Source organism: Paenibacillus sp. LS-5 (assembly GCF_056121505.1).
This window is the reverse complement of the sequence record NZ_JBWAVA010000010.1, coordinates 1-215,273: the sequence shown is the minus strand read 5'-3', so window position 1 is coordinate 215,273 and position 215,273 is coordinate 1. Positions and strand designations below refer to the sequence as shown.

The following is a 215,273-nucleotide window of genomic DNA, read 5'->3' as shown; positions in this document are numbered from 1 at the left end:
GAGAATTTGCATTCTCTATTTTGGATCTCACTTGCGTGAAATCCCACTCACTCGTTGTTCAGTTTTCAAAGATCAAGTTCTCTCTTTTCTTCATCGTTGCTTGTCAGCAGCGACCTTTATAATATATCACAGCACCCTCAATTTAGTCAACCTTTTTTTGATTTTTCTTTTTCGGTTATCTTACGCATGTTTTGAAGCTACTCACCTGCGTCAGAGGGACGAGTTATAATTTAACACAACATCATCATAAGAGTCAACTATAAATATCCCCTATATTGCTCATCTGATGCAAAAAAGAAATCAACAAAAAAAGAGAGCAAATTGCCTCTCCTTAATCTATTGTGATTTTCTTTTATATTTACAAGGTATAACGTACGGTGTGGCCATCTCTGGTATCCTCAGCCCAAGAAGCAATCTCCCTAATCTGTGAACGGGATACAAGCTTGCGAAGCACCAAAGGCAGTTCAGCGCCAAGCTGGCTAAGCCCTGAATGCTGAAGGAGTTCTTTTATACTCCAGGGTTCCTTGCGGCTGCCGAGAATATTCAAAAGTATGGTACAGCAATCCGACATCTTGGACATAATGGCAAATTCGCAGGCCAGCAGAATGAGCTCCACTCTCTGATTCAGTGTCTCAGTACTGACAGTCAGTTCTTCGTATAGCTTATGAACGGATGAATTGAGGCCTTTAACTTGCTCCCATACTGCAGGATCAGGAAAACATCCCGATTCACTAACTTCTAACCGCGCCCAATGGTACAAAGCAATCAATACACAGTTATAGGCATCCATAGTGAAACCTGCTTCCATGTACCGCTTGGATTTCACGTACATATGCAGAAACCTGGAGAACTCCATAAACAGTATGCGTTCCTTAAGGGGTCCCTGAAACTGGATAATCTCCCGGCGCATTTCGCCTAGAATTCCCTTAGGGTCCCAGATGACATCACCCGCTATCAGACTGGTAAGAAGCTCATTGTTATCCCCAGCCATAACCGCTCTTTCAAGAGCAGAAAGACCAACATGCACTGACTGTGTACGTCGCTCTCCGGCTATCGTGTGAGTAATAATACGTTCCTTCTCTTGCTCCTCATGGAGCATTAGCACCACCACATCAAAATCATGAAGAAGCGCGCTCTGAAACGGAGCATTGCCTGTCTGATGAAGAGCTACAGCGCCAAGAACGTTTTCGTCAAATGTTTCTCCACTAAATAAGGTCAAATTGGATAGTTCCATACTTCCCTCCATCAAATTTGGCGAATTTGCGTCTGTCAGTTATAATTCTCTTAAATATTAATATTCTACATAGTCAAATCAGTTCCTCCTGGAGAACCGAACTATATTTCAGTTAGGAGCAAATACTCATGAAGTTTAAATCGGCTAAAATCAATGCTTTTCGCACTTGGGGGCTGTTGCTTACTATGCTCGGAATGGGTCTTATGATCCTGGGAACAGCGGGTATTGTATTCTGGGGTTCGGCCGGAAAGGTTGTTGCCGCAATTGGCCTTGTCATTGGTTTGATCTCTATGATGGCCAGTCTGGCGATCTATTTTTGGGCAGGTATGCTTTCAACGAGTGCAGTTCAGGTGGAATGTCCTGAATGCCGGAAGCTGACCAAAATGCTGGGTAAAACGGACCGATGTATGTTCTGTCATACTATCCTTACGATGGACCCTGCTCATGCAACGATCACCGCGGAGCAGCTTGAAAGACAGCAGCTCAAACATTAAGAACAGGGGTTCCTTAAGGAACCCCTGTTCTATGTCTGCCATAATCTATTCATTGATCTTCTGCAACGTTTCCCATGCTTCCGGTACGGCAAAGCTCCGGTTCCAGGAACCAATGCCTCCGAGCGCAAATGTCTGGGCCAGTTCGACCCTCGCTTTTAACGAAACCTTGTCTTCTATCCATATCTTCCGAAGAACTCCGTCTTCTGTGTACTCCACATAATTCTGTCCTGTACTCTTATCCAATACTGGAGTCAGCTTCTTCTCGGCTAAAATTTCCTGGACGGTATTCATACTGACGGCTTTGGAACTAACTTTGGTTTTTCCGTTCACAGTAGTTTCGGACCAAATACGGGTATATAGAGGAATACCCAGTATCAGCTTCTCAGCCGGAACATCGTCCTCCTCCAGGATACGGCTTACCGAACTCTCAACCCATGGCAATGAAGCAACAGAACCTGCAGTAGGACTGGATGCCCAATGTTCATCATAAGCCATAACAATCAGGAAATCAGTAACGACACTAAGCGCCCTGCGGTCCAGAAAAAGTGACCACATCTCGCTGTTCGATTTTGGAGTTACATCCATGGAGACAATGAGATTTTTGGCCTGGGCCATGGGCTTCAGTTCCCGCATGAATTGAGTAACATTCTCTCCATCTTTGGTGTAGACATTTTCAAAGTCGATATTTATCCCATCCAGGCCATAAAGATCGGCATACTCAAGCATCTGTACGATGGTATTCATCCGTTTCTCATAATTAGAGAGTGCCTCTGTGGTAAGATCTGCATTAAAGCTGTTGGTCAGCAGCCCCCAAACCTCCATCCCTTGCTTATGGGCCCACTGAACATAGGCGCCGTCAGCTTTGCTACGCACGTTGCCTGCAGTATCAACAATTTCGAACCAGGTAGGACTAACAACATTAACCCCAGGAAGATCACCGAACTTAGAAGGGTTGGGCTTTCGATCGTATACAGCCTCCCAGAACAGATTCACTGGCTTGCCTTTCCAGCTGCGTTCTGCCCGCGAAGGAGTAACCGGTTTTGCACCGACTTTCTTTTCTCCATCCCTGATAATATCACTTGCCTTGACGTACCCCGTGAATCCGCTGGTCATCTGCACATACAGCCATTCTTTGTTGTCCGAATTCCAGATTCTCACCTCAGTGCCAGGGGGCATGTCGGCAATAATTGGAGCATGAATGGTCGCTTTACTGCGTAGAGCTTTTGTTTTATCGCCTTCTTCACCCTTGACTGTACCAAGCGGGACGGTTTCTCCGGCAGTCATCAAAAGAACAGCTCCCGTATCCTTATCCTCTTCCACCTCAAAGCCATACAGGTTTTCAAGTGTGTCTGCTGGCAGGTAGGTTACTCCGGTCTTATCTTCCGGGGCCAAACGAAGCTGAAGCGGTTTGTTGTTCAGACTGGCGGCAGTTGTATTTTCTTGCATATATAAAAGTTCATTGTCTGTCGATAAGATAACTGACTTGGTCTCCTCTTCATAGCGGATGGAAGAGTCTACATATTTCTGCAGCAGCGGAAGCGGCAAAAGCAGAGTGTCTCCGGTTCCTGAAGCGGAATAGTCAGTAAGCTCCCCTTTGACGAAAATAGGTTTTTTCAACCCTTTCCAATCAGGATCGATGTGCAGTCGGTTCGGCAATACATAGAAAATTACCCAATAAGCTGCGGCAGCGATGATAACAAGTGCAAATAAACGGCGAAAAAGACCTCCGCGTTTCTTGCCGCGTCTCTGTCTCTGTCTTGTATTCAAAAAAATGTACCTCCAGATCACTAGTAGAATTAGAATTCAGTGGACCAATCTTAAGTATACGCTATCTGAGACTCCTTGGTTGCGCAAATCTGCTGGAAGGGCTGGGCTTAATTGATAGGAACGCATAAAGAGTGTCTTTATCAACTTGAAAAAACGTGAGGACTCCGATACCGGATTCCTCACGTTAGTGAATTTCTAACCATTTAGATTGAATGTGTTTCCCCAGTGCAGCATTGGCAGACACCGTATAGTTCCATACGTAAACCATGGATTTTGAACCCTGTCGCCTGCTCAGCACGAAGTTCCACCTCATGCAGCGATGAATAGCTGAAATCCTCAATCTTGCCGCATTCCTGGCAGATTACATGATAATGATCTGATACATTAGCATCAAAACGGCTGGAGTTATCACCGTAGGTCAGCTCCCGGACCATTCCTGCTTCCATGAACATCTTGAGGTTATTGTAAACCGTCGCCACACTCATGCTCGGAAACTGAGGCTCAAGGGCCCGGTAAATATCATCCGCCGTAGGATGATTCATTGCTTCCATCAAGTACGAAAGAATCGCATGACGCTGGGGCGTAATACGGACACCGGTTGTCTTTAATTGTTCCAATGCATGCTGTACGCCACTACCCATCCATGCCACCGCCTTTTAGTAAAGAACATAATAACTCTAAAGTAATTGTAAGACCGGACTTTCAATGTTGTCAACGCAGTCAGTATATTATATTCATTATTATATAATAAAAATTACTTATTTCAATATTTCCTCACATTTAGGTTGCTGTTTCCTTCGACATGTACTTTATACTCACCCGTACCTACTTCTCCAGAGATGTTTTTTTTGTCAATAGTCAACTCGGGTATATCGGAAATAATGTCCCCATAACCACTGGAGCCATCCATGGTGAAGTTCCCGGACATAGGCAGATACAGATCAATATCACCTACCGCGCTATAGATATCCCAGTTCCCTCCGAAGTCGGGAGACCGAACCTCAATTTTACCATTAAGGGATTCGGCATGAAGCTTAGATCTGGCCCCACTAATCTCCAGGTTACCGTTCTTGCTGGACAGGTCCATCTCGTCTCCGTTATCCACAGCCGAAATATTGCCTACCGCTGTTGAAAGCTTAAGAGCCCCCGATACAGCCCAGGCAGCTATATCCCCGCCGTTTGTCGTCAAATCCACTGTTCCCTGAACTGTTCTGGCACGAACCGCACCATTCAGCGTCTTTCCTTTGACATCGCCAAGAATACGGTGGAGAATTAATGATCCGTTTCCGGTCTCCAGGTTAATATTTTCGATAGCCTCCACATTCTGCAAGGTAATGCCGCCATTCATCGTACGTATCTGTAGATTAAACCGGCGGTCTTCTGGTAAGGAGATGTCCAGGTCCATCCGCGGCTGACGCTTGCCGGAATCTCCATATGCCTTGCTCTTAGGAGTGATCGTGATTGTGGCGCCTTCCGTCACTTCTACAAAGGACTGTTCAGAGATAGCCTCTGCAACCGCCCCTTCCAGCTGATCAACCCAAACGGTTGTTGCAATTTCGATGTCTTCTACAGGTGCACGATGAACCAGAATATCCCCATTGATGCCATCCACAGTGATTTTGGAAGTCCCCAGTTCAACTGGAACTACAAGCGGAGCTTTCTCGAACTTGCTTCCCTTGGCTTCCCCGTAATCCACAGCCGCAGCGGTCAAATTAAGACTCACCCTGTTCCATAGATGGAGATAATGCTCCTGTTGTGAGACCATAAACACACTCGCTGCGAGAATGACAGCGGATAGCAGTCCGCGCAAATCCATTCGTGAGCGGGCCCGATTCCGAGCTTGTCCATAACGCCGGGCAGAGAAGTAAATGAGCAGATACTCCAATCCCCAAAGTACCACTACGAGTGGCCACCATTTCAATAGAAGCAGCATATTATCGGTTCCGTTTCTCCAGTCCAGAAATAACAGAACTCCAACCGTTATCAGCAATATAGAAGCCGTGTACCTGCCCACTCTCCGGCTTCTCCGTTCATTGCCATTCTGCCAGGAGAGGCTTTTGGCGATCTCCCGAACGGCAAGCCCTATTCCACAAACTGCCAGAAGCGCTGCAACCGTTACACTAGCATGATGCTCAATGAAGTTTTGCAGCCATGCTGGTTTTTGCCGGAATAGGAACAGTAATGTTCCGCCCAACAGCAGCATTAGTCCAAATGAAATCCCAGGCTCTGTTACCAGACGGCGACGTTTTCCATTCGATTCAGGGAGAGCCGGCATTTCAGGATCCAACTCTTCAGGCAAACGTAAAATACGGTCTGCAGACTGCAGCACATCGAACACATTGTAGAAATACAATACTGGAATCATCAAAGCCAACAGAATTAAGAGAGGAACATTAATCTGCATGCCAATCGATGAGAAGTAGATCAGCGCAGCGATATCCAGCAGAATAATGAAAATAAAAGCAATGCCTTTACGAAGCAGCCCGAAGTAGATATGACCCGTGCCAGGGATAAGCGCTGCCAAAAGTCCGGCAATGAATTTGCGTTTGCGGCGGGGACGGCGCTTCAGGCGCGGGGGAATTAAAGGCTGTTTCTGCTCCTGCACGACGTCTCCTGCCTGTACGGCAGAACCATGTTCCCCCGCCTCACTGTTGGGAAGCATAGCAGAATCATTGTGCTCGGGACTCATTGTGGGACTCCTCCTGTCATCGAGACTATGGTTGTTGTTCATCAAAGCCGTCCGTTCCGGTGAAATTCAATTAACTCTACTCCAGGTGCTACCTCTTCTACTGCGACTGGAACAAAACCATATTTGGTATAGAGTGTAACAGCCGGAATATTAAGCTTGCCTGTAGAGACGATAAATTGTTCCATGCCCCGGTATAGATCAAAGATATACTCTAAAAGCTTACCCGCCACCCCCAGGCGGAAAAAATCAGGATTCACCATCATTCGGGTCACTGTCAGCTTACCCGGCGATTCTTCCAGGACGGCAACAGCCCCCATCAAATCCCCATAATCGTCGAACCTGCCATAAAACAGCTCTTCAGAGCGGCTCAGCATGTCTCTGGTCTCCAGTAGCGGCGGGATTTCATGGAACCCTATAATCTCAGCCTCCAGCCTGTATGCCTTGTGTTGAAGGCTCCACACCTCACTTAGTGTATCCCCGTCCTGAAGATCCAGCTTGATTATTTTGTTCATGCGCACATTCCCCTTATATGCCGCGAAAGGCCTGCCGTTGCCGACAAGCCCTAGCGCTTATGCTTCTAATGTAGATATATTACCCTGAAGGTGGATACGCTCAGCCGTTCAGTACTTCAGCGAGCAATGTGTTTACAAGGCCTGGATTCGCTTTTCCTTTGCTTTCTTTCATAACCTGGCCTACAAGGAAGCCTATCGCCTTTTGTTTGCCTGCCTTATAATCCTCAACGGACTGGGGATTGGCAGCCACAACTGCTTCAACGATCTGCTTGATCGCTCCCTCATCACTGATTTGAACGAGGCCCTTCTCTTCAACGATGGCAGCCGGGAGCTTCCCGCTCTCCAGCATCTCTTTGAAGACCGTTTTGGCAATTTTACTGCTAATAGTTCCTTGAGCAATCAGACCAATCATCTCACCCAATCCTTGCGGCGTGATCTTTACTTGCGACAGCTCCAGCCCGCCACCGTTCAGATATGCCAGCAAATCCCCCATCATCCAGTTGGCAACCGCTTTGGCATCCTTCGTAAAAGCAAGGCTGCCTTCGAAGAAATCAGCCAACGGCTTGGAGGAAGTCAGAACACCCGCATCGTAGGCGGTAAGGCCATATTCCTCACTATAACGGCTCTGCCGTGCATCAGGCAGTTCCGGAATGGTAGAGCGGATGGATTCTTTCCAGGCATCATCAATATGCAGCACAATCAAGTCAGGATCCGGAAAGTACCGGTAATCATGAGCTTCTTCCTTACCCCGCATGGACAAGGTCTTACCCTGAGCTTCATCCCAGCGGCGGGTCTCCTGAATTACAATACCGCCATCATCCAGAATCTCTCCCTGACGGAATTGCTCATACTCAAGACCCCGGAGAACACCGCGGAAGGAGTTCATATTCTTAAGTTCTGCGCGGATGCCGAACTCCTCCTGTCCTTCCGGCCGCAGGCTGATATTGGCATCACAGCGCATCGAGCCCTCTTCCATCTTCACGTCGGATACGTCGCAATACTGCATAATCGCGCGGATTTTTTCGAGATAGGCACGAGCCTCCTCAGGTGAGCGCAAATCCGGCTCCGAGACAATCTCAATAAGAGGTGTTCCTACACGGTTAAAGTCGACCAATGAAGCAAAGCCGCCATCAACGTGAGTGAGCTTACCCGCGTCTTCTTCAAGATGCAGACGGGTGATACCGATCCGCTTGGTCTCTCCGTTGACCTCAATATCTATCCAGCCGTTCAGGCCGATAGGCTGGTCATACTGTGAAATCTGGTAAGCTTTCGGTGAATCGGGATAGAAGTAGTTTTTGCGGTCAAATTTGCTGACATCACCAATTGTACAGTTCAGTGCCATGGCTGCTTTCATTGCATATTCCACTGCCTGGCGGTTCAATACCGGCAGGACACCGGGATGACCAAGACAGACAGGGCAGGTATGTGTATTAGGCGGGGCTCCGAATTCCGTAGAGCAGCCGCAGAAGATTTTGGACTTGGTATGAAGCTCCACATGAACTTCCAGTCCGATGACCGTTTCGTATTTAGTCATATCTATTCTCATTCCCTTAAAAGTTTTGTGCTGCAATTACAGCTGCGGAAGCTGCTTGTGATGATCCGTATGCTGTTCATAGGCATGTGCAACCCGCAGAACTGTACACTCATCAAATTCTTTACCAATAATTTGAAGGCCGACAGGCAGTCCTTCAGCAAAACCGCAAGGAATGCTGACGGCAGGAATGCCGGCGAGACTAACAGGAATCGTCAAAATATCATTCAGATACATCGTCAGCGGATCTTCTGTCTGTGTTCCGAGTTTGAAGGCTGTCGTTGGTGCAGTCGGCCCGATGACTACATCGTACTTTTGGAAAATTTCATCAAAGTCCTGTTTAATCAGGGTCCGCACCTTCTGGGCTTTCAAATAATAAGCGTCATAATATCCGGAGCTCAGTGCATACGTACCTAGCATAATCCGCCGCTTAACCTCGGCTCCAAAACCTTGACTCCGGGAATTGTGATACAGATCAAGCAGACCTCCCCCATCATCGGCTCGTACCCCGTAGCGAACACCATCAAAACGTGCCAGGTTGGAGGAAGCTTCCGAGGAAGAAAGCAGATAGTAAGTAGCAACTGCATACTCTGTATGCGGCAATGATACTTCTTCCCACACCGCGCCAAGGCTTTCCAGCACTTTCAGTGCGGACAGAACGGTCTCACGGACAGAAGCATCCACGCCTTCACCGATATACTCCTTCGGCACAGCAATTCTCAGTCCCGAGATATCGCCTGTGAGGGAGCTGAGATAATCAGGAATATCAACTTTGGCCGAGGTCGAGTCTTGAGCGTCGTAGCCGGCAATGGCCTGAAGCACATAAGCCGAGTCCTCTACATTGCGGGTAATCGGACCAATCTGGTCCAGTGAAGAAGCAAATGCAACAAGCCCGTAACGTGAAACCAGGCCATAAGTAGGCTTAAGGCCCACTACTCCGCAGTACGATGCAGGCTGACGTATGGAACCGCCAGTGTCGGAACCGAGGGCAAACAGCACTTCTCCGGCAGCCACCGCTGCTGCAGATCCGCCGCTGGAGCCGCCGGGAACACGTTCCAAATCCCAAGGGTTGCGGACCGGGCCGAAAGAAGAATTCTCATTGGAGCCGCCCATGGCGAACTCGTCCATATTCAGCTTGCCGATTGTAACGGCATCTGCCTGGCGCAGCTTGGAGACGACAGTGGCATCATAAACCGGCTGAAAATTGGAGAGGAATTGACTGGCACAGGTAGTGCGCAGCCCCTTGGTAACAATATTGTCCTTAATTCCGGCAGGAAGACCAAAGAGCAGTCCACGGGCTGCTCCAGAGGCCAGCTTATCATCCAGCGCACGGGCTGAAGTGCGGGCTCCCTCTTCATTTAAAGTCAAAAATGCATGCACTTTACCGTCGCGCTCCGCAATGGCAGCCAGGGATTCTTCAGTCAGTTCGCTGACTGAAATCTCTTTGGCATGCAGCATATTATGTAATTCAGGCAATCGATATTGAAATAAGCTCAACATTCTTCCTCCTTTCGCTATAGTTATTCGAGAACTGCGGGAACCTTGAAGTGCCCGTCTTCGTCTTCAGGTGCGTTAAGCAGCGCTTCCTCTTGAGACAAGCTCTCCTTCACTACATCATCACGCATGACATTGCTGACCTGTAGTACATGGGTGGTCGGTTGTACGTGATCTGTATCCAACTCGTTCAGCTTCTCAGCATATTGTAAAATAGCATTCATCTGTTCAGTAAGTTTCGCCTCTTCTTCCGGGCTTAGATGCAGGCGGGCAAGCTTGGCCACGTGCTGCACATCATTGACGGTAATGCTCATTCGAATATCCCTCCTGTTTAAAGGGCTAAAGCGCCCGGATAACGTGTTAATTATATTGTAGAAGCCTCTACAATTCAATCTGCTTATCGTTTCAGGGCTAATACAATTGAAAAAGGAATGTCACACAAGCCATGTAATGCTTGGGACACTCCTTAAGGGGGAGCCGAATAAACGGTTGGACTCGGTGACCTCCAACCATTAACACTGTGCGTTCCCGTTGAATGAAACTAATTAAGCATAAATGCATCAAGGAATTCCAGATCCTAAATCCTCATAGATGAGCAGGATACAAAAAAACCGGCTTGCGCCGGCTTTTCTTAAATCCAAGCACGGAGGTTCACCTGTTTGATGAAATCCGCCTGGGACAGGCTTTCCTTAGTGGTTGTCTCTGTCTCAACTGCTTCTACTTCTTCGCCGTTCATCAAATGATGAAACAGCTTCTCATTATGCGTGGACAAAGCATAATCTATTAATGCTTCATGTGTTGCACTCTCAGCCTGAGCCGCCAGCAACTGCTCTTCCGTCTCGACATCCTCAGCTGTAACATAGAAATTTCTGTTGGCTTGTGGAACACGGATGACGTAATCAAAAGCATTGTCGGGATTACGGTCATAAGCAATCAGGTAGCCATAGTCCCCGATAGGAAGACTCTGCTCGAAAGCGTCCGCGACAATGACAATCTTCTCACCTAAACGCAGCATCGCCCTACCTCCTGACCTGGAATCTTTCATAACTCTTACTTGTTCCAACAGTCTACTAAAAAAAGATAGAGCTGTCTAGCACCAGGAAGCGGGTTCAGCCGTTTTTTTGCAGATAACATTCTAAAAATCGATTAAATTCGTCAAATTTTGCATTTTCATTACTCAGGCAGTTTATTCCTGCCCATAAGGAGAGAAGCTGCAGAAATGCATACCACAATCAGAACACCTGCAGAAAAAGCAGGCTCCCAGGCACCGAAGCTTCCTTCCGTAATAATTAGAGCTGACTGGGCGGATAGAGCCGCTGGTGTCCAACCTAACTGCGAAGGCAGCAGACTATGCGCGAGCGTCATTGCCGCTGCTGCCCCCAGGCCAAGAAAAGCAGCCGCTGGTCCACGCAGCCATGCGCTGAAGAGCAGCGTCAGTGAGACTGCGCACAGCAGCCACAGCCCATACAGTCCGGCCCCCGCCCAGAGTCTGCTCCAGGAAAGAGCCCCTATCAATTGTTCCGTATAGTAGGCCGCACCTGCTACACCCAGTCCAAGGGAAATCATCAGAGTGGTCAACTGGGCAGCCCATTTAACTGAGACGATGGTTATCGGGGTTACCGGCTTGACCAGCAGCATTTCCAGAGTCCCTCCGCTCCGCTCACCAGCAAGACTGTTCATCACACCCAGCACAAGGATCAGCATGCCGATAGTACCATATTGTCCAAGAGTCTGAGCCATTACCACAGCCGCTCCGGGCATCTCATAGCCCTCCAACATTCCTGGTGGCACATTCCCGGAAGCTTTGAGAATTTCGGGCATGTAATAGGTTGTGAGCGGCTGCATAATACCAAGAATAATAAATACCACAGGGACCCAGATCAGCTTATAGCTGCGCAAGGCCTCCAACAGTTCTTTCTGGTATAGCGTCCAAAGCCTCCTCATACTCCCACCACCTTCATGAACAAGTCCTCCAGGGTGGAGGAGCCCGCTTCAAACTGTAGTAACGGAATGTCCTGACCTGCGGCTTCCTGAAGAATGGTACGGCGCGCCAGTTCCATATCAGTGACATTCAGAGTGGCGGATCCGGAGGTGATCATTGACTGTTCAACAAATGATCTGTGTGCAAGACCCTGAAGCCATATCAGTGCCTTCTCCTCCATTCCCGTACTCAATCTGATTACGGGCAGGCTGTACTGTGAACGCAGCCTGGACAGTGCTCCCTGTTCTGCTATTAAACCATGGTTCATCAGGATAATATCATCACATATTTCTTCGGCGTCATGCAGGACATGAGTAGAAAAAATAATTGTGGTCTCCTCCCGTATTCCCCGTAACAGCTCTATCACTTCCCGGCGTCCAATAGGATCCAGGGCAGAAACCGGCTCATCCAGAAGCAGCAGCCGGGGACGATGAACCAGCGCCTGTGCCAGACCAAGCCGCTGTTTCATCCCGCCGGAATATCCAGCGATCTTGCGCCGGCAAGCATCCTTCAGTCCTACCTTTTCCAGAACATCCGCTGCGAGTCTACCCGCCTCCCTCGAAGCAATACCGCAAAGCTTCGCTGCAAACACAACATACTCCTGCCCGCTCATCCAACTGTAAAATGCCGGAGATTGGGGTAAATAACCAAGCAAACTGCGGTAATCCATTACCTTACCACCCTCAAAGGAAACCGATCCCGAAGTAGGCTGCAACAAGCCGGCCAGCATACGCAGGGTCGTCGTCTTTCCTGCACCATTAGGGCCCAGTAAAGCCACACATCTTCCTGCTTCAATATCAAAAGAGATTCCATCCACAGAGGAATGCTGTCCATAGACTTTGCGTAAATTGGAAACCCTTAGCAGAGGCATCAGCTTTCTTTCCTTCCGACTGTAAAATAGGCCACACTGCCGAGAAGATTGCCAAAAATCAATATTATGACCCACAGCCACTTAGGTCCCCTTGTCCGTTCTGCCTTGGCCAAAGAAATCAAGCCGATTACAGCCAGCAGTGCCTGCAATGCAAGCAGCGGCCATATTAACCCCCATTTGATCTCATCCATGATTACACCCACCCTTCAAAAATTTCCCCGGAACCACTGTCCGGTTGATCAATGCTTCCTATTCGCTTTCCTCCGGTCAGAATAAACCACAAACAGCAGATAACATAAGAGTGGTGTAGGAAATCCGGTTAACCCCCATAATCCCCAGAACCAGGCCATTTTGCCTTTTCCGCGTTTCTCCGCATTCCGAAAGAGCAGAGTACCCTGCAGCAGCAGTACCACAGCCAGACAACCCCACAACCAATAAGGCACATCATGCAGTTCCTTCACTCTTCAGTATCCTCCCGCCGAAGCCTCAGCCGCATAACTGCAAGGGTGCAAAGTGCGGCAACCGGGAATGCTGCCTGTAGGATCCAATACGTTACTGGAGCAAATCCCAAACCAAACAGGACAACACTTACCAGAAGCAGACCCACAAGCAGGAATCTCTGAAACTCCCTGCGGCTCTGATGTTGCCTGCGGAGTGCCTCATTAACGATCAGCTGCTCCAATCCGGGCAAGGATGGTGGGGATATATCATCATACTGTGCATCCAGCAGCGCCAGGTCTGACGATAGTATCCGAAGCAGTTCTTCATTCTTCTCCATCTTCATCATCACTCAGCTCCTTTCGCAGTTGATGTAACCCTGATGCTACCCTTGATTTGGCAGTACCTGATGGAATCTGCAGAATATCAGCAATCTCTTCATACCCATAACCGTAATAATGCTTGAGCAACACTGCCATGCGCTGAGCGGAAGTCAGACGTGAGAGTGCATCAAGCACCTCGCTCCACTCCAGGTTCCGGCTCTCAAAACGCCACCGGATGGACCGCACTCCCTCTTCCTGCTGTTTCCATTGCTTCTCCAGCTTCCAGCGGCGCTTCTTGTCAATATACAGCCGGGTAGCAATCGTGATCAGCCATGAGGAAAAAGAAGAGGCTCCGTTATAGGCAGCAATCTTCTCCATGCAGCGGACCATGGTGTCCTGGGCAAGTTCTTCCGCAAGCGAAGGGTCCATGGTTGCTTTGATCAGATATTTGTAGAGAAAGGCATAATGATCCCGCAGAAGCACAGCCAGCGCGGAGGTATCCCCTTGCTGCGCTCTGATGATCCTATCGTGCGTCCCGTCGCTCATCTGCTCCTCCATCTGTATCATTCATTCCTATGTAATACGAATATGTAGAGCGAATCGTTCATTCGTGGTCCGAATTATTTTGCAGCTCCCACAATCTCCGCCGCCAGGGCTGAATCACACCCTTGCCGTGCGGGAAGCTCCAGAAGAGACATTCCTTCTTATCCTGTGTTTCAGTAAACGAAGCTGGTACAGCATATAGTTCCCCTGTATGGGTTTCCTGTTCAATTATTTTCATCGGATTCCGCCCCCTAATACCTTTTTCCCGTAAAAATAGACAAAAAAAAGAACGCAAACCGGGATTATTCCACAGTCTGCGTGCTTCGCGAGGTTAAATATTACATTTAATTAACAATATTGTAGCAACTTTGTAGCCTCTTGTCCATTAGTATTTTGCCACTTATTGTCGATTTACAGATGACTACATTGGGACATACGGATTACGAAGCCGTTCAAAGCCGATCGATGTCCGTGGCCCATGGCCGGGAAATACCCGAACTTCTTCATCCAGCAGGTATAATTTGCCCCGGATGGAATCGATAAGATCCCGCTCCCGGCCTCCAGGCAAATCGGTACGTCCCACTCCCAGCTTGAAGAGTACATCTCCGGAAAAGAGATCATTTCCGCAAAGAAAACTGACACTTCCGGGAGAATGTCCGGGCGTATGCATTACCTTGAAGGTAAGGCCCAGAAGATTCAGTACCTGGCCTTCAGCCAGATCATACTCGGCTGGTTCCGTGCTGATAGGCGGTGTGACATCCGGCCACATCAGCGACCCATTCAGCTTGGGACTGCCCAGCCAATCACTCTCCAACGGGTGCAGGTATACCGGACATTGCTTGGCTTTGCGTATCTCATCAAGCCCGGCTATATGATCAAAGTGGGCATGGGTGAGGAGAACAGCTTCAATCTCCATTCCCTGGACTGCGCGCAGAAGGGCTGCAGGATTGGCGCCGGGATCAATAATAATGCCGCGTCCGGGATCCGCTCCGGTAAGCAAATAAGCATTCGTCTGCAGCGATCCCAAATTATATGAACGAATATTTAGCATCGGTTCTTAGAATCCGGAGATCAGGCTGCGCAGCTCTTTGGCAATTACTGCGTGTGATTCCGTTCCTTCCCCGTAAGCTTGACCCATCGCCTTGCGGACTTCGGCGATTTTGCTCTCATAGTCAGACGCTTCCCGGTCAGGATTCTCTTGCTTGAACTCCCTCATCAGCGACTGTACATGCTCTGGACGGGGACCCCAATGACCCAGCACATAACCGCCTGTATCAGCAAAAATCACGATCGGCACAGATCTGCCGCCCATGGTCAGAAAATCATCCATCACATCCTGATTTTCTTCCAAAATCAGCACTTCGGTTTTGATCCCTGCCGTTTCGAGAATACGGAATACAACCGGCACATTGCGAACCACATCTCCACACCAATCCGCAGCCAGTATCAGTACCCGCAGATCGTCCCTGTGGTTCAAACTTTCAAAGTAATCCCGGTCGTCTGCATCTTCCCAGACAAACTTCTCGTACCATGATTCAAATGCCTGCTGGTTCTTCGTCATGCCTTCCACGAACTGGCGCGGAGTAAGGCCCTGGCCGAATTTAGGGGCTACATTCTGCTTCATACTGCACTACCTTTCTTCTTGGATTTGTACCATTTAAACAGGAAGTATATAACAATAATTGCAAGGGCCGCAAGAATCAGCTCATTCGTATACTGGGCAGCTACTTCATCAATCGTCTCCCATTTGTCGCCGAGCGTATATCCTAGATAGACAAACAGCGCACTCCACGGAATTACAGCAAGCGTAGTCAGCAAGGTGAACTTGCCCAGCGACATGCGCGAGATTCCGGCAGGAACGGATATGGCATGGCGCACAACCGGAATAAACCTGGCTGTGAAGATAACACCCGTGCCGTATTTATTGAACCATTCTTCGGAATGGTCAATATGCTTTTTCTTAATAAAAATGTACTTACCGTATTTCTCCAGGACGGGCCTGCCGCCATAACGGCCAATCCAGTACACAAATATCTGGGCCACAACTCCTCCTACTGTACCGAAGAGAACCGCCCCAAAATAATTAATCTCCCCTTGCGAGACCAGATAGCCGCCAAAGGCCAGTACAATTTCACTTGGGATAATCTCAATCATAAGCCCGATCATAATCCCGAAATACCCAAGACTCTGAATCCATTCAAACAACTGCGAGATCAGATCAGAAATAACGTGCAAGTGCAGCTCCTCCTCCCGTTTTATTCGCGGAATTCGCTTTCCTGACGATTCCACTCTATGTACCCAGCTTCTCCTAGCCTATTCTAGCATATGCAGGCTTACGACTTCTACTTAAGGAAAACTGAAAACCTTGCTGGTATGAAATCAATCAGGTGCATCAGGAATGAAAAAACGCATTGACATTTTTATCCTGAAAGAAATATTATACATTTAGATAATTATTTAAATATCGAAAGGCCAGGTGAATGATGAACGAATCTTTCAAAGCGCTGGCTGATCCAACCCGTAGGCAGATTCTGCGGCTGCTTAAGGAAAAGGACCGTACTGCCGGTGAAATCGCCGATTATTTTAACATGTCAAAACCTAGTATCTCCCATCATCTTAACGCCTTGAAACATGCGGGACTGGTGCAGGACGAACGTCAAGGACAATTTATTCTCTATTCGCTTGATACAACTGTGCTGGAAGAGGTGCTAGGCTGGTTCCTTGAGTTCACAGGTACGGGAAATGAGCGTGAAACGCCAAACCGCACGGAGTCCAAGCCCAAACAGAATAAAGATAATAAGGAGGCCGATTGAAATGAAGGATTTCAAGTGGAAGTGGCAGGACACGATGATTGTCATCCTGGGAGTTCTCTCCCTGGGTTATGCCCTGGCCAATTACAGCAAGCTGCCTGACCAGTTGCCTGCCCAATTCAGTATCAACGGTGAGGTCAACAGGTACTGGAGTAAAGGCTCCATCATCGCTCTGACAGGCTTTATGGGCCTTATCTTCCCGCTGGCGATGCAATTCATCCGCAATATCGACCCAAAACGGGAGAATTACAGTAAATTTCAAAACGCCTATAAAATGATCCGTCTGGCGATTGCGGCATTGTGTGATATCATGCTCATACTAATTGTCTCCTATGGTCTGGATCAGAGTATTCCTGCCGGCAAAATCGCTATGATCGTTCTGGGTTTGCTATTTGTTGTGGTCGGCAACTTTATGCCCCAGATCCGGGACAACTATTTCACGGGTATCCGCACAGCCTGGACGCTGGCCAGCCCGGAGGTATGGCGGAAGACGCACCGTTTCTCAGGCAGGATCTGGATGATCGGCGGTCTGTTGATGGTGCTGGGGGCATTTTTACCCAAAAGCTTATCCATCAGTATGATTATTGCAGCACTGGTGCTGGTCATTCTTCTGCCGCTTGCGTATTCGTGGCTGATCTCTTCACGCAGCAGGGTATAAAACAAAGCTTCAAGCTCTTAGAGAGTGCCATCCGGGTAACATCTGATGCACTCCTGTCGCTCAAAGAAAACGATAAGGCATCTGCTTCATTTAACAAGTAAAAGGCTTGAGGCCCGTTATGTCCCGGCGGCTTACAGACGGCTTGCGATCAGGTAATGCCTTGCTTCAGAACGCGCTTCACTTAGCCGCAGGTATAGACCTGCGGCTTCTTCCCCGTTGCCGAACCGGCGGTCATTGTGCTGCAATCCCTTGCTACCCTCCCGCTGCGCCAACAGGCGGTACTGCCTCAGCAGCTCCAGTCCGGCTTCTGCACTCCGGCTTGCGCTCAGCCCGTCCCCCCCGCGGAGTGTCCGAACACTCATGGCCAGCATTCCTTCAGCTGCCTCTATACGTTTGGACGCATTAAAATTATCCAGTTGCTGACTTCTCCTTACCCCGTATAATGCCAATCCCGGATGATTACCTCCCAGGGCCCGCTTAGCCAGTTCCCAGTTCAAAAGCGCGTTCGCTGGAGAGTAATTCAGACTTTCCAAAAGCAGGCTACGTCCCTCATTCCCGGGAAGCATCCGGGATAAAACAGCTGCGGCCATGGGATTGCGCGGGTTCCACTGCAGAGATTGCCGCAGCTGGGCAATCTTGTCCTTCCTGTGTAAAGAATTAACCGCCTGCATATATAACGTCTCCCCCTTCATGGCTTGAAAGGAAAGAATGGAAAGTGCCAGAGCGGTACCGCAAACCAGTGTTAATGATGCAATCCGCCACAGGCAAACCAGCTTCGTGAAGCATAAGGGACTGGGACTGGGCTTGGTCTTGGGGGGGATTGGCGAATGCTCCGGTGAGAATGCATCAGGTAGAGAGTTGGCTGATCCTAGTATGAACTTCATCAATGAAGCAGATCTTATCGGTCTGCCGGTAACAGAAGAAGACTTGGCAAATGCCAGTGGCAATTTGGCGGATGCGGGGGAAGCAGCCGGTTCGTCTTCGGCCATACTGTACAGCTTCCGGGCCCGGGCAAGCGCCGGCAGCAGGAACAGCAGCAGCCACATGAGTCCATAGCTCCAGTCAAAATCGACGGCGCTGTGCAGAGCAAGCGCCAGCAGAGACGGCAGCAGCCTTGGTGCTGCTGCTGCCACCAGCCATCCTGCTGCCACAAGCAGCAGCAGGAGTAGGGCAAGGCCGACACCTCCCAGGTTCAGCAGGAGGTCGAGGTAGCCACTGTGCACCTGGCTGCCCACATAGGGGCGGGACTGGGCGGCGAGATACGAGCTCCGCCAAGTCCCGCCGCCGCGCCCCAGCCAGGGCGCCTCTGCCGCGAGCTTCCAGGCATCGCGGTAGAGCAGTCCGCGAGCGGCGACCGTCGAGGACGGTCCGGTGATCCGCTCGCGTACCTGCAGTAGGACGGCGCTGCCCGCCGCCGTCCACAACACCGCCGCCAGAGCTACGCTGGCGGCTCGGCCCCTGCCAGCCGCGTCTAGCCGGCGGCAGCACAGCCAAGCGCCGCCAAGCAAGGCGGCGCTCCACAGCCCGGCCAGCAGCAGCAGGCCGGGGGCAGGCTCCACCGCCAGCCCGGTACGGGCCAGCTGGCGGTAGAACAGCGCCGCAGCAGCCACGGGCGCAGCGCCGGCAAGCAGAAGCGGCGCACAGAGCTGGCGCTTCCAGAGCAGGACCGCGGCGCCGGCCAAAGCCGCGGTCAACCACGCGCCGCGCGACTCGCTGAGGAGCAGCGCAGCTGCATAGGGGAATAGCGGCAGCGTGCGAAGCAGCTGTCGTCCTCCCGCACCCCCGCACATTCCGCTGCCTTCACGATTTTTTCGACCCTCCCCCCACTTCCTTATCCCGCTCCTTCCGCCACAATTATGAATACCCAGCACCGCGCCTCTTATCCTTTTCCCGTACCTTCCGCTCCATTCCCTAAACGCGGATGCCCGACCATACATACCAGTGGCTGCAGAATGGTCTACCGCTGCTGACTTGAGGTCAGCCCGTTCCACCAAGGGAGCAGCGGCAAATAGACGCTCCAGCAGAAAAACAGCCATCACCGCGCCAAACGTATTAGGATATTGAAGCAGGCCTGCCAGCCTGGCCCCTGTGGCGCTGATCTCAGCTGCTGAAGTATACATTACTGCATAGGGAAGCCTCATCCCCGCGCATACCGCAAGCAAAGCGCTTAAGCTGACCGCCATTCCTGTCACATGCCATATCGCCGCGAGAAGCCGGGCTCCCTGCCGGTATCCTGCACAGACATAGGCCAAGATCGAAAAAGAAGCATAAAATCCCCAGCGGAGCAGCTCATCCAGAGTCCCCTGCGCAGATATGGGATTCCGCACCCCTGCCCATGCATAAAGAACAAGGAGCGCCAGCGGACAGCCCAGCAGAATCAAAGCCGCATGATTCCCCGTGGAGATCTTGAATATTCGGACTGTCCCGTTGGTCCGCTTGCGTAGTTCAGCTGCAGCTAGCCCCGGAGCAAAAAGAATCCCGCAACATACAAACCACACCGTAAGAAACGGATACATCTCTCCCGCAAAAAACATCCCCCTCAGCAGACAAGCTGCGAGAGCCGCAGCAAAAACCGCAACTGCACAAACACACACTATAGCCAGATCCAGATGATTCTGCCGTTCGTTCCACCTCACACGAATTTCCCCTATATGAATTTAGTTACCTTTAGTATTTCCAGATTTAATACGAAACAAAAGGCAACGCATCCAGAACAAGGTTATCGGGGAAAACCTTTACTTTCTCTAATGACAAACAGGACGGAATGGTCCCCTTAGGGAAACAGTACCGTCCTGTCATGGTATTAACTATTAATCCTATAAATGAGGTTAACCCTGTAAGCTGCTTTGAATCGGCAGCAGATCGGTGCAGGCGCGTTCAAGATATGGCTGTGCACCTAGGAAGTCACGGAATGCGCTGTATTCGCGCCATTTGGCGGCGTTGTCCCCGCTTGTACTTTTGACAGCGCGGATCAGGATGTTCTTCGGCGTATGTTCCATATCGATGAACTCCAGAAGTTGTGTCCGGTAACCCATCAGATCCAGCAGCTTCGCCCGGATCGCATCGGTAGCGAGAGCAGAGAACCGTTCTTTCAGAATTCCGTGCGACAGCAGCGGATTCAACACCTCGCTTTCGATCTGGGCAAACAGCTCGTGCTGGCAGCAGGGAACCGAAAGGATCACCGATGCGCCCCAGCGGACGGCTTTTTCGAGAGCAGCATCAGTTGCAGTATCGCAGGCATGGAGCGTAACGACCATATCAACCTGATCCAGCTCGTTATAGTCGGCAATATCTCCAACCAGGAAGCGCAGCTTGTCGTAACCGAGCCTGGACGCAAGCGCACCGCAATGCTCAATAACATCAGCTTTGAGGTCGAGCCCGACAATGTTCAGCTCCCGCTGTTCACGAATGGCCAGATAATGATATAAAGCAAAGGTTAAATAGGATTTGCCGCAGCCAAAATCAACAATGGTCAATGGACGGCCGGTGGGCAGATCAGCAAGCACATCCTCCACCATCTCCAGGAATCTGTTGATCTGACGAAACTTGTCGTATTTCTTGGCCAGCACCTTTCCTTCGCTGTTCATAATACCCAGCTCGACCAGAAACGGTACAGGTTCTCCTTCATCCAGCACATACTGCTTGCGCCGGTTATGAGCCAAATCCGGAGCCTCCTGCTTGCTAGGCGATTTGGTCAGGATTGAGACCTTGTACTTTTTGCTGATCAGCACTTGATAATCGGCCTCTATGGTACAGAGCAGCCCTTGGCGGAACGTCTCTCTCATCAGCGTCATCAATTCCTCCGCTGCAGCTTCAGCCGGGATATTGCGGTGCTCAACCTTCGGACCGGTATAATAGGCAAACTGATAGTGCAGCTTGCCCTTTAATTCCACAGGCTTCACCTGCACCTTGCTGTAGAGGGTCCCGCCTTTGCTGCGCAGCTGGCTAAGAGTTGCCGTAATCAGAGTACGGCCGGCCATAATTTGTTCAATCAATGCATTTAAAGATTCCACAGGGTACATCTCACTTTCGTCACACAGAAACGGCTACGGACTCTTTGGGAAGGCAGCGTATGATTTTGAAACTGCGATCGTTCCCGGATGCCGTTTCTGCGCGAAATAGAAGAATATATTATAGCGTTATACATTTGAGTCCTGGTTATTCAACATTGGAGACGCTTGTTCTCCTGAATTTTCTTAATTAGTATAGCATTATTTCAGTTGGACCGTGGCCGTTGGCGCGGCTCACCTTGTTAACCCGCACACCATACTACTGCGTAATCGCTGCAGTACGTCTCTCCCATTCATCCCTGCCTTCTGTAACCTCTTGTACCGGGAGACCGCCCCGTTCCAGTTCATCCGGGCTTATCAGCAGCAAGCGGCCATAGAGTTCTCTGCCTTCCCGGACAACGTCTTCCCCTTGCTCCCATAGTCTGTAGAGGCTGTCTTCCGCTTTGGCGTACCGGCCAATGGATTCCATATAGACGAGCAGCAGACGCTCCGTTTTTGCCGGAAGCCTATACGCCTGAGTTTCTTTTAAGAGCTCATCAATATCAGCCGGCATCTGCAGCAATTCACGTTCTGCACCATGAAGATCGGCGTACAAATAAAGATGCAGCGATCTCATCGCCCTGAACAGCGCAGCATCTTTGTCTCCAGCCGCAGCAAAGATTTCTCCTTCTTCTTTAAGCAGCCGCGCCACACCCTGAAGCTTATCAGATTCCACCACGCCTCCAAGCAGGTACATATCAATAATATCCTCGACGGACAGTGAATTCAGCAGCCGGGAATTCAGGCGAAAATGCCGGTTCAGCAGCTCATCGACCTCCCACAAGGCTTCGGTTGTCTTTTTCTCCTGCTTAAGTGTCATAACCTTGGCGACCATCGCTGTCATATCCTCTATCATCCGCACGATGTAGTCTCTTCGAAACATATTTGCACACTCCTTCCGGCTCCCATTAGAATTCATCTTAAACCATTAAACATCTATACGCCACTTAGCCGGCCTGTGACCGAAGAGGTCCGGAATAGAAATGGATCTGTTGACAAATATCCACAAGATGAAATACACTAGCTTTACATCGATCTGTAATCCAGATCATTCTAACATCCAGATCTATTTTCTATCAGACGGGGGGATTTTCGCATGAATGAAGAAGCGGAACGTCAGACACATATTCTGCCAGTGCCTCTTACGGTATCTCCAGAACAGGAAAAGCTCCTGGAAAGTGCACTGCGAATCAAGATTATGCATGTGCTGGCTGAACAGCCGCTGACCTCCAAACAGGTTGCCGAGAAGCTGAAAAAAACTCCTGGGAATATCCATTATCATATCAGCAAGCTGTATGAGGGCGGGCTGCTTGAGCTTGTGAGGACAGAGGCAGCCGGAGGCATTATACAGAAATTCTACCGGTCCAAGGCCACTTGGTTTCATTCGGAGAATCTAAGCGGCTTTCAGTTCCGGGCTGAAGATAAAGTAGAACATTTAACTACACGACTGGCTTTATCCCCGGAAGAGCTGGAGAACTTCCAACGGGAGTTGATGGATTTCATTTCTTCCTGGGAGTCCAAACCTGCAGAAGGAGATGAGTACGGCGTAGATATTGTCATTGGCCGGCTGAGACCACCTGAACTGGAGGTGAACCTTTGAATGATTCCTGCAGGTACTTCTGAATCAAGCAAAGTGAATCTGCTTCGCGGGTTTGCCGCACCTTTTGCCAAGTCGCGTGCGTTCCCTTTGTTGTGGCTGGGACATTTGATTTCATTCCTCGGCAGCTCGGTCACTATGGTTATTCTGCCTGTCCTTGTCTATTCCCTGACTGGCTCAACAACAACCATGGGTCTTGTCATGGCAGTCTACATGCTGCCCAATATCATCATGCTGCCGGTCTCCGGTCACATTGTAGACCGCTACGACCGGGTGAGGATCATGATGCTTGCTGATATATTCCGTGCATTAATCATGCTCGCTACGGCTGTATTCGCGCTGAACGGTCTTCTGAGCATTCCGCTGCTGCTTGTATTAGTCGGCTTCTACGGCTTGCTGGACGGTCTTTTTCAGCCGGCTTATGCCGCAGTCCGGGCAACGGTATTTACACCCGACATCCGGGTCACGGCAAACTCAGTTACACAAATGACCACACAAACCGTTCGTTTGATTGGACCTGCTCTAGGTGGAATTCTGATCACTCATCTGTCAGCTGGCATCGGTTTTGGTATTGATGCTTTTACCTATGTAATCTCGCTGATCTGTCTGATCTATCTCCGCAAAACACTAATTTCCAGAGCAGCTATGGATAAGTCTGCTATAATACATTCTAATGTGATTAATTCCCCAGCCACCGATTGGAAGCAGGATTTCAAAGAAGGGATTGCTGTACTGCGAAGTCATCCCTGGCTGTGGATCACTATTCTTGCATTTTCGTTTATCAATATTTGCTACACCGGAATTACAAGTATCCTGGTTCCCTGGCTTTTCAAGGTACATCACGGATGGGACCCGTACATCTACGGGCTTGCAGTTACCTGCTCTGGTGCCGGGGCCATTCTTGCCGGATTGATTTTTGGCTTACGGCAGAAATGGAGCCACCGCGGCTTGATGGCCTATGGCGGTGCATTCGTCAGCGGGGTAGCTCTGCTGCTGCTGCCTTTCATCCCCAGCGCAGCAGGTGCCGTCATTCTGTTCTCCCTGGAAGGCTTCGGCTTAATGGTCTTCATGCTGATTTGGGAGATCAGTATGCAGGAGCTGGTTCCGCAGGAAGCGTTCGGGCGCGTAGCAAGTCTTGATATGCTGGGTTCCTTCGCACTGCTGCCCATAGGATATATTCTGGTCGGCTGGCTGGCAGATCTTATCGGCGGGGTAGCAACCATCGCGATCTTCTCCGGGCTTGGGATGGCCTGTATCTTGCTGGTGCTGAGCATCCCGGCTATTCGCAAGTTCCAATAACAGAGGCAGCACCCGCTTGGTTCCGGCGGGTGCTGCCTCTGTAGGTTTGCTATATGCTCATCTTGTTCCAATTCTCCAGTTATTTGCGCACAGCCGCATGCACGTAATCTTTGATGATTTCGGTCAAGCGTTCAGGGGCTTCATACATGCTCATATGCCCTGCTCCTGTAATCGTCGCCTGGGTTATGTTCGGTTTGTCTGAGGTAAACGTCCGCTCTGGAGATACCTTACTGTCCTCTGCACCGGCTACAAGCAGCACCGGCAGTGTCGTAGCTGAGATGACATCGCGGCGGTCAGGCCGCTCACGCATCGCCATCGCTGCACCCACCGCCCCTTGGGGAGGTGTTCTATAACCGATCTCCTTCGCACGTTGCAGTAACTTCGGAGCGGCACTGGGTGCAAAGAGGCCTGGCACCAGACTATCCACAAACGCAAAAATCCCTTCGTTCTGAATTATACTTACACTTTTCAGACGGTTCTCCTTGGCTTCATCACTATCCGGGTAACCACTGGAATGAATCAGCCCGAAGCCTTTAAGGCGGGATGCGTGACGCTGGGCAAAGGACAAAGTGATATATCCGCCAAGTGAATGTCCCAGCAGATAACACTCCTGGATCTCCAGCGCATTAAGCAGTGACAATACATCATCAGCCATCTGATCAACTGTATAAGCTCCGAGCGGGGCATCCGAAGCACCATGGCCCCGCAGATCCGGAGCAATTACCCGATAATCGCCGCTCAATAGCGGGATCACCTGCTCCCAATATCCAGAGCTTCCACAGAAGCCGTGCAGCAGCACGATAACTTCACCTTTACCGTGATCACTGTAACAAATATTGCTTCCCTCACAACGAATGTTCTCCATGTCGCTTCCCTCTTTCTATGTAGCAGCCAAACGCGGCTCGCGGACCCCTGGACGCTCCGTATCTTGAGACGGTTTGCTTGTCTTAATTATTAAGCCGATTTTTCAATCTTGAAACGCTTTCTTGATATCCATTCCGAAACCGGCCGCCGCAGCATAAGCAATTTGCCCGGCCATTCCCATCACCCTGTTTAGTGGCGTGCTCTGCAGTGTCCGGTAGGGCCGTGGCCCGTTCACATCTACAATAGCAGCCAAGCTGTAATGTCCCACTGCCGGAAGCATCAGTCCCACAGATTGTGCCGGCTGCAGTGGCTCAGCAGCTGTCAGGAAATAGCCAAGCGAGGCCGGGGGACCGAGACATGCATCAATTGCAATAATAACCTGCCCCGCAGGAATCTCTGCTATCCGTGCCTCCAGATTATCCGCGTCACAAGGTGATGGCAGCGTGCCGCTTACATGCGGAAACCCATGCTCCAAAAGCTTGCTTCCGGTCAGCGGTCCAAGCGCATCACCAGTGGATCTGTCCGTGCCTATGCACAAAAATGTGATCTGCTCCAGCGGATGCCGGGACGCGATCTCCTGAAAGAAGGAAGTCAGCCCGAAAGCATCCATTTTCTTGCGTTTTCTGCTTTCCTGCTCCCTGATTGCCAATTTCCTGCCCCTTTCTGCAATTGATAACGAATTTATTTCTTTTAATTTAACATGATATCTAAGAAAGGAACAAAAAAATGGTGTTTGCGTCCCCAAACATGTTAGAATGTTTGAATTAATATATAGAGAGGACTGTTAACCCTAATGGATCTTTCACAGCCAACACAGGAAAATGTTGAATATATGATTGAGGGCATTAAAAATAAGCTGAAGATGGCAAGTGCTGCAGCCATGCAGGCTTCAGCCTTCTCGGTAAAGAATTATGAGGATATTTTTGATATTTACGAAGTTGCTATGGGCAGTGACAGACTAAGCATCTCCCAGGTTGAAGCACTGGTCTCCGAACTTGGACGCCTGCGGGGCAAATAAAAAGGGATATAAGCACAGACAGGAGCCCCATACCTTAGGGCCATCAGCGGATGGACATCTAAGGCAGGGGGCTCTCTTTGTCTGGTTGACCTATGGAATTAAGGAAGGTCGATCAACAGGAACTCCGCGTTCACGTCACTGCCTGTACCTTTTAAATTCAGATCGCAGCTCTTGCGTATGCGGGCGGCGTCGCCCGGCTGAAGGTAAAAGGTTCCGTCCGAGCACGAGATCTCCAGATTGCCGGAGACTAGATAAATATGCGTCCGCCTCTCTTCGCGCTGAACGTAAGTCAACTCCCGGTTAGTATCCAGAGAAGACAGATAGACCGTTACATTCTCATTGATCTCGAGCGCGCCCTCTTCTCCCTTCCCTGAGGCTACAGGCAGAAGCGTATTAGTCTTATGCTCAATTGGAAAGAATTTCGCATCCCATTTGGGCTGCCGGCCCGGCTGATCCGGGAGCAGCCAAATTTGTAGAAAACGTGTATTCTCCGTATCCGACGGGTTGGTCTCGGAATGATTGATGCCGGTACCCGCGCTCATAACCTGAACGCTGCCGCCCTGAAGCTCTGCATGATTACCTTGATCATCCTGATGCTTCAGTACCCCGGATACCACATAAGTTATAATCTCCAGGTCGTGATGCGGATGTTCGTGCATACCTTGCCCCGGTCTAAGCTCATTGTCGTTATGAGCCAGCAAGGCCCCAAAGTGCGCATTGCTTGGATCATCGTAATCGGCAAAAGAAAAGCTGAATTCACTGTGTATCCATTCTTTATTCGAAGTATGACGTTCTGCTGATGTAATAATCTTGATCATAATTGTGTGCACCTCCAATGATGTAGAAATCTTATCCTCAAATACAAGGGCGCTATAATTATGTATTTCTTACCCCCTTCCTTTCTTTGTCAATCATGGAAGCATGACTGGTTGCCTGCCTTTATTATTCCGACTGTTTGTAAAGTCCTAAAATCGCCCGTTTTGATCGCTCTATGCCTACTAATATCTCATATGCTGAACCATGCTTCGGCAATCTTTGCCATCCTACTTTGCTGTTTCAGCCTATACGCCCAAGTTTATATACGAAGTAAGAACGTTCAGGACACCCTGAAATCCAGTCGACGTCTGCATGGGAAACTATCTATTCTATATACTCCACTCCCTGCAGCCGGAACCTGGAATACAATAATCTAATGAGGAGTGATTGGTTATGAATAAAGCAGAGACAGAATATCCGGTAGAAAGCGGAAACACATTTTTCAAAGGTATTTTTATCGGAGGTTTGATTGGAGCTGCCGCTGCATTGCTGTTCGCTCCTAAGCCTGGCCGTGAAATGCGCAGTGACTTGTCTGAAAAGTTCTCGACAGCTACGGACAAAACTAAAGAGGTTGCAGGTGTCGTAACGGATAAAACGAAGACGATCGCCGCTACTGTCGGAGAAAAGGCTACGGATCTTGCCAGCACGGTATCCTCCAAAGCTTCTGATATCTTCACTACAGTCAGTGACAGCAAACAGCAAATTGCTGCTACGTTATCCGAAACAGGTAAAAAAATTGGTGAAACGGTAGGAAGTGCATCTGAGGATATCTCTTCTGATGTCAAAGACGCTTCCAAAGACGTTGCTGATGAGGCTTCCGCTTCTTCCAAGGATATAGCGGACACCGCAAAGGATGCCAAAGAAGAAGTTAAGTCTTCTTATAAATCTTCTTATTAAAAAAGGTGATCCGCGGCTTGATCTAAATTCGGGAACAGCCAGCTCACTTGCAGCTGGCTGTTGTTATGTCACATCTATTCGTTAATCAAAGTCCGGTTACGGGCTATAGAAAGCAGGTATACCTTATGGGAGATGCGGGAGGCAACACGAAAACCTACGATGTGGAGGAGCATCCCTTCGAGCTGAGGCATGAAGTAAAACGGCTGAACGCCAGGCTTGACAAAATTGCCGATTCCCTGGAGAAATCGGAATTTAAGGATATCCTTGAAAACTATACAGACCCTAAAAAACGGATCATCACCAATCTCATGGCAGGCATATCCCGTGGTCTGGGACTATCGCTTGGTACCTTTGTTATTCTCGGCTTGCTGGGTTATATTCTTAGCTTGTTCCTGAATGTACCGGTAATCGGAGAATATCTGGGAGAGATTAAAAAGTACATTGATGCCAATAGCTGATTCACTCCGGAACGAATCCAAACAAAAAGGACATGCTCTCTCTGGATGGGAATCAAGGCATGTCCTTTTTGTAATAACACCACTTTTATATTAATAGGATGAATTCGCCATAATCTGCTTTAGCTTTTCTGTAGCCCGTTTCTGAATGCGGGATACGCTCATTTGCGACACTCCAAGCTTCTGGGCTATCGCACGTTGGGATTGACCGTCCTGGAAAGCGAGCAGCAATACCTGCTGTTCCTGTTCTTTGAGCTGTCCGAGAGCTTGTTGCAAGTCCATGCGTTTCTCCACGGTCTCATAATCATTGGCTTCGGAGCTGATAAGCTCACCAAGCGTAGCACCTGTCTCCTCCTGGGACAGAGGTGAATCCAGGGATACGTAATGGTAGCACTCTCGGCCGGCCAGTACTTCCACTGTTTCTTCTACGGTAAGATCAAGATAATGGGCAATTTCCTCTACAGCAGGAGAACGCTCCAATCTGATGGTTAGCTCATCAATGGCCTGCTGTACAAGAGCACCTTTTTCTTTAATCCGTCTAGGAACCTGTATGTACCAGGATTTATCACGCAGAAAATTCTTCATATGCCCGATCATGCTTTTCATGGCATAAGGCTCAAATGGAATTCCCAGACTGATGTCATATTGCTGCAGCAGCCGGATCAGCGCCATTTGTCCTACCTGGTACAAGTCTTCGTATAGATCTGGACGGTTGCGGGCAATTTTCCCGGCAGCCATCTTCACCATAGGTTCATATTTACGGATCAAAACCGTTGCAATTTCATTATCTTTGGTCTGCTGGTATTCCCAGATCAGACTTACCGCATCGTTCATGGACTCTGGGGGAGTCACTTTTTCGTTCATACTTTCTCCTCGCTGAAATTAAGCCGCTTGGTCAGGGTAACGACTGTCCCTCTCCCTGCTTCGCTCACTACGCTAACGTCATCCATGAGCGCTTGCATTAAATAAAATCCCAGCCCGCCTACCTGAACGTCATTCAGCTCTTTGTCATGCAGCGTCATGCGTTCTTCGGACGCTTCCAATCCGTCAAAACTCTCCCCCTCATCTTTGACGGTGATGGACAAGGCTCGTGTCCCAACTTCAAAGATCACATCAACCATCCCGTCTTCCTGCCCATAAGCATAAAGAACGGAATTATTGCAGGCTTCCGAGACAGCCACTTTCATATCCTCGATGTCTTCATAAGTAAAGCCCATCTTAGAGGCAATGCCATATAAATTCAGTCTGACGATATCAACATATTCTGCACTTGCGGGTAACTGAAGAACTACTTTTTGCACGTCATCACTCATCCTTAGTTCGATCCTTTCCTAGTGGGAATTCTCTTGGGGGGCAAAAAACTTGGAGATTCCTGTCATATCAAATAGCTTCTGTATTTGCGATGGAACTTCCTCCACCGAAAACTTAACGTCCATTCCATGTCGTGCTTTGAGAATCGAGAGCAGAATACCAATTCCTGTACTGTCGATATATCTCAATTCCTTCAGATTAATCACAAGATCCAGCCCAGTATCCCCTACGAGTGGTTCCATGACCAGACGAAAATCGGGAGCTACCGACAAATCAAGCTCACCAACTAAGTAAACTGTGCATACATTACCTTCTTTTTCGGTTCTTGCGTGGAACTTTTCGCTTTTATTTGTATTCATAGACAATCTCTCCTGATAAATGTTTTCTTTACCAATAACCCTAAAGCTATACGATTGAAACAATAAACGCCACATTCACACAATGGTACTTAATGGATTATGCCTTGAAAAGGGATGTATTCCGTTGTTCTGCCGGATTATCGCCAGGTGCATAACGTGAAATAATTTGTTTCAGACTGCTCATCTTCAGCGGTTTGCTGATATATCCATCCATTCCAGCGTCAGAACAGCGATTCTGTACACCCTCCATTACGTTCGCTGTCATCGCAATAATCACTGCACGGGTAGCATTATGTCCAGCGCCCTGCCGTATTTTGGACGTGGCCGTTAATCCATCCATCACAGGCATCTGCAAATCCATAAATATGAAATCATATTCCTCGCGTAGAGACAGCTCCACTGCCTGGCGGCCATCCTGGGCGACTGTGGACTCATAGCCCAGCTTGTCCAGCATACTGACCATCAGACGCTGATTGATCGGATGATCGTCCACTACAAGGATCTTTTTCCGCCAATGATGGCCGGTTTCAGCGGCAGGGTCCTCTTCCTCCTGAAAGGTTCTTCCAAGTTCATCATCCGGCACCGTAGCCTTAATGGTAAAAACAAAGGTCGCCCCTTTTTCCTCCATGGATTCCACGCGGATATCACCGCCCATCATCCCGACCAGGGATTTACAGATGGCCAGCCCCAGGCCAGTACCGCCATATTTACGCGTCATGGAGGAGTCCAGCTGAGAAAACGGCTGGAACAGCCGGTCACATTTTTCCGGAGAAATCCCTATGCCTGTATCCTTAATCGTGAATTCTACGGTCATCTTATTATCCTCTGAAAGTACGCTGGAGGCTACAAGGTAAACACCGCCTTGATTGGTAAATTTAACAGCATTCGCCACCAAATTAATCAATACCTGACGCAAACGAGCCATGTCTCCATATATCAGCCTAGGCAGCTTTTGGTCAATAAAATAGGCCAGTTCAAGATTTTTCTTGCCGGCTTCCGCAGAAAACAAGCTAAAGACCTCCTGAATGGTGGTCTGTAGCTCAAACAACTGTTCTTCCATTTCCATTTTGCCTGATTCCATCTTGGTAAAATCAAGAATATCATTAATGACGGTAATGAGCGTATCCGCACTTTTACGGATAATCTCCGTATATTCCTTTTGGTCTGGAGCCAGATCCGTCTCCATCAGCAGGTCAATCATGCCCACTACACCGTTCATGGGTGTGCGGATCTCATGGCTCATCATAGCCAGGAATTCCGTCTTGGCTTTGGCGGCAATCTCGGCCTCTTCTTTGGCTTTGCTCAGTTCTCCATTGATTTTTTCCAGCTCCTGCGTCTTTTGCTGCAGCAGCATAGTCTGCATCTGATGTTTCTTGGTTGTCACGTACATATCGACGAAACCTTCGATTTTGGACTTCAGAATCTGAGGGATAAAGGGCTTGACCATATAATCAATCGCACCAGCAGAATATCCCGCAAACAAATGCTCCGCCTCTTTGTTGTTGGCTGAGATGAAAATGATGGGGATATCCTTCGTTTTCTCTCTGGCTTTGATCAATTTGGCGGTTTCAATTCCATCCATACCCGGCATCTGTACGTCCAATATAATCACAGCAAACTCATATCTCAATAAACACCGCAGTGCTTCTTCGCCGGAATTGGCTTTGACAAGCTTGTAATGCTGGCTTTCGAGCACTGCTTCCAGTGCCAGCAGATTCTCAGGACGATCATCGACAAGCAGTATATGAATCGGTTCTTGAACCCCCATTGGCCCCTCCTTACCCGCTATTTATTCTTGCGGTATATTTTTTCCACTCTGTCCAAGGGCTCATAGCTGTCGCTAAACCTGGTGAAATGTATAGACTCCTTAGAACCCAGCACCAGAACTCCGAACCGGCTTAGGCTTTCATGGAACAAGCCATGCACATGGTCCCTGAGTTCATCGTTAAAATAGATCATGACGTTCCGGCACAATATAACATTGAATTCATTAAAGGATGTATCTGTAGCCAGATTATGCTCTGCAAAAATAATATTTTTGCGTAAAAAGGGCTGCAGGATCACAGAATTATATTTCGCTGTATAGTATTCGGAGAATGCGCGGGTTCCACCCGCTTCCAAGTAATTCTTGGTATACTGCTTCATCTTACTGATCTCGTATACCCCTTCTTTCGCCTGCTGTAGTGAGCGAGCATTCATGTCTGTGGCATAAATCCGCGCCTTGTCATACAGTCCTTCCTCATGAAGCAGAATGGCCATGGAATATACTTCTTCTCCGGTAGAGCAACCGGCATGCCAAATCCGTATATAAGGGTAGGTGCGAAGAAGAGGAACTACCTTCTGACGGAAGGTAAGGAAAAGACCAGGATCCCGGAACATCTCCGTTACCGGAATGGACAAACTGTATACAAACCGTTCAAAACAGTCCCGGTCATGCAGCACCTTCTCCTGCAGGGCCGAAATACTGGGCACATTCTCCGCATGCACATGATGCCAGATCCGCCGCTTCAAGGAAGGCAGCGCATAATTCCTGAAATCATATCCGTAAAAGCGGTGTACACCGCTAAGAAGCAGTTCAATTTCAATCTGCTCAAGCTCCTGTTTGGGCCCGGTGTGGGCAGATTGCTCCTCATATCCGCGTTCCATAGCTGTCATGATTATCAAGGCTCCCTTGCACCTAACGTAACTCAGGATGGGTTGTGATTCAGTATTGTAATCCTATTACCCCAAAAAACGGCTTACGAATACAACCACACACGCATTAGAGAAAGAAGCTGCTCTGTACTGATTGGTTTCTTCATATAATCAGAGGCACCAGCTTCAATGCACTTGGCACGGTCCTCCTTCATTGCCTTGGCTGTAAGAGCTATAATGGGCAATTTCTGATACTGCGGCATTTGTCTGATCCGGCGCATAGCCTCATATCCGTCCATTTCCGGCATCATCATATCCATCAGAACCAGATCAAAATCCTCTTGTTCCACCAGCATGTCCAGCGCCTCACGGCCGTTCTCGGCAAACTTCACTTCCATATGATAGCCTTCCAGCACACTCGAAAGGGCGAATACGTTGCGGATATCATCATCAACCAGCAATATTTTTTTGCCGTCGAATAGTTCTTCTTTATTGTGCAGCTTTTGCAGAATTTTACGCTTGTCCTCCGGAAGATTGGCTTCCACACGGTGCAGGAACAATGTGGTTTCATCCAGCAGCCTTTCTGGTGAACGCACATCCTTAATAATTATAGATTCAGCATACTTGCGAAGTCTCGTTTCTTCCTTGCTGTCCAGGTCCTTACCGGTATAGATAATAATCGGCAGATCATTCAGCTCTTCATCATCACGGATCTGATCCAGCAGTTCGAAGCCGGTCATATCATCCAGCATCAGATCGAGAACCATACAGTCATATCTTTGCTTGCGAAGCTCGCCCAGCGCCTCACGGCCTGTGGAAACTGCGGTGATGACCACATCATCATGCCCGATGAGTTCCATGATGGAGCGGCGCTGGATATCGTCATCCTCTACAATCAGAAGATGCTTCAAGGTGCTGGCCGTATAATTCTCGATCTGTGAAAAGGCCCGGTCCAGCGCTTCTCTGGAGGAAGGTTTTCTCAAATAAGCCATGGCTCCCATCATTAGTCCCTGTTTCACTTCATCATTCACAGAAATTACATGAACAGGAATATGGCGGGTCTGGGAGGAGCCCTTGAGCTCCCGCAGAATGGACCAGCCATCCATGACAGGAAGCTGGATATCCAGGATTATGGCATCCGGCAGATGCGTTTGGGCCATGCTCAGTCCGATATCCCCCTGAAGAGCTACCAGACCTTTGAACCCCCGGCTCCGGGCCATGTCTAGCAGAATCCTGGCAAATTTCTCGTCATCTTCAATAATCAGCAGAATCTTATCCTTAGACGACAAATTCTCACGGTCATCTTCCATGACAACAGGCTCCATCGGTGCCGCAGGAGTGTCCTCCTTACGTTCTGTCTGGAGATCACTATTCAATTCGGGTATTACTGAAACCTCACGGGAGGTTGCGGCCTCCAGCGCTCCAGGAAGGAGGCTGTAATGGCCTTTAACCGGCAAGTATAGTGTGAAAATGCTGCCTTGGCCTTCGCGTGAATCGAGCCCAATGGCTCCACCCATGAGCCGTGCAAGTTCCCGGCTAATCGAGAGTCCCAGACCGGTGCCGCCATATTTACGGCTGGTTGTTCCATCGACCTGCTGGAAGGCTTCAAAGACAATATCCGTCTTGTCTGCCGGAATCCCAATGCCGCTGTCCTTCACGGAAATGGCAATATAATCGAAATCATTCGGAAGGAAGGCGGGCAGGTGTTGCTTATTCGCAGCACTTACCGCAAATTCTACAAACCCCTCACTTGTGAACTTGAAGGCATTGGACAACAGATTCCGCAATATTTGTTTCAGCCGGTGACTGTCCGTGAAGACCGTATCCGGTAGCGGCTCATCGAACAAAAGACGTAAAGACAACCCTTTTTTGACAGCCTGTGGTGCAAAATTCTGCTTCACGAAGGTTTTTAGCTCAGTCATAGGAATTTCTTCATAATTCAGTTCCATTTTGCCGGCATCTACCTTGGACAGATCAAGAATCTCATCGATCATCTTAAGCAAATCTGCGCCCGACATATAGATCGTATGCGCGAATTCCACCTGTCTCTCCGTGAGATTCCCGTCTTTGTTCTCCGTAAGCAACTGCGATAGAATCAGCAGACTGTTGAGTGGAGTACGCAACTCATGCGACATGTTGGCCAGAAACTCGGATTTGTATTTACTGGTAACAGCAAGCTGCATCGCCTGCTTCTCCAACTGGCTGCGGGCATGCTCAATTTCATCCTTCTTCTCCTCAACCTCCTGCACCTGTTCCTCCAATGCACGGGTCTTGGCAATCAACTCGGTATTGTAATGCTCCAGCTCTCCCTGCTGCCGCTGCAGCAGTTCTTCAGATCGTCTAAGCGCTTCCGTCTGCTCCTCCAGATTCTCATTGGAACGGCGAAGCTCTTCCTGCTGTGTCTGGAGCTCCTCGGATTGACATTGATATTCTTCAGCAAGCGCCTGAGACTCCCTCAGCAGCTCTTCCACGACAAGCCGGCGACTCACATTATTCAGAATCACGCCCATGCTGATTGCAAGCTGATGTAGCAATTCATTCTGCAGGACACTAAATGGAGTAAAGGATGCAAATTCCAGAACCCCCATTAACTCATCTTCGAAAAGAACGGGATAGATCAGGATGTGATCTGGATGGGCTCCACCAAAACCGGAGGTAACAGAAACATAGTCCTCGGGGGCCTCTGCAAGCTTGATCGGGGTTTTGTCCAGCGCGCTCTGCCCTACAAGACCTTGCCCCATTTCAAAGCTTGCTCTGAGTGTGGTGCTGCCCTCTCCCGCATAATATGCGCTGCTGACAAGCAAATTAGGATTGTTCTGATCCTTCAGGTATATCGCCCCATATTGGGCACCCAGCACCGGAGTGAACTCACCAATGAAGGTCTGTGATACCTGCTCCAGCGAGCTGACTCCACGCAGAAGATCTGTTACACGGGCAATGTTTGCATTAAGCCATGCCTGATCGCTCTGCGCTTGTGCATAGGCTTTTTCCATCTCCTGCTTCTGTTCAAGATCTTTAGCCATATTCTGAAAAACCCGGGCGACATCCCCAATTTCATCCTGGGAGTTAACCTTTAATCGGCGGATTGCCCTCATTTTTCCATTGCCGAAGCTCTTAATCATCATAGAAACGACATTAAGCCCCCGTGTAATGCTCGGAATCACCCATAAAATAACTCCTAGCCCCAGGAGCAGACCTGTAATCATTATTAAGGTCACCATCTGGATGGAACCTTCATATGCATTCTTAGCTTTGTTATTCTCCTCTGTCATTCGGAAGGCGTTATAATCCGATAGGGCATTGAGGCTGTTCAGCACCTCTTCCTGAATGTCCTGGCCTTCCGCATTCCGGTAGGCATTAGCATTCTGAAAATAGCCGGCAGAGAGCATATCAAGCATTTTATTCTGATAATTTATATATTCCGTATAGGATGATTTAATCCGCTGCAGCAGCTGCATTTCTTCTGTTGTTTCCATCGATGCTTCTATATTCTTCAGATACCCTTCAGCTTTTTCCGCTTTAGCATCAATCTCCGTTTTTTGGGAATCGACTGAGAGCTTGTCGGCATTGAGCATGGAGGTCGTCAAAATACGCGCCATGTCGTTAACTTCCCCACGAAGTCCAGAAGACGAGCGCCCCTTGCTGTACCGGTCCTGAAAGCTGTTCAGCTGGCTGCTCATATAATTAAGCCGGTCGTATCCAACGAAGGTTAGCAGAAGCATAATGGCCAGCATTGCACCGAATCCGATCAGCAGTTTAGCTCTTATTTTCATGCCGAATCTTTTCCTTTCTTCAGTGAAATCCACACCAGGCATTTATCATCATCACGTTCCTGGTCAGGAACATCATGAAAGAAAGAGGCACGCATCAGCTGCTCATGCCACTCATGCCCTCCGTTCAAATAACCAACCATAAAGTTCAGCTGCTCTTCCTGTCCGCCCTCTGCCATCTCGAGCAATCCGTCGGTATATAGCACCAAGTGACCTTCATCCTCAAAGGTTAGCGTCTGCGGCTGAATATCAATACTGTCAAATAGACCTACCGGATGACAATTGCTCTCCAACAGGACCGGACTTAAGGACCCACCTTCGAAGAAGAGTCCCGGCGGGTGTCCCGCGTTCACGTAATCAATACGTTTCATACGGGTATCTATGACCAGATAAATCGCCGTAAAATAATACTGTACCAGCTGTTTCTCGATATATAGCTGATTAAAGCGCCGGTTCAGCTCCTGAATGACTTTCTCCGGCTGCACATAAGTTGTTACGGTATCCTTGAGTACGGAGGCCAGGAACATGCAGAACAAGGACGAGGAGATACCATGTCCCATCATGTCCAGCAGAATAACCCCATACCGCCCGTCTCCAAGCGGGTACCAGGCATACAAGTCTCCCGCAAGCTCAGCAGATGGCTGATAAAGAGCATGCACTTCAAAAGCCTCATCCTTGAGCGGCAGACTTAGAACTGCATTTTGCACCAGGGCAGCCAGCTTAAGCTCATCCTGTATCCGCTGATCCCGTTCCACATGCCAATCTTTTTCACGTTTCAGACGAAGGGCCAGCCGGATACGCGCCATCAGTTCAACCTTATTAATAGGCTTGGTCACATAATCTACAGCCCCTGCATCGAGGGCCTCGGCCAGTTTTTTGGAATCACCGACAGCAGTAACCATAATAATCGGTATATCCTTCAGATGCTCATACTGCTGTACGACCCGGCAAGCCTCGATTCCATCCATCTCCGGCATCATCATATCCAGAAGGATCAGGTCAATATCTGATTGCCTCGGTCGAATGTCTTCACTTCCCGCGCCGATACCCAGCAGCTTCAGCATCTCTTTGGCTGAAGCTGCAGTTATAAAGTTCCGGTAATCTTCTTTTTTTAGAATTTCACGGATAATGATTACGTTCGTTGGATTATCGTCTACGATTAAAATTCTCAATTCCCTTCACCTCGCACAAATATGGTTTCAACCGTAAAATTCAAAAACATTCATCTCTATCATACGATATATAAAAGTCCAGTTTCCATATATACAAATATTGGAATAAATCCATCCTTTTGCATTCAACAAAGTAACCTCCAGCCCCACCAATTGCAGTGGGACTGGAGGTTACGCTATTGGACTATAAGTCTCTTCATGTGAATACCATCGAATTAATGCAGGTTTCTTCTGGCTATGACAAGAACTTTACCCATATCAAGCTCTTTCTCGTAAAAGCCCGCTTCTGCTGCACTGAAACCTAATGAAGTAATCTTATTGCGGAGTGCATCACCCCGTGAACGGAACATGTTGGCAATGGAGCCGAACAGACCCTCTTCATGTAAACCAACCTCATTCGTGTCTGCCGCATCCACAATCCGGCCTTCACGATCAGCATTATGACTGAGCACATAAATGTCATCTCTCGTGTAGCCGCTATCGCGCAGCCGATTCACTTCTTCTATCGCCTGAATACCATTCTCAATCAGCTTGGCATAAGCCTGCGTACGGATCGAATCCATGAAATCACGCTCCTTGTATTATATAAGAGGGCAACGCAAAAAAAGATGACTGACTTTCATTAACCATCTTTCCCGCCTTTGAAACGCCTCAAGAAGAATTCCCGTCAAACAAATCCATACCATCCCATACACCTGTCTGGGAATTACGGTATATCTTAAGTGCGGTGCTTCCTCTCATATATACATCCCCGTCTTCAGCTGCAAAATCCGGGGAGCCCAAAAGATCAGGCAGATTATTCATTTGCGGTTCAATCCGCTGTCCGTTCAGATAGAGTCCGTACTGTACGGCTTCGGCTGGAGTCACATGCACGTATAGAACTGCTCCCTCACAAATTCCTGCAGACATATCCTTGTAATGATACTCCTCACATCCCTGCCAAGGATCAGGGGTAACAGCGAGCGGCGATCCTTTAACCCGAAGCAACTCTTCTTCCGGCATATAGAGCGACACCCCTGCCAGGGAGTCAAACTCGGTGATATAAGGGCTGACATTCACACTGTTCTGGTTGGCGAGAACTACCGGGGGTTGCGGAGATAACCAAGCGGCAGGAACAGCTTCCTTCTGCGGAGATGCAGATAAATAAGGAGACAGGAGACTTAGCAAAAGAAGGATAACATTCATGTTACATCCCGCCTTTCTTGTTCTGCTGCTTGATAGTATCACCCGGACTAGTGTTGCTCAGCCTGATCCATTAATGACGGAATTTCTGCCAAATGGTAGCAGCAGTGTCTACGCCTTTTAGCGCCATGGCTATTTTGCCAGGAGACTTCTTAGCATGAGCACTGTCGTATGATTGAACGGTACGCTCTTCTGCAGGGCTAAGCGGAGTACTTTCTATAGAAACTGCCTTAGCCTTTTCCTTCAGTTCACGCGACTTCCGGTACTTCTCAATTACAGTTACCGATACCTGCTTCACGGTCAGTGTCAGTTCATTCATAACGTCACCGAGGTTTTTCACAGAATCGACAATCGGATCAATCTTTTGAATTTTACTCTGCACATCTGCAGTAATGTCGTTCGCATGTCTGACGGTAGTTTTCACTTCATAAGTAAGTTCATCAATCGTCTTCTGCACTTCCTGCAGAGTCTGGCTGACCTTGTCGAGGGATTCCTTCGCTGATTTCAAGGTTTTAATTAAAAAGAAGACAAGTACGGCGAATGCAATCGCAGCGAGTGCGACGCTAAGATCAATAATCATTTCCAAAACCCCTTCCAAATCGTTGAATGTCGGCTTGCTCTGCCTTATTACTGCATAGTTACCCTTACGAGAATGGCCCGAAACAAATGTCAAATCCCACCTCCTTGTTTGTTTCAAATCAGATCTCCCCGTTTAAACAATGACTACATTTGATTACACTTTACGCACCGAAAGGATGATACATCATGTTGAAATGGTCAGTAATTCTGCTTGTTATTGCTTTAATCGCCGGGATCTTTGGATTCTTCAATGTTGTAGCTGCAGCAGTAGGCATCGCAAAAGTACTCTTCTACATCTTCCTGGTTCTCTTCATTGTTTCACTCTTTATGGGACGCAGAGGAAGATCAATGTAACGGCATTAGCCGTCTTTTAATTCTTCTACCTATACACACACAACCTGAGCCCGGACTCCCTCATGGAGTATCCGGGCTCATTGTGTGTGAAGCGGCAGAACGGCGATTTATGACCAGAGAACCTCATGTCCCCGCTTCAAATTCTCTTCTATCCTATTCACACTGCAGAAAATGTAGGCCTCCCACCCTTGACTGCTTCTGAAAAATAAAAAAACAAAACGTTTGGTTCACAAGGTCCCCTTTCTGTTTACATGCTTATTAGCACAGCACAAAAAAGGAAAAACCTACTACAACCAAACTAATCTCAGGAGGAATCACAGATGAAAAAATTCGCCAGTATCGCAGTAGCCATGGGTCTTGTAGCTTCTTTTGCCGCAACAGCTTCAGCCGATGAAGTATCGGGTACGACAACAAGTGTAACAGGAAGCACATATGGCGCCCAATACGAGACTGTAATCACACAAGCAGATATTAAGCCAGCCACTCCTATGATTATCCTCACCAAAGCAACACCTTTCCACCTTTCCACAGGTAGTACGACTCCAGCCGGCTGGTTGAGCGCACAAACCGTAGATACCACTGGAGCTATCATGACCGACAGCTGGGGCAATGAATGGAGAGAGATTTATACATGGCTGGGCAAAGCATGGATCAAGGTGCCTGCGTCCGCTTATGTAATCACTCCAGCGATGTAATTATTGAATAATTGTACCCTCGGCCGTATGAACATGCTGTGAAGCATATTGCATACTTGGCTGAGAGCCCGTAAATCCCAGTCTATTCATACTTTTTGCGGGCCTACATACAACAAGCCATGCTGGATCTTTCCGATCCTGCATGGCTTGTTTATTCCGGTGGGTTTTGCCGGGAATATGTGCAATCCACATAAAAATAGAGGCTATCCCTTCAGTAGAATCATTCTACTGGAGGGATAGCCTAAAAAAACACCCGCCCTAGTTCACCCGTCACAAACACTACTGCTGTCGCTTCGCATCTCTACAATCTATTTTAGCGGATGACCGAGCCTCCGTAAAGGAAACGATTCACCCAAGAAGCGCTTAATTTATCAACCCGGACTCCGCCTGAAGCCACTGAATAGGTCTGAAGCAGCTGACCATCTCCCAAATACATAGCTACATGCGTAATCCTTGCTGTCAACTTGTCAATTCCGGCATATGCGTAAGCCGAGCTGCCCTGATAATCCGTAAAAAACATCAAGTCTCCACGCTTCAGGCCGGAAATATCGGTGACTATCGTACTGTTCTGCTTAATCCATTCACCCTGCTGCCGGGAATCGGCTGGAAGCTTCAGATTAGCTGCATCCATAAAAATCTGCCGGATAAAATCGGAGCAGTCGAAGGTGCTGGTGTCGCTGCGGCTGGAGCCGAACTCATAAGGAGTTCCAAGATAGCCCATCCCTGCAGCAATTACACCCTCAATTCCAGCCGCTTGCTGCGGAGCCGAAGGCACCGGTGCTGGTGTTGGTGTTGGCACAGGTATTGGAGCCGGGGTCGGTAATGTCGTTCCCGCTCCTCCATCCACTACAATGTATTGAACCGAGGAACTTGTATATCCTACATTGCCACTTGCCGTTCTCACCTTGTACCAGTAACTATTCGGAACATCCACAATGGTGACCAGATCACCTTTGTTCAGATATCCAATAATCTGACCGTCCGCCTTCGGGGTATCCCGAAGGCGGACTGTAGCTTGAATCACTGCTGTCTGTGCTGCCGGAGCTGCAGCCACCTGAATATATTGTTCTCCCCTGCTCGTATACCCAACGTCACCGTCAGCAGTTCTGACTTTGTACCAAAAGCTGTTCGTTTCTTCCAGGATAACAACCTGGTCGCCCTTACTCAAATATTTCAGTACTGTTCCGCTTGTGGATGGTGCCGTACGCAGACGGACTGAAGATATAATCACACCTGTCTGTGCTGCGGAAGCCGTAATGGCGGATTGGACAGAAACAGAAGCCGCCTGCGCCTGCTGCGGATTGAACACTCCCAGTGTTACCGCAAGTGAAGTCGAGACCAGCAAAGATGATGCCAGCCCTTTATATGATACGATCATAGCGTTCCCCCGCTTGGCATAATGAGAAATTCAACAACGGCGCGCGTTACGTTTGTTGCTTTCTGCCCTCATTATAGGCTTGACCGGGAAATGGAACATGCTCCAAATTTCACAAAAAAACTTGCCAACTTATGGTAATACCCGGGTCTATAGTCTTGAATTCTCCTTGGATTTGGTGGAAATTACAGCTAATTAGAAAAAACAAAGGAGTTAAGACTTCGGTTCGACATGAACCTGCACATTCATGATATTATGCAGCTTGCTCATCCGCTCTTCTATAGAATCACTGATCGCGTGGCCTTGTTTTACTGTAATCTGGGCATCTACCTCCACGACCACATCCACCAGCACATGATTCCCGTGAACACGGGCCTTCAAATCCTTGATGCCTTCAACACCGGGTGTGCGGGCAATGGTGCTTCGCAGATCCATAAGCTGATCTTGATCGAATCCGTCAGTCAGACGGTATGTTGAATCACGGAAAATATCCCATGCCGTCTTGAGTATCAGCAGACCGACAGCAACGGCTGCTGCGGAATCAATCCAAGGCAGACCGAATTGTGCCCCGACAATCCCTACAGCTGCGCCAATACTTACCATCGCGTCCGAGAAATTATCCTTGGCTGCGGCCATCAGTGCGTGGTTATTAATCTGTCTGGCGAGCCGTTTGTTATATATATATACCCCCATCATAGCTGCGGCACACACCACTGCGACCCCGGCTGACCATAGCTGCGGCGTGGCTTTGGCTCCCTCAAATAAGGAACGGACAGCTTCCACAATCACTTGAATACCAACCACCGCCATGATAAAGGAGGCGAGCAGCGCAGCCACCGTCTCCGCACGGAAATGTCCATAGGCATGATCCGAATCGGGAGGTTTCCGCGAAATGCGCAGACCAATCAGCACCGCAAGCGAAGCAACAATATCGGTGAGGTTGTTGAACCCGTCCGCAAGCAGTGCGCTCGAACCGAATACATACCCGCTGATCAGCTTGAAGGCCGATAGAATGAGATAGGCGATAATACTGATTAGAGCGCCCCGTTCACCTTTCCGTATATCATCATAAATATCAACCAACCGCCATCCCTCCCCCATAATGCTCTCTATACTGTTCCCGTGCCCCGGCAGATCATTCTTTGAATTATTCTTGCCCTTGTGGCTGCATTTAAAAACAATTAGAATAAAGGAAAGGACTTGCTACCTAAGGGGGTTAACATAATGAGCGAGAGCAATGAAAAACCAAAAATCAATCTGGCAGATGCCATCCGTCAAAAACTGGAGCAGAAGAAGCAGCAGTCTTCCGGCAAACCTGGATCCACCTTTCAGGCCGGTTCTGCCAAACCGCTGAAAAGCCAGAATAACAAAAAGCCCAACAACCAGCGCCGCCGTACCGGCGGTTCCTAAGTTCGGGTACTCGTGGATATTTGAACATAAACGGCTGCGTTATCCCTTATGGGACGACGCAGCCGTTTTTCATATGAACATTGCTTGTTCAAGGTTTCTATATAATTCTTATACTTCTACCGGATACATCCGGGCACGCATTTCCTTGATCTCCGGATTCTCCAGATACTCATCGTAGGTCATGGAGCGGTCGATAACGCCTGCCGGTGTAATCTCAATGATACGGTTAGCGATAGTCTGGATAAACTGATGGTCATGGGAAGTGAACAGGATCGTTCCATCAAAATCAATCAGCCCGTTGTTGAGTGCAGTAATCGATTCCAGATCCAAGTGATTGGTTGGCTCATCGAACACAAGCACATTGGCACCGTTCAGCATCATTTTGGCCAGCATGCAGCGGACCTTCTCGCCCCCGGACAGCACACTCGCTTTCTTCAGCGCTTCCTCACCTGCAAAGAGCATCCGTCCAAGGAAACCACGCAGGAAGGTTTCATCCTGATCCTTGGAATATTGGCGCAACCATTCCACCAGGTTCATGTTCACCCCATCGAAATAACTGGAGTTGTCTTTGGGGAAATAAGCCTGTGTTGTTGTAACGCCCCAGGTATATTCGCCGGCGTCAGCCTCTTTCTCGCCCATAATCACATCGAACAATAGTGATTTTGGCTGGGAGTAAGGACCGACAAAAGCGATTTTATCGCCTTTGTTGACCACAAAGCTGATCTCATCCAGCATCTTCTCGCCTTCCACCGATTTGCTCAGCCCGCTGATTGTAAGCAGCTGCTTGCCGGCTTCACGCTCAGGCTTGAAGTTGAGGAACGGATATTTGCGGTTCGAAGGGCGGATATCGTCCAGGGTAATCTTCTCCAGCTGTTTCTTACGGGAGGTCGCCTGTTTCGACTTGGAAGCATTGGCGGAGAAGCGCTGGATAAATGCCTGCAGCTCCTTCATCTTGTCTTCCTTCTTCTTGTTCGAGTCACGCTGCAGCGCCTGGGCCAGCTGACTGGATTCATACCAGAAGTCGTAGTTGCCTACATACATCTGGATTTTGCCGAAGTCGATATCAGCAATATGCGTACATACCTTGTTCAGGAAGTGACGGTCATGGGATACGACAATAACCGTGCCTTCATAATCCATGAGAAAGTTCTCCAGCCAGCCGATGGATTCCAGATCCAAATGGTTGGTAGGCTCATCGAGCAGCAGGTTGTTCGGACGTCCAAACAGGGCTTGCGCAAGGAGTACCCGGACCTTCTCGTTGCCGCTGAGTTCGGCCATTTTCTTATCATGCATTTCGCGCATAATCCCAAGTCCGATCAGCATAGCAGCAGCATCAGGCTCAGCGTCCCAGCCGTTCAGTTCAGCGAATTCGCCTTCCAGCTCACCGGCGCGAAGTCCGTCAGCTTCGGTGAAGTCGCTTTTGGCATAAAGGGCATCTTTTTCCTTCATGATGTCATACAGGCGTGTATGGCCCATTATTACCGTTTCCAGCACCTGGAACTCGTCATACTCGAAGTGGTTCTGTTTCAATATGGCCAGACGTTCGCCGGGTGTAATATGCACTTCGCCGACATTGGCTTCAATCTCTCCGGACAGGATTTTCAAAAAGGTCGATTTGCCGGCGCCATTAGCGCCAATCAGGCCATAGCAGTTGCCGGGTGTGAATTTTATGTTTACATCCTCAAATAGTGCGCGTTTTCCGTAGCGGAGTGTTACGCCGCTTGTGCTAATCATTAAGCATTACCATCCTTTTCACTTAGGGTTCCGGCTCATTATAGCATAAAAACAAGGAAAAAAGCCCGAAGATCCGCCTATAAAATGTAGTTTTACCTCATTAAACGGTTATAAGTAAGCTCTACCCGACTGGCGTTCGCTCCTCGGGATGCACGACCAGCGTTTCCCCATATGCCAGCGTTCGGATCCGTTTCTCCTCAATCCCCTGTGCCAAGCGGGCCTGCTCCATCCGGTCCAGTGCCTCCCTGGCCGTGTCATCTGCCAGCCTGAAGGTCCCAAAGTGCATGGGGATCATCAGTTCCGCGCCGACATCTATGAAAGCCTGAACGGCCTCCTCTGGAGTAACATGCTGGGAGCTCATGAACCATTCGGGCTCATAGGCACCAATCGGCATCAGCGCCACATGCAGCTTGAAGCGGCTTCCAATCTCTTTGAATCCGGGAAAAAAACCGCTGTCTCCGGCAAAATACAGATTGGGCGGCAGCTCATGCTTAGCCCCGTCACCCCGGAGATGCTTGCCCGGTTCAGCAGGCTGCAGCACATACCCGCCCCAGTGGGAAGTATTGGTATCAAAGGGCGTCCGCCGTGTCCAGTGCTGTGTTGGAACAAAGGTCAGCTTCACGGCTCCCAGTGTAAGCTCCTCCCACCACTGCATTTCCAGGCAATTGGCAAAGCCTTTGCGCACCATCTTCCGCTTCAGGCCCGCCGGTACCACAAGCGTAGTTCCCGCCTTGTACAATTTGCGGACTGATGCGAGATGCAGGTGGTCATAATGCGAATGGGAGATCAGAATGAGATCCACCGGGGGAATGCTGCTGAGTGGAATACCCGGCTGGCAGATCCGTTTCTCGAACCCCAGCCGCTGCGCCCATACGGGATCAGTAATGATATTTACCCCTTCATATTGAAGCAAAAATGTTGAATGCCCGATCCAGGTTATCGTCGTATCGAGACGGTTCTTCACCAGATAGTCCAGCTCGGGCGGATGATTCGGCACTTTATAGGAATAATCTTTCTTCTTCATCCGCCGCTCCTCGCGCCATTGACGGAGCTGCTTCAGCGTTTTGTCCGTACTAACATTATCAATGTTATTGTAGCGTATTCTGGCCATTCGGCTTCTCTCCTTCCCATTCATTTATTACAAAGCTTAACCATTTACCCTCCGGCTTAAGCGGAACTATACTGCAGCCCTTTTGTATTGAGTGGCCGAAATGAGGTAAAATGCGGGTACAGTACTTACGGTGTTCTTATGCCGTTTAAAGAGGAGCCTAGCGTATGAAGATTACATTTATTGAACCGACTCCAAGTCCCAATACGATGAAGCTTCATCTCGATGAGACTCTGGAGGCCGGAGTCCGCCGTACCTATACACCGGAGAGCCAGCGCTCTGCTCCTTCCTGGGCCCGAGAGATGCTCAACATCCCGGGAGTTACCAGTATTTATCACGCGGCCGATTTCGCCGCGCTGGAGCGTAGAGGTAGTGCCGACTGGGCAGCGATTCTCCGCGAGGTCCAGACCCGTTTCGGTGCGGAAGGCTTAAGTGCCGACTTCAATCTGGAGGATGAGAATGCCGGGGCTCACTTCGGGGAATCCCAGGTATTCGTGCAGATGTTCCGCGGCATCCCGATCCAGATCCGCGTGAAGACCGGCGCGAGTGAGGAGCGCATCGCCCTAGCCGCCAGGTTCACGAAGGCGGTAACCGATGTAGCCAGCGCCGTAATGATCAAAGAGCGTAAGCTCACCGATTACGGCGTGCGCTACGGGGAGCCCGAAGCGATCGCACGCGAGGTCGAGCAGGAGCTGGAAGCGGCGTATCCGCAGGAACGCCTCGACTCCCTCGTGCAGCAGGCCATCGCGCACGGGGCTGGCGGCGAGTTCGTCGAGCAGCGCGTGAAGAAGGAACAGGCCGAGCTGCTGCGAGACCTGCAGGACGAGGACTGGCGCGTGCGCTACGCCGCGCTGGAGGATCTTCAGCCGGAGGCAGCGCTCCTGCCGGAGCTGCGCACGGCGCTGCACGACCCCAAGCTGCATATCCGCAGGCTTGCGGTCGTGTACCTGGGCGACATCCGCACGCCAGAGGCGATGGAGCTGCTCTATGAGGCGATGGCAGACAGCGCCCCGGCCGTGCGGCGCACGGCCGGAGATACGCTGTCCGACATCGGCGATCCGGCAGCGACGCCAGTGATGACAGCGGCGCTCACAGACAAGAGCAAGCTCGTCCGCTGGCGGGCCGCGCGCTTCTTGTATGAGGTTGGAACAGCCGAGGCACAGGAAGCGCTCAGCACCGCAGTGGATGATCCCGAATTCGAGGTCGGCCTGCAGGCCCGTATGGCGCTGGAGCGCATCGCATCCGGTGAAGAGGCTGCCGGTACTGTCTGGCAGCAGATGTCGGAGCGCCGGAGAACCTGACGCTAATCTTCCGTAAATTGTCATTGCTTGCCCAGCTAAGTTGCATTATACTAGTTCCTGTTGTGTTCATATCATTACAAGATAGCCTCATCATACCTAAGATGAGGTAGAGGTCGCGGATATAAAGAGTACGCGCGTGGAGACGCTATAAGAGCCGTCTGTGAAACGCCGCCGAAAGGAATATCTGCCGAAGCTTGCACCGCTGCTCTTATTAAGCAGTGCAGGCTGGGGCCGTTGCCGAAAGGCACGGAACTGTCACAGCGCTTGGCCCGCCAGAAAACTGCGGCCAGGCACTGTGTTGCGCTATCTGAACAGGGAGTATGGTGCGGAGCTGTAAATACAGAAAACCGCAGAATCCGTCTGCGGTTTTTTTTGTGCTTGCAGGATGGATATGCTTCTTTGGTTAGAGCCCTTGAACAGAAACATTACAATTAGAGGGAGTGTCCTATTCATGCAAGTTAAGGAAGACAATCAGCAGCACCTATCGGCGCAGGGCAGCAATGCTGCCGCTCCAGGGCTGCGCAAAACCTTTAAGGCCAGACATTTAACCATGATCGCGCTTGGCGGTTCCATCGGAACCGGACTGTTCCTGGCCAGCGGCGGCGCTATCGCTTCTTCCGGACCGGGAGGCGCGCTGCTGGCTTATGCAGCAGTCGGGATTATGGTGTACTTTCTGATGACGAGCCTTGGTGAGCTGGCAACTTACCTGCCGGACTCTGGTTCCTTCAGCACCTACGGCACTCGGTTTGTCAGCCCCGCCTTCGGCTTCGCCATCGGCTGGAACTTCTGGTATAACTGGGCCGTCACTATCGCTGCCGAACTTTCGGCCGCGACTGTAATTATTAAATACTGGTTCCCAGACAGTCCCTCCATGCTATGGAGCCTGCTGTTCCTGCTGCTGATGTTCGGACTGAACTTCCTGTCAGCCCGTGGTTACGGTGAATCGGAATACTGGTTTGCGATTATCAAAATTATTACCGTAGTTGTATTCCTAGCTGTCGGAGTGCTGATGATCTTCGGGATTATGGGCGGCAAAGCGGTAGGACTCAGCAACTTCCAGCTTGGCGGGAGCTCCTTCCATGGCGGATTTTTCGCCTTCATCGGGGTCTTCATGGCTGCCGGTTTCTCCTTCCAGGGAACTGAACTCGTCGGGGTCGCAGCAGGTGAGAGCGAGAACCCGCGCCGTAATGTGCCACTGGCCATCCGCCAGGTATTCTGGCGCATCCTGATCTTCTACATTTTTGCCATTCTTGTGATTGGACTGCTTATTCCTTACACCAATCCGGATCTGCTCCGTGGCGGTATCGATGATATCGGTGTCAGCCCGTTCACCATTGTCTTCAACAAAGCAGGACTTGCAATTGCCGCATCTGTTATGAATGCCGTCATTCTCAGCTCTGTGCTGTCAGCTGGGAACTCAGGCATGTACGCTTCTACCCGTGTCCTGTACGCAATGGCCAAGGATGGTATGGCACCGCGTGCCCTGGGCAGACTGAACCGCCGCGGAGTACCTGTAGGCGCGCTCCTCGTGACCACCGCGGTTGGAATGCTGGCTTTTCTGGCCTCCTTCTTTGGTGACGGTGCCGTTTATAATTGGCTCCTCAATGCTTCTGGAATGTGCGGATTCATTAACTGGCTGGGCATTGCCGTGTGTCATTACCGTTTCCGCCGCGCTTTTGTAGCGCAAGGCCATTCGCTGGAGGAGCTACCTTACCGTGCCAAATGGTTCCCCTTCGGTCCGATCTTCGCGCTGGTGCTATGTCTTATTGCTGTCTTCGGGCAGAACCTGGGCGCTTTCACAGGCGGCAGCATCGACTGGTACGGTGTTCTCGTATCCTATGTCAGCCTGCCTCTGTTCCTGCTCATCTGGATTGGTTACCGCTGGTTCCGCCAGAGCCGTATTGTCCCGCTGGATCAATGCGATCTGAGTACACATCCGGAGTAATTATACGCAGGGAGCGGCTATATTCTTATCCGCGGAAAGACTTAGTTGTATTTCACGATTTCATTAAAACAGGGATGCTCCGCAGTCGTTTGGCTGATGGAGCATCCCTGTTTTTGTGCCGCAACTCTTCCCTCTACATCCCAAGGTGAATCGGGCCATTGCTTTTCTTATTCCCAGGTCACATATACTTTCAAATCCCCGGTATTATCAAACGGGGTACTGTTATATGACAAGTTCTCCAAGCCTAGACTATATAGTCCCTGGAGATCGATTTTGAGGAGTCTTTCTGTGCCCCGGTAACGGAACAAAAGAGACTTTTTGCCCGAAGCCACCGCTTCCTTCACAAGCGTATTCAACTCTGACGCTGAGGTAACCACCTGATCCTCTTCATACAACCGGTAGTCGAGCTTCTGCTGAAGGTCCTTGTATACAGAAACATTCTGCCCCCCGCTGCTGACCAGTTCAGACAGGGTCTGCGAGTAGCTGACAGATGCTGCCGGATAAGACTTGGTCCAGCTGTGATCACGCCGCATCTGGGCATCGGTCCGCATATAGTAGAGCGTGCTGATCCCCCCGCCCGGACTTGGTGTTGGATCATCCCAAGTGGTATCCAAGTGATACCATCGCCCGTCCAGCTGCACCAGATTCCAGGCATGCGACTGGGTAGGTCCACCCTCCGGTCTTGCTGAACCTTCAACAATTTTATTAGGGATACCCGCACCCAGGAGCAGTTTGTAAGTCAGAAGCGAATATCCCTGGCACACGGCACTGCCGGTCTGCAAGCCTTCGTAGGCCGTATATTTGCGGTAGGTGGCATCATATTGGAGATGCAGCACCACCCAATCATGAATAACCTTCACCTTCTGGTGATTATTCATCCCTGGGGTAATAATCTGCTCTAGAATCGTCTTCACCTGCTTGTTCACTAAGGCGGTCTGCTGCAGCGTTTCCCGGTACTCCACCTGCACTGTTACGTTGGCCGAGCGGCTACTCCCCCGGTAAGAGAAAGCATAGCTGTCAATTATATAGTACAGGTAAGGGTCACTGCCCATCGCCTGGTCAATTGCTTTTTGCACCAAAGATTTTAAGTTGGTCGTCTTACCTTCATATACGAATGTGATGTTCTCCCTACGGTTATTCATTGCTGCAGTCAGCTTCTGCGCCATCTCCGCTTCCGATTGCAGCGCCGATTGAGTGCTGGCGGCATAAGCATGGTCCCAACCCCAGTATAACGCCGGCGGCAACGCTGCACATACAAGCATACCCCCCAGAATGGTTTTCATCAGTGACAGATGCTTTTTCCCCATAAATCCTGTTACCTCCTGCATATCCTGTAATGGATCACCCAATAGTATGTACTATATAGTAGATGCTGAAATTCCATTCTGCACAACTGTAACATTACATATTCAGTGCAATTTATTCTTGGAGAAATTTACGTATCTTAAGATCCTGCTATATTGTCTATTATCGGTCTGATGGAGGCGCAGAATAAGCCCTGCAACCAAAGAATATCTCCACGGGGAATGAATAACATTTAGTTCCTAGTATACGCAAAAAAACTGCTTCCCGGCAGGTTCTCTGCCAGGAAGCAGTATACAATGTCCGCCGCCGTATAGTCACGGATACGGCTCATCATTCAAATCTCTGCTACACGCTTGCTGTAATGCTGTCTCCCGCCTTCATGTGCAGTGGGCCTCCGGATTCTGCCAGGGTGCCGTCCATAAGCTGAAGCTTCAGCTTATGGGAGTAGCTTACACGGCATAAGCCATCCTGCTCTGCAGTAATCTTGGCCGAGACCAGCATATGATTCTTCCACTCCATATCCACAACAAAGCCACCCCGGGCTCTGAGCCCTTTCACCCGGCCATTCTTCCATTGATCCGGCAGTGCCGGCAGCAGATTGATTTCAGCCAGATGGCTCTGCAGCAGCATTTCCGCAATCCCAGCAGCAGCCCCGAAATTCCCGTCAATCTGAAATGGCGGATGAGCATCGAACAGGTTCGGGTACACGGATCGGGTCAGTAATGTCCGCACAAAGCCGTAAGCGGCTTCCCCATCCTTAAGCCGGGCGTACAGATTGATCAGCCAGGCGCAGCTCCAGCCGGTATGGCCGCCACCGGAGGTGATCCGCTTCGCCAGTGATAAACGGGCGGCCTCCAGCAGGTCAGGAGTATCCTTCTCATTAATCAAATTCCCGGGATACAGCCCGTACAAATGGGAGACATGACGGTGTCCCGGCTCTGACTCGGTGAAATCCTGGAACCACTCCTGCAAACGTCCGTCCCGGCTGATCTGCAGAGGGAACAGACGGGCAACCGTCTCCTCCAATTGAAGCCGGAAGTCGTCGTCAACACCAAGAATAATCGCGGCTTCAAGGCAATTGCCGAACAATTCGCGGATTAGGCTCATATCCATAGCCGAACCCATAGAGACACTGCAGGGCCGACCATCTTCCGTTACAAAACGGTTCTCCGGCGAGGTAGACGGATTCGTAATGAGCATGCCGTCCGGCCCTTCTGTCAGCCAGTCCAGACAGAACAACGCTGCCCCTTTCATCAGCGGATATGCTGTATGCGCAAGGTACTCGCGGTCCGGATTAAAAGAATAATGCTCCCACAGATGGCTGCTGAGCCACACCCCGCCCATCGGCCAGAAGGCCCAGCTGGCATCCCCGCCCGAGGGGGATGAATGACGCCACAGATCCACATTGTGATGAGCTACCCAGCCGCGGGCCCCATAATGAATAGCCGCTGTTCTTGAGCCGGTGACACTGACCTCACGGATCAAATCGATTAAGGGTTCATGACATTCGCTCAGATTACATACCTCGGCCAGCCAATAATTCATCTGTGCATTAATATTGGTGGTGTAGTTGCTGTTCCATGGCGGTGTCAGATGATGGTTCCATATCCCTTGCAAATTGGCAGCCTGCGTACCCGGCCGGGAGCTGGCCATCAGCAAATAACGGCCATATTGAAACAAAAGAGCCTCCAGTGCCGGATCTGCCTGGCCTTCCCCGTATGCAGCCAGACGCTGGTCAGTCGGCAGCGCAGCGGCTTCCCAGCCCCCGAGATTGAGGTCCACACGGCGGAAGATGGCCTGATGATCGTCTGTATGACGCTGCAGCAGCTCCTCGTAGGACCTTGGCGCTGCTGCCGATAATCTCTTGGCACAACTTTCCCCAGGACTTAGAACTGCAGTGGAATCACCAATAAAATCAGCGCGAATATGGGCCGCCTTATGCTTCAGCTCCTCGTAAGTGGTCCCGGCTGCAAGCAGCAGGACTACGCTATCCGCACCGGAGATTACAATCTTTCCTCCTACGGTCTGCACACTTCCGCCGGTGACCATCGCCTCCAGCTGCAGTTCAAAGCCGATACCCAGCCCCTCCTCATACTGGACCGGATACGGATGATCACCAAAGTAATTATCTGCTACGTACGTTGGACACTGCCCGCGCATCGTCAGCTTTGACTCTCCGCCGCTCTGAACTTCATGTTTTAAGAGGCTGTCCAAGGAGACAACCAGTTCAAGTTTTCCCTTTACCCCACTTGCAACACGGACCACGCAGACTCCATCAGGAGCGCTGATAAAAGCCTCACGGGTAAAAGTGCCTTCTACCGTTTGATAAGACACGGTAGCAATACCGCTGTCCAGATCCAGCTCCCGGCGGTAGCCCTCAGTCTTCTCCACTCCCGGATGCTCCAGATACAGATCTCCCAGCGGCAAATACGGCTGTGTGTTTACACCAAGCATACGCGAGTTAATAAGGTCCTCGGCTTCGCCATAGCTGCCTACCGAGACAAGCCCGCGCGCTTTCTTCAAATAACGCTGAGCTTCATAATTATTACTGTCACGCGGAATCCCTGCCCATAATGTATCTTCATTAAGCTGGATACGCTCCTTGGCAGCCCCTCCGAACACCATAGCTCCCATATGCCCGTTGCCAAGCGGCAGTGCTTCTTCCCATTCCACCGCAGGCTGATCATATTTTAGTATCCAGTTCGGTGCACTTTTCTTCTCCGCCATTCCCTCTCCTCCTCCAAGTTACCTGGCTACAAGCAAAAGGCCCTGACCAAAGTCGGGCCTTTGCTTTACATTAGCAGATAGTAGATTAGTGCTTCAATACCTACTGTTGATTACAGATCTTTACCGGTCCACAGGGTAATTCTCGCTTTTACGAGATCCGTGTATTCAGCTTCCATCTTTTCAGCACCAGCTTTGTTCAGCTCAGCGATGAATGCATCATATACCTTATCGAAGTCAGCTGGTTTGGACAGGATGGCTTCAGGGATACGTTTACGAACGATATCCTGTGTTTTCTTGAAGATAACCTGATAGTCGCCATCAGTAGGAACAGGCATGTTGTACAGCGCGCCCCATTCTTTAACCGGGAAGTCAGATTCCTTAGGGAACAGATCCTTCCAAGTGGTAGCATTGTAAGCCTTCAGTGTTTCTTTTTCAGCATCAGAATAACCAGCTACGATTTGTTCAGGGAAGTTAGTAGTATAGTAGTTGCCTGTGGAATCCTTCACGCCATCACCGTAGTGGGCAGAGAATGCCGTGTACAAGCTAATACCTGTTTCCTTAGCAAAATTGGCAGCATCATCTGTTTTCTTCTTTTGGATATCCGCAGGAATTTCACGTTTGCCGTCTGCGTTCACAGTGTAATGTTTTCCTTCAATACCCCAGTTAATCAGCACTTGACCTTCATCGGAAGCGAGCCAATCCAGGAACTTAATGGCACGAACCGGATCTTTACAAGCGGTAGTAATAGAGATACCTGATGCATCAATACCTACGGATTGGAAAGAGTGATCTTTGTACTCATCAGACATAGTTACAGGGAAATGAGCATAAGTGTATTCGTCTTTACCTGCTGCCTTAAGAGCATTCTCGCCGTCTTGATATTCCCATTCCTGAGAGATCAGACCAAGTACGCGTCCACTAGCTATTTTAGCTTTATATTGGTCATCTTTTTGTACAAAGGTATCTTTGTCCAGCAATCCTTCGCTATACATGTGGTTCAACCAACGGAAATATTCTTTTTCAGCTGGACGTTTGTAGTGAAGTTGTGCTGCATAGGTTGTTGGATCTACATAATATTCACCATCATCCGGTGCACCGGTTGTAAGGAACGCCGGGTTGGTAACCGTAATCATGATTTTCCAGTCATCTGCATTCAGCGTAAGCGGAATGGTTGGCTGACCGTCGGTTTCCGGATGTTTAGCTACATAATCTTTAAGCACTTTTTCATAATCCTGAACCGTCTTCACTTGAGGATATCCAAGTTCCTTCAGGACACGCTGCTGAATTTCAAAACCGCCGCCGGCATCAAAGGATTGTTGGTCAACCCCTGCATTTGTAGGGATGGAATAGATTTTTTGATCGTCATTGCTGTATTTCAGACGATTCATATTATCGCCATAGACCTTTTTCAGGTTCGGCGCGTATTTGTCGATCAAATCTGTCATATCGATAACCAGGCCGGCATCAACCAGTTTACTAAGATTACCTTTAGCATAGATCAGATCAGGCACATCACCACTGGCTGCCATCAAAGAAATCTTTTGTTCCCCACCGCCGCTGCCTACATCATATTCAGCATTTACGGTAACACCTGTTTTTTCGGTAATCACTTTACCTACTTCATCCTGCATTTTATTCCAGTTAGGACTGGCATCAGCACCAAAGAACGAGAATGTAACAGGGCTGGTATCTACAGTTGTATTCGCAGCACCATCGGTTGCGGTTGCTGTGTTATTTCCCGAGTTAGCCGCATTGCCGGTATTGGCTGCATTATTATTTCCGCCACAGCCGGCAATCAGCATGGAACTCATGAGCATGAGCGTAAACGCAGTTTTGATACTCTTGCTTTTCATTGTGTATCCCCCTTGTAATGTGTGTTTCATCTATGCATATCAGGATAGTCCTGAATATACCACTGGTAGCGCTTGCAAAACCATCACAAAACTAAAATCCAATTAGTGTTCCGTTAATACTGCAGGGATGGCTTCCTGATCCGTTCATAGCTGAATCAGGAAACACGTTCCCATGCAATTTACTCCTAATGGGTCTACGCCTTAACGGCACCCAGTGTCATACCGCCTACAAAGTACTTTTGCAGGAATGGATACACCACAAGAATTGGTACTGTAACTACGATGGTAATAGCCATCTTGATCGATTCAGGTGATATTTGCGCCATTTGCTTCGCCATATCGTTGGCATTTACCATGCCGCTGCCCTGATTGGTGGTTGCCAGTACCTTCATCAACTCGTACTGGAGCGTGGTCAGATGCGGCTTGTTACCGTTATACAGATAGGTGGTGAACCATTCATTCCATTGACCTACAGCCAGGAACAATGCAATTGTTGCCAGAACAGGCTTGCAGAGCGGCATGATGATCTTGTAATAAATCATGAAGTCATTGGCTCCGTCCAGCTTCGCCGATTCCTGCAGGGCGAAAGGCAGCCCGTCCATAAAGGAGCGAATGACGAATACGTTGAAAGCAGAGACTGCACCTGGCAAGATGTAGATCCAGAACGTTCCGATCAGATTCAAATCTCTCATCAGAATGTACATAGGCACCATACCGCCGGAGAAATACATGGTCATCGCCAGGAAATACGAGACGAACTTTCTCCCCCGGAACTCTGGACGGCTTAATGTAAAGGCTAGCATGGATGCACTGAGCAGCCCTAGAATAGTTCCGGCTAAAGTCCGGAGAATAGAGATTTTGAAGCCCTGAATCAGTCCTGTGTAACTGAATATCCGCTGGTAGTTCTCAAGCGTCAGAACCCTCGGCCAAATGTAAATGCCGCCGCGGACGGTGTCTGTAGATTCATTTAAAGAAATCGCCAGTACATTCAGGAAGGGATAAATCGTCACAATCATGATGATCCCAAGAAAAAAGTATAGAAAGATGTCGAACGCACGTTCAGACTTAGTCATTTGAAAAGCTTTGCCTGCCACTCTTATCCCCTCCTTACATAATGCTTTCTTTAGTGAATCTCTTCATAATACCGTTGGCTGAGAGCAGCAATATTACGCTGACTACCGAGGTAAACATACTGATGGCTGTACCATATGAGAATCGCCCGATTTGAATCCCGTACTTAAGCGCATACAAATCCAGCACTTCAGAATAATCGGTAACAAGGTTATTGCCCAGTTGGAACTGTTTTTCGAATCCGATACCGATCAGATGACCAATGGACATAATCAGCAGTACCATAATAGTGGTGCGGATACCCGGTAGTGTAATATTGAACATTTGTTTGATTCTTCCGGCACCGTCAACTTTTGCAGCTTCATAGAGTTCTTTATCAATACCTGTAATCGCTGCCAAATAGATAATGGCGTTCCATCCTGTTTCTTTCCAAACATCTGAGACCGTTACGATTCCCCAGAACCACTTGGCTTTCGCCATAAACTGGATTGGTTCATCGATAATGTGAAGTCCTGTCAGCAGATCGTTGACGATCCCTCCGTCGATAGACAGCGTTTTCGAAACAATCCCGGCGACTACAACCCACGATACAAAGTGAGGCAGATAGGACACGGTCTGAACCGTTCTCTTGAATACACTGCCACGCAGCTCGTTAAGCATTACCGCGAACAATATCGGAATAACGAAGCCGAACACGAGTCCAAGTCCACTCATAGCCAGCGTATTTCTCAATACTAGATAGAACCGCTCATCATGGAAAAGTTCCTTGAAATTCTTAAGCCCTACCCATTTCTGATCTCCAAACGACTTGGCCGGTTTATAATTCTGAAATGCCATCAACCATCCCCATAAGGGCACGTAACTGAAAACAAATACCCAGATCACGAACGGTAGAGACATCAGATACAAGTACTTTTGCTGCAGTACGCTTTTCCAAAATCCACTATTCCGTTTCGCAGGTGGGACAGGGGTTACGTTTTCATTTATAGTAACACCATTTTCCGTGAGCGCTTTCACGTTCATTATTCCCCCTTCGTTTTGTATACACATATCATACCGTACACAACTTAGGGAGAATACCCGACAGATTTTACGTAAAATCAGTGCAAATTAGACATTAAGTGAAAGCGCTACCTGTAAGGGCCTACAATCGGGGAATTGAGAAGGATATTTCTGTCCCCACTCCCTCTTCACTCGATATATTCAGCCCGTGCGCTTCCCCGTAATACAGCACTAGCCGCTGATGAACATTGCGAAGTCCGATGCGGCTCTGAGGCTCCTCCTCTGCCTGGGAGATGACAGAGACAATCTCAGCGAGCCGTTCCTCCGTCATGCCAAGCCCATCGTCAGTAACGCAAACTTTAAGCTCATCCTCACAGAGCGTTATGAGGACATGGACATGCACCGTTCCTTCTTTGTTCTCCAGTCCGTGCACCACCGAATTCTCGACCATAGGTTGAATGATCAGCGGTGGTATGAGGATATCTGCAGCCTTGGTATCAAACTCAATTTCATACTCCAGCCGCTCTTCATAACGGAATTTCTGAATCTCCAGGTATGAACGCATCATTTCCACTTCTTCTTTGATCGGTGCCCGGTCCCGGCCCACTTCCAGGTTTTTACGCATAAGCTTGCCCAGCAGCCGTACAATGTTGGCGATTTCCTTTTCCCCCTTGAGGTGGGCATTCATACGGATAGACTCCAGTGCATTGAACAGAAAATGAGGGTGGATCTGGCTCGCCATCATTTTCAGCTTAATCTCTCTCTGGGCGATCTCCAGCTTGTTGTTTTTCTCGTTGCTCTCCACGACTTGTGACAACAAAAGGTTAATACTGGATACCATATAATTGAACTGGCGCGAGAGTTGGCCGATTTCATCAGTGCCGTCAATATGCGAGACTACGTTCAGATTGCCGAGGGCGACTTGATTCAATTGGCGGCTTAGCTGCAGCAGACGACTGCTCATTAGAAAAGAAATAACATACACAAGCACAAGCGCAATCAGCAGGACACCGCCAATGATCAGCAGTCCCAGAAGACTTACCTTGTTCGCGGCGCTCAGGATACTCTTGGTTTCGAACACAGAGATTACTTTCAGCCGGCTGACACTAAGCTGCGGTCTGATCTCATCAACAATGACATAGGAGTCTTTGCCTTTGACTGTGGTCCGGATTACATTTCGGGAAGTTTTCTGCAGATCCATTCCGATATCAAAAGCAGCGAGCGTGCTGCCCACGAGACGCGGATTCTTGGCGGCCACGATATATCCCTGCTCGTCTGTAATAATCGTCTCAAACGGTTCTTGAACGAGCATCTGGTTCAGTTCATCCTGGACCACCTGGACCATCAATATTCCTGTTTTCTGATATTCAGGGTAAAAAACTTGCCGGACCAGACTGAGCTTGTTGATCGTTCCTTTCGTGCTGTTGATGTAAGCCTCTTTGTCGGGAATATACATCCAGTTGAGTCCTGGGCCCATCATGGCGCTTTTATACCAATTTTTCGCCTTGATCTCTGGAGTCAGAGGAGCAATAGACATGTTATCTACAAGTGTAGGGTTATCTATAAAAAAGCGGATATTGGAAATTTCCCTGTACTGGAGAATATAATCCTGGAAATCCGTATAATTCAAATAGGCCTTTGTCAGCTCCAGAATACTCGGATATTGTGTATTCACAAGCTTTTCAAGATTAGTGTCAAAATAAAGCAGATTGGAAATGTCTGTGGGTACCCGCAGTTTGGTGGCCATTTGACTCTTGATCTTCTCCACATTATTCGTCGCCTGCTCAATAGCTCTGGTCAAGGCTGCTCCGCGGAAATAGCTGGTCAGCATAATCCCCACAATCAATACAGGTATCATGACCACTATAATATAGAAAAAAATCAGCTTGTATTTCAGCTTCAAATTGTTGATCATTCGCACCAGCTTCTTGATACCAATTCCCCCTCGCAATGTTTCCGGCCAAATCATGGAGAAACAGGCTGCTCCCCGCATCTGCCGCAGCATGGGAACAGCCTGTACCACTTAATGACTATTATACAGTTTTACATTCATTTCAGCAGATCCATTTATTGTTCCTTGCGGAAAGCGGTTGGAGACACACCGACATATTTGCGAAATTTGGCGTTAAAATAATCGGAATTCATATAACCGACTTTTTCAGCTACCTCGTACACTTTCATTCCCTGATTCAAAAATTGCTTCGCCTTCTCGATTCTGACTTTGTCCAAATAAGTATTAAAGTGTTCGCCTACCTGGCTTTTGAACATTTTGCCTAGATATGCGCTGTTATAATTAAAAACTTCCGCAAGCGATCCCAGCTTCAGGTTCTCATTATAGCGCCGCTGAATCAGATCGGTAATCCGCTTGATCTCATCGCCTCGTCCGCCGCTGTTCATCTGTCTCGAGATTTGCTCCATATATTCTGCAACCTGCTTCTCTACGTCAATCAGATAATCACTGCCGTATACCTCGCCTATCGGGGAAGGATGACTCAGGATGAAACTGCGAAAATCCGGATTAGCCGCTTCCAGTCGGGCAATGGTACTGCTTACGACACGCATCAGGTTTTCCTTAATGTAGGTTTCGTCGCGTCTGACTGCAACCAGCTTACGGACAATTTGCCCCACCAGCACGGGAATGGCCTCATTACTTCCGGTTTCAATAGCCAGCAGCAGCTGCATCTCTACATCGCGTTCGGGGTCAGGCTCCTCCTCCGGTGCAGTCTCAGGCTCAGGCTCCGCCCAGTCATCCGGTGTTACGCTCAGAATAACATCCTTTCTGCCAAAAAAAGCCTCTTCCAGCAGCCCGGTGGCCGTTGTAAAAGACCTTGACGCTTCTTCCGGTCCAGATGCAGCTCCCCCTGCAGCGGCACGGAATTCCAGTCCCTGTCCAGTGATGACTCCATTCAGCTTCCGCCACAGAGCGTCGCGGCCGGCATCGTCCTGCAATGGTTCCTTTAGAAGTAGACCTAAATAAGGTGGCAGATTGAATAATAAGCCCCTATCTGGCTGCCACTGCTGCTCAAGTTCGCTTCTCACTTGCTCTTCACGGATATCTCCGCCCTTATGCAGTCCCTTCAGCTCCAGCAATACGACTTCACAGCTATGCCCTTCCAGGCCCAGTTCCACAGCAGCTTCAGCCCTGACAGCATCTTCCTCCTGCGGCTGCAGCAAATGGCGCAGCAAAGTATCCTCGTTCCGCGCAGGTTCACTGTTCTGCCATTCGTTCGCACGTTCTTCCTGAGATATGGTATCCCGTAGCTCCTGCAAATAGGAGATCAATTCCTCTTCATCCACCGGTTTAAGCAAATAACCGTCAATATGATAGGAGATCGCCCGTTTGGCATATTCAAAGTCCGCATAACCGCTGAGGATCAGCACATGACAGTTAGCGTCTACTTTACGCAGTTCGCCAATCAGCTCCAGGCCATCCATGCCAGGCATACGGATATCTGCAATAATCAGCTTGGGTGTATGGGTCCGGAACTTATCAAGTGCTTCCAGTCCGCTCGCTGCCGTATCGACTACAGTATAGCCGTAATCCTCCCACGGGATCAGTGATCGCATTCCTTCCCGCAACTTGGGCTCGTCATCAACAATCAGCACTTTTATCATCTGTGGTCAACCCCTAAGGCAGAATCCCGGAAGACCTCTGCAGGCCTCCCGGCAATTCCAAGATATAGGCCCAGGCTTCCCCGGGCTCTGACTATTTGCGGTATTCTGCCAGTTTATCATTTAGTGAACGAGTCTGCCCATATACTTCTTGATAGACTTCAAACAATCCGTTATAGATTGCAGCCTGCTGAGCATTCGGTGTGTACACTTCTGCAGGCCGGATGAAAGCTTCTGCGCATTCACTGAGGGATGCAAACCAGCCGGAGCCATAAGCAGCCAGCATTGCAGCTCCCATAGCGGGACCCTGCTCGCTCTCAAGCTTGATAATCGAAGCATTGAAAATATCCGCCTGCATCTGCAGCCAAGCTTCATTCTTGGCGCCTCCGCCAATCGCTACAACCTCGGTTATTTCTCTGCCGGAATCACGCACGATATCAATGGATTCCCGCAGCGAGAAGGTAATTCCCTCCAGCACTGAACGGGTGAAATGGTCCAATGTATGCCCGGAATCCATACCGATAAAGCTTCCGCGGATATTAGGATCCGGATGCGGAGTGCGTTCACCTACAATATAGGGCGTGAACAGAAGACCGCCGCTGCCGGCAGGGATGGAATCTACACCTTGAAGCAGTTCATCAAAGCTTTTTTCTGCGGCAAACGTTTCTTTGAACCAGGTAAGGCTGTAGCCTGCAGCCAGTGTAACGCCCATGATGTAAAAGGCATCCTTCTCCCCATGGTTGAAGAAATGCACCTTGCCTTCCAGATTCAAGTCCTTATTGCTCTCATAGGACAGTACTACGCCTGAAGTACCGATGCTGCACATTGTCCGGCCTTCGCCAAGAATGCCGGCACCGAGTGCACCGCATGCATTGTCAGCGCCACCGGCGAATACTTTCGTGGTGGGGAGCAGACCGGATGCTTCGGCGACTTCCGGAAGCAGGGTGCCGGTCTGGTCGAATGACTCCACAAGCTTCGGACAGAGTGAAACGGGTAATCCAAAGGCTTCAGCGATTTCCGCACTCCATTTTTTGGAGGCCACATCCAGCAATAACGTACCAGCGGCATCAGAATAATCCATGGCATAATCACCAGTCAGCCGGTAACGGACATAATCCTTCGGCAGGAGGAACAACTCTGCCTGTGCCAGCACTTCTGGTTCATTCTCCTGTACCCATAGAATCTTAGGCAAAGTGAAGCCTTCCAGAGCACGGTTTCTGGCGATTTCGATCAGCTTGCTGCCAAGTGTCTTCTCAATCTTCCGGCACTGCGCCGTAGTCCGGGTATCATTCCAGAGAATCGCCGGGCGCAGCACCTTCCCGTCACGATCCACCAGCACCAGGCCGTGCATCTGGCCTGAAAAGCTGATGCCGTCCACATCAGACGGGTCCACTCCAGATACTTCGATCAGACGGCGCAGGCTGACCAGGGTTCCCTGCACCCAATCCTCAGGATTCTGTTCACTCCAGTTCGGTTGGGGACGGCTTAAGGGATAGGATTCGGAGTGCTCAAACGCCACCTTTCCCTGCGGGTCCACCAATACCGTTTTTACAGCGCTGGTTCCAAGATCGACGCCGATTACATATTTCATAGTTATCCTCCTAAAGGTTACTTTTCTATTCAATAGAAAAGGGGCTGCCGAAGAATGCTCTCTTCAGCAACCCCCGTTGCGTTAGTGGCCTGCCCAGACTACGGACAAATCCGTAAACCCGGTGTAATCTTACTCAGCAGTCAGAATGTACTGGTTCAAAGTAGCTCTGAGCATCTCTTGACGTCCGGATTGGTTCGGACGCGGAGTTTCATTGTTCAGTGCATAATCAGCCAGGGAAGCCAAAGTCGCTTTGCCGGATACGACATCAGCGCCTACGCCTTCAGTGAAGCTGCTGTAACGTTTAGCGATAAAGTCCTCGAATACGCGGTCTTCAATCAGCTTAGCGGCAACTTTCAGACCCTTAGCATAGATGTCCATACCAGAGATGTGTGCCAAGAACAGATCCTCAGGCTCGAAGGAAGGACGGCGTACTTTGGAGTCGAAGTTGATACCGCCTTTGCCCAGTCCGTCGTTCTTCAACACTTCATACAGGGTAAGAGTAGCATCGTAGATGCTTGCAGGGAATTCATCTGTATCCCAGCCGAGCAATGGATCGCCCTGGTTCGCATCAAGCGATCCCAGCATACCGTTGATACGGGCTACGCGCAGTTCATGCTCGAACGTATGACCTGCAAGGGTTGCATGGTTAGCTTCAAGGTTCAGCTTGAAGTGTTTATCAAGATTGTACTTCTGCAGGAACGCGATAGTTGTTGCCGCATCGAAGTCATATTGATGTTTGGTAGGCTCTTTCGGTTTAGGCTCGATCAGGAACTGGCCGTCGAAGCCGATTTCCTTAGCGTAATCTACAGCCATGCTGAACAGGCGGGCAATGTTATCCTGTTCAAGGCCCATATCTGTATTCAGCAGAGTTTCGTAGCCTTCACGGCCGCCCCAGAATACATAGTTGTCAGCGCCCAGACGTTTACCAACTTCCAGACCTTTCTTCACTTGTGCAGCAGCGTGTGCGAATACGTCAGCGTTGCAAGTGGAGCCTGCACCGTGCATATAGCGCGGATTGGTGAACATGTTGGCAGTATTCCACAGCAGTTTTTTGCCGGATGCCTTCATGCCTTTTTCAAGGATGTCTACGATGGTATCGATGTTGCTGTAGAATTCACGCAGGGATGCGCCTTCTGGAGCGATATCCACGTCATGGAAGCAGTAGTACTGCAGGTCCATTTTTTCCATGAATTCAAAAGCTGCTTCTGCGCGGGCCTTTGCCTTGTCCAGGGTACTGAGCTTATCCCAAGAACGGACTGCAGTCTCAGCGCCGAACGGATCAGCACCGCCAGCTGTTAGTGTATGCCAATAAGCCATTGCAAACTTCAGGTGCTCTTCCATGGTTTTGCCGGCTACGATTTCTTTCGGGTTGTAGAATTTGAATGCATAAGGGTTGGTGGAACGGCTTCCCTCGTAAGAGATCTTGCTCACTGATTCAAAATAAGCCATTTGTAAAATCCTCCTCGATATTTTGCTTCGCCCGCAAGCGTTTACAGGATCATCTTAACATATCTTTTTGACTTTGTATATTGGTTAAACAAAGTTTTTTGCAACTTTATTTTTTCACATTTGGCCAATGCGGCAGTCCCCGACGTAAACCCTTCAAGTACTCCGACGAACATAAAGTACCCCCTGACTCCAGCGCCTATGCGTCTATTTCATCGGACCTCCCAAGCCGGAAAGCTCCGGATTGCTGCTCCCCCTCTCCCTAGTTCAGCATGGCTGCAAGAAAGTCCGCAGGCTAATTATATACATCGACACTGTTGCATTTTAATGCGCATCGCACTAGACTAAGTGGCATACTCTTATGAGAACGTTGTCAAGAAGGAAGTGTAGGTTGTGAAGGTTACCGGTGATCAGGCGCTGGTCAAAAAAATCAATAAATCGATTATTTTACATACGATTCGCATGCAGTCTCCTGTATCCCGGGCCCGGGTATCCGAAATGACCGGGCTGAACAAAGCCACCGTATCCAATCTCGTCGCCGAGCTCTGCGGGCAGGAACTGGTCACCGAGGCCGGCCCGGGGGAATCTAGCGGCGGCCGCAAACCGCTGATGCTGCATTTCAACAGTATGGCAGGCAGTGTGATTGGCATCGAACTGCAGGTGAAACAGTTGAAGGCGGTCCTATGCGATTTGGGCGGCAGCATACTGGAAGAATTGGATTGCCCGCTGGAAGTCCATGACCTGCCTTATGTACTGGACAAAATGAAGAGCATGATCACCAAGCTGATTGCTGCAGCCCCTCCCTCGCCTTACGGTTTAGTGGGGATTGGGGTAGGAGTTCCAGGAATGGTGGATGAGCATGGGATGGTGCTGTTCGCACCCAATCTGGGCTGGGAAATGGTAGATCTGCGGGGGATTCTGGAACAGTCTTTCGAAGTTCCGGTGACTATCGATAACGAGGCTAATGCTGGGGCTCAAGGCGAACTGAACTTTGGAGCGGCACGTAATGTTCGGCATCTGCTCTATATCAGTGCAGGCTCAGGAATCGGCTCTGGAATCATTATCGGCGGAGAATTGTATAAGGGGGCACGCGGTTATGCCGGAGAGACCGGCCATATGACCATCGAGGCGGAAGGCAAACCCTGCAGCTGCGGCAGCCGGGGGTGCTGGGAGCTGTACGCTTCGGAGAAGACCTACGACAATCCCGGACTGGCGCTGCCTGCCCGCAGCACATCCGAGCTTGTACAGTATGCATTGGAGGGACAGGAAGACACATTGCGCCATTTCAATACCATCGGCGAGTACCTCGGGATCGGCGTCACCAATCTCATCAACAGCTTTAACCCTGAGCTGATTGTCATTGGCGGTGCTTTATCTGAAGCCGAGCCCTGGCTGGGCGAGCCGCTGCGCAAAGTGGTTGCGGAGCGGACCCTGCCGTATCATAAACAGCAGCTCGAAATCATATTCTCCAGGCTGGGCAGCCGCGGGACCATGGTAGGGGCGGGTTTTTCGGCAGTGATGCATTTCCTGGGGAACATCCGGGTGACCCTCTAGGCAAAATTGACGTAAAATTGCCGCAATTATACTGGCAGCGGTACAGAAAAAGGAAGATCAATCCTATATAATAAGGGGTAAAAGTGTGATAAATGTCACTATAATCCTTTTTTCCGAATGGAGAGAGAATCCATGACTTATGTTGATACGTCTGATATTTCGGCGCAGATGTTCATCACTGTGCTGCTGCTTCTGCTCATCATCGCTCCACTCATCAGCCTCGGCGTTCTTCGCCTGTTCCAGTCCAAAAGGAAATCAGGATTGCTGCTTATTGCCTGCGGAATTGCTGTCTATGCCGTTTTTCAGATCATCATGTATCTATACAACTGAAACGCTCTACCCCCGGGTACTTTTCGCCCAAACTGCTAATCTTAAATCCGCACTGGCTGTAAAAACCCACGGCTTCCCGGTCCGTCTCAGCCCGAAGCGCTCCGATGCCATCACATTTCCGGATTTCTTCGATCATGGCGGAACCAATTCCACGGCCCCGCCAGCGGGCCTGAACAGCGATATGCAGGATTTCCGCATCTGTTCCCGGGCCCTGCCGGATGCCGATGAGTCCCGCCAATTCACCACTTATGAAGGTACCCTGAAGTTCCCGTGAGTCTTCAGCGAGGTAGCTGTCCACTTCCTCCCGAACACGCTCATCGTCCGCCATCATACATTCTGCAAGCAGCCGCTCAACGGCATTCCTGTCCCAGTAATTTTTCAAACTGACTAACATGGCTCATCGCCTCCTTTAATGTTTTGCTGATAGGGAACATATCACAACCTTATATTCAAACGAAAGACCGCCTCCAGCGCGGAAGCGGCCTTGTTCATTAAGCAGAGGACTACCTGGTCTGGCGTTTATACAGTGGCCAACGCCTTGTCGAATTGGGTTTTGTTCATGCCTACGATTTTGAAATCACCGATGACAGTTACTGGAACGGCACGCATACCCATATCCCATACCTGCTGGGCGAAATCATCATTTTGTTCAATGTTACGCTCCTCGTAGGAGACGCCTTTCTCACTCAGGAAGCTCTTGACCTGACGGCAATGCGGACAGTTGGTCGAAGTGTAGACAATTACATTTTCCATATTTATCTCCTCCTAAAAGTTTTGTGTATAACTTCGTACAAAACTCACTTCGTAAGCTTATACCAAGTTGTATGAGTAACTTACACTAAAACATCTACTTACTATATTATAGCATAATTTCGCCTTCAATACCAAGGAAATGTTACAAAATAACGGCACTATGCTCCAGACTCTCAATGTATTTCTCGGCATCCATAGCCGCCATACATCCGCTTCCTGCTGCGGTAATTGCTTGTTTGTAACGGGTATCCTGCACGTCTCCGCAAGCGAATACGCCGGGAATATTAGTCTCGGAAGTACCTGGATTGGTAACGATATATCCGTTAGCATCCGTCGTAATCTGTCCGCCGAGGAATGCCGTATTCGGGTGATGCCCAATGGCAACAAACACACCGCTGGCTTCAATGAACTCTTCTTCACCAGTTTCATTGTTAAGCACCTTAATTCCGTTGACACCTCTGTCGCCGGCAGTAACTTCCAGTGGAGTACGGTTCAGACCCCAGGCTACCTTTTCATTGTCACGGACACGGTCCTGCATGATTTTGGAGGCGCGTAGTTCTTCCCGGCGGTGCACAAGGGTTACTTTGGAAGCAAAACGGGTCAGGAAACCTGCCTCTTCAAGAGCCGAATCGCCGCCGCCGACCACTACGATCTCTTTGCCCCGGAAGAAAAACCCGTCACAGGTAGCACAAGTGCTGACACCGCGTCCGATATTGTCCTGTTCACCCGGAATACCCAGGTATTTAGCCGTTGCACCTGTTGAGAGAATCAAGGTATCTGTAGTCAGTGCGCCCATACCTTCAACATTCAGCTTAAAAGGGCGTTCCCCAAGCTCCACACTATTCACCCAGCCTGTTACAAACTTGGCGCCGAAGCGCTCAGCCTGTTTGCGCATATTGTCCATGAGCTCCGGACCCATGATGCCATCAGGGAAACCCGGAAAGTTCTCCACTTCCGTAGTGGTGGTAAGCTGTCCGCCCGGCTGAGGACCTTCAATAACCAATGGATTCAGATTGGCACGGGCCAGGTAGATGGCTGCAGTCAATCCGGCAGGACCGGTACCGATAATAATTGATTTATACATGACTATATCCTCCTTGAGATGGACGGCTAAAGCGCCGATTCAACTTCCTTAATTAAAATAATTATAATCTAGTATTAATTATGCTCATCTCAAGGGAATATGTCAATATGCCAGACACGATGTAATCGCTCTATTTGGTGAACAATTTAATTTTAAGCAATCTATTTATTGGAATAGGTAAAAAAAGATGAATCCCGGCCTTTTTTAGCGTAAAAGTCTTAGCCCGTTGAGGATCACGAGGATTGTGCTGCCTTCATGACCAATGACTCCAAACGGAAGAGCGATTCCCTCCAAAAAGTTGCTCAGCATCAAGGTTGCAATGACTGTCACGGCAAAAATCATATTCTGCTTCACAATCCGTTGTGTGCGGCGTGCCAGCTTGATGGTTGCGGCAATTTCTTCAATGTTGTCATTCATCAGAACCACATCGGCAATCTCCAGGGCTGCACCGCTGCCGTTCATGCCCATTCCCATTCCGACCGTGGCTGTAGCGAGTGCCGGTGCATCATTTACCCCGTCACCCACCATAATTACATTCCCGTATTGTTCCCGCAGTGCTTTGATATGCGTCACTTTGTCCTCAGGCAGCAGTCCTGCAAATACAAGATCCACACCCGTCTGCCCGGCAATTACTTCTGCCGTCGCCGGGCGGTCACCCGTCAGCATGGCCACCTTGATGCCCAGATCATGCAGCTTGCGAACCGCCGCAACCGCCTGCGTACGCACTGTATCCTGCAGTGCAATCATTCCGGCAATCTGTTCGCCGTCGAGAATTAGAGATACCGTCTTGCCTTCGTTCTCCAGCTGCTTGCGCAGCGTTTTCCACTGCTCATCCTGACGCTCATTACGTTCATCCAGCAGATTGGACTTACCGATTCTCCATAGCCGACCTTCGATCCATCCTTCAATCCCCCATCCAGTAACGGATGTACTCTCTTCAATTACATGCAGCACAAGGTGCTCTTCCTCCGCCTTGCGAACAATCGCCTCCGCCAGCGGATGGCGGGACAGCTTCTCAATAGAAGCACTGACCCTCAGCAGCTCAATCCGGTCATACTCTTCTCCGGCAATAAAATCAGTCACCTGCGGAAGCCCTGCGGTCAATGTCCCGGTCTTGTCGAATGCAACTACAGAGGTTTTTGCCATGTTCTCCAAGTGGACACCACCCTTGAAGAGAATGCCTTTACGGGCACTTTTAGAGATCGCAGATAACATTGCTGGCATAATAGACGAAACCAGGGCACAAGGAGAAGCCACTACCAGAAACACCATTGCCTTATAAAAAGTGGCGCTCCAGCTCCAGTCCAGCACAAATGGCGGCAGTGCAATCAGAACGATTGTCGAAGCAACCACTACACGGGCATAAACGGACTCCAGCCGTTTGATGAAACGCTGTGATTCTGGCACCTCGGTCTCGGCTTCTTCCACCATCTTAATAATTTTTGAAAACAAGGTATTCTCCGCAGACTTGGTCACCTCTATATAGAGCGGACCTTCTCCATTGATGGTTCCGGCAAACACATCACTGCCTGTACATTTCTCTACAGGTAAGGACTCGCCTGTGATGGATGCCTGGTTGACTGCCGATTCACCCTGGTAGACCGTGCCGTCTGCCGGAATAAGCTCACCCGGACGCACAAGAAGCAAATCTCCAACGGCGAGCAGTTCAATTGCAACTTCACTCATGATCCCCTTTTCGATCCGGACGGCGGTGGCGGGCTTCAGAGCCAGCAGCGATGAGATGTCCTTCTTGCTGCGCTCCATCGTATAACTCTCCAGGGCCCCGCTCAGCGCAAAAATAAAGATCAGCATCGCGCCTTCATTCCAGTATCCGATCGATGCTGCACCAAGGGCGGCGGCAATCATCAGAAGGTTCACGTCCAGGTCATGTTCCTTAACAAGGGTCTCTACGCCTTCCTTCGCCTTGATCCATCCGCCTACAGTGTAGGATACAACATACAGAAGAACAGAGAACACCTCTGACCAGCCGCTGACGCCCCAGGCGATCAGCATGATCAGCCCGCTGCCAAGTGCAGCCTGCATTTCAGAATTGCTGAGCATGGCTTTGGGATCGAACCGGCGCGGCTGTGGAGTGCGCGGCTGCTGTGCGCCTTCTCCTTGAGCCATGGATTTGGGCAGTTGTTTGGATGTAGCTTGCATAAGTAAATCACTCTCCTGATTTATTTTGGGGAATACTGTTTGGGTAGTACTTCGTAAAACTTCTCCGGCGGGCGGCAACAGACTTACTGAGAATGAGAGCCATTCTTAAGACCCTTAAAATGACACATGCTGCCCCGGCTTAGCCGGGACAGCATGGTAAATGAGAATGATAATCGTTGTTGCCATTACACAAATTTATTTCCTTAGTGCAACTTATAGCTATAATATATCACAGTCATCGAAAAAGTAAAGCCGGGGGCGCTCACCTGTATCGGAGAGCATTTTTGCAGCCTATTTTATAGCAAGGTCTGACCGTTCTGCTTATATGTCGAAGCGCCAGATGCTGCATGGGTTCACCCGGATTTATAATTCGGTAGCACTTGATGAGGTCATCCGCAAAAGGTTGAACTACTTCTGCACGCAGTTGCACAATCCTGAGCTATCACCTCTCCTGTGCCATGGACAGCAGCTTCGGCTTCCGGTTAGCTGAAGGCCGTCTATGAACAAGAAGTTTGCCCTAGACGCAGTCTCTGGCATTGTTCATAATGTAGCTATTATTGAATAATCAGGAGGTTGAAATGCGATGCGAATCAAGCTCGATCTTTTTCCAGGCGGTGTTGCTAAAGCGCTAACAACGAGCTGGGATGACGGCAGAATCTATGACAGGCAGCTTGTAGCAATACTGAACCGGCATGGCCTGAAGGGCTCCTTCCATTTAAATTCAGGGTTCTTCGGCAAGGAAAGCTATATCCTCGGTGAAGAAGTGTCCGCCCTGTATGAGGGGCATGAAATTTCCGCACATACAAGCACTCATCCTTTTCTCACCATGACTCCAGACGCGGGCATTGCTGAAGAAGTTCTGAGGGACCGCGAACATCTGGAAAAACTCGCAGGCTATCCCGTAAGAGGCATGTCCTACCCGTTCGGTGATTATAATAACCAGGTGATGGGTATTCTTCCGGCACTGGGAATTGAATATTCACGTACGGTTCAATCCCACGGCAGCTTCACTCTGCCGGACAACCTGCTGGCTTGGCATCCCACCTGCCATCACAAAGACATGCTGTCACTTGGACAGCAGTTTCTGGAGGAAAACCCCCGATTCCCGCGGATGCAGCTCTTATATGTCTGGGGTCACAGCTTTGAATTCAACGACAATGACAATTGGGAGGAATTAGAGCAGTTCGCCAGCATGATGGGCGGCCATAAAGAGATCTGGTATGCCACTAATATCCAGATTGTTGACTATCTATCCGCTGTCCGGGGCTTGCGCTTCTCCGCTTCCCAAGCCATCGTCTATAATCCGTCAGCAGTGGATGTATGGATCACGGCAGAGGACCAACCCCGCCAGATCCCCGCAGGCGCTACCGTGCAGCTGGATTAAATAGTGGTTGGTAGCTAAGGACAGTAATTGCATGTAAGGACAGAAATGGAATGTGAAAGAAGCATGTTGTAAGCGGAGAGTGGGATCAGGCAGGAGCTTGCTGGTAAGTGCTGAATTTCAGCGGGAAATGGAATATAGCAGGAATGTTTGAGTAAAAAGATGGTTGCTAGCTTAAATGAGGAGGTTGCGGAGCTGATCGACACGCGGCGTCTCAACAACGGTATTTCTACCGTTGTTAGTGTAAAAAACCGTCCGGTGGACGAGTCTACTCTATGCACAGCTGCAGATAGTTACAATTCTCATAATAATAAAAGACCCGATTTCTTCACGCACAGGAAGCGGAAGAGATCGGGTCTGCTGCTTTTATAAGACGAAGAACTGGAAATCCGCAACAGCAGATTTCCAGTTCTCTTCAACGTTCAAATGTGTTGCCGAACGTGCAGATGATTCAATTGCTCAGCCATCCTCCGGCGGCTGCATCGGCATGATCCTGCCGGGCCATCCATGTGAGGCAGGCTGCCCGCAGCAGCGCTTCGGTCCGCTGGCCCGCGCTGCAAAAGATCCCGCTGAAGCCGATCCGGTACAGATCGGCCAGCGCAAACGCCGCCGGTGCCCCCGCGGCGAGCAGTGCCGCCGCCGGCTTCACGCGCTTCACGGCGGCCAGAACCTCTTCCGCCGCCTTGGCGAAGCCTCCGGCGGCGTCTTCCGGCGCGGCTTCAGCGGCCGCGCCATCCAGCACCAGGAAATCGGCGATGCGCGCGATTTCCCCCGCGGCGGCGCGCTCCACATCGGGCGAAATCACCGCCCCGATGCGGCACGCCGCCGCGTAAGCGTGGCCGAGAGTCTGTTCGGCCACGCCCTCAATGAATTCGCGCTGAGATGCGAATTCGGCTGCGCTGGCGGGATACGGCGCCAGCAGGTCCACGCGGCAGTCGCCGCCCAGGCGCTGGCGTTCTGAGACTGCACTGAAAAGCGCTGCAAGCTGTGCATCCTGCAACGCAGCCAGCCTGGCCGGCTGATCGGCCAGCTCCGGCATGAAGGGCAGCATGACGGCGGTCCAGACCCCATCCGCCGACTCCAGTAGCGCTGCAGCTGACGCCCGCAGCCGATAATAAATCCGCTGCAGAATCCGTTCCTCCTGCTCCGCGATTGCGCTGAACAGCCAGTTCGCGTAGAGTTCGTTCACCCCAGGCGCCAGCAGCCACTCCCCGCTGCGGATCAAGCAGGGCCCCGCTGGTAATTCTCCGGGTTCTTCCCGCTGAACCGGCCGCTCCCCAGGCCCCTCCCGCAGCACCAAAAAAGCTGGACGTTCCCCCGGACGTCTGAAATAAGCACGGCTCACCGGTTCAAGTAAGCTTCTACGCTCTTCTTCAGCAATAAATTCTGCAGCTGCGGAAGCCACAGACGCCGATTGGCTCATCTCCACCCCAATTGCCCGATCTCCGGCAAGATACTTGAACGGGCGCTCTTCCTTATTCCGGTTATGTCCCTGCTCGCGTTCACCCTTCATTTCCGCACCTACCTTTTTAGCTTTGGATTGCTGCCAGCTTCTTAGGGGCTTAAGGCCGCCACCGGCATCACCTTCATACTTCATCTTATAAATACGGGAACCTGAGGCTAAATATGCAAGCGTTACCAACTAATTACGGTCAACAAAGCGGGGATCACTGTTACTCTGCCAGCTCTCCCTCTTCTTAAGGCATATGCTTATAGGACATGCGCTATTCTGAATCATTACAGCGGATAAGCAAGCAGGCTCGCCTGCGCGATCCTTGAAGGTAGTCTACGTTTCCGAAGAAGCGATACTCCTTGTCGTTGTAGTTCCCAATTCAGCGAGTAAAATCCTTATATTAAAAAAAAGACCACTGTCCAGATACGCCGCTCCTCTTTCGATGAACGGTTACGTATTTGGATAGTGGTCTGCGCGTTCTACAGAATCAGTATATCACTCTTGCAGTGTCTGTTTTATTGCTGACTTGCTGCGATCGCCTGCTCCAGATCATACAGAATATCGTCGATGGATTCCGTACCGATGGAGAGCCGGATCAATTCCGGGGTTACTCCTGCGGCAATCTGCTCCGCATCCGAAAGCTGCTGATGCGTGGTGCTCGCGGGATGGATAATCAGCGATTTGGAATCGCCGACATTAGCTAAGTGGGAGAACAGCTTCACGTTCTCGATTAGCTTGACTCCGTTAGCCGCTCCTCCCTTAATCCCGAAGGTGAGAATTGCCCCCTGCCCCTTGGGCAGATACTTCTGGGCCAGCTCATAAGAAGGGTGGCTCGGCAAGCCTGTATAGCTAACCCAATCCACAGCTTCATGCTGCTCCAGGTACCGGGCTACCTTCAGTGCATTCTCACTATGGCGCTCCATTCTCAGGTGCAGAGTTTCTAGTCCCTGCAGCAGCAGCCAGGAATTGAACGGTGATATTGCTGCACCCAAATCCCGCAGCAATTGTACCCGTGCTTTGATGATATAGGCAATCGGACCCACAGCTTCCGCATAGACCAGTCCATGATAGCTTGGATCAGGTTCGGTCAGGCCGGGGAACCGGCCGCTTGCCTTCCAATCAAACTTGCCGCTGTCGACAATCACCCCTCCAATAGAGGTACCGTGTCCACCAATGAACTTGGTAGCGGAATGAACAACGATATCCGCACCATATTCTATCGGACGAAGCAAGTACGGACTTGGGAATGTATTGTCTACAATCAGCGGGATTCCATGCTCATGGGCGATAGCCGCCACCGCTTCGATATCCAGCACATTTCCCTGAGGATTGCCGATGGTTTCGGCATATAGCGCCTTGGTCTTGTCCGTAATCGCACTGCGGAAGTTCTCCGGATTATCGGAGTCTACAAAGTGTACTTTAATTCCCAGCTTAGGAAGTGTAGTGGAGAACAAATTATAAGTACCGCCGTATAGACTCGCAGAAGAGACAATCTCATCTCCGGCCCCGGCAATATTAAGGATGGAAAAGGAAATTGCCGCTGACCCGGAAGCTGTCGCAAGCGCACCCGCCCCACCTTCCAGTGCAGCAATACGCTGTTCGAAAACATCGGTGGTCGGATTCATCAGACGGGTATAAATGTTACCAAACTCCTTCAGCGCGAACAAGTTAGCGGCATGCTCTGCGTCACGGAATCCGTAGGAAGTGGTCTGGTAGAGCGGCACTGCACGTGAAAAGGTAGTAGGATCAATCTCCTGGCCTGCATGTACGGCTAACGTTTCAAAGGACAGCTTACGGTCTTCTGACAATGGGTTTTCCTCCCTTGATCTGTATAATGGTAAACCTTAACAACTATGAATTGTACCTATTCTCTCACAATCTATGTTATTTGGGAAGAAAAATATCTCATTATTCCAATGTGTTTTATTCAGTTAGGAACCTAACAGGATTCTTACGCATGTCCCAGAAAAGAAGGCGCTTGCATAACATCCGATCCCTGACCTGTACCATCCATAACCGGTTGTTTATTCAGGCAAGCCTAACGTTCCTGTGAATTTCTCCCGCCGCAAATAAAAAACAACCAGATTGTCTACAAGCTCCGCCTCTCTGCCAAAACCTAACGCCGCCAGCAGCCGTAGGGATCTGTCATTATCGGGATCAACTGTAGCTTCAATGACCTCAAGCTCCATCTGTTCAAATCCAAATTGGATCACCGGAATTAGCGCTTCCTTCATCATACCCAAGCCCCAGAAGTCTCTGGACAGATCGAAGCCAATTTCTGCTTTGCCCAAAGGTACTGCTGTCCAGCAATGGTACCCGCAGGTTCCCGCCATCTTTCCTCTCTGCTTATCAAATACTCCCCAGCGGCAGCCCGAGTCATCGATATGGAACTGGATAATTTCATCGGCTTCGGTTATTTCCCGGCAGGGTGCAATATCCATATACCGCGTTACCTCTTCGTCGGAGAAATGCCGGAATACAGCCTCGTTATCTTCGAGCGTCAGTAATCTTAATCTCAGCCTGTCTGTTTCCATGACAGGATAATTCATCTTCATCAATAACCTCACCGCCTTCCCCCACTGAATCGAATTCAAAGGTTTCCATAACTTTTCGTACAATCAAAAATAGCTACGGCGTCCAAGATTCAAAGACGCCGCAGCCGTTTTTTTGAAAGTATCTGCTATTAATAAGTGTTGTTGCTTTGTTCGCCTTTGGCAATAGCGACTCCGCCGCTCGTGCCGATGCGGGTTGCACCTGCTCCAACCATAACCAGCGCATCTTCTGCGCTGCGTACGCCGCCGGAAGCTTTGACACCAATATCAGGGCCCACAGCTGCGCGCATTAGTGCGATATCTTCCTTGGTAGCGCCGCCTGTGGAAAATCCGGTCGAGGTTTTGACGAAATCAGCTCCGGCTTCTACGGCGAGCTTGCAGGCTCGGATTTTCTCTTCATCCGTGAGCAGGCAGGTTTCAATAATGACTTTGGTCAGTGCTTTACCGCGTGCTGCATCGACTACCGCAGCAATATCCCGCTTCACCAGCTCATTGTTACCGTCCTTCAGTGCGCCGATGTTGATGACCATATCTACTTCACCCGCACCGTTTGCAATCGCGTTCGTGGTCTCAAATGCCTTTGTTTCCGGTGTCGAAGCGCCCAGCGGGAATCCGATAACCGTGCAGACCTTCACTTCAGGGGTGTCTTTCAACACCTCATAGGCAGTAGCCACCCATGCCGGATTCACGCACACTGAAGCAAATGTATAGGTCTTGGCCTCTTCCGCCAGCTTGATGATATCTTCTTTACGGGCATCCGCCTTCAGCAGTGTATGGTCAATGATCCCGGATAGTGTGTTTTCGCTCATTATTAATTCCTCCATAATAATCGGTAGTTGACGTTCGCATTCCTTGTAATCATACCAATAGTAGGGCGCTTTGGAAAGCTGTCCCGATAAGCTTAAGCTATAAAAAAGAAGCTTTCCCAGCAGCCATACGTCTGGCATCTAGGAAAGCTTCTCTAATCACATACATAATCTAATGTCCGCCGGATGGAGATAATCCAATCCGTTTCACCAGCTGGGCACTTTGTTCGTCGAGCCCGGTAATGGTTACTTTCTTGCCAATCGCTTGGTATTTGGACATGATCTTGCTTATGGCATCCACTGCCGACTGATCCCATACATGCGAATGGGTGAAATCAATAATGATCTGCTCCGGATCACTGTCCACCATGAAATGGTGAATGAATTGGCTTGTGGTGCCGAAGAACAACTGACCATGTACCGTATACTGGGTCGAGACCGCTGCCGTATGAATGGTCATGCGGATGGAGGCAATTTTCCAGGCAAAGGTAAGGGCACTAAGCAGCACACCGAACAATACGCCAATGGACAGATTGTCCGTGACAACTACTGTAACCACAGTGACGAGCATAACCAGGGCATCGCTTAACGGAACCTTTGACAACGAGCTCAGAGATTTCCATTCAAAGGTGCTAATGGACACCATGAACATTACCCCGACCAGTGCCCCCATGGGAATCTGCTTCACCACATCGCCCAGGACCAGAATCAGGAACAGCAGAAAAACCCCGGAGACAAGGGTCGACAGCCGGGTGCGGCCGCCTGATTTCATATTCACCATGGATTGGCCGATCATCGCACAGCCAGCCATTCCCCCGAATAAACCAGTGACCATGTTCGCCAGACCTTGACCCTTAGCTTCACGGTTCTTGTCGCTTCCGGTGCCTGTAATGTCGTCAATCAGGGTTGCAGTCATCAATGACTCCAGCAGTCCCACGACGGCAAGCGACAGCGAATAAGGCAGAATAATCAGCAGTGTATCCAGTGTAAACGGAAGCTGCGGCAGGTGGAATACTGGCAACGCCGACGTAATTTCTCCCATATCACCAACCGTTCTCACATCCAGATTCAGAACAATGCTGAGCACGGACACCACAATGATCGCAACAAGCGCCGAAGGAACCGCCTTGGTGAAACGGGGGACCGTATAGATGATGAGCAGCGTGAGTGCTACCAGAGCATACATCACCCACCCTTGTCCGCTGAAATGCGTCAACTGCGCCATAAAAATCAGGATCGCCAGCGCATTCACAAAACCGGTCATGACCGGCTGCGGTAAAAAAGTAATAAATCTGCCGAGCTTCAGCATCCCCATGAGGATTTGAATGATTCCGGCCAGCACGGTAGCTGCGAACAAATACTCTATCCCGTGGTTCAGGACCAGGCTACCGACCAAAAGAGCCATGGCCCCCGTAGCTGCCGAGATCATGCCAGGTCTCCCGCCCGCAAATGCCGTAACCACTGCAATACAGAACGAAGCGTACAGGCCTACCATCGGACTGACTCCCGCTAGTATGGAAAAAGCGATCGCCTCCGGGATGAGGGCAATCGCCACAGTCATCCCGGACAAAACATCATTCTTTGTGTTCAAAAACCACACATTCTTCAAACTAAGCTGCTTCAAATCTTTTGTTCCTCCTGTGAATGTTATGGATGAGGTACTTTCTGTGTACGTCCGGGTCCGATGCAACTCCAATGCTACTTATTGTACCTGACCCTCCATAACCTCCACAAAAGTTCAATATGCTATTGTAAGCGTTGTTTATGGCATTATCCTCGTCCTAACTGCACTATTCGTCCAAATTCTATATATTCAAAATTCGATTTTTGAATTCAACAGCTTCAGCGGGTTTAGCGGTATAACCCGGAAGCTTTCACTTCATTGAAGAACGTATTGAATTCCTCAATATTCAGCTGCTGTGCAGCATCGGACAACGCAGTAGCCGGGTCAGGATGCACTTCCACCATAATCCCGTCGGCTCCGGCGGCGAGCGCAGCCTTAGCACATGGGATCAGAATGTCCTTGCGTCCGGTAGAATGCGTCACATCGACCAGCACCGGCAAATGACATTCCTGCTTGAGAATTGGCACAGCGGAAATATCAAGCGTATTGCGCGTCGCTTTTTCATAGGTTCGGATGCCCCGTTCAATCAGCATAATCTCCATATTTCCCCGGGACATAATATATTCAGCCGCATGAATGAACTCATCGAGCGTAGCAGATAGTCCGCGTTTCAACAGCACCGGCTTATTCACTTCTCCGACTGCTTTGAGCAGCTCGAAATTGTGCATGTTCCGTGCACCAACCTGAATCACATCCACATAATCCAGCGCTTCTTCAATATGGCGGGGGTCTACAATTTCACTAATGGTCAGAAGACCATATTCTGTAGCTGCTTCCCGCAGAATTCGCAGTCCATCCATTCCGAGTCCCTGGAAATCATAAGGGGAGGTACGGGGTTTGAAGGCTCCACCGCGCATAACCTTCACACCGGCCTTCTGCAAAGCCGCAGCAACGGTGCGGGTCTGCAGTTCGCTCTCCACAGAGCACGGGCCAGCGACCATCAGCGATGATAATCCGCCGACCGTAACATTACCCGGCAGTTCGATTACGGTATCCTCCGCATGGTTTTTCCGGGCTACCAGCAGGGACTTCTTATGTTCCGTACTTTGCAGATCAAGCGATGCAGAGAAAATCTGCTTGAAGAGGGTGCGGATCGCTCCGCTTGTGAAAGGGCCTTTATTGCTTGCCACCAGCTTCTCGAGCATCTGTTTTTCCCGTTCGGGATCGAACTTAGGTACACCCTGTTTTTCTTTTAACGCACCAATTTCCTGCACAACCTGGGCCCGCTCGGAGATTAGCTCCAGCAGTTTTCCATTGATCTCATCCAGGCGGCCCCTCAGGCCATTAAGTTCCACGTTGCTCATTACCTTCCACTCCTTCTTGTCCGCTAAATTTGAAATATGAACGCAAAAAGGCCCCCGCCGCAAGGGACGGGGAACCGTGGTACCACCCTAATTTAGATATTAATCCATTCTGAAGCTTAGGCAAAATAGCACCTTCAAGCCAGGCTGGAATTAACTCTGTCTTACACCCTTAACGCGGAGCGCGGGCCGTCCTACACATAACTGCTGCAGCAGTGTACTTCAGCGGCCAACTCGGAAGTGAACTTCGGCGCAAATCGTCTCTTGAGGGTGCTCTCAGTCTCCGGCACACCTTCCCTGTTCAGAGCCGTTCCTTACGCTTACTCTCTTCGTCATCGTCATTGTATTATGTCTGGCATCTCAAATGACCAGTTTCTGCTATCTTAATCAAAATAAGTATGACATGCAAGATATCCATTCACCGCATCTCAGCTTTAACGCAGTACAATTAAATAGCCACACTTCAGCAGCACCGATCAGAAAAACTTGCTTACAGTATTAATAACCGTCTCGCTTCTCAGCGGTTTGCTGATATATTCATCCATTCCGGCAGCCAAACATAGCTCGCGGTCTCCTTTGAGCGCATTGGCGGTAACGGCAATGATGACTGGCCGCTTCTCCGGCGGCAGCATTTCTGTGATCGCCTGTGTGGCTTCCAGACCATTCATGCGCGGCATTTGTACATCCATAAAAATAAGATCGTAGCTCTCCCCGCGCACCATCTGCATCACCTGCAGCCCGTCTCCCGCAACATCGACGGAATAACCGCGTTTCTCCAGAATTTTACGCAGCACGATCTGATTGATCTCATTATCCTCTGCTACAAGAATCCGCAGGGGACGGCCTACCGTAAGCGGTTCCGACTCTTCCTTGCCGGCTTCTGTGCCAGACTGCATGCCGGTTTCTTCCCGGAGTGCCACTGTGAATACAAAGGATGACCCTGACTCCACTGAAGTATCCAGAGCGATTGTGCCGCCCATCATCTCCACTAGCTGTTTGGTAATGGCAAGTCCAAGGCCTGTCCCCTCATGGCGCCGGTTCATGAAATGATCGAGCTGATAGAAGGGCTCAAATAACCGGCTGCGCGAGCTCTCGGGAATCCCGATACCGGTATCAGCCACTGTAAATTGCAGGACCACCCTTTCCCCGGTTCTTGCTGCCATCCGCGCCGTTACCTTTATCCCTCCGGTGTAAGTAAACTTCACCGCATTCCCTACCAAATTAAGCAGGATCTGCTTCAGCCTGTCCCCGTCGCCAATCAGATGGTTTGGCACATCCGGACTGATATCCATCTCAATACTCAGGCCTTTCTTGTCTGCTCTATGCTGCAGCAGCTCAAGCACTGAATCTACACAGGTCATAAGCATAAACGGCTCTTCATGAAGGACCGTTTTGCCTGCCTCGATTTTGGAAAAGTCCAGAACATCGTTGATGATGGCAAGCAAGGTATCTCCGCTTTGGCGGATGATATCCAGGTACTCTCTTTGCTGCGAACCCGGCTCGCTCATATCCAGCAGCAGGTCCGTCATTCCGATGACACCGTTCATGGGTGTACGGATCTCATGACTCATCATCGCCAGAAATTCACTTTTGGCGCGGTTTGTTTTCTCTGCTGCTTCTTTGGCAATCAACAGCTTCTTCTGTTCAGTAATATCCTTTACGATGATGTAGAATCCTACTGTGATCTTGTTGATAATGATCGGAGCAATGGTCGTCAGCACTTCAACCGAATGTCCCTCCCGATGCCAAATGTGGTCGATGTTCACCTCTGCAGTACTGTTTTCTCTGGGATAGGTGATCACTTCCTCCAGATGCTCAGTCCCGATAATCCGGCCCAAATTCATTCCGACCAGTTCTGGAATGCTATAGCCTGTAAGCTGGCAGGCTTTCTCATTCCCGTTAATAATCTTGCCCTCAAGGTCAAGGGAAATGATCGCATCATGGTTATACTTCTTGAGAGAGGTATACCGTTCGACGGATTCCTGCAGCTTCTTTTCCACATTTTTACGTTCGGTCACGTCACGTCCTACAGCGAGCACGGTGTGCTTCGATCCTTCCTCCATTAGACGAAGGGTGAACTCAATCCACAAGTAACGGCCGTCGGCATGTTGAACCCGGATCTGAACCCTCCGGAATTCTTGAGCTTCAGGGAACTCTAGCCTCTCCAGATCATCGGGATGAATCAAACCGCGGATATCCCGGCCCACCAGATTCTCGGGATCATAGCCCAGCACCTCGCTTACCGAAGGCGAGCAGTATCTGCAAATATTGTCCGGTGTTGCATAATAGACCACATCGGAAATATTGGCGATAATCTGTTTAAACAACCCGTTCGAAGGATAACTCTGCTCATCCGCCTCTTCTTCAGCAACCAGCTCTGCCAGATGCAGCAGATAATACAGCCTTTTTCCCGTCGAAGGATCGCTGATGAGCGTCATATGGAGCAGCACCGGCACCGGAGGGCCGGAGGCCGTGGATAAATTGATTTTGCACTCAAAAAAAGGTGTCTCTCCAGCATCAAGAGCACCTGCCATCTTTATATATTTCCCTACTGAATCCCCGTATAGAAGCTCTCTGAAATGCTGCCCCAGGAGCTGTTCCTCCGTAAACCCAAGCAACGTGGTTACTGCCGGATTTACGCTGGTCCAGCGTTCGTCAATGGAAAGGAACGCTACTCCAACCACTCCCGTTCTGCATGCATAATCAAAGTGGGAATACGCTTCTGCATGATGTTTTGACATCTATTTTCACCGCCCGTTTGTGGAGTATCAAACGCAAGAAATTTATATTAAATCTTCAATATTAATATCTTGCATTATATGGCGAATGTCAAATGGTAATCTAAGTTTGTTCAGTTGAGCACAACCGGTCTTCAGGGCGGAGTTCTCCCCAGTTCTCCACCTATCCCTGACCCATTCCTTCTCCACAGAAAGGTAAGCAGCATCAGTTAATCCCGGCTAAAAGCTTCTCCACAACCTCTGTAAGGGCCTTAACCTGAAACGGTTTGGTCATATAACCGGAAAATCCTACATTTTGAGCCCGTTCGATATCAGAACTCTGGGCAAACGCGCTGATCGCCAGCACCGGAATCGGACGTGTTGATTCATCGCTCTGCAGCCGATCCATCGCTTCATATCCATTCAGATCGGGCAGACCAATATCCAGAATAATCAGATCCGGCAGCTTTCGCCGGGCGATCTGCAGACCCAGCGCTGCCGTCTCAGCTTTCAGCAGAAGTACGGAAGGCAGATTTTTTTTGAAAATATGATGCATTAAAGCCATATTCAGTTGATTATCTTCCACATACAGCACTGTCTGCTTATATTCCTCCAACAGCATATCCTCCTAAATGTCCAGCTTAATTCTCCCTATGAGACGTCAGAAAAAATAAAAAGCCGAAGAAAGGGGACAATTCCCCCTTCTTCGGCTCATGTTCGGCTCATTCGCATGTCCGACTCATTTCCGCCTCATATGATGGTGCTTACAGAAAAGTATAGGCTATTACGCTGGTGTCTTTGTCAAAATCCCAATCGACATAGATGTCGGCAAGCTCCTTGCCCAGCATCGGTGCAATGGTGGTAGTATCCTCCAAATATCGTTTTTCCATTTTGCGTTTGGTTGTCTTAAGCGTGTTCTCATAACCAAGGCCAATCAATTCCTTCTCCAAAGGAATCAGAATACCTTCACGTTTAATAATCAGGGTGCGGGGGCCAAGCCACCAGGAATCCGTATGTACCGGCTCTTTCTGCACCTTTCGGCTTACCTCATTAATTTGGGCATGAACCTCATCCCGTCCAGCATAATCGTCAATCTCTGCTCCCTCATGCTTGATGAGCGCAACGATCATTCCTGAAGCGTTATGTATCCCCCAATCATAGAAAAGCTCGCCGACCTCAACAGCCATCATGTCCTTCAGGTAAGCTGCGAGCTCTGGAAGCAACGATTTCATCAAAAGCTCACGTGTGTACCGAAAAGCCTGCTCCTCTTCCTTGTTAAGCAAAAACCGCTCCACAGGTCCGATAAAATTACGTATATGCAGTGCTATGCAGTGCTTCCCGATGGAAGCATGTATGGACTCAGGTCCCTTCCCAAATCGCTCCCGAAGCAGTCTTCCTGCATAACTGGATAGTTGGCTAGTAAGTTCCGTAGTGCTCATTCAATTTCCTCCAGCATTAAATTCTTTTGTGTGTGTGGGTCTGTGGGGAGAACTTCGCCTGCTGAAAGAAACGGCTAGTTCACTTAAGTATAATATTATCCAGCCTCTGCGTATACAGTAAAATTACCCAAAATATCGAAACCGGAAATAAAACCCATATAGATTATATAGCTTGTCCAAATAATCAAAAACGGGCTGCACCTGCATCCCTATCCGGTTCAACAAAAAGGAGTGCCGTTGCTGCTGCAAGCTGGCACTCCTTTATTATGATCATATCCGTCCTGCATATGAAGCAGTTGAATTAGATCAGATACCTCAAATAGATATACACACTTGAGATTACAATCGACAGAATCATCAGAGGAAAGCCGAATTTCAAATATTTCATGAAGGTGATCTGATGACCTTCTTTTGCCGCGAGACCTGCTACAATAAGATTCGCACTCGCGCCAATCAGCGTCCCGTTCCCTCCCAGACATGCCCCGAGTGCGAGACTCCACCATAAAGGCTCCAGGTTGTGGATGCCCAGGGTGCCCATCTCCTGAATGAGAGGAATCATCGTTGCTACAAAAGGAATGTTGTCCAGAAAAGCAGAGGCCAGCGCGCTCAGCCATAAGATCAGCATCGAGCTGGCCACCAGATTTCCGCCGGTAAGCTCCATCGCTTTGCCTGCCAATTCTGCGATCACACCCGTCTCCACCAGGCCTGACACGAGCACAAACAGACCGATAAAGAAAAATATCGTAATCCATTCCACACTTTTAAAAGCCTTAAGCAGCATCTTTTCTCCACCAGTCAGGAGAAGCAGCACAAAAGCTCCAGCTAATGCCACTGTTGCCGACTCCAGATGAATCGACTGATGCAGGAAGAAGCCTAGAATCGTCAGTCCCAGCACCCATAGACACTTGCGCAGCAGCTTGCGGTCCTTAAGCATCGCATGTTCATCCATCTCCATTATTCTCTGCTGCAGTTCAGGAGAAGTCTTGAGCTGCTTGCCGAACATCAGCAGGAACAGCGGCAAATACGCCAAAATGATGATCAGGATCACCGGAGTGAGGTTGTTGATAAACGCCATGAATGTCAGCTCTTTCACGGCACTGCCGATCATAATATTCGGCGGGTCTCCAATCAGGGTCGCCGTTCCGCCCACGTTCGAGGCAACGATCTGCGATAGCAGAAACGGCATGGGTTTGATTCGTAGCTGCCTCGTAATGCTGAAGGTAATCGGCACCATGAGCAGGACGGTGGTTACATTATCCAGAAACGCCGAGCATAACGCTGTAACGAGCACCAAAGCCACTAGAATCCGCCTTGGCTCACCCTTAGCCAGCTTGGCTGATTTTACCGCCACGTAACTGAACAAACCAGTCTCCGCAGTAATCCCCACCATCATCATCATCCCCACCAACAGGCCAAGTGTATTGAAATCAATATGCTTCAGCGCTGTTTCCTGTGAGACAATTCCTGCCCCAATCATAATCAAGGCTCCCAGCATCGCCACAATCGTGCGGTGAACCTTCTCAGAAATAATCAATCCGTATGTAAGCAGAAAAATACCAATTGCCCAAATCCCTTGCTGTTCCATAATGCCCCCCATATATTTCGCCTTGCTTGTCCTAGAGCTTATCATATCTTCCTTGGCGGCAAAAAAAAAGCCCGAAAGCCATTCGCCACTCAGCAGTTAGCTGCGCAGGTTCAAGGACATCCGGGCTTTGGAGCGTTATTTTGGAAGATTTTACACTTTGCTCTACATCGCTTTCGTCAAGGTAATCAGACCTTCCGTCTGGTTCCAGGCCACATTCCATTGCAGAAGTTCGGCAATGAAGCGAAGGGGAACCATCGTTCTGCCATCCTTGTTAATGATGACTTTGGCACCGACGGATTTCTGCATGCCATTGACTTCCATTACATTGCTGTCAATCCAGAACTTCAACGTATCGCTGCCCGCCATTACCCATACGGTGCGGGTCTGGTGATCATATTTCACTTTTGCACCAATCCCCTCACCAAGGTAACGCAGCGGGATATAGGTGGTACCGCTCATATTGGAAGGCATCGTATCCATCATCGTTACATTCCCATTAATGTTCAGTTCTTGGCTGTGCAGCTTCATCCATACCGTGGTCATGCTGGCTGGAACAGCCGCTTCCTGAAACTTGTCGTTGAACTGGGAGACAATTGCTCCCGACAGAGCTAGTCCTACACCGAACATCGTCTTATAGCCAGCGCGGTTCGTGGAATAAGAAGCCGAATAATCTCCGGCAGCATACTGGTCCAGCGTGCTCTGCACCTGTCCTTCATGGGCCTTGAGTGCAGTCTGTGCCGCACCTGTCGGCAGGTTCTCAGCAGTTGCAGTACCCAAGAATTTGCCCAGCTCCATAGTGAAGCTGTCGATCCGGGCCAGCACTGCTGCACGAGCGGCAGTATCATTATTCTTCACTGCATTCACATAATCACTTTGTGCAGTGATATGGTTGCCTACCCATATCTGTTCAAAAGCATCCCCGCCAGCAGCGCCATAGATCGAGGCTACAGCCGCCTTGAAATCAGCTGTGTTACCCGCTTCGGCATTAATAAGGGCCTGATAGTCGGCTTTGCCGTCCAATTGCTTCTGCATTTCCAGTACCGAGAGCGCAAAGTGCTCTGCAGCTACACTGTTCAGGGCGGAACGGAGGTCAGCAGCCTTCGTATCCGGACGGGTGTTCTGGAACTTTTCTGGCATTTGCGTTGCAATGGCTGTAGACAACACCTTGCTGATCGTGAACATTTCCTGGAAGCCTGTGCGATAGGTCGTATAGGCCTTGTCATAATCACCGGCGACATAAGCATCGAATACCTGCTGCACATGATTTTCATGACTGCGAATGGCTCCTTCTGCCGCTGTTTGCGGAAGTTTACCGGCAGTTGCGGTACTCAGAAAGGCAGCAAACTCTGTGACGAAGCCCTGAACCTCCTGCTCTGCTTTTTGACGGGCAGGGGTGTCATTCGCTTTAGTGGCTTTGACCAAATCATCCGTATATTTATTATGTTCGCGGAAGATCCGTTCAAATTCCATACCTCCGGCTTCACCGTACAGCGAGGTAATCGCCGGCTGCATGTCCAGCGCATTCTGATCCAACGCCTGATATGCGGCAGCAGCATCTCTGGAACCGTCATAGGCTTTGGTCATTGCGGTAACTGCAAGGGTAAAATGCTCGGATAGCAGATAGTCGAGACTCGCTCTAAGCTGGGCTGCAGGTGTATCAACAACTGCTTTAGGCGGCGCGGCTGCCGCACTCGCCATCACCGGCAACATCAGGGACAAACTTAGTACAGGGGCTAGCAATTTCTTCAGCTTCATTTTCTTACCTCCTTGGAATGGGTGAGCCTTAGCTCAAGTGAATGATGCATAATCGATACTCACTCTTCAGTCTCTTCAGCGCATGCGCAATAACTTGCTTACACTAATGAATCGTAGCGTTTATATTTTTGGATCACCTTTTTTCATAAAAAATTTTTAAGCTCATCCATTATCAATCACAGCCCTGCCCGGATTCCAATGGATGAAAACGAAAAAAAACAATACACTAATCCAATACACTCAACTAGTACTCTCACCCACTACACTAATCCTCAGCAAAAACATCTTTTCAACGAAACTGCAAACTTACACTCATATACTTACATTTTGTAAGTTATTGTGATACAATAACTTCATCATCCTGCTTACAAACGGAGAGGCGTGCAGACCCAAACTTACATTCGGGGTGAACCCTTCGCCGCCACTATAAGCTTCTATATTTCACTCAGACAGAAAAACACATATTCTACATTACAAGGGGTTTGAACGATGGACAACGACGCTACAGTAGAAACTTTGCCGGAATTTGAGTTTGGCATTTACACATTGGGGGATATCGTTACCGACTGCCATACAGGGCAGCGGATCAGCCCCCATCAGCGGATGAAGGAAGTGATCGAGGCCGCCAAGCTGGCGGATGAAGCGGGGCTTGATGTATTTGGGGTAGGTGAACATCACCGGCTGGACTTTGTGATCTCATCCGTACCGGTTGTGCTGGCCGCCATCTCCCAAGTGACCAAGCGGATCAAGCTAACCAGTGCAACAACGGTGCTCAGCACTATTGATCCGGTACGGGTGTTTGAAGATTTCGCTTCACTCGACTTGTTGTCCGGCGGCCGCGCGGAGATCATCTCCGGACGGGGGGCATTTCTGGAATCCTTCCCGCTGTTCGGTTACGAACTGGAAGACTACAAACAGCTTTTCACCGAGAATTTGGAGCTTCTACTGCAGCTCAACCAGCAGGAAGTCATGAATTGGAAAGGGCATTTCCGCTCCCCGCTCAAGAATGCCGAGATCGCCCCGCGCCCCCTGCAGCAGAAGCTTCCGCTCTGGGTCGGCATTGGCGGCTCCGCCGAAAGCGCCGTACAGGCTGGAAGCTTGGGTATCGGCATGGCTATTGCCATTCTCAGCGGCAGCCCTGAGCCTTTCCAAAATCTTGCCGACACCTACCGGCGGAGTGGAGCCGCAGCTGGACATTCAGCCGCAGATTTGAAGATCGCGATCACGAGCCATGGCTACATTGCCAAGACATCACAACAGGCGCTGGACGAATATTATCCTTACTATTACAGCTACCGCAACGCCATCAGTCCAAGCCGTAATCAGGAATACCGCGTCTCCCGCAGCGATTTTGGCCACTTCGTGTCCCCGGTCAACACCCTGGCTGTCGGCAGTCCGCAGCAGATTATTGAGAAGATCCTCTACCAGCATGAGCTGTTCGGCCACAACCGCTTCATGACCCAATTGGATATCGGCGGCATTCCGTACAGCAAGGTGGCTACAGCAATTGAACTGCTGGCTACTGAGGTAGCCCCGGTTGTTCGCAGAGAAATCGCCAAAAAGAGCAGCATTTCACCTCAGAAGAAGGGGTTGTCCCAGCAGTAGATTTTCTACAACTCACCAGCTTCCTTCATGTATAAATCCTCAAAAAATAAGCAGCGATTCTCCCGTTACTGGAGAATCGCTGCTTTGCGTTTTGGGTCATTGGCTGCAAGGGTGTCCCAGCCATTTCATGGCTGAGGGGGCACCTCCGTGCTCTATCACCTTTTGCCAACAGTACAGTCCATCAAACTCTGGCAATAGAATGAAAAATTCCGATGAGTTTGTCAGCAATTTGGGTGAGGGGCAGCAGATGGTCGATGCACTTCAGCTCCACTGCAGCTTTTGGCATACCATATACTACACAAGTGGCCTCCGATTCGGCTATGGTAACGCTCTGAAGTGCTGCTTCCTTCGCACGCTTCATGGCGTAGGCCCCATCAGCGCCCATTCCAGTCATAATGACATAAGCCTTCTTCAACCCTCTTAGCTGTGTGATAGAATCAAACATTACCTCTACAGAAGGCCGATGGCCATTCACCGCGTTCTGCTCATGAATAACCGTGCGGTATTTGCCCGCTCCTATACTTTCTACTTCTAGATGTTTGCCCCCAGGCGCAATGTACACATAACCCGACTCCAGGATTTGATGGTGCCCCGCTTCCACCACCCTGAGATTGGAATGCTGATCCAGACGCTGAGCAAGGGAGGCGGTGAACCTAACGGGCATATGCTGAACCACCACTACCGGAACACCAAAATCCCCGGGTAAAGCTGTAATGACCTTCTCCAGTGCCTTCGGCCCGCCTGTAGAAGTGCCTATTGCACAAATACCGCTAATCCGCTGTTGATGGGGCTTGATTTCTACGGATGGGGGCGGCGAAGGGATTCTAACCTGTCTGCCCGCCTGCGCCGTAGCAGGAGCCTTTGGTGCATCATTCCCCCACTTTTGGACGGAGGGATGTGAAGAAGAAGCCGCCTGGAGCATCATTCTAAGTTCTTTCTGCTTGGAGATTAGCTCGGTAGAGATGGAACCCGAAGGTTTGGCAATGAAATCCACTGCACCCAGCATCAATGCCTGAACGGTTGCATCTGCACCCTCCTGGGTAAGCGAGCTGACCATGATTACAGGGGTCGGCCTTACTCTCATCACTTCCGCCAGTGCCTTTAATCCGTCCATAACAGGCATTTCCACATCCATGGTAACCACATCCGGCCCAATAGCCACTACCTGCTGTACCGCTTCGGCACCATTCTTAGCCGTACCAGCGACTTCAAAACCGGGAAATCCTTTGATCATCTCTGTCAGCAGCTTTCTCATGAATGCAGAATCATCAACGACAAGTACTCTGATAGCCATCTGATCTAATTCCCTCCTTTCTGTTCACTTCCGGTTGTCCGGCTAACGGATCTCTTCTTCAAACAGCTGTTCCACCTTCAATATGCTGACCACACCACTGTCCGATTTGCCGATCCCGTCAAAAAACATGCTGTTGAGTCTGCCCAAACGCTCCGGGGGCGGTCCTATGTCATGAATACGAACCACCTTATTCACATGATCCACCAGAATCCCCACCTTCTCCTCTTGCCGGTTGATCACTATAATACGGGACCGCTTCGTAAGCTCAGCACTATCAAACTCAAATCGCTTGCGTAAGCTGATCACGGGTACGATTCTGCCTCTAAGATTGATAACTCCCTCCACATAAAAGGATGTATGGGGGAGGCGGGTAATTTCCTGCACACGGATAATCTCATGAATATCCTGAATCGGAATCGCATAATGTTCCTGTCCAATCCCGAACTCTACATACTGGTCTGCTGTATCCAAAGCCATCTGGCATCACCTGTCTTTCTCGGATTATGACATCCGGAATGCTTCCAGCGACTCGTTCAGCATTGCTGTAGAATCCACTAGATCATGCGAGGAGGCAGAGGTCTCTTCAGCGCAGGCGCAGACCTCCTGGCTTGCCGCGGCTATACTCTGAACCGACTGCAGCACATCATCGGCCTGCGCTGCCTGTTCTTCACTTGCAGCTGCAATTTCTGTAATCAGCTGGGCTGTTTCATTCACAATACCCTTGATCTTATCGAACGCTGCTGCCGCATCCAGTGAGGATTGCACACCAAGACCAACTGCAGCCACGCTTTTCAATGTATTTTCCTGCATCGTCTCGATAATCTGTGCGATCTGACGCGTAGCTTCTCCGCTTCGTTCTGCCAGCTTGCGGACTTCGTCGGCCACCACCGCAAAGCCTCTGCCATGCTCTCCGGCTCTAGCTGCCTCAATAGCGGCATTCAGTGCCAAGAGGTTGGTCTGCTCGGCAATATCATCGATCAGCTCGAGGATGTTGCCTATTTTCTTGGAATCCTCCTGCAGCTTGCCCATCTGTTGGCTTGCAGCGTTCATTTCATTAATGGAAGCATCTACTATCCGCATGTTTTCCGTTGAAATACCCACCGTCTGCTGGTACATCACGGAGGCCTTTTCCGCGTTCTGAGCCACCGAGGTTACGGCTATACTCAGTTCCGACACCAGCGTTGTCATCGTCTGGGCATCATTCGCCTGATGCGTGCTGCTGCGGACTACTTCCTCCGTATTTTGCGAAATTTCACGCGAGGCTATGGCAACAGTCTGTGACAGGCTTGCTGTTTTTTCGATGAGTGATTTGATTTTACCGGTCATATTGTTAATAGCCAGTCCCACTTGCCCTATCTCGTCTTTACTGCGCAGATCCAGAGGTTCTACGGTAAGATCACCGCCCGTCAATCGTTCCATAACGCTCTGAATCAGCTTGAACGCTGCGCTAATTTTACGGATGTACAGAAAACCCAGAATAAAGGACAGGGCCAGAAGAGCTACACTTATAGCGAGATCCTTTATGAAAGAATTGTATATAGCGTCCTCTGACTTTTGAACCTCAATTGTCATAAACGATTCTACAATCTCCGATGCTGAATCCAGCTTATCCCGCGCTTCATTGAACTGGTCCACACGCAACAGTTCATTCGTAACCCTCTTCTCCCCGGGAGCTGCCAGCAGCTCGTCGATAAATCCGGCCCATTCGGCGAATTGGACTTGGGCATCTGCAAGATTCTCAGTAATCTTGCTGTTGCCGTCCCCCTTCAGGTCGAGAATTCGCGGATCGTTATATTTATTAATAACTTCCTCCGCTTTGTCTATACGTTCATTGACTTGAGCAAGGTTAACCGTATAATCGTCAAGTGACTTCTTATCTCCGGTGCCCAGGTATAGTTGTACGGCAGAGTACGCCTGATACATGTCCCTGTCAGCATTCAGCATGTAATTGGTCAGAATATACCCATGATCGTATAATACACGCACCAGATTATCTCTTGACGAGTTCACCAGACCTAGGGATAGATAAGAGGTCAGCGCCATCGCCAGAATGGGGATCATCAATACAGACAACAGCTTTGCCTTCACGGACATCTTAATTTTTTTCATTATGGGTCACCACATTTCTTCAGATTTAATTAGAATAATGAACCTATATCAAAAATCAGGGCCACCCTGCCATCTCCCATAATTGTAGCTCCTGTAACGCATTTGATTTTACCGGCATATTTACCAATGGATTTCACGACAATATCTGCGTTGCCGTTTAATTCATCCACCACAAGCGCGACCCGCTTTTCGGCCATCCCGAGAATGACCACCTGTTGATATGCCTTTTCCAATTGGGGCTTCCCCCAGCCAAGCACTTCCTGCATGTATAAAACTGGAAGGACTTCCCCCCGCAGACTCATAACAGGCTGCTTCTGGACATAACCGGTTTCTTCGGGTTTCATTCGCAGGATTCCCAGAATATTCGACATTGGAAGAATAAAATTCGTCGCCCTCACCTTAATCTGCAGTCCAGGGATGATCGCCAGTGTGAGCGGAAGCCGGATACGGAACTCTGTTCCCTGGCCTACCTCGCTCTGGATGTCAATAACACCGTTCAATTTCTCAATATGATCACGGACGATATCCATACCAACTCCCCGCCCGGAGATATCACTAACGACAGCCGCCATGGAGAAACCCGGTTTGAAAATTAACTGAATCGCTTCACGGTCTGACAGGTTCGCTGCTGCCGCTTCACTAATGATCTGCTTCTTGACCGCACTCTGCCGGATGCGTTCCGGATCTATTCCATTGCCGTCATCCATTACACGGATAACCACCTGATTTCCTTCATGGGAGGCTTGAATCGTCAAGGTTCCCTTTGGCGGCTTGCCTTTTGCCAACCGCTCCGCTTCCGATTCAATTCCGTGGTCCACGCCGTTACGGAGCAAATGGATCAGCGGATCGGTGATTTCTTCAATAACCGTCCGGTCCATTTCGGTTTCACCCCCAACCAGGCGCAAATCAACCTCTTTGCCCAGCTGTTTGGATAAATCCCTTACAATCCGGGGCATCCGGCTGAATAATTGCTCGGCAGGCAGCATTCTGATCTTCATCACCTGCTCCTGCAATTCATGGATGACTCGCCCCAGATGATCCGTCTGCCCATCCAGCTTGCTGCACTCCTCATCTCCACGGTACCGCTGATTCAGAAGCCGCCCAGCCTGTTTGATGCCCACTTGGTCAATCAACAGTTCTCCCACCAGATTCATCAGATGTTCCAGCCTTTCCACATCTACCCGGATAGATCGTGTTTTTTTCTTATCTGCCGGCTGGACGGGGGCAGGTACACCGGTATCGGCTGAAAGTGTGGAGGCTTCTAGTTCCTGGACAGGTTCTCCGTCCGGTTCACGGACTACGACCGAAGGAATTCCCTTTGGCACATCTGGCACATCTAGCTCATCTGGCTCCTCCAGCTCAATGTTCTGAATCCGGACCTCTGCCACCTCAACCAGTGAAACCAATTTTTTATGCAGTTCATGATCCGGCAAGTCCGAAATCAGGAGGAATTGGAGCGACTGGTATTGATCCTCATTCTGCTCTGCAGCCGACTCGTCCAGCAGAGGACTCATATTCACAATGTCGGCAAGATCAGAAAGACGTTGATGAATAATCGCTGCCCGTGCAGCTTTCATCAGACAATCCTGCACCAGCAGGATCCCCACATCCAGAATAGCCTTCCCCTGCTCCTGAGCCTCCAGACAGCGGTAATGCTCATCCAGAGTCAGCGATAGCGGATGGAGCTTAACAGATTCAGTCCACGCCTCCGCAATAGGGGCAGAACCTGAGCCATGAATACGGAAAGATGCAATTCTGGATAAAATCCCTTCAATGGCCGTTTCACCGGCACCCAAGGACAAGTCCTCCTTGAGAAGCTTGATGATATCCAGACTATCAATAAGCAGCTCTACCAGTTCATTGGTCACATCCAGTTGTTTGGTGCGGATCAGGTCCAGTAGTGATTCCATTTCATGGGTCACATTCTTAATAAGGTCAAAGCCCATGGCTGCTGAAGATCCTTTGAGGGTATGTGCTGCTCTAAAAAGCGATTGGATCGTTTCATCATCGCAGTTGCCTTGTTCAAGCAGAAGCATCTTTTCCTCCATGATTTGAATCTGCTCATCTGCTTCTTCCATATACACTTCCAAAAACTGGTTCATATCCAAGTGCGATCACCACATCTCCCGGGGAACCACCCCTTATTGCTGTACAATCTAGTTTTATCAAACAAATCTAGTGACAAAGTGATTTAAATATAAAAAAATATAGTGAAGATATGATAAAATCATAGATATGAGCATTGCTTTGGAGGTAATCCCTTTATGAATAAACCCAAAATCCTTGTAGTGGATGATGATCGAGATATCCTTATTCTTCTAAAAAAACGGCTGGAGCTTGAAGGTTATGAGGTATTTACAGTCTCAGAGGGTGAAGAAGTGATCCGGCTGGTTAAGCTTCATTCCTTTTCGCTAATCGTTCTGGATATTGTAATGCCTTCTATGAATGGACTTGATATTTGCAAGGCGATCCGCGACCTCGTAAGCGCACCCATACTGCTGCTTAGCGCCAAGGACCGCGAAATCGACAAAGTGCTCGGGCTGGAGCTGGGGGCCGATGACTATATCACCAAGCCCTTCAGCATGGACGAATTGACAGCACGTATCAAGTCTCACCTCCGGCGCGAACAGCGCAGTGCCAAACCTGCAGCTTCGAACCAGAAGATCTTTCAATTTGATGATATAACGATTAACGGGGAAACCTATGAAGTGATCATTGGGGGAGAACTCATTCATTTATCGGGAAAAGAACTGGAGATTCTGCTGTATCTGGTGCGCAATAAGAATCTTGTACTCAGCAGAGAGCAGATATACAATGCCGTATGGGGCTATGAAGACAGCGGAGACATTAACACTGTAACCGTCTATCTAAAAAACATCCGCAAAAAAATTGATCCCGATCATAAGATGATCAAGACCATTTGGGGGATTGGCTATAAATTTGTTGTATGATCTGAGTATATACAAAGGGCTGGTGTGCGACTATCAGGGTCGCCAGACCAGCCCTTTTTCTGTTAATCCTGCCATGTCTCCCGAATCCACATCAGTTCATCATGGATATCAGCAAAAGCCTGGACAACCACCGGATCAAAATGAATACCGCTTAATCGCAAGATCTCAGCCATGGAGTCCTCAACAGTCCACGCACATTTGTAGGGGCGTGTCGAGGTGAGCGCATCAAATACATCACAGACAGCGGTGATCCGCCCTTCCAGCGGAATGGCTTCACCCTTCAAAGCCCGGGGATAGCCGGTGCCATCCCATTTCTCATGATGGGTGAGCGCAATACTTTCGGCGATGGCAAGAATTTCGTTACGGCTGCCTGATAACAGTTCGGCACCTTTGGTTGTATGCTCTTTCATGATTTCGAATTCTTCCGCCGTTAATTTCCCTTTCTTATGCAGGATACGGTCGGGGATAGATATCTTTCCTATATCATGCAGGGCGCTTGCCAGCTTAAGCTTATGCGAAGTCTCTTCTCCCAGCCCCATCTGCTTCGCCAGCGCATATACATAGTTGCTGATCCGAAGCAGATGCCTGCCGGTTTCATTATCCTTTTGGCTCATAGTCTGAAACATACGCTGTACATATTCCTGCCGAAGCTCTTCAAGCTCACAAATATGCTGCTGCAAAAGCGATTCTACCCGAACGTTCTGCTCCTCCTGTAGTCTGCGCTTGTAATTCGCCTCTTGCAGATGTTGTACCTTAAGCAGTACTTCTATTGGATCGAACGGTTTGGTTATGAAATCACTCACCCCCAGCCGCAGCGCACCGTGAAGGAGGGCCGTGTCCTGATAGGCTGTAATAATGATTATGGAAGACAGCAAAGGGGAATTCTGTTCATTAAGCTGCACCAGAATATCAAAACCGCTGACCACAGGCATGTTCAAATCCAGCAGCAACACCGCCGGAGCTTCATCGTGAATCGCCTGAACCGCCTTTTGCGGATCTTCTATGATGGAGATATTCGAGTACCCTTCGAGAATAAACAGTTTTTGGAGCAGAAGTGTATTTGCCCGGACATCATCAATAATCATGATTTTCCCTTGTTTGTATAGTTCCGGATATATCGTGTCAGACATTAACATGTGCCATCCCTCATTCATCCCGCATCGGCCGCCTGCAGGCGTTCCTTTTAGAGCCGATCCTATTCATTACTATGAAGATCTGCTCTGCCAATTAATATTTCAAACCGGCTGCCTACGCCCACAGTACTTGACGCAATGATCTCCCCGCCCATCATTTCCAGCAGCTTACTGGAGACCGTAAGCCCGATTCCCGTGCCTTCAATCTGCCTGCCTTGCTGAATCCTGTGGAAGGGTTCATATATCAATTTCATATCCTCTTCACTTATTCCGATTCCCGTATCTTCAACCACTATCGCAAGCCTATTACCGCCGGCAGGGTGAATACTGACTCTGATGGAACCATCCTTCTCATTGTATTTCACAGCATTGGATAAAATATTTAACAGTACCTGCTTCATACGGATGCGGTCACATGCCATCATTTGTCCGTACATCGGTATCGCTGCATTATGGAACTGAATAGAATTCAGACTGCAAAGGGGCTGTATCCATGAAAAACATTCTTCCAGAATCTCGCCTACAGATACATTCTCTATGTTCAAGGCCAAGCGGCCGGACTCCACTCTGGACAAATCCAGTATTTCACTGATTAGTTGAAGCAGATGTTTCCCTGCTTTGATGATCTCACCAACATTCTCCTGTTGTGAAGCTGTCAGCGGCTCTGTACGGTCATATTCAAGAAGCTGCGCAAAGCCCAGAATCGCATTCATCGGGGTACGCAATTCATGACTCATACTGGACAGAAATTCAGACTTGGCCTGGTTGGCCTTCTCTGCACTTTCTTTCGAACTGAGCATGGATTCTTCAATCAGCTTCCGGTCGGAAATGTCACGGGAGACCATAACGACTTTACGGACCTGCTCGTGTTTATAATCAATCGGTGAAATCATCGCCTGCATCCATCGGATCCCTATACGTGTAGACACCTCATATTCCAGACCAGCCGTTTCACCTGTAACCAGCATTTTTTGCAGCAGGTCCATAAATTGCAAGGTTGTTTGCGGATCAAACAGTACGCCCACATGCTTGCCTTCGTAATTCCTCGCAAGGTTGATATCATACCTCTTGTCTACGGACCAGACCTTAATAATCGTACCGGACTCATCAATCTCGGCAATCATATCATCTACGGATTGAATCATCGCATTGATATTGGCCTCGCGGCTTTCGAGCGCCTCTTTGGCCTCCCTCAGTTCGTGATTGGATGCCCCCAATTCCTGTCCGACCTGAGTCAGGATCTCAGCAGTCTGCCTCAGTTCAATCACGTGGATATCCGGAATCTCTTGATGATATTGGCCTTGTCCTATACCCAGAGCAATGGCATTGATCTTCTGAATAGGCTCGGACATCTTTCTACTCATTCTTTTGGTACGCTGGTTCAGCACCACAAAATATATACTATAGAAGAAGATCAACCCGAAGACCATATACATCCCGATTTCATACAGTTCATGCTTCAGGTGATTGGTATCAGCCAGAATGTTGTCTTCATCAGCCAGAATGATTAATTTCCAGCGCGTGTTCTCAACGGCTGCCCAGGCTAGAATATGCTGCTCCCCGCCCAACTTCAACTCGCCTAACCCTTGGCTTGCCGCCGTAAGCTCGGCATTAATCGTCTTGAGATCCTCATGGGCGAAAAGATTGAATTCCGCTGGCTTGAAAGTATCCTGCTTGACCGCCTCAGTATATTGATGGGAGGTGAGTTCCTGGATCCCAAATAATTGCTCCACCTGATCCGGCATAGCGAGAATGCTTCCGTTATCGTCTACCAGAAATCCATGTCCGCCCCAAGGAATGTCCAGTCCAAGAATCTCGCTCCTGAAGGTGTCTATGGTGACATCAATACCGGCGACTCCCTCCAGAACAGCTCCGTTATAGACAGGGGCAATACAGGAGGCCATCCAGCCGTTTCCTGCCGGGTCCAGATAAGCATCTGTCCAGACGGCCTTATGATCCGGATTATGGGCTTCATCGGCTTCATAATAGAAATTAAATTCAGGAATGTTCATTTTCGGTGCATATTGTGTTATTACATCCATATATGGATAGATCACGTTCAGGGAATCATAGGTGTTGAAATAAATCGCTGACGCAAGCTTTTCCCTGGCGATCATTGACTTCATCTGAGGCTGCAGCGCCAGCAGACTGGCCACCTTTCTTTTCTGTTCATCGCCAACTGTATATACACCGCTATAAAACACTGCAGCTCCCCCTGCAGGACTGTCGGCTGCCGAGTAATAGGCACCATCCTGGCCTGTAACCAGCCGTCTGCGGTCATCTTCCCCGAGCGGAGCCCCCTGCTCAAGCGTATGCGAAACAGCATCCCGGAATATATCTACATTTGTCAAAATCCGCTGTGTTTGCCCATTTATGATCGCAGCTTCCTGGGAGGAGAGGATCTGCATTTCATGGAACACTTCGTTCTTCATGCTGAGAACCTGACGTTCCCGCGACCAGTTGTTCGTCACAAAATAAATCCCGATAAAGACCAGCTCCACAAGCAATAACGGAATAACTGAAGTTTTAATATACGGTTTCCATATCCATTCAAAAATAGATACAGTCTTCTCTCTATTCATCGTTATTCCCCGTTTCCTAGCGTTCGCATGGCTTAATCAAAATTTCCACATGTTCCAAATAATATTCCAGCCGATCCAGACAACTCTTCACCAATACACCGTCCCTCAGCCCACCATCCCGCTCCAGGTCACGGCCTATCTCTGAGATAGCAAACAACCCATACCCCCCGCCGCTGCCTTTCATCGAATGCCCGATATTGGCAATGGCTTCGAATTCACGGATCTCAAGCAGGGAGGAGAGATTAGCCAAGTCCTCTCTGCGGCGTCCCATATACCCCGGGATCAGTTCTGCAATATCCTCATCAATCCATACTTGGAATGGAGATTCCATGAATTTCATCCCCCACTCTCACTAAACTCGGCAAATCCATACCGCCGGATGGTCTCGAACAACGGTTCCATAAAAATCGGTTTCTCCAAAAAGTCATCACAGCCAGCGTCCTTGGACGCTTGGCGATGCTCGGCAAAAGCATGGGCAGTCAATGCCACTATAGCAGCAGGCTTCAGTCCTTCCTGTCTCTCCCACTGGCGGATTTGCCTTGTAGCTTCATATCCATCCATGACAGGCATTTGAATATCCATGAAAACCATATGATAATACCCTTCGGTGAACATTCGCACGGCCTCCAGCCCATTCACGGCAACATCAACACGGCAGCCTATCTTCTTCACAAACGCAATGAACAAATTCTGATTATCTATATTGTCCTCTGCCAAAAGCAGCCGTGGTTTCCCTGCGGACCCTAATGCGAAATGATCGGCTGACAACAGAGTGAACGGCAGTTCTGCTGCAAACACTGTGCCTTCTCCAACCTTGCTAAGGTACGATAATCTTCCTCCCAAAAGTTCTATGAGTTTACGGGAGAACGCCAGTCCAATTCCCAGACCGCCATATGGTCTGGTGGAGGACAGGTCGGATTGGAAAAACGGCTTAAAGATGTCTTCTCCCGCATCCTCTGGAATGCCAATCCCCGTATCCCTAACTCTGATCATTAGCAGAAGCTTCATCGGGTCCAGCATAGGCCGGACATACGCCGAGAGTTCAACCTCACCAAAAGGTGTGAACTTCATGGCATTATCTAGCAGGGTCTGAATAATTTGCGCGGTGCGGCGTGCATCGCCAATCACCGGCACATTCGGAAGCTGCTCTGCTGTCAGACGGAATTCAAGTCCCTTCTTGCCCAACTTCCCCTCATATTCGGAGGATAGATTCACGATGAGCTCTTTCAGATTGAAGGGCCTCCGGTCTATATGCACTGCTCCGTTCTCCATGGCAGAATAGTCCAAGACACGTTCAACTAAAAATAAAAGATGCTCTGAGGAGTGCTTCAAAGTAAGCATCTCTTCAGACGGAAGATGATCTTGTTCCTGAAGCTGTACGATGCCTAGAATCGCATTAAGCGGCGTCCGGAACTCATGGCTGATCATTGCCAGGAACTGGTCCTTTGCGCGATTGGTATGCTCCAGGGCCTCCTTATTCAGCAGGAGCTGGCGTTCACTCTCCCTATGGGACGTTATGTCGGTAAAGGTAAGCATGACCATATCTTCAAGTTTGCTGATGCTGACGCGGTAGGCACGAATATTCCCGCCAATTCTGAGTTCCATTTCCTGCTCAGCGGCTTCTTGTCCATACAGCGTGGCTAGAATTAGTTCCTGATACGCCATTAGCTTGGTAACATCCGTGCGGTCCAGCGATTCATATAACTCACGTGCAGCGTCATTCATCATCACGGGATGCAGCTGGAATTGCTCGGCACGCATCACCAGGACAGGATCCTTCAAATAACGCATCACCTGTTCCAGCATCGTGCGCGACTGCTGCTCACTAAGCATCAGTTGCTTGCGGACCGTGACATCCGTCTGAACACCAATGAAATGGGTGACCTGACCGGTCTCATCACGGAGCGGGGTAATCGACAGCTCGTTCCAAAAGGGCTCATGATTCTTGCGGTAATTCAGGATTTCCAGCTGGATTCGGGTCTGCTGATCAAGCGCAATGCGGATTTGTTCAATATGCTCCGGCTTCGTGTCTTTGCCCTGCATGAAATTGCAGTTGCGACCCAGCACCTCTTCCGCCGAATACCCCGTTATCTGTGAAAATGCTTCATTGGTATAAATAACGGGTGAATGCGGCAAAGCCTCTGCGATAATGACTCCTGTTCCGACATCCTGCACTGCACGTACATATAAATTCTTCTCGGCAACGGTCTCCCGCAGGACCTGCTCCGTAAGTTCATACTCCCTAATCATCTGCAAGCGTTTTCCCGTGGAAAGATAGATCACAATGCTTGCTGTAAGAAAGATAACGAGCGCAAAACTGGTCTTCTTGATATCCCCTGTGAAGAATAAGAACAGGATCAGCTCAAGTAATATCAAAACCATGTAGATTTGCAGCCGTCTCAGAGAACTGATTGTCTGACTTACCACAAAGTACATCATTAGGATTGTAATCAACAGCATCGAGTTATATTGGTTCTGCAGTAAGGATACGAAGGCGGAGGCCGATATAAACCACAAATACGCAAACAGGAATGGCTCCGGGTTTGACCTCACCCTCTTCGAGAAGAAGGTGGCGGCCAGCACTAATGCACCGATGGTCAGAACAGTCACTTCCACGATATCCAGAGCAGGATCAGTAGGATTCATCCAGTTTGCAAGCTGTCCCATCACCAGTACGCATATTAATGACAACCCTACGTACAGGCGCATCATCTTTAATTGATTCATGAACAGCTCTCCCCATTTATGGACCGACTTGTGCCCGCTCATCATTCACCCAGGCTGATATGCGCCATGATCGTGAGTTCTCCTGTATATACCGGTATGCTGACAAATTTGCTGCTTGTCCGCAGGCTACCTTTTCCTTCGTGGATGACGGGGGGTGTAATATTGGTGTTCAGCTCTTGCTCTTGAAAAGCAGTACAGCAAGCGGCCCCCACCCAATTACCAAACTCTGAAAAAGCGCTCCATCCCATATCATCGATTACTTCTACGTTGAAGCCGAACATGGTACTGACTATGCCTTTCAGGACTTCATCGTCCATGCTGAGAATGATCTCGCCACGAAGGTCTCCGGTCATTCCAACCATTACAGATACATTCTCCGTATTTACATAAGGCTGCTCGGCAGATGGAACGCCTGCACGAAAAGCGGTCCCAAGATGGGTGACCAGCACTTTTTCAATACCAGCAAGAACCGTATTCAAATGATTCGCTTGTATATGTTTCATATCGGCATTTCTCCCTCTTTTTTTACAGTTGATTTTCTACAGCTTGCAACAGCCGGTCTGCCTGAAAAGGCTTAACCACAAAATCCTTTGCCCCGGCCTTCATTGCATCCATGACCATCACGGTCTGTCCCATGGCACTGCACATAATAATTTTGGCCCCGGGATCTATAGCCAAAATATTTTTGACTGCAGTAACCCCGTCCATATCCGGCATGGTGATATCCATCGTGACCACATCCGGTTTGACTTGCTGGTAGATTTTGACCGCTTCTGCTCCGTTAACCGCTTCACCCACAATCTCATGCCCTTTACCCTCCAGTGCCGAACGCACCATCAACCGCATAAAAGCTGCATCATCCGTAATCAATATCTTCGCCATTTGAACACTCCCTATCAGGTTTCTGTACAGCCTATTCTAGAAGCCAATCCTAAAGGGAACATGACGAAATTATGAAAGAAATATAAAAAAAGCCCCCAGCATGTGCTGGGGGCCCTATCTTGGTGAAGCACCAGTTAAGCAAACGAAGGTTTGTTATGGTCTACCTTCCCGCTAGTGAGCTTCTTGTATTCGTCGTCTCCGCCTTCAAGAGAAGGCGCAATATATACGTTCATGGCTGCAGGTGATAGCTTGGTGGGCCTTACGGCTCCAGTCTTTCGCTTCGCGCGGCTTTTGCTGCCCTCGCTGCTGTTAGCGGTCCGGCGGACAGCACTGGATAAACTGACTGCATTCTTCATATTCTTCATCGTGTCAGTCCCCTTCCACTAAATGATTGACGGTACGGAATAAATCCCGGTTGTACGATACGACCTCGGTCAGATCATCCGCAGATAACCCGTCGTTTCCGGAAAAATGTACAGAAAGGACATGCCTCTCACCTAAAGGATAGCACAGGATATATACCTCAGCAACTTCGGTGCGCTGCAAAAAGGTCCATTCTTTGGCTATAAAAGCATCCACTACCCCCGGACGGGAGCCCTTTTCTTCAGTCGATGAAAAAGGATAGGAATGTCCGCGGCCCACATTACCGCCCACCTGCACCAACCCTTCCTGTTCACGGGCCTGCCACATAGCCGCGCCCATCACACGGCAATGCTTAGGGGGAAGAAAGGAATTGCGGATAGCCTCACTGAGCGCCTGATATTTGTCCCGGTCATCAGGGGTAGATATATTGCTATTATATTGCCAGAAGAAGTGAAGGATACTTTCTTTCCGCCCAAGTTCACTCTTCAGCTGTTCCAGCTCCTTAAGCGGGTCATGGAAGCTTCCCAGCTCCTGAATGCTGTCGATGATCTTGCCGCAGCTGACATCTACGGCTGCCACCGGATTCTCATGCTGCCATTCGTACTCCAGCGGAGTAAGCCCGGATAGATCCGAGAGCAAATGATATTCCTCAATATTCTCCCCCGGAATTAAGTCCTTGCGGACAGGCACCTGATCCGGAAGCAGACAGAACACACGGTTCCGTCGCAGCCTCGCCCAGAATAATCCCATCTCAAACTGTGTATTATCACGGGTCACATAATAATATTTGCCGCGGATTCTGGCTACATCATCCGGCGAGAACACAAATACGGCAAAATCGCTCTCATCCAGATTCCGTTCGAGCGCTTCCATGGTATATTCGTTTGCCCGGAATGCGTTGGCATACCACGGATTGACCTGAGCTTCCCGTTTCAGCTGCTCATGTATCGCCCGTGCGTAACGGATGGATTCTCTGGAAGATCCAATGAATAATTTCGGTCTGGTCACGTCGGCACTCCTTTGTCGTCTTTCACGATATGTAATAATTATACAGATGTTTACACGACTGGAACAGAGACAGTTTTCAATTAAAATTTTGACTATCTTCCGTTTCTACCCCGCCGGAGCGGGTAATAAACCTTTAATCTATTTGTGAAACAGAAGGGGAATTTATAGCGTGAAACCAATGAATTCATATATTTTCAAAAAAACAATATCTGCCTCCATGCTTGCAGTCACTTTATTACTATCCACTGCTGTGCAGACTGAATCAGCTCAGGCTGCCGGAGCCTATACGGCGAGGGTATACGCTTCTTCCCTAAATGTGCGCAGTGAGCCGGCGGCAAGCGCAGCTGTAACGGGATCGCTAAAAAGCGGAACTCTGGTCACCGTAACCGCCGAGCAGCACGGCTGGCTTAAGGTCCGGTCCGGTTCCGTCTCCGGCTGGGTTGCCGGATATTATCTCAAGCGGACCAGCGGCACAAACGCGGCAGCTTCAGGGAACATAGCCGCAGCCGCTTACGTGAAGACCTCTGCCCCATCCTCCGGCAGTGCTGGAACCGCGCACGTTACCGCCTCTTCCCTGCGGATCAGGGGCGGCCCGGGAACAGGATATACGGTGCTGGGATCTTTGAAAGAAGGAGATTCTATTACTGTACTGCTTCGCCAGGGGGATTGGGCACGCATTCGCACCACGAGCGGAGAGATCGGCTGGGTATCCGGGCAATACATTGCCGGAGGAAGTACAGGAAGCGGGAGCAGCTCGAGCACCAGGAGCAATAATACCAGGACTTCCGGGAGCATCCGCGGCAAGCTTATCGTCATTGACCCCGGACACGGCGGAAGTGACCCCGGTATGCTGGGTACAAGCTTTGATACGATGGAGAAGGATTTGACGCTGCAGACAGCATTTTATGTGAGAGATTATTTGAGAGCTAGAGGAGCACAGGTGGAAATGACCCGGACTCGGGCAGACCAGAAGCCTTCGCTCGCCCGGCGGGTACAGATCGGGCAGCAGCTGGGAGCGGATGCTTTTGTCAGCATTCATTATAATTCTTCTCCGAAGAAAGTATCGGGGACCCTCACCTTTTTTTATTCAGAGAATAATGATCTGCGTCTGGCCCGTTCGATTGAGAACCGGCTTGGACAGGGAATTGGCCTGAAGAGCAATGGCCTATCCTTTGGGAACTACCACATTCTGCGCGAAAACACCCTCCCGGCAACGCTGGTGGAGCTTGGTTTTCTGACCAACCGTTACGACGAATCCGTCGTCCGCAAAACCTCTTATCAGAAAAAAGCTGCCCAGGCGATTGCCGAGGGGCTATCGGATTATTTTGACTAAATCTAAGCAATCTTACTTCCTACTCAATATTGATTTCTTTGATCTTAAGGGTATTCATTTTGCTCAGGTCAATATACTCATCGTCAATTTTCACTAGAGGGGTTCCAATATCGTGGGGGTTCAGGTAGACAATTTCACCGACACGCCCGTCCGTCAGAACCACTTCGCGGCCCACGGTGCGCTTCACAATATTCTCAAGAAAGACGGACACGATGTTCGGGTCAAGCGCACCAAAGCTACCTCTTCTCATCTGATCGACAATGGTATGGAACGGAACCGGCTCATGATAGGGGCGTCTGGAGGACATGGCATGAAAAATATCGGCTACCGCTACGATCTTGCTGTAGAAGTCAATCTGCTCTTCTTTTAGACCCAGGGGATAACCTCTGCCGTCATTCCGCTCATGGTGCTGTAGTGCCGTCAGTGTAATGTGGGAATTGGCCCCCGTGGTTTCCTTCAGCATTTCATAACCCAGTATGGTATGTTTTTTGACTAGTTCGTATTCATCCGGGGTCAGCTTGCCGGGTTTGTTCAAGATCTCGGAGGGAATCTTCAGCTTGCCGATATCATGAAGAGTGGCGGCTAAAGAGAGAACCGACAGCTCGGCCTCACTCATGTTAAGCCATCTGCCGATGAGCGTGGACAATACACCTACTCCAATATTATGCTGGTACGTATAATCATCCTTGCCTTGGATCGCACTGAACATCGCAAAAATATCGGGATTTAGGGATATTTCCTGAACAACAGGCACGACCTCCTTGCGGATATCTGTCAGAGGAACCTTGCGTGAGACCCGGAAGGACTCGAACAAATCCCTGGATACGTTCACCACGTTATACGCCAGTTCCTTGCTGGAGGGCTTCTGCCCTTTCTCAGCTTCAAAGATGATGTCGAGTACACTGATTTTCTGCTTGCGGATAAGCTCCAGATGCTCTGCATTCAGGATGCTGTCTGCAGGGATTACCGTTACTCCATAGGCATTAATCAAATCGTTTTTAATTTTTTTGCCTAAATATCTTTCCATGCTGCGTCCTCCCGAATCAACCGAATGAATATGTACCTATCTCTATACTCTATACTATCGGTTAAAAGCAGAAGAAAGCTGAAAGGGCCGGACCTATAATCGTGTAATTGTGCTAGAGAATTTCTCCCTGCTTGCGGTATTCCCTGGGTGTCTGCCCGGTAGACTTTTTAAAGACACGGCTGAAATACTTCTCATCCTCATAACCAACCAGCTCTGAAATTTGCGACAGCCGGAGATTTGTATTCTGCAGCAGTGTTTTGGCCTTGTCGATCCGGATACCGGTTAAATAATCAGACAGATTCTCCCCTGTGATCTGCTTGAACTTCCGTGAGACATTCTCTCTGCTGATAAAAAATTGCTCTGCAATATGCTGCAGTGTCATATCTCTGGCATAGTTCTGATGGAGATACTGCCTGATCTCCTCAATAAGCCGATTGTCCGGCGCCTGGGTGTTTCCTTTGGACAAGTGCTGAAGCAGCGCCTTGAGCTGATCCCGCCAATTCTCCACGGAGAAAAGACCTTCGTTATCATAGCAAATGCCTAATGTAATCTCTTCATCCGGCCGCCAGCGCTTCAGAACCTCTGAGATCTCATGCTGAAGCTGGAGGAGCCTGCTCTCCGTCAGCAGAGGCAGACGGGACAACAGGTCTGACCATTCGTCTACGGCCCGCTCCATTTTGTCCAAATCTCCGGAGAGAACCGCGATTCTTAGCTTATCCAGGTGAGCTTCAGAGGCGTAGTCTCCTTCAGGCCCACTCTCCTCCATATGCTCCCGGTAGAGGTGAATGCGCCCTTCCCGTTGCAGCAGATTACGCTCGTTCAAAGCCTGTAAGGCTTGGTGGAAGGCCGTTTGCAATTCTTCCGGAAAGGCTGCGGGAAGGCTGAGCCCGATATCCATTTGCACACCATAGGTCTGCCTAATGGACTCGTTGATCCGGCTCACCTCTGCCTCGGTTTCCATAACAGCTGCCCAGAATAGAAGGACCAGGTCTGCCCCCTTCTGCCAGCTGCGGAAGGCAAATCCCATCTGCTTCGGGGCAAGCACTTCGTTGCAGACATTGGCCAGTACAAAAGAGGTCAGTCCCACATCGCCGTGGAATCTCTGCAGCAGCCGGCAGTCCGCTCCCTGCAGCGAGAGGGCCGCAATTCTGCAATCTGCCGCAAACAGCGGCATGCCGAGTTCTTCGCTCAGCGGATGCCTCAGTTCCTGAAAGGACGCCTGTCCAGCCACCAGATCCGAGAGTACCTTGTCCCAATAAAGCGGCCGCAGCACATTTAGCTGCATATTTTGACGCTGCGCCTGTTGTCGTCCCTCCTCCTCCTCCAGCCACAGCTTAAAGGCACGCTCCGCTGCAGCGATCAGCTGCTTACTGTTCAGCGGCTTGAGCAAATAATCGGTTCCGCCGTAGACAATAGCAGGCTTCACATAGTTGAAGTCCTGATAACCGCTGATCACAATAGTCTTGGTATGCGGATAGTGGCTGTGCAGCCACTCCAGCAGCTCCGCTCCATCCATCAGCGGCATCCGCATATCCGTGAAGACAATTGCGGGCTGATGCTCCTGCATGATCCGCATTGCTTCTTGCCCGTTGGTAGCCTCATAGATATCGGTAATATGATGTTTCTCCCAAGGTACGAAATAGCGTATCGCCTCTCTAACATGCTTCTCATCATCTACTATCAGTACCTTCATGCTCCGCCGCTCCTTTTCTGTAAGTAATCGATATAAGTTGAACTTTTGATTTTCATATTATAGTCCGGTCGTAACTGCGGGGAATGTTTGGACTTCCGGCCGCTGCCCATCTGCAGATTTCTTGATTTATACCGCTGTTCTCGGTGGAAATCCGCAGACTGATTATGCTTCCGATGCGAGCTTTCCTACGGAAAGCTTTCAGGCGGTCGCTATCGCTCCTACAGTTCCAAACTTCCCCTCCGCACTCCTACCTTTTTATGTTTTTTTAGTTCAACTTATCTATATGTCCAGCGGAATAAGGAGAGTGACGGTCAGGCCCCCATCCCCATTATCACGCAGCAGCATCTCCGCCCCAGAGCTCATCTGCAAACGGAGCCGGGCCAGCACATTGTACAGTCCAATCTCCTCCTGCTCCATGCCTCTGTTGACTGCAAGTAAGGCATTGATTTCTTCCAGCCGCTCAGGTGTTATCCCCTTGCCGTTATCTTTGACAGCCAGCATTAACCGGCCCTGCGTATCCACCGCGCAATCGATAGCGATGAGTCCGCCCTGTATGCCATCCGCGAAGCCATGCTTGAAGATATTCTCCACAATCGGCTGCAAAATCATTTTGGGCACCACTACCTCCAGCGCCTTCTCTTCCGCGTCTACTTCAAGACGGAGATTCTCTTCCCCGAATCGTTCTGTCTGCAGGATAACATAGTTCTGGACATGCTCAATTTCGTCACGGAGCGGCACCTGTGTGCGTTCAGTATTCATGGAATAACGCATCATGCTGCCAAGTGAATAGATGAGATCATATACCTTCGGCGCATTGTACCGCAAGGACAAGCTGGCGATAGACTGCAATGCATTGTATAAAAAATGCGGATTAACCTGTGCCTGTAGCGCCTTCAACTGGTTGGTCTTATTCGCCAGCTCCAGCTTGTATTCCTTGAGGATCAGATCATTGATCGTCCGGGTCATCCCGGTGATTTTGCGCGTCAGCAGGCCGAATTCATCTTCCCGTTCCACATCCATATGTGCATCCAGCTGCCCAATCTGTACCTTCTGGGTGAAGGAGATCAGCTTCTTGATCGGTCTGGTGAAGCCAATAGAAATAAGCACGGCGCTGATTCCCCCCACTAGGAGGAACAATACGCCGATTCCGGTATTGAACCGGGTGATCACCCGGGCATCCCCGTACAGATCCTCATAGGGAACCAGCTTGATAATATTACCCTTGAATAAGGGATCCTCGATATGCCGGTACATGACGATCCCTTCGAAACCCTCCTTCTTCCAGGTAAAATGTCCGCTGCCCTTGTTCCCGGGAAGCTGGCTCCAGCCTGCCTTAACCGGCTTGCCGATCCACTCGGGGTCGGAGGCAAAAAGCGCCTGTCCTTGATCGTTCAACACATATAAGCGCTCCGTATCGGAATTGTACATGGATTTGACGATTCCCTCCAGCTCTGTGAGGCGGTAGTCTATGGAGAGATCTGCCAGAACGTCTGCGCTTGGAGTCTTGTAAATGGGAAAATGGGCCGTAAATACCGGCTCGCTCCCCGGCTTCAAATTAGGAAACCCGGATTTCATCCCGTACTGATGATCCATATGCGTGACTTCGATGTAAGGCCGGTAGGTTTCTCTCAGAGGTTCTGCCGAGACATAGCCGGTATCAGACTCCCGCCGGAACAATCCGCCCAGCAGCAGATTGGACTGCCGGGCCGCCCGCACATACAGATGAATCTGAAAGGTATTCCGGTCAGAGAGGAACAGATTGTATAGCTGGGTGGAGATCACAGCCCGGGTATCTGGAACAGCGGTGCCGGGTGGAACATCTTTTGGGCTTTTGGCGGTAAGGAGGGTGGTATAAAAAGAGCTGGGCACGTTGATTCCGCTATATAGCGACATGATCCGCTGATTCATACCGCTGAAGTAGCTGCTCAGATTAGCCTCCCCGAGTGTCAGCAGCTTCGTGTTCTGCTTCACCGACTGCTCGGTAACCGATTGTTTGGTATACAAATAGGAGAATGTAACCGATATGGCGGATGGAATTACCGAAGCCAGCAGCACAAGCGCCATTAGCCGGGTCCGGATACTGTTTTTGAACATACTTAAGCCTCCTGAAGAATTCGCGAGCATCCGCTGCAAAATAATCCACTTTTATCATCATCAAATTGAGTGTTGATCATTCCTGCCTGTTCCTATAATGAAGGTGTGAACCCGTAGATTAACTATATACAAAGGAGACTCCATATGAGAAAAGCTCTGCGCCTGCAAAAAGGCTGGGGACAGCAAATCATTTTCCTCTGGCCCGCCTTGCTCTTCTTCCTGACCATTGTGGTCACACCCTTCATTCTTGGCTTCTACTACTCCTCCACCAACTGGAACGGGCTGGATCTGGACAAAGCAGTCTGGACAGGTGCGGCTAACTGGAAACGGATTTTTACGAATGACGACAAGTTCTGGGATTCCTTGTTCTTCACCTTGCGCTTCACCGTCGTATCCGTGATTGCTGCTAACGTACTGGCGCTTCTGCTCGCATTCCTGCTAATGACGACCCTGAAGACCAAGAAAGTATTGCGCACGATCTTCTTCATGCCTAACGTCATCGGCGGTATTCTGCTGGGCTACATCTGGCAGTTTATTTTCACCAAAGGCTTCGCCACGATCGGCGACATTACCGGCATTGCCTTCTTCCAGCTTCCTTGGCTGGGTACATCCGGTACCGGCTTCTGGGGTCTGGTGATTGTGTTTGTCTGGCAGACTGCCGGGTATATGATGGTCATTTATATCGCCGGACTGGCCGGAATTCCGAAGGACCTGATCGAAGCCGCCAAAATCGACGGCGCACGCGCTCCGCAGTTGTTCAAGAGCGTCTATGTCCCGCTGATCATGCCTGCGATTACCATCTGTCTGTTCCTGACCACTTCGAATGCTTTCAAAATGTTCGATCTCAACCTGTCGCTAACCAAAGGCGGACCGGGAACCTCCACCCAGTCGCTCGCTTATAACATCTATGCGGAAGCACTGATCAACAACCGTTACGGCCTCGGCACCGCCAAAGCGCTGCTCTTCTTCTTCGCCGTTTCACTAATTACGGTCACCCAGGTCTGGATCACTAAACGGAAGGAGGTATCGGCATAATGGATAACAGCAGATACCGTCTCCGAAATTTCGTTCTGGAAATCGCCGCTATACTACTGGCCCTTGTGTTCCTCTCTCCGTTCTACCTGGTGCTGAGCAACTCGGTTAAGGGACTGAAGGAAATCCTGATTGATGCCGCATCCTTCCCGCAGGTATACCACTGGGACAATTACTCGAAGGTATGGGATGCGATCAACTTCCCGCAGGCATTCTGGAACTCGCTGCAAATCACAATCCTGAGTGTGATCTTCATCGTGATGTTCAGCTCCATGGCGGCTTACCAGATCGTCCGCAAGCCGTCGCGCTTCAATTCCTTTGTATTCCTGCTGCTCGTATCCGCAATGATCATCCCGTTCCAGTCCCTGATGCTGCAATTGGTCCGGGTAACCAGCATCCTGGAGCTGCGCGGTGAACTGTACGGTATTGTCGCCTGCTATCTCGGCTTCGGGATGCCGCTATCGGTCTTCCTGTTCCACGGCTTCATCAAGAGCGTGCCCATTGAGCTGGAGGAAGCAGCAAGGGTCGACGGGTCAAGCCCGTATGGGGTTTTCTTCAAAATTGTCTTCCCGCTGCTGATGCCTATTATCGTAACGGTTATCATTCTGAACACGTTATGGATCTGGAATGACTACCTGCTGCCGGTGCTTGTTATTGGAGGCAATAAGGACCTTACCACCTTGCCAGTTGCTGTGACCAAGTTCTTCGGCCAGTATACCAAGAAGTGGGATCTCGCCCTCGCGGGTCTGGTCATGGCGATTACACCGATTCTTCTGTTCTTCCTGTCACTGCAGCGTTATATTGTTGAAGGTGTAACCGCCGGCTCCATTAAGGGATAAAACCTTTGCAACAATATCCACCTTTTCGAGCAAAATATTAAGTGTAAGTCTATTCGTATTTACATTACGATCAAGTTGCAGGAACCACTAGACCAGGGAGGTTATACTATGAAAAGAAAGTTCGCATTTGTTATCGCAACCGTTTGCACACTTATTATCGCAGGTTGCGGTAATGGCGGCAATAATAATTCCGCAAGCAGTGGTAACGCTGTCAACTCAGGAACAGAAACAGCAGCGCCAGAAGCTACTGCAGCTCCGGCCAAAGATGTAACGATCAAAATGTTCCAGTTCAAGGTTGAAATTGCCGAGCAGCTGAATGCACTGGCTGAAGAATATGAGAAAGAAACCGGCGTGAAGGTTGAAGTGGAAACACATGGCGGCGGTGAAGATTACGGTGCACTGCTCAAAGCGGAGATCGCTTCCGGCTCCGAACCGGAAATTTTCAATAACGGCGGGTTTACGGCCCTGGTTCCTTATATGGATCGTGCCACCGATTTGTCCAATGAGCCTTGGGCGGCTAATCTGATTCCAACCGCCAAAACTCCGGCCACTGTGGACGGCAAGCTGTACGGCATGCCGATGAACGTTGAGGGCTATGGACTGATCTATAATAAGGATCTGTTCACCAAAGCCGGGATTACTGAAGAACCCAAAACACTTTCACAACTGAAGGACGCAGCAGCCAAATTGAAGGCCGCAGGCATCACACCTTTTGAAGCTACCAATGAATGGTGGTCCATGGGGATTCACTTGGTTAACGTAGGTCTGGCCCACCAGCCGGATCCGAAGAAATTCATCGATGATGTTAAAGCCGGCACAGCAACGATCAAAGGCAACCCTGTCTTCGAGCAATGGCTGAATCTGGTAGACGTCATCTTCGACAACGCACAGGATAACAAAATGACTACAGATTATGCTACCCAGGTTGCTGAATTTGCATCCGGCAAAGCGGCTATGATGCTGCAGGGTAACTGGACGCAAGGAGATATCGACAAAATTGATCCTGCGCTGAATCTCGGCCTCCTTCCGCTTCCAATCAGTGATGAAGAAGGAACGATTCTTGTAGGGGTGCCTAACAACTACGTAGTGAACAGCAAATCCGCTCATCCGGAAGAAGCCAAGGCTTTCCTGAACTGGCTCGTGAGCTCGGAAACTGGCAAAAAGTATCTCACCAAGGAATTCAAATTCATTCCGGCTGAAACCAACGTGGAAGCCGACGCCGCAGACATCGGCCAGGTTGCCGTGGCTGTGCAGGAGAAATCCGCTACCGCACTGGGCTGGAACTGGGATATGTTCCCTGACGGTGTAACTCAAGGCTTCGGTGCTGCCATGCAGGAATACCTGGGCGGCCAGCTGAACCATGATCAGCTTCTGGCAGCGCTCGACAAAGCTGTTCAGGATATCGTGAAACAATAATATTATCCGTATTAAAGAGCATAGTCTTTGCCATAAGAACAGCCCGTCTCCAGCCATCGATCAGGTTAACCTGATTGAGGCCGGGGCGGGCTTTTTGGTATGGATTCCATTCATTAACCAAATAAAGTATAATAAATAGGAACATTTGTTCCTATTTAGGTTGTAATTTCGTTCGTTCCCTTCACTTTATAGAGTATAGGGTGAACAAACCACATCAAGAAAGGAAGATCTACAATATGAATAGAAAATCAGGGACTGCCACACCGATCACCAGATATGAATTTGAATTATCCCTGCAACATCCTATCGTACTTGGGTTCTCCTCTCACCCCGAGAATGCTCTATACGTCCAAAAGTTTATACACGAACCTAATACAACCAATCAGGCCAAGCTGAACCAAGCCTTCAAGGCTTATTTATTCGCCATCCGGTTTACAAAATACCTCAGTTCTCTAATTACGAACAGCCGGATCGATTATTTAAGAAAAATAAAAAAAGAAGAGGAACGGGAATTACTGATCTTCGATAAACCCGGCTCCGACGAAGACACTTTTTCTTTGGGCGAGATATTGTCGAATGTTTATAACGGAGATGATATTCCCCAGGTCACAGTCGATCCCGATGTTTTTCAATCCCAGCTTAATAATGAGTGGCTCTATGATGGCTTCTCCCAATTAACACCCAAACAAAAATATGTGATCACCCTTGCCTATTCTTCCTGCAGCCGCGATAGCGAAATCGCCCTTCTCTTACATGTAACCCAGCAATCCGTCTCCAAGACGCGCCAGCGTTCCTTGCAGAAGCTGAAACAATGTATACCACCAGCCCATTTTGAAACCGCTATAGAAAAGGAGGAGATGTAAAAATGGATCAGGCCCAGTTCATTTCTGTCCTTACAACGACCATTGGCAATTTCGGCTTTCCCATTGTGGTAACCGGATACTTGCTTTTGCGTTTCGAAAAAAAATAGACAACCTCATTCATACGATGCAAGATCTGAAGCTGTCTGTACTTGGTGAGGGGGAGAATAAGAAGTGAAGAATTACGAATTATATGAATGGGTGCGCAGAGCCCAATTTGGTGACCGGGAGGCCATGGGCCAAATTATTGATGCTTACTATCCTTTAATCCGTAAAACATCAAGAACTCTGTCTGCCCTTTCTGCTAAAGATTTTGAGCAATCCACCATTGAAAAGATCGTAAGGGCCGTGCATAATTATGATCTTGATTCACTCCCGGATTTCGAAGCCTTTCTGAATACGGAGACTGATCCCTAGAACGAATGCTCCTTCTGCATCTTCCAAAATAAAGAAAGCCTCCGGACACGGGAGGCTTTCTTTGCATTCCTTCTTATTCTAGTTCCCTCAGATAACCATCTCCACAATCAGGAACAGATTCAGTGATACAACCAGGGCACAGATGATCCAGCCCAGAATGGTAGTGATGCGGTGGTTGACCAGCCCGTTCATGATCTTGCGGTCGCTCGTGAAGAGCACCAGCGGAATCAGGGCAAACGCAATCCCGAACGACAGAACAACCTGGCTCATCACCAGCGCGCTCGTAGCATTGATGCCGAAGGCGATGATGGCCAGCGGAGGAATGATCGTAATCGCCCGCCGCAGGTAGAGATTGATTCTTTTATTAATGAAACCCTGCATGACCACATCACCCGCCATCGTCCCTACCGACGAGCTGGAGAGCCCGGCAATCAGCAGGCCAAGTCCGAAGGAAATCGCGGTAACGGGTCCGGCCAACTGGCGGAACTGGTCGAAGGCTATATCCAAATCCTCGACTACCAATCCGTTTTTGAAGAATAATGCCGCGGCTACAACCACCATCGCCATATTAACCGCACCCGCAATCAGCATGGCAATCAGAATATCGATGAACTCCAGCTTGAAGATCTGTTTCTTCTCCTTGTCATCAATTCCGACCACACGGCTCTGTGTCAGTGAGGAGTGCAGATAAATCGCATGCGGCATAACCGTGGCGCCAAGGATACCCGCAGCCAGAAGAATACTGTCCACACCCTGGAACTGAGGAGTGAAGATCCCGGTGACAACTGCCCCGGCATCCGGCTGTGCCATGACCACCTGGAACGCAAAAGCCAGAACGACGATTAGCACCATGCTGGCAATTCCCGCCTCAAGCGTACGGTATCCGCGCCGCTGCAGCTCCAGGATAGCAAATGAACCGACAGCGGTAATCAGTGCGGCAGGCAGCATGGGTATCCCGAATAATAAATATAATCCGAGGGCCGCCCCAATAAATTCCGCCAGGTCTGTAGCAATAATCACCAATTCACTCTGAATCCATAAGAAAACCGATACGCCCTTCGGGAATCTCTCCCGTGCTACCTCGGGCAGATTTTTACCGGTGGCAATGCCGAGCTTGGCAGATAACGACTGAATAAGAACAGCCATCAGATTGGATGCGAATATAACCCATAAGAGCAAATAACCGTATTTCGAACCTGCTGTAATATTGGTGGCGAAATTGCCTGGGTCCAGATATGCTACGGAAGCGATAAAAGCCGGCCCCAGGAAAGGAAGGAGTCTTTTAAGTCCTTTGACATCCCCGTTGAGTACGGCCTGTGCAGTCAGTCTGTTTTTAGATCTGTGTATCATTGGAGGTGCTTCTGCTAAGTTTTGCTCCATCATTTTCATTCCCTCCTCTTGCCTGGAAAAGTTGTCTATACACACGAAAGTTTCCCCGATGCAACATTTAGTTTAATTTTATTATAATCTGCGTTGTGAAAAATGTAAATGCATTTGCGCAAACTAATGCTTGGCGTCATTTCCATACCCTATTATTAACCCGTTCTGCCTGCCGTCCATCTTCTGTGCCCTAATGTTTATCTAGGCTTTCTTATTCATATGAGAAAAACCCCGACAAAGTGAAGCTTTGGAGCAAAAGCATTGCCACAAAAGAAAACGGGCAGGGTCCAGGGTTCATCCCCGGCTCCCGCCCGCTGCTATTTCATGCCCTTAAGAAGTAATCCTGTTAATATCCGCCCGCATTTTTTCATTTTGCGTCTTCAACTCGTTCAATTCTCGCTGAAGCTCTTCTACCTTCGGCTGCCGCCGTGAATGCATTCCGTGCCCATGTCCTCCACGCATACCGAACATCATGATGATCATCATAAGCGGACAGACCAGTGTAATTAACCAGGACCAGTTCATCGCTCTACCTCCTCCAGAATTCAGGGTATAGAGTTCATTATAAAGAGGGGTTGTGAAGAAACTATGTTGCTGTGTTAATTGCTGACTTTTCCCCGCCTTTCCAAGAATCCTTCAGCGGAACGATACGGTTGAACACCAGCCGGTCCCCGCGGGTCAGCTTGTTGTCTACGCAAAAGTAGCCTTGGCGCATAAATTGGAATTTGTCCTCAGGCTTGGCACCAGCCGCATAAGGTTCCAGCAGGCAACCCGTCATAAGCTTTATGGAATCGGGATTCAGGTATGCCTCCCAGGTTTCGCCTTCTGTCTTAGGGCTATCGCTGTCTTTCAGCAGCTTCTCATACAGGTATATCTCCGCTGGTATGCCATGACTGGCCGATACCCAATGGATGGTGCCTTTGACCTTGCGCCCGCTAAGGGCGTTACCGCTTTTGGTCAGAGGATCATAGGTGCAGCGGAGCTCGCTGATCTCCCCGGTTGCTGCATGCCTAACCACCTCGTCGCATTTGATGATATACGCCCCCTTCAGCCGGACTTCACCGCCCGGGACCAGCCTGCGGAAGCCGGGTGACGGCTCTTCCATGAAATCCTCCCGCTCAATATAGACGACCCTGGAGAAGGGCACTTCTCTCTCGCCCAGCCCGGTATTCTCGCTGTTATTGGCAAGGGTCAGCCACTCTGTCCCCTTAGCTTCATAATTGGTAATCACGACCTTCAGCGGATCAAGCACAGCCATGATACTTGGCACACTGGCCTTAAGATCCTGTCTCAGGCTATGTTCCAGCATGGAGAAATCGGCCATCGTCTGGTTTCGGATCATGCCGATCTCCCGGACAAAGCTGCTGATGCTCTCTGGAGTGAAGCCCCTTCTCCGCAGACCACGCAGCGTGGGCAGTCGCGGATCGTCCCAGCCATCCACATAATTCCCCGCAACCAGCTCTCTGAGATACCGCTTGCTGGTTACCACTCCCGTCAGGTTCACCCTGCCGAATTCCCTTTGCCTAGGCGCTTCCTCGATCCCCAGTTCCTCCAGTACCCACTCGTACAGCGGCCGGTGATCTTTGAATTCAAGCGAGCATAGCGAATGGGTGATGCCTTCAATCGCATCCTGAATCGGGTGGGCAAAATCATACATCGGATAAATACACCATGCATCCCCTGTACGGTAATGCTCCGCATGAATAATTCTGTAGAGTATCGGATCACGCAGGTTGATGTTCGGTGAAGCCATATTGATCTTAGCCCGCAGCACCCGGGAGCCTGTGGGGTATGACCCTCTTCGCATCTCACTGAACAAGAGCAGATTCTCCTCCACAGACCGTTCCCGGTAAGGGCTATCCTTCCCAGGTTCTGTCAACGTGCCTCTATATGAGGTCACCTCTTCCGGTGATAAATCGCAGATATAGGCTTTACCCTTGCGGATTAACCGTACAGCGCTGTTATAGATTTCCTCCGAGTAGTCGGAGCCGTAATAGATATGCTCTCCCGGGCTGCAGCCCAGCCATTCGATATCCTCTATGATTGCTTGAACATATTCCATATCCTCTTTGAGCGGATTCGTATCATCGAAGCGCAGATGGAAGGTGCCGCCATATTTTTGCGCAATCCCATAGTTGGTGTGAATGGCGAACGCACTGCCGATATGCAGATACCCGTTCGGCTCCGGCGGGAACCTTGTGCAGATTTCTCTGCTGTAGATTCCGGCCTCTATATCTTCCCTGATCAGCTTATCCATATAATTCTCCGCTGCTGCGGCTTCCAGATCGTTACTCATGCCCATAACCTCCTGTGTGTATGTGATTACCGCTCTTTCGAACCTTTGCCCCACGCAAAAAAGAACCTCACCTCCAAGACGTATGGTCTTGGGGACGAGATTCTCGCGGTACCACCCCAGGTTTATTAATATGTCGCCATATTAATCTCATCGAGTACGGCATTACCAGGCAGGCAAGGCTTATACTCTAGCTCTGTAACAGGAGCTCCTGTCGTACTATCCCCAGATCTTACTGGTTCCAATACGCCGCTCAGAGACTTGGTTCAACACACCGTTCTTTGCCCCTTTTCAGCACCCGGAGCTCTCTGTGAAAGAATGGATATATCTACTCTTCTCTTCATTGCGTTTCATAATCATAATTTATTGTATTCTACAAAATAACAGCTGTGATGTAAAGCAGGCTTAGTTCCCGCTAAGTGCCGCCAGCAGATCCAGCGCTTCCTCATGCTCTGGCTCTAGAACCAGCGCCTGCCGGGTATACTCCAGCGCAGCCTCCAGGTCCTCAAGCTCATAGCTGCAGATGGCCAGGCAGTACAGAACTGTAACCACAGGCTCGTCTTCTGTCTCCTCCAGTGAGTGCGTAAGGAAGTGCCGGGAATCCTCATACAGTCCCATCTCGAACAGCAGCAGGCCGCTGTCGAGGGCCAGATCATATTTCTGCGGCATCGGGTAGAAGCCTGTCCACATCCGGTCAATTCCCAGCTTCAGATCTAAGATCTCCTCGTCGCTGGCATCCTCCAGCAGGCTGGAGATCCGCTCCGCACTCTGGATGAACAGCTCGGCATCATAGCCGCCCAGCCGCCAGAAGGCCAGAATCTGCTGCAATCCGATGGTATCAAAATTCTGATCAATCCACAGCTTCAGGCTGAAGAAGTCATCCGGACCAAAGCGCTCAATAAATCTGCGGTAGGCCAAGCGGGCCTGGACATGGCGCATAGGTTCTTCCAGCATATAGATGCAGCCAACGTTCAGGTTCTTGTAATGATGTTCTGTAAATGAAGATACTGCGCCTTTCTGTTCAAAATAACACACCAGCGCATGATAGTTGGCGGTTAGCGAGATGCTGCCATGATGAATCAGCTTCGGCGGCTCAGCATACTCCCAGTTCTCCGGCCGGTGGTCGCCTTTATCGGCGGTCAGCAGCAGGAAGCCCGCCCCGGACAACGCACTCAGCCGTTCCATACATCCCAGCGCAGCCTCCGGGAAGAGTACATGCGCGTCCTCCATCTTCTCCTGATAGAACGCTATCACATCGCGGTACGGGTAGGTCTTCTGTTCATAGCCTTCTGCGCGGCGGTAGTAATATTCCGGGATAAGATCTCTAAGCACCTCTGAAGGGCCCATGGTCGCTGACTGCTCCGGGTACTTCAGAGAGACCTCACATTCATATATTTTGCCTTCATCCACATAGAGCAGCTCCTGCTGGATACTGTCAAAAAAGTAGTTGGCAATCACCATCAGCGGCTGTGCGAGTGTCCCTGGTGAAATCACTTTTCCACTCTGTGTCAAATGCAGTTCTGTATCCGCAACGGCATCAAAGCGTGCGAAATCCAGAATACCCTGCTGAACGAACGGAATCAGGCCGGGATGCTGCTGCCATCCGGTGATATTTTTCCAGGGAAGATCACTCATGACATAGGTGAAAGGTGGCAGCGTCAGCCCTGCATAATCGATCAATTCACACAGCTTCTGCAGCACATGGAACGCGAGGCGTCCCGCTCCCGCACCCAGCTCCAGAATAATGACCGGCTCCGTAGTCTGTCCCATCGCCGCCCGGTCCTGCAGAAAACCGAAGATCATCTCTGCATAACCCGTTCCGATCATCGGATTACTCGTTATATACTGGGGTACCTGGTCGTTCTTCCACGCTTGCATACCCAGTTCTTCATAATATTTGCGCTGCAGCTCCCAGATCGGTGCTTCGCTGAAGCGGTAGCGTTGTTGTCCGCTATCTGTCATATGTGTATACCCTGCTCTCTGTAATCATCTGATTGATATTTTATCCACTATTAAGAATCCATCTTCAAGCGGCCGCTGTCAATTACTGTTTCAGTACATGAAGTAATAACTTCAACTTTCCCTTCATAATGTGAAAAGGGGGGAACGAAGCAGCTTCTTGGGAGAGGAGATGCGGTCCGAAGAGCCATCCTACCGAGGATTGGAGGCCGGACCCCTATGAGTACAGACCAGCTCATTGCCCTGCTCGTTCTTGTCATCATGATTGTACAACTTGCCGTAGGCAAAAAGAAATCCTAAACTCTGCATTATTGTAATTGCCTGCCGCCCCCAGTTTGAACCGGACGGCGGGCATTTTTTATCCGAAATTAACTTACTAAAGTTGATATACTTTATAAAGTATAGTAATATAAAAATACGAGAAAAAGGAGGCGGATTGAAATGCCCGACAAGGATACCCTTATGGAAATAGGCATCAGCACATTTTTGGAGACTACGCCAGACCCGGTGACCGGTGAGGTCATCAGCCATGCCGAAAGACTGCGTGAAGCCGTGGAAGAAATTGTACTCGCCGATCAAGTCGGACTGGATGTATATGGTATCGGTGAACATCACCGTGCCGATTATGCCGGCAGCGCACCTGCCGTAGTGCTTGCCGCTGCTGCTGCTATGACGAAGAAGATCCGGCTCACCAGTGCTGTAACGGTGTTGTCCTCGGATGATCCCGTGCGCGTCTATCAAGCTTTTTCTACCCTCGATGGTCTCTCTAACGGCCGTGCAGAGATTATGGCGGGCCGGGGTTCCTTTATCGAATCCTTCCCGCTCTTCGGCTACAGTCTGGAGGACTATGACGAGTTGTTCGAGGAGAAGCTGGAACTGCTGCTGAAGATCAGAGCCTCAGAAAAGGTAAGCTGGCCCGGCGGCCATCGTCCGGCCATTAATAATCTTCCCGTCTATCCGCGCGCCGTCCAGGACCCGCTGCCGGTATGGATCGCCAGCGGCGGCAATCCCGAATCCGCCATCCGTGCGGGCATGCTTGGCCTTCCTATCGCCTTCGCCATCATCGGCGGCATGCCGGAGCGCTTCGCACCACTGGTCAAGCTGTACAAAGATGCAGCCGTCAAAGCCGGGCATAACCCCGATAAGCTGCAAATCGCCACACATTCGCATGGTTTTGTCGGCGAAACTACCGAGCAGGCAGCCGCTTTGTTCTATCCTTCCACACAAGCCCAGATGAATGTCATCGGACGCGAGCGGGGCTGGGGACAAACCTATAACCGTGCCACCTATGACGACGCCCGCAGTCTGCGCGGCGCCCTCTATGTAGGAGATGCTGAATATGTCGCTGAGAAGATCCTGCTGCTGCGCAAGAATCTTGGTGTTACCCGCTTCTTCCTGCATGTCAACGTTGGTACCATGCCGCATCGTGAAGTCCTTCGAGCCATCGAGCTGCTGGGTACCAAGGTTGCGCCAATCGTTCGCCAGGAACTCGCCCGGGGAGCCGCTGCGCAGTAAGCTCAGACACTATAGATCAGAAGGAAGCTGTATCTGCCATGTGCATTATTAAATGGCCGGTACAGCTTCCTTTTTTAATAAATAGGTATCCCCTTCATCTTCATCTGTAAAAAGACCGCCTCCCAGGGAGACAGTCTCTATCTTTCAAACCGCTTATTTTGACGGATAAAAGCCCTGCAGCACTTCGCGCATTTCCTGCTTGATATTAATATCCGGACGTCTTTCTTTGGCTAACGCCTCCGCCTCTTCTACAGTAGATGCCAGTCCCAGCTCCAGCAGGACTCCCGTAGCTACTGTTCCCGTACGGTTACGGCCTCCAGCGCAGTGGAAATATACTGTTTTGCCGCTATTCACAGCCGCTGTAACCGCATGGATAGCCGCCTGCACCGAACCCTCCTGGCCGCTCTCATGCTCCACAATCGGATAATGATGACGGGTTACCTCTGCAGGAAAGTCTTCGGCTTCCGTTCCGGTATCCCTCAGATCGAATACATCGCTAATCTCCCGCTCCCGCAGAGCCTCGAACAGTGCATTCTCTCCGCCAATATAGACTTTACCCGGAATGAGCTCGTGATAATTTGCCATAATCGTTCTCCCTTATTCGCCGGTTTCTGCAAACTTCTTAATGCGCTCGCCCACTTGGTCACGTACCCGCTGAAACACAGCCCACTTCTCTTCCTCCGTACCCTGCGCTTTTGCAGGATCATCGAATCCCCAGTGCTCACGTTTCACTTGTGGCGGGGTAACCGGGCATTTATCAGCGGCATCTCCACATAAGGTAATCACGAGGTCCGCGTTATTAAGCAGCTGTGGATCAATAATATCCGAGGTCTGGCCTGAGATATCAATCCCAACTTCGCTCATCGCCTGAACGGCTTTCGGATTCAGACCGTGGGCTTCAATACCGGCACTGTAGACACTCCATTCATTGCTCAAGTATTTCTTGGCCCAGCCTTCAGCCATCTGGCTCCGGCATGAGTTACCTGTACACAAAAAGTAAATGGTTTTCTTATCCATGAGTCATAATCTCCTTTGAAGTTAAAATAGGATTAAAGTGATATAGAGGCCAAGCAGCGTAATGAACAGTGTAGGGATTGTCAAAATAATACCTGTTTTGAAATACGCACCCCAGGATATTTTCACACCCTTTGTTGACAGCACATGCAGCCACAGCAGGGTTGCCAGCGAGCCGATCGGGGTAATCTTCGGTCCCAGATCCGAGCCGATCACATTCGCATAGATCAAAGCTTCTTTAATCAATCCAGACGTATGGGTAGCATCAATCGCCAGGGCATTGATCATCACGGTAGGCATGTTGTTCATTATCGAAGAGATGACGGCAGCTATGAAGCCCATCCCTATCGTTGCAGCGAACAGCCCCTGATCGGCTACAGCCTGAATCACATCAGCAAGAACGTCCGTCAGACCCGCATTACGCAGACCATACACGACCACATACATCCCAATCGAAAAGAATACGATCGCCCATGGTGCACCTTTCACCACTTCCGTAGTAGGTACGTAGGGACTTCTTCTTGCCATCAGCAGGAAAAAGATTGCAACCACTCCGGCCACGGCAGACACAGGAATGTTCAGGAATTCACTGACAAAGTAACCAACCAGCAGAACTGCAAGCACTACCCAGGACAGCTTGAACATCTGTTTGTCTTTTATAGCCTCTACCGGATCTCTCAGCTGTGAGCTGTCAAAGGACCGCGGAATGCTTTTACGGAAAAAGAAGTACAGGACCAGAATACTTGCCCCCAAAGAAAACAAGGTAGGCATTAACATCCGGCCCGCGTATTCCATAAAGGTTACCCCGAAGAAATCCGCCGATACTATATTAACCAGATTACTGACAACAAGCGGCAAGGAGGTGGTATCCGCAATGAACCCGCTGGCCATGATAAACGGAAAAACCTTCTTCTCATCAAAATTCAGCGCACGGACCATAGCCAGCACGATTGGGGTCAGAATGAGCGCCGCACCATCATTGGCAAAAAATGCCGCCACCACGGCTCCAAGAACGGTGACATAGATGAACATCCGGGTGCCATTCCCGCGTGCCGCTCTCGCCATATGTAAGGCAGCCCATTCGAAGAAACCGATTCTGTCGAGGATTAAGGAGATCAGAATGATCGCAACAAACGCCAGTGTCGCATTCCATACGATCAAGGTGACGTCATACACATCGCCAAAGCTGACTACACCCACAAGCAAAGCGAGTACCGCCCCGCCGCAAGCCGACCATCCAATGGACAGATTCTTAGGCTGCCAGATGACAAAGACCAGCGTGATTACAAAGATAAGACCTGCTAAGATTTCCAAAATTCAACCTCCTATGTATATCCGGGCTTTATCCGGCTAGATTATTGCACAATTTCGCAGCAAGCCGTCACCGGCGTTCTATTCAGCATGGCCAGAATCGCAGGCGTATCCGGCGTAAGCTTCAGCACAGCCTGAATGTGGGGTTTGTCTTCTATGTTAAGGGAATAGTATACCCATTGGCCCTTTTTTTGTTCCTTGACGATTCCTTTGCTTCTTAATCTGCGCAGATGCTGGCTGATGGCAGGCTGTGAGATGTCAAAAATATCAACGAATTCACATACGCACCATTCGCGCTCTTTTAATAAAGCCAGCATCAGGAGACGCGTTCTATCGCCCAAAAGCTTCAGGTCATCAGCGAGTTCAGTCACATCTGTTATAACGGCAGCTTCCTCCATGACAGTCCCTCCATTCCCAGGTATATAAGCCTGCGCTTATATACTAAACTAGGATCTCAAAAATGACAATCCTAAATAAATATTGCAACTTGCAACTAAATAATATATAACTGAATTACGAGGTGAATCTACTTGGAAAATACACGTGAATTATTTCAGATCATGACCCGCCGTCTGGGACTGCTGAACAAGAACTGCTGTACCGTCGGAGGATGTGATCTCTCCCCTGCCCATAGCCATATTCTGTATGAGGTGGACCGCAGACATAATCCCTCCATGCAACAGATCGCAGATGCACTGGGTACAGATGTCACAACGTTCAGCCGGCAGGTTCAAGCGTTAATCAAAATGAATCTGGTCCAAAAAACACCGGACCCCAGCGACCGGAGAGTCTACACTCTCTCGCTTACCGCTAACGGCAAGAGTGTCGCTACAACTATTGATACCCAAATGAATGCTTATCTGGATGAGGCTTTTTCGTATATGAGTGAATTTGAGCAAGAGACTCTGCTGCGCTCTGTGAAGCTTTTTAATGAAGCTATGGGGAAATCCAGCAAATGCTGCGCGCCTGTTACCGGGTGATTTCTCTTAACTTATACTTGCAATTTGCAATTAATTCAAAGGAGTGTTGAAGAATGGACCAGCTTTCCAATGACCAAATTCGCCAAAATGTAAGAGGACGCTATTCGCAAATTGCCGTGAAGAACGTGACATCAGCCTCTTCCTGCTGTGGTTCGCCGTCAGATTTCGATTCTATCTCCGCGAAGCTCGGCTATTCCGGTAGTGAGCTGGCAGCAGCTCCCGAAGGTGCAAACTTAGGTCTTGGCTGCGGCAATCCTCAAGCGATTGCAGCGCTTAAGCCGGGAGAACGCGTGCTTGATCTCGGCAGCGGGGGCGGCTTCGATTGCTTCCTGGCCTCACGCCAGGTAGGGGATGAAGGGCATGTCATCGGTGTCGATATGACACCCGAAATGATCAGCCGCGCCCGGGACAACGCATTAAAAGGAAAGTTCGCCAATACCGAATTCCGTCTGGGTGAAATTGAACATCTTCCGCTCGCAGACCATTCCGTGAATGTCATTATGTCCAACTGCGTTATCAACCTTTCTCCCGACAAACTTCAGGTATTCCGTGAAGCCTACCGGGTCCTTGAGCCGGGTGGACGCCTCGCCATCTCGGATATTGTAACTACAGCAGAGCTTCCTCCTGAGATCAGGAACGACTTTGGCGTGCTGTATTCAGGTTGTATCTCCGGCGCTTCTTCCATATCGGAGCTGGAGGCTATTCTTAAGGAAAGCGGCTTTACAGAGATTAGCATTGAGCCCAAGGATGAATCCAAGACCTTTATTAAAGATTGGATACCAGGAGAAAACATAGATCAATATATCGTATCTGCAGTAATCCAAGCGAAGAAATAAAGATGCAAGGAGAGATACCCATGGAGAATAACACCACCCTTACCGTACGCACCGCTGTGAACAAGGATACAGAAAGTCTCCTCCGTATTTACAACCAGGGAATTGAAGACCGGATTGCCACACTCGAAACCGGTTTGAAGGATATGGCCTATATGGAGACATGGTTGCAGGAGCATCAGGGGCGCCATACTGTACTGGTCGCTGAACAGGAGGGGGCAGTGATCGGCTTGGCCTCCCTTAACCCGTACTCTCACCGCTGCGCCTATAGCGGGGTAGCCGACCTGTCCGTGTATATTGAGCGCAGCGTTCGCGGGCAAGGTATCGGCAGCGCCTTGCTTGCGAAGCTGGAGGCTACCGCACAGGACAACGGTTTTCATAAAATTGTATTGTTCACCTTCCCCTTCAATGACGCAGGCCAAGGGTTGTACCGGAAAAGAGGGTACCGCGAGGTTGGGGTGTTTGAGAAGCAGGGTGTTATGGACGGATCCTATATCGATGTTATGGTGATGGAGAAGCTGCTGTAAGATACTACGGACAACAAACACCCCTTGGCTTGCCCGGATAAACCTTAGGTTTATTCAGAGGGCATTGCAAGGGGTGTTTTCTATTAAATACTCTTTAGTTATTTATCAGTCCTGCCTGGAGCAGCATCCGGTACAGCAGCACAGTAGTCTCTGCACGGGTTAATGACTGCTGCGGACGTAGTTCATTTCCATACCCTTTGATCAAACCCGATTGAATAGCAGTCTGCACAGCGTCACTTGCCCAGCCGGCAATTTGGTTGCTGTCGGTATAGATGTCTACATTGGCTTGTGCACCGTTATTACTTGTCAGCCCCGCGGTATCCACCAACCGCAATGCCCGGATCATCATTACAATTGCTTCTTGCCGGGACACGACCTGATTAGGCCTGAACGTCCCATCCCCGAAGCCATCCATCATTCCATATGCTTTTAACGCTGCTACGGCGCCATTGTACCAATTGTCGCTGCTTACGTCGACGAAACCCGCAGGATTCTCTCCTTCAGGCAGTCCAAGCGCCCTTGCCAGCATTGCAGCGAGTTCCGCCCGGGTAACCATAGCTTCAGGTGCAAATTCTGAACCATCCGTTCCCAGAACGATCAATCTGCTGTTCATGCCGGCAATTTCATTTTCCGCCCAGTGTTCCCGAGTATCTGTGAAGTTGGACGGTTTATAAATGACTGCATAAGTACTATTCGTAAGACTCCGAACCACAGCAGATCGATGGCCGTCTACTGTGATGAATACTGTCGGTACCGTACGCACACCTTTATTCTGATCCCATACTACCGCCGTTGAGGCAGCACGGGCATCCATAGGCAAGTAAATGACTCTTTCTACAAAATGATTGAAGCTGGATATTTCTTCAGTTTCACCATTCCGCTTGATTTGAACGGTAAATTGGATCGGAGCCGTCACCAGTTGATAACCACCGGCGTTCGCTGCCTTCTGCAATCCTTCTTCCGCCGGGCCGCGCCCTGTCAGGATTCTCAATTCCATATCCTTCGTCCAGCCAGACTCCCGGTTTACGATTTCATGTAGTGGCAGCCGATATTGGCCGTGCTGGGTGATGAACGTGATTGTGGCTACTTTCCCGGCCAGAATCGGGACTGTATCACCGGAAAGTCTTAATGTGAGATGATCTGCCTCTTCCTCGATTGAAATCGAGAGATTAGCCTCAGCAGTGTTAGGCAGAGAATCGATCGCCTGGCGCAAATGATCCAAATTCAATAGCGCGTCGATGGATTTCGATCCATTCGCATCTGTTTGAACTGCGACCGTTCCCGTAACCTTCTGATCATTCACCCGAATCACTGGCATGTTGTCCGGTGATGGCGGATTCGAAGAGCTTTGAGGACTCGAAGGAGCCGTCGGAGCCGGGACTGTTGCTGGATCTGGTGCTGGAGTGGGATCCGGCACGGAGTCAGCTAAGCGTGTCACGTTGAGAGTATAGGTTTTCATGGAATCATCTTGTGCTTTGACACGCACCTCGAATTTATTTTGGCCCGTTGCAAGAACATACTCCCCGGTTAGCGAATTATTGCCTACCTGGTGTTCATTCACATAGACGGCGGAATATACGTCAGCGGGGGTCAACAGCATTTTCAACCCATACACCGGATGGTTCACTACCAGATTGCTGTTGGGCTTCCCAGGATCAAAATCAAATGGTACCGGCCCGCCGAGTCCTAACAGCTGCCAGACCTTCAAGTCTGCATTGCTGCTCAAAGGGACGATGTTCTGGATTTCAATCAGGCTTACATTGGCGTTGCCCGCTGTATCTTTTACATACACAGAATAAATGCCATTCTTTTGCACTGTAAAGTGGTCTGTTATTTCTGTACCCTGAGTATCAAAATCCGTAACCGTACGGCTTCCTGCTGCCCATTTCATGGAGGAAACCTGATTGAATTCACCATATACAGACGCCGTTACCTTAACATTTACGCTGCCAAAGGTTGGACCGGCCGGATCCATATTCAGTTCGACAATAGGTGGCTGGTCGTACGTAAATGCAATACTCACCGTCTGATCCAATAATATACTGCTCGCCATCTCTTTTACCGTATAGGTCACTGTCTCTGCCGCCAGGTTGCTTACGGAAAAGCTGGTTAGCCCATCCACATTGGTCCATCCATACACATCTTTGATTACCGAGCTTCCATCTTGAGCTTGCAGTTGCACCTGTCTACCCTCAAGCGGATGGTCATATTCGTCTTTGAGCTTCACGTTAATCGTAGCTTGGCTTTGTCCATCTGCACGGACGACCAGATCACTTGCGGTAACCGTAGAGCGGGATGAACTGACCTCACCAGGCACAAGCTGGACAACTGCTACCGAGGCTAAAAGACTGCCGCCGACAGTAGCACTTACTGTCGCCGCTCCCACCGTTACCGGCGCCGTCAACGTCGCCGTATAGGTGCCGTTATGGTTATCCGTGACGGCGCTAACCGTTCCCGAGGTCGACGTGATTCCCACCGTCGCCCCTCCAGTGGTCAGCGCGTTGCCCTGCGCATCCTTCAGCTTCACCGTCACTGTCGTCTGACTCGTTCCATCTGCCGTCAGCGAGCTATTGCCCACAGCCAGCGTGCTGTTCACGCTGGACGGCGCTCCGGCCACGAACTGTACCGTCGCTGTGCCTGTTAGCGCACTGCCGCCGACAGTAGCACTTACGGTTGAGGTCCCCACCGTTACCGGCGCCGTCAACGTCGCCGTATAGGTGCCGTTATGGTTATCCGTGACGGCGCTAACCGTTCCCGAGGTCGACGTGATTCCCACCGTCGCCCCTCCAGTGGTCAGCGCATTGCCCTGCGCATCCTTCAGCTTCACCGTCACTGTCGTCTGACTCGTACCGTCTGCCGTCAGCGAGCTATTGCCCACAGCCAGCGTGCTGTTCACGCTGGACGGCACTCCAGGCACGAACTGGATCGTTGCCGTGCCTGTTAGCGCACTGCCGTCGACAGTGGCACTTACGGTTGCGGTTCCCACCGTTACCGGCGCCGTCAGCGTCGCCGTATAGGTCCCGTTATGGTTATCCGTGACGGTGCTAACCGTTCCTGAGGTCGACGTGATTCCCACCGTCGCCCCTCCCGTAGTCAGCGCGTTGCCCTGCGCATCCTTCAGCTTCACCGTCACTGTCGTCTGACTCGTTCCATCTGCCGTCAGCGAGCTATTGCCCACAGCCAGCGTGCTGTTCACGCTGGACGGCGCTCCGGCCACGAACTGTACCGTCGCTGTGCCTGTTAGCGCACTGCCGCCGACAGTAGCACTTACGGTTGAGGTCCCCACCGTTACCGGCGCCGTCAACGTCGCCGTATAGGTCCCGTTATGGTTATCCGTGACGGCGCTAACCGTTCCCGAGGTCGACGTGATTCCCACCGTCGCCCCTCCGGTGGTCAGCGCGTTGCCCTGCGCATCCTTCAGCTTCACCGTCACTGTCGTCTGACTCGTTCCATCTGCCGTCAGCGAGCTATTGCCCACAGCCAGCGTGCTGTTCACGCTGGACGGCGCCCCGGCCACGAACTGGATCGTTGCCGTTCCTGTTAGTGCACTGCCTCCGACAGTAGCACTTACGGTTGCCGTTCCCACCGTTACCGGCGCCGTCAGCGTCGCCGTATAGGTCCCGTTATGGTTATCCGTGACGGTGCTAACCGTTCCTGAGGTCGACGTGATTCCCACCGTCGCCCCTCCCGTAGTCAGCGCGTTGCCCTGCGCATCCTTCAGCTTCACCGTCACTGTCGTCTGACTCGTTCCATCTGCCGTCAGCGAGCTATTGCCCACAGCCAGCGTGCTGTTCACGCTGGACGGCGCTCCGGTCACGAACTGTACCGTCGCCGTGCCTGTTAGCGCACTGCCGCCGACAGTAGCACTTACTGTCGCCGCTCCCACCGTTACCGGCGCCGTCAGCGTCGCCGTATAGGTCCCGTTATGGTTATCCGTTACGGCGCTAACCGTTCCCGAGGTCGACGTGATTCCCACCGCCGCCCCTCCGGTGGTCAGCGCATTGCCCTGCGCATCCTTCAGCTTCACGGTCACTACCGTCTGACTGGTACCGTCCGCCGCCAGCGAGCTATTTCCCACAGCCAGCGTGCTGTTCGCGCTGGATGGTGCTCCAGGCACGAACTGTACCGTCGCCGTGCCGCCCAGCGCAGTTCCACCGGCAGTAGCTTTGACCGTAGCGGTCCCCACCGTTACCGGCGCAGTCAACGCCGCCGTATAGGTCCCGTTATGGTTATCCGTGACGGCACTTACCGTACCCGAGGTCGACGTGATTCCTACCGTCGCCCCTCCGGTAGTCAGCACGTTGCCCTGCGCATCCTTTAGCTTCACGGTCACTGTCGTCTGACTCGTACCGTCCGCTATAATACTTGATTCAGCACTAGAGATCTCACTTAATGCAGGAGATGTCGAATAATCGGCAATCATGTACGTTCTGAAAGAGAAGTCATAATCGTTAGCCACCGAGTATCCTCTCGAATACGGGTTGCCTGTACTGCCATACCATCCGAAACCGTTCGTTCCTCCTCCGAATTCCGTGGTAACAACCATTCTGTACATCGTATCCTTCTGCAAGTAAGGCGATGCTCCTGAGAAATCAACCGACACCCAGCCAGAGCCATAGGAAGCCAGTTGTGCTTCAGCAAGCAAGGTCGAAAGATCGCCATCCTTATAGAGCCTTACCTTCAGAGCTCCCGGCGTACCGAGGGCCCCTGCAATATTCAGATCAATCCCGCTTAGATTCCCGGTAACTCCCGGCATAAAGGTTTGATATTTTTCATTATCATAATTCACCCATATACTCCCGGTAGCATTCTCCTGCTTTTGATCCAAAACCGCCGGACCTGCGGCAGACACCTTTCCTTGCGAGACAGTTCCCAAGACAACCATGATGATCAGAGTCAACGCAATCCAACGCTTAAAGCGTTTTATAGCTTGCATTACTTATCCTCCATTCTTAACTTCCCAATGAATCGAAAAATGCTTATGTAAGTTGAACTTTTATCTACCAAATCTAAATGAGCTAACCGATATAATGAATTAACTCACGAAAAAAGTGCCTCCTCCAACAATTAGTGCCGCTACGAAAAAAATACCAAAATACCATTTTGTAAATTTAAAACCGATCCCGGAACCGTCCCACCAAATCTTCGCAAAGATCACAATTCCAAGAAGAAGAATACTAATAAATGCAATCAGAGCGTTTTCCATTTTCCTTCACCTAGACCTCTCCTACTTTTTAAATTCAGCCCATATATCATACTCTCAGAATAGAGCCATTACTTTAAATTTTCTATACCTAAAAAGGTATATCTTCCATTACAATGATTGTATTCGCTACTACGCCCAAGATTAGAGGTGTCCATACATGAAAACAAACCAACCGCATGGCCTTGTTATCAGAAGCTCATCCCATGATCAGATTACACTCAGGGAATGGATGAAGGAACAAACCGGCAGGAACCCGGAGGCGTTACTCGCCCTTGTCCGGTCCATCGCAGCTTGTGTTCTGCAGCTCCATCAGTTGCAGATTCTTCATCTCGATTTGCGGCCGGAGAGGATCGGTATCCGCTCGGATGGAGAGACTTATGAGGCTTATTTAACAGATTCCGGTTATGCCCTTCACCGTTCAGATAACGGTTATGTTCGTCCGGACGGCTATGGTGTATCAGACACAGGCTTGCCCTATTGTTCACCTGAGAATACAGGCAGAATGCTGAGGTCAGTGGATGAGCGAAGTGATCTGTACTCTTTAGGCGTTATTTTCTATGAATTATTGGCTGGACATCTGCCTTTTCCCGCCGACAATCCGCTGGAATGGGTGTATATGCATTTGGCGCAAGCCCCCTCTCCGCTGTCGCAGGAAGAGTCTACTTTACCGGAAGGCTTGGAAGCTGTAGTCATGAGACTGCTCGACAAAAATCCGGATAACCGCTATCAGAATGCAGGATATTTATTAGCAGACTTAGACAATGTTGGGGGTTCCCACGATACCTTTTTTATGGAACCGGGATTTCACGGCAGAGAATATGAGATTTCCATGCTGACCCAGGCCTTTTATTCCGCTTGCTTCGGATCCACAGAAATGGTGTATGTGTCCGGTGAAGCCGGCATCGGCAAGACAAGCCTTTTGAACGAGGTATTCCGCAAACAGCAGCATGCCCGTAATTTTTTCTATATCACCGGTAAGTTTGAGCAGATCTCTAAGGAAAGTCCCTATCTTCCGATTATTCAGGCCTTTCGTGGCTTGATACGGCATTTGCTGGGGGAACGCAAGGAACAGTCTGAGCTATGGAGACAAAAGCTGCAGGATGCACTCGGGGCAAGCGCCAACGTAATTACTGCCATTATTCCTGAAGCCGAGCTGATACTCGGCACCCTGCCATCTGCTGAAGAGCTTCCGGCCAATGAATCAAAGAAACGGTTTATCTATGTTTTCCGCAAGTTTGTCCAAGCGCTGGCTTCTAAAGAACATCCCCTTGTGCTGTTTATTGATGATTTGCAATGGGCGGATTCTTCGTCGCTGCAGTTAATACACGCGCTTCTATGCGATCCGGAATGCCAATATTTGATGTTTGTCTGCGCCTATCGCCATAACGATATAGATCTTAGCAAGCTTCCAGGGTACGATCTGGACGGGGGTGTTACCGATCAAGCCGTTATCCGGCATATTCATCTGTCTCCACTGAGTCTTGAGCAGATGAACGAGATTACGATGGAAACCTTGAATAGTCCGGCGGAGGCTGCACACTCCTTTACAGAACTGCTATATCATAAATCCAACGGAAATCCCTTTCATTTCAAACAAATATTGCTGAGTCTGCAGGATGACGGCATTCTGATGTATAACTACGAGAATCGATGCTGGCAATGGGATTTGGGGTCGGTCATCGGGCAGGAGCCCAGCTATGCTATCAATGACTTGATGGAGCATAGAATGCGGCGTCTTCCATCCGCTGCGCAGGAGCTGCTTCAGATTTCAGCTTGTGCAGGAGGCACCTTCCATCCGGATTTTATAGCTTCCGTCGCCAATCGGGACATCGGGGAAGTGACATCCGAATGGTCCAAGATTGAAGCCGAAGGAATGATTGCAGCAGATGAAGCGGGGACATTCCGTTTTATCCACGATAATATACATAAGCTGATTTACAGTCAAATGGATGATGATACGAAACAGACGATCCATATTGCAATAGGCAGAGCCTTGAACAGGGAGGCTTCGGGACACGAAGAGAGCTTGTTTGAGGCGGTCAATCATATGAACAGAGGCTCTGGCAAAATTACCGAAGAAGCCGAGATATTGCAGCTCATACAATTTAATCTGGAGGCGGGAATCCGTGCGAAGACCACCTCCGCCTACGATGTTGCGCTGGGTTATTTCAGAAAAGGGGTCGAATTACTGCCACCGGAAGCTTGGGACAACGCCTTCGAGCTCTGTTTTGAATTGAATGCCGAGCAGGCCGAATGTGAATATTTATGCGGAAATGCTGTGGAGTCTGACCGGATAATCGATTTCTTGCTTCTCCGTGCGCGTAGTAGTGTGGAGCGGAGCAGAGTGCGTATGATCCGGATTATGCAATACATCAATCGGGGTAAATATCTGGAAGGCACTGCGCTCGGCCTTGAAAGTCTGCGGGAGCATCATGTTAATATTTCGAACAATCCTGGCAAGTTCGAACTGTTCGTTGAGGCGCTGCGAATCGATGTGCTGCTGCACAACCGGTATGACCGGCTCGCTCATTTGGAGGAAATGTCCGACAAGGACCGGATTGCTGCCATGCAGCTCATTCTGGCGATTACCCCCTCCACCTTCTTCACGAACAAGAAGATTTTTTTCCTGCTCACATGCAGAGCCATCCAATTATCTGTTAAGTATGGAAACACCCCCGTGTCTGCAGCGGTCTATTCCGCTTACAGCATGCTTTTGGGGTATACACGGGGGAAATTTGATAAGGGCTATGCGATTGGCAAGGTCGGAATTGAGCTATCCGAGCGTTACAATATTACTTCAGTCAGAAGCAAAACCTATACCATGTTCGGCGGTGTACTCTGTCAATTTGCCGGAAATGCCCGTGAGGGTGATACATACTTGGCAAAAGCGCTGCGTTTGGGGATGGAATCTGGGGATTATGTGTTTGCCAGCTATGCCATGGGTGCGCACATCAATTCACTGTACACGAGAGCGCCGTTAAATGAATTCTCCAGAACTATAACTGAATATATGGTGTTTCTGGATACGACTAACGATGAGTTCGTGAAGCAGAACTTTTACTTGTATCAGCAATTTATTCTTGCCTTACAGGGAAGAACGATTTCACCGGATTCCTTCAGCAGTACCGGCTTTAATGAAGAAGAATTCCTAAGCCGGATTCAGATGGAGGAGACCTCGGCTACTACCCTCTTCCAACACAGCACCTACAAGACTCAGCTCTGCTATTTGCTGGGTAATTATGAGGAAGCTATCCGCTGGGCTAGTCAGGCAGAGTCCTATGAAGCCTATGCCACGCATCTCCCGCATTTGCCGGAATGCCTGATGTATGAATCACTAGCCGTATTGGCTAATGCTGTACCGTCTGCTAAGCGGTCTTATTGGAATAGACGATTACGCAGCAATCTCCGCCGCTTTGCCAAATGGGCTGCATCGAGTCCGGCCAATTACCGGTCCAGGCATTACCTGCTCCAGGCTGAGCATGCACGTGCCGCTGGTAAAGGTATTCTGGCTGAGGAATTGTATGATAAAACCATCCGCGAAGCCAGAGAACAAGGCGACGTTCAGGTGACAAGCCTTGCCGGCGAACTTGCAGCCAAATACTACCTGAATCTTGATAAAGGAAAAACAGCCCTCTTCTATTTGCAATTAGCGCTGGAGGCATACACCGAGTGGGGAGTTCAAATCAAAGTAAAACAGTTAGAAGATCTGCTGCACTGCTGGCAGCGCGAGGAACAGGCTGATGAATCTTTTGAAATCATGCCAATTCCGGCAAGCCAGAGTGAAATAGATCTGAGGGGAGAGCCCGCCAGCACTCCTCATAAGGCCCATGCCCTGGACGCTCTGGATCTTGCAGCGATTCTCAAAACCACACAGGTGATCACGAATCAGATGGACAGTGATACCGTTCTTGCTGAGATCATGAACACCATTATGAAATATGCAGGTGCCAGCAAGGGGGCTTTGCTGATGGACTATAATGATGGACTGTATATTCAGGTCTACGCCGATTCAGACAACCAGACTCTTCCCTCACCATCAGCACTGAATGGAAGCCCCCATTTGCCGGAGGGCATCATCCGGTATGTCTTTCGCACACAAGAGCATGTCCATTATATCGGTGGTGAGGAGAGCTGGCTGATCCATAACCCGTATATGGCGAAACACCGGCCCGGGTCCGCACTCTGCATACCAGTAACCGTTCACGGAAATATGCTGGGTGTTCTATACCTGGAAAATAAGCTGGCAAGCGGAGTGTTCGCCTATGATCGCCTAAGTGTCCTTCAGGCCATGGCTTCCAACGGCATTTTATTCTGCATGCTGCAAAATACGGCCGGGCAGTCCATCCATAATCCGGAAGCTGATGAGGAAGCAGCTTCTTATTCAACTGTAATGGAGGAACCGCTCACAGACCGTGAACTTGAGGTGCTCTCCTTATTGGCGGCAGGATTGTCCAATAAGGAGATTGCCGATCAATTAATCATCGCGATTGGAACGGTAAAAGTGCATGTGAAGAATATTTTCGCCAAACTAAAGGTTAACCGGCGTACCAAAGCCATTATCCAGGCGAAAGAGCTGAATCTGCTTAACCGTCTATGATTGTTTCTCTGCTAGGTAACCAGCATATGAAAAGCCGATCCAACGAAGGATCGGCTCTTTTTCTATAGGGGAATATGTTTTTTCCAGCCAAACCTATAACGGAACTGTTCCTCCTTTACTCACTCCGCAGTGCTGCTACCGGATCTTTCTTTGCGGCCATCTTGGCCGGAATGAAACCGCCGATCATCGTAAGTCCTACACTGATCACGCCCAGAATCAGCGCATGCAATGGATTCAGCTGGGCGACATTCGACAGATCGGTAAGATTATACAGTATTGCATTAACCGGAATGGTCAGCAGGTAGGTAATTCCAATCCCCAGAATCCCGGAGCAAGCCCCGATGATAAAAGTCTCGGCATTAAATACCCGTGTAATATCCTTCTTGCGGGCACCCAGTGCACGCAGAACTCCAATCTCTTTGGTCCGCTCCATCACAGAAATGTAGGTGATGATCCCGATCATGATCAACGACACCACCAGAGAAATCGCTGCAAAAGCAATCAGTACCATGGTAATCCCGTCCATAATACTGCCGGAGATGTTGGTAACAATAGCCGCCAGATCGGTATACATCACTTGATCCTTGGGTTCACGGCCTTCATTCCATTTGTCCAGATAAGCTGCGACTGATTCCTTGGCGCTGAAATCGATCGGGTACAAGGATACCGAGTTCGGGATATCTGTTGCCCCCAGAGAGGCAAGTGCATCCTCTTTGGTCAAGGAAGCACTGCCTACCGCCGCGCCTCCACCAGGGCCCATCATCAGCGGGCTTGTACCTGCTGCTCCGGCTGAACCACTGCCTGCAACACCATCTGACAATACTTGACCGGTCAGCACATTGAAGTCTGCTCCTTCCTGTGCCAATACGATCTCGGATTTCTCTGCATCTGCTATAAATGTAGCGGCAAGCTCATCCGAATAGGCAATGCCCGGAGACAGTGTAGATACGCTGGAGCCTTCCTTGCCGCGTAGAACCCCAACGATATTCAAGGTCACAGCTTTGGGGCTGTTATAGAGCTCTGTTAAATCCGCCGCAGTTCCGTTTACGACAAACTGCTCACCGTTTTTACGGTAATAGTCATTGTTCATTACCAGCTTCAACGGGGTCCCAATGAGATCTCCCAGATTAATACTATCGGCTTTATAATCCAGCCCCAGGGCATCTACCGCAGCATCGGTCAGACGGTTGTATTCATCCACGATAAGTACGACATCAGTCTTCTCGGAAGGGTATTTCCCCTCCAGCACATCATAATATTGCTTCAGATAGCTCCCCGTCTCACTTCCCTGTTTGCTCGGATATGCGGTTAAGCTGATGTTGTTTTTATCCAGCGTAGTGGCCTTTTGTCCGTCCGATACCAGTACATTCATATTCACGGTTCGGGTATAGGAAATGCCGTCAATCAGCTTAGGATCGATTTTATTTAAATAATCTATATATTCCTTGGTCAGCACATTGGTATGCTGTTTGGAATTTACGCTGGGGTCATAGGGATACAGCTTTTTCTCTGCAGGGTACGAGGGAAGTTCTGATGCTCCGTCGCTTGGCGGCCCCAGTTCAACACTCATTGCCGTCTGATTGATTGAGATCGGGAAGTTGGAGAGAGCACCTGTCTCATAGGAGCTGATCTGCTTGTCGAACCCATTTGACAAGGACAGAATCAAGGCAATACCGATGATTCCGATACTTGAGGCAAAAGCGGTCAAACCCGTGCGCCATTTCTTGGTCGCAATGTTCTTTCCGGATAATTTCAGGGCGGTGAAAAAGCCCATGCTGGTTTCTTTAAGCTTGTATGAGCTTGAGATTTTTTGATTCGCCAGCGGATTGCTGTCGGATATCGCGTGACCATCCGAGAAGCGGATTACGCGGTCTGCATAGCTCTCCGCAAGCTCCGGGTTATGCGTAACCATAATGACCAGCTTATCCTCAGCAATCGACTTGATCAGCTCCATGATCTGTTCACTGGTCTCTGTATCCAGAGCCCCTGTCGGCTCATCGGCGAGAATAATATCCGGATTGTTGGCCAGGGCCCGGGCAATCGCTACGCGCTGCATCTGACCGCCGGAGAGCTGATTCGGCTTCTTATGGACATGTTCCTTGAGTCCAACCTTCTCCAATACTTCAAGCGCCTTACGGTGCTTCTCGGCCGGGGCCACCCCGCTGAGCGTCATGCCCATCTCTACATTATCCGAGATACTCAGATGCGATATCAGATTATAGCTTTGAAAAATAAAGCCCACACTATTATTACGGTACGCATCCCAGTCCCCGTCTTTGAAGTGCTCCGTGGATTGTCCATTGATGATCAGCTCTCCGCTGTCATATTGATCGAGCCCGCCGGTGATATTCAGCAGCGTAGTCTTACCCGACCCGCTTTGGCCCAGAACCGCGACGAATTCACTTTCACGGAAGTTCAGATTTACTTTATCCAGTGCAACCTGTGTAAATTCCCCGGTCTTATAGCTCTTGGTGATGTTTTTTAATTGCAGCATCGTATTCAGTCTCCCTTTCCATTCCATCCCTGTAATCATGGGTCCCGCTAATCTCTCTCTTCTTGTCTTGCTGGCCCCAGTATAAGCGCCCAAAGTAAACTAAACCTCAACTTCGGCAGTTGAGATTCACTTGATCTTCATGCGGTATACTTAAACCATCTATATACTGAAATCAATGAAGCATCTCAGGAGGAAAGCCTATGTTTAATATTCTTGTAGTTGAGGATGACAGCAAATTGCGGCAGCTCTTCTGCACCGTCCTGACCAAAAACGGATATAACCCCATACCGGCAGTGAACGGGGAGGATGCACTCACGCTGCTGGATAAGGAATATGTTGATTTGATCATCTGCGATATTATGATGCCGCTCATGGACGGATATGAGCTGACGCGGACACTCAGAGACAACAATAATAATCTCCCGGTTCTCATGGTGACGGCACGGGAGAATTTCGCTGACAAACAACAGGGGTTTCTTGTCGGAATCGACGATTATATGGTCAAACCGGTGAATGTAAATGAAATGATGCTACGGGTGGGGGCACTGCTTCGCCGGGCCAGAATTATCAGCGAACGCCGGATCGAATGGGGAGGAACTGTGCTGGACTATGATGCATTAACCGTCATTCGGAGTCAGGAGAGTATCCTTCTTCCGCAGAAGGAATTTTATTTACTCTATAAATTAATCTCCTATCCGAACAAAATCTTTACCAAACAGCAGCTGATGGATGAAATTTGGGGGATGGATACGGAATCCGACGAGCATACGGTGGTTGTTCATATTAACCGCTTACGCGAGCGTTTCAGGGAGAACTCGGACTTTGAAATTGTCACGGTAAGGGGACTTGGCTATAAGGCGGTGAAACTGTGATGAAGCGCCAGAAAAGAGGCGGTCTGTGGTGGCATTTTGTATCGCTTGTGTTTGTGATTATTCTGTCCTTTGTTTTACTGATGTCAGTCTTGGCCTATCTATATATCAGACTGGGCAATGAAGCTGTTTTACACAGGAATCCCTTTCCTCCTATTCTGACCATTGTTGTATTCAGCCTCGTCATCGGAACAACAATCACAATAACCGTGGGCCGAAAAATACTATCTCCCATTGCAGATCTGATCAAGGCGGCCAAAGAGGTCTCCACAGGCAATTTTGAGATTCATTTGAATGAATCGCACCGGGTGGGTGAGATCCGCGACGTCGCCCACCACTTCAATCTTATGGTTCAGGAACTGCGCAGCATTGAGACACTCCGCAATGATTTTGTAGTCAATGTCTCTCACGAATTCAAGACACCCATTGCGGCTATCGAGGGATATGCCACTCTCCTGCAGGAAGAACATCTCAGCAAAGAGGAGCATGACGAATACACAGGCATGATCATTGACAGTGCCCGCCAATTGTCCACCCTATCCGGTAATATCCTCAAAATATCTAAGCTCGAAAACCAGGAACTGCTCACCGAACTTACGGAATACCGCCTCGATGAGCAGCTCCGTCAGGCTCTGTTATTGCTGGAAGCAGTCTGGGCTCCCAAGCAGTTGAACCTTAACATTGATCTGGACGAGCTGCGTTATTACGGGAATGAAGAGCTGATCATGCAGGTATGGCTCAATCTACTTGGCAATGCGGTCAAATTCACACCGGAAGGCGGAGAAATCTCAGTCACTCTTCAGTCCGAAGACCGCTGGATTACAGTAGTTATATCCGATACAGGAATAGGAATGACCCCTCAAGTATGCAAGCATATTTTCGAAAAGTTCTACCAAGGCGACCCTGCCCGTTCCTCCGAAGGTAACGGCCTGGGCCTGCCTCTGGTCAGCCGCATCATCAGCTTAAGCGGAGGAACGATTGAGGTCAGCAGCAAGCCGGGGATGGGGTCGACGTTTACGGTACGGTTGCCTATAGCAGATATCATAAAATAAATGAATTTTCCGCTCCGGTTCAAAGAAAAAGAAACCTCTCCTTGGAAGAGTTCAGTAACTCCATTTCTTCCAAAGAGGGTTTCTTTTGTAACCCAGAAAAGGCTGTAGAAGTCGCCTTCAGAGTAGATTCTGTTAAAGGAAGTGCACTCGATTAGAGGATTACCGGCCGGATTCTGCCGTCTTCTTCATAATGGAGCTCCGTAAATTTGACACAGCGTTTGTGGTCCACGCCGCCGGACAGGGATGCGTCATGGTAGAACAAGTACCATTTCCCGTCAAATTCCACGATGGAATGGTGAGTCGTCCAGCCTACGACCGGTTCCAGAATGGTTCCCTGAAAGACAAAAGGTCCACAAGGCTTGTCGCTGACGGCATAGACGATTTTATGGGTCGTACCTGTGGAGTAGGACAGATAATATTTGCCTTTATACTTATGCATCCATGGACCTTCGAAATATCTTCTGTCCTCATCACCCGCAAGGATTGCGTTCCCTTCCTCATCGGTAATAAGGATTTCCTCCGGGGCCGATTGTAAGGCCAGCAAATCTTCACTCAGCTCCGCTACCCGCGGACCGTAAGCCGGCTCCCCCGGACCTTTCTCAGCGGCATCCGGCTGGTACACGCCAGTATGCCACTTTTCTAATTGTCCGCCCCATAATCCGCCAAAATACATATAGGCTCTTTCATCCTCATCAACGAATACGGCGGGATCGATGCTGAAGCTTCCTTTGATATAGCTTTCCTGAGCCTGAAAAGGACCAGCCGGAGAGTTAGCTGTAGCCACTCCAATCCGGAAAATGCCCTCCTTGTCCCTGGCCGGGAAAAATAAGTAATATGTCCCCTGCCGGTATGCGGCATCGGGTGCCCACATTTGTGTTGAGGCCCAAGGTACATCCCGGAGATGAAGCGCCTCCCCATGATCCACACACGGAGACGACGGATTTTCTAAGGAAAACACATGGTAATCTTCCATCGCATACTGGTCGCCATTATCATTCGTAGGGCCATCGTGATCGATATCATGGGATGGGTAAATATAGAGCTTGCCCTCAAATACATGCGCGGAGGGGTCTGCTGTGTAGAGATGGGTTACCAGAGGTTTATTTTGTGCTGCCATAGTAGGATTCTTCCCCTCATTGTATTCGTCTTTGAAGCGTGCCTGTCAACAGTATTATTCTTTGACGCCACCCAGCGCTACACCCGCGATAATATAACGGGATAGCAGGAAGTACACCACAAACAGCGGCAGTGCCGTCAAAGCCAGACCCATGTAGATCGAGCCGAACGACGTCTTGTATATATCCCCGCGAAGCAAGCTGACCATGATCGGCATCGTGTATTTCTCCTTCTGGGTCAGCAGGATCAGCGGCATGAACAGGTTGTTCCAGTTGCCCACGAAGGCGAAGATTGCCTGCGTTGCTACTGCCGGCATCATCAACGGCAGGATAATCCGATTAAAGGTTTTGAATTCACCGGACCCGTCTACGCGTGCTGCTTCCACGATCTCTATCGACAGCGTTGCCAGCAGATATTGGCGCATAAAGAACACTACCGCCGGCGCTGCAATTGCAGGCAGAATCAGTGGGAGAAAGCTGTTGGTCCAATGGATTTTATACATGAACTGATAGAATCCGATGGCACTTGCCTGAGAAGGAATCATCATTACGCACAAAATAAAGGTAAAGAATGCCCCGCGCAGCTTCCAGCTATAGGTCACAAGACCATAAGCCGTCAGAGAGGAGAAATAGACCGTTAAGAGCGTTGCAGATGCAGAGATAATAAATGAATTCATGAACCCCTGAATCGGATCAAAACTCTTTTCGAGCAGTACCCGAATGTTGCTCATCATATGTGTCGAAGGAATCAGTGAGATACTGCTTTGAATTTGTGCTGAAGAGCGGGTGGCGTTTACAAACATGATCCAAAACGGGAGTATACTAAGCACCGCCAGACAGATGCAGACGATATAGATAATCGTTTTATTGATCCTCCGGGTGACGTTTCCGCCTTTTTGATTATTGTTCATGTGCTACGCCCCCCTTTTGGCTGCTCTTGGTGGATTTCCGATGCATTTTTTCGATTTTTTTAAGTCTTGCCGCGTCACGGTCACGCATTAAATAGAACACAAATGCTGACAATACGCCTGAAATCAAGAACATAATCATGCTTGCAGCAGCAGCACGATTGTACAAATAGCTTCCCTTAAAGGCTTGCCCATAAATGAACATGGAAGTGGTAAGCGTAGAGTCATCCGGTCCGCCCGCAAGGAAGAGCTGCGGAATATCAAACATGGTCAGGCCACCGACCATCGATGTAATCAGCGTGAATAGTAGAATTGTACGTAAACTTGGCAGCGTGATCCGCAAGAACGTTTGAACTCCGTTTGCACCGTCAATCGCCGCAGACTCGAAGAGCGCAGGATTGATACCCATAACACCTGCGATAAGAATGATCATGGTGTTTCCGTACCACATCCAGAACTGGATGAATGCCACAATGCCCCGCGCTACCGTCTTATCCTGAAGGAAGTAGATCGGAGCGTCGGACCAACCCATCATATGAAAAAAGCTGTTTACTGGACCCATCGGATAGCCAAACAAAGTGCTGAATAGCAAGGCGATTGTGCCCGCAGTAATAACATTTGGCATATAGAGTATAACCTTGAAAAAGCCTTGTCCCTTAATTTTAAGACGCTGGTTAGTGAACCATGCAGTCAGTAAGAGCGCAAGAAGGATCTGGGGAATGAAGTTGAGGAACCAGAGCAACCCGGTGTTAATCAGAGATTTTCTGAAAGAGGCGTTACTAAGGATCAAATCTTTGAAATTCTGAAAAGGATTATCCAAAATATGTATTGGTTTTGGTATTAATCCCTGCAAATCGGTGAACCCGATGAATGCGGTGTATAAAATAGGATACAGCGAGAAGATCAGAAATGCCAAAACAAATGGAAACGTAAAAATATAGCCAAATTTAGAGTAGTTCACACCATTGCGGCGCATGCTCTCACCCCTTTAGTTGATATGAAGGGGCGGGATGACTCCCCCGCCCCTTCGATTGCTTTTTATTCGCTATCGATATTAAGTTGATCTTTGACTTGCTGTTTGAAGGTTTTGATTGCATCATCACGGGACTTATTGCCTGCAGTATATTCGCGTACTTGATCACGCCAGAGCTTGTTGATCGTTTCGTCGAATGCAGTCAAGTTCTTACCGGAAGCGTTGGCATTAGCAGGAACAAAGATATCGAAAATGTTCTGTCCGCCAACCAATTCCAGGTCACCTTTAGACTTAGCCATGACAACGGAGGAAGCAACGCTGTCCTTCGCACCTTGCTCGCCATCTTTCATCGTTCCGTTAGCCCAGTAGTATTGGAGTCCGGTTTCAGAGGTGTCGAGTGTTACCCACTTGATAAAGTCCGCAACAGCCTGTTTCTTGGCTTCGTCCTTGACTACGTCTTTGTTAGCGAGCAACCAAGTGCCTCCCCAGAAGAAGCCTGTTGGTGATTCAGTAACTGCCCAGTCACCCTTTGTTTTTACAGCATGTTCGCTTAACGTATAGTTAATGAGCCAAGCAGGACCGAAGAAACCGAAGACCGGTTTTTCGCCAGTGCCGTTCATATCGGCGAACCAAGCTTCTTGCCAATCTGTTGTATCATTGTAGTAGTTATTGTCTTTAAGCTTCTTAGAATAATCAAGGAATTGTTCACGCTTCGGATCAATATGCAGCTTGCCATCGACAATCCAGCCTTTATCGGAACTGTTTTCGATCGCGTGCCAGATATCGCCGTCACCAGAAACTGCGGCATATCCTTTAGCTTTCAGCTTCTCAGCTGCACTGAAGAATTTATCCCAGCCTGGACCGATTTCAGTCTTGATAGTAGCCGGGTCATCTGTCCCAAACACATCCTTGGCTAGCGAGCGGCGATAGATAAAGGCTCCGCCTGTTGCCTGATAGCCGAGACCCTTCAGTTGACCGTCTTTGCTGCCGATATCAACAGAATATTGAGCGATGCCTGCGTCCTTAACCATTTGATCGGTAAGGCCCAGGTCAGCATAATTGGCGGCAAAAGTGGATGCATCGCCTTGTGTATATTTGAGTACGAATGCTCCTTCAGCAGCATAAATATCTGGTGCATCTTTTCCGCCAGCGGCCAACGCCTGGTCAAGAGCAGGCTGATATGCTCCATCTGTAGTTGCGACAATCGTAGGTTTGAACTCTACATTTGCGTCTGGATGAGTTTCCATATACTTTTTGGCCATGTTCGGAATCTCGTCTGTGAAGCTCCAGAGGTTAATGGTCACTTTCTCAGTGCTCTTAGCTGGAGCCTCTGTAGCGCTTGCTGCTGGGGCTGTAGTTGGGCTTGCTGCGTTAGAGTTAGAGTTTGCGTTGTTGTTGTTCCCGCCACATGCTGTCAGAGCAGATGTCATTACCAGCATTGTAGAGATACCGACTAAAACACGTTTCATACTTTTCATACTTTGCCTCCCCTTTTTATATGCATCCTCGGTTGTGTAACCGCATTCATAATTATAGGACGTATACTCCTTGAACATAAGGAACCATTCATTGGGAAAAATTCCACTATTATTGGATTTCGATCTATACAGGCATAAAAAAGAAAAATGGCCTCATCCCTTACCTGCAAAGGGCGAAGCCATTAGACCTATTATTCTCTTCCCACTGACAACTACAGCAACTTAATTAACTCTTCTAGCTCATCAACCAAACCTTTTGCACGTTCAAAATCAGTATCTTTTAAAGCCAGTTCAATCTCTGTTTCAACTGCTTTTTTCTTTTGTTCCGTTTCTAAATAATCTCTTTCAAAATGACTGGCATATATCATTTTTCTGAATTTTCGTATACTCATTTTCCGGATCGTCTTATCGTCAATAATTAAGACATAATCCATTCCATTTACCACTGAATAGAAATCATGAGAAATCATAAGAATCGCACCTTTATAGTCCCCAATGGCTTTCTCCAGTGCTATTTGTGTATAGGTGTCTAAATGACTTGTCGGTTCATCAAGAAGCAATACGTTTGCTTTACTGGCAGAAACTTTAGCCAATTGAAGCATATTTTTTTCTCCGCCAGATAAAGATCCTATCTTTTGATTAACAATTTCTCCTTCAAAGCCGTAGGTGGAAAGATAGGATCTAATCTCATCATAAGTTGTAAACCCGGCATCGATGAATTCTTCAAGTATTGTATTAGAATCCTTTAGCACTTCGCCCTGAAGCTGCGATAAATAAGCTACTTTAACGTCCGTATTTATTTCAATGGATTCGTGATTATTCTTAAAAATATCCCGGAGCAAAGTCGTTTTCCCGGTACCGTTTGAACCGATAAGGGCTACTTTATCCGTAGATTTTATCTCAAAGTTAACATTTTCTAAAAGTAGCTCATCAAAGGCAACACTATAATTATTAACATTTATAACATTGCCGTCTTCCATTTCATTATCCATACCGAAACTGATATCCGGTTGCTTAATATTTACGAATGGGGCTTTAATTCTACGCGCTTCCAATCTTTCTTGAAATTTAACCCTGGCTTTCAGCGCTTTTCCTCTGGAAGCTTCTGAATTATAAGTTGCGATAGCTCTAAGATTATTGATGATGTTCTCGTTTCTCGCAATTTCCTCATCCTCAGCGATTGTGAGTTCTTGCAACTCTATTTTAGTCTGAAGTAAGGAGAAATTATAATCAATATATCGTCCATCAAACTCTTGGATCTCCATATTTTCAAGGTGAATAATTTTGTTGAAGCAGTGATTCAATAGATATCGGTTGTGCGTAACAACCAGCAGTATTCCTTTGTGAGAATTAATAAGATTTTTAAGTGCATTTAGGTTTTCAAAGTCTAAAAATACATCGGGTTCATCCATAATCATTAAGTCTGGATATTTGAGCATTTCCTTCATCACTTGAATAAGTTTGAATTCCCCGCCACTCAGGTCAGATACCCTAAGATCTTTTAGCTTCATGAGGTTTGCCAGATTTAGCTTCTTATTAATATTGCTTTCAAAATCATCCCCGCCCATTGAATCAAAGGCATCTAAAGCGAATTGATACTTCTCAAGTAACGACTCAATATCCGATGATGTCTCCATTTCAGTACAAATGGCTGTTATTTCATTTTGTATCTTAATAAATTCTTCTCCTATATATTCGAAAACCGTTGTTTCTTTAGTTTTGTCTGGTTGTGAGAACTGACTTACATACCCGATGCTGCAAGTGGGATCCATCTCTAACATGCCATCGAACAAGTATCTTTCTGGATCCATCAGTATATCGATCAGTGTGCTCTTCCCACTGCCACTTGTTCCTATAAAAGCGCAATGTTGTGTCTCATCAAGCGTAAACGAAATATTTTTATATAGTTCTTTTTGCGGAAAAGAGAAGGATAAGTTTTCAACTTTTATCATAGTATTACCTTTCTTTATAACTAAATTTGTGACTATTATCAGATGTACTGAAGAGCTTGAGCATAGATTTTAAGTTAACCGTGAGTTGATAGAATAACACTGTTTACAACCAACATCAATCATTTCAAATAAAGTATTGGTTTATAAGCGGATGCGTATGTTTTTGAGTTAAAAATAGGGCCATCCTAATGATAGATTAGGACAGCCCTTTTATTTCACTGGACATATTATTGTCAGGTGTTAGAAACCCATTTTTCAAAAACAATGGTCACTACTTCTTCGTATAGGCTTAAGAATACAAATATTTAAATGAAATTCATAAATCCTTTTTGCCCGCTACGCATCCTAAATTTAATAAAATCCGCTTCATTAGTAATATTAAGATAAATATTATTTTTTAGGACATACGAAAATTCCTGCCCTAGCTCAGCATGATACTTGTGACCAGGATAAATTTTTGTAGACAGTGGAATGATATCAACCAAACGTCTCATTGTAGCGAAAAGATCATGTGGACTAGAATTACTGTCAGTACACGTACCGCATCCTTCTATAAATAGACAATCACCAGTAAAAAGGTTGCCGTTAATTAAATACGAAATACACCCTTTTGTATGTCCAGGCGTCAAAAAAGGCTCAATTCTTAGCTTGTCTATTAATAAAGGTGTCTCATCTCTTACATAAATTATGCTTTTATCGGAAATACCAGCAATTTGTTTAGCCTCAGGAGAGATCAATATTGGAACATTGTAGTACACTGACATAAATTCGGCCAAATGGATGTGATCAGAATGGCCATGTGTAATTAACACCGCTTTAATATCCAATTGCAATTTATCAGCGGCAATTAATATTTTTTCGCTTTCCCAAGCCGGATCAACTAGTACACCTATTCCTTCATCGGTATAAATAATATAACTGTAGTTTATGAATTCTTTATAACAAACCCTGATTACTATTACTTTACACTTCATATTTTCTCCTACTTACTTCAATAAGCTATGGTATTAAGGCTCTAAATCTAAATTACAACATGTTGCAAAGAGACTTTATATCTACCTTCCCATTTCCAGTAAGCGGTATTTCGGAAACCGAAATAATACGATTAGGAATCATATATAAAGGCAGTTTCTTCGATAATTCAGAACGGATTTGCCGTTTAATGTCTTGAGCATTACTGCAAACTACGGCACAAATCAAGCGTGTACGACCATTTTGCATCTTATCGATAAATGCAACTGAATTCGAAATATCAGGGTGCATATTTATATATTTTTCTATTTCTCGCAAGTCAATTCTATAACTATTATGCTTAATTTCACTTGTAACTCTTCCTACTATATAAATGAGATTGTCCGAACCCAAGTACCCTAAATCTCCTGTTTTGTATACGATTCCCCCCACTTCTTCATTCCAAACAAAGGAATCCTTTGTTTGTTCATCACTAAGGTAACCTTTTGCGAGACCTTCTCCCGCTATACAAATCTCTCCCAAAACCCGAAAGTCACACATACCTCCTTTTGAATCGATAACATATAGCCGCTGATTGGCAAGCGGTAGCCCGTATGGTATAGATGAAACATTTTCATAAGATGAACAATCATAGTAATTTGACCAGATAGAAGCTTCTGTTGCCCCTCCTAGAGCAAATAATTGAACGCGACCATATTTAGAAAACAATTCTTCAACCATTTTCTTAGGAACAAAATCCCCGCTAACTAATATCCCCCTCAATTTTTCAAACCTACATTTCAGTAAAAATTCTTTCGCTAAAGCAGGCGTTGAATTCCAGATGGTGATTTTATTGTAATAGTTATGTTCAAAAAACCAAACGTGGTCATAGATATCTACAAAAACAATAGACATTCCGCTAATGATTGCTCCAAAAATATCGAAAATAGAAAGGTCAAAATATAAGTTTGAGATATTCATTACAGTATCTTTTGGAGTAATCTTAAACTTATCAATAATATCGTAGACTGTATTTAGGGCTGCTTTTTCTGTAATGATAATACCTTTCGGTTGTCCTGTTGTTCCAGAGGTATGTATGATATAAGATTCTTCGGTATCAATGAGCACATCTGTATCAGATACCTTGATTAATTCACCATCTTTAAAATAAATGTAGTTTTGTAAGCTCACAAGAATTTCTTCAGTCTTTTCTTCTCCAAATTTCTCATTTACCACACAAAAAGAATCATTAGTTAAAATAGATGCCAAAATACAAGTAATAGAATGAATATTCTTCTTTCCATTGAAGGCAATACGTACTTTATCTTTCAGATGGTTTTTTTTAATTTCCTTGATTTCCATAGCTTTTTGAGTAGCCAGACCATATATTTGACCGAAGGTATACTCTGTATTGTTAATTATCGCAAAAATTTTCTCTGAACATTCTGTCGATATTTTATCAAAGTGCCACCTTAATGTATCGAATTGAAAATTAGTTTTACATGTTTGAGCATTATAGTGCTCATATTTTGAAATTAATCCAGACTTCTTCGTATGATTATATATGGACACAATATCTTCAGTTGAGTTCAAAAATCCGCAAATCACAGAACAGTATTCAGAAAACATTGCATTAATGATAGTGGTCTCAAACATATCACTTCGATAGTCCCAAGAGATATTCAACCCCCCGCTTATATTTTTAGCCTGAAAATCGAGGTACACCTGAGGAGTTTGGGAAACAAAATAATCTAACTTAAATACATCGCCAAACAAATCATCATTCTCATTGAATAACATAGAGGTGAACACAATGGGCATAGTTGCAGAAACGGACTTCTTGTTCATTTCACGCATGATTTCCTTTACTTCGAAGTGCTTATATTTCAAAGCATCAACAAGACTTAATTTTACTTTTTGTATATTCTCTTTAAAGCTTTTTTCAAAATCAAAACTTGTCTGCAACAAGAATGAAGATGTAAAATTACCTATCGTTTTATAATAATTTTCGCCTTTTGGACGATTGAAAGAAGTGACATTAATTGATAAGTTTTGCTCTTTGGACCACTTAGAGAGAATTAGTGAATATGCGGTAAGAAGCAGATCAGTTACAGAAAAAGATACCTGATCTGCTTTGCTTTTAAGCCGAGCATATAGCTCATGATTGAGAGTGAACTCTTTACGCAATAACTCAATATCTGTTGTTTGCTCAATCGGATAATTTATTTGTGGTGCGGGGTAGATATGCTCAATGTTATTTATGTAGTAATCTCTTGATATTTCATAGAGCTTACTATCCCTTATTTCTTGATAAAAGTCCTGCATATGTAATAATTCATTTGAATAATCATAAATTGACATGAGCGGATTAGATAAAAACAACTTTAACTGTCTAATCAGCTCATATACACTCAAGCCATCAGCAATCAACTGATCTATACTGAAAGCAACCCTGAGAATACCATTACCTCTGATCGCCTCCATTGTAAAGAAAGGATAATCATACACTTCATATTTTTTATGCGACAATTCCTTGCGTTTCAGCTCTATTAATGATTGCTCATCGAACTGACTATCAATAACCTTGATTTTATAATTTAGAGTTTCTTCGATCAAAAAATTTTCTTTATCAAAAACTCTTGCTTTTAACATTGGTTGTGAAGCAATTACCTTATTAAAAGCTTCTTCCAAATCTCTTATCTGACCCTTATAGAGCAATTCAATGTAAAGATGCGTGCCTGTTCCTCCTTGGAAGTCATCCTCTTTAGACATCAAATAAGCTTTTTGTACTTCTGTCATTTTTATATACATACCTTATCATTCTCCTTGTTTTAGAGTGTTGCTTGGGTTTAACCGCAAAAGAAAGCGGCGACCTATACCGGAAAATGGATATACTTATCAGGTCTAAAGAGCGAAGGAAGATACGGTGGGGAGAAGAATTTTAACTCATCGCGTTATAATTCCAAGAGGATTGTAGCCTACTGTGTGTTACATGGGGAGCAACCATTAGATATGCTTCATCGCAAAATAGCATAACCTTCACTAACCAACGAACATTGCCCCGTTTACGTCAAGTACTGCGCCACAAATATAGGAGGCCTGCTCACTACACAGAAAACAGATCGTCGCAACCTGCTCTTGCACAGTCGACGGACGTCCGATCGGGATACGTTCTAGAATCGATGCTCGCTTCTCCTCACTGAATTCAGACCACATGACCTCCACACGTTCGGTAAGCGTCAATCCTGGGGCGACGGCGTTCACGGTGATCCCATAGGGTGCCAACTCAAATGCGCATTGTCGTGTAAATCCAATGAGGGCTGCTTTGGCAGCAGTGAAATCCGCCCCACCAAAGAAGGTATAGGTTCTCCCAGCCACGGCTGAGATATTAACCACTCGTCCCCAACCGCGCTTTTTCATTCCAGGAATTACAGCACGTGTACAATTAAACACGCTTCGTAAATTCAATTCAAACGTTGAGTTCCAGTCACTATCCTCAATCGTCTCGATCAATTTCGAATGCAGACTTCCTCCCACTGAGTTGACCAGAATATCTACCTGTCCAAATTCCTTATTTATAGACTGGAATGCCTGGTTAACCTGGTCAGCGTTGGTGACATCAACCTCGTAACACATCGAACCGTCTAGCGACCGAAGACTGTCGAAATTCTTGTCCAGTAGCACAACCTGACATCCGCTTGTCGCCAACTGTGCCGCGACAGCACGCCCGATCCCGTTTGCTGCACCAGTAACTATTGCTACACGTTCTTTCATTAGAACCCCTTTCCGGCAAAGAACTATCAAGCCCCAAGCCTTACATTAATATTGCTTCACAAATAATAGTATGAACTGAATAATCAAGATAACAGTTAGTGCCTTCCATCGCACTCCACTAATCAATTCGTTTTGGATGTATGTATCATTTCATTTGCTTGCATCATTTCATTTCAATATGAGGTATTTCCATGATTCAGATCAGATCCACCGTCTGGAGCCTGTGGTCAGCCAGTGCCAGTGAGTTTCGTATCATTGTGATCCCGTGCTCCGTTCCGATGCTCTCGGGATGAAACTGCACACCTTCAATTGGTCTTGTACGATGACGCACTCCCATTACCACGCTATCTCCTTCAGCAATGGCGGAAGTAACTAGTTCGTTTCCCGTACCGGGATCAGAGATAGCCAGTGAGTGGTACCGAACTACAGCGACAGGTGATGGGACGTTACAAAAGATACCTTGTCCATCGTGCTGCACCTGCGCTTTCTTGCCGTGTTCGATAGTAGGTGCATGTATGAGCTTCCAGCCGAAAAACTCCCCAATGGCTTGATGACCCAAACAGACACCGAACATAGCCTGATGTTCACCTGCTGCACGGATTATTTCTGGATAACCATGTTCCTGCGGTGTTCCCGGACCTGGCCCCAAGACAAGTAGTTGAGGCTTCCATAGCTGGTACTGACTAATTGGATCATCATTCACACGTACCACTTTCGTTTGTGCGCCTACCTTCTCGTAATACTGTGCAATGACGTATACAAAGCTATCAAAGGCATCTATCAATAATATTCTCATGTGCCCCTCCTATCGCTCTGGCAAAAGACTGTATCTTCGCACCCGCCTCGTCCCATTCAGCCGATGCCTGTGAGTCAGCTACAATACCCGCAGCAGCCTGCAACACGTAGCGACCCGAGTCGCCGACGATCGTTCGGATGGTCAGGGCGAGCACACCATTATCTTTCCCCGTAATATAACCAGAACACCCTGTATACACCCCGCGCGCCGTCCCTTCGAGATCGGCGATGATCTCCATCGCACGAACCTTGGGTGCACCCGTCATTGTCCCCGCAGGGAAATTTGCTGCAATCAAGTCCCAGATGTCGCAATTCGCGCGGACCGGGGTTTCAACAGTCGAGACTAAATGAAAAAGCGGACCATAGGCATCCAACTGCATAAATGAGGTTACGTGCACACCTCCTGGAATAGCACAACGCGCTAAGTCATTGCGCGCCAGATCCACAAGCATCAGATGCTCGGCCACCTCCTTGGGAATGTGGTCCAGGCGATTGCCACGCTGATCTTCCTGCGCCATTGTTCCCGCAATGGGGCGAACCTGAACGACACCATCGCCACTACGGAGCATTAACTCTGGGCTGGATGACACTATATGCCGGTCTCCAAGGTCCAAGTAATACATGTAGGGAGCCGGATTAGTTGACGCAAGTCGTTCATAGAGGTCCACTGGAGGAATCGTAGTACTCGATACTGCCCGCCGACATAATTGAACTTGGTAGATATCACCAGCATGTATATGTTCTTTGGCCCGATTAACCATTGCGCAGAATGTACTCCGGTCCGTCAAATCCCGCAGGACTCCCGAATCCCAGGAGCCAATCGGAGATGAATCCTTTTCGGGATCAATAAGTGCTGCGACTAAATTTGCGATGTCTGTGACCTCATCTTGTCTGGTCTTCAAAACATCGATTTCGGCCTCACTTTCAGCACCATTGTAGCGTACGACGTATCTGTAGACGCGCAATATCACCTCCGGTTCACCCTTCTCGATAGCCATCCCCGGTAAATGTTCAACAAAACGAGCTGCGCTATAGGCCATGACCAGCACGAGCGGGTAACCCTCTGGCAACGCGAGAATTTGCGTCACATGCCGCAGGCGTTCCAACAAGGGCTTAGTGTCGTCACTCACCACTGCTCTACATTCAGTGATTTTCATCTCAAAGGGTCCGCTGCCGTACACATGCCAATTGCCATCCACTAGCTTGATCTCAAACAGTAAATCGACCATAAACATTGTTTGTGATCCATCGACAGCTTGAAAACCAGCACCCGTCTCGAACAAGGCCGGTCGAGGGTACAAACCTAGTACACGCCGTCGTACATGCGCTACCTGCTCAGCTCCAGGAACCACACATCGCTCGATGACCCATGAGCTTTTCGAATCTTGCTTGATCATGGTGTTAGCCTCCAATCTCGGATGCGGGCGTGTTTCCATGAGATATAGGCTCCTGTCTCCGTCTGCGGATCTAACTGATTTGACAACTGCAACCTAACCGGGACACCAAAATCACCCGCAAGCTGCTTTTCAATCTGATCAATTGACTGATTCCCGACCTGGGAGACCATCGCTATTTCTAATTCGTCAGTACCATTTTTCGCAACCCTTACATTAACTTGATATCCCCAAACCTGATCGGCTGCCTTTAAAATAGCCGATTCAATTGACGCAGGATACATCTGGCGGCCACCGATTGTCATAACATCGTCAACCCGACCAAAGATCCGTATGCACCGGGACTGACTGCCACACTTGCAAACACTCGACGGGTAAATGCAAGCCAAATCACCTGTGCGAAATCGGATTAATGGCTTAGCACCAGGCACAAGCATCGTAAGGCACAGTTCACCCACATCGCCATCAGCACCATTATTAGGTATAATTTCTGCAATATAGTTAGTCTCGGAAAGATGCAGATTCCCTTCTGAACAACCTGTAGCAACTGCATGTGCCTCTTGCGACCCATATAGACCATGAGTACAATGCGCATCCCAGACTCGGGAAATGTTCGAAAGCATCTCAGGTGTGCACAACTCTCCAAGTACAAGGATCTGCCCCACCGAGGTCTTATGCGGATCAATCCCAAGGCTCCTATAGAAACGAGCGAGAGCAAGAGCCACTGCAGGTGAGCAGATTAGTGACCGGACTCCAAGATCAGTAATGAGTTGAGCAGCTTTTTCAAGGCCTACCCGCGGGCTCTCGGGCCATAATCGTACAAATGGAATACCTAGATTCCGACATACCTCTCCATAGGTATCCCCGAACGCGTATAACTCCGATGGTCCCATGATCGCAGTAAGAGCACTCATCGTACCAAATGTGGACTGATACACCTCTTTCACCGCATTCTGAACGTAAGCCCCACTTGTCTCGATATCAATTGGTGCTCGTGGGCAAGGTGTTGATTTCCCAGTCGTCCCCGTTGTCTCATAGTACGTTGCAATTTCATCGAAGGGGACACAACAGACCGCAGTATTAACAGAACGTAGATCACTCTTAGTAGTGAAAGCGACCCCGTCGAGAACCTTGAATTGACTTGGAGAATCCACCTTAGTACGCAGATGATCACGGTAAAACGGGGATTGTGCCTGAACGTACCCCAATATTTCTTGCGTGCGTAACTCGCTCTTCTGTTGCAACTCTTGTAGCTTCGTTTGCCTATTCAGATATGCAGTGACGATTTGGAGCCATTCTTGATCTAATTGGTTTTTGGTCATGACTCTATTCTTTCTACAAGATCATTGGCGAACTCACCAATGGTCTCAGTCAGCATGATACTTTCAATTGAAACCGTTGTCGATAATTGGGCCTCCAATTCATTTTTGATCTTCATCGCAGCCAGTGAGTCGCCACCCAAGTCAAAAAAATTGTCTTCTGGTAGAACTACTGATTGGGAGAGTTGGTCGGAAATCACACGTACGACCTGTCGCAAAATGGTTTGTTGACTCTTATTGTTTAATTCTGTCATATTAATCCTCCTTAATAGTATTTCTCTCAATATCCTTACATCCACCTTGCCATTATTCGATAATGGTAGTTGCGGTACTTGCTGGATGGTCTTTGGCACCATGTAGCTAGGTAAGCGGCGTGTGAGTTCCTTGATGATAATGGGATCAAGATCGGCTTCCCCAATATAAGCCAGTGCAATCTGCTCTGGTCTCCCATCTGGCCCGGGCAATGAAAAGGCACAGGCTTGCAATACCCCCGCGCAGGTTTGAGCCGCGCTCTCTATCTCGTCAAGCTTAATTCTGATCCCTTTGATCTTGATCTGGTTATCGATCCGTCCAAGGAATTCTATCTCTCCATTGGGGAGGTAACGGCCCAAGTCGCCTGTCCGGTACATCCGGCGTCCAGTCCGAGGGTGGCAAACAAATGCACGCTGCGTAAGTTCTGGTTGTCCTATGTATCCACGTGCTAATGATATGTCACTTTCTACCAGTATTTCACCGGGCACCCAATCCGGGCGATCAACCCAATCTTCGGTGAGGATATGATATTTGGAATTCCTCATCGGAGAGCCATAAATAACTGAACAACAAATGCTACCTTCGCTATCATCGATTTCATGGATCACTGACCAGTTTGTGGTCTCAGTTGTGCCACCACACGAGAATATCCGAGCAGATGGGAAAACAGTTCGAGCTCGTGGCAATAACGACAGCGGGATCCTGTCACCAGCCATCACGATGTTGGTTACAGACTCAATTAGATGTACATTAGTCACTGCTTCAGCCACGCAGCATATGAGTTCCATGACGGCGGGAACACATGCCCAAAATGTCACCTTATATTGGCGGTGTAGTCGCAGCCAAGTTTCAGGATCTGGACCGGCGGTATGTTCAGGTACAACGACGGAACCGCCATGTACTAAAGGACCAAAAATATCGAAGACTGACATGTCAGAGTGTAATGCTGATGTAGCAAGATGTCGGGTGGACTCTTTCAAACCAAAATGCTCAACAACATCGAATATGTAGTTCACCACTGCAGTTTCCGAAATCTCAACACCTTTAGATTCGCCAGTGGAAACCGAGGTGAACATCACATATGGTGAATAGTCTTCTCGAATAGGTTCGATAACGAAATCCGTACTTTGTTGAGTCCAACTGCCAAGACTAGCAGTCGCGTATTCGATCTTGTATACACCAGTAGGCACCGGGATATCCGTTGGAGCAATCACAATGCGTACGCCGGCTTGTGCAATCATCGTCCGTACCCGCTCAAGCGATAGATCGATGTCAATGGGGACATAACCAACCCCAGCTAACAAGCAACCATAAACCGCTGCATAGTGCACGGCACCCTTAGGCAGCAGAATCCCAACGAACCGGTCATTCGAGTCACAAACCTGCTGAACCAACATTTTGACATGTGCAGCTGCACGACCGATCTCACCCCAAGTATATGTGCCGTGGGCATCAATGACGGCTGTTTCATTCGCACAACCTACGAGGCGCTCTAGCAGAAGATCACGCAAGTGCACCTCAGGAACCAGTTCTTGCGTTGCGTTGACCGCGTTTCGTACAGCGATCTGTGTCGCTGGTCGAAGGTCGAGCCAAGTATGCTTCCAAATTTCAGGATCATCTGCAAGCTGTTGTAACAACCCACAGAATGAGTCAAACATCGCCTCAATCACATCAGGACGAATGACCCCCGTGAGGTAGTCCCATTTGAAATACAGCGTGCCCTCTGACTCTCGGATTTGGACATCAAGAGTCACCTGTGGAGTCTGTGAGACCCCAAATACCTCCCGACCCAACTGAGAAACATCATGTCGGCCCGGGTGCCCGAGAAGACTGGTCAACACTATTGGCATCAATGGCTCACGCCCAGTCCGGCGAATCCGAGACAGCTCACGCAAAACCTCAACCCCAGTAAACAGCCGATGGTCAAGTGCCTGCCAAATCGCATCCTGTAACCGCCGACCACGAACTTGGAGCGTATCGCCAGTAGCATTTTCGTAGGGTACAAGTAATGTATTCGTGAAATCCCCAACCACTAAATCAATATCATCACTGACTGGCATCCGATCTGAGATGGGGAAATTCAAGGTAAACTGATCTTCTTCGCTCCAGCAACGCAACACTTCACACAAGACCAAGGCTACAACCCCAGAGGGAGAGATTCTTCGTTCTTGAGCTTGGGCTTTGAGACGGTCCCAAGACTCCTTCCCAAGTGTTCCCTCATGTCTTTCGAACCTTACTAATGAGGTAGACTCCCCTTGTTCAAGTTGCGGCAACTTTGGGGCAGCCGGCAACTCATGGATTTTTTGTAACCAGTACTCACGGTGAGCACGGTATTGTGCACTCTGCCTTACTTTGTACCGATATACGACATAGTCTTGGAATGTGGTCTGAATCCTCGGTAATTGAGGTTTTTCTTTAATATACAGGTCAATCAAATCAGGGATAATTACTTGGAAGATCGACCATGCATCGGCGATTAGCAAGTCAATGCAGAAATGAATTCTGCTTGATTGTGCACTGATCCGGCTCACAACGAATCGAAATAGAGGCCATTTCGCTGTCCCAATTTCATCGTTTGCCATACGGCAACGTATCTTGTTAATCTCGTTGTTAATCTCGATCGGTAAAAGCTGACTTAGATCTATGAACTCCACTGCCTGCCTACCATCGACAGTTCCTACTCTTTGGCAACCTGCATCATCAATTGTCATTCGAAGTGTTGGGTGGCGATCGACCAGCATGCCTATCGCACGAACAAACCGGTCACAATCCAGATCCTCCACCTCCCACTCGAAGTACCCTTGACAACCTACACCGCCATATTTGAAATCAGAGCCACGACCTATCCATAAAGCCTGCTGGTTTTCATTCAGCTCGAAGGGCTCTAATTGTTGATCAGCCGGCAGGTTTTCAAATACTGGTAAATTAGTAGTATGTGAGGTATTAGCTAGTCGTATAAGATTCGAAAATACCGGGTTTTCAAGAAAGGCACTCATCTCAATGTGAATTCCATACTTGCAAGTCAATTCCCCCATCATACGCATAGCTCGCAAAGAATCTCCGCCAGATTGAAAGAAATCAGACTCAAGAGTTGCCTCATCACATCTAGTCCAAGTCAACCAGCAGTCACGCAACGCAATCTCGGTTTTTGTAGTCGGGAAAAAAGGTGTGTATGTTGTATCTCGCTCGACTGGACAAGCTCGTAACGCAGTGTAGTCCACCTTGCCATTGTGTCCTAGCGGTAACTCTATCGTATTAATCCGGCTAGGTTGAGCGGCAGGATGCAATTGTTCCATAAGATACTTACGAACCTCATCCTTGACATCAACAGTATTAGGAGCCGGCTCAATGAAAAGTTCTAGTATTGCCCCAGCATTATCGGTGAAGCAAATGGCAGCAGCTTTTGCCACACCTGGAACTTTGAGAGCAGTGATCTCTACTTCAGCTAAGTCGACCCTATGCCCGCGAATCTTCACAAGTGCGTCTGACCGGCCGAAAATCTCGACGGTTCCATCCAATCTCATTCGTGCTCGGTCTCCGGAAATGTATTGCAACGTTGAAGTAGCGTCGAGTGTGTTTGGACGGAAAGATCTCTGAGTCTGATTGTAATCTACATAACCCATCGACAGCGTTTCACCAGTGATGATTAGTTCCCCAACGCAACACGCTGGCAACTCTTGTCCGGCACCATCAACCACGTACATGTTTGCACCAGGCACCGCGCGTCCAACTGTTGGTAACAACGTGCGCCTCGGACCAGATAGATCCTCAATCGAGACAACAGCAGCTTCTGCAGAACCATAGACGTTAAGCACCCGGTATTCAACGTTCGGCCACTGCTTGCACCGCTCACCTGCGATTAACATAGTGTGTAAATCAGTATGAAGTCCATTAGCCCAGAGCGCTTCAGCAATTGATGTCATAACCAGTGTGTGCGTAACATTGTTCTCGGTGAACCAGTGTGCCAGCATCTGAACATCCCGCAAGACATCAGGTGACGGGATGCAGACCGTGCCGCCGGCACATAGCACTGGTAGCGGATCCACTTCGATCATCCCGTACCCCGGCGATGACAGCCATGTTCCTCTAGAGTGTTCTCCTAACTTGGCAGCTTCAATGATAGCGTCAACTGTAGTGGTCATCCCGCGGTAGGATAGACAGACTGCCTTGGGCCGTCCGGTAGTTCCGGAGGTTCCGGCGATGAAGCACACTTCATTGTCAGTTTCGATCCACTCACCACGTTCCCGGTTGATCTGTGATTGCAGAATGATTCTATCGTCAATATCCAACACGGGAAAGTCCACTAGACTTCGTGCCCTGTCTGTCGCTGTGCCAACAGTAATTATGGCGTCAGGCCTGGATTCTTCCAGGAAATCTCGTATCCGATCATCGGGATGCGTCAAATCGATCAGCACACATGTACCACCCATACGTTGGACTGCAATTATGGAGACTAGATGTTTCCAACCCCGTTCCATGAAAAGGGCAAGTCTGGGATATGACTGATGGGTGGTTACTTGTTCGCGCACCTGCTGCACCACTGCTTCCGATGCATTCCAAAGTTCGTCATAGGTCAAGGTTTGACCACTCGTATCATCTATGATCGCCAAATCCGATGGTTTCTTTTGTTTGTGCCTGAAGATGCGTTCGACCATCGACTTACGCTGATGCAGTTCATATTTAGTACGTGTAGGTAGAGCGTCCACCGCAGGGACCACCCCAGGATTGAAGGCGCTCTCACATGCAAAGGCAGTGACTTTGCATAAATGCGCAAACATGTCCGACTCGATGCAGTCCCTCCTTACAGATAGCACACACCGACCATCTTGAACTAACAACCATACCGGTGACTCTTCAGGTGGGGTAATCTTCCCGTCCGTCACCTCAATGTCCACGGGAACCATGATATTATGTCTTGATAGTTCTGCGGTCTGGCGTAGTTCAATAATGAATGTGCGGGCGTCGCCCGCATCACGTAGCTTCGTTGTGTCGACCTCAAGGCAAGTTGCTGATCCACCGGTGTGTATCCCAACGTTTACCCGGCCTTCGGGACTGAGTAACAAGCCCAGAATTGCAGCGGCCACAATAAGTTCGTCAATGGATGCAACAAGCCCATCAGGTAAAATAATCCCCTCTTCGAATCGCTCAGACATTGTTGACTGGCTGGAGGCGTAGCGTCCGAATGCGTCCAAAATTGTCCGATTAATACTTGGAATTTCCTCCATCAGCCCATCAGTCCATTTTTGTTCGTTTGCAAACATTCGAATGATCCCCCATATAAATAGGTTAAAATTGCTATGTTTTCAGTTAAGATGTTGTCAGCCAAAATCAGTTAGTCCATTCTTTCCTACAAATCTATGACGGTGAAGAACACTGGTGCAATGTCTCTACAATACGTTAGAGCGACCACCGCTTTCGCTTCAGTACTTTATCAGTACATCTGCCAATGCATGAATCATTGTCCCTGTCCCTTCTCTTTATTTTGAAATAATTTCCTTAATATATTGAATATTACCATTGTAAAAAATTTTATCTTTTATGTAATTTTACATTTTTGTCATTTTACACCTTATTGTCATAGATTGCAAGTTTTGTAGTTCTTTGAGATAAATAAACGCCCAAAAAGCTGATTTGAGGGATTCATAGCTTGTAATTACCACCTCAAAAGTAGTTGAGCTCCCATGTACTTAAGAAATCAAAACTACGATATCAAAACTATGAAATGGGTGTGTTTATCCTTCAATCGCTGACTCGTACCAAGATAAAGACACTGGACATGCCAGAACATTTACAATTCAGTCGTTAAGAAATTCAAATAGAGTTACATGCAGGACTCAGAGTATCAGAAGTTTGTGGGTTGACATGGGCTTGTGTAGATATGACTGAGTCCTGAAGGTGCCACAGTGAAGCAGCTTGTAAGGAAACTTATAAGGTGTGAACGCTTTTTTATTGGGAAATCTATATTTACAGTAAATTGTTTATCAGCATAACTAAGTTTTTGGAAAATGGTAATAATGAGTGATTGTATGCAATACACATTGATCGCTAGGAATTGAGGCCTTACTGGCCAACGAGTTAGGAGAAAAATGGTGGATTTCCGGTCTCAGGAAAATCAGTTAAATCAACACTGTTTAGTGTCTCTAATTGTGAAAAAGCCATTGTTGAGCGTTTAAAAACGGTTCGTCATCAATCAGATATACTAGTAAAACCAGGCGCATTGTACAAATCTACTGTACTCACTAGTATCCTCTTGCCCAAAATTCAAAAGGGGAATTTTTATCCGTCTACAGTCCTTTAAGTTCTCTTGCCACAGGCATAGCCTGTGTTTCTTAAAACCAAATGAAAAAGCGAAACACGGCAATATCACATCTACTTTTCCCATGCACTGTCGTTCCGTAAAAAATTTACAATTTCAGGCTTGTCACCACTGTGAATTTATGATATATTTGTTAAATATAGGATCATATATCCGTGTAACTTTTTCGCTAACCGAAGTTTCAAAGACCAACGCGCGCCTGTCGCTCACAGGTAAATAAAAATTATTGGAGTGAACTACCATGGTAAAAGCCTTAGTAATAATAGACATTCAAAATGATATAACAAAGAATTACAAGGAGATAATTGATAATATAAATAACGCCATTGACTGGGCAGTTAGTAATGACATACATGTTATTTATATAAGACATGAAAATTTATCAGCCGGCACAAGGATTCTTAAGCCCAATACATATGGTTCTGAATTAGCTATAGACTTGAAAATAGTATCAACAAATGTTTTTACAAAATATAAAGGGAACGCTTTAACCAGTGAAGAATTTGCCAACTTTATTAATACTAATGAAATAAGTGAGTTATACATTGCAGGAGCAGATGCTACTGCTTGTGTTAAATCAACTTGTTATAATTTACTTAAGTCAAATTATGAAGTTACTGTCTTATCAGATTGCATTACCAGTTGGGATAAAAAGAAAATTCCAGAAATGATACAATATTATGAAAGTAAAGGCAGCAAAATAATTAGTTTGAGTGACCTGGTAGAGTCTGTCAAATAATCCTGATAAAAAACGAGAGCATGACTCTCGTTTTTTTTTATGTCTTTCTTGCCATAGCAAGACGAAGAACTACTTAAAACAATCAAAGTGATCTATAAAAAAATAAATTCAGATTAATTAAATTAAATAAATTGCCCCCAGCTCCTTACCGAGAGCAATTCTGTACTGCATAAAGTTTTGGTTCTGTATCCCTTCTGATGAGCAGACTAAGTTCATCTACGTTTCTTTTGCGAATATAGGTGACTGTTTCGGGTATAAATTCTTTACTCTGCTTGAAATAGTAGATCTTTATATGCCATATTCACGTTCTAATTTGGGATACGAATAATTCTATACTCATAGTCAGTCATGTCTGTCGGGACTGGGCCATGAACAGCGCTCAGGTGCCGGTAATGCATGACGATCCAGTTTGCCATGAGAGGTTGTCGGTAACTTCGCGAGCCACACAATCGAAGCTGGCACCATCCACTCAGGTAGTTTTACTCTGAGATGCTCCTTCAGCTGAAGAGGTGAGACGTCGATGGTGTGATTTCTCATCACCACGTACGCAATCAATCGCTTATCGCCCCCGTCTTCGCGACATACCACTACGCACTGTTCAACAGCTGCGTGAGCGGCAAGCGTCATTTCGATTTCTCCAAGATCAATTCGATGCCCACGAAGTTTTAGCTGATGGTCCTTTCGGCCAATATACTCCAATTCACCATCAGGCCGGTATCGCACAAGATCACCCGTTCGGTACATTCGTGTTTTTGTGTTGGCACTGAAACGATTCGGCAGAAAGCGCTCCGCTGTCAAATCCGGTCGATTCATGTAGCCACGTGCTAGTCCGTTTCCTGCGACATACAGCTCGCCAATCACACCGATAGGTACCCTCTGCTGATACTCATCAAGTACGTAAAGTTGACGATTTGCGATAGGTCGTCCTATAGTTACTGGATCTTCGAATCCCCTCTTAAACAGTGATACAGTAGTATAGGTGGTATCTTCAGATAAGCCATAGGCATTCCATATCTTTTCAAGCTTTGTAGCACCGAATATTCTCGTTGTTATCTGACGGGATAGAGGCTCTCCCGCTAATAGTGCTGCTCTCGTATTGGTCGAAACCCAACCTAATTCAGCGAGAGTACAAAGTGCCGAGGGTACCGTACTTAACAGCGATACTTCTGTAATCGCTTGAATGGACCGAAGTTGAAGAATATCGTCTACTATGATCACTGTGCCACCCCAACTCAACGGTGCATACAACTCGAAAATCGACATATCAAAGCAGATCGACGACGAAGCCAGTACACCAGAGAGTGTATCAAGACCAAATTCATCTCTTGCCCAGTACATCAACTCGATCACACTTCGATGTTCAATCTCAGCAGCTTTCGGAAAACCAGTCGAGCCTGATGTGAAAACAAGATATGCCACATTGCTTGATATTGTCTGACACTCTATGTTGTTGCGCTCGAACGTGTCGATAAGAGTCCACTCATCATCCAATCGAATCATTCGCCTATCTTCGAAAGAAAGCTGCTCGCTAATGATGGTGTCGGTTAGTATTATTTCCACCTTTGCATCATCCAACATAAAATAAAGTCGAGCCTTCGGATATTTTGGATCGAGTGGAACATAGCCTCCACCTGCTTTGAGAATTCCTAATAATCCTATCAGCATTAGATTGCTACGCTCCATGCAGATGCCGACAAGAACTTCGGGTCCGACTCCCAGTTTTCGCAAATACCGTGCAAGCTGATTACTGCGTTCATTCAATTGCTGATAGGTAAGCTGCTCGTTTTTGTTGATGCTTGCTATTCGCTCTGGTGTTCTCTGAGCCTGCTCCTCGAAGAGCTGTGACAGATTGTTCTTCAAGGGGAACTCTCGAGCCGTATCATTCCATTCATACAACAGCCGTTCATTCTCATCGGAGAGCCAGTGTGGGCTTGTGTGAACGGTTGTTAAGTCTCTCCCCATAGCTTGAAGTACGCTAGAATAGTAGCCGCCAAAAGCAATTACCTGCTCCTTGGTTACCAGGTCGTCACGATACTCTATCACACACTTAAGATCATTCATTCCGCCTATGTTCGAACCCGAAATGAATCGTACGATAAGTGAATTGTTATCGTAGCTGTCTTCAAAGATAACCGTTTCGTCATTATTATTGAGCAAGTAGCTCATATCAGCATATTCAGTGTAAGCAAAATCAACATCGAAGAGCTTCTTAGTATCATTCAACCCTGCGAGTGGGTGCTTCTCGAGTTCGTGTAGTATACCGAACGCCTCATGAACTCTTAAAGCGATATCATTCCATGTCTCCTGTGCACCCAATGTAAGCGCTAACGGTAGAACTCGAACATAGTTTCCGATGTCTGCCTGCTGATTGTCTGATGAGTAACGTGCGTCTGTGCAAATACCAGTCGTAATCGTCACTTGACCACTTAACAGACTAACCACTTTACAATGTGCTACGAATGACAACGTCTCTAGACTTGTGCCGCTCTTTCGTGCTGCGTCTATCAGAGCATCGCGAGTTTCGGTTGGGATGGTTATTTCTACTTTTCGAAGTGCACCTCCAATAGGTGCATATAACTTATTAGAATTGTTCAACACTAGGGTCTCACTCATCAGGTGACGATTTTCGTTCCAAAATGCTTGAGCATTTGCAGATATTGTCATGCTACGTTCTGTGGCGACAAATGTTTGATAGGATGTCACAGGCGCAAAATCTGGCAAAGGTTGACCGTCGAGCAACATGCAATAGTACCTGCACAGCTCATTCATCAGTGTCAGAACGCTCTGCTGATCAAGAAACGTCTCGATCAGATTTAGTGTCCACTTATTAACATCGAATAACTGAACATGAATACGCCACAGCGGAGCATTCTGCCACTTCCATGTGACGACCTCATTTCCTATCAAATTAACTATCTCTTGTATGGAAGGCAAACCCTCGTGCATGTTATCGAGCGAGATAGAAATATCGACATCACGATGCACGAGTTGCAAAGGTTCACTATAGTTGCTTATATCGAAAAATGTCCGCAACATCGGATGACAACGCGTCAAGTAATGAACAGCTTCTGTTAGTTTCGTCATATCAAAGAACAGATCCATATGATGCGATGTAATTCGCATACGATCACGTGGTAATATCGTGTCGCACACGAATGTCTGACAAACCGAAAGTGGGTATGCGTGTTCTACGTCTGCTGGCAGACGCTCAATGTCAGCCGCACAGAGTAGAGAATAAGGTTTGCGACTAATCCTATCCATAAGGGTAATCTCCTATTCCAGACTAGTGTTTAAAATATCACAAAGCTCGTCCACCTGTTGAATGTGTAATGTGTACGGAAATGCGATTCGCATCCAGGGTGTCTCTGGATCAATGGATAGCAATAATAGATACACTGAGTGCTGCTCTAAAAACTTACCTAGATCTTCAATCCCCCATCTCCAGCGATATCCCGAGTCCGGACGCACTGCTACAAACGAGGTCAATTCCATCCCGTTGCTATATCCAATTACAGATAATCGCGTTTGCATGCGTTGGATGAAATGATCCCGTAAGCGTACGGAGTGTGCACGCCAGTTTTCCAAACCAACTCTGTCTATGGCTCTGAGACTACTTACAAGACTGGCGAAGACGCGCACATTCGTAGTGGTGGCAGGAAAAGAACGGCTCCACGCATCATAGGAAACCTCTTCATCACTCACTGGTCTCGGTGTAATAATGATGCCGCATGGCTCAGGCGACAAAAGCCATTTGTGAACACTTATTACATAAGCCCAACATTTATGTATATCCATATCATAAATGTAGTTACCCGCTGCATGGGCACCGTCCAGTATGACATATAAAGATGAATCATCTATCCAACGTAAACGGCTAATAATTTCCTCCGTTCGAATAGCTAGCCCAGTGGCATAGCTGACCACACTCAGGATGAGTGCGGTAGGTTCACCGCTATTTTGCAGCTTGTCTTGAATCATATTGACCAGTTTTTTTTCCTGTTCACTACGTGATAAGAGATAATCCGTCGCTTCAAAATGCAACTGACATACATCAGCTTTTATGATGTTAGCCAACCAACGTGCAACAGCCAGCACAGACGGGTGCTCGAACGGTGACAATATGATACGAGACAATCCTTTAATTCTGCACAACGCAATTTCCAAACCTCTACACATGTTTGGAACAAATTCAATATTACAATGATCACGATCAGCGGACGAAAGAAGCGTATTGCGAATTCGTTCACGACATTCCAGCACGAGTGATAACAGAAACTTGCTACTTTCGTCGCTTCCAGGTATGTACTGTGCATATCGACGCATCAGTTCATTCGCACAATCAGCAATCTCGCCTTGTTGTGGTGCGACCGCAAACTTCCAAAAGTTCAGAGATTTTCTGTGCTCACTCTCGAGCGGTGTCGCTGCTGTAATACCGCCGAACCACGCTGTAGGTGAATCAACAACTTCTCCATTATGCGAGATTAATTCGTCAGATATCATTATTTTCTCCTGTTATTAAGATTATAAATAGCGAAAACTATTTTTCATTTTCTCATTTCATTCCCTATATCACAGTATTAGTTCTGCATCCATACCGAGAAATTTACCCACATTCTGTACTTCGATGTTGATTTCGTTCTGAACGGGTTCAACTATCTCTCGTAATGCATTTATTCTTACTTCTATACGGCGCTGATACCTCTTTATCTCCCACGAACCGACAATGTATCCGTCTATTAGAATCGCCGGTCTTAAAAGTCCTCCACCTCGGTATACATCCTTTGCTGCATATGCTGCCAGAATTAGCTCTCGATCGTGATACCCTAACAGATAGGAATCATATGCTGGCACGAGAAGCACAGTAGGATCTTCAACTTTTGATTCGTTAGAGAAAACTTGTGTCTCAAGCAACGACAACCGTCGATCTGCGACTCTCACTTCGATCATCTCATGAGATATGCTCTCCCACCCCTGACGCAACGCTTTCATTGGCAGACCCGACCAGTTGGCCAAATCCGCCAAACTGGCAGGTCCATATGCTTCAAGATAGCGTCTCGCCAGTTTAGCTAAGGCCTCCTCCTTAGATAAGGGTTGAGGCACAACGTTCAGCCAGGTCTCTACCAGCACATATGTTGGGTCGCCATCCCGATCGGGCCCAAAGCATATCAAACCATCGAGTGCGGCACGTCGTAAAAGATGATATGATGCCTGACCCTCAAGATTGATGCCTTGTGTTATAAGACAGTCTATCACTTCATCGCGTGTAAGCGGTTCGCTCTGTGCGAGTACCGCATAGAGCTTTTCGATGCTCTTAGAATACAACTTTTCGTTTAATCCCAGCTCTTCATAGCGTCGTTGGCTTTTCTGAATAAATGTCTTTCCATGAAGACCAATGAGCCAGTGAAAGTCCTCTGCTGCAAGAAGATGCAATGTCCCTCGCATGCACCAAGTGCGCACGATAGTTCTCTCCTCAATCTGAGTCTGCTTCAATTCGTTTGAGGTTAAATTGTTCATGCGCACGCGAAGTGCGAGTGCCGCGTCAAATGGATACTGTGCCTGTACTCCACAAATCGTCTGTAGAAGTTGCGCAATATTTGAGATTTCTGACTTAGTATCTATCAACAAATGTTGAGCACGTAGTCGTAGACGCCGTATCTCTTGTTCCGAAAGCTCAATCGTTCCCAACATGAATATCCCTTTCGTATTTCCATCGATTTTAGCCAAACCTTTTATTTAACATGTATCCTATGCCTCTTTTCTCAAGTCAGCAACGACACGATTCAGCTCATTAATGCCTATTTCAGAAAACATTTCAGTAAACGCGTCGAGTCGATCTACATTGTCTCCGCGCTTCATAAAATGACAAATTTCTTCAACCGTCGGCTTAGTAAACAGTGTCGAAAGAGGCATACTTACGCCTAACATCTCCTCGATACGATTATTCAGTCGCGTTGCGCTTATTGAATCACCTCCCAGGTCGAAGAAATTGTCCATTACGCCGACTTGATTTAAATTAAGCACGTCGGCCATTAAAGATGCAACAATGGCCTCTAATGTTGTTCGAGGAGCGACATATCCGACTATCAAATCGTTGCTGGTATACTCTTCCGCCATCTTCATTAATCGTCGCCGATCAATCTTCCCATTGACGCTGAGCGGCAACGTTTCAAGTATCACGATGTGTGATGGAATCATATAATTGGGTAGTTTCATTTCGAGAGCTGTCTTAAGTACACTTGGTTCAAGCGCTTGCTCGGCATCAGCTATTGCTACCACAAACGCCACAATCCATTTATGTTCGGATTGACCTTCCACAACAACCGCTACTGCTGAAAGAACTCCTTCCAGCATTTTCAGACTGGCCTCTATCTCGCATAGCTCTATCCGTTGTCCATGTATTTTTACTTGAAAATCGTTACGACCAAGAATCTCAATGTTTCCGTCTGGCAGATATCGCCCAACATCACCTGTGGCATATATTCGTTCGCCAGTTCCTGGCAACGTGATAAAACGCTGATCACTCAGAGAATCATTGCGCCAATACCCCTTAGCAAGACCAATCTTGCTCCCGTCATACATATCCCCTGGAACCCATACTGGCTGATTTGCAAGATGCTTATCTAATATGAAGTAGTGATGATTTGTTGTTGGCTTTCCGTAAGGAATACTAACCCCTTTCGGATCGACGGTACCGACCGGATAACTAATAGACCAGACGATGGTTTCTGTTGGGCCACCAGCACTAAGAATATTCACCTCAGGCGCTACGCTTCGTAAGCGATCGGGCATTGACATAGGAATGAAATCTCCTGACAGCACTACCTGCCGAAGCGTTTTCAATTGATGCCCAGTCTTACCCTCAATATACGATATCAATATGTCCATGAACGCTGGAACCGAGTTCCAAAACGTCACATTCTCTGCGGAGATCATTTCCATCCAATGTGCTGGTTCCGGATTGGGAAGGGCATCAGGAACGACATTACCTACACCCAGACCTATTGCAAAGACATCAAAGACAGAAGCATCATGCTGCAGAGACGAAATTGCGAATGCCCGATCTCCTTTTCTCAGACTGCATCGCTTATTAATGTCAAACAGCATGTTAACCACACCGCGATGCGCGACCATTACACCCTTTGGCATACCAGTAGATCCTGATGTGTAGATCACATATGCCAGATCATCCGACGTTTGGATACTTTCTAAAGGACTGTCATCCACTCCATCGAAGTCGTGATCAACACAGAATCGTTGCAATCCTTCGGGCCATTGGAGCCGCTGATTCACTACTGATTGTGTGAGTACTATTGACACTTCACCTTCCTTCAGCATAAAATCTAATCGTTCTCGCGGTACATTCGGATCGATGGGTAGATAAGCTGCCCCAGCAACGAGCACGCCGTAAACCGCCGCATATTGCTCCCACCCCTTCTCCATTACTATCGCTACCAGCTCGTTCGGTCGAGCACCAAGCTCTCGCAGCTTTCGGCCGATCTGATTAGCACGATGACTAAGCTCGGAATAAGTAAGTCGTCTCGAACTCGTAATCACCGCCATAGAGTTTGGCTCATTTCGTGTCACTTCCGCCAGCATCTCGTGAAGTAGCATGTCGGGCACTTCTGCATCGGTTGCGTTAATTTCATCGCGTTGCTTGATCTGCCACTCAGGAAGCATCTCGAATTTTTCTTGGCCCCAGCTCTCCTTCTGAGCAAGTTGGTGCAATATAGTGCAGTAAACCTCGAACATATCATCGAGCATTCCCTTTGGAAAGCAGGCATCTAGAGAGTCCCAGTTGAAACGCAGCTCTCCCTCAAACTCAGAAATTTGAAAGTCCAGTAGCACCTGTGGCGTCTGAGTGATAGCGTGTACCTCGCGACCGAAGCTTGCCATCTCATATCGTGTTGGATGTCCTAACAAGCTTGTAATGACGATAGGCGCCATTGCTCTTACGCCCTTCTGTAACCGCATTAACTCACGCAAAACGCGAACGCCACTGAACTGACGATATTCTAAATCCTTAACCACTTGCGCCTGTATCGACTTGGCACGCTCGGCAAAAGTACCATCACTTTTTTCGATAGCCACTAGCAGATTGTTGGTGAAGTCCCCAAGGACCTTACTGATCTGCGGATGTACAGGTTTGCGATCATAAATAGGGAAGTTGATGGTGAATGCGTCACAGTCGCTCCATTTCCTTATGACTTCGGCAAAGACGGCCACCATGATGACTGATGGCGTCACTCCCAAGCGTTGTCCATGTAACTTGATTTCAGACCACTCTTTCTCATTAACTACATATCCACGCGAGTTGAACTTGATTTCTGTATTCGGATCGATTGTCGACACCTGCGGAAGATTGGCAGCTGGTGGCAGTGTCGGTAGCCGTTTCATCCAGTAATCTTTCGCCAATTGATACTCTTCTGAATTCTCGAGTACTGAATCAACCTTTGTTATGTAATCTCTAAAAGTAACCTCAATTTCTGGAAATTCATGGTCTGGATTATTGTAAAACTCGATCAACTCCGGCAGAATGATTTGAAAGTAGCTCCAGGCATCCATAATCAGTAGATCGATACTTGTGAACAAGCGAAAGCCATTATCTTTTAGAAGAGCTACATCTACCTCAAATAATGGCCACTTGTCCGCAGGCAGCACTTGATGAGACATGCGTTCGCGAATTTCGCTTAACTTATCTTCAACTTTATCCGCTGATTCCTCCCGAAGATCAATAACTTGAATTTGAAAAGGTGGAACCTCACGAAGAATCTGCTGTGTTTCATTTGAATAAAAGACTGCTCTCAACATATCATGTCTTTCGATGAGCCGTGACCACGCCTTCTCATATGCTTTCAGATCCAAATTATTAGATTCGTGTTCAAAGTACGCGTGACATCCCACATCACCGAATTCCACCACACTGCCGCGTCCGATCAGTAAAGCCTGTTGCATGTCGCTAAGTGGGAATGGTTCGAATCGTTCTTGCTCATCGTGCTTCAATATGTCAATATTCATATACTATTTCCTCCTCTTAAAAAAAATAAAAGTAGTGAGTTCATATTATTCATTCACAGCTTTGATTCATTCTTCATCTGTGTCATAATCAGTGCCAACTCCGATAGTACGCTAGTACGCAACATAAGTTCAAAATTCATGTACATTCCCATATCACGTTCGATCGCAAAGTGCATCTGCGCTACAAGCAGTGAGTGTCCGCCTAGCGCGAAAAAGTCATCTGTAACACTGATTCTTCCCACTGGGAGCAACTCTCCCCATAGTTTTACGAGGTACGCCTCGATAGCATTACATGGTTTAACGTAGACAGATTCCTGTTTGAAGATTTCTTCATACATATTGAGCAGTTCACGTGACGAGATATTCTTGCCGATCGAATCGACTATAATCAACTCTTCAGGTACTGGCACCTCAGGCGATACCTCATGCAGTTGCCGCCGTAACAAAGAGAAAGCTATAGTATCATTCACAGGAACCAGTAACGCAACCAATCGTGCACTAGAGTCGCTTCCAACCTGAAACACTTGTGCTTCGCGCACGTCATCTAAAGCTTCAAGCGCAGAGACGATATGCTGATACTGTGATATCTCTCTGTTCGCTATAACCTTTTCGCTGTCATCCTTCATGTTATTCTCCATTTTAATATTATATTTTGTTTAAATCTTTATTCTGAGACTGTCACTGTGTATCTGCGCAAGTCAGCATCAATAATTGGCAGTAGCGTGCTCGATGCGTTCTGTACTGCGAAGTGATCTCCGTCTACCAGGTACTCCGATACATCGCTATACGCACGCCAGCCTTGCAACTCCTCGAATGGCATCCCTTGATCATCCCGCCACGCGAAGGTCGTGATCGGACAGGATATTACGCAAGGCGTAGGTTGATAACGATCACACATTGCGAGATCCTTGCGAAGAAGCTGGATGGTATGTGGCAGAAGTATTGACGACAGCTTCGGATCAATAAGTGCCAAAGTAGTGTCCTGCAAGATGCTCGCTAACTCGGCATCCGACAAAGTCAAATGTACAGGCCCGCGATGACTCGAATGTGGTGCGCGCGATGCAGAGACGTAGAGATGTTCAGGCATACGAACATTTTGCTGCATAAGCTTTAAAATGAGATCATATGCCAATAATGCCCCCATGCAGTGCCCAAATAGAGCGTACGGCCGATCAAGAAAGGGAAGAAGTTCAGGAAGCAGATCGTTCGTTAAGTCTTCTATATCTTTGTATGTGAATTCACTAGCTCTGTTCTCACGTCCAGGAAGTTGCACTGAACATACCTCATATTTTTCTGATAATATCGGCCAGAGGCGATATGCCGAGGCGCCAATTCCAGCGAACGGAAAACAAAATAATCTTGCCTCAGCATGAGGATTGGGTTCTCGAAGTAACCAGTTTGTCGACTTTGTCATCATCATTACCGTCCCTCCGGTATATCTGATACACTGAATCGATTTTTTTTCATATTCTCCGATAGCTGCTGATCAGTATCTTCGATACTGTATGCCTTCTCATGCTGCAAGAAAGCCGACTCTATCCTCTCATGCTGCTTAATCAAATCGGCAACTTCAGCCTCTGACAACTGTTCAACGCGATCGAGCAGAGATAGTATATGCTCTTGATCTAATGTTTGAATTGTCAATCGCTCGATTACATTAGCAAGCGAACATACCGTTGTATTCTCTAAAAAAAGTTGTAGCGTCAGATCAATGTCGAACTGTTCCCGAAACTGCGCCACCATCTGTGCCGCCATAACCGAGTGTCCTCCTACAGCAAAGAATTCGTCCGTTCTTTGTATACCATCGACACCGAGCGCGCTTGACCACGCCTTAGCAATGGCGGATTCAGTAGTGGTCATTTCTGCTTCTGCAGATTCATTAGTAAATAATGTCGATTGATGTATGTTTGCGCTTTCGTTCGACGTATTATTGACTCTTGTTACCTTTTTATAAATCATCGGGCAAAGATCAGACAGTCGTAATTCGGGTTGCTGAGCGATCGCCTCTACAATCTGCACATAGTCGTTGCAGAAAGCCTCCGCAGTCTCCTTTTGGAAAAGATCGATGCAATAGTCAAATCGTCCCGATAGCCCATTAGGTTGTTCGTCAATAGCTAGTTCAAAATCGAATTTCACGGTCGACGTCGAAACACCATCCCAGCTTAAACCAAGATCAGACGTCAGTTGTATATCTTTATCCAGTAGAGGAGTGCTGCCATACAGAAACATCGTTTGACACAACGGCGGTCGTCTATGATCTCGCTCTGGAGCAAGCTCCTGAATCAGTTTGCCAAACGGGAGATCCTGATGTGCAATGGCATCCAGTGTCACATGCCGAACCCGATCCACTAGTTCAATGAAAGTTGGATCTCCCGACATATCCGTACGAATCACGATGATGTTTACGAAAGATCCGATCAGAGCCTCTAATTCCGATTTTGTTCGTCCGGTAATTCCAGTGCCTAGAACACATTCATTTTGTCCTGTACGACTTACGAGCAGCAACTGATAGGCTGCAAGCAGTATGGTAAACGGTGTGACCCCACAACGCTTGCTGATCTTCGCTATACTATTTGCTGTCTGTTGCGGAATAAAAAAACGACACGTGCTACCCCTCATACTCTGAATAGATGGTCGCGGAAAATCAGTTTCTACGCAGAGCGGTTCACAGCCTTTAAGTTGCTCTCTCCAGTAATTTAAGATACGATCATACGCCTCACCGGTGAGACTTTCTCGTTGCCAGATAGCAAAGTCACCGAACTGAATGGGAAGCTCATCAAGATTAGGTGCCTCTCCTCGAGAGAAGGAGCCATATAGCGAGATTAACTCACGAATTATTATCCCGAGCGACCATCCATCTGCGACTCCATGACTTCCGACCCAAAGTAGAACATGCTTGAGCCGAGCCTTGTCAAGCTGTAAGAGATGCACGCGATAAAGCGGCCCCTCAGCAAGGTTTAAAGAGATCTGCATGAATTTCTCCGCAAACTCGGAGGCTGAATGATTAGGATCTTTCTCTTCACTCAGATCAGTCACAGATAGTTCCATAGAACGTACTGGGCCAATGACCTGAACAATCTTTCCCTGGCGAAGTTGTAATGTCGTTCTTAACGATTCATGTCGTCGTTCAATTTCGCTAAGCGCCGCAGTTAGCGCCGTCACATTAAGCGGTCCTTGTAAATTGAAACGAAACGGAACATTGTAAGTCGGTAAGCCAGGTGAGAGCTGTTCCAAATACCACATCTGCTCCTGCCAGAAAGAAGCGATTGGTTCTGGAGAAGCCACGCGTCGAAGCGTCGATTCATCGCTAGATAAAGTCGCGAAATCACGCGCTTTCTCGGTACGCAAACGAGCAAAAACTCGTGCGCGTTCCTGTGAGGAGAGATGACCGAGTGCCTTAATAAGATTATCGATATTTGTTGTATTGTTCATGCAAATACCTTCTTTCTTTAAGTGGTCGGTTAGATTAATGCCTTACGACATTAATCCCCAACAGATCCGACGTGTGGATTTCACGCATCCGGCTCCTTATAAAGTTACTCGTTCGACAATTATCCAGCGTATAGATTGACATATATCTTGGGTTTTACTAGGGGATAGACTTTTATCTCTTTGTTACAGTATCCAACGGATGTTCGACAGCCAATAGATTCGCTAGTTGCATGGCTTCATGCTTGACGAAATAGTGATTTCCTTGCGAGATCTTTGAACTCCTAACGTCTAATGCAAAGGACTTCCAATCCGCAGCACGATCTTCCTGTTCGTTGGTTATGATGTCACATTCGCCTAATATACAATGAAGTGGAGTACGCAGCTTGAAAAGTGCTTCGCGATAGCTTTTTTCGAAAAAACGTGCATGCTCCAACATATCATGTCTTACTGCTGCGATAATTTCCTTCATCTCTCCGCCATCGAGCGCGCCATCGAATCCACCTATCATCTTAAGATACACCTGTAACTCGTCGTCTGATGTCGAATTGCCACGTTCTGCGGTGCCTCCTGGATCGATATCAGGTAAGGCGGCACCTACATATACCGCGCGAACATCACGTCCACGCTCCTCCAATAAATGCGCGAGATAAACTGCTATGGATGATCCTGAACATTGACCATAAATGGCTATTGGACCATCGATTTTCTCCATAATCTCGTGGCAACAGTTATCAGCTATATCTTCCCAGGATGCAAACGCTTCACCAATACGACCTGGATCATGCCCCGGCAGAGCAACTGACCACAGTGCTATGTGTGATGGAATCACATCGGCTAGCGATTGATAGACAGAAACATTTCCACCGCCATACGGGACACACACCAACGAAATAGTGTTCTGACCTGATGTTGGCGTCAACAGATGCAGCAACTCCACCTCACATGAACTTGAGCTTCTTAAATAGTTCGCTAACATACGAACTGTGCGATGCTTAAATAGTTCTACAACAGGCAGACCACCCTCGATGCTGCGCGATAATCGAATTGCAGAGAACGAATCGCCCCCTATTTCGAAAAAGTCGTCATCGATTCCAACATCATCGATTCCGAGAATCTCTTTCCACGAAGTTAAGATCATAGCCTCGAGAGTGTCAGTCGGTTCCTGTCGCGTCGCTTTATTTAATTGAGGTGTAAGTTTTGCCAGAGCGAGTCGATCCACTTTTCCGTTTCTATTCTTTGGAAGGCTGTCTATCTTTTGGAATGAAGAAGGTATCATGTATATCGGTAAAATCTGTGTAAGATTCTGACGCAACTCTGTCCCAATGACTTCTCTACCCGATATTGGTACATAATACGCCGTCAATGACGCGCCACGTTTATCATTGCTGTTCGCGATGACAACAGCTTCTTTGATGCCTTCACAAGAGCACAGTACAGATTCAATATCACTCAAATCTACACGCAGACCATGAACCTTTGCCTGAAAATCTATACGTCCAATAAGCTCGAGAACACCATCTCGGTTCCATCGCGCAAGATCACCTGTTCTAAAGAGCCTCTCTGGTTGCTGATCCAACAAGGTACACTCGACGAAGCGCTTTGCCGTGAGTTCTGGTAGACCGATGTATCCACGTGCCAGGCCAATACCTCCGATGTATAGTTCTCCGGGAACCCCTACAGGAGTTGGCTGCATCCATTGATCTAGAACATAAACACGTTGATTGGCCATCGGCTTTCCGTACGGAATACTGGTCCAGCTTTCCTCAGTCTTTTCCACTGGATAGATTGTTGAATGAATTGATACTTCTGTAGCACCACCAAGAGCAATGACTCTCACATCAGGTGCATACACCCGTAAACGATCGGGCAATGACACCGGGATCCAGTCGCCGCCCAGCAGAACCAAACGCAGTTTTGGGAGAAAAATATTATTAGCTCGCTCCAGTTCCGCGACTAGCAACTCAAGCAATGCCGGTGCTGAATTCCAGATTGTCACTTCGTTTTTAATCAGTAGATCCAACCAGTGTGTAGGTTCTTTCAACGAGGCGGATTCTGGAATTACCAGCGCCCCTCCCGCAATAAGTATTCCCAGCGTTTCATAGACAGACATATCGAAGCTGGGTGATGAAAGAAAGAGTACTCGATCACCGGAGCCCACTTCGAATCGTTGATTTAGGTCGAGAAGGTTATTAAGAACACCACGATGTCTAATTGCTATTGCTTTAGCTCTTCCGGTAGAGCCGGAACTGCAGATAACATAGGAGAGCGACTCGCTATTGATGAATTCATGTTGTTTATCGCTTGATCGTGATTTATCGTGTGCCTCTGCTAAAGCGAAGTTATTTAAGCTATCAGTCGAATCGTCGTATCTTTGAAGATTCATTTCTTCTCCGATGAAGTCATCTATGTATATCGTCCGAATAGATTCGTTGGGTATTGCACCGAGCGCGTTCTTACGTCGACAGACAAGAGTCTGAGCACCAACCTGTCGTATTGTATTAATAAGATGCTCATCAGTGTAATGTGCAGGATCAAGTGGTACATAAGCACGTCCAGATTTAAGTACAGCAAGAATCGCTATAACAAATTCCGGTGATCGTTCCAGCGAGATTGCTATCAATGCTTCTGGTTTTGTACATACAACATGAAAATACGACGACAATCTCTCTGCAGTTGCGTTAAGATCTGCGTAACAATAGGTCTGATTGCCAAATATAATTGCTGTAGCATTACTCTGCTTTTCTACTCTGCGCGTAAACGTCTCATGCAGCGTTGTATCGGATAAGAGGTTAACCGCTGTGTCGTTCCATTTTACTAGTATTGTGTTTCTTTCCTTCTCACTCAATAACGGTAACTTAGAAAGGCATGTCGTTGGATCATTGGCGATCGCTTCGAGAACATTCATATAATGCTCGATCAATCGCTCGATCGTGTCTGGCTCGAAAAGATCTGTGCTATATTGCACATGACCGTATATACCATCTGAGGACGGGCGAGCACTCAACAATATATCAAACTTCGTTGTTATAAAGCTTGGCTCCATCCACGTAGCATTGAGGTCATGAAATTCGGCAACCTCCGACGGTGTCTCGTCCAACATGAACATTACAGAAACCAACGGGTTGCGGTCTGCCGATCGATGTGGATTCAGCGCCTGTACAAGTAGATCGAATGGGTACTCCGAATGAGCATATGCTTCTAGTGTGTTCGAACGCACTCGTTGCAACAATTCACCAAAACTCGGATCATCGTTGAATTGCGTACGCAGAATGATTGTATTGACAAAAAAACCTATCAATCCTTCGAGTTCTGCTCGATCTCGTCCCGTTATTGAGCACCCCAGCGAGATATCAGTCTGACCAGTGTAACGTGCCAATACAACTTTAAAAGCGGCCAGCAGCACCATAAATAGCGATGCTCTCTCCTTTTTAGCGAGTTCTTGCAAACGTAATACCAACTCTTTTTTTAGCTGAAAATACTTCTGTTCGCCCCGATGTGATATAGTCGCAGGTCGTGGATGATCTGTCGGGAGATCGATAACCTGAAGATCTTGCAACTTATCCTTCCAGAAGTTAAGAAGCTCTACACCCATTGAACCTTTTAACCGCTCATGCTGCCATAATGAGTAATCGGCATATTGAATCGGTAACTCTAATAGACTTTGACTCCCTACTCCTAAACGCGCATTGTATATAGTAGCGAGTTCGCGAAAGAGTATACCAATTGACCAATGATCATTGGCGATATGATGAATGTCTACCACTAGAACGTGTTCCTCTGAATTCAGGCAAATGAGTATCGAGCGCATAATAGGTCCTTGCCGCAGATTAAAAGGCGTTGTAGCGTCTTGCAATATCACCTGATCTATGGCGTTTTGCTGCTCCGACGGCTGTAATTTCGAGAAGTCATAATGCTGCAGCTGCAAAGGAATATCATCATTAATTATCTGAACGGGACGACCGTCGTGCATATCATATATTGTCCTGAGCACTTCATGTCGTCTGACCACTGCACATAGACTATCGATTAGAGCTTGCTTATTTAGTTGTCCTCGAAGACGTAACGGCACAGGACAAGTATAGGCTGGATTCCCCGGATCTAGCTCATCGATAAACCATAGCCTTTGCTGTGCATGCGACATAGGAATATTTCCAGATCGTGTATATCTTGAAATTCGATTTACATTTGTTTTACTCTTCGATAGTAAAGTATTGAAAAGTGTCTGCCGATCTTCTGATAATTTTGATAAACGGTCTGATATCTCATTCATAAACTTCTCCCCCTCTCAAAGAGAACTACTAATACAACAACTCTACATACTTCTTATTCGCAATGTAGCCTCGTCGTTTGTCACAGCTAATCAAACGTCGTCCACTGCGGATATTGCGGAATTGGATAACGTCTGCATAATGCCATGATTTCAGTCTGCACGTCATCGACGATACAAGAGTCGATTCTATATTCTGTGTCATCGATTGGCTCGACTTTAGAAAGCACCTTGTCAATAAGTGCCACACAGTCTTTCATAATCGTAGCATCCATGCCTCGCAAAGCTAGCGTGTTTGTTCCAAATCGAATACCACTCGTTATCAACGAGCCTCTTTTGTCATTGGGTATTTTGTTCCTGTTTACAATGATTCCACACTCTTCAAGTGCGCGTTCGGCGATTGCGCCTGACAATCCGCGTTCACCAATATCTACTAACACCATATGATTATCAGTACCGCCAGTCAGCACACTATAGCCTAAAGCTGACAGCTCTTCTGCCAATACACGAGCGTTAGTTACAATGTTCTTTGCGAGCAGACGAAATTGTGATGTATTAACCATTGCCAAGGCGCGTGCCTTAGCTGCTATCTCGCTTAACATCGGTGTGCCCTGCATTCGCGGAAACACACCACGCTGAATGATCTCGGCTAATGTATCCGAACGCTCAGATGTTCGATTATCCCAGTCGCGACCACTCATAATAAGGCCACCCCGTGGACCAAATAGTTGCTTATAAGTACTAGTTGTAGTAAAATGGGCATGATCAATTGGGCTCGGATGAACTCCACTAGCAACCAGTCCAGCGATATGCGATATATCGGCAAGAAGCAATGCCCCAACCTCGTCGGCAATTCGCCGAAAACGTTCAAAGTCGATAATTCGAGGATAGGCACTCGCACCGCAGATAATCAGACGAGGTTGATGACGTTTCGCTTTATCAAGTACTTCATCATAATCAATACGTCCTGTTTCGTCGAGGCCGTAGGCGAACGACTCAAAGACCTGGCCAGAGAAAGATGCACGTGAACCATGTGTGAGATGGCCACCACTATCGAGGCCGAGACCGAGCACACGATCACCCGGCCGAAGTATGCTGAACATAACGATCTGATTAGCGCTCGATCCCGAGTGCGGCTGAACATTCACGTAGCGCGCACTGAACGCTAACTTGGCGCGTTCGATTGCTATCCGCTCTACTTCATCTACAAATTTGCATCCACCGTGAAAACGCTGTCCAGGATAACCCTCTGTCGTGACATTAGTCAACACTGTTCCCTCGCAGGCAAGAACTGAGGGATCCGCGATGCTGGATGAAGCAATCATAGATAGCGTATTTACCTGCCGTCGATACTCCAGATTGAGTAAATCGAATAGCTCCGGATCCTCACTCGCTAATAGATGAACCCCATCACTTGCGAAATCCCCCATAAACCTTTCTGCATTTCTATATACTTTCAATTTCATCAACTCTTTCATTAGCTAAGAATTAAACAGTAGTCCGCGTATAATTCACTAAACGTATACTTCCTGCTCAACTTCACTATTATTAGACTTCTTCCGCATTCGACTGAAACGAAGATAACCTAGCAGGAGACATACGATCTGTAAAAATGCACATATAAAGAACACAACGCCCAAACGCATGTCACTACGCGGCAGATTCCCCACTTGATGAGCCACCAAACCAAGAAGCGGGACGGCCATCAATGGCCCGATCACAACCATCAACATACGCACAGACATTAAAGCACCTATGATTGCACCCTGTTCTGTCGGCTTTGTTGTTTTTGACACTATCGCGAGCAATGCAGGTCCTGTTGCATACATTATTAATGATACGAAAATTATCGGAAACATCATCCATCCCTGAGGCGCAAGACCATACAATGTATATCCGACAACTGCCATGAATAAACCGATAAGTACTGTACGCTCCTCACCATAACGCTTAACTAGCGCTCCCATCAGACCTCCCTGAACAATAGCGGTGGCCAATCCAACACTGCACATTGCTAGGCCATTCATGCTCGCACTCCAGCCAAAGCGAAAGGTTGTGTAGAGTACCCAAGTCTCGATCATCATGGCGAATGCTAACTGAAAGAAAACCCACACAACTACCAGAACACCGATATCACGCCGACGCATCAATACCACAGGAGCGGAAAACGGGTTGATGTTACGCAGAGAGAATGAAGAGCGCTTATCCGCAGGAAGTGACTCTGGCAGCATGAATAGACCGTAGAGCCCATTAAGACAGGCTAAACCTCCGACAACATAGAACGGTAAATGCATATCGATATTCGCTAAAAATCCACCTAATAATGGCCCAAGGATAAACCCCATTCCGAACGCTATACCGAATTGACCAAATGCCTTAGCGCGGCCTTCGGGCGGTGTTATGTCGGCGGCATAGGAATTGGAAGCGGTGTCACTCGCTGCTGTGGCACCAGCTACGATGCGAGCAAGTAGCAATATCCATAGCGACGATGCACTTCCAATTACAAAGTTGCTAATTGCGAGACCAAAGATCGACAACAACAGAATGGGTCTGCGTCCAAAGCGATCACTAAGCGCCCCCAACAAAGGAGCAACGAGAAATTGCATTAACCCATAGCTTACCACCAGAGCCCCATACCAGAATGCCTGTAACTTCGGATCTGACGTTTGTGTACCAACCAGAATTGGCAATACCGGAACAATGATTCCCAAACATAACATGTCGATAAACACCATAGTTAGAACAAAAGACATACCTGGCTTTCGTTTTGAAGAATTAGCAAATAAAGTCACATGTATACCTCCTACAATATAATTACGAAAGAATAATAGTTTGATAATTGCACCAATATCGCGACAAGAAAACATTAACATATGCATAGCTAAATTGGCAATAAAAATTAATAATGTTATTTTTTGTTCTTCTGGTATAAATTATATAAATTTTGAATAATACGACATTACACTGTGGTAAGAAAGAAATCCTATAATAAATATATAAAATGCTACTATTTTTAATACTATTAAGAAAAAGTAGTGGAAACATTGCTCTTTCAGATTGCAGGATTTTTCATGCTACAAATTGCTAGAGCTGAAGATGTATAATTTCAGCACATTAATGCAATTTATTTTATATAGGTTTTGAATAGCTCCAACATACCTTCACAATGTACCTGTAATTTCATTATGTGCAGTGAGAAAAAGGAAGTCTTTAAAACTTCTTTTTCTTATATTCCAAATATCTAATCGCTAGATTCCGAATATAATCAAAAAGTGAATTGTGATTAATATTAAAGGCAGCTGCTATTGCTGTTTTTGTCGCGCTATGTGCACGTAGTTTTCCGCATACGAAATACAAAATTGGAAAATATAATAAATAAATGTCGAAAAATACATTAGTTCATATATATGTTGACTTTTGTAATTTGTGTGGACTATTATAAACTCAGAAAATATAACATATACAATCTAAAGAAAATTATATTAGTGCAAATTAAGTGTTTTTTACTGTTAGATTAGTGGATTTATTTAGTTACAGAAAGGTGGGAGATGAAATAGTTATCGAAAAGCGTGGAAGTAAACTTCGTTTTTGGCGATCACATGATAAATGGCTGTAAGCAACATTGTGGCGACCGCAATAATTGCACGTTTACAATCTCTACGTCGTTTGGATGACTAAGAAACGATTACGAATTCCATGGTGTTTACTCCCTCCCTTTAATCGCAGCGTTGGCACATGAACAAGAAGAGGTTTAATGTAGATGCCGGCACGAGAGCTGCAGACACTTTTCTTTTATTCAGGAACACAGTCTATCAGTGCCAATTTGGCGCGAATAGTAATTACCAAAAATCCCCGATATCTGGGATTGTATCATCAAACCAAGTTCTTTCTGAAAACCTCAGAATAGTCACCGGTTTCGAGGCATCCCTAAGCCCTACCAAAAATGCCTTCGAATGTTTACACATCCTAGTAATCCAGTACTTACCAGTAGATTCCATGAACCCATCGATACAGCCATTTTCGCTAAGCCAAGATTAACATCCCGCAATTTGTAGTGAATCTGTTCACTTAATATATTTATCATAAAAAATAAGCTTCAAAGCAATAGACGGTTTCATTCCGTTTTATGCCTTGAGCGTAGCGAAAGGCCTGGTTATAAAAATGTTCAAATGGGAATTCTCACCGAACATAGAGAAAACATTCATTGACTACCATATGGTTTCGTTGAATGAACCGGAGTTTGCCTTTTCACAGATGTATCAGCATCAACATAGAAAAAGGATGCCAAACGATAATTATCCTTTAGTCAGATTGGATTATTCACTGGATTTAGATAATTCTTTTGAAAAAGTATTATATGAAAGAAAAACTTGCGTTAGTTATTTTAAGAATAAGCAAATAATTAATCAAAAATTCATTTCAAAATTTTGTAACTTAGCTTTTATAGGTGGTAATCGTAAAGGACGTACTTATCCTTCAGGAGGAGCAGAATATAATGTAAGAATTCATATTCTATTCAATGAAAAAAATGTACATCAAGAATTGGTTGAGTTCGGTAACATTGGAGAAGTAAATTGTGATACTGGTGATTTAATGATAAAGAAATATCAGCCATGGAAAGAAGTTAAAACTGCTTTTCTTCAGGGATATTTAGCTGATACAACACAGTTTTCTATTGTTCTTAGTATTGATATACAGTCTATCTCAAAAAAATATTATGATATCGCTTACAAACTAATTCAACAAGAAGCCGGTCACATTGGACAAAATATACAATTGGTATCTCAATATTTAGGGATTCAAAGTGTTCCCTTGGGTGGTTTTTATGATACTGCGCTAAGTAATATGATCAATGAAAAACAGACTGTACTTTATGCATTCTTAATGGGGTAGGTGTAAAATGTACTATTTAAATCACAAATTTCAAATTATAAAAGAAGCAAATATTATCATTATAAAAAATTGTATTTCGAATAAAGCATTAGTTACATTTGAGGATAAAGGGATTGATTTAGATAAATTCAAACAAATCATGTATTATGGTCAGAATAAAGATATGGATCATTCTATAGAGTCTTCAGAGATGAATCAATTAATCGACTCCTTTCCGTCTAGTTTTACTTTTTGTTCTGATGATAGAACAAAATCACTGTTTGTCCTTATAAGACAGTATACAGAGTTTTTATTACCATCTATCATCTCAGTGGATCGACTGGAAATGTATTTAAACGATGTCGAAGAAATTATTAAAGAAAAGAAAACTTGCGAAGTGTATTTATCACTAGATAACTCTTTACCTTATATATCAAAATTTCTTTCGGAAATTCCTTTTATTAATATCACTAACGAGGAAGATGATGATATTAAGAAAAATTACGATATTGTAATTACAAAAGTAAGGAAGTATGAACAAGATAAGTTATGGATAGATAAGAGTGAGCATATTTTGTTTTTAAATCTAAATCAGAGCAATATTGAAATTGGTCCGCTTGTGTTTGCATCCAAGTTCAAAATTCCAAATATTGAAATTGAATCAATCAAAGCAACCACCCATGTATTAAAGCATGAGGAATTATTGATCTATTTCTTTTTAGAAAGAATATTATATATTTATTTCTTTAAACTCTACGATAAAACAAATAAAATCGATTTTTTCCCAACACGCAGTAGAATATGTATTGATAGGATGAATTTGCATGGCCATAGCGAACTAGTTACTATGTATCCAAATTATCTTGAGGTCTAGTTGCTCAAGAAATTTTGATTTGGCGAAAGAAAGCGAGAAGAAAAAATGAATATTTGTGTGATACACGGCAGTATGCGTAAAGGGAATACGTATAAGCTGACGCAAGAAGTCATTAGTCGCCTTAAACTTCACGATGTTGAAATAACTGAAATTAACGTAAGAGAACTTGATCTACCATTTTGTATGTCCTGCCATGTATGTTTTGTAAGAGGTGAACTCAAGTGCCCGCACTATAAAACCATGAAATCGGTTACGGAAAAGATTGAATCCTGCAATGCGCTGATTCTAAGCGGTGTTGTTTATTCTCTGCATTTGAATGCTTCTATGAAGAACTTGGTTGATCATTTGTCATATTATTTCCATCGGCCTCGGCTATTTGATAAAAAGGGACTGGTTATTACCACAACTGCTGGTGCTGGGGAAAAAACAGTTGCCAAGTATTTGAAGTCAACTATGTCTCAATGGGGTATCTCCAATGTTCAAACTTTGAGCTGCAAAATACAAACAAGACCATTTTCGCTTACTGAAAAGCAGAAAAAAATAGTAGATAGAGTATCTGAAAATTTTTATAACATCATTTTGCATGATAAAACAAAAGAGCCGAGCATGAATGTCTTTATCACCCATAATACCTTTCGCGCCATGAGTGCCGTGGATACCCCCTTTGTACAGTATGATAAGTCCTACTGGAAGGAAACCGGGCTTGTTTCAAAAGTTTATCCGCGTAAAGTGAACATTTTCAAGGCTGCATTTGGTGTGATGGTATTTACAATTAAGAAAAAAGTTATGAACAAAAACTATACAACTAAAAAGTAAAATTAATATCTACACCACTTCAATAAGGTAATCCCCCTCGAGGGGGGATTTTCGAGCCACCCGCGTAAGTGATTGCCGATCCAGTCGGGGAACATTAAATCTATATTTAGAAGCTATGGACCATCCTCCTTAAAATTCTTGGATAACGAAGCTCTACTCTGAGCTCTCCCCCGTTAAAAAATTCCATTCTAAAGTTTCGAACAAATCTTCCGATCTTCCAGAAGTTCATTATCATCTAAACCCTCTACTCCCACTCTTATCGCTTTTTACCGAATAAAGACTTTTCTGATCGACTGGGAATTTTGCTCATTTGATCAAATGTACTGCTGTTGCAAGCAATTGCTTAGTGATTACGTGATACTATTTAAAGCGATGCCTCAGTTGGAGGCTTCGTCTTTCCTTGCTCAAACTTTGAATAGCTTTACTTTATCTCCTAGTTTATCCATTTTCATCTTCCTATCTATAATAATAAAACCGCCCTAAATTCTTAGGACGGCAGATGATAATTAACATATTTTTCAGAACAACACTTTAATGTGATTAGTCAAATATGTTCAGAGAAAATAAAGTATTAGACTGGAGTTGTTGATCTGACGCGGTTTTTTGGTTACAAAATCGTCAGGTATTGAGAAATAAGTTCTAGACTGAGAAGTAAAGGGAATTTGTATCAATCAAATTACAGAAAAATAAAGTATTAGACTAGATTTCGAATAATACTCAAATGCCGTAATAGCTTTCAACCAACTCTTCAATCCATGACATTGCCCCCCTAAAACTGAGCATTTCTGATTCCGTAATATCTGCTGAATGCGATGAGTAGTTCCTAACTTCAATTATTGCTTCCAGTCTATTTTTAAATTTACTCTTATCTGTGTCAAATACGGCTTTAAAACTCGGATCCCAATTATTAAGTATAATATTTTTAAGATCAGATAATGATGTTGTAACCTTTTTTGGATCAAACAGCTCCTTATATTGGTAGGCTGAGTATTTGGTTTTTTTTGCTTGATCGTAATTATAGTTATTTAAAACCCTATTCTTAGCGTTTGCTTCACCGTAAGTAAACCGAAGTTGGTTATATATTATATGTCTTAATTTGGGCTCGATTTTTCCACGGCGTTCATCGATTTCTTTCCTCTTTTCTTCATTACTCATGTTTAACTTTTGAAATTGATTACTTCTAATAATGTATTCTCTTAGAGATTCGATCTTAAATCCGTAGTACTCTCCAGTCTTTTCAATTATCCCATATCCTAGTAGATGGTTTGTATAATTATTAGATTGAATAGCAAATTTATTAAAGTTAACCATGTCGCCCAATGCAAGATAAACTAGAACTTGGTACTCATCATAATAAAACTCTCTTAACACTTCTATTATCATTTCATAGTATCGTTCAGCGTATTTCTCTTCAAATAACTTTTTCCCCTGATCGTAAATTGTTTTATTTACCCTAATTGGCTTATTTAATGTTCCATTTTCTTTAATTAGTTGATTAATGGTCTTACATACGTGTCTTATTAAAAACGGATGACCACCGTAATCTTGAGTTAAAGCCGCGCAAACTATATCATCAAATTCAAGCCCCATATAACCACCTAATTTATTTACCATTTCTTTTGTGCTTTTTGTATCAAACGCTTTTATATAACTTTCAGGGTCAAACTGACTATAAATAGGATTATCGACTCCTGCAACTCTTGTTGTCTCAATACATTTAGGATTTGTACCTGCAATAATATATGTAAATAGTTCAGGATGCTTTTGCGAGCAAGACCGAATTACTTGCCAGAACTTTATATAGTCCCTTCCTTCTTTCCAATGGTCAGATATAGAAATGCTAAAAGTTATATGTTCTATCTCATCAAAAAAGATAAGTAACTTTCCTGTTTTTTTACAACAGTGTAGCATATCTGATTCAAATAAGGAGGGAGCTTTCTCTTCACAATAGTCATCTTCACTTCGATCCAAATCAATATTGTTTTCATTAATTATTGTAGAAATGATCGCATATAACAAGCGGTTCCAACGCTTAAAGTGATGATTCTGAAAATCAATCCAAATTGATATCCCATTTTCCCTTTTTAAGGCTCTATCTACTCCATATAAAATAGAGGTTTTTCCTGTCTTTCTTAATCCAAAAACACCTGAGTGCTCCCCAGAAAGATGTCTATTTAATAATCCGTGCACAACATCGGTTCTCCCAAAAAAGTATAATTGTTTTTTTATTGGAGCTTCAAACTCGAAAAGATCACGTTCATAAAAGTGTTTTTTAATTCTATCCACGACAAACCCTTCGCTAAATTTATCAATTAGTTCCGAATATGAAAAAGGAATAATTATTTGCATCTCTGTATCCTTGCTAAGTATTTCATACAATTTCTTCTCAATGGTTGTATCCTTACTTATTATCACACTACATATTCTATCAATTCGAAGACGTGAATGCTTTTTATATGCAACATCAATGGCATCTAAAGTTCGAGGTTGGAAAATAGAATATGGGCTAAATATAACAATAATTTCACGGTTTAAATTAAACATCTCCTGGTACTTATTAATCGGCTTCATTAGAAAATATCTATATTCGCTGGTTATCCCTAGATTTATTGTCCCTCCGCCATTTGTAATATAAAAATACTTGCTTAATCCATTGATAATTTTTCTTTCTTCATCAGTAAAATGATTTATCATCAAAAATGAGCTCTTACCAGGTGTAATAACTACTTCAGTAGAATACTCTTCTGACGATTCTGACCTCTCCATCTCACTTGCCACTAAATAACGAATATTACTTGCAATAATCCCTTTTTGACCCAATACTTTTTCAAACAGTACTTTTTGTCCTTGTTGGGGTATAATTGTATTATTTTGCATTCCAGAAATATGAAAAAAAATATCATCTTCGCCACTACCAACATCAATAAACCCATACCCTTTATTGTCGTTATACCATTTAATGTATCCTTCTACCATAAATTCCACCCTTTCCTATGCATATATATATATTAAACTACACTCTACTTCGCAAGTATTTGATTTATCACTTCGTATTTTTACTAATTTAGCTATTGTATTTGCTCGATTTTACCTTGTAGCTATTGGAGGTTTCTCGACAGTTCAAAGGATATAATTAATTTCTCTTCGGTACTAATAACGGTCATAAAATAATTGAGGCGTAGCTAAATAAAACCTTTTTAGCTACGCCCGATGTCTGTTAGTATTTAAATTCCATGAATATGTATGAGCCATTGATTCCGTCTGTTAAAGTACCTAACTAATTACCATCTTCTCAAGATCTGGCCGATACCTATATTTTTCAAGTATCATCTTAATTGTGATTCGCATATGAGCTCGAACACTTTTTCTCAACGTCCATTGCTATGAGAAGCGGTAAGGAATGTTACGATAAATTGAGTTAGCCTTTATATAAGAACGGAATATAAAGTGATAGACTACATATAAAGTTAACTGTTAAATACGTTGTAAAACGATTCTCTGTAAGTTTCTTTGAAGAAAAGTTCATTTACTCCTGCTCTTGCTTGATATGAAATGTATCTATTAATTATATTTTGAATATATTCTTTCCTTAAAGTGGCAATCTTCTCGCAATCTCTTAAAACCTCTTCTTTCTTCATAGAAATTACATGGTAGAAATCCCATCTAATGAATTTTACAGCTTTCTCCTCATCAAAAGGCACTCCTGTGCAGGCAAAATTATCACTATTATTCTTAAGTAATTCTTTGTCAGAACTCACAATATTGCCCACAACAAATTTAAATATATCCTTCACCTTATCTGGTCGGTGAGTATCACAAAAAGGTGTAATACATAACAAATAAGTATCGTCATCATTTTTTTTAAAAATGCTTCCTGTATGAATTTTTTCTCCTGCTGTATCCATAAATTTCAGAAGTTTAGTGAAATAATAAGTTTGTTCTAAAAATGCATTTTTAAATCCCTCAGTATTATCAATATAATCGACAATTAAGAATATCATTAATACTATTTCATTGATTTTATTATCCAGTGAAGGGTTTGGGAGAATTGAACGAATTCTCGTTTTCAAATCTTCAAATGATATAAGTTCTTCGTCTCTAAAAACTTTCTCCAAACCTTCAACAAATTCAGCATTTCTAAATAAATCCAATATCGCTTGTTTCCCTTTAAAGTTTATAACTTCAAAAAAAGTAGAAATATTAGAAATATCAATTGTTTTCGCCCTTAAGACATTCTTTATTTTGTTTCTTTTCGCACTAAAAAGAAAATTACTTGGCTGTATTGCCGTATCGTCTGATAATACACTTGATAGAAACGTATCATCTAAAAATTTCGGAATACCTTCATTTTTAATTTCTGACGATAAAATCTGTGTTAATAGTACCTGTTCAAAAGGAGCGTTAAATTTATGGATTGCTTTAGTTATGCTCTTCTCAAGTCTACTAGCACTATCCATAATATGAATCGGAATACATTTATCACTCAATAAAATTTGCGATATCTTTCTTATGAGTTCTGATGGTTCAATATCCTTTTTCATTACGAAACCAAATAAAGAGTTTCCTTCCGTTTTTCCGTGTTCTTGAAAAAAATAACTTTCTCTATCAATTACATCGAAATATGAAGAGATTTGACTTATAACAACGTCACAATCTTCTTGTGTGTAGATTACTGCACATTTTAAACCAACTAGTTGGCAAGAGTAATAATTCAAAATTTCAATAGCTGCTTTTCCAGGTTTTTCAGGAGAATCAGGATTGAAATTTTCCAGGTTCCAATCTATAAAAAGCAATTTTGTTGTATCTAATACTTTAGATAAAAACCTCAGTTGTGCACTAGCACTTTGCGTACCATATTTATACGGGTATGCAATAAATCCGTCAAGAGTCAATTGTTGAAGTAACTCTTTAGGTCTTTCATTTAAATCTTCTTCAGTAGTTGAAGCGACATCATCAATGAAAAAATCATCAGGGATTTCTCCAAGTTCTTCGTCTGTTATTTCAGGCAGTTCAATTTCGTTAAAATTTAATTGGTCATCAACAATAACTGCATTATCAAAATATCGCTTCACTATCGCTTCAACCTGCATGATCTCACTCATATTAAATATCATCTCCAAAGGCTTCTGTATTAAACTCAATGCAAAAACATGCACCACTAAGCGGTATTAATTCTTCACCTTGGTTTATGAGGTAAAGTTTATGGCCTCTGCTTTCTAAAATATCTCTTGATAAAAAAAGTCCCAAACCTCTACCTTCAACTTTCCTTGTAAAAAACGGTTCAAAAATCCTTGTTTGATCTTTATTAGGAATGCCTGGACCTGTATCATGTATATATAGTTTGTTATCATTAGCGTAAAAATGTATTTCTTTGGTATTCTGATTAAGCAACCAATATATAGAGTTTGATATTATGTTAACTATAGGAGTAAACAAAACGGCTTCATTTTCTTTAATTAACAATTCCTCTGAGAAGCGGATATGAACTTGAATATTGTATCTATTAATATCTGATTCAAAATATTCAAGCACGTTATCAATGAACTGTTTTAAAAAAATTCTTTCCTTTCTTGCTCTAACTTGACGGTATAAGGGATTCATCCTCTGGTGTAATCTTTCTAAAGATTTAAATGCATTTCTTGTTCTCTCAATCACCGGCAACGCCTTAGTTTTACTTAGAGATTTATAAAGTATATTTATATTCTCGTTTATGCTATTATACAGAGCATTAAATTCGTGACTAGTAAGTTCAGCAGCTAAGCCAATTGATGAAAGCTCCCTATACATTATGACTTCTTTCTTTAAAAAACCAATGAAATCGTCATCTGAAAAATACTTATCGCTATCCATTAACTTATCTTTGGCCTCATGTAAAAAACTCCGTACGTTTCTTGTAAGATCCATTGTTTTTATTTCGACTGAAAACTGTAATAATTCTTGCTGGGCTTTATTTATTAAAAGTTCATGCTGGCTAATCACGGTATTAGCCTCTATTTCGACATTTGCTGGATCAAGTATATAATCAAAAGATTGTACTTTCTCTAGAACCTCATATAATAAAGCATTACTCTCTTCTAACTCCATTTGAATAGATTCAATGAACCGAAGCTGAGACTTTCTTAGATTAATTTCATAATTATGAATTATGTCATTAATTAAAGTATAAAATTCTTTTTTCAAATCATTTAAATGTTTACTTATCGTCTCATCACAAAGAGGCTTAAATACATTATCTTTCCACTTGGTGATTTGATAAATTCTATCCGAGAGCGCATCAACCTTATCTTTATTACTGTCGTTAGCAGTACTAAAGTCGGGTTCCTCCAAGTTATTGATTGAATCTTCTATGAAGCTCTCTAATTTAGTTTTATACATTTTAATCAGCAAGCCTGCATGATCAATTTGATCTAGAATCTCTGGAGAATGAAAATATCTCGAATTATAGGGAATTATCAATTCATCCAAATCAGCAATGAACTTATATAGTTCCATTTTTATATAGAATAATTCGTCAGAATATTCCTGTATATTGGCACATCTGTGTTCTAAATATTTTACTTTTGATTCTAATTCCAATTGAATGATGTTCTTAATACGATTGTAGCTACTATCCACCTGCGTTTGAAATGAATTCAATACATCCATTAATTCACGGAAATACATTCTTTCTCTTTTTTCTTCTTCTCTCTGTTGCTTAATTATTCTTTCGTCTCTTTCTCTATCCTCTTGTAATCTCTTAATTCTTTGAGCGCGCAGTCCAGATTCCTTTGTAGATTCAAGAAAATCTCTTGCCCACCAAACCAGTAGATTTTGGCTGACTGCTATAAAATATTTGTAGAACGTATTCTCTACAAAACCTTCTCTACTTGATTTATCAATTAGGTTTTTATTTTTAAGTTTACTAATCTCCAAAAAACCATACATTCTTCTATGACTGAAAAGATAGTAGCCTGCTCCTTTTGAACGTCTTTCTTCGATTCTCAGAAAATCGTTTCCTGGCTCTCCGTAAGGTAGTATTCTTAAACCATCACGGAAGACATATATACCTCCAGAATCGCTTAGTTTTTCACGCATCATATTTGATTGTTCTTTCGTCAGTGAAGTTAGATCATCTCTCCCTTCAATAAAAAACCACTTAACATCAATAGGACCGCAATCTGCCATACTGCTTGTGTGGATGCCATTGGTCAGTTCAATATTTGATACGTCAAAAACATCAGTGTCAGATGAATTACGAACATAAACCTGCCCAGTAAATAAGCCTTCTTCTATTTTCCCCTTAAGAGCATAATCATATAATTCAATGTCATCTGGATTAAACCATGATTCTCTTTCTAATTTTTGACCATCTATATGTATACGTGGAGTGAAACCATCATTACTAATTTCATCTTCTTTTTTATCAAATAAATCAATTAAATTCGAGAAAGACACAAGCACATTTTGAAGCCTACGTTTTCTCTCTTTTCGGCTCTCGTCTTCAATATTAGTCTTATAAATTTCCCAATCCCAATCGTTCTCAATATTTCTAATGAAAAAGATTGTCCCTCCACCTCGAGATTCATTTATTTGTATTCTTTTATAAATATCCTTAGAAAGTTTGAAGTTAAGAATTTCGCTCCTAATTTTTGATTTTCCATCATCATTCCATTTATTTGGATAATCAAGATTTTCAATCAATTCATTCTTTAGAGATTGGAAATCGTTCTCCAAAAAGCTATTCAGATCAGATACTGAATTAAAGCTTCTTGTTGGTATCTCAATATCTTCTAAAAACAGCTGTTCATTTCTAAATAAGCCCCAGTGTAAATAAAGCAGAGACCACACATTCTCAACCTTTTTTTTCGAGATGATCAACAACTGATTTCCTAGCAAAGATATAGCCAATCGACCGATACCTTTTTCACCAATTTTAATGCGACGTTTGGAAGTTTTCACAGGTGAAGCTTTTGCTTTAGAATAAGTGCCTATAGTCAACCAGTTATTTACGAGGTCTTTTTCATTCATTCCATCGCCATCATCCCAGACCACTATATGTTCTTCTTTTAAAGACACATCAATGAGTCCCTCGGATGCATCAGCATCATAAGAGTTTCTCAATAACTCTGAAATTGCTGTAATCTCATCTCGAATTTGCTGCTTACCCAGTAGGTCTACTGCTCGAGCTTTGGTTCGAAATCTTGCCAAAAGAACCACTCCTTATTTAAGACTTGTTGCTTCTGCAGCCTTTAGAGCTGTAATTATCGATTTTCCAAGTACCTTTGCTAACAATGGTGGAACGGCATTACCTATTTGTTGTCTTATATCACCTTTAGTTCCAATAAATTTAAACTTATTATCGAAGCTCTGAAGTATTGCCGCTTCTCTAGATGTTATGGGTCTATGTTCTTGAGGATGAGCAAATCTACCTCTAGTAAAGTTATCAAATCCTCCCGTGATTGTTGGTGCAGGCTTATCCCAAGACATCCTACCATAAACGTCCGGCCAACCTGTTTTTTTCTTATGACATTGTAACTGAAGTCTTCGAGGTAAGCATTTTCGTCCACTACCTTGAGGAACATACTTAATTCTCTCCCGGTTTATCTCCGTAATATTTGCAAGAGTATGATTTGGTAATTCAGGATGTTCCGATCCATCTGCTGGTGGTGAATCTAGTCCTCTTAACGCCTGCCTCACAGTAACCCATTTATATTGTGGGTGACTTACTTCAGGGAATGTATATATACAATTAATATCCTTACGAACACCAATTACAATCGTCCTTTTTCTGGTTTGAGGAACACCAAAATCAGCACAGTTAATTTCTCTTACAATGATATTATATGTGTTTGATAATCCTTGCTGAAGTAGATTAAGATATGCTTGGCCACGCTTTTTTTTAAAGGTATCCACATTTTCTAACAAAAAAAACTTAGGCTCTATTCCTTGTACTAATCGGATATACTTTACTATTAATCTATTTCGTTTATCACCATTCTCACCATTTTTGTTTTGTCTAGAAAACCCTTGACAGGGAGGTCCTCCGGATAAGAGTGTGAGTTCACCCTTTGCAAGTTTGGTCTTTTTTAATATTTCCTCTGCGGATATTTTTAGTGCATCTGCAACAACAGCTTTTTTATTTATATTATGCTTAAATGTTTTAATAGCTGACTCATTATGATCAAATGCATACAATACTTTGAATCCTGCTTTTTTTAGTCCGTAAGCTAGTCCCCCAGCACCACAAAAGACTTCAATACAAGTATATTTCACAGTTAGTTACCTACCAGTCTTAGTTATCTTCTAAGTAGATTATATAGTAAACTGTTAAGCTTCACACAAATTTTTGTTTATATTATTGTAGTTTACTACATATTCTGCGAGACCAGTCTTTTGTGGAATCCCCTGTAAGATGTTTGATTTTTTCTATTTTCAGGTTGTTAATTTGACTTAATATTACTTTATCCCAATGGCCACTTTTAGATACCAGACTATTCAATAGATTACTTATTTCATTCTCTATCAATTTCATGGAACTATCTCTAAATGGTTCTAGTAAAAGTGTCGATATCGACCAATTATCCGGCCGTGCAACCTCTATAATGTACTTCGTAAACATACTATTTGATACTTGGACAATAGCACAGGTTCGACTCGCACCATTTGGACATACCGAAAACCGTTTGCCAGGCGGAATTCGAACTATAGACATTCGGATAGAAAATGAAGTCATTTCCTTCAGCAATGCTATCATTTTGAAAAAATCTTCTAGACCAATAGCTTCAGAAATCGGAACCATCTCTAAAGTTTGAAAATCAATAGGTGGAGTATCGCCGCCCACGATTGAATCTTGAACACTGACCTGTCTAGGTTGGTCCAAATTTTTGCCGCCTCTACCTGTATTAACGACCACATCGTCTCCCGCATGCGTTTGTTTCACATTTTTCTTTCGAGTTCTCACGACGGGAAAATTAATAAATTTCACAAAAGTAGGGGGTGCTTCAAGTACATCCTGATTTGTATCTTCTTTTGCATGTTCACTGTTTTCATTAATTATAACGTCGTCGTTCTTGGATTGATCGGGTATCCGTAACCGCCTGTCTCCAAAGACTGATTCCTGCCGCTTTTTGGAGTGATGCCAGAAGTCAATTTCGGTTGCCGGATGCGTGAAGCCGGCGAACCCCACAATTTCTTTCACCAAAACCCTATTCATGAATTGATCGCCCCTTACTATCAGTTCGATTGGACCGGTAGAGGGAAGCTCCACATCAAGAGGATTCCCCTTTCTAAATACCTTCTTGGGATTAGTAGGAGAATCGGCTATTGCTCTACTGAACAATCTTTGATAAACGGAATTCCACATGGTATTCATTTGGGGGTCTAGATAGATCCATGACATATGACGGGCATTACTCTCATTAGCCATTGTATTAGGTACCCGGGTTCCTAAATGAAAGTGAAGAACATTATTCTCAAATTCACATCGTTCAATAAGTTGTTCTAGACCATGGGGCTGCATCAGCGAATATGCCATTAGCCGCGAATTAATAAACATTGCTCTAAGAAGCTCGACAACAGGAATACAGACCGTTATATTCCCCACTGTATACTGAATAATATTTTGCGTTCCTAACTCCGGATTCTTTCCAAAGTCGATGAGACGCTTGGGCAATTGAAACCCATTTACAATCTTCCCCTGATCAAGTGAAGGTATCGTGAATGTATAAGACGATCCGCTTATTGGGCGGACTTGATTAAGCACACCCTTCGTGTATATTTGGCCGATTCGTAATAGAGGGATTGCTCCCCAGGCTCGAGACAGGACTTTAACCTCACCTCGTGCTCTTCTAAAGGCAACTCGAATTCTCCAGTCACCTTTATAATCCGTGTACGGTGATCCAAACCAAATTAGTTCAACATCCTCATTTTCCTCAAACGGCCAAGGACTGAATTCTACTGAAGCCATTGCGTCGTCACCCTATCTGCAAAGTTCAAGGTATGTAATCCTTGACCGCCGTAATAATCAAGCGCGTCAGATACCGCACTAGAATAACCTGGTCGTATTCCGGCCTTTCTGATTAATTTCCACCGTTTAATGGGAAACTCATCATGCATTTGTTCTGCAGCCCATCTAATTCTGCGTATTTGAAATTGATCAACTGTTTCGAGACGGTTCGATAAAATAGCCATCGTGATCGGAAGCTTATCTTTATGTTTTTCAATTAATGCAAGGTTTCCAATACGTTTGCCAACTGAGGCATATGTAATTCGAACAGGCTTCATGTCCCGATCGGCAAGCATCTTATTGCACACCTCTTCAACCTCCCAGCTCAATTCGAGGTCGCGCTTCTCCCAGTCAACACGAATGTAGCATGCATTATGCGCATTACGTTTCTTTTTGGAAGTTCCCTTTTTTATTGTTAGGGGAGACGCAGACGACAAGATCACTTCATTGCTGAAGCTCTCATGTTCCGGATTAAGCCGTGCGTACTTAATGACGGTATTTGTATCCACGCCAAGCTTCTCGGCGGCAGCTCGGTACGATAAACCCTTGTCCATATAAGCCACTAGTTGATTCTTCCAGACAGGTCCAAAGGCTTTAATGCGGCCGATGCGGTAACGATCCTCTGTGCTCTGGTCCGGGCCTCTTCTGGAATAACAGAACCCGCAGCTACAAGAGAATGTGCCTACCGCTCTCCCAGTGTCTGAACAACGCGTAATTTTCAAGTGAGTGATACATGGTTCTCTGTAATGATCCGCAGCCTTATTTAGACATGGCCACGGGCCTTTACCAAAGGGAGAATGGCTCGTATTTCTTTGCTCCAGGAAGCTACTGAAAGAACCAAAGAGGAACCGTATAAGCAACAATCGTCTTAAAGGGTGAACGGCTCTACGAGCTTTCCTTGTAGACACTGCCAGCCAGGAGTAATCATTTCCATAGGTCTGACAGTTCAGGAACTCCAGCATCTCTTTACCATAATGAGAACTTAGTTTCATCTCAAGCTCGCGCTGCCGAATTCGATTGGCTGGGGTCAAATAGCCTTGTTCACTTAATTTATGTAATAGAGAGTCTCTGGAATCGTATAGATGAAGTGAGTGACCAACGCTAAGCAACAACTGAACATCCTGAGCAATTTCAAGCAATCGTAGGTGAGTCCTTTCTGGAACAGGCGATACCATTGGATGGGATTGAAATAAGTGTCTTGCTATAGGCAACACCGTTAAACCGTGTCGATCTGAAACAGGATGTGTTATGCTGTGAAGCACAATACGATGTTCTGGACAAACCATGCCCCCGACAGCCTGATGCACACGGTGCCAATAGGGCTCGCCAAACCGCTGGATATCTTCTTCATAACATGAGGGGCAAAATCGCAATTTACCGTTCCGCTCCATGGAACTCGCTGTAATACCAACCAGCGTATGAATCCCTGAACCGTCATTGCTCCTCATCATCTGCTTTAATTGTCGGCTTCTATTCTGAGGAAGAAAGGGGGCGTAATATGAATATAAAGTATGCTCGTCAATCCATTGATCTGATGTTATACCTATGATCTGGCTTCTGGGGGATAGATTATCGAGATGACTGGGAAGATCCAATGTAGGAATAACCTGATCTGTACCGAATAATTCCCGAAGTGTCCATTTCGGGCTGGAGTTGTTCATCCGCAGGTGATATCTAGTAATCACGCTATAGAGTAACTCATCCGGGTAAGGGAGAGGCATACCGCCATACATATCCATACTTCCACCGCCTTCTATCCGATAAACTCCATTGGATCTTTAATATATCCGGCAACTTTTAGTGAATCGTATGCCGGCAGCTTCTGCTTCTTGCCCAGAGATACAATTACGCGTAAATCATTTGGTTCTGTCGGTGTTGATTTCACTTTCGTTTTGCTTCGCAGAATAGACTTTTTAGTAGAAGAATTATCATTCTGCACTTGTAACGCAATCTTCAGCGCTTCTTTGTGTAGATCCACTGTATCCAATTCATGAAGATGCTTCTGTACTACAACCTGCGCTGCTTTTAATGCGATGGCTTCTCCTATGCCAGCCTCAATCAGCCACCCATTAACATCAGACACCGTTTGCTCTTGCAGGTTATATCCAAGCTCCGTCTTTATCACCTCAAGCCGCGCAGCCTTACGCTTCTCGGCCTCAATTCGATCCAGATAGTCATCTATAGATACGCTGTCATAAATGTCAGCAAACTTCTGAATTTGATTCTTCTTCCCTGAGCGTAACGCTTCAAGTGCTGGCTTAATCAGCATAAATCGATCTCTGGCCACAGAGCGGATAAGTTCCGGTGTAATATGCTCGATCTCCTTGTCCAGCGCACGCCACTGCGTCAGCATAAACAGCTTAATTGCAATATCCGATATACCTTGAGATTCCTCAAACATGATATCTATAAACTCAGGCGTTAACTCAACTTTTTTGTCAGTCCACTGGTACTTCCACAACCCTTGCAGAAGCCATTCCCATTCCTCATCTTTCTGAAAATGGTGCCAGGTTGCATCACCTTGCCCGCTATTGCGTCTCGCATTCCTGAATTCACCATTCAAGGCAGGCAGCGCTTTATAGGTACCAACTAGAATGACAGGAAGACCAATCGTATTCACCAGTTGGACGAAGAAGTTCAGCATTTGTGCAGCCCGATCATCCTTCGCTTCCTGCAGATTCTGAATTTCATCAATGACAAGCACACCAAGGCAATGCACGGCGGCTGCCTGAGCCATAATCGGCAATAATTCATCCGTCGTTTTTGTTGTATTCTTCTTGTAATACTTCGTCCCGACTAAACTGTCAACCGCCAACAGAAAATTCAAACATAAGCCTCGTATAGATCCATCATGCGGACAGTCCATTTTTAGCCATACAATCTGATAGGGAGCAGGCATATCCTGACCTTTATACTTTCGATGCAAAATTACTTGTGGATACATCTGAAGGATACGCATCAGACTGCTTGATTTCCCGATTCCGGATATGCCAACCAGAGCAAATCCTGCCGATGTCGGTGTGTTCACGGGATAACCATTTGTATGACCTTTCATAATGAGCTCATAGGCATCTTTACGGGCTCTGAAGGCATAGTTGGGGGTAAGAGGATTGCGGCCTACATAACCATCCCTGATCAGTCTGGAGAGACTCTGTTGAAGTTCAAGATGTCTCGATAATGGCCTGAAGAAATCTCTTGAAATCCGCTGTACACAATGCATTCTCAAATGGACCGGTAATTCTCGTTCAGCAATATTGAAACTCGGATTGGATGCCAGCCGCTTGGCTACAGTCTTGTCGTCCCAAATAGGCGGCAAAGCCTCCAAGAGAGGATTATTCCTATAGTCCTCAAGCAGCGGATCTTGATAATCTGCCTCCACAAAATGACCACGGCTGAAGTGAAATAATGGAACATCTATCTCGTTCACTCTTCATCACCGTCTTCCTGCAAATAGGCTTTAATCTTGGAAAGCTTGTCAGCCGGGGGTATATAGGCTTCTTGCGGTTTTGTTGTCGCATCCCGGTTCATCGGTACTAAGTTATCGTCCTTCGAAGTCTTTCTTTCAACTGTACGAGATTCAGCTAGTTGGAAAACCTCCTGTGGCCGATTCAACTGCTTTTCTCCGCTCCGATTCCCCCTGATTCCTTTAACACGCTGGTTACTACTTATATCGCTATTGCGTAACGCCTCATTTGTCTTTTTCGTCGCTTGCTCTACAATGGCTTGGGTCTGCGCATCCAAGTCAATCTTGGCCAACATATTATTTATCTTGTGATGTCTGCCATGATATCGTTCAATCTCCAATAAGTCGTCTACTTCTTCAAATCTCTTGTTAAGATATCGTTCTTCTCGATCAAGCAGCGTGCATACCTCGAACTGTCTTCCAGCATCCAACCATAAGTAGATTTCATTAGTGGAACGCGGGTCATAGCACACTTTTACACGCCAAGTCTTGCCGACTCTGGCCTTCACGAACCATTGCTCTCGCATCGCCAGATCACATCCATAATGGACGCCTTTGAACTGGATTCCAGCAGCTGTAACCGTAGCTTCTCCCTGGGGAAGTAGATTGAGCTTAACAATAGCTTCAGGAAGCTTCTTTAAGCGCCCCGTCCGATTTATTATTCCCCACTGCCATAATTGGTACGGGATCGGTTCAACATTATCTGCTATTATAAATTCATTGCGATCATACCAGAGCATACGGTGATTGTTGTTATGATAAAGAACGTATTGGATCATAATCAGAGTAAACTCTCGTAACGTCAATTTAGCGTCAAGGCGATAATCTCGTTCGCCGCGTTCTCTGAAGCGTTCCTTGATTGCCCCTGGCACAAATCGAACACTTCTCAAGTTCACAAGCCGAAACTGTTGCTCTACAATTCCTTTCCAGTCCGCTCTATAAGGCGGCGCATTCTCGACATCCACACCAAGAACGTCAATAAGTCTAGCTGGTTTATCGCCCTCCAGCTCACCGCGATCTGCTGTAAGCTTTTGCGGCAAATGGCTGCTCATCCATTCCTGCTCGGTAATTTCAATGCCGTATTCGGCACAATACCGTACTTTATCAGCTGTTGTATTGGCTAAAGCCATCATGGCGCCAACCCAGCTAGGGCCTTCCAAGCCAATGTATATTCCAGTTATATAGCGGCTAAACACATCGATGACAATGTAAACAATCGGACGGCCAATAATCCATTCGCGCTGATATTCGCTAACCAGATAAACGTCTGCAACCGTAGCATCAATCTGGAATCTGGAGCCTGGACCGAAGCTTTGAAGAGTAGAGCTTCCGAGTATTGGGCGGTGATTCAGTTCATATCTCTTTTTTCCGTGTCTACTTTTAAGCGTATTTGCAAGGTCCTGCTCTTTCTGAAACCAATACTTATATTGGCCAAATGTGGGTAGCTTCTCCGGGGGAGGGAGAACGGGAATCAGAGCTTGTCCTTCTTGGCGGTATCCGCTTGCGAAGAATTTCTCCAGTGTTTTTTGGTAAGCATGTTTTAAAGGAGATTTCTCCTGAGTGTTATAAAATAATCGTATTCCTGATCTCAGTAATTGCTTGGTTTCTTCGTCGATGTTTATACCTGCTGGCTCATGTTCAAACTTTCGAGGACGCCCACGTTTGGCCTCGGTAGGAGTACGATCATTGCCGTAACTACCGCAATTGTTATAGTGAGGCAGCAGCGTATTCTTCATTTTCCCGCCCTGCCAATATCTGCGTAAGTAGCGATAAATTGTACTTTTATGAACAGCAGTTCGTCCCTGAACCTCTTGGATTTGAGCCCCTCTGAATTTCTTGTCATAGCAGTTCGGCTCATCCAGGACGATATCTTTGATAGTGTCCCATGACTTATCACGGAGCGCCAAATGCTCAGGGGCAATATCAGTATCAATTACAGGGACGCTATCATTGATCCAATCCACTTGTCTGCAAAGCTTCGATGCAATACCTGCTGCATATTCCGAATAAGCCTTCATAACAGGAAAAGCCTTATCATCATCCATTGCAATGCAGTAGAGGTATTCCTCATTTGGTGAGATCCATAGTATTCTCTCAACCTGACGCACATCGGACTCAGGCAACTGCCATTCGACTACCATATTTTCATAGAGTATCTGCATATCTCAGCCGCCTTTCGCCAATAAGCCATCTGCTCCAGTGATATGAAACTCATTAGCACTATTCGATGGATTAATCTTCTCATTCATGTTTACAGACCAGATCTTTCTGGCTACAAAATGTCTGAACATAGCCAGGGCTGTCCCGGCTTCCAACCCCATTTGTTCATCGCAAGCGAGACACGCTCTAGCTATTGCAGTCCCTGATTGTATTAAAGCAGCTAGTGAACGCTCCAAGCTCTGAACAGCAAAGATCCCAAGTTTTCCGACATCCTCATTGTGATACTCTTTATGAATCCATTCGACATTGCGAATCAACGTATAAGGCAAATCACGCTCAGTCACAACTCCCCAATCTACCTGATGTGACTCCCAGTATATTCGTTCAATTTCAAATTTCTCTAATATGCGTTCGTTCTCCAGCTCTTTAGCAGGCTTAACCGTCCTCGCATATTCCTTATCCCTATATGTAATTACAAAGTCCGTAGTCATAACAATATCCACGCCAGTTCTAGGGTCTTTGGGATGTGCGATACCAAGCTTGTCAGCAATCAGCTTCGTCTCTTCAAGCGGAAGGAGGGGATATTGCTCACGGATGTCTGTTACTCCATCGGCATAATCCAGAGCATAGAAATAATCGCGTTCCAAATCGGACAAGAAGGTGTGTTGTCTGCCTGTGGTCCAGCCAACACCCCGAGTCGATCTGCCTGTTGAGGGCACATCCTGTACTCGCAGCCACGGAAGATAATCGGCTCCCGTTCCTTGTCCTCTGCCTTCTTTGATAAACCTATCAATCTTCACTTCCGTGATTTCACGTTTTCGTTTGGCCAAGATGACAACACCTCCTTTAAAAGAAAACAGGGCTACCCGAAGGCAGCCCCGTATGGAGTCATGATGTTATTCTGGATGTAAGTTCTGTAGACAGTAGAAGAGCTCCTAGTAGCAGTATGTCCAATCCCGTCAGTCTAATACTTTATTTTCTCAGTCTACAACTTTATTTTCTTAGTCTAATACTTTATTTTCCGAGTCTAACACTTTATTTTTCAGTCTAACACTTTATTTTCTTCTGACAAAATATCTATATCCTCTTCCCTACCCTACTCCACAGTAACGCTCTTCGCCAAATTACGTGGTTTATCCACATCGTGACCCAGGGCCAGTGAGGCGTAGTAAGCCAGCAATTGCAGCGTCACTACGGATAATGCAGAGGTCAGCAACTGCAGTGTCTGAGGAATCACGAACACCTGGTCAACAGATCTAAGCAGATCGTTTGCATTCACTTCATGAGTGATGGCCAGCACGTGTGCACCGCGAGCTTTGACTTCCTTGATATTGCTGACGGTTTTCTCTAGAACGGATTCCTGAGTTGCCAGGGCAATGACTGGAACGCCTTCTTCGATCAGCGCCAGTGTACCATGCTTCAGTTCACCCGCAGCGTAAGCTTCGGAGTGAATATAGGAGATTTCTTTCAGTTTCAGCGATCCCTCCTGGGCTACAGCGTAATCTACGCCACGGCCGATGAAGAATAGGTGCTCATGCTTAGCAATTTGTTCAGCATAAGTCTTGATCGCTTCTTTTTGCGACAGGATTACTTCTACTTGCTCCGGCAATGACTGCATAGCTGCCAGAATCTTGGCAACTTCAGCTTCAGACTGAGTACCGCGAACTTCAGCCAGATACAGACCGAGCAAAGTGAACGCGATCAGCTGTGAAGTGTATGCTTTGGTTGAAGCTACAGCGATTTCCGGACCAGCTAGAGTTACAAGCACACTGTTTGCTTCGCGGGCAATAGAGCTGCCAACTACGTTAGTGATAGCCAGAACATGGGCTCCGTTTGCTTGACCTTCACGAAGAGCTGCAAGTGTATCTGCAGTTTCACCGGATTGGCTGACTACGATGACCAGGGTTTCTGGTGTAACGATCGGCGAACGGTAACGATATTCCGAAGCGATATCATTTTCTACAGGAACACGTACCAAGGATTCAATCAGGTTGCGTCCAACAAGACCCGCATTATAGGCGGTACCGCAAGCAACGATTTGTACGTTGCGGATATTCTTGATCTGCTCTTCGGTCAGGTTCAGCTCAGGCAGAATTACTTTGTTGCCTTCAGCATTCATTCTTCCGCGCATAGTATCACGATATGCTTTTGGCTGCTCGTGGATTTCTTTCAACATGAAATGCTCATACCCACCTTTTTCTGCAGTAACAGCATCCCAATCGACAGTAATCATTTCCCGAGAAATAAAATTGCCTTCAATCGTCATCAATTCGACAGCATCCCGTGTCAATACAGCCATTTCGCCGTCGTTCAAAATATATACGTTACGAGTGTATTCCAGCAGAGCAGGAATATCCGACCCGATAAAGTTTTCTCCTTCACCCAAGCCAATGATCAGTGGACTTGCTTGACGTACAGCTACCAGTTTGTCGGGCTCATATTCGGTCAGAACTCCAAGTGCAAATGCACCACGCATGAAGGTGATTGCTTTCTGTACAGCTTTCACGATATCCCCTTCATATTCACGGGCGATCAGGTGCGAAATAACCTCCGTATCCGTTTCGGAAGTAAAGTGGCATCCTCCGGCGATCAATTCCTCTTTAAGATCCAGATAGTTCTCCACAATCCCGTTGTGTACGACTGAGAACTTCTGACTCTCATCCGTATGCGGGTGCGAGTTCTCATCAGAAGGCTTGCCGTGGGTTGCCCAGCGGGTATGCCCGATTCCGGCACTACCTGTCAGTGGAGTAGCTTCAAGTCTAGCTTCGAGATTCGCCATGCGGCCCTGTGCTTTTACAACCTGAAGACCATCCTTGGTAAAAACAGCAATCCCGGCCGAATCATACCCACGATATTCAAGCTTCTTCAATCCCTCTACCAAGATCCCTTGCGAGTTCTGATTACCGATATATCCTACAATACCACACATAATAATTTCCTCCGTCCAATTTATAGTGTGGGCGGCATAAGGAAAGAAACGTGCCATGCGGCAAGTTTTTGAGAAAAAGCAAATATTCTGTTGTATTTCAGACCCAGACAAGTGGACACGGCTATAGAGCCCTAAAGAGGGCAATATCCCTTACAATAACCATCACTTGCAATTATGTTCATGAAATGTACAGTCTTCTCCTCTGCCGTGGCAGAACACTCAGTGTTTCTTTCCGTTACTGCACTAACCCATGAATTTGTACTTTTTCCGATAGCACCCACAGAAACGTTGTGTGAAAGGTCGCCCTCGCATTTTCCGTTTCCATTTACGGCTCTGGTGCATCACCGGGAGGTCCCCGCCGAACATTTCGAACACCTCCACCTCGTCAGCTTACATCTGCCGTGATCCGTTCAAGCCCCGCCGATATCCGGCAATTTAAAGGCTGTCCCTTCTCCCCCGCGCAAGATCAAGCTCTGGCGCTTGCTGTTGCCTACCTTACTATCCCCGCTTTCCTTCTGGAATGACACTTTATCTATTATATGCACCTTACATCGTTTTGGCAATGCTGAAAGGTATGAATACTTTTGGTGCTGTTACAAGATAGTGGGCTATATACAGATTCAGCCGGTGAAGAAGCCTTAAACCTTTTTCTTCACAGGCTGAATTATTTATACATTAATATCGTTAATTACACTAATTCACGCTGAACGACATCAACAATTTGACCTACATAGAGATCCAGCTCCGCCTTATCGGGGCCTTCAGCCATGACCCGTATTAACGGTTCAGTCCCTGAAGGACGTACCAGTACTCGGCCGTTATCGCCAAGCTTGCCTTCAACATCTTGAATAGCCGCTTCAATAGCCGGATTGTTGGGATAATTGGTCTTATCCTGAACACGAACATTCACAAGCACCTGCGGGTATTTGGTCATCATTGATTTCAGCGTACTGAGCTTCTTACCAGATGACTTCATTGTGTCCACCAGTTGGATTGCCGTTAGGATGCCATCACCTGTTGTATTGTAATCCAGGAAAATAACATGACCGGACTGCTCTCCACCCAGATTGTATCCGCCCCGGCGCATTTCTTCCATCACATAACGGTCACCGACTGCAGTCTTGGCTGTATTCAGCTCCAGTTGTTCTGTTGCTTTGTAGAAACCAATATTACTCATAACTGTGGATACAATGGTGCCATCCTTAAGCTTACCGGCGCGATTCATCGCATCTCCGCAGATACAGAGGATAAAGTCACCGTCAACTTCGTCGCCCTTCTCATCAATAGCAATCAACCGATCAGCATCTCCGTCAAAAGCAAGTCCCAGATCGGCGCCTTGGCGTAGCACCTCTTCACGTAAAGTTTCCGGATGCGTGGAGCCGAAGCCGTCATTAATATTCAGCCCATCCGGTTCTGAACCGATAGCGATCACTTCTGCACCAAGCTCTCTGAACAAGCGTGGAGCCAGTTCATAAGCCGCTCCATGGGCACAGTCCAGTACTACCTTAAGTCCTGTGAAGTTTTGGGAAATTGTTGTTTTGAGATAGTTCAAATATAAATATTTCGCCTCATTATCTATACTTACTGTTCCCAGACCAGCACCCACAGGGCGTGGCAATTCATCAATTTCTGCATCCATCAGTTCTTCAATCCGCAGCTCGGTTTCATCTGTCAGCTTAAACCCGTCTCCGCCAAAGAACTTAATGCCGTTATCTTCAACCGGATTATGCGAAGCTGATATCATTACTCCTGCATCTGCCTTAAGTAATCTTGTAATATAAGCCACAGCAGGCGTACTCACGACACCTAGCCGGATAACCTGAGCACCAATGGACAACATTCCTGCTACAAGAGCGGATTCCAGAAGAGGACCCGAAATTCGCGTATCCATGCCTATAACCACCTTAGGCTTCTCTACATTACCAGCCAATACATACCCACCACAACGGCCGATACTGTAGGCCATCTCTGCTGTTAATTCACGGTTTGCGACTCCGCGCACACCATCTGTTCCAAAATACTTACCCATCTTTTTTCTCCTTTTGAATACGCTGCATTAGCTTAATGAATTATTGTATGAACGAAATATTATTTCGGGTACCTATGTCACATATTATAGACGTTTACTAAAAGAAAAAGTTACGTTGCGCCGGTTGCGCCAGGGCTTCCACTGTTGTTCGCAGTCCCCTCAGTACCAGAAGTGCCACTGTTCTCTACCGTCCCCTCAGAAGGAATAGGTGTCGAGGTAGGGCTAATCCCTCCTTCGCTCTGAGCAGGCTCCGTTGGGCTCTCCACGCCAGAGGCAGGCTCAGCGCTAGGCTCGGAGGTTACCGTGCCTGAATGGGTGCTATCGGGAGCCTTCGTAGCTTCAGGCGTTGCCGGTGTCTGCATCTCCACCGTTGCCCTTAAGCGTTGTGATGCATTCTCTAGAGCAATAAACCTGGGCAGCGAAACATGGAGCGTTACCACATGAGTTCCGGCTGTGATGCCCACAACGTCTGCAACCACGCTGATATTGTTCTTATCCACCTGTTCGAGCAGATTTGGGGCTCCCGATACAATGAGCGAAATCGTTTTGCTAGCGGGATCTGTAATCCGTGCGGTAAGTCCGGTATCTACTCCCTCCAGCTTGATGGGAATGTTATCGATGGTCTTCTGGGCAATTTCCGAGGTCATCACAGAAACATTTAATACCGTAGGCTCAATCTTAGCGACACTCTTCGGAGCGGCCAGTTCCAGCTTTAGCTCCTTTGTTCCTACAGAATCAATCGAACTTAAGTTCAATGTCGCTTCATAGGATGATAAAGAAGCCAAAGCTTCTTCGGTTCCATATACAGTTACCGTATCTTGTTCCGGCATCACCTTCGATAAAGCCAAGCCCCCCGGTAGTTGACCGCTAAAGCTGATGTCCAGCGGCAGACTTTTGAACGGAAGGGTAATTGGCAGCTCCACAGTTACGGCCGACGGTTCAATGACTGCATCCTTTATCTCGTTACCGCTACTGTCATATGCATACAGCTTCAACTTTTTCTCTTTAAGCGTCTCACTTTCACCATCCAGCTCAATGGTTCCTTGCACTTTGACAACCTTACTGAGTTCACTGGCAGCAAGCGTAACCTGCGCCTCCACTGCTGCTGGATCTAATGCCGGTGTACCGACCTGGTAGCCGGGTGCAGGCTCTCCCTTAGTAACGATGGATACTGGAAAAGACTTAGTATTTCTAAGTTCCACATGCACATTCACTTCATTTGGCTTAATATCTTCCAATATTACACCGCTGGGTAAGGAGTAATGCAGTGGGAGCGTCGAGTCTCCTGGTTGAATATTGCTCAGATCAATCCATACTTTATAGGCATCAGAAAACTTGTAGGTGAGATCCGATTTTTTGCCCATGACTTCAAGCCTGACACTATCAGCATCCCTTGATGTGATTACGTATTTATCCTCATCAAAGCCGGTATCCTCAATCTTCACATTTTCTATGGTTTTGGACTCTGTGCTTACTGTTGTCTGGTTCGCAGGTGCAGTATCCACATGGACAATAATCCAAAGGATGATAGCGAAGGCAAGCGCGAGAATTTTGTTGAAATTATTATTCTTCATCCACTTATCCATTGCTCTTATCCCCCCTCCGTTTCCAAAAGGCGGAGCTTTTCTCCTTCAGCGGCGAAGTGGCGCGAAGCTCCTCATAAAGCTTGGAGATCAGAGATTCTTCCTTAATATCACGTACGATCTGACCGTTAATTGCTAATGAGATCTGTCCGGTTTCTTCCGAAACCACAACAGAGACAGAATCTGCAACTTCACTAATCCCGATGGCTGCCCGGTGACGGGTACCGAGCTCCTTACTAATAAACGGATTCTCCGACAGCGGCAAATAACAAGCAGCGGCCGCAATCTGCCCATCTTGCATAATGAGAGCACCGTCATGCAGCGGAGTATTGGGAATAAAAATATTAATTAACAGCTCAGAGCTGACTACAGATCGCATAGGAATCCCAGACTCGGTATATTCATTGAGTCCCGTCGCTCGTTCAAAAACAATTAATGCACCAATCTTTCGCTGTGCCAAGTAATTGAGTGCTTTAATGACTTCACCGATCAGCTTGCTGATTTCCTCATCATTCTCGGCAGCCCGTCCAAAGAACTTGCCCCGTCCAAGCTGCTCCAGCCCCCTCCGCAATTCCGGCTGAAAGATGATAAATATCGCAAATATCCCGAACGTAAATATCTGGTTCATCAGCCACTTGAGCGTATATAAATCAAGCAGAGTACTAAGCGCCCAGATAACCACCAGTACCAGGATTCCTTTTAGCAACTGTATCGCCCGGGTTCCACGCACCATATTGAGCACTTTATAGATGATATAGCTGACAATCAGAATATCGATTATATCTTTAATGGACTCTTTCCATGTTAGGTCTGTAAAATAACTCATGCCAAAACCCCCGTCATTTCATATTAGCTGGGTTTATGTAAACTGTCTGTATGTTCTGTATCATATCTAGGTTATAACGTTCCAGCCCAGGTTGCAAGTTTCAGCCGTCTGGGAAACGCATCACCGAATACCCACACAACAAAAAAGCGCCATCTTTCCGGAAAAAGAGGCGCAAATAATATTCCTTCTAAAAGCAACCAGGTGTCATTACCGGTAGGCAACTTCAGAGAACATGTTCGTCACTTTATACCAGAGCCAACTTACCGCTTGGTCTATGCTTTTGACTTGCCCGGAGATATGAGCTGTTGAAGCCTGGTACAAGGAACCGTCGATCACAGTCACATTACCGTTCACTTCCCCATATACCTGTGTTTTACCGTTCTCCACCGTTAGATCGCCGGATATCGTCTTACCAGAAGGTACAATGACCGTATCCCCTTGAATGACAACCTGTTCCAGGTCAGTTCCTCTGACTACAAGCTGTCGATCCTGATTCCAAAAAGTAACAGAGCTCATCAGCATAACAAGAATGAACACGGACGCCGCTGTAAGTGCGGGATGCCGTTTTATCCAGGTCACAAATGCCCGTTCCTTCTTGACTTGAGGAAGTGAGTTCATAATCCGGTCTACAAGATCCTCCGAAGCCACAGGACTGTGGTGTATCAGGGAAAACATCAGCATATCGGTCTGTTCCAATTCTTTGAACTTTGCACGGCAATCTGTACAGGATAGAAGATGCTCCTTCAATTCCCTCTGTTGCAGCTCGGGCAAGTCGTCATCCAAGTAGTCGTGCATCATAGAGACGGCCAGTTTGCATTCCATAGGAGCCAATCCTTTCATGAGTGCTATTTAATTATAACATGACAAAGGGGCAGGGCGCATAAGACTTGCTTAACTTACATACGTCGCTGCCAATCATACGTTTCATAAAAAATAATCTATTTTACATTTTAGGGCCTAATTTTTTACGTAAAAATTCACGTCCGCGATGTACACGGGTCTTGATCGTTGTTACAGGCATATCCAGCACATCGCTAATCTCCTGAAGTGACAAATCCTGTAGATAGCGCAATATCATCACTGATCGATATTTCACAGGCAAACTGTCAATGGCCTCATAGATCAGCCTCTGCGTCTCTGAGAGCAGCAGCTCGGTTTCCGGTGTCACATTATCACTAGGAATCATGGAATAACCGTCAATACCTTCCTGATCGTTCATCTCGGCATCCAGTGAATACGTCGGGCGCCGTTTGCGAAGACGGTCAATACAGAGGTTCGTGCCAATCCGGTAGATCCAGGTTGAGAACTTCTGTTTATCATCATAACGGTCCAAATTGCGATACACTCGCAAAAAAGTTTCCTGAACAATATCCTCCGCTTCATGTCGGTTGTTCAGCATCCGGTAAGCCAGATGATATATTTTGTCTTTATATAGTTCCACAAGCTCGGCAAATGCCCTTTGGTCGCCCTTCAAGGCGAGCTTTGTCAATCTGCCTTCCAAATTCTCCACCTGTTAACTCCCCCAGACTTGCCGCCCTTGGTCTTTCATCCCTTGAATGTCCACGGTACAAGCTCTTAAATGGTAATTCATGTTTGGTCAAAAATCAAGGATAGTATTGTTACTTTCTATGTAGGCTGGGCAAACACAAGTGCACTGAGGGGAAGATGAATATAACGGGACTCCTAAGAATGTTCGGCCCTCAGGGTGCTGTTGTCTCCAGTTTTTTGAATGATACCGCTTTTAGCGGATCAAATCCGAAGACAAAGACGGACACTCAGGTTCCTTACAGTTCCACAACTCTTCTCCATGCCTTCTCCTCACCTGTCCCCTATGCATGCACTCTTCCCGAAATCCATATCGACAACATTGGAAGGAGAATAGGGAGGGAAGTAGTTTGGTCGTGACAGCTTTTTCATCCAGTACAGTGTCATAACAGATTCTGCTATCCAGGTTATTGACTCAAACTAAAAAAAAATCCCCGTCCGGCCCCTATAAAGAGGCAGACGGAGATTTGGAATAGGCTTTACCGGCTTCCAGGTCCAAGATCGTGAAGAGCGAGACCAGTAAGTTCTAAACATCCAAACAAAATCAACCTCTTCCAGATCAACCTGAAAGACAAGTCGATCATGATTAAGGTCATATAACTAACCTTGATATAGAAGATCAGCCGGTATTCCGTAAACCTGCAGCAATGCCGTTGATCGTAAGCAGCACTTCGCGGAGCAGGTCGGCATCATCACCGTCTACTTCACGTAAGGCTCTAAGCTCCGACAATAGCTGGACCTGTAAATAGCTGAGCGGATCAACGTATGGATTACGCAGACGAATGGACTCCTGAATAACAGGTACATTATCCAAGATGTCCTGCTGTCCGGTGATTTTGAGAATCAGCTCGGAGGTCAGCTTGAATTCCGTTTCTATCTGTCCAAAGATACGCTGACGCGCCTCATCATTTTTGCCCATGCTGGCATATTCCTTGGCGATAATCAGATCAGCCTTGGCAATCGCCATCTGCAGAGTATCAATTAATGTAGTGAAGAACGAGAAGTTTGCATACATATCCTGCATCACCTTCAGGTTCTCCTCATTGTTGTCATAGAAACTTTGTAGTCCCGTACCAGCAGCATACCAAGCAGGAAGCAGATAACGGCTCTGTGTCCAGGCAAATACCCAAGGGATCGCTCGCAAGTCTTCAAACCGGTCGCTATTCTTTCGCTTAGAGGGACGCGAACCAATGTTAAGCTCTCCAACCTCAGGAAGCGGTGTTGACTCCTTGAAGTAGGTCAGGAAATCCGGATCACGGAAGATCAGGTCCTGATACTTGTCTAATGAAACCTCGGAGATCCTAGCCACAATTTCTTCCCATTTCGGCTCATATAGATCCGTATGGGGAGATCTGGCGTTAATTGCAGCTGTGACCAGTGCGGAGGTTGCCTGCTCCAAGCTACGGTAGGCTATTCCCTGCATGGAATACCGTGAGGAGATGACTTCTCCCTGTTCCGTAATCTTGATGCCTCCACCGATTGTAGAAGCCGGTTGCGCCAATATACTTCGGTTTAGCGGCATGCCTCCACGTCCCAGTGCTCCTCCGCGGCCATGGAAAAATTTCAGTTTTATGCCGAATTCATCTGCCGTTGCCGTAATTTCCTTCAGAGCTACACGCAACTCGTAATTGGCTGTAACTACGCCACCATCCTTATTGCTGTCTGAGTAACCCAGCATGATCTCCTGCAGATCGTTCATTGCCCTAACTGCATCCCGATAAATCGGCAGGTTAAGCAGCGTACGCATAATTTGTGGAGCATCATGAAGATCGTCAATGGTCTCGAACAGGGGTACAGCCTGTAATGTACAAACTACAGTACCATCATTGTCTTTTCGGAATAATCCCACTTCTTTGGCGAAAACCATGACCTCAAGAATGTCACTTGCAGCTTCAGCCATGCTGATCAGATAGCTGGTGATACACTGTTTACCGTACTCTTCTTGTGCCGTATAAATAGCGCGGTACACTGCAAGGCATTCTTCAGTGCTCTCACTGTAGGACTGATACGGTGAAGTCAAAGGTCGTGGATCATTCAACAGCTTTTCTAGAAGATCAATTTTCTCGTTCTCCTGGAGCTTGGCGTAATCCTGTGTAACGTTCATTTTGGCCAGAATTTCTGCCATCGCATTCTCATGCTCCTGACTATGCTGGCGTACATCAAGCGTCGCCGTATGGAACCCAAACAACTCCACCTGGCGAATCAGCTTCTTAATATAAGTATCTGCTACATAATCTGCATAGTGATGACGCAGACTCCGGTCTATCACGTTCAAATCATCTATAAATTCCTCTGGTGAAGAATAACGCTCCAGCGAGCCCTTCTTCTCATCATCCATAACGTTCTGGGTCTTGGCAATCATATAGGCAAGCTTAATACGGTAAGGCTCATTATCATTATGCCAGGACTTAGACTTATCCAGATTAATAAGGCTTCTATTCACCTCAATGGATTGCAGTAACTCCGGTGTAACATTTACGATACTGGTGCTAAAGCTCAAATACTGCATCAGATCCCGCATAATGCGCTGGTACTCCCGTATAGCCAGCTTACGCTGAAGTCTTAGTGTCTGCAGAGTCACAGCCGCAGTCACCGATGGATTACCATCCCGGTCGCCACCGATCCACGAACCAAAACGCAGATACGTAGGCACGTGCCAATTCTGGCCCGGATAGTATTTGCTTAGACATCGTTCAAGTTCTTGATACACATCCGGTAGTACCTGGAATATCGTCTCATGGAAATAATACATTCCATTACGTACTTCATCCAGCACCGTTGGCTTGCGATCGCGCAGCTCATCTGTCTGCCACAAAGTAATAACTTCATTCAGCAGTTTCTCGCGAAGCTGTTCACGTTCCCGGAAGGTAAGGGTTGGGTTATCCAGACCCATGACATCATCGGAAATACGTTTATGAATATCAAGAATCGCCCGCCGCATGGCTTCTGTAGGGTGAGCGGTCATGACCAGCTCCAGAGAAAGACCATTCATGATCTCATGAACATCCTCGTGTGAGAAATCCCGCTCACGGAGCTCCTGAATCGCACTTTCGATAGAACCAGGTTGTACGGTCTCTCCTGCTGAACGTTCGTAGTCGCGTTTACGGCGAATCCGATGATTCTGCTCAGCGATGTTCACCAATTGAAAATAAATAGCAAACGCCCGTATCACCTGGTGACGATTCTCCGGATCAAGTGAATTAATTAGCTCCTTAAATTCATTGTGCAGTTCAGGCAAAAACAATGAGCGTAGTGATTTGCTGGTTTCACGGATCTTCTCCACGATTTCCAACAGTTCGTTACCGCCTTGGTGAACCAAGACTTCGCCCAAAATATTCCCCAAGAACCGTACGTCACGCCGCAGCAGATTGTTAGAATTGCTTTTGCTGACGGCAGTCGTAAGTTCGGTCATGCTGCTCCCCCCATCCTCTTCCGGATCAATGTTTTTAACATTGTCTATTTGAAGCTTTCCTCATATCATACAATAAAACTGCCCGGAAATCTTCAACTTTATTGCGCTGTAAAGCGATACAGCAATTAAGATTATACACCAATACGACTATTTATACAGTTATAAATATATTGTGTATTTCTTCCTATTATTATTTCCATTCTGCGTTGAGTATATGATGCTTTGATGTTAACATTCATAACAAAACCATCGAAAAATAACCCATTGATCTATCGATTTGTGAATTTTAGTCACACAACAAAACGTGTTTTTATTAAGAAGTTTTAAGATATCCATACCAAGGAGCAGTTTCTATTTACTTTGTAAATATGAATTTTATTAAAATCATTCAACCAAAGTTTTTTCATTTTTTGTCTTTCTTGTATCTCAGTCAGGAAAACCATGGTCTCCTGAAACAATGAGATACTTTCTATTAACAAAAAAACTCTTACCAAAAGTAAGAGTTCATGTCAGCTTAGCAGCTGAGATATCGGGATGACACGATTTGAACATGCGACCCCCTGGTCCCAAACCAGGTGCTCTACCAAGCTGAGCTACATCCCGAAACATATAAAATTATGGAGCGGGTGATGGGAATCGAACCCACGCTATCAGCTTGGAAGGCTGAAGTTCTACCATTGAACTACACCCGCATAGATATAAAATCGGGATGACACGATTTGAACATGCGACCCCCTGGTCCCAAACCAGGTGCTCTACCAAGCTGAGCTACATCCCGTTATTAAATAAATGGCGCGCCCTGAGAGATTCGAACTCCCGACCTTTTGATTCGTAGTCAAACGCTCTATCCAGCTGAGCTAAGGGCGCAAAATATGGAGCGGACGACGGGAATCGAACCCGCGACCCTCGCCTTGGCAAGGCGATGCTCTACCGCTGAGCCACGTCCGCAAATAAAGTGGTGCGCGTGAAGGGACTTGAACCCCCACGTCGTAAGACGCCAGATCCTAAGTCTGGTGCGTCTGCCATTCCGCCACACGCGCATGATACTAATAAAAGTGAGCCATGAAGGACTCGAACCTTCGACACCCTGATTAAAAGTCAGGTGCTCTACCAACTGAGCTAATGGCTCCCATTTGGCAGGGGATATAGGATTCGAACCTATGATGACGGAGTCAGAGTCCGTTGCCTTACCGCTTGGCTAATCCCCTATGATGGATACCTATAGTGTGTCCACAATCTCTTCCAGTATGAGAACGATTATGGTGGAGGCTGAGGGGTTCGAACCCCCGACCCTCTGCTTGTAAGGCAGATGCTCTCCCAGCTGAGCTAAGCCTC

General features: G+C 47.3%; 163 protein-coding genes, 8 tRNA genes, 1 riboswitch and 1 other annotated feature. Of the genes, 36 read left to right on the top strand and 135 right to left on the bottom strand.

Going from position 1 to position 215,273, the window contains the following annotated elements:
- Positions 1-358 precede the first annotated feature (358 nt).
- The gene (locus tag AC0MA3_RS16485; protein WP_474656966.1) at positions 359-1,234 is read right to left on the bottom strand and encodes a nucleotidyltransferase-like protein; all 876 of its coding nucleotides are present in this window, start codon (positions 1,232-1,234) and stop codon (positions 359-361) included.
- A gap of 128 nt (positions 1,235-1,362) precedes the next feature.
- On the opposite strand from AC0MA3_RS16485, the gene AC0MA3_RS16480 reads away from it, so the two are divergent.
- Entirely contained in the window at positions 1,363-1,728 is a 366-nt protein-coding gene (locus AC0MA3_RS16480) for a DUF2614 family zinc ribbon-containing protein (protein WP_474656965.1), read from the top strand.
- 45 nt (positions 1,729-1,773) lie between these two features.
- On the opposite strand, the gene AC0MA3_RS16475 is transcribed toward AC0MA3_RS16480, so the two are convergent.
- The 18 genes from AC0MA3_RS16475 to uptA form a co-directional block, all read right to left on the bottom strand.
- Positions 1,774-3,495, bottom strand: coding sequence for a glycosyl hydrolase family 18 protein (locus AC0MA3_RS16475; protein ID WP_474656964.1), 1,722 nt, complete (start codon positions 3,493-3,495; stop codon positions 1,774-1,776).
- Between the two features lie 203 nt (positions 3,496-3,698).
- Positions 3,699-4,136, bottom strand: a complete 438-nt coding sequence (gene perR, locus AC0MA3_RS16470; protein ID WP_379163011.1) for a peroxide-responsive transcriptional repressor PerR — start codon at positions 4,134-4,136, stop codon at positions 3,699-3,701.
- Between the two features lie 122 nt (positions 4,137-4,258).
- Positions 4,259-6,184 carry a DUF4097 family beta strand repeat-containing protein gene (locus tag AC0MA3_RS16465; RefSeq protein WP_474656963.1) on the bottom strand — a complete coding sequence of 642 codons (1,926 nt, stop codon included), beginning with the start codon at positions 6,182-6,184 and terminating at the stop codon, positions 4,259-4,261.
- Between the two features lie 41 nt (positions 6,185-6,225).
- Positions 6,226-6,696 carry a GNAT family N-acetyltransferase gene (locus tag AC0MA3_RS16460; RefSeq protein ID WP_474656962.1) on the bottom strand — a complete coding sequence of 157 codons (471 nt, stop codon included), beginning with the start codon at positions 6,694-6,696 and terminating at the stop codon, positions 6,226-6,228.
- A 100-nt stretch (positions 6,697-6,796) separates the two neighbouring features.
- A complete protein-coding gene (gene gatB, locus AC0MA3_RS16455; protein ID WP_474656961.1) occupies positions 6,797-8,230 on the bottom strand; it encodes an Asp-tRNA(Asn)/Glu-tRNA(Gln) amidotransferase subunit GatB in 1,434 nt (477 codons plus the stop codon).
- 36 nt (positions 8,231-8,266) lie between these two features.
- On the bottom strand, positions 8,267-9,724 hold the full coding sequence (gatA, locus tag AC0MA3_RS16450; protein WP_474656960.1) for an Asp-tRNA(Asn)/Glu-tRNA(Gln) amidotransferase subunit GatA: 1,458 nt from the start codon (positions 9,722-9,724) through the stop codon (positions 8,267-8,269).
- A 23-nt stretch (positions 9,725-9,747) separates the two neighbouring features.
- Positions 9,748-10,035, bottom strand: coding sequence for an Asp-tRNA(Asn)/Glu-tRNA(Gln) amidotransferase subunit GatC (gene gatC / locus AC0MA3_RS16445; RefSeq protein ID WP_474656959.1), 288 nt, complete (start codon positions 10,033-10,035; stop codon positions 9,748-9,750).
- Between the two features lie 317 nt (positions 10,036-10,352).
- A complete protein-coding gene (locus AC0MA3_RS16440; RefSeq protein WP_379162994.1) occupies positions 10,353-10,736 on the bottom strand; it encodes an ATPase in 384 nt (127 codons plus the stop codon).
- A gap of 158 nt (positions 10,737-10,894) precedes the next feature.
- Positions 10,895-11,665, bottom strand: coding sequence for an ABC transporter permease (locus AC0MA3_RS16435; protein WP_474656958.1), 771 nt, complete (start codon positions 11,663-11,665; stop codon positions 10,895-10,897).
- On the bottom strand, positions 11,662-12,573 hold the full coding sequence (locus AC0MA3_RS16430) for an ABC transporter ATP-binding protein (protein ID WP_474656957.1): 912 nt from the start codon (positions 12,571-12,573) through the stop codon (positions 11,662-11,664). Before AC0MA3_RS16430 ends, AC0MA3_RS16435 begins: the two co-directional genes overlap by 4 nt.
- Entirely contained in the window at positions 12,573-12,764 is a 192-nt protein-coding gene (locus AC0MA3_RS16425) for a PLD nuclease N-terminal domain-containing protein (RefSeq protein ID WP_379162986.1), read from the bottom strand. The genes AC0MA3_RS16430 and AC0MA3_RS16425 overlap by 1 nt, the downstream gene beginning before the upstream one ends.
- Positions 12,765-12,812: 48 nt before the next feature.
- Positions 12,813-13,034, bottom strand: coding sequence for a hypothetical protein (locus AC0MA3_RS16420; protein WP_474656956.1), 222 nt, complete (start codon positions 13,032-13,034; stop codon positions 12,813-12,815).
- The gene (locus AC0MA3_RS16415) at positions 13,031-13,360 is read right to left on the bottom strand and encodes a DUF5345 family protein (protein WP_474656955.1); all 330 of its coding nucleotides are present in this window, start codon (positions 13,358-13,360) and stop codon (positions 13,031-13,033) included. Before AC0MA3_RS16415 ends, AC0MA3_RS16420 begins: the two co-directional genes overlap by 4 nt.
- Positions 13,338-13,880 carry an RNA polymerase sigma factor SigY gene (gene sigY / locus AC0MA3_RS16410; protein WP_474656954.1) on the bottom strand — a complete coding sequence of 181 codons (543 nt, stop codon included), beginning with the start codon at positions 13,878-13,880 and terminating at the stop codon, positions 13,338-13,340. The genes AC0MA3_RS16415 and sigY overlap by 23 nt, the downstream gene beginning before the upstream one ends.
- A 58-nt stretch (positions 13,881-13,938) precedes the next feature.
- The gene (locus AC0MA3_RS16405; RefSeq protein WP_379162974.1) at positions 13,939-14,115 is read right to left on the bottom strand and encodes a hypothetical protein; all 177 of its coding nucleotides are present in this window, start codon (positions 14,113-14,115) and stop codon (positions 13,939-13,941) included.
- Between the two features lie 183 nt (positions 14,116-14,298).
- A complete protein-coding gene (locus tag AC0MA3_RS16400) occupies positions 14,299-14,928 on the bottom strand; it encodes an MBL fold metallo-hydrolase (RefSeq protein WP_379162971.1) in 630 nt (209 codons plus the stop codon).
- 6 nt (positions 14,929-14,934) lie between these two features.
- Positions 14,935-15,501, bottom strand: a complete 567-nt coding sequence (locus AC0MA3_RS16395; protein WP_474656953.1) for a thioredoxin family protein — start codon at positions 15,499-15,501, stop codon at positions 14,935-14,937.
- Complete coding sequence (gene uptA, locus AC0MA3_RS16390; RefSeq protein WP_379162965.1) at positions 15,498-16,112, bottom strand: undecaprenyl phosphate transporter UptA; 615 nt, start codon at positions 16,110-16,112, stop codon at positions 15,498-15,500. Before uptA ends, AC0MA3_RS16395 begins: the two co-directional genes overlap by 4 nt.
- Before the next feature lie 248 nt (positions 16,113-16,360).
- Between uptA and AC0MA3_RS16385 the strand changes: the two genes are divergently transcribed.
- Together AC0MA3_RS16385 and AC0MA3_RS16380 are read left to right on the top strand one after the other, a co-directional pair.
- Complete coding sequence (locus tag AC0MA3_RS16385; protein ID WP_379163043.1) at positions 16,361-16,690, top strand: autorepressor SdpR family transcription factor; 330 nt, start codon at positions 16,361-16,363, stop codon at positions 16,688-16,690.
- A 1-nt stretch (position 16,691) separates the two neighbouring features.
- Positions 16,692-17,345, top strand: a complete 654-nt coding sequence (locus tag AC0MA3_RS16380) for an SdpI family protein (protein ID WP_474656952.1) — start codon at positions 16,692-16,694, stop codon at positions 17,343-17,345.
- Positions 17,346-17,476: 131 nt separating this feature from the next.
- Here AC0MA3_RS16380 and AC0MA3_RS16375 read toward each other — a convergent pair whose 3' ends face one another.
- The 3 genes from AC0MA3_RS16375 to AC0MA3_RS16365 form a co-directional block, all read right to left on the bottom strand.
- Entirely contained in the window at positions 17,477-19,981 is a 2,505-nt protein-coding gene (locus AC0MA3_RS16375) for an O-antigen ligase family protein (protein ID WP_474656951.1), read from the bottom strand.
- A gap of 192 nt (positions 19,982-20,173) precedes the next feature.
- Positions 20,174-21,367, bottom strand: coding sequence for a class I SAM-dependent methyltransferase (locus tag AC0MA3_RS16370; protein ID WP_474656950.1), 1,194 nt, complete (start codon positions 21,365-21,367; stop codon positions 20,174-20,176).
- Positions 21,368-21,614: 247 nt separating this feature from the next.
- The gene (locus tag AC0MA3_RS16365; RefSeq protein WP_474656949.1) at positions 21,615-22,277 is read right to left on the bottom strand and encodes a DUF6483 family protein; all 663 of its coding nucleotides are present in this window, start codon (positions 22,275-22,277) and stop codon (positions 21,615-21,617) included.
- Positions 22,278-22,490: 213 nt separating this feature from the next.
- Here AC0MA3_RS16365 and AC0MA3_RS16360 point away from each other — a divergent pair, with 213 nt between their 5' ends.
- Together AC0MA3_RS16360 and AC0MA3_RS16355 are read left to right on the top strand one after the other, a co-directional pair.
- Complete coding sequence (locus AC0MA3_RS16360; RefSeq protein ID WP_474656948.1) at positions 22,491-22,994, top strand: ArsR/SmtB family transcription factor; 504 nt, start codon at positions 22,491-22,493, stop codon at positions 22,992-22,994.
- Positions 22,995-24,290 carry an MFS transporter gene (locus AC0MA3_RS16355; protein WP_474656947.1) on the top strand — a complete coding sequence of 432 codons (1,296 nt, stop codon included), beginning with the start codon at positions 22,995-22,997 and terminating at the stop codon, positions 24,288-24,290.
- Positions 24,291-24,369: 79 nt separating this feature from the next.
- On the opposite strand, the gene AC0MA3_RS16350 is transcribed toward AC0MA3_RS16355, so the two are convergent.
- Positions 24,370-25,155, bottom strand: coding sequence for an alpha/beta fold hydrolase (locus AC0MA3_RS16350; RefSeq protein WP_474656946.1), 786 nt, complete (start codon positions 25,153-25,155; stop codon positions 24,370-24,372).
- A gap of 102 nt (positions 25,156-25,257) precedes the next feature.
- A complete protein-coding gene (gene yyaC, locus AC0MA3_RS16345; RefSeq protein WP_474656971.1) occupies positions 25,258-25,764 on the bottom strand; it encodes a spore protease YyaC in 507 nt (168 codons plus the stop codon).
- Between the two features lie 183 nt (positions 25,765-25,947).
- On the opposite strand from yyaC, the gene AC0MA3_RS16340 reads away from it, so the two are divergent.
- Entirely contained in the window at positions 25,948-26,172 is a 225-nt protein-coding gene (locus tag AC0MA3_RS16340; protein WP_474656945.1) for a DUF1128 domain-containing protein, read from the top strand.
- A 98-nt stretch (positions 26,173-26,270) separates the two neighbouring features.
- Here the strand turns inward: AC0MA3_RS16340 and AC0MA3_RS16335 are convergent, their stop codons facing one another.
- Positions 26,271-26,990, bottom strand: a complete 720-nt coding sequence (locus tag AC0MA3_RS16335; RefSeq protein WP_379162942.1) for a pirin family protein — start codon at positions 26,988-26,990, stop codon at positions 26,271-26,273.
- Between the two features lie 391 nt (positions 26,991-27,381).
- On the opposite strand from AC0MA3_RS16335, the gene AC0MA3_RS16330 reads away from it, so the two are divergent.
- Positions 27,382-27,885 carry a YtxH domain-containing protein gene (locus AC0MA3_RS16330; RefSeq protein ID WP_474656944.1) on the top strand — a complete coding sequence of 168 codons (504 nt, stop codon included), beginning with the start codon at positions 27,382-27,384 and terminating at the stop codon, positions 27,883-27,885.
- 125 nt (positions 27,886-28,010) lie between these two features.
- On the top strand, positions 28,011-28,343 hold the full coding sequence (locus tag AC0MA3_RS16325; RefSeq protein WP_379163037.1) for a DUF5665 domain-containing protein: 333 nt from the start codon (positions 28,011-28,013) through the stop codon (positions 28,341-28,343).
- 90 nt (positions 28,344-28,433) lie between these two features.
- Here the strand turns inward: AC0MA3_RS16325 and AC0MA3_RS16320 are convergent, their stop codons facing one another.
- From AC0MA3_RS16320 to AC0MA3_RS16275, 10 genes are all read right to left on the bottom strand, one after another.
- Complete coding sequence (locus tag AC0MA3_RS16320; protein WP_062519132.1) at positions 28,434-29,204, bottom strand: sigma-70 family RNA polymerase sigma factor; 771 nt, start codon at positions 29,202-29,204, stop codon at positions 28,434-28,436.
- Positions 29,201-29,653 carry an anti-sigma B factor RsbW gene (gene rsbW / locus AC0MA3_RS16315; RefSeq protein ID WP_474656943.1) on the bottom strand — a complete coding sequence of 151 codons (453 nt, stop codon included), beginning with the start codon at positions 29,651-29,653 and terminating at the stop codon, positions 29,201-29,203. Before rsbW ends, AC0MA3_RS16320 begins: the two co-directional genes overlap by 4 nt.
- Positions 29,654-29,671: 18 nt before the next feature.
- Positions 29,672-30,010 carry an STAS domain-containing protein gene (locus tag AC0MA3_RS16310; protein ID WP_379162933.1) on the bottom strand — a complete coding sequence of 113 codons (339 nt, stop codon included), beginning with the start codon at positions 30,008-30,010 and terminating at the stop codon, positions 29,672-29,674.
- A gap of 97 nt (positions 30,011-30,107) precedes the next feature.
- Positions 30,108-31,778 (bottom strand): response regulator, encoded by a 1,671-nt coding sequence (locus tag AC0MA3_RS16305; RefSeq protein ID WP_474656942.1) that lies wholly within the window; start codon positions 31,776-31,778, stop codon positions 30,108-30,110.
- A 17-nt stretch (positions 31,779-31,795) separates the two neighbouring features.
- Positions 31,796-32,665, bottom strand: coding sequence for a CheR family methyltransferase (locus tag AC0MA3_RS16300; RefSeq protein ID WP_379162927.1), 870 nt, complete (start codon positions 32,663-32,665; stop codon positions 31,796-31,798).
- An 83-nt stretch (positions 32,666-32,748) separates the two neighbouring features.
- On the bottom strand, positions 32,749-36,417 hold the full coding sequence (locus AC0MA3_RS16295) for a response regulator (RefSeq protein WP_474656941.1): 3,669 nt from the start codon (positions 36,415-36,417) through the stop codon (positions 32,749-32,751).
- Entirely contained in the window at positions 36,414-37,586 is a 1,173-nt protein-coding gene (locus AC0MA3_RS16290; RefSeq protein ID WP_379162921.1) for a SpoIIE family protein phosphatase, read from the bottom strand. The genes AC0MA3_RS16295 and AC0MA3_RS16290 overlap by 4 nt, the downstream gene beginning before the upstream one ends.
- A 215-nt stretch (positions 37,587-37,801) precedes the next feature.
- Positions 37,802-38,149, bottom strand: a complete 348-nt coding sequence (locus tag AC0MA3_RS16285; protein WP_379162918.1) for a YflT domain-containing protein — start codon at positions 38,147-38,149, stop codon at positions 37,802-37,804.
- 88 nt (positions 38,150-38,237) lie between these two features.
- On the bottom strand, positions 38,238-38,771 hold the full coding sequence (locus tag AC0MA3_RS16280; RefSeq protein ID WP_474656940.1) for a hypothetical protein: 534 nt from the start codon (positions 38,769-38,771) through the stop codon (positions 38,238-38,240).
- A 70-nt stretch (positions 38,772-38,841) separates the two neighbouring features.
- Positions 38,842-39,348, bottom strand: coding sequence for a DUF948 domain-containing protein (locus AC0MA3_RS16275; protein WP_379163034.1), 507 nt, complete (start codon positions 39,346-39,348; stop codon positions 38,842-38,844).
- 185 nt (positions 39,349-39,533) lie between these two features.
- Here AC0MA3_RS16275 and AC0MA3_RS16270 point away from each other — a divergent pair, with 185 nt between their 5' ends.
- Positions 39,534-39,701: a DUF1328 domain-containing protein gene (locus AC0MA3_RS16270; RefSeq protein ID WP_025709419.1), complete on the top strand. Its 168-nt coding sequence runs from the start codon at positions 39,534-39,536 to the stop codon at positions 39,699-39,701.
- 320 nt (positions 39,702-40,021) lie between these two features.
- Entirely contained in the window at positions 40,022-40,396 is a 375-nt protein-coding gene (locus AC0MA3_RS16265; protein ID WP_379162912.1) for a hypothetical protein, read from the top strand.
- Between the two features lie 313 nt (positions 40,397-40,709).
- Here AC0MA3_RS16265 and AC0MA3_RS16260 read toward each other — a convergent pair whose 3' ends face one another.
- Both AC0MA3_RS16260 and AC0MA3_RS16255 read right to left on the bottom strand, forming a co-directional pair.
- Positions 40,710-41,774, bottom strand: a complete 1,065-nt coding sequence (locus AC0MA3_RS16260; protein WP_474656939.1) for a C40 family peptidase — start codon at positions 41,772-41,774, stop codon at positions 40,710-40,712.
- Positions 41,775-41,984: 210 nt separating this feature from the next.
- Positions 41,985-42,854, bottom strand: coding sequence for a cation diffusion facilitator family transporter (locus AC0MA3_RS16255; protein ID WP_474656938.1), 870 nt, complete (start codon positions 42,852-42,854; stop codon positions 41,985-41,987).
- Between the two features lie 141 nt (positions 42,855-42,995).
- Here AC0MA3_RS16255 and AC0MA3_RS16250 point away from each other — a divergent pair, with 141 nt between their 5' ends.
- Positions 42,996-43,181: a hypothetical protein gene (locus tag AC0MA3_RS16250; protein ID WP_379162904.1), complete on the top strand. Its 186-nt coding sequence runs from the start codon at positions 42,996-42,998 to the stop codon at positions 43,179-43,181.
- A gap of 108 nt (positions 43,182-43,289) precedes the next feature.
- Here the strand turns inward: AC0MA3_RS16250 and AC0MA3_RS16245 are convergent, their stop codons facing one another.
- Both AC0MA3_RS16245 and AC0MA3_RS16240 read right to left on the bottom strand, forming a co-directional pair.
- A complete protein-coding gene (locus tag AC0MA3_RS16245) occupies positions 43,290-44,915 on the bottom strand; it encodes an ABC-F family ATP-binding cassette domain-containing protein (RefSeq protein WP_379162901.1) in 1,626 nt (541 codons plus the stop codon).
- A 121-nt stretch (positions 44,916-45,036) separates the two neighbouring features.
- Positions 45,037-46,026, bottom strand: a complete 990-nt coding sequence (locus AC0MA3_RS16240) for an MBL fold metallo-hydrolase (RefSeq protein ID WP_474656937.1) — start codon at positions 46,024-46,026, stop codon at positions 45,037-45,039.
- Positions 46,027-46,190: 164 nt separating this feature from the next.
- Here AC0MA3_RS16240 and AC0MA3_RS16235 point away from each other — a divergent pair, with 164 nt between their 5' ends.
- The gene (locus AC0MA3_RS16235) at positions 46,191-47,324 is read left to right on the top strand and encodes a virulence factor (RefSeq protein ID WP_379162895.1); all 1,134 of its coding nucleotides are present in this window, start codon (positions 46,191-46,193) and stop codon (positions 47,322-47,324) included.
- 99 nt (positions 47,325-47,423) lie between these two features.
- A riboswitch (Lysine riboswitch) is annotated at positions 47,424-47,638 on the top strand.
- 137 nt (positions 47,639-47,775) lie between these two features.
- Positions 47,776-49,269 carry an amino acid permease gene (locus tag AC0MA3_RS16230; RefSeq protein WP_474656936.1) on the top strand — a complete coding sequence of 498 codons (1,494 nt, stop codon included), beginning with the start codon at positions 47,776-47,778 and terminating at the stop codon, positions 49,267-49,269.
- A gap of 167 nt (positions 49,270-49,436) precedes the next feature.
- Here AC0MA3_RS16230 and AC0MA3_RS16225 read toward each other — a convergent pair whose 3' ends face one another.
- The 9 genes from AC0MA3_RS16225 to xylA all read right to left on the bottom strand — a co-directional run bounded on the left by AC0MA3_RS16225 (position 49,437) and on the right by xylA (position 63,879).
- Positions 49,437-50,576 carry a transglutaminase domain-containing protein gene (locus AC0MA3_RS16225; RefSeq protein ID WP_474656935.1) on the bottom strand — a complete coding sequence of 380 codons (1,140 nt, stop codon included), beginning with the start codon at positions 50,574-50,576 and terminating at the stop codon, positions 49,437-49,439.
- A gap of 343 nt (positions 50,577-50,919) precedes the next feature.
- Entirely contained in the window at positions 50,920-53,301 is a 2,382-nt protein-coding gene (locus tag AC0MA3_RS16220; RefSeq protein ID WP_474656934.1) for a glycoside hydrolase family 95 protein, read from the bottom strand.
- 110 nt (positions 53,302-53,411) lie between these two features.
- Positions 53,412-55,154 (bottom strand): ABC transporter substrate-binding protein, encoded by a 1,743-nt coding sequence (locus tag AC0MA3_RS16215; RefSeq protein ID WP_474656933.1) that lies wholly within the window; start codon positions 55,152-55,154, stop codon positions 53,412-53,414.
- A gap of 194 nt (positions 55,155-55,348) precedes the next feature.
- Entirely contained in the window at positions 55,349-56,248 is a 900-nt protein-coding gene (locus tag AC0MA3_RS16210; protein WP_379162880.1) for a carbohydrate ABC transporter permease, read from the bottom strand.
- A 13-nt stretch (positions 56,249-56,261) separates the two neighbouring features.
- Complete coding sequence (locus AC0MA3_RS16205) at positions 56,262-57,248, bottom strand: ABC transporter permease (protein WP_474656932.1); 987 nt, start codon at positions 57,246-57,248, stop codon at positions 56,262-56,264.
- 121 nt (positions 57,249-57,369) lie between these two features.
- Positions 57,370-59,142, bottom strand: a complete 1,773-nt coding sequence (locus AC0MA3_RS16200) for a sensor histidine kinase (protein ID WP_474656931.1) — start codon at positions 59,140-59,142, stop codon at positions 57,370-57,372.
- A 152-nt stretch (positions 59,143-59,294) separates the two neighbouring features.
- Entirely contained in the window at positions 59,295-60,842 is a 1,548-nt protein-coding gene (locus AC0MA3_RS16195) for a response regulator transcription factor (RefSeq protein WP_474656930.1), read from the bottom strand.
- Positions 60,843-60,933: 91 nt separating this feature from the next.
- A complete protein-coding gene (gene xylB / locus AC0MA3_RS16190; protein WP_474656929.1) occupies positions 60,934-62,430 on the bottom strand; it encodes a xylulokinase in 1,497 nt (498 codons plus the stop codon).
- Positions 62,431-62,559: 129 nt separating this feature from the next.
- Positions 62,560-63,879 (bottom strand): xylose isomerase, encoded by a 1,320-nt coding sequence (xylA, locus tag AC0MA3_RS16185; protein WP_379162865.1) that lies wholly within the window; start codon positions 63,877-63,879, stop codon positions 62,560-62,562.
- 390 nt (positions 63,880-64,269) lie between these two features.
- On the opposite strand from xylA, the gene AC0MA3_RS16180 reads away from it, so the two are divergent.
- On the top strand, positions 64,270-65,430 hold the full coding sequence (locus AC0MA3_RS16180) for an ROK family protein (RefSeq protein WP_379162862.1): 1,161 nt from the start codon (positions 64,270-64,272) through the stop codon (positions 65,428-65,430).
- 132 nt (positions 65,431-65,562) lie between these two features.
- Positions 65,563-65,760 (top strand): hypothetical protein, encoded by a 198-nt coding sequence (locus AC0MA3_RS16175; protein ID WP_474656928.1) that lies wholly within the window; start codon positions 65,563-65,565, stop codon positions 65,758-65,760.
- Here the strand turns inward: AC0MA3_RS16175 and AC0MA3_RS16170 are convergent.
- The 4 genes from AC0MA3_RS16170 to AC0MA3_RS16155 form a co-directional block, all read right to left on the bottom strand.
- Positions 65,741-66,154 (bottom strand): GNAT family N-acetyltransferase, encoded by a 414-nt coding sequence (locus AC0MA3_RS16170; protein ID WP_474656927.1) that lies wholly within the window; start codon positions 66,152-66,154, stop codon positions 65,741-65,743. The genes AC0MA3_RS16175 and AC0MA3_RS16170 overlap by 20 nt on opposite strands.
- 125 nt (positions 66,155-66,279) lie before the next feature.
- On the bottom strand, positions 66,280-66,513 hold the full coding sequence (locus AC0MA3_RS16165) for a glutaredoxin family protein (protein WP_074085007.1): 234 nt from the start codon (positions 66,511-66,513) through the stop codon (positions 66,280-66,282).
- 142 nt (positions 66,514-66,655) lie between these two features.
- The gene (trxB, locus tag AC0MA3_RS16160) at positions 66,656-67,597 is read right to left on the bottom strand and encodes a thioredoxin-disulfide reductase (protein WP_074085008.1); all 942 of its coding nucleotides are present in this window, start codon (positions 67,595-67,597) and stop codon (positions 66,656-66,658) included.
- Between the two features lie 204 nt (positions 67,598-67,801).
- Positions 67,802-69,757, bottom strand: coding sequence for a heavy metal translocating P-type ATPase (locus tag AC0MA3_RS16155; protein WP_474656926.1), 1,956 nt, complete (start codon positions 69,755-69,757; stop codon positions 67,802-67,804).
- A 583-nt stretch (positions 69,758-70,340) separates the two neighbouring features.
- Between AC0MA3_RS16155 and AC0MA3_RS16150 the strand changes: the two genes are divergently transcribed.
- Positions 70,341-71,141, top strand: a complete 801-nt coding sequence (locus tag AC0MA3_RS16150; protein ID WP_474656925.1) for a polysaccharide deacetylase family protein — start codon at positions 70,341-70,343, stop codon at positions 71,139-71,141.
- Between the two features lie 448 nt (positions 71,142-71,589).
- Here AC0MA3_RS16150 and AC0MA3_RS16145 read toward each other — a convergent pair whose 3' ends face one another.
- From AC0MA3_RS16145 to AC0MA3_RS16095, 11 genes are all read right to left on the bottom strand, one after another.
- On the bottom strand, positions 71,590-72,780 hold the full coding sequence (locus tag AC0MA3_RS16145; protein ID WP_474656924.1) for a hypothetical protein: 1,191 nt from the start codon (positions 72,778-72,780) through the stop codon (positions 71,590-71,592).
- Between the two features lie 326 nt (positions 72,781-73,106).
- On the bottom strand, positions 73,107-74,399 hold the full coding sequence (locus AC0MA3_RS16140) for a homocysteine synthase (protein ID WP_379162832.1): 1,293 nt from the start codon (positions 74,397-74,399) through the stop codon (positions 73,107-73,109).
- Positions 74,400-74,615: 216 nt separating this feature from the next.
- Positions 74,616-75,146, bottom strand: coding sequence for a GNAT family N-acetyltransferase (locus tag AC0MA3_RS16135; protein WP_474656970.1), 531 nt, complete (start codon positions 75,144-75,146; stop codon positions 74,616-74,618).
- Between the two features lie 128 nt (positions 75,147-75,274).
- The gene (gene deoC, locus AC0MA3_RS16130; RefSeq protein ID WP_379162826.1) at positions 75,275-75,952 is read right to left on the bottom strand and encodes a deoxyribose-phosphate aldolase; all 678 of its coding nucleotides are present in this window, start codon (positions 75,950-75,952) and stop codon (positions 75,275-75,277) included.
- 169 nt (positions 75,953-76,121) lie between these two features.
- Positions 76,122-77,573 carry a SulP family inorganic anion transporter gene (locus AC0MA3_RS16125; protein WP_474656923.1) on the bottom strand — a complete coding sequence of 484 codons (1,452 nt, stop codon included), beginning with the start codon at positions 77,571-77,573 and terminating at the stop codon, positions 76,122-76,124.
- A gap of 227 nt (positions 77,574-77,800) precedes the next feature.
- Entirely contained in the window at positions 77,801-78,877 is a 1,077-nt protein-coding gene (locus AC0MA3_RS16120) for a bifunctional 3-deoxy-7-phosphoheptulonate synthase/chorismate mutase (RefSeq protein WP_379162820.1), read from the bottom strand.
- 473 nt (positions 78,878-79,350) lie between these two features.
- Entirely contained in the window at positions 79,351-81,615 is a 2,265-nt protein-coding gene (locus tag AC0MA3_RS16115) for a PAS domain S-box protein (protein WP_474656922.1), read from the bottom strand.
- Positions 81,616-81,817: 202 nt separating this feature from the next.
- The gene (locus AC0MA3_RS16110; RefSeq protein ID WP_379162814.1) at positions 81,818-82,207 is read right to left on the bottom strand and encodes a response regulator; all 390 of its coding nucleotides are present in this window, start codon (positions 82,205-82,207) and stop codon (positions 81,818-81,820) included.
- 148 nt (positions 82,208-82,355) lie between these two features.
- Complete coding sequence (locus AC0MA3_RS16105) at positions 82,356-83,030, bottom strand: Na-translocating system protein MpsC family protein (RefSeq protein ID WP_474656921.1); 675 nt, start codon at positions 83,028-83,030, stop codon at positions 82,356-82,358.
- Positions 83,031-83,331: 301 nt separating this feature from the next.
- Positions 83,332-84,615, bottom strand: coding sequence for an ArsB/NhaD family transporter (locus tag AC0MA3_RS16100; protein WP_474656920.1), 1,284 nt, complete (start codon positions 84,613-84,615; stop codon positions 83,332-83,334).
- A gap of 162 nt (positions 84,616-84,777) precedes the next feature.
- Complete coding sequence (locus AC0MA3_RS16095; RefSeq protein WP_474656919.1) at positions 84,778-86,370, bottom strand: copper amine oxidase N-terminal domain-containing protein; 1,593 nt, start codon at positions 86,368-86,370, stop codon at positions 84,778-84,780.
- A gap of 489 nt (positions 86,371-86,859) precedes the next feature.
- Here AC0MA3_RS16095 and AC0MA3_RS16090 point away from each other — a divergent pair, with 489 nt between their 5' ends.
- Positions 86,860-87,975, top strand: a complete 1,116-nt coding sequence (locus AC0MA3_RS16090; protein WP_379162785.1) for an LLM class flavin-dependent oxidoreductase — start codon at positions 86,860-86,862, stop codon at positions 87,973-87,975.
- A gap of 181 nt (positions 87,976-88,156) precedes the next feature.
- Here the strand turns inward: AC0MA3_RS16090 and AC0MA3_RS16085 are convergent, their stop codons facing one another.
- The 4 genes from AC0MA3_RS16085 to AC0MA3_RS16070 are packed head-to-tail and all read right to left on the bottom strand — an operon-like array spanning position 88,157 to position 93,480.
- A complete protein-coding gene (locus AC0MA3_RS16085) occupies positions 88,157-89,269 on the bottom strand; it encodes a protein-glutamate methylesterase/protein-glutamine glutaminase (RefSeq protein WP_379162782.1) in 1,113 nt (370 codons plus the stop codon).
- A 42-nt stretch (positions 89,270-89,311) separates the two neighbouring features.
- On the bottom strand, positions 89,312-89,746 hold the full coding sequence (locus AC0MA3_RS16080) for a chemotaxis protein CheW (RefSeq protein WP_474656918.1): 435 nt from the start codon (positions 89,744-89,746) through the stop codon (positions 89,312-89,314).
- 24 nt (positions 89,747-89,770) lie between these two features.
- Positions 89,771-91,378: a methyl-accepting chemotaxis protein gene (locus AC0MA3_RS16075; protein ID WP_474656917.1), complete on the bottom strand. Its 1,608-nt coding sequence runs from the start codon at positions 91,376-91,378 to the stop codon at positions 89,771-89,773.
- 29 nt (positions 91,379-91,407) lie between these two features.
- Positions 91,408-93,480 carry a chemotaxis protein CheW gene (locus tag AC0MA3_RS16070; RefSeq protein WP_474656916.1) on the bottom strand — a complete coding sequence of 691 codons (2,073 nt, stop codon included), beginning with the start codon at positions 93,478-93,480 and terminating at the stop codon, positions 91,408-91,410.
- A gap of 162 nt (positions 93,481-93,642) precedes the next feature.
- Here AC0MA3_RS16070 and AC0MA3_RS16065 point away from each other — a divergent pair, with 162 nt between their 5' ends.
- On the top strand, positions 93,643-94,329 hold the full coding sequence (locus AC0MA3_RS16065) for a response regulator transcription factor (RefSeq protein ID WP_379162770.1): 687 nt from the start codon (positions 93,643-93,645) through the stop codon (positions 94,327-94,329).
- 62 nt (positions 94,330-94,391) lie between these two features.
- On the opposite strand, the gene AC0MA3_RS16060 is transcribed toward AC0MA3_RS16065, so the two are convergent.
- From AC0MA3_RS16060 to AC0MA3_RS16025, 8 genes are all read right to left on the bottom strand, one after another.
- A complete protein-coding gene (locus AC0MA3_RS16060) occupies positions 94,392-95,459 on the bottom strand; it encodes an HD domain-containing phosphohydrolase (protein ID WP_474656915.1) in 1,068 nt (355 codons plus the stop codon).
- Positions 95,460-95,524: 65 nt separating this feature from the next.
- A complete protein-coding gene (locus AC0MA3_RS16055; protein WP_474656914.1) occupies positions 95,525-98,044 on the bottom strand; it encodes an ATP-binding protein in 2,520 nt (839 codons plus the stop codon).
- Between the two features lie 16 nt (positions 98,045-98,060).
- Positions 98,061-98,375, bottom strand: a complete 315-nt coding sequence (locus AC0MA3_RS16050) for an Hpt domain-containing protein (protein WP_379162760.1) — start codon at positions 98,373-98,375, stop codon at positions 98,061-98,063.
- Positions 98,376-98,380: 5 nt separating this feature from the next.
- Entirely contained in the window at positions 98,381-100,771 is a 2,391-nt protein-coding gene (locus AC0MA3_RS16045) for a PAS domain-containing protein (protein ID WP_474656913.1), read from the bottom strand.
- Between the two features lie 41 nt (positions 100,772-100,812).
- Positions 100,813-101,274 carry a chemotaxis protein CheX gene (locus AC0MA3_RS16040; RefSeq protein WP_379162754.1) on the bottom strand — a complete coding sequence of 154 codons (462 nt, stop codon included), beginning with the start codon at positions 101,272-101,274 and terminating at the stop codon, positions 100,813-100,815.
- A gap of 22 nt (positions 101,275-101,296) precedes the next feature.
- Positions 101,297-101,653 carry a response regulator gene (locus tag AC0MA3_RS16035; protein WP_379162750.1) on the bottom strand — a complete coding sequence of 119 codons (357 nt, stop codon included), beginning with the start codon at positions 101,651-101,653 and terminating at the stop codon, positions 101,297-101,299.
- A 134-nt stretch (positions 101,654-101,787) separates the two neighbouring features.
- Positions 101,788-102,018, bottom strand: a complete 231-nt coding sequence (locus AC0MA3_RS16030; protein ID WP_379162747.1) for a hypothetical protein — start codon at positions 102,016-102,018, stop codon at positions 101,788-101,790.
- 4 nt (positions 102,019-102,022) lie between these two features.
- Positions 102,023-103,024 (bottom strand): TIR domain-containing protein, encoded by a 1,002-nt coding sequence (locus AC0MA3_RS16025; protein ID WP_379162744.1) that lies wholly within the window; start codon positions 103,022-103,024, stop codon positions 102,023-102,025.
- Positions 103,025-103,202: 178 nt separating this feature from the next.
- Here AC0MA3_RS16025 and AC0MA3_RS16020 point away from each other — a divergent pair, with 178 nt between their 5' ends.
- Positions 103,203-104,357: an N-acetylmuramoyl-L-alanine amidase gene (locus AC0MA3_RS16020; RefSeq protein WP_474656969.1), complete on the top strand. Its 1,155-nt coding sequence runs from the start codon at positions 103,203-103,205 to the stop codon at positions 104,355-104,357.
- 19 nt (positions 104,358-104,376) lie between these two features.
- Here the strand turns inward: AC0MA3_RS16020 and AC0MA3_RS16015 are convergent, their stop codons facing one another.
- From AC0MA3_RS16015 to AC0MA3_RS16005, 3 genes are all read right to left on the bottom strand, one after another.
- Entirely contained in the window at positions 104,377-105,384 is a 1,008-nt protein-coding gene (locus tag AC0MA3_RS16015) for an HD-GYP domain-containing protein (protein ID WP_379162741.1), read from the bottom strand.
- A 112-nt stretch (positions 105,385-105,496) separates the two neighbouring features.
- A complete protein-coding gene (locus AC0MA3_RS16010; protein WP_474656912.1) occupies positions 105,497-107,077 on the bottom strand; it encodes a response regulator transcription factor in 1,581 nt (526 codons plus the stop codon).
- Between the two features lie 279 nt (positions 107,078-107,356).
- A complete protein-coding gene (locus AC0MA3_RS16005; RefSeq protein WP_474656911.1) occupies positions 107,357-109,171 on the bottom strand; it encodes a sensor histidine kinase in 1,815 nt (604 codons plus the stop codon).
- Positions 109,172-109,315: 144 nt separating this feature from the next.
- On the opposite strand from AC0MA3_RS16005, the gene AC0MA3_RS16000 reads away from it, so the two are divergent.
- From AC0MA3_RS16000 to AC0MA3_RS15975, 6 genes are all read left to right on the top strand, one after another.
- Positions 109,316-110,206 (top strand): carbohydrate ABC transporter permease, encoded by an 891-nt coding sequence (locus AC0MA3_RS16000; RefSeq protein WP_379162732.1) that lies wholly within the window; start codon positions 109,316-109,318, stop codon positions 110,204-110,206.
- On the top strand, positions 110,206-111,042 hold the full coding sequence (locus AC0MA3_RS15995; protein WP_474656910.1) for a carbohydrate ABC transporter permease: 837 nt from the start codon (positions 110,206-110,208) through the stop codon (positions 111,040-111,042). Before AC0MA3_RS16000 ends, AC0MA3_RS15995 begins: the two co-directional genes overlap by 1 nt.
- A 108-nt stretch (positions 111,043-111,150) precedes the next feature.
- Positions 111,151-112,458 (top strand): ABC transporter substrate-binding protein, encoded by a 1,308-nt coding sequence (locus AC0MA3_RS15990; RefSeq protein WP_474656909.1) that lies wholly within the window; start codon positions 111,151-111,153, stop codon positions 112,456-112,458.
- 236 nt (positions 112,459-112,694) lie between these two features.
- Positions 112,695-113,321 (top strand): sigma-70 family RNA polymerase sigma factor, encoded by a 627-nt coding sequence (locus AC0MA3_RS15985; RefSeq protein WP_474656908.1) that lies wholly within the window; start codon positions 112,695-112,697, stop codon positions 113,319-113,321.
- Between the two features lie 2 nt (positions 113,322-113,323).
- Complete coding sequence (locus AC0MA3_RS15980; protein WP_474656907.1) at positions 113,324-113,428, top strand: YvrJ family protein; 105 nt, start codon at positions 113,324-113,326, stop codon at positions 113,426-113,428.
- 64 nt (positions 113,429-113,492) lie between these two features.
- Positions 113,493-113,735 (top strand): helix-turn-helix domain-containing protein, encoded by a 243-nt coding sequence (locus AC0MA3_RS15975; RefSeq protein ID WP_379162718.1) that lies wholly within the window; start codon positions 113,493-113,495, stop codon positions 113,733-113,735.
- 87 nt (positions 113,736-113,822) lie between these two features.
- On the opposite strand, the gene AC0MA3_RS15970 is transcribed toward AC0MA3_RS15975, so the two are convergent.
- The 4 genes from AC0MA3_RS15970 to AC0MA3_RS15955 all read right to left on the bottom strand — a co-directional run bounded on the left by AC0MA3_RS15970 (position 113,823) and on the right by AC0MA3_RS15955 (position 119,370).
- The gene (locus AC0MA3_RS15970) at positions 113,823-115,085 is read right to left on the bottom strand and encodes an Nramp family divalent metal transporter (RefSeq protein WP_474656968.1); all 1,263 of its coding nucleotides are present in this window, start codon (positions 115,083-115,085) and stop codon (positions 113,823-113,825) included.
- 360 nt (positions 115,086-115,445) lie between these two features.
- Complete coding sequence (locus AC0MA3_RS15965; RefSeq protein WP_474656906.1) at positions 115,446-115,640, bottom strand: DUF2933 domain-containing protein; 195 nt, start codon at positions 115,638-115,640, stop codon at positions 115,446-115,448.
- 61 nt (positions 115,641-115,701) lie between these two features.
- A complete protein-coding gene (locus AC0MA3_RS15960; RefSeq protein WP_474656905.1) occupies positions 115,702-117,411 on the bottom strand; it encodes a glutamine--tRNA ligase/YqeY domain fusion protein in 1,710 nt (569 codons plus the stop codon).
- Positions 117,412-117,498: 87 nt separating this feature from the next.
- Positions 117,499-117,761: a binding site (T-box leader), on the bottom strand.
- 52 nt (positions 117,762-117,813) lie between these two features.
- Positions 117,814-119,370, bottom strand: coding sequence for a tetratricopeptide repeat protein (locus tag AC0MA3_RS15955; protein ID WP_474656904.1), 1,557 nt, complete (start codon positions 119,368-119,370; stop codon positions 117,814-117,816).
- Between the two features lie 438 nt (positions 119,371-119,808).
- Between AC0MA3_RS15955 and AC0MA3_RS15950 the strand changes: the two genes are divergently transcribed.
- The gene (locus AC0MA3_RS15950) at positions 119,809-120,882 is read left to right on the top strand and encodes an LLM class flavin-dependent oxidoreductase (protein ID WP_474656903.1); all 1,074 of its coding nucleotides are present in this window, start codon (positions 119,809-119,811) and stop codon (positions 120,880-120,882) included.
- Between the two features lie 153 nt (positions 120,883-121,035).
- Here the strand turns inward: AC0MA3_RS15950 and AC0MA3_RS15945 are convergent, their stop codons facing one another.
- The 4 genes from AC0MA3_RS15945 to AC0MA3_RS15930 are packed head-to-tail and all read right to left on the bottom strand — an operon-like array spanning position 121,036 to position 123,587.
- On the bottom strand, positions 121,036-121,467 hold the full coding sequence (locus tag AC0MA3_RS15945; protein WP_379162706.1) for a protein-tyrosine phosphatase family protein: 432 nt from the start codon (positions 121,465-121,467) through the stop codon (positions 121,036-121,038).
- A gap of 12 nt (positions 121,468-121,479) precedes the next feature.
- Positions 121,480-121,899 carry an arsenate reductase (thioredoxin) gene (arsC, locus tag AC0MA3_RS15940; RefSeq protein WP_379162703.1) on the bottom strand — a complete coding sequence of 140 codons (420 nt, stop codon included), beginning with the start codon at positions 121,897-121,899 and terminating at the stop codon, positions 121,480-121,482.
- A gap of 21 nt (positions 121,900-121,920) precedes the next feature.
- Positions 121,921-123,210: an arsenic transporter gene (locus AC0MA3_RS15935; protein ID WP_474656902.1), complete on the bottom strand. Its 1,290-nt coding sequence runs from the start codon at positions 123,208-123,210 to the stop codon at positions 121,921-121,923.
- A 41-nt stretch (positions 123,211-123,251) separates the two neighbouring features.
- The gene (locus tag AC0MA3_RS15930) at positions 123,252-123,587 is read right to left on the bottom strand and encodes an ArsR/SmtB family transcription factor (RefSeq protein ID WP_474656967.1); all 336 of its coding nucleotides are present in this window, start codon (positions 123,585-123,587) and stop codon (positions 123,252-123,254) included.
- 150 nt (positions 123,588-123,737) lie between these two features.
- On the opposite strand from AC0MA3_RS15930, the gene AC0MA3_RS15925 reads away from it, so the two are divergent.
- The 3 genes from AC0MA3_RS15925 to AC0MA3_RS15915 are packed head-to-tail and all read left to right on the top strand — an operon-like array spanning position 123,738 to position 125,547.
- Positions 123,738-124,187, top strand: coding sequence for a MarR family winged helix-turn-helix transcriptional regulator (locus AC0MA3_RS15925; RefSeq protein WP_379162697.1), 450 nt, complete (start codon positions 123,738-123,740; stop codon positions 124,185-124,187).
- Between the two features lie 53 nt (positions 124,188-124,240).
- Positions 124,241-125,023: an arsenite methyltransferase gene (locus tag AC0MA3_RS15920; protein ID WP_474656901.1), complete on the top strand. Its 783-nt coding sequence runs from the start codon at positions 124,241-124,243 to the stop codon at positions 125,021-125,023.
- Positions 125,024-125,043: 20 nt separating this feature from the next.
- Positions 125,044-125,547, top strand: a complete 504-nt coding sequence (locus tag AC0MA3_RS15915) for an arsinothricin resistance N-acetyltransferase ArsN1 family A (RefSeq protein ID WP_474656900.1) — start codon at positions 125,044-125,046, stop codon at positions 125,545-125,547.
- Between the two features lie 94 nt (positions 125,548-125,641).
- On the opposite strand, the gene AC0MA3_RS15910 is transcribed toward AC0MA3_RS15915, so the two are convergent.
- A complete protein-coding gene (locus AC0MA3_RS15910; RefSeq protein WP_474656899.1) occupies positions 125,642-130,483 on the bottom strand; it encodes an invasin domain 3-containing protein in 4,842 nt (1,613 codons plus the stop codon).
- 427 nt (positions 130,484-130,910) lie between these two features.
- Here AC0MA3_RS15910 and AC0MA3_RS15905 point away from each other — a divergent pair, with 427 nt between their 5' ends.
- Positions 130,911-135,350, top strand: a complete 4,440-nt coding sequence (locus tag AC0MA3_RS15905) for a helix-turn-helix transcriptional regulator (protein WP_474656898.1) — start codon at positions 130,911-130,913, stop codon at positions 135,348-135,350.
- Between the two features lie 115 nt (positions 135,351-135,465).
- On the opposite strand, the gene AC0MA3_RS15900 is transcribed toward AC0MA3_RS15905, so the two are convergent.
- Positions 135,466-137,844: an ABC transporter ATP-binding protein/permease gene (locus AC0MA3_RS15900; protein WP_474656897.1), complete on the bottom strand. Its 2,379-nt coding sequence runs from the start codon at positions 137,842-137,844 to the stop codon at positions 135,466-135,468.
- A gap of 200 nt (positions 137,845-138,044) precedes the next feature.
- Here AC0MA3_RS15900 and AC0MA3_RS15895 point away from each other — a divergent pair, with 200 nt between their 5' ends.
- Together AC0MA3_RS15895 and AC0MA3_RS15890 are read left to right on the top strand one after the other, a co-directional pair.
- A complete protein-coding gene (locus tag AC0MA3_RS15895) occupies positions 138,045-138,716 on the top strand; it encodes a response regulator transcription factor (RefSeq protein WP_474656896.1) in 672 nt (223 codons plus the stop codon).
- On the top strand, positions 138,716-139,765 hold the full coding sequence (locus AC0MA3_RS15890; RefSeq protein WP_474656895.1) for a HAMP domain-containing sensor histidine kinase: 1,050 nt from the start codon (positions 138,716-138,718) through the stop codon (positions 139,763-139,765). The genes AC0MA3_RS15895 and AC0MA3_RS15890 overlap by 1 nt, the downstream gene beginning before the upstream one ends.
- Positions 139,766-139,916: 151 nt before the next feature.
- Here the strand turns inward: AC0MA3_RS15890 and AC0MA3_RS15885 are convergent, their stop codons facing one another.
- The 12 genes from AC0MA3_RS15885 to AC0MA3_RS15830 all read right to left on the bottom strand — a co-directional run bounded on the left by AC0MA3_RS15885 (position 139,917) and on the right by AC0MA3_RS15830 (position 159,937).
- Positions 139,917-140,882, bottom strand: a complete 966-nt coding sequence (locus AC0MA3_RS15885) for a glycoside hydrolase family 43 protein (protein ID WP_474656894.1) — start codon at positions 140,880-140,882, stop codon at positions 139,917-139,919.
- A gap of 54 nt (positions 140,883-140,936) precedes the next feature.
- Positions 140,937-141,791, bottom strand: coding sequence for a carbohydrate ABC transporter permease (locus tag AC0MA3_RS15880; RefSeq protein ID WP_474656893.1), 855 nt, complete (start codon positions 141,789-141,791; stop codon positions 140,937-140,939).
- Positions 141,781-142,764: a carbohydrate ABC transporter permease gene (locus AC0MA3_RS15875; RefSeq protein WP_474656892.1), complete on the bottom strand. Its 984-nt coding sequence runs from the start codon at positions 142,762-142,764 to the stop codon at positions 141,781-141,783. The genes AC0MA3_RS15880 and AC0MA3_RS15875 overlap by 11 nt, the downstream gene beginning before the upstream one ends.
- Before the next feature lie 62 nt (positions 142,765-142,826).
- Entirely contained in the window at positions 142,827-144,239 is a 1,413-nt protein-coding gene (locus tag AC0MA3_RS15870; protein WP_474656891.1) for an ABC transporter substrate-binding protein, read from the bottom strand.
- 212 nt (positions 144,240-144,451) lie between these two features.
- Complete coding sequence (locus tag AC0MA3_RS15865; protein ID WP_474656890.1) at positions 144,452-146,191, bottom strand: ABC-F family ATP-binding cassette domain-containing protein; 1,740 nt, start codon at positions 146,189-146,191, stop codon at positions 144,452-144,454.
- A gap of 305 nt (positions 146,192-146,496) precedes the next feature.
- On the bottom strand, positions 146,497-147,165 hold the full coding sequence (locus AC0MA3_RS15860) for an MBL fold metallo-hydrolase (protein ID WP_474656889.1): 669 nt from the start codon (positions 147,163-147,165) through the stop codon (positions 146,497-146,499).
- A gap of 52 nt (positions 147,166-147,217) precedes the next feature.
- A complete protein-coding gene (locus tag AC0MA3_RS15855) occupies positions 147,218-149,953 on the bottom strand; it encodes an AMP-binding protein (protein ID WP_474656888.1) in 2,736 nt (911 codons plus the stop codon).
- A gap of 231 nt (positions 149,954-150,184) precedes the next feature.
- Positions 150,185-150,946 carry an SDR family NAD(P)-dependent oxidoreductase gene (locus AC0MA3_RS15850; RefSeq protein ID WP_474656887.1) on the bottom strand — a complete coding sequence of 254 codons (762 nt, stop codon included), beginning with the start codon at positions 150,944-150,946 and terminating at the stop codon, positions 150,185-150,187.
- Between the two features lie 166 nt (positions 150,947-151,112).
- Positions 151,113-151,712, bottom strand: coding sequence for an anthranilate synthase component II (locus AC0MA3_RS15845; RefSeq protein WP_474656886.1), 600 nt, complete (start codon positions 151,710-151,712; stop codon positions 151,113-151,115).
- On the bottom strand, positions 151,684-153,108 hold the full coding sequence (locus AC0MA3_RS15840; protein WP_474656885.1) for an anthranilate synthase component I family protein: 1,425 nt from the start codon (positions 153,106-153,108) through the stop codon (positions 151,684-151,686). Before AC0MA3_RS15840 ends, AC0MA3_RS15845 begins: the two co-directional genes overlap by 29 nt.
- On the bottom strand, positions 153,105-154,427 hold the full coding sequence (locus AC0MA3_RS15835) for a phenylacetate--CoA ligase family protein (RefSeq protein ID WP_474656884.1): 1,323 nt from the start codon (positions 154,425-154,427) through the stop codon (positions 153,105-153,107). Before AC0MA3_RS15835 ends, AC0MA3_RS15840 begins: the two co-directional genes overlap by 4 nt.
- Positions 154,424-159,937: an AMP-binding protein gene (locus AC0MA3_RS15830; RefSeq protein WP_474656883.1), complete on the bottom strand. Its 5,514-nt coding sequence runs from the start codon at positions 159,935-159,937 to the stop codon at positions 154,424-154,426. Before AC0MA3_RS15830 ends, AC0MA3_RS15835 begins: the two co-directional genes overlap by 4 nt.
- 1,296 nt (positions 159,938-161,233) lie before the next feature.
- On the opposite strand from AC0MA3_RS15830, the gene AC0MA3_RS15825 reads away from it, so the two are divergent.
- A complete protein-coding gene (locus AC0MA3_RS15825; protein WP_379162635.1) occupies positions 161,234-161,731 on the top strand; it encodes a cysteine hydrolase family protein in 498 nt (165 codons plus the stop codon).
- A gap of 342 nt (positions 161,732-162,073) precedes the next feature.
- Here the strand turns inward: AC0MA3_RS15825 and AC0MA3_RS15820 are convergent, their stop codons facing one another.
- The 10 genes from AC0MA3_RS15820 to AC0MA3_RS15775 form a co-directional block, all read right to left on the bottom strand.
- The gene (locus AC0MA3_RS15820; RefSeq protein WP_474656882.1) at positions 162,074-164,992 is read right to left on the bottom strand and encodes a non-ribosomal peptide synthetase; all 2,919 of its coding nucleotides are present in this window, start codon (positions 164,990-164,992) and stop codon (positions 162,074-162,076) included.
- A gap of 12 nt (positions 164,993-165,004) precedes the next feature.
- Entirely contained in the window at positions 165,005-166,231 is a 1,227-nt protein-coding gene (locus AC0MA3_RS15815; RefSeq protein WP_474656881.1) for an aminotransferase class V-fold PLP-dependent enzyme, read from the bottom strand.
- 69 nt (positions 166,232-166,300) lie between these two features.
- A complete protein-coding gene (locus AC0MA3_RS15810; protein WP_474656880.1) occupies positions 166,301-167,455 on the bottom strand; it encodes a winged helix DNA-binding domain-containing protein in 1,155 nt (384 codons plus the stop codon).
- Positions 167,456-167,476: 21 nt separating this feature from the next.
- Positions 167,477-170,746, bottom strand: coding sequence for a non-ribosomal peptide synthetase (locus AC0MA3_RS15805; protein WP_474656879.1), 3,270 nt, complete (start codon positions 170,744-170,746; stop codon positions 167,477-167,479).
- Positions 170,747-170,799: 53 nt separating this feature from the next.
- A complete protein-coding gene (locus AC0MA3_RS15800) occupies positions 170,800-171,372 on the bottom strand; it encodes a phosphopantetheine-binding protein (protein WP_474656878.1) in 573 nt (190 codons plus the stop codon).
- 38 nt (positions 171,373-171,410) lie between these two features.
- Entirely contained in the window at positions 171,411-172,166 is a 756-nt protein-coding gene (locus AC0MA3_RS15795; protein ID WP_379162618.1) for a thioesterase II family protein, read from the bottom strand.
- Positions 172,166-174,178, bottom strand: coding sequence for a condensation domain-containing protein (locus AC0MA3_RS15790; protein WP_474656877.1), 2,013 nt, complete (start codon positions 174,176-174,178; stop codon positions 172,166-172,168). Before AC0MA3_RS15790 ends, AC0MA3_RS15795 begins: the two co-directional genes overlap by 1 nt.
- Positions 174,179-174,350: 172 nt before the next feature.
- Complete coding sequence (locus AC0MA3_RS15785) at positions 174,351-178,448, bottom strand: amino acid adenylation domain-containing protein (RefSeq protein ID WP_474656876.1); 4,098 nt, start codon at positions 178,446-178,448, stop codon at positions 174,351-174,353.
- A gap of 86 nt (positions 178,449-178,534) precedes the next feature.
- Positions 178,535-179,911 (bottom strand): serine hydroxymethyltransferase, encoded by a 1,377-nt coding sequence (locus AC0MA3_RS15780; RefSeq protein ID WP_474656875.1) that lies wholly within the window; start codon positions 179,909-179,911, stop codon positions 178,535-178,537.
- A gap of 48 nt (positions 179,912-179,959) precedes the next feature.
- The gene (locus AC0MA3_RS15775) at positions 179,960-181,237 is read right to left on the bottom strand and encodes an MFS transporter (protein WP_379162604.1); all 1,278 of its coding nucleotides are present in this window, start codon (positions 181,235-181,237) and stop codon (positions 179,960-179,962) included.
- Positions 181,238-182,699: 1,462 nt separating this feature from the next.
- Here AC0MA3_RS15775 and AC0MA3_RS15770 point away from each other — a divergent pair.
- From AC0MA3_RS15770 to AC0MA3_RS15760, 3 genes are read left to right on the top strand one after another with little or no spacing between them, the layout of a single operon-like run.
- Complete coding sequence (locus AC0MA3_RS15770) at positions 182,700-183,338, top strand: nitroreductase family protein (protein ID WP_474656874.1); 639 nt, start codon at positions 182,700-182,702, stop codon at positions 183,336-183,338.
- A 7-nt stretch (positions 183,339-183,345) separates the two neighbouring features.
- Positions 183,346-184,191, top strand: a complete 846-nt coding sequence (locus tag AC0MA3_RS15765; protein WP_474656873.1) for a hypothetical protein — start codon at positions 183,346-183,348, stop codon at positions 184,189-184,191.
- Between the two features lie 45 nt (positions 184,192-184,236).
- Complete coding sequence (locus tag AC0MA3_RS15760) at positions 184,237-185,007, top strand: flavodoxin family protein (RefSeq protein ID WP_474656872.1); 771 nt, start codon at positions 184,237-184,239, stop codon at positions 185,005-185,007.
- Between the two features lie 717 nt (positions 185,008-185,724).
- Here AC0MA3_RS15760 and AC0MA3_RS15755 read toward each other — a convergent pair.
- The 25 genes from AC0MA3_RS15755 to AC0MA3_RS15635 form a co-directional block, all read right to left on the bottom strand.
- The gene (locus tag AC0MA3_RS15755; protein ID WP_474656871.1) at positions 185,725-187,983 is read right to left on the bottom strand and encodes a cold-shock protein; all 2,259 of its coding nucleotides are present in this window, start codon (positions 187,981-187,983) and stop codon (positions 185,725-185,727) included.
- A gap of 297 nt (positions 187,984-188,280) precedes the next feature.
- Complete coding sequence (locus AC0MA3_RS15750; protein WP_474656870.1) at positions 188,281-188,379, bottom strand: type I restriction enzyme endonuclease domain-containing protein; 99 nt, start codon at positions 188,377-188,379, stop codon at positions 188,281-188,283.
- 95 nt (positions 188,380-188,474) lie between these two features.
- Positions 188,475-190,109 (bottom strand): hypothetical protein, encoded by a 1,635-nt coding sequence (locus tag AC0MA3_RS15745; protein WP_474656869.1) that lies wholly within the window; start codon positions 190,107-190,109, stop codon positions 188,475-188,477.
- Position 190,110: 1 nt separating this feature from the next.
- Positions 190,111-193,194 (bottom strand): sensor histidine kinase, encoded by a 3,084-nt coding sequence (locus AC0MA3_RS15740; RefSeq protein WP_474656868.1) that lies wholly within the window; start codon positions 193,192-193,194, stop codon positions 190,111-190,113.
- 12 nt (positions 193,195-193,206) lie between these two features.
- The gene (locus AC0MA3_RS15735; protein ID WP_474656867.1) at positions 193,207-194,259 is read right to left on the bottom strand and encodes a DNA cytosine methyltransferase; all 1,053 of its coding nucleotides are present in this window, start codon (positions 194,257-194,259) and stop codon (positions 193,207-193,209) included.
- 82 nt (positions 194,260-194,341) lie between these two features.
- A complete protein-coding gene (locus AC0MA3_RS15730) occupies positions 194,342-195,952 on the bottom strand; it encodes a Tn7-like element transposition protein TnsE (protein WP_474656866.1) in 1,611 nt (536 codons plus the stop codon).
- The gene (locus AC0MA3_RS15725) at positions 195,940-197,730 is read right to left on the bottom strand and encodes a TnsD family Tn7-like transposition protein (protein WP_474656865.1); all 1,791 of its coding nucleotides are present in this window, start codon (positions 197,728-197,730) and stop codon (positions 195,940-195,942) included. The genes AC0MA3_RS15730 and AC0MA3_RS15725 overlap by 13 nt, the downstream gene beginning before the upstream one ends.
- A gap of 14 nt (positions 197,731-197,744) precedes the next feature.
- Positions 197,745-199,418, bottom strand: a complete 1,674-nt coding sequence (locus AC0MA3_RS15720) for an ATP-binding protein (protein WP_474656864.1) — start codon at positions 199,416-199,418, stop codon at positions 197,745-197,747.
- Entirely contained in the window at positions 199,415-201,616 is a 2,202-nt protein-coding gene (locus AC0MA3_RS15715; RefSeq protein ID WP_474656863.1) for a Mu transposase C-terminal domain-containing protein, read from the bottom strand. The genes AC0MA3_RS15720 and AC0MA3_RS15715 overlap by 4 nt, the downstream gene beginning before the upstream one ends.
- Positions 201,617-201,619: 3 nt before the next feature.
- Positions 201,620-202,444: a TnsA endonuclease N-terminal domain-containing protein gene (locus tag AC0MA3_RS15710; protein ID WP_474656862.1), complete on the bottom strand. Its 825-nt coding sequence runs from the start codon at positions 202,442-202,444 to the stop codon at positions 201,620-201,622.
- 266 nt (positions 202,445-202,710) lie between these two features.
- Positions 202,711-204,543, bottom strand: a complete 1,833-nt coding sequence (glmS, locus tag AC0MA3_RS15705; RefSeq protein ID WP_474656861.1) for a glutamine--fructose-6-phosphate transaminase (isomerizing) — start codon at positions 204,541-204,543, stop codon at positions 202,711-202,713.
- 688 nt (positions 204,544-205,231) lie between these two features.
- A complete protein-coding gene (gene glmM, locus AC0MA3_RS15700; protein ID WP_474656860.1) occupies positions 205,232-206,572 on the bottom strand; it encodes a phosphoglucosamine mutase in 1,341 nt (446 codons plus the stop codon).
- A gap of 110 nt (positions 206,573-206,682) precedes the next feature.
- Positions 206,683-208,158 (bottom strand): CdaR family protein, encoded by a 1,476-nt coding sequence (locus tag AC0MA3_RS15695; RefSeq protein ID WP_474656859.1) that lies wholly within the window; start codon positions 208,156-208,158, stop codon positions 206,683-206,685.
- Positions 208,151-208,981: a diadenylate cyclase CdaA gene (cdaA, locus tag AC0MA3_RS15690; protein WP_379162586.1), complete on the bottom strand. Its 831-nt coding sequence runs from the start codon at positions 208,979-208,981 to the stop codon at positions 208,151-208,153. The genes AC0MA3_RS15695 and cdaA overlap by 8 nt, the downstream gene beginning before the upstream one ends.
- A gap of 207 nt (positions 208,982-209,188) precedes the next feature.
- Positions 209,189-209,803: a zf-HC2 domain-containing protein gene (locus AC0MA3_RS15685; protein WP_379162583.1), complete on the bottom strand. Its 615-nt coding sequence runs from the start codon at positions 209,801-209,803 to the stop codon at positions 209,189-209,191.
- A 121-nt stretch (positions 209,804-209,924) separates the two neighbouring features.
- Positions 209,925-210,491, bottom strand: coding sequence for an RNA polymerase sigma factor SigW (gene sigW, locus AC0MA3_RS15680; protein ID WP_379162580.1), 567 nt, complete (start codon positions 210,489-210,491; stop codon positions 209,925-209,927).
- Between the two features lie 654 nt (positions 210,492-211,145).
- Complete coding sequence (gene ppc / locus AC0MA3_RS15675) at positions 211,146-213,938, bottom strand: phosphoenolpyruvate carboxylase (RefSeq protein ID WP_379162577.1); 2,793 nt, start codon at positions 213,936-213,938, stop codon at positions 211,146-211,148.
- Positions 213,939-214,467: 529 nt separating this feature from the next.
- Positions 214,468-214,541, bottom strand: a tRNA-Pro gene (locus AC0MA3_RS15670).
- Between the two features lie 15 nt (positions 214,542-214,556).
- Positions 214,557-214,630 (bottom strand) — tRNA-Gly (locus tag AC0MA3_RS15665).
- A gap of 12 nt (positions 214,631-214,642) precedes the next feature.
- Positions 214,643-214,716 (bottom strand) — tRNA-Pro (locus AC0MA3_RS15660).
- Positions 214,717-214,728: 12 nt separating this feature from the next.
- Positions 214,729-214,805: transfer RNA gene (locus tag AC0MA3_RS15655), tRNA-Arg, on the bottom strand.
- A 6-nt stretch (positions 214,806-214,811) separates the two neighbouring features.
- Positions 214,812-214,886: transfer RNA gene (locus tag AC0MA3_RS15650), tRNA-Gly, on the bottom strand.
- Between the two features lie 8 nt (positions 214,887-214,894).
- Positions 214,895-214,978, bottom strand: a tRNA-Leu gene (locus AC0MA3_RS15645).
- Between the two features lie 16 nt (positions 214,979-214,994).
- Positions 214,995-215,067 (bottom strand) — tRNA-Lys (locus AC0MA3_RS15640).
- A gap of 5 nt (positions 215,068-215,072) precedes the next feature.
- Positions 215,073-215,146 (bottom strand) — tRNA-Gln (locus AC0MA3_RS15635).
- Positions 215,147-215,273: the final 127 nt, after the last annotated feature.

Coding starts and splice junctions, on each gene's coding strand:
- AC0MA3_RS15825 (WP_379162635.1), top strand. CDS start 161,234: ATGGTAAAAGCCTTAGTAATAATAGACATTCAAAATGATATAACAAAG.
- AC0MA3_RS15830 (WP_474656883.1), bottom strand. CDS start 159,937: ATGTTTGCAAACGAACAAAAATGGACTGATGGGCTGATGGAGGAAATT.
- AC0MA3_RS16485 (WP_474656966.1), bottom strand. CDS start 1,234: ATGGAACTATCCAATTTGACCTTATTTAGTGGAGAAACATTTGACGAA.
- AC0MA3_RS16205 (WP_474656932.1), bottom strand. CDS start 57,248: ATGAACGTGAAAGCGCTCACGGAAAATGGTGTTACTATAAATGAAAAC.
- AC0MA3_RS15865 (WP_474656890.1), bottom strand. CDS start 146,191: ATGATAAAAGTTGAAAACTTATCCTTCTCTTTTCCGCAAAAAGAACTA.
- AC0MA3_RS16360 (WP_474656948.1), top strand. CDS start 22,491: ATGAATGAAGAAGCGGAACGTCAGACACATATTCTGCCAGTGCCTCTT.
- AC0MA3_RS16045 (WP_474656913.1), bottom strand. CDS start 100,771: ATGAATCAATTAAAGATGATGCGCCTGTACGTAGGGTTGTCATTAATA.
- AC0MA3_RS16430 (WP_474656957.1), bottom strand. CDS start 12,573: ATGCCTCTGCTAAGGGTTTCCAATTTACGCAAAGTCTATGGACAGCAT.
- AC0MA3_RS15840 (WP_474656885.1), bottom strand. CDS start 153,108: ATGATCAAGCAAGATTCGAAAAGCTCATGGGTCATCGAGCGATGTGTG.
- AC0MA3_RS16245 (WP_379162901.1), bottom strand. CDS start 44,915: ATGATTAGCACAAGCGGCGTAACACTCCGCTACGGAAAACGCGCACTA.
- AC0MA3_RS16300 (WP_379162927.1), bottom strand. CDS start 32,665: ATGACAGCTATGGAACGCGGATATGAGGAGCAATCTGCCCACACCGGG.
- trxB (WP_074085008.1), bottom strand. CDS start 67,597: ATGTATAAATCAATTATTATCGGTACCGGTCCTGCCGGATTGACTGCA.
- AC0MA3_RS16380 (WP_474656952.1), top strand. CDS start 16,692: ATGAAGGATTTCAAGTGGAAGTGGCAGGACACGATGATTGTCATCCTG.
- AC0MA3_RS16080 (WP_474656918.1), bottom strand. CDS start 89,746: ATGGCTTTGGATACAGCAGACCAGTATGTAGAGTTCGGGATTGGACAG.
- AC0MA3_RS16165 (WP_074085007.1), bottom strand. CDS start 66,513: ATGGAAAATGTAATTGTCTACACTTCGACCAACTGTCCGCATTGCCGT.
- AC0MA3_RS15805 (WP_474656879.1), bottom strand. CDS start 170,746: ATGAATATTGACATATTGAAGCACGATGAGCAAGAACGATTCGAACCA.
- AC0MA3_RS15880 (WP_474656893.1), bottom strand. CDS start 141,791: ATGAACAATAATCAAAAAGGCGGAAACGTCACCCGGAGGATCAATAAA.
- xylB (WP_474656929.1), bottom strand. CDS start 62,430: ATGAAATATGTAATCGGCGTCGATCTTGGAACCAGCGCTGTAAAAACG.
- AC0MA3_RS16100 (WP_474656920.1), bottom strand. CDS start 84,615: ATGGAACAGCAAGGGATTTGGGCAATTGGTATTTTTCTGCTTACATAC.
- deoC (WP_379162826.1), bottom strand. CDS start 75,952: ATGAGCGAAAACACACTATCCGGGATCATTGACCATACACTGCTGAAG.
- AC0MA3_RS16250 (WP_379162904.1), top strand. CDS start 42,996: ATGAGCGAGAGCAATGAAAAACCAAAAATCAATCTGGCAGATGCCATC.
- AC0MA3_RS15900 (WP_474656897.1), bottom strand. CDS start 137,844: ATGCTGCAATTAAAAAACATCACCAAGAGCTATAAGACCGGGGAATTT.
- AC0MA3_RS16330 (WP_474656944.1), top strand. CDS start 27,382: ATGAATAAAGCAGAGACAGAATATCCGGTAGAAAGCGGAAACACATTT.
- AC0MA3_RS15765 (WP_474656873.1), top strand. CDS start 183,346: ATGTACTATTTAAATCACAAATTTCAAATTATAAAAGAAGCAAATATT.
- AC0MA3_RS15820 (WP_474656882.1), bottom strand. CDS start 164,992: ATGGATAGGATTAGTCGCAAACCTTATTCTCTACTCTGTGCGGCTGAC.
- AC0MA3_RS16335 (WP_379162942.1), bottom strand. CDS start 26,990: ATGATCAAGATTATTACATCAGCAGAACGTCATACTTCGAATAAAGAA.
- AC0MA3_RS16115 (WP_474656922.1), bottom strand. CDS start 81,615: ATGTCAAAACATCATGCAGAAGCGTATTCCCACTTTGATTATGCATGC.
- AC0MA3_RS16295 (WP_474656941.1), bottom strand. CDS start 36,417: ATGAAAATAAGAGCTAAACTGCTGATCGGATTCGGTGCAATGCTGGCC.
- AC0MA3_RS15835 (WP_474656884.1), bottom strand. CDS start 154,427: ATGACCAAAAACCAATTAGATCAAGAATGGCTCCAAATCGTCACTGCA.
- AC0MA3_RS16015 (WP_379162741.1), bottom strand. CDS start 105,384: ATGGAAAGATATTTAGGCAAAAAAATTAAAAACGATTTGATTAATGCC.
- AC0MA3_RS16355 (WP_474656947.1), top strand. CDS start 22,995: ATGATTCCTGCAGGTACTTCTGAATCAAGCAAAGTGAATCTGCTTCGC.
- AC0MA3_RS15885 (WP_474656894.1), bottom strand. CDS start 140,882: ATGGCAGCACAAAATAAACCTCTGGTAACCCATCTCTACACAGCAGAC.
- AC0MA3_RS15815 (WP_474656881.1), bottom strand. CDS start 166,231: ATGATATCTGACGAATTAATCTCGCATAATGGAGAAGTTGTTGATTCA.
- AC0MA3_RS16170 (WP_474656927.1), bottom strand. CDS start 66,154: ATGTTAGTCAGTTTGAAAAATTACTGGGACAGGAATGCCGTTGAGCGG.
- gatC (WP_474656959.1), bottom strand. CDS start 10,035: ATGAGCATTACCGTCAATGATGTGCAGCACGTGGCCAAGCTTGCCCGC.
- AC0MA3_RS15995 (WP_474656910.1), top strand. CDS start 110,206: ATGGATAACAGCAGATACCGTCTCCGAAATTTCGTTCTGGAAATCGCC.
- AC0MA3_RS16480 (WP_474656965.1), top strand. CDS start 1,363: ATGAAGTTTAAATCGGCTAAAATCAATGCTTTTCGCACTTGGGGGCTG.
- AC0MA3_RS16340 (WP_474656945.1), top strand. CDS start 25,948: ATGGATCTTTCACAGCCAACACAGGAAAATGTTGAATATATGATTGAG.
- AC0MA3_RS16090 (WP_379162785.1), top strand. CDS start 86,860: ATGGACAACGACGCTACAGTAGAAACTTTGCCGGAATTTGAGTTTGGC.
- AC0MA3_RS16270 (WP_025709419.1), top strand. CDS start 39,534: ATGTTGAAATGGTCAGTAATTCTGCTTGTTATTGCTTTAATCGCCGGG.
- AC0MA3_RS16065 (WP_379162770.1), top strand. CDS start 93,643: ATGAATAAACCCAAAATCCTTGTAGTGGATGATGATCGAGATATCCTT.
- AC0MA3_RS15860 (WP_474656889.1), bottom strand. CDS start 147,165: ATGAAGTGTAAAGTAATAGTAATCAGGGTTTGTTATAAAGAATTCATA.
- ppc (WP_379162577.1), bottom strand. CDS start 213,938: ATGACCGAACTTACGACTGCCGTCAGCAAAAGCAATTCTAACAATCTG.
- AC0MA3_RS16215 (WP_474656933.1), bottom strand. CDS start 55,154: ATGAAAAGCAAGAGTATCAAAACTGCGTTTACGCTCATGCTCATGAGT.
- AC0MA3_RS16075 (WP_474656917.1), bottom strand. CDS start 91,378: ATGAAAAAAATTAAGATGTCCGTGAAGGCAAAGCTGTTGTCTGTATTG.
- AC0MA3_RS16010 (WP_474656912.1), bottom strand. CDS start 107,077: ATGAAGGTACTGATAGTAGATGATGAGAAGCATGTTAGAGAGGCGATA.
- AC0MA3_RS15985 (WP_474656908.1), top strand. CDS start 112,695: ATGAATAGAAAATCAGGGACTGCCACACCGATCACCAGATATGAATTT.
- AC0MA3_RS15990 (WP_474656909.1), top strand. CDS start 111,151: ATGAAAAGAAAGTTCGCATTTGTTATCGCAACCGTTTGCACACTTATT.
- AC0MA3_RS15760 (WP_474656872.1), top strand. CDS start 184,237: ATGAATATTTGTGTGATACACGGCAGTATGCGTAAAGGGAATACGTAT.
- gatB (WP_474656961.1), bottom strand. CDS start 8,230: ATGACTAAATACGAAACGGTCATCGGACTGGAAGTTCATGTGGAGCTT.
- rsbW (WP_474656943.1), bottom strand. CDS start 29,653: ATGAGTGATGACGTGCAAAAAGTAGTTCTTCAGTTACCCGCAAGTGCA.
- AC0MA3_RS15770 (WP_474656874.1), top strand. CDS start 182,700: ATGTATCAGCATCAACATAGAAAAAGGATGCCAAACGATAATTATCCT.
- AC0MA3_RS15685 (WP_379162583.1), bottom strand. CDS start 209,803: ATGGAATGCAAACTGGCCGTCTCTATGATGCACGACTACTTGGATGAC.
- AC0MA3_RS16000 (WP_379162732.1), top strand. CDS start 109,316: ATGAGAAAAGCTCTGCGCCTGCAAAAAGGCTGGGGACAGCAAATCATT.
- AC0MA3_RS15730 (WP_474656866.1), bottom strand. CDS start 195,952: ATGGCTTCAGTAGAATTCAGTCCTTGGCCGTTTGAGGAAAATGAGGAT.
- glmS (WP_474656861.1), bottom strand. CDS start 204,543: ATGTGTGGTATTGTAGGATATATCGGTAATCAGAACTCGCAAGGGATC.
- AC0MA3_RS16440 (WP_379162994.1), bottom strand. CDS start 10,736: ATGCTGCGTTTAGGTGAGAAGATTGTCATTGTCGCGGACGCTTTCGAG.
- AC0MA3_RS15855 (WP_474656888.1), bottom strand. CDS start 149,953: ATGTATATAAAAATGACAGAAGTACAAAAAGCTTATTTGATGTCTAAA.
- AC0MA3_RS16175 (WP_474656928.1), top strand. CDS start 65,563: ATGACTTATGTTGATACGTCTGATATTTCGGCGCAGATGTTCATCACT.
- AC0MA3_RS15955 (WP_474656904.1), bottom strand. CDS start 119,370: ATGACAGATAGCGGACAACAACGCTACCGCTTCAGCGAAGCACCGATC.
- AC0MA3_RS16095 (WP_474656919.1), bottom strand. CDS start 86,370: ATGAAGCTGAAGAAATTGCTAGCCCCTGTACTAAGTTTGTCCCTGATG.
- AC0MA3_RS16230 (WP_474656936.1), top strand. CDS start 47,776: ATGCAAGTTAAGGAAGACAATCAGCAGCACCTATCGGCGCAGGGCAGC.
- AC0MA3_RS15895 (WP_474656896.1), top strand. CDS start 138,045: ATGTTTAATATTCTTGTAGTTGAGGATGACAGCAAATTGCGGCAGCTC.
- AC0MA3_RS15695 (WP_474656859.1), bottom strand. CDS start 208,158: ATGGATAAGTGGATGAAGAATAATAATTTCAACAAAATTCTCGCGCTT.
- AC0MA3_RS16265 (WP_379162912.1), top strand. CDS start 40,022: ATGAAAAAATTCGCCAGTATCGCAGTAGCCATGGGTCTTGTAGCTTCT.
- AC0MA3_RS15980 (WP_474656907.1), top strand. CDS start 113,324: ATGGATCAGGCCCAGTTCATTTCTGTCCTTACAACGACCATTGGCAAT.
- AC0MA3_RS16220 (WP_474656934.1), bottom strand. CDS start 53,301: ATGGCGGAGAAGAAAAGTGCACCGAACTGGATACTAAAATATGATCAG.
- AC0MA3_RS15875 (WP_474656892.1), bottom strand. CDS start 142,764: ATGCGCCGCAATGGTGTGAACTACTCTAAATTTGGCTATATTTTTACG.
- cdaA (WP_379162586.1), bottom strand. CDS start 208,981: ATGAGTTATTTTACAGACCTAACATGGAAAGAGTCCATTAAAGATATA.
- AC0MA3_RS16400 (WP_379162971.1), bottom strand. CDS start 14,928: ATGCTAAATATTCGTTCATATAATTTGGGATCGCTGCAGACGAATGCT.
- AC0MA3_RS16060 (WP_474656915.1), bottom strand. CDS start 95,459: ATGTCTGACACGATATATCCGGAACTATACAAACAAGGGAAAATCATG.
- xylA (WP_379162865.1), bottom strand. CDS start 63,879: ATGGCTTATTTTGAATCAGTGAGCAAGATCTCTTACGAGGGAAGCCGT.
- AC0MA3_RS16150 (WP_474656925.1), top strand. CDS start 70,341: ATGCGAATCAAGCTCGATCTTTTTCCAGGCGGTGTTGCTAAAGCGCTA.
- sigY (WP_474656954.1), bottom strand. CDS start 13,880: ATGAGCGACGGGACGCACGATAGGATCATCAGAGCGCAGCAAGGGGAT.
- AC0MA3_RS15960 (WP_474656905.1), bottom strand. CDS start 117,411: ATGAGTAACGATCTGGAAGCCGCAGCAGCGGAGAATTATATGGATAAG.
- AC0MA3_RS16310 (WP_379162933.1), bottom strand. CDS start 30,010: ATGAATACAAATAAAAGCGAAAAGTTCCACGCAAGAACCGAAAAAGAA.
- AC0MA3_RS16085 (WP_379162782.1), bottom strand. CDS start 89,269: ATGGCTATCAGAGTACTTGTCGTTGATGATTCTGCATTCATGAGAAAG.
- AC0MA3_RS16460 (WP_474656962.1), bottom strand. CDS start 6,696: ATGAACAAAATAATCAAGCTGGATCTTCAGGACGGGGATACACTAAGT.
- AC0MA3_RS16105 (WP_474656921.1), bottom strand. CDS start 83,030: ATGAGCACTACGGAACTTACTAGCCAACTATCCAGTTATGCAGGAAGA.
- AC0MA3_RS15920 (WP_474656901.1), top strand. CDS start 124,241: ATGGACCAGCTTTCCAATGACCAAATTCGCCAAAATGTAAGAGGACGC.
- AC0MA3_RS15870 (WP_474656891.1), bottom strand. CDS start 144,239: ATGAAAAGTATGAAACGTGTTTTAGTCGGTATCTCTACAATGCTGGTA.
- AC0MA3_RS16005 (WP_474656911.1), bottom strand. CDS start 109,171: ATGTTCAAAAACAGTATCCGGACCCGGCTAATGGCGCTTGTGCTGCTG.
- AC0MA3_RS16055 (WP_474656914.1), bottom strand. CDS start 98,044: ATGAATAGAGAGAAGACTGTATCTATTTTTGAATGGATATGGAAACCG.
- AC0MA3_RS15780 (WP_474656875.1), bottom strand. CDS start 179,911: ATGAAATTGAAAGTATATAGAAATGCAGAAAGGTTTATGGGGGATTTC.
- AC0MA3_RS15945 (WP_379162706.1), bottom strand. CDS start 121,467: ATGGCAAATTATCACGAGCTCATTCCGGGTAAAGTCTATATTGGCGGA.
- AC0MA3_RS16070 (WP_474656916.1), bottom strand. CDS start 93,480: ATGAACCAGTTTTTGGAAGTGTATATGGAAGAAGCAGATGAGCAGATT.
- AC0MA3_RS15755 (WP_474656871.1), bottom strand. CDS start 187,983: ATGGTAGAAGGATACATTAAATGGTATAACGACAATAAAGGGTATGGG.
- AC0MA3_RS15915 (WP_474656900.1), top strand. CDS start 125,044: ATGGAGAATAACACCACCCTTACCGTACGCACCGCTGTGAACAAGGAT.
- glmM (WP_474656860.1), bottom strand. CDS start 206,572: ATGGGTAAGTATTTTGGAACAGATGGTGTGCGCGGAGTCGCAAACCGT.
- AC0MA3_RS15790 (WP_474656877.1), bottom strand. CDS start 174,178: ATGAACAATACAACAAATATCGATAATCTTATTAAGGCACTCGGTCAT.
- AC0MA3_RS16415 (WP_474656955.1), bottom strand. CDS start 13,360: ATGATGAAGATGGAGAAGAATGAAGAACTGCTTCGGATACTATCGTCA.
- arsC (WP_379162703.1), bottom strand. CDS start 121,899: ATGGATAAGAAAACCATTTACTTTTTGTGTACAGGTAACTCATGCCGG.
- AC0MA3_RS15845 (WP_474656886.1), bottom strand. CDS start 151,712: ATGAGAATATTATTGATAGATGCCTTTGATAGCTTTGTATACGTCATT.
- AC0MA3_RS16280 (WP_474656940.1), bottom strand. CDS start 38,771: ATGAATGTTATCCTTCTTTTGCTAAGTCTCCTGTCTCCTTATTTATCT.
- AC0MA3_RS15910 (WP_474656899.1), bottom strand. CDS start 130,483: ATGCAAGCTATAAAACGCTTTAAGCGTTGGATTGCGTTGACTCTGATC.
- AC0MA3_RS16425 (WP_379162986.1), bottom strand. CDS start 12,764: ATGGATGAGATCAAATGGGGGTTAATATGGCCGCTGCTTGCATTGCAG.
- AC0MA3_RS16035 (WP_379162750.1), bottom strand. CDS start 101,653: ATGGCGAAGATATTGATTACGGATGATGCAGCTTTTATGCGGTTGATG.
- AC0MA3_RS16120 (WP_379162820.1), bottom strand. CDS start 78,877: ATGAGCAACGTGGAACTTAATGGCCTGAGGGGCCGCCTGGATGAGATC.
- perR (WP_379163011.1), bottom strand. CDS start 4,136: ATGGGTAGTGGCGTACAGCATGCATTGGAACAATTAAAGACAACCGGT.
- AC0MA3_RS16385 (WP_379163043.1), top strand. CDS start 16,361: ATGAACGAATCTTTCAAAGCGCTGGCTGATCCAACCCGTAGGCAGATT.
- AC0MA3_RS15800 (WP_474656878.1), bottom strand. CDS start 171,372: ATGAAGGATGACAGCGAAAAGGTTATAGCGAACAGAGAGATATCACAG.
- AC0MA3_RS16350 (WP_474656946.1), bottom strand. CDS start 25,155: ATGGAGAACATTCGTTGTGAGGGAAGCAATATTTGTTACAGTGATCAC.
- AC0MA3_RS16395 (WP_474656953.1), bottom strand. CDS start 15,501: ATGAAGCAGAATGTAGCCCCTAAATTCGGCCAGGGCCTTACTCCGCGC.
- AC0MA3_RS16405 (WP_379162974.1), bottom strand. CDS start 14,115: ATGAAAATAATTGAACAGGAAACCCATACAGGGGAACTATATGCTGTA.
- AC0MA3_RS16200 (WP_474656931.1), bottom strand. CDS start 59,142: ATGATCAACAATTTGAAGCTGAAATACAAGCTGATTTTTTTCTATATT.
- AC0MA3_RS16240 (WP_474656937.1), bottom strand. CDS start 46,026: ATGGCCAGAATACGCTACAATAACATTGATAATGTTAGTACGGACAAA.
- AC0MA3_RS16305 (WP_474656942.1), bottom strand. CDS start 31,778: ATGGGGGTTCAAGAACCGATTCATATACTGCTTGTCGATGATCGTCCT.
- AC0MA3_RS16030 (WP_379162747.1), bottom strand. CDS start 102,018: ATGAAGAATATGAAGAATGCAGTCAGTTTATCCAGTGCTGTCCGCCGG.
- AC0MA3_RS16260 (WP_474656939.1), bottom strand. CDS start 41,774: ATGATCGTATCATATAAAGGGCTGGCATCATCTTTGCTGGTCTCGACT.
- AC0MA3_RS16285 (WP_379162918.1), bottom strand. CDS start 38,149: ATGGATTCGATCCGTACGCAGGCTTATGCCAAGCTGATTGAGAATGGT.
- AC0MA3_RS16225 (WP_474656935.1), bottom strand. CDS start 50,576: ATGGGGAAAAAGCATCTGTCACTGATGAAAACCATTCTGGGGGGTATG.
- AC0MA3_RS15725 (WP_474656865.1), bottom strand. CDS start 197,730: ATGGATATGTATGGCGGTATGCCTCTCCCTTACCCGGATGAGTTACTC.
- AC0MA3_RS15795 (WP_379162618.1), bottom strand. CDS start 172,166: ATGATGATGACAAAGTCGACAAACTGGTTACTTCGAGAACCCAATCCT.
- AC0MA3_RS16195 (WP_474656930.1), bottom strand. CDS start 60,842: ATGATAAAAGTGCTGATTGTTGATGACGAGCCCAAGTTGCGGGAAGGA.
- AC0MA3_RS16135 (WP_474656970.1), bottom strand. CDS start 75,146: ATGAAGATGAATTATCCTGTCATGGAAACAGACAGGCTGAGATTAAGA.
- AC0MA3_RS15745 (WP_474656869.1), bottom strand. CDS start 190,109: ATGAGTGAGATCATGCAGGTTGAAGCGATAGTGAAGCGATATTTTGAT.
- AC0MA3_RS15950 (WP_474656903.1), top strand. CDS start 119,809: ATGCCCGACAAGGATACCCTTATGGAAATAGGCATCAGCACATTTTTG.
- AC0MA3_RS15970 (WP_474656968.1), bottom strand. CDS start 115,085: ATGATACACAGATCTAAAAACAGACTGACTGCACAGGCCGTACTCAAC.
- AC0MA3_RS16365 (WP_474656949.1), bottom strand. CDS start 22,277: ATGTTTCGAAGAGACTACATCGTGCGGATGATAGAGGATATGACAGCG.
- AC0MA3_RS15965 (WP_474656906.1), bottom strand. CDS start 115,640: ATGAACTGGTCCTGGTTAATTACACTGGTCTGTCCGCTTATGATGATC.
- AC0MA3_RS16465 (WP_474656963.1), bottom strand. CDS start 6,184: ATGAGTCCCGAGCACAATGATTCTGCTATGCTTCCCAACAGTGAGGCG.
- AC0MA3_RS16325 (WP_379163037.1), top strand. CDS start 28,011: ATGGGAGATGCGGGAGGCAACACGAAAACCTACGATGTGGAGGAGCAT.
- AC0MA3_RS16320 (WP_062519132.1), bottom strand. CDS start 29,204: ATGAACGAAAAAGTGACTCCCCCAGAGTCCATGAACGATGCGGTAAGT.
- AC0MA3_RS16040 (WP_379162754.1), bottom strand. CDS start 101,274: ATGAAACATATACAAGCGAATCATTTGAATACGGTTCTTGCTGGTATT.
- AC0MA3_RS16275 (WP_379163034.1), bottom strand. CDS start 39,348: ATGATTATTGATCTTAGCGTCGCACTCGCTGCGATTGCATTCGCCGTA.
- AC0MA3_RS16020 (WP_474656969.1), top strand. CDS start 103,203: ATGAATTCATATATTTTCAAAAAAACAATATCTGCCTCCATGCTTGCA.
- AC0MA3_RS16435 (WP_474656958.1), bottom strand. CDS start 11,665: ATGAGGAGGCTTTGGACGCTATACCAGAAAGAACTGTTGGAGGCCTTG.
- AC0MA3_RS16050 (WP_379162760.1), bottom strand. CDS start 98,375: ATGGAATCTCCATTCCAAGTATGGATTGATGAGGATATTGCAGAACTG.
- yyaC (WP_474656971.1), bottom strand. CDS start 25,764: ATGGATGCTTTCGGGCTGACTTCCTTCTTTCAGGAGATCGCGTCCCGG.
- AC0MA3_RS15890 (WP_474656895.1), top strand. CDS start 138,716: ATGAAGCGCCAGAAAAGAGGCGGTCTGTGGTGGCATTTTGTATCGCTT.
- AC0MA3_RS16235 (WP_379162895.1), top strand. CDS start 46,191: ATGAAGATTACATTTATTGAACCGACTCCAAGTCCCAATACGATGAAG.
- AC0MA3_RS16370 (WP_474656950.1), bottom strand. CDS start 21,367: ATGTACCCTGTGGAATCTTTAAATGCATTGATTGAACAAATTATGGCC.
- AC0MA3_RS15715 (WP_474656863.1), bottom strand. CDS start 201,616: ATGCAGATACTCTATGAAAATATGGTAGTCGAATGGCAGTTGCCTGAG.
- AC0MA3_RS15905 (WP_474656898.1), top strand. CDS start 130,911: ATGAAAACAAACCAACCGCATGGCCTTGTTATCAGAAGCTCATCCCAT.
- AC0MA3_RS15785 (WP_474656876.1), bottom strand. CDS start 178,448: ATGAATGAGATATCAGACCGTTTATCAAAATTATCAGAAGATCGGCAG.
- AC0MA3_RS16155 (WP_474656926.1), bottom strand. CDS start 69,757: ATGCAAGCTACATCCAAACAACTGCCCAAATCCATGGCTCAAGGAGAA.